The organism is Mycolicibacterium sp. XJ870 (assembly GCF_053483975.1).
Genome location: NZ_JBEFTI010000003.1, coordinates 285,987 through 516,672 on the forward strand (window position 1 = coordinate 285,987; position 230,686 = coordinate 516,672).

General features: G+C 66.2%; 204 protein-coding genes and 1 pseudogene (2 of these 205 only partly in view). 108 read left to right on the forward strand and 97 right to left on the reverse strand.

Annotation, left to right across the window (positions count from 1 at the left end):
* The 7 genes from ABQF30_RS16175 to lysE all read left to right on the forward strand — a co-directional run.
* Positions 1-822: the 3' portion of a 5-dehydro-4-deoxyglucarate dehydratase gene (locus ABQF30_RS16175; RefSeq protein ID WP_448465477.1), read on the forward strand. 90 nt of this gene lie to the left of the window's left edge; 822 of the gene's 912 nt are visible here — the last part of the coding sequence; its start codon lies beyond the left edge, outside the window; the stop codon is at positions 820-822.
* 45 nt (positions 823-867) lie between these two features.
* The gene (locus ABQF30_RS16180) at positions 868-1,953 is read left to right on the forward strand and encodes an isocitrate/isopropylmalate dehydrogenase family protein (protein ID WP_448465479.1); all 1,086 of its coding nucleotides are present in this window, start codon (positions 868-870) and stop codon (positions 1,951-1,953) included.
* 54 nt (positions 1,954-2,007) lie between these two features.
* Positions 2,008-3,015 carry a tripartite tricarboxylate transporter substrate binding protein gene (locus ABQF30_RS16185; protein WP_448465481.1) on the forward strand — a complete coding sequence of 336 codons (1,008 nt, stop codon included), beginning with the start codon at positions 2,008-2,010 and terminating at the stop codon, positions 3,013-3,015.
* Positions 3,016-3,076: 61 nt separating this feature from the next.
* Positions 3,077-3,673, forward strand: a complete 597-nt coding sequence (locus tag ABQF30_RS16190; RefSeq protein ID WP_448465483.1) for a tripartite tricarboxylate transporter TctB family protein — start codon at positions 3,077-3,079, stop codon at positions 3,671-3,673.
* Positions 3,670-5,157 carry a tripartite tricarboxylate transporter permease gene (locus ABQF30_RS16195; RefSeq protein WP_448465484.1) on the forward strand — a complete coding sequence of 496 codons (1,488 nt, stop codon included), beginning with the start codon at positions 3,670-3,672 and terminating at the stop codon, positions 5,155-5,157. The genes ABQF30_RS16190 and ABQF30_RS16195 overlap by 4 nt, the downstream gene beginning before the upstream one ends.
* Before the next feature lie 51 nt (positions 5,158-5,208).
* Positions 5,209-6,870 (forward strand): thiamine pyrophosphate-dependent enzyme, encoded by a 1,662-nt coding sequence (locus ABQF30_RS16200; RefSeq protein WP_448465486.1) that lies wholly within the window; start codon positions 5,209-5,211, stop codon positions 6,868-6,870.
* A 149-nt stretch (positions 6,871-7,019) separates the two neighbouring features.
* Positions 7,020-7,619 carry an L-lysine exporter gene (gene lysE / locus ABQF30_RS16205; protein WP_448465488.1) on the forward strand — a complete coding sequence of 200 codons (600 nt, stop codon included), beginning with the start codon at positions 7,020-7,022 and terminating at the stop codon, positions 7,617-7,619.
* 19 nt (positions 7,620-7,638) lie between these two features.
* On the opposite strand, the gene ABQF30_RS16210 is transcribed toward lysE, so the two are convergent.
* Positions 7,639-8,883: a glycosyltransferase gene (locus tag ABQF30_RS16210; protein WP_448465876.1), complete on the reverse strand. Its 1,245-nt coding sequence runs from the start codon at positions 8,881-8,883 to the stop codon at positions 7,639-7,641.
* A 330-nt stretch (positions 8,884-9,213) separates the two neighbouring features.
* Here ABQF30_RS16210 and ABQF30_RS16215 point away from each other — a divergent pair, with 330 nt between their 5' ends.
* The 3 genes from ABQF30_RS16215 to ABQF30_RS16225 all read left to right on the forward strand — a co-directional run bounded on the left by ABQF30_RS16215 (position 9,214) and on the right by ABQF30_RS16225 (position 11,418).
* Positions 9,214-9,441 carry a hypothetical protein gene (locus ABQF30_RS16215; protein WP_448465490.1) on the forward strand — a complete coding sequence of 76 codons (228 nt, stop codon included), beginning with the start codon at positions 9,214-9,216 and terminating at the stop codon, positions 9,439-9,441.
* Between the two features lie 4 nt (positions 9,442-9,445).
* Positions 9,446-9,697, forward strand: coding sequence for a hypothetical protein (locus ABQF30_RS16220; protein WP_448465492.1), 252 nt, complete (start codon positions 9,446-9,448; stop codon positions 9,695-9,697).
* A gap of 251 nt (positions 9,698-9,948) precedes the next feature.
* Positions 9,949-11,418 carry a glyceraldehyde-3-phosphate dehydrogenase gene (locus ABQF30_RS16225; protein ID WP_448465493.1) on the forward strand — a complete coding sequence of 490 codons (1,470 nt, stop codon included), beginning with the start codon at positions 9,949-9,951 and terminating at the stop codon, positions 11,416-11,418.
* Between the two features lie 84 nt (positions 11,419-11,502).
* Here the strand turns inward: ABQF30_RS16225 and ABQF30_RS16230 are convergent, their stop codons facing one another.
* From ABQF30_RS16230 to ABQF30_RS16240, 3 genes are all read right to left on the reverse strand, one after another.
* Positions 11,503-12,051: a DUF1062 domain-containing protein gene (locus ABQF30_RS16230; protein ID WP_448465495.1), complete on the reverse strand. Its 549-nt coding sequence runs from the start codon at positions 12,049-12,051 to the stop codon at positions 11,503-11,505.
* A gap of 274 nt (positions 12,052-12,325) precedes the next feature.
* Positions 12,326-12,493, reverse strand: a complete 168-nt coding sequence (locus ABQF30_RS16235; protein ID WP_448465497.1) for a hypothetical protein — start codon at positions 12,491-12,493, stop codon at positions 12,326-12,328.
* 159 nt (positions 12,494-12,652) lie between these two features.
* Positions 12,653-12,799 carry a hypothetical protein gene (locus ABQF30_RS16240; RefSeq protein WP_448465499.1) on the reverse strand — a complete coding sequence of 49 codons (147 nt, stop codon included), beginning with the start codon at positions 12,797-12,799 and terminating at the stop codon, positions 12,653-12,655.
* 78 nt (positions 12,800-12,877) lie between these two features.
* On the opposite strand from ABQF30_RS16240, the gene ABQF30_RS16245 reads away from it, so the two are divergent.
* Together ABQF30_RS16245 and ABQF30_RS16250 are read left to right on the forward strand one after the other, a co-directional pair.
* The gene (locus tag ABQF30_RS16245; protein WP_448465501.1) at positions 12,878-13,795 is read left to right on the forward strand and encodes an alpha/beta fold hydrolase; all 918 of its coding nucleotides are present in this window, start codon (positions 12,878-12,880) and stop codon (positions 13,793-13,795) included.
* Positions 13,796-13,880: 85 nt separating this feature from the next.
* The gene (locus ABQF30_RS16250; RefSeq protein ID WP_448465503.1) at positions 13,881-14,684 is read left to right on the forward strand and encodes an SDR family NAD(P)-dependent oxidoreductase; all 804 of its coding nucleotides are present in this window, start codon (positions 13,881-13,883) and stop codon (positions 14,682-14,684) included.
* Between the two features lie 13 nt (positions 14,685-14,697).
* On the opposite strand, the gene ABQF30_RS16255 is transcribed toward ABQF30_RS16250, so the two are convergent.
* From ABQF30_RS16255 to ABQF30_RS16285, 7 genes are all read right to left on the reverse strand, one after another.
* Positions 14,698-14,961 carry a DUF6295 family protein gene (locus tag ABQF30_RS16255; RefSeq protein WP_448465505.1) on the reverse strand — a complete coding sequence of 88 codons (264 nt, stop codon included), beginning with the start codon at positions 14,959-14,961 and terminating at the stop codon, positions 14,698-14,700.
* A gap of 34 nt (positions 14,962-14,995) precedes the next feature.
* Entirely contained in the window at positions 14,996-15,766 is a 771-nt protein-coding gene (locus ABQF30_RS16260) for a dienelactone hydrolase family protein (protein ID WP_448465508.1), read from the reverse strand.
* Between the two features lie 10 nt (positions 15,767-15,776).
* Positions 15,777-16,991 (reverse strand): NAD(P)/FAD-dependent oxidoreductase, encoded by a 1,215-nt coding sequence (locus ABQF30_RS16265; protein WP_448465509.1) that lies wholly within the window; start codon positions 16,989-16,991, stop codon positions 15,777-15,779.
* Positions 16,992-16,997: 6 nt separating this feature from the next.
* A complete protein-coding gene (rd, locus tag ABQF30_RS16270; protein WP_448465511.1) occupies positions 16,998-17,189 on the reverse strand; it encodes a rubredoxin in 192 nt (63 codons plus the stop codon).
* Positions 17,190-17,465: 276 nt separating this feature from the next.
* On the reverse strand, positions 17,466-17,978 hold the full coding sequence (locus tag ABQF30_RS16275) for an aromatic-ring-hydroxylating dioxygenase subunit beta (RefSeq protein ID WP_448465513.1): 513 nt from the start codon (positions 17,976-17,978) through the stop codon (positions 17,466-17,468).
* Positions 17,965-19,233 (reverse strand): aromatic ring-hydroxylating oxygenase subunit alpha, encoded by a 1,269-nt coding sequence (locus ABQF30_RS16280; protein WP_448465515.1) that lies wholly within the window; start codon positions 19,231-19,233, stop codon positions 17,965-17,967. Before ABQF30_RS16280 ends, ABQF30_RS16275 begins: the two co-directional genes overlap by 14 nt.
* Positions 19,230-20,315: a zinc-dependent alcohol dehydrogenase gene (locus ABQF30_RS16285; protein WP_448465517.1), complete on the reverse strand. Its 1,086-nt coding sequence runs from the start codon at positions 20,313-20,315 to the stop codon at positions 19,230-19,232. Before ABQF30_RS16285 ends, ABQF30_RS16280 begins: the two co-directional genes overlap by 4 nt.
* A 114-nt stretch (positions 20,316-20,429) precedes the next feature.
* Here ABQF30_RS16285 and ABQF30_RS16290 point away from each other — a divergent pair, with 114 nt between their 5' ends.
* The 5 genes from ABQF30_RS16290 (at position 20,430) to ABQF30_RS16310 (ending at position 25,770) form a co-directional block, all read left to right on the forward strand.
* Positions 20,430-22,826: a xanthine dehydrogenase family protein molybdopterin-binding subunit gene (locus ABQF30_RS16290; protein ID WP_448465519.1), complete on the forward strand. Its 2,397-nt coding sequence runs from the start codon at positions 20,430-20,432 to the stop codon at positions 22,824-22,826.
* Positions 22,823-23,698 carry an FAD binding domain-containing protein gene (locus tag ABQF30_RS16295; RefSeq protein ID WP_448465521.1) on the forward strand — a complete coding sequence of 292 codons (876 nt, stop codon included), beginning with the start codon at positions 22,823-22,825 and terminating at the stop codon, positions 23,696-23,698. The genes ABQF30_RS16290 and ABQF30_RS16295 overlap by 4 nt, the downstream gene beginning before the upstream one ends.
* Positions 23,691-24,185, forward strand: a complete 495-nt coding sequence (locus tag ABQF30_RS16300) for a (2Fe-2S)-binding protein (protein WP_448465523.1) — start codon at positions 23,691-23,693, stop codon at positions 24,183-24,185. The genes ABQF30_RS16295 and ABQF30_RS16300 overlap by 8 nt, the downstream gene beginning before the upstream one ends.
* Before the next feature lie 36 nt (positions 24,186-24,221).
* Entirely contained in the window at positions 24,222-24,965 is a 744-nt protein-coding gene (locus ABQF30_RS16305) for an SRPBCC family protein (RefSeq protein ID WP_448465525.1), read from the forward strand.
* A gap of 109 nt (positions 24,966-25,074) precedes the next feature.
* Entirely contained in the window at positions 25,075-25,770 is a 696-nt protein-coding gene (locus ABQF30_RS16310; protein ID WP_448465527.1) for a GntR family transcriptional regulator, read from the forward strand.
* Positions 25,771-25,778: 8 nt separating this feature from the next.
* Here ABQF30_RS16310 and ABQF30_RS16315 read toward each other — a convergent pair whose 3' ends face one another.
* The 6 genes from ABQF30_RS16315 to ABQF30_RS16340 all read right to left on the reverse strand — a co-directional run bounded on the left by ABQF30_RS16315 (position 25,779) and on the right by ABQF30_RS16340 (position 30,712).
* Entirely contained in the window at positions 25,779-26,279 is a 501-nt protein-coding gene (locus tag ABQF30_RS16315; protein ID WP_448465529.1) for a MarR family winged helix-turn-helix transcriptional regulator, read from the reverse strand.
* 111 nt (positions 26,280-26,390) lie between these two features.
* Positions 26,391-27,236 (reverse strand): carbon-nitrogen family hydrolase, encoded by an 846-nt coding sequence (locus ABQF30_RS16320; protein ID WP_448465531.1) that lies wholly within the window; start codon positions 27,234-27,236, stop codon positions 26,391-26,393.
* A 5-nt stretch (positions 27,237-27,241) separates the two neighbouring features.
* Positions 27,242-28,180 (reverse strand): cyclase family protein, encoded by a 939-nt coding sequence (locus tag ABQF30_RS16325; RefSeq protein WP_448465533.1) that lies wholly within the window; start codon positions 28,178-28,180, stop codon positions 27,242-27,244.
* Positions 28,177-28,488: a Dabb family protein gene (locus ABQF30_RS16330; RefSeq protein ID WP_448465535.1), complete on the reverse strand. Its 312-nt coding sequence runs from the start codon at positions 28,486-28,488 to the stop codon at positions 28,177-28,179. The genes ABQF30_RS16325 and ABQF30_RS16330 overlap by 4 nt, the downstream gene beginning before the upstream one ends.
* A gap of 90 nt (positions 28,489-28,578) precedes the next feature.
* Positions 28,579-29,898 carry an MFS transporter gene (locus tag ABQF30_RS16335; protein ID WP_448465537.1) on the reverse strand — a complete coding sequence of 440 codons (1,320 nt, stop codon included), beginning with the start codon at positions 29,896-29,898 and terminating at the stop codon, positions 28,579-28,581.
* A gap of 94 nt (positions 29,899-29,992) precedes the next feature.
* Positions 29,993-30,712 carry a DsbA family oxidoreductase gene (locus tag ABQF30_RS16340; protein WP_448465539.1) on the reverse strand — a complete coding sequence of 240 codons (720 nt, stop codon included), beginning with the start codon at positions 30,710-30,712 and terminating at the stop codon, positions 29,993-29,995.
* Positions 30,713-30,964: 252 nt separating this feature from the next.
* Between ABQF30_RS16340 and ABQF30_RS16345 the strand changes: the two genes are divergently transcribed.
* Positions 30,965-32,881: a flavin-containing monooxygenase gene (locus tag ABQF30_RS16345; protein WP_448465541.1), complete on the forward strand. Its 1,917-nt coding sequence runs from the start codon at positions 30,965-30,967 to the stop codon at positions 32,879-32,881.
* A gap of 2 nt (positions 32,882-32,883) precedes the next feature.
* Positions 32,884-33,909 carry an alcohol dehydrogenase catalytic domain-containing protein gene (locus ABQF30_RS16350; protein WP_448465543.1) on the forward strand — a complete coding sequence of 342 codons (1,026 nt, stop codon included), beginning with the start codon at positions 32,884-32,886 and terminating at the stop codon, positions 33,907-33,909.
* A 62-nt stretch (positions 33,910-33,971) separates the two neighbouring features.
* Here the strand turns inward: ABQF30_RS16350 and ABQF30_RS16355 are convergent, their stop codons facing one another.
* Complete coding sequence (locus tag ABQF30_RS16355) at positions 33,972-34,415, reverse strand: MarR family winged helix-turn-helix transcriptional regulator (protein WP_448465545.1); 444 nt, start codon at positions 34,413-34,415, stop codon at positions 33,972-33,974.
* A gap of 114 nt (positions 34,416-34,529) precedes the next feature.
* Between ABQF30_RS16355 and ABQF30_RS16360 the strand changes: the two genes are divergently transcribed.
* Positions 34,530-34,949, forward strand: a complete 420-nt coding sequence (locus ABQF30_RS16360) for an organic hydroperoxide resistance protein (protein WP_448465547.1) — start codon at positions 34,530-34,532, stop codon at positions 34,947-34,949.
* A 76-nt stretch (positions 34,950-35,025) separates the two neighbouring features.
* Here ABQF30_RS16360 and ABQF30_RS16365 read toward each other — a convergent pair whose 3' ends face one another.
* Genes ABQF30_RS16365 through ABQF30_RS16380 form a run of 4 tightly spaced genes read right to left on the reverse strand, consistent with a single transcriptional unit; the run spans position 35,026 to position 40,002 of the window.
* On the reverse strand, positions 35,026-36,369 hold the full coding sequence (locus tag ABQF30_RS16365; protein ID WP_448465549.1) for an APC family permease: 1,344 nt from the start codon (positions 36,367-36,369) through the stop codon (positions 35,026-35,028).
* Positions 36,370-36,371: 2 nt separating this feature from the next.
* The gene (locus ABQF30_RS16370) at positions 36,372-37,943 is read right to left on the reverse strand and encodes an amidohydrolase (protein WP_448465551.1); all 1,572 of its coding nucleotides are present in this window, start codon (positions 37,941-37,943) and stop codon (positions 36,372-36,374) included.
* Between the two features lie 53 nt (positions 37,944-37,996).
* The gene (locus ABQF30_RS16375) at positions 37,997-38,998 is read right to left on the reverse strand and encodes an agmatine deiminase family protein (protein WP_448465878.1); all 1,002 of its coding nucleotides are present in this window, start codon (positions 38,996-38,998) and stop codon (positions 37,997-37,999) included.
* Positions 38,999-39,009: 11 nt separating this feature from the next.
* Entirely contained in the window at positions 39,010-40,002 is a 993-nt protein-coding gene (locus ABQF30_RS16380) for a nitrilase-related carbon-nitrogen hydrolase (protein WP_448465553.1), read from the reverse strand.
* A 92-nt stretch (positions 40,003-40,094) separates the two neighbouring features.
* On the opposite strand from ABQF30_RS16380, the gene ABQF30_RS16385 reads away from it, so the two are divergent.
* The 10 genes and pseudogenes from ABQF30_RS16385 to ABQF30_RS16430 all read left to right on the forward strand — a co-directional run bounded on the left by ABQF30_RS16385 (position 40,095) and on the right by ABQF30_RS16430 (position 49,021).
* Positions 40,095-40,700: a TetR/AcrR family transcriptional regulator C-terminal domain-containing protein gene (locus ABQF30_RS16385; protein WP_448465555.1), complete on the forward strand. Its 606-nt coding sequence runs from the start codon at positions 40,095-40,097 to the stop codon at positions 40,698-40,700.
* A 39-nt stretch (positions 40,701-40,739) separates the two neighbouring features.
* Positions 40,740-41,693: an ABC transporter substrate-binding protein gene (locus tag ABQF30_RS16390; protein WP_448465557.1), complete on the forward strand. Its 954-nt coding sequence runs from the start codon at positions 40,740-40,742 to the stop codon at positions 41,691-41,693.
* A gap of 12 nt (positions 41,694-41,705) precedes the next feature.
* Positions 41,706-42,389: a queuosine precursor transporter gene (locus tag ABQF30_RS16395; RefSeq protein ID WP_448465559.1), complete on the forward strand. Its 684-nt coding sequence runs from the start codon at positions 41,706-41,708 to the stop codon at positions 42,387-42,389.
* A gap of 74 nt (positions 42,390-42,463) precedes the next feature.
* Entirely contained in the window at positions 42,464-43,129 is a 666-nt protein-coding gene (locus tag ABQF30_RS16400) for a 5-oxoprolinase subunit B family protein (protein WP_448465561.1), read from the forward strand.
* Between the two features lie 11 nt (positions 43,130-43,140).
* On the forward strand, positions 43,141-44,025 hold the full coding sequence (locus tag ABQF30_RS16405) for a 5-oxoprolinase/urea amidolyase family protein (RefSeq protein WP_448465563.1): 885 nt from the start codon (positions 43,141-43,143) through the stop codon (positions 44,023-44,025).
* Positions 44,026-44,099: 74 nt separating this feature from the next.
* On the forward strand, positions 44,100-44,672 hold the full coding sequence (locus ABQF30_RS16410) for a GNAT family N-acetyltransferase (RefSeq protein ID WP_448465564.1): 573 nt from the start codon (positions 44,100-44,102) through the stop codon (positions 44,670-44,672).
* Between the two features lie 101 nt (positions 44,673-44,773).
* Positions 44,774-46,192, forward strand: coding sequence for a nitrate/nitrite transporter (locus ABQF30_RS16415; protein WP_448465566.1), 1,419 nt, complete (start codon positions 44,774-44,776; stop codon positions 46,190-46,192).
* Positions 46,193-46,226: 34 nt separating this feature from the next.
* On the forward strand, positions 46,227-47,378 hold the full coding sequence (locus ABQF30_RS16420) for a uroporphyrinogen-III synthase (RefSeq protein WP_448465568.1): 1,152 nt from the start codon (positions 46,227-46,229) through the stop codon (positions 47,376-47,378).
* A pseudogene (locus tag ABQF30_RS16425) lies at positions 47,375-48,096 on the forward strand (sirohydrochlorin chelatase). Before ABQF30_RS16420 ends, ABQF30_RS16425 begins: the two are co-directional and overlap by 4 nt.
* A 766-nt stretch (positions 48,097-48,862) precedes the next feature.
* Positions 48,863-49,021, forward strand: coding sequence for a hypothetical protein (locus ABQF30_RS16430; RefSeq protein WP_448465570.1), 159 nt, complete (start codon positions 48,863-48,865; stop codon positions 49,019-49,021).
* 23 nt (positions 49,022-49,044) lie between these two features.
* Here the strand turns inward: ABQF30_RS16430 and nirD are convergent, their stop codons facing one another.
* From nirD to ABQF30_RS16445, 3 genes are all read right to left on the reverse strand, one after another.
* Positions 49,045-49,416, reverse strand: a complete 372-nt coding sequence (gene nirD, locus ABQF30_RS16435) for a nitrite reductase small subunit NirD (RefSeq protein ID WP_448465572.1) — start codon at positions 49,414-49,416, stop codon at positions 49,045-49,047.
* Positions 49,413-51,986 carry a nitrite reductase large subunit NirB gene (gene nirB, locus ABQF30_RS16440; protein WP_448465574.1) on the reverse strand — a complete coding sequence of 858 codons (2,574 nt, stop codon included), beginning with the start codon at positions 51,984-51,986 and terminating at the stop codon, positions 49,413-49,415. The genes nirD and nirB overlap by 4 nt, the downstream gene beginning before the upstream one ends.
* A 115-nt stretch (positions 51,987-52,101) precedes the next feature.
* The gene (locus tag ABQF30_RS16445) at positions 52,102-53,514 is read right to left on the reverse strand and encodes an aminotransferase-like domain-containing protein (protein WP_448465576.1); all 1,413 of its coding nucleotides are present in this window, start codon (positions 53,512-53,514) and stop codon (positions 52,102-52,104) included.
* On the opposite strand from ABQF30_RS16445, the gene ABQF30_RS16450 reads away from it, so the two are divergent.
* Positions 53,513-54,421 (forward strand): DMT family transporter, encoded by a 909-nt coding sequence (locus tag ABQF30_RS16450; protein WP_448465578.1) that lies wholly within the window; start codon positions 53,513-53,515, stop codon positions 54,419-54,421. The genes ABQF30_RS16445 and ABQF30_RS16450 overlap by 2 nt on opposite strands.
* A 20-nt stretch (positions 54,422-54,441) precedes the next feature.
* On the opposite strand, the gene ABQF30_RS16455 is transcribed toward ABQF30_RS16450, so the two are convergent.
* Both ABQF30_RS16455 and ABQF30_RS16460 read right to left on the reverse strand, forming a co-directional pair.
* Entirely contained in the window at positions 54,442-54,912 is a 471-nt protein-coding gene (locus ABQF30_RS16455; protein WP_448465580.1) for a hypothetical protein, read from the reverse strand.
* Positions 54,913-55,037: 125 nt separating this feature from the next.
* Positions 55,038-55,799: an isocitrate lyase/PEP mutase family protein gene (locus tag ABQF30_RS16460; protein WP_448465582.1), complete on the reverse strand. Its 762-nt coding sequence runs from the start codon at positions 55,797-55,799 to the stop codon at positions 55,038-55,040.
* 111 nt (positions 55,800-55,910) lie between these two features.
* Between ABQF30_RS16460 and ABQF30_RS16465 the strand changes: the two genes are divergently transcribed.
* From ABQF30_RS16465 to ABQF30_RS16485, 5 genes are all read left to right on the forward strand, one after another.
* Positions 55,911-56,207 carry an Rv0250c family protein gene (locus ABQF30_RS16465; protein WP_448465584.1) on the forward strand — a complete coding sequence of 99 codons (297 nt, stop codon included), beginning with the start codon at positions 55,911-55,913 and terminating at the stop codon, positions 56,205-56,207.
* Between the two features lie 52 nt (positions 56,208-56,259).
* Positions 56,260-57,081, forward strand: a complete 822-nt coding sequence (locus tag ABQF30_RS16470; RefSeq protein ID WP_448465586.1) for a succinate dehydrogenase subunit SdhC — start codon at positions 56,260-56,262, stop codon at positions 57,079-57,081.
* A gap of 30 nt (positions 57,082-57,111) precedes the next feature.
* On the forward strand, positions 57,112-59,028 hold the full coding sequence (locus ABQF30_RS16475; RefSeq protein WP_448465588.1) for a fumarate reductase/succinate dehydrogenase flavoprotein subunit: 1,917 nt from the start codon (positions 57,112-57,114) through the stop codon (positions 59,026-59,028).
* 1 nt (position 59,029) lies between these two features.
* Complete coding sequence (locus ABQF30_RS16480) at positions 59,030-59,779, forward strand: succinate dehydrogenase/fumarate reductase iron-sulfur subunit (protein ID WP_448465590.1); 750 nt, start codon at positions 59,030-59,032, stop codon at positions 59,777-59,779.
* 135 nt (positions 59,780-59,914) lie between these two features.
* Positions 59,915-60,076 carry a hypothetical protein gene (locus tag ABQF30_RS16485; RefSeq protein WP_448465592.1) on the forward strand — a complete coding sequence of 54 codons (162 nt, stop codon included), beginning with the start codon at positions 59,915-59,917 and terminating at the stop codon, positions 60,074-60,076.
* Positions 60,077-60,088: 12 nt separating this feature from the next.
* On the opposite strand, the gene ABQF30_RS16490 is transcribed toward ABQF30_RS16485, so the two are convergent.
* Positions 60,089-60,574 (reverse strand): flavin reductase family protein, encoded by a 486-nt coding sequence (locus ABQF30_RS16490; RefSeq protein WP_448465594.1) that lies wholly within the window; start codon positions 60,572-60,574, stop codon positions 60,089-60,091.
* 86 nt (positions 60,575-60,660) lie between these two features.
* Here ABQF30_RS16490 and ABQF30_RS16495 point away from each other — a divergent pair, with 86 nt between their 5' ends.
* On the forward strand, positions 60,661-61,311 hold the full coding sequence (locus tag ABQF30_RS16495) for a GAP family protein (RefSeq protein ID WP_448465596.1): 651 nt from the start codon (positions 60,661-60,663) through the stop codon (positions 61,309-61,311).
* A gap of 2 nt (positions 61,312-61,313) precedes the next feature.
* On the opposite strand, the gene ABQF30_RS16500 is transcribed toward ABQF30_RS16495, so the two are convergent.
* The 4 genes from ABQF30_RS16500 to ABQF30_RS16515 form a co-directional block, all read right to left on the reverse strand.
* Complete coding sequence (locus ABQF30_RS16500) at positions 61,314-63,065, reverse strand: AMP-binding protein (protein ID WP_448465598.1); 1,752 nt, start codon at positions 63,063-63,065, stop codon at positions 61,314-61,316.
* A 40-nt stretch (positions 63,066-63,105) separates the two neighbouring features.
* Positions 63,106-64,242, reverse strand: coding sequence for an acyltransferase PE (pe, locus tag ABQF30_RS16505; RefSeq protein WP_448465600.1), 1,137 nt, complete (start codon positions 64,240-64,242; stop codon positions 63,106-63,108).
* Between the two features lie 66 nt (positions 64,243-64,308).
* Positions 64,309-67,311, reverse strand: a complete 3,003-nt coding sequence (locus tag ABQF30_RS16510) for an MMPL/RND family transporter (RefSeq protein ID WP_448465602.1) — start codon at positions 67,309-67,311, stop codon at positions 64,309-64,311.
* Between the two features lie 77 nt (positions 67,312-67,388).
* The gene (locus tag ABQF30_RS16515; protein ID WP_448465604.1) at positions 67,389-68,810 is read right to left on the reverse strand and encodes a condensation domain-containing protein; all 1,422 of its coding nucleotides are present in this window, start codon (positions 68,808-68,810) and stop codon (positions 67,389-67,391) included.
* A 235-nt stretch (positions 68,811-69,045) separates the two neighbouring features.
* On the opposite strand from ABQF30_RS16515, the gene ABQF30_RS16520 reads away from it, so the two are divergent.
* Positions 69,046-80,184 carry a type I polyketide synthase gene (locus ABQF30_RS16520; RefSeq protein ID WP_448465606.1) on the forward strand — a complete coding sequence of 3,713 codons (11,139 nt, stop codon included), beginning with the start codon at positions 69,046-69,048 and terminating at the stop codon, positions 80,182-80,184.
* A 72-nt stretch (positions 80,185-80,256) separates the two neighbouring features.
* Here the strand turns inward: ABQF30_RS16520 and ABQF30_RS16525 are convergent, their stop codons facing one another.
* A complete protein-coding gene (locus tag ABQF30_RS16525; RefSeq protein ID WP_448465608.1) occupies positions 80,257-81,336 on the reverse strand; it encodes an NAD(P)H-dependent amine dehydrogenase family protein in 1,080 nt (359 codons plus the stop codon).
* 236 nt (positions 81,337-81,572) lie between these two features.
* Here ABQF30_RS16525 and ABQF30_RS16530 point away from each other — a divergent pair, with 236 nt between their 5' ends.
* Positions 81,573-83,408, forward strand: a complete 1,836-nt coding sequence (locus ABQF30_RS16530) for an acyl-CoA dehydrogenase (protein WP_448465610.1) — start codon at positions 81,573-81,575, stop codon at positions 83,406-83,408.
* Positions 83,409-83,483: 75 nt separating this feature from the next.
* Here the strand turns inward: ABQF30_RS16530 and ABQF30_RS16535 are convergent, their stop codons facing one another.
* Positions 83,484-85,469 (reverse strand): peptidoglycan-binding protein, encoded by a 1,986-nt coding sequence (locus tag ABQF30_RS16535; protein WP_448465612.1) that lies wholly within the window; start codon positions 85,467-85,469, stop codon positions 83,484-83,486.
* A gap of 118 nt (positions 85,470-85,587) precedes the next feature.
* On the opposite strand from ABQF30_RS16535, the gene ABQF30_RS16540 reads away from it, so the two are divergent.
* The 3 genes from ABQF30_RS16540 (at position 85,588) to ABQF30_RS16550 (ending at position 87,799) form a co-directional block, all read left to right on the forward strand.
* Positions 85,588-86,223, forward strand: a complete 636-nt coding sequence (locus ABQF30_RS16540; RefSeq protein WP_448465614.1) for a DUF1361 domain-containing protein — start codon at positions 85,588-85,590, stop codon at positions 86,221-86,223.
* A gap of 65 nt (positions 86,224-86,288) precedes the next feature.
* Entirely contained in the window at positions 86,289-86,930 is a 642-nt protein-coding gene (locus ABQF30_RS16545) for a TetR/AcrR family transcriptional regulator (protein ID WP_448465616.1), read from the forward strand.
* Between the two features lie 8 nt (positions 86,931-86,938).
* Positions 86,939-87,799, forward strand: a complete 861-nt coding sequence (locus ABQF30_RS16550; RefSeq protein ID WP_448465618.1) for a metal-dependent hydrolase — start codon at positions 86,939-86,941, stop codon at positions 87,797-87,799.
* A 43-nt stretch (positions 87,800-87,842) separates the two neighbouring features.
* Here the strand turns inward: ABQF30_RS16550 and ABQF30_RS16555 are convergent, their stop codons facing one another.
* Together ABQF30_RS16555 and ABQF30_RS16560 are read right to left on the reverse strand one after the other, a co-directional pair.
* On the reverse strand, positions 87,843-88,754 hold the full coding sequence (locus ABQF30_RS16555) for a TIGR03564 family F420-dependent LLM class oxidoreductase (protein WP_448465620.1): 912 nt from the start codon (positions 88,752-88,754) through the stop codon (positions 87,843-87,845).
* Between the two features lie 336 nt (positions 88,755-89,090).
* Positions 89,091-90,389, reverse strand: coding sequence for an acetyl-CoA C-acetyltransferase (locus ABQF30_RS16560; RefSeq protein ID WP_448465622.1), 1,299 nt, complete (start codon positions 90,387-90,389; stop codon positions 89,091-89,093).
* Between the two features lie 45 nt (positions 90,390-90,434).
* On the opposite strand from ABQF30_RS16560, the gene ABQF30_RS16565 reads away from it, so the two are divergent.
* Together ABQF30_RS16565 and ABQF30_RS16570 are read left to right on the forward strand one after the other, a co-directional pair.
* Positions 90,435-91,787: a 3-oxoacyl-ACP reductase gene (locus ABQF30_RS16565; protein WP_448465624.1), complete on the forward strand. Its 1,353-nt coding sequence runs from the start codon at positions 90,435-90,437 to the stop codon at positions 91,785-91,787.
* Between the two features lie 13 nt (positions 91,788-91,800).
* Positions 91,801-92,616: a MaoC/PaaZ C-terminal domain-containing protein gene (locus ABQF30_RS16570; protein ID WP_448465880.1), complete on the forward strand. Its 816-nt coding sequence runs from the start codon at positions 91,801-91,803 to the stop codon at positions 92,614-92,616.
* Between the two features lie 19 nt (positions 92,617-92,635).
* On the opposite strand, the gene ABQF30_RS16575 is transcribed toward ABQF30_RS16570, so the two are convergent.
* The 3 genes from ABQF30_RS16575 to ABQF30_RS16585 are packed head-to-tail and all read right to left on the reverse strand — an operon-like array spanning position 92,636 to position 98,155.
* Complete coding sequence (locus ABQF30_RS16575; protein WP_448465626.1) at positions 92,636-95,986, reverse strand: ATP-binding protein; 3,351 nt, start codon at positions 95,984-95,986, stop codon at positions 92,636-92,638.
* Positions 95,976-96,680 carry a DUF4194 domain-containing protein gene (locus ABQF30_RS16580; protein WP_448465628.1) on the reverse strand — a complete coding sequence of 235 codons (705 nt, stop codon included), beginning with the start codon at positions 96,678-96,680 and terminating at the stop codon, positions 95,976-95,978. The genes ABQF30_RS16575 and ABQF30_RS16580 overlap by 11 nt, the downstream gene beginning before the upstream one ends.
* Positions 96,677-98,155, reverse strand: a complete 1,479-nt coding sequence (locus ABQF30_RS16585; RefSeq protein ID WP_448465630.1) for a DUF3375 domain-containing protein — start codon at positions 98,153-98,155, stop codon at positions 96,677-96,679. The genes ABQF30_RS16580 and ABQF30_RS16585 overlap by 4 nt, the downstream gene beginning before the upstream one ends.
* 71 nt (positions 98,156-98,226) lie before the next feature.
* Here ABQF30_RS16585 and ABQF30_RS16590 point away from each other — a divergent pair, with 71 nt between their 5' ends.
* Positions 98,227-99,333, forward strand: a complete 1,107-nt coding sequence (locus ABQF30_RS16590; RefSeq protein WP_448465632.1) for a methyltransferase — start codon at positions 98,227-98,229, stop codon at positions 99,331-99,333.
* Here the strand turns inward: ABQF30_RS16590 and ABQF30_RS16595 are convergent.
* The 3 genes from ABQF30_RS16595 to ABQF30_RS16605 are packed head-to-tail and all read right to left on the reverse strand — an operon-like array spanning position 99,330 to position 101,648.
* Entirely contained in the window at positions 99,330-99,953 is a 624-nt protein-coding gene (locus tag ABQF30_RS16595) for a TetR/AcrR family transcriptional regulator (protein ID WP_448465634.1), read from the reverse strand. The genes ABQF30_RS16590 and ABQF30_RS16595 overlap by 4 nt on opposite strands.
* Before the next feature lie 16 nt (positions 99,954-99,969).
* Entirely contained in the window at positions 99,970-100,845 is an 876-nt protein-coding gene (locus ABQF30_RS16600; RefSeq protein ID WP_448465636.1) for a MurR/RpiR family transcriptional regulator, read from the reverse strand.
* A gap of 5 nt (positions 100,846-100,850) precedes the next feature.
* Positions 100,851-101,648 carry a class II glutamine amidotransferase gene (locus ABQF30_RS16605; RefSeq protein WP_448465638.1) on the reverse strand — a complete coding sequence of 266 codons (798 nt, stop codon included), beginning with the start codon at positions 101,646-101,648 and terminating at the stop codon, positions 100,851-100,853.
* 113 nt (positions 101,649-101,761) lie between these two features.
* Between ABQF30_RS16605 and ABQF30_RS16610 the strand changes: the two genes are divergently transcribed.
* The 5 genes from ABQF30_RS16610 to ABQF30_RS16630 are packed head-to-tail and all read left to right on the forward strand — an operon-like array spanning position 101,762 to position 108,514.
* Positions 101,762-103,081 carry a type I glutamate--ammonia ligase gene (locus ABQF30_RS16610; protein WP_448465640.1) on the forward strand — a complete coding sequence of 440 codons (1,320 nt, stop codon included), beginning with the start codon at positions 101,762-101,764 and terminating at the stop codon, positions 103,079-103,081.
* 49 nt (positions 103,082-103,130) lie between these two features.
* Complete coding sequence (locus ABQF30_RS16615) at positions 103,131-104,618, forward strand: APC family permease (RefSeq protein WP_448465642.1); 1,488 nt, start codon at positions 103,131-103,133, stop codon at positions 104,616-104,618.
* Positions 104,615-105,907, forward strand: a complete 1,293-nt coding sequence (locus ABQF30_RS16620; RefSeq protein ID WP_448465644.1) for an aspartate aminotransferase family protein — start codon at positions 104,615-104,617, stop codon at positions 105,905-105,907. The genes ABQF30_RS16615 and ABQF30_RS16620 overlap by 4 nt, the downstream gene beginning before the upstream one ends.
* Positions 105,894-107,066 carry an amidohydrolase family protein gene (locus tag ABQF30_RS16625; RefSeq protein WP_448465646.1) on the forward strand — a complete coding sequence of 391 codons (1,173 nt, stop codon included), beginning with the start codon at positions 105,894-105,896 and terminating at the stop codon, positions 107,064-107,066. The genes ABQF30_RS16620 and ABQF30_RS16625 overlap by 14 nt, the downstream gene beginning before the upstream one ends.
* A complete protein-coding gene (locus tag ABQF30_RS16630; protein ID WP_448465648.1) occupies positions 107,063-108,514 on the forward strand; it encodes an aminotransferase class I/II-fold pyridoxal phosphate-dependent enzyme in 1,452 nt (483 codons plus the stop codon). Before ABQF30_RS16625 ends, ABQF30_RS16630 begins: the two co-directional genes overlap by 4 nt.
* Before the next feature lie 4 nt (positions 108,515-108,518).
* Here the strand turns inward: ABQF30_RS16630 and ABQF30_RS16635 are convergent, their stop codons facing one another.
* The gene (locus tag ABQF30_RS16635) at positions 108,519-109,664 is read right to left on the reverse strand and encodes a glycoside hydrolase family 3 N-terminal domain-containing protein (protein ID WP_448465650.1); all 1,146 of its coding nucleotides are present in this window, start codon (positions 109,662-109,664) and stop codon (positions 108,519-108,521) included.
* A 91-nt stretch (positions 109,665-109,755) separates the two neighbouring features.
* Here ABQF30_RS16635 and ABQF30_RS16640 point away from each other — a divergent pair, with 91 nt between their 5' ends.
* The 3 genes from ABQF30_RS16640 to ABQF30_RS16650 all read left to right on the forward strand — a co-directional run bounded on the left by ABQF30_RS16640 (position 109,756) and on the right by ABQF30_RS16650 (position 116,033).
* Positions 109,756-109,929: a DUF2613 domain-containing protein gene (locus ABQF30_RS16640; protein ID WP_018602702.1), complete on the forward strand. Its 174-nt coding sequence runs from the start codon at positions 109,756-109,758 to the stop codon at positions 109,927-109,929.
* Positions 109,930-109,999: 70 nt separating this feature from the next.
* The gene (locus tag ABQF30_RS16645; RefSeq protein ID WP_448465652.1) at positions 110,000-114,181 is read left to right on the forward strand and encodes an alpha-(1->3)-arabinofuranosyltransferase domain-containing protein; all 4,182 of its coding nucleotides are present in this window, start codon (positions 110,000-110,002) and stop codon (positions 114,179-114,181) included.
* Positions 114,182-114,218: 37 nt separating this feature from the next.
* Entirely contained in the window at positions 114,219-116,033 is a 1,815-nt protein-coding gene (locus ABQF30_RS16650; protein WP_448465654.1) for an acyl-CoA dehydrogenase family protein, read from the forward strand.
* Positions 116,034-116,108: 75 nt separating this feature from the next.
* Here ABQF30_RS16650 and ABQF30_RS16655 read toward each other — a convergent pair whose 3' ends face one another.
* Both ABQF30_RS16655 and ABQF30_RS16660 read right to left on the reverse strand, forming a co-directional pair.
* Positions 116,109-117,053 carry a R2-like ligand-binding oxidase gene (locus ABQF30_RS16655; protein ID WP_448465656.1) on the reverse strand — a complete coding sequence of 315 codons (945 nt, stop codon included), beginning with the start codon at positions 117,051-117,053 and terminating at the stop codon, positions 116,109-116,111.
* Between the two features lie 52 nt (positions 117,054-117,105).
* Positions 117,106-118,701, reverse strand: coding sequence for an MFS transporter (locus ABQF30_RS16660; protein ID WP_448465658.1), 1,596 nt, complete (start codon positions 118,699-118,701; stop codon positions 117,106-117,108).
* 72 nt (positions 118,702-118,773) lie between these two features.
* Between ABQF30_RS16660 and ABQF30_RS16665 the strand changes: the two genes are divergently transcribed.
* The 3 genes from ABQF30_RS16665 to ABQF30_RS16675 all read left to right on the forward strand — a co-directional run bounded on the left by ABQF30_RS16665 (position 118,774) and on the right by ABQF30_RS16675 (position 121,605).
* Positions 118,774-119,094, forward strand: a complete 321-nt coding sequence (locus ABQF30_RS16665; RefSeq protein WP_448465660.1) for a GNAT family N-acetyltransferase — start codon at positions 118,774-118,776, stop codon at positions 119,092-119,094.
* Positions 119,095-119,156: 62 nt separating this feature from the next.
* Positions 119,157-120,134: a phosphotriesterase family protein gene (locus ABQF30_RS16670; RefSeq protein ID WP_448465662.1), complete on the forward strand. Its 978-nt coding sequence runs from the start codon at positions 119,157-119,159 to the stop codon at positions 120,132-120,134.
* Position 120,135: 1 nt separating this feature from the next.
* Positions 120,136-121,605: an AMP-binding protein gene (locus ABQF30_RS16675; protein WP_448465664.1), complete on the forward strand. Its 1,470-nt coding sequence runs from the start codon at positions 120,136-120,138 to the stop codon at positions 121,603-121,605.
* On the opposite strand, the gene ABQF30_RS16680 is transcribed toward ABQF30_RS16675, so the two are convergent.
* On the reverse strand, positions 121,574-122,686 hold the full coding sequence (locus tag ABQF30_RS16680; protein ID WP_448465882.1) for an acyltransferase family protein: 1,113 nt from the start codon (positions 122,684-122,686) through the stop codon (positions 121,574-121,576). The two genes, ABQF30_RS16675 and ABQF30_RS16680, sit on opposite strands and share 32 nt — an antisense overlap.
* A 213-nt stretch (positions 122,687-122,899) precedes the next feature.
* Here ABQF30_RS16680 and ABQF30_RS16685 point away from each other — a divergent pair, with 213 nt between their 5' ends.
* Positions 122,900-124,096, forward strand: a complete 1,197-nt coding sequence (locus ABQF30_RS16685; RefSeq protein ID WP_448465666.1) for a cell envelope lipid trafficking protein PgfA — start codon at positions 122,900-122,902, stop codon at positions 124,094-124,096.
* Positions 124,097-124,113: 17 nt separating this feature from the next.
* The gene (locus tag ABQF30_RS16690; RefSeq protein WP_448465884.1) at positions 124,114-125,781 is read left to right on the forward strand and encodes an MmpA family trehalose lipid delivery protein; all 1,668 of its coding nucleotides are present in this window, start codon (positions 124,114-124,116) and stop codon (positions 125,779-125,781) included.
* A 386-nt stretch (positions 125,782-126,167) separates the two neighbouring features.
* Here ABQF30_RS16690 and ABQF30_RS16695 read toward each other — a convergent pair whose 3' ends face one another.
* Entirely contained in the window at positions 126,168-127,346 is a 1,179-nt protein-coding gene (locus ABQF30_RS16695; protein WP_448465668.1) for a glycosyltransferase family 4 protein, read from the reverse strand.
* A 33-nt stretch (positions 127,347-127,379) separates the two neighbouring features.
* On the opposite strand from ABQF30_RS16695, the gene ABQF30_RS16700 reads away from it, so the two are divergent.
* The 3 genes from ABQF30_RS16700 (at position 127,380) to ABQF30_RS16710 (ending at position 129,970) form a co-directional block, all read left to right on the forward strand.
* Positions 127,380-128,174, forward strand: a complete 795-nt coding sequence (locus ABQF30_RS16700; protein WP_448465670.1) for a class I SAM-dependent methyltransferase — start codon at positions 127,380-127,382, stop codon at positions 128,172-128,174.
* A gap of 14 nt (positions 128,175-128,188) precedes the next feature.
* On the forward strand, positions 128,189-129,676 hold the full coding sequence (locus tag ABQF30_RS16705) for an aldehyde dehydrogenase (protein ID WP_448465672.1): 1,488 nt from the start codon (positions 128,189-128,191) through the stop codon (positions 129,674-129,676).
* Between the two features lie 99 nt (positions 129,677-129,775).
* Positions 129,776-129,970 (forward strand): hypothetical protein, encoded by a 195-nt coding sequence (locus tag ABQF30_RS16710; RefSeq protein ID WP_448465674.1) that lies wholly within the window; start codon positions 129,776-129,778, stop codon positions 129,968-129,970.
* 136 nt (positions 129,971-130,106) lie between these two features.
* Here ABQF30_RS16710 and ABQF30_RS16715 read toward each other — a convergent pair whose 3' ends face one another.
* The 6 genes from ABQF30_RS16715 to ABQF30_RS16740 form a co-directional block, all read right to left on the reverse strand.
* Positions 130,107-130,772 carry a response regulator transcription factor gene (locus ABQF30_RS16715; RefSeq protein WP_448465676.1) on the reverse strand — a complete coding sequence of 222 codons (666 nt, stop codon included), beginning with the start codon at positions 130,770-130,772 and terminating at the stop codon, positions 130,107-130,109.
* Complete coding sequence (locus ABQF30_RS16720; protein WP_448465678.1) at positions 130,757-132,226, reverse strand: sensor histidine kinase; 1,470 nt, start codon at positions 132,224-132,226, stop codon at positions 130,757-130,759. The genes ABQF30_RS16715 and ABQF30_RS16720 overlap by 16 nt, the downstream gene beginning before the upstream one ends.
* Before the next feature lie 73 nt (positions 132,227-132,299).
* On the reverse strand, positions 132,300-132,572 hold the full coding sequence (locus ABQF30_RS16725) for a hypothetical protein (protein ID WP_448465680.1): 273 nt from the start codon (positions 132,570-132,572) through the stop codon (positions 132,300-132,302).
* Positions 132,573-132,633: 61 nt separating this feature from the next.
* Positions 132,634-133,158 (reverse strand): dihydrofolate reductase family protein, encoded by a 525-nt coding sequence (locus tag ABQF30_RS16730; protein ID WP_448465682.1) that lies wholly within the window; start codon positions 133,156-133,158, stop codon positions 132,634-132,636.
* Positions 133,158-134,069 (reverse strand): helix-turn-helix domain-containing protein, encoded by a 912-nt coding sequence (locus ABQF30_RS16735; RefSeq protein ID WP_448465886.1) that lies wholly within the window; start codon positions 134,067-134,069, stop codon positions 133,158-133,160. The genes ABQF30_RS16730 and ABQF30_RS16735 overlap by 1 nt, the downstream gene beginning before the upstream one ends.
* A 63-nt stretch (positions 134,070-134,132) precedes the next feature.
* Positions 134,133-134,963: an arylamine N-acetyltransferase family protein gene (locus ABQF30_RS16740; RefSeq protein ID WP_448465684.1), complete on the reverse strand. Its 831-nt coding sequence runs from the start codon at positions 134,961-134,963 to the stop codon at positions 134,133-134,135.
* A gap of 62 nt (positions 134,964-135,025) precedes the next feature.
* Between ABQF30_RS16740 and ABQF30_RS16745 the strand changes: the two genes are divergently transcribed.
* The 4 genes from ABQF30_RS16745 to ABQF30_RS16760 all read left to right on the forward strand — a co-directional run bounded on the left by ABQF30_RS16745 (position 135,026) and on the right by ABQF30_RS16760 (position 139,484).
* Positions 135,026-135,598: an HD domain-containing protein gene (locus ABQF30_RS16745; protein ID WP_448465686.1), complete on the forward strand. Its 573-nt coding sequence runs from the start codon at positions 135,026-135,028 to the stop codon at positions 135,596-135,598.
* Positions 135,599-135,836: 238 nt separating this feature from the next.
* Entirely contained in the window at positions 135,837-136,646 is an 810-nt protein-coding gene (locus ABQF30_RS16750) for a 1-acyl-sn-glycerol-3-phosphate acyltransferase (protein WP_448465888.1), read from the forward strand.
* A 5-nt stretch (positions 136,647-136,651) separates the two neighbouring features.
* Positions 136,652-138,298 carry an acyl-CoA ligase FadD12 gene (gene fadD12, locus ABQF30_RS16755; protein WP_448465688.1) on the forward strand — a complete coding sequence of 549 codons (1,647 nt, stop codon included), beginning with the start codon at positions 136,652-136,654 and terminating at the stop codon, positions 138,296-138,298.
* Positions 138,291-139,484 carry an alpha/beta hydrolase gene (locus ABQF30_RS16760; RefSeq protein ID WP_448465690.1) on the forward strand — a complete coding sequence of 398 codons (1,194 nt, stop codon included), beginning with the start codon at positions 138,291-138,293 and terminating at the stop codon, positions 139,482-139,484. The genes fadD12 and ABQF30_RS16760 overlap by 8 nt, the downstream gene beginning before the upstream one ends.
* Here ABQF30_RS16760 and ABQF30_RS16765 read toward each other — a convergent pair.
* The 3 genes from ABQF30_RS16765 to ABQF30_RS16775 are packed head-to-tail and all read right to left on the reverse strand — an operon-like array spanning position 139,459 to position 143,160.
* Positions 139,459-141,174, reverse strand: a complete 1,716-nt coding sequence (locus tag ABQF30_RS16765; RefSeq protein ID WP_448465692.1) for a nitric oxide reductase activation protein NorD — start codon at positions 141,172-141,174, stop codon at positions 139,459-139,461. The two genes, ABQF30_RS16760 and ABQF30_RS16765, sit on opposite strands and share 26 nt — an antisense overlap.
* On the reverse strand, positions 141,171-141,992 hold the full coding sequence (locus ABQF30_RS16770; RefSeq protein WP_448465694.1) for a CbbQ/NirQ/NorQ/GpvN family protein: 822 nt from the start codon (positions 141,990-141,992) through the stop codon (positions 141,171-141,173). Before ABQF30_RS16770 ends, ABQF30_RS16765 begins: the two co-directional genes overlap by 4 nt.
* Entirely contained in the window at positions 141,979-143,160 is a 1,182-nt protein-coding gene (locus ABQF30_RS16775; RefSeq protein ID WP_448465696.1) for a spirocyclase AveC family protein, read from the reverse strand. The genes ABQF30_RS16770 and ABQF30_RS16775 overlap by 14 nt, the downstream gene beginning before the upstream one ends.
* A 106-nt stretch (positions 143,161-143,266) precedes the next feature.
* Between ABQF30_RS16775 and ABQF30_RS16780 the strand changes: the two genes are divergently transcribed.
* On the forward strand, positions 143,267-143,869 hold the full coding sequence (locus ABQF30_RS16780; protein ID WP_448465698.1) for a TetR/AcrR family transcriptional regulator: 603 nt from the start codon (positions 143,267-143,269) through the stop codon (positions 143,867-143,869).
* A gap of 6 nt (positions 143,870-143,875) precedes the next feature.
* On the opposite strand, the gene ABQF30_RS16785 is transcribed toward ABQF30_RS16780, so the two are convergent.
* Positions 143,876-145,030 (reverse strand): amidohydrolase family protein, encoded by a 1,155-nt coding sequence (locus ABQF30_RS16785; protein WP_448465700.1) that lies wholly within the window; start codon positions 145,028-145,030, stop codon positions 143,876-143,878.
* Positions 145,031-145,044: 14 nt separating this feature from the next.
* Positions 145,045-146,499, reverse strand: coding sequence for an aldehyde dehydrogenase (locus ABQF30_RS16790; protein ID WP_448465702.1), 1,455 nt, complete (start codon positions 146,497-146,499; stop codon positions 145,045-145,047).
* Between the two features lie 120 nt (positions 146,500-146,619).
* On the opposite strand from ABQF30_RS16790, the gene ABQF30_RS16795 reads away from it, so the two are divergent.
* The 10 genes from ABQF30_RS16795 (at position 146,620) to ABQF30_RS16840 (ending at position 154,861) form a co-directional block, all read left to right on the forward strand.
* On the forward strand, positions 146,620-147,891 hold the full coding sequence (locus ABQF30_RS16795) for an aromatic ring-hydroxylating oxygenase subunit alpha (protein ID WP_448465704.1): 1,272 nt from the start codon (positions 146,620-146,622) through the stop codon (positions 147,889-147,891).
* A complete protein-coding gene (locus tag ABQF30_RS16800; RefSeq protein WP_448465706.1) occupies positions 147,888-148,217 on the forward strand; it encodes a hypothetical protein in 330 nt (109 codons plus the stop codon). The genes ABQF30_RS16795 and ABQF30_RS16800 overlap by 4 nt, the downstream gene beginning before the upstream one ends.
* The gene (locus ABQF30_RS16805; protein ID WP_448465708.1) at positions 148,214-149,452 is read left to right on the forward strand and encodes a metal-dependent hydrolase family protein; all 1,239 of its coding nucleotides are present in this window, start codon (positions 148,214-148,216) and stop codon (positions 149,450-149,452) included. The genes ABQF30_RS16800 and ABQF30_RS16805 overlap by 4 nt, the downstream gene beginning before the upstream one ends.
* Before the next feature lie 67 nt (positions 149,453-149,519).
* The gene (locus ABQF30_RS16810; RefSeq protein ID WP_448465710.1) at positions 149,520-149,972 is read left to right on the forward strand and encodes a MarR family winged helix-turn-helix transcriptional regulator; all 453 of its coding nucleotides are present in this window, start codon (positions 149,520-149,522) and stop codon (positions 149,970-149,972) included.
* Positions 149,973-150,074: 102 nt separating this feature from the next.
* Positions 150,075-151,094, forward strand: coding sequence for a 2Fe-2S iron-sulfur cluster-binding protein (locus ABQF30_RS16815; RefSeq protein ID WP_448465712.1), 1,020 nt, complete (start codon positions 150,075-150,077; stop codon positions 151,092-151,094).
* Positions 151,095-151,101: 7 nt separating this feature from the next.
* Positions 151,102-151,845, forward strand: a complete 744-nt coding sequence (locus ABQF30_RS16820) for an SDR family NAD(P)-dependent oxidoreductase (protein ID WP_448465714.1) — start codon at positions 151,102-151,104, stop codon at positions 151,843-151,845.
* An 18-nt stretch (positions 151,846-151,863) separates the two neighbouring features.
* The gene (locus ABQF30_RS16825) at positions 151,864-153,117 is read left to right on the forward strand and encodes an aromatic ring-hydroxylating oxygenase subunit alpha (protein ID WP_448465716.1); all 1,254 of its coding nucleotides are present in this window, start codon (positions 151,864-151,866) and stop codon (positions 153,115-153,117) included.
* A 13-nt stretch (positions 153,118-153,130) separates the two neighbouring features.
* A complete protein-coding gene (locus ABQF30_RS16830; RefSeq protein ID WP_448465890.1) occupies positions 153,131-153,454 on the forward strand; it encodes a hypothetical protein in 324 nt (107 codons plus the stop codon).
* A gap of 22 nt (positions 153,455-153,476) precedes the next feature.
* On the forward strand, positions 153,477-154,322 hold the full coding sequence (locus tag ABQF30_RS16835; RefSeq protein WP_448465717.1) for a TauD/TfdA dioxygenase family protein: 846 nt from the start codon (positions 153,477-153,479) through the stop codon (positions 154,320-154,322).
* A gap of 11 nt (positions 154,323-154,333) precedes the next feature.
* Positions 154,334-154,861 (forward strand): carboxymuconolactone decarboxylase family protein, encoded by a 528-nt coding sequence (locus ABQF30_RS16840; RefSeq protein WP_448465892.1) that lies wholly within the window; start codon positions 154,334-154,336, stop codon positions 154,859-154,861.
* A 16-nt stretch (positions 154,862-154,877) separates the two neighbouring features.
* Here the strand turns inward: ABQF30_RS16840 and ABQF30_RS16845 are convergent, their stop codons facing one another.
* The 5 genes from ABQF30_RS16845 to ABQF30_RS16865 are packed head-to-tail and all read right to left on the reverse strand — an operon-like array spanning position 154,878 to position 159,779.
* A complete protein-coding gene (locus tag ABQF30_RS16845; protein ID WP_448465719.1) occupies positions 154,878-156,296 on the reverse strand; it encodes a WS/DGAT/MGAT family O-acyltransferase in 1,419 nt (472 codons plus the stop codon).
* A 24-nt stretch (positions 156,297-156,320) separates the two neighbouring features.
* On the reverse strand, positions 156,321-157,538 hold the full coding sequence (locus tag ABQF30_RS16850) for an alpha/beta fold hydrolase (RefSeq protein ID WP_448465721.1): 1,218 nt from the start codon (positions 157,536-157,538) through the stop codon (positions 156,321-156,323).
* A gap of 38 nt (positions 157,539-157,576) precedes the next feature.
* Positions 157,577-157,984, reverse strand: a complete 408-nt coding sequence (locus tag ABQF30_RS16855) for a RidA family protein (RefSeq protein ID WP_448465723.1) — start codon at positions 157,982-157,984, stop codon at positions 157,577-157,579.
* Positions 157,981-158,751 carry an IclR family transcriptional regulator gene (locus tag ABQF30_RS16860; protein ID WP_448465725.1) on the reverse strand — a complete coding sequence of 257 codons (771 nt, stop codon included), beginning with the start codon at positions 158,749-158,751 and terminating at the stop codon, positions 157,981-157,983. The genes ABQF30_RS16855 and ABQF30_RS16860 overlap by 4 nt, the downstream gene beginning before the upstream one ends.
* The gene (locus tag ABQF30_RS16865) at positions 158,748-159,779 is read right to left on the reverse strand and encodes a sugar kinase (RefSeq protein WP_448465727.1); all 1,032 of its coding nucleotides are present in this window, start codon (positions 159,777-159,779) and stop codon (positions 158,748-158,750) included. The genes ABQF30_RS16860 and ABQF30_RS16865 overlap by 4 nt, the downstream gene beginning before the upstream one ends.
* A 101-nt stretch (positions 159,780-159,880) precedes the next feature.
* Here ABQF30_RS16865 and ABQF30_RS16870 point away from each other — a divergent pair, with 101 nt between their 5' ends.
* The 4 genes from ABQF30_RS16870 to ABQF30_RS16885 are packed head-to-tail and all read left to right on the forward strand — an operon-like array spanning position 159,881 to position 164,880.
* On the forward strand, positions 159,881-161,155 hold the full coding sequence (locus ABQF30_RS16870) for a type III PLP-dependent enzyme domain-containing protein (RefSeq protein ID WP_448465729.1): 1,275 nt from the start codon (positions 159,881-159,883) through the stop codon (positions 161,153-161,155).
* Between the two features lie 11 nt (positions 161,156-161,166).
* A complete protein-coding gene (locus ABQF30_RS16875; protein ID WP_448465731.1) occupies positions 161,167-162,780 on the forward strand; it encodes an N-acyl-D-amino-acid deacylase family protein in 1,614 nt (537 codons plus the stop codon).
* A complete protein-coding gene (locus ABQF30_RS16880; protein ID WP_448465733.1) occupies positions 162,777-163,391 on the forward strand; it encodes a bifunctional 4-hydroxy-2-oxoglutarate aldolase/2-dehydro-3-deoxy-phosphogluconate aldolase in 615 nt (204 codons plus the stop codon). The genes ABQF30_RS16875 and ABQF30_RS16880 overlap by 4 nt, the downstream gene beginning before the upstream one ends.
* A gap of 10 nt (positions 163,392-163,401) precedes the next feature.
* The gene (locus tag ABQF30_RS16885; RefSeq protein WP_448465735.1) at positions 163,402-164,880 is read left to right on the forward strand and encodes a GntP family permease; all 1,479 of its coding nucleotides are present in this window, start codon (positions 163,402-163,404) and stop codon (positions 164,878-164,880) included.
* A 216-nt stretch (positions 164,881-165,096) separates the two neighbouring features.
* Here the strand turns inward: ABQF30_RS16885 and ABQF30_RS16890 are convergent, their stop codons facing one another.
* Genes ABQF30_RS16890 through ABQF30_RS16900 form a run of 3 tightly spaced genes read right to left on the reverse strand, consistent with a single transcriptional unit; the run spans position 165,097 to position 168,084 of the window.
* The gene (locus ABQF30_RS16890; protein ID WP_448465737.1) at positions 165,097-166,260 is read right to left on the reverse strand and encodes an ABC transporter ATP-binding protein; all 1,164 of its coding nucleotides are present in this window, start codon (positions 166,258-166,260) and stop codon (positions 165,097-165,099) included.
* Between the two features lie 10 nt (positions 166,261-166,270).
* The gene (locus tag ABQF30_RS16895; RefSeq protein WP_448465739.1) at positions 166,271-166,954 is read right to left on the reverse strand and encodes a phosphonatase-like hydrolase; all 684 of its coding nucleotides are present in this window, start codon (positions 166,952-166,954) and stop codon (positions 166,271-166,273) included.
* A 14-nt stretch (positions 166,955-166,968) separates the two neighbouring features.
* Complete coding sequence (locus ABQF30_RS16900; RefSeq protein ID WP_448465741.1) at positions 166,969-168,084, reverse strand: TIGR03364 family FAD-dependent oxidoreductase; 1,116 nt, start codon at positions 168,082-168,084, stop codon at positions 166,969-166,971.
* A 108-nt stretch (positions 168,085-168,192) separates the two neighbouring features.
* Between ABQF30_RS16900 and ABQF30_RS16905 the strand changes: the two genes are divergently transcribed.
* Both ABQF30_RS16905 and ABQF30_RS16910 read left to right on the forward strand, forming a co-directional pair.
* Positions 168,193-168,708 (forward strand): HD family phosphohydrolase, encoded by a 516-nt coding sequence (locus ABQF30_RS16905; RefSeq protein WP_448465743.1) that lies wholly within the window; start codon positions 168,193-168,195, stop codon positions 168,706-168,708.
* Positions 168,705-169,400, forward strand: a complete 696-nt coding sequence (locus ABQF30_RS16910; protein WP_448465745.1) for a GntR family transcriptional regulator — start codon at positions 168,705-168,707, stop codon at positions 169,398-169,400. The genes ABQF30_RS16905 and ABQF30_RS16910 overlap by 4 nt, the downstream gene beginning before the upstream one ends.
* Before the next feature lie 19 nt (positions 169,401-169,419).
* On the opposite strand, the gene ABQF30_RS16915 is transcribed toward ABQF30_RS16910, so the two are convergent.
* Together ABQF30_RS16915 and ABQF30_RS16920 are read right to left on the reverse strand one after the other, a co-directional pair.
* Positions 169,420-170,193, reverse strand: coding sequence for an SDR family oxidoreductase (locus ABQF30_RS16915; protein WP_448465747.1), 774 nt, complete (start codon positions 170,191-170,193; stop codon positions 169,420-169,422).
* Positions 170,190-171,017, reverse strand: coding sequence for a MerR family transcriptional regulator (locus ABQF30_RS16920; RefSeq protein WP_448465749.1), 828 nt, complete (start codon positions 171,015-171,017; stop codon positions 170,190-170,192). Before ABQF30_RS16920 ends, ABQF30_RS16915 begins: the two co-directional genes overlap by 4 nt.
* A gap of 97 nt (positions 171,018-171,114) precedes the next feature.
* Here ABQF30_RS16920 and ABQF30_RS16925 point away from each other — a divergent pair, with 97 nt between their 5' ends.
* On the forward strand, positions 171,115-172,017 hold the full coding sequence (locus ABQF30_RS16925; protein ID WP_448465750.1) for an alpha/beta hydrolase: 903 nt from the start codon (positions 171,115-171,117) through the stop codon (positions 172,015-172,017).
* 7 nt (positions 172,018-172,024) lie between these two features.
* Here the strand turns inward: ABQF30_RS16925 and ABQF30_RS16930 are convergent, their stop codons facing one another.
* Positions 172,025-172,864 (reverse strand): SDR family oxidoreductase, encoded by an 840-nt coding sequence (locus tag ABQF30_RS16930; RefSeq protein WP_448465752.1) that lies wholly within the window; start codon positions 172,862-172,864, stop codon positions 172,025-172,027.
* 87 nt (positions 172,865-172,951) lie between these two features.
* Complete coding sequence (locus ABQF30_RS16935) at positions 172,952-174,487, reverse strand: APC family permease (protein WP_448465754.1); 1,536 nt, start codon at positions 174,485-174,487, stop codon at positions 172,952-172,954.
* Positions 174,488-174,669: 182 nt separating this feature from the next.
* Here ABQF30_RS16935 and ABQF30_RS16940 point away from each other — a divergent pair, with 182 nt between their 5' ends.
* Genes ABQF30_RS16940 through ABQF30_RS16985 form a run of 10 tightly spaced genes read left to right on the forward strand, consistent with a single transcriptional unit; the run spans position 174,670 to position 182,455 of the window.
* Positions 174,670-175,947: a class-III pyridoxal-phosphate-dependent aminotransferase gene (locus ABQF30_RS16940; RefSeq protein ID WP_448465756.1), complete on the forward strand. Its 1,278-nt coding sequence runs from the start codon at positions 174,670-174,672 to the stop codon at positions 175,945-175,947.
* Entirely contained in the window at positions 175,947-177,548 is a 1,602-nt protein-coding gene (locus ABQF30_RS16945) for an aldehyde dehydrogenase family protein (RefSeq protein WP_448465758.1), read from the forward strand. The genes ABQF30_RS16940 and ABQF30_RS16945 overlap by 1 nt, the downstream gene beginning before the upstream one ends.
* A 5-nt stretch (positions 177,549-177,553) precedes the next feature.
* On the forward strand, positions 177,554-178,165 hold the full coding sequence (locus ABQF30_RS16950; RefSeq protein ID WP_448465760.1) for a BMC domain-containing protein: 612 nt from the start codon (positions 177,554-177,556) through the stop codon (positions 178,163-178,165).
* Positions 178,162-178,638, forward strand: a complete 477-nt coding sequence (locus ABQF30_RS16955) for a hypothetical protein (RefSeq protein ID WP_448465762.1) — start codon at positions 178,162-178,164, stop codon at positions 178,636-178,638. Before ABQF30_RS16950 ends, ABQF30_RS16955 begins: the two co-directional genes overlap by 4 nt.
* Complete coding sequence (locus ABQF30_RS16960) at positions 178,635-178,886, forward strand: EutN/CcmL family microcompartment protein (RefSeq protein ID WP_448465764.1); 252 nt, start codon at positions 178,635-178,637, stop codon at positions 178,884-178,886. The genes ABQF30_RS16955 and ABQF30_RS16960 overlap by 4 nt, the downstream gene beginning before the upstream one ends.
* Before the next feature lie 12 nt (positions 178,887-178,898).
* On the forward strand, positions 178,899-179,180 hold the full coding sequence (locus ABQF30_RS16965) for a BMC domain-containing protein (RefSeq protein ID WP_448465766.1): 282 nt from the start codon (positions 178,899-178,901) through the stop codon (positions 179,178-179,180).
* Positions 179,181-179,182: 2 nt separating this feature from the next.
* The gene (locus tag ABQF30_RS16970; RefSeq protein WP_448465768.1) at positions 179,183-179,860 is read left to right on the forward strand and encodes a microcompartment protein; all 678 of its coding nucleotides are present in this window, start codon (positions 179,183-179,185) and stop codon (positions 179,858-179,860) included.
* Positions 179,857-180,834 carry a phosphotransferase enzyme family protein gene (locus ABQF30_RS16975; protein WP_448465770.1) on the forward strand — a complete coding sequence of 326 codons (978 nt, stop codon included), beginning with the start codon at positions 179,857-179,859 and terminating at the stop codon, positions 180,832-180,834. Before ABQF30_RS16970 ends, ABQF30_RS16975 begins: the two co-directional genes overlap by 4 nt.
* Before the next feature lie 24 nt (positions 180,835-180,858).
* Entirely contained in the window at positions 180,859-181,638 is a 780-nt protein-coding gene (fabG, locus tag ABQF30_RS16980) for a 3-oxoacyl-ACP reductase FabG (protein ID WP_448465772.1), read from the forward strand.
* Positions 181,639-181,687: 49 nt separating this feature from the next.
* Positions 181,688-182,455 (forward strand): GntR family transcriptional regulator, encoded by a 768-nt coding sequence (locus tag ABQF30_RS16985; protein ID WP_448465774.1) that lies wholly within the window; start codon positions 181,688-181,690, stop codon positions 182,453-182,455.
* On the opposite strand, the gene ABQF30_RS16990 is transcribed toward ABQF30_RS16985, so the two are convergent.
* The 4 genes from ABQF30_RS16990 to ABQF30_RS17005 are packed head-to-tail and all read right to left on the reverse strand — an operon-like array spanning position 182,452 to position 186,666.
* Positions 182,452-183,180 carry a DUF899 family protein gene (locus ABQF30_RS16990; RefSeq protein ID WP_448465775.1) on the reverse strand — a complete coding sequence of 243 codons (729 nt, stop codon included), beginning with the start codon at positions 183,178-183,180 and terminating at the stop codon, positions 182,452-182,454. The genes ABQF30_RS16985 and ABQF30_RS16990 overlap by 4 nt on opposite strands.
* 55 nt (positions 183,181-183,235) lie before the next feature.
* Positions 183,236-183,493 (reverse strand): hypothetical protein, encoded by a 258-nt coding sequence (locus ABQF30_RS16995; RefSeq protein ID WP_448465777.1) that lies wholly within the window; start codon positions 183,491-183,493, stop codon positions 183,236-183,238.
* 40 nt (positions 183,494-183,533) lie between these two features.
* Positions 183,534-185,642 carry a catalase gene (locus tag ABQF30_RS17000; protein ID WP_448465779.1) on the reverse strand — a complete coding sequence of 703 codons (2,109 nt, stop codon included), beginning with the start codon at positions 185,640-185,642 and terminating at the stop codon, positions 183,534-183,536.
* Position 185,643: 1 nt separating this feature from the next.
* Entirely contained in the window at positions 185,644-186,666 is a 1,023-nt protein-coding gene (locus ABQF30_RS17005) for an alpha/beta hydrolase (RefSeq protein WP_448465781.1), read from the reverse strand.
* Positions 186,667-186,744: 78 nt separating this feature from the next.
* Between ABQF30_RS17005 and ABQF30_RS17010 the strand changes: the two genes are divergently transcribed.
* A complete protein-coding gene (locus tag ABQF30_RS17010; protein WP_448465783.1) occupies positions 186,745-187,389 on the forward strand; it encodes a UdgX family uracil-DNA binding protein in 645 nt (214 codons plus the stop codon).
* Here ABQF30_RS17010 and ABQF30_RS17015 read toward each other — a convergent pair.
* The 6 genes from ABQF30_RS17015 to ABQF30_RS17040 form a co-directional block, all read right to left on the reverse strand.
* Positions 187,386-188,876 carry an aminotransferase class I/II-fold pyridoxal phosphate-dependent enzyme gene (locus tag ABQF30_RS17015; protein ID WP_448465785.1) on the reverse strand — a complete coding sequence of 497 codons (1,491 nt, stop codon included), beginning with the start codon at positions 188,874-188,876 and terminating at the stop codon, positions 187,386-187,388. The two genes, ABQF30_RS17010 and ABQF30_RS17015, sit on opposite strands and share 4 nt — an antisense overlap.
* A 27-nt stretch (positions 188,877-188,903) precedes the next feature.
* On the reverse strand, positions 188,904-190,037 hold the full coding sequence (locus tag ABQF30_RS17020) for an MFS transporter (RefSeq protein WP_448465787.1): 1,134 nt from the start codon (positions 190,035-190,037) through the stop codon (positions 188,904-188,906).
* Entirely contained in the window at positions 190,034-191,311 is a 1,278-nt protein-coding gene (locus ABQF30_RS17025) for an amidohydrolase family protein (protein WP_448465789.1), read from the reverse strand. The genes ABQF30_RS17020 and ABQF30_RS17025 overlap by 4 nt, the downstream gene beginning before the upstream one ends.
* Positions 191,305-192,399 (reverse strand): CoA transferase, encoded by a 1,095-nt coding sequence (locus tag ABQF30_RS17030; RefSeq protein ID WP_448465791.1) that lies wholly within the window; start codon positions 192,397-192,399, stop codon positions 191,305-191,307. Before ABQF30_RS17030 ends, ABQF30_RS17025 begins: the two co-directional genes overlap by 7 nt.
* Positions 192,399-193,301 carry a hotdog family protein gene (locus tag ABQF30_RS17035; RefSeq protein ID WP_448465894.1) on the reverse strand — a complete coding sequence of 301 codons (903 nt, stop codon included), beginning with the start codon at positions 193,299-193,301 and terminating at the stop codon, positions 192,399-192,401. Before ABQF30_RS17035 ends, ABQF30_RS17030 begins: the two co-directional genes overlap by 1 nt.
* Before the next feature lie 93 nt (positions 193,302-193,394).
* Complete coding sequence (locus ABQF30_RS17040) at positions 193,395-194,207, reverse strand: helix-turn-helix domain-containing protein (protein ID WP_448465793.1); 813 nt, start codon at positions 194,205-194,207, stop codon at positions 193,395-193,397.
* Between the two features lie 101 nt (positions 194,208-194,308).
* Here ABQF30_RS17040 and ABQF30_RS17045 point away from each other — a divergent pair, with 101 nt between their 5' ends.
* On the forward strand, positions 194,309-195,028 hold the full coding sequence (locus ABQF30_RS17045; RefSeq protein WP_448465795.1) for an SDR family oxidoreductase: 720 nt from the start codon (positions 194,309-194,311) through the stop codon (positions 195,026-195,028).
* Here ABQF30_RS17045 and ABQF30_RS17050 read toward each other — a convergent pair.
* The 5 genes from ABQF30_RS17050 to ABQF30_RS17070 all read right to left on the reverse strand — a co-directional run bounded on the left by ABQF30_RS17050 (position 195,006) and on the right by ABQF30_RS17070 (position 201,989).
* Positions 195,006-195,902 carry an enoyl-CoA hydratase/isomerase family protein gene (locus ABQF30_RS17050; RefSeq protein ID WP_448465798.1) on the reverse strand — a complete coding sequence of 299 codons (897 nt, stop codon included), beginning with the start codon at positions 195,900-195,902 and terminating at the stop codon, positions 195,006-195,008. The two genes, ABQF30_RS17045 and ABQF30_RS17050, sit on opposite strands and share 23 nt — an antisense overlap.
* Positions 195,899-197,410 (reverse strand): fatty-acid--CoA ligase FadD4, encoded by a 1,512-nt coding sequence (gene fadD4, locus ABQF30_RS17055; protein WP_448465800.1) that lies wholly within the window; start codon positions 197,408-197,410, stop codon positions 195,899-195,901. The genes ABQF30_RS17050 and fadD4 overlap by 4 nt, the downstream gene beginning before the upstream one ends.
* Positions 197,411-197,540: 130 nt before the next feature.
* Complete coding sequence (locus ABQF30_RS17060; protein WP_448465802.1) at positions 197,541-199,367, reverse strand: phosphoenolpyruvate carboxykinase (GTP); 1,827 nt, start codon at positions 199,365-199,367, stop codon at positions 197,541-197,543.
* A gap of 172 nt (positions 199,368-199,539) precedes the next feature.
* A complete protein-coding gene (locus tag ABQF30_RS17065; RefSeq protein WP_448465804.1) occupies positions 199,540-201,012 on the reverse strand; it encodes a hypothetical protein in 1,473 nt (490 codons plus the stop codon).
* On the reverse strand, positions 201,009-201,989 hold the full coding sequence (locus ABQF30_RS17070; RefSeq protein WP_448465806.1) for a P-loop NTPase family protein: 981 nt from the start codon (positions 201,987-201,989) through the stop codon (positions 201,009-201,011). The genes ABQF30_RS17065 and ABQF30_RS17070 overlap by 4 nt, the downstream gene beginning before the upstream one ends.
* Positions 201,990-202,117: 128 nt before the next feature.
* On the opposite strand from ABQF30_RS17070, the gene trmB reads away from it, so the two are divergent.
* The 3 genes from trmB (at position 202,118) to ABQF30_RS17085 (ending at position 206,746) form a co-directional block, all read left to right on the forward strand.
* Complete coding sequence (gene trmB, locus ABQF30_RS17075; RefSeq protein WP_448465896.1) at positions 202,118-202,912, forward strand: tRNA (guanosine(46)-N7)-methyltransferase TrmB; 795 nt, start codon at positions 202,118-202,120, stop codon at positions 202,910-202,912.
* Positions 202,909-203,622, forward strand: a complete 714-nt coding sequence (locus ABQF30_RS17080; RefSeq protein ID WP_448465808.1) for an NYN domain-containing protein — start codon at positions 202,909-202,911, stop codon at positions 203,620-203,622. The genes trmB and ABQF30_RS17080 overlap by 4 nt, the downstream gene beginning before the upstream one ends.
* 76 nt (positions 203,623-203,698) lie before the next feature.
* Positions 203,699-206,746, forward strand: a complete 3,048-nt coding sequence (locus ABQF30_RS17085; protein ID WP_448465810.1) for a trehalose monomycolate exporter MmpL3 — start codon at positions 203,699-203,701, stop codon at positions 206,744-206,746.
* Here ABQF30_RS17085 and ABQF30_RS17090 read toward each other — a convergent pair whose 3' ends face one another.
* Positions 206,747-207,892 carry an AI-2E family transporter gene (locus tag ABQF30_RS17090; protein WP_448465812.1) on the reverse strand — a complete coding sequence of 382 codons (1,146 nt, stop codon included), beginning with the start codon at positions 207,890-207,892 and terminating at the stop codon, positions 206,747-206,749.
* Between the two features lie 72 nt (positions 207,893-207,964).
* On the opposite strand from ABQF30_RS17090, the gene ABQF30_RS17095 reads away from it, so the two are divergent.
* From ABQF30_RS17095 to ABQF30_RS17105, 3 genes are read left to right on the forward strand one after another with little or no spacing between them, the layout of a single operon-like run.
* Positions 207,965-209,056 (forward strand): lysylphosphatidylglycerol synthase transmembrane domain-containing protein, encoded by a 1,092-nt coding sequence (locus tag ABQF30_RS17095; protein WP_448465814.1) that lies wholly within the window; start codon positions 207,965-207,967, stop codon positions 209,054-209,056.
* 9 nt (positions 209,057-209,065) lie between these two features.
* Positions 209,066-210,271, forward strand: coding sequence for a M23 family metallopeptidase (locus ABQF30_RS17100; RefSeq protein ID WP_448465816.1), 1,206 nt, complete (start codon positions 209,066-209,068; stop codon positions 210,269-210,271).
* Positions 210,258-210,632, forward strand: coding sequence for a DUF3054 domain-containing protein (locus tag ABQF30_RS17105; protein ID WP_448465818.1), 375 nt, complete (start codon positions 210,258-210,260; stop codon positions 210,630-210,632). The genes ABQF30_RS17100 and ABQF30_RS17105 overlap by 14 nt, the downstream gene beginning before the upstream one ends.
* Here the strand turns inward: ABQF30_RS17105 and ABQF30_RS17110 are convergent.
* From ABQF30_RS17110 to ABQF30_RS17125, 4 genes are all read right to left on the reverse strand, one after another.
* The gene (locus ABQF30_RS17110; protein ID WP_448465820.1) at positions 210,620-211,960 is read right to left on the reverse strand and encodes a HAMP domain-containing sensor histidine kinase; all 1,341 of its coding nucleotides are present in this window, start codon (positions 211,958-211,960) and stop codon (positions 210,620-210,622) included. The two genes, ABQF30_RS17105 and ABQF30_RS17110, sit on opposite strands and share 13 nt — an antisense overlap.
* A 14-nt stretch (positions 211,961-211,974) precedes the next feature.
* On the reverse strand, positions 211,975-212,643 hold the full coding sequence (locus ABQF30_RS17115) for a response regulator transcription factor (protein WP_448465898.1): 669 nt from the start codon (positions 212,641-212,643) through the stop codon (positions 211,975-211,977).
* Positions 212,644-212,734: 91 nt separating this feature from the next.
* A complete protein-coding gene (locus ABQF30_RS17120) occupies positions 212,735-213,115 on the reverse strand; it encodes a heme-binding protein (protein ID WP_448465822.1) in 381 nt (126 codons plus the stop codon).
* A gap of 171 nt (positions 213,116-213,286) precedes the next feature.
* Positions 213,287-213,811 carry a hemophore gene (locus ABQF30_RS17125; protein WP_448465824.1) on the reverse strand — a complete coding sequence of 175 codons (525 nt, stop codon included), beginning with the start codon at positions 213,809-213,811 and terminating at the stop codon, positions 213,287-213,289.
* Positions 213,812-214,019: 208 nt separating this feature from the next.
* Here ABQF30_RS17125 and ABQF30_RS17130 point away from each other — a divergent pair, with 208 nt between their 5' ends.
* The gene (locus ABQF30_RS17130) at positions 214,020-216,878 is read left to right on the forward strand and encodes an MMPL family transporter (protein ID WP_448465826.1); all 2,859 of its coding nucleotides are present in this window, start codon (positions 214,020-214,022) and stop codon (positions 216,876-216,878) included.
* Positions 216,875-217,417, forward strand: a complete 543-nt coding sequence (locus ABQF30_RS17135; protein ID WP_448465828.1) for an XRE family transcriptional regulator — start codon at positions 216,875-216,877, stop codon at positions 217,415-217,417. Before ABQF30_RS17130 ends, ABQF30_RS17135 begins: the two co-directional genes overlap by 4 nt.
* Before the next feature lie 9 nt (positions 217,418-217,426).
* On the opposite strand, the gene ABQF30_RS17140 is transcribed toward ABQF30_RS17135, so the two are convergent.
* Both ABQF30_RS17140 and ABQF30_RS17145 read right to left on the reverse strand, forming a co-directional pair.
* The gene (locus ABQF30_RS17140) at positions 217,427-218,116 is read right to left on the reverse strand and encodes a hypothetical protein (RefSeq protein ID WP_448465830.1); all 690 of its coding nucleotides are present in this window, start codon (positions 218,114-218,116) and stop codon (positions 217,427-217,429) included.
* Positions 218,113-218,706, reverse strand: coding sequence for a hypothetical protein (locus ABQF30_RS17145; RefSeq protein WP_448465832.1), 594 nt, complete (start codon positions 218,704-218,706; stop codon positions 218,113-218,115). The genes ABQF30_RS17140 and ABQF30_RS17145 overlap by 4 nt, the downstream gene beginning before the upstream one ends.
* Positions 218,707-218,826: 120 nt before the next feature.
* Here ABQF30_RS17145 and ABQF30_RS17150 point away from each other — a divergent pair, with 120 nt between their 5' ends.
* A complete protein-coding gene (locus tag ABQF30_RS17150) occupies positions 218,827-220,812 on the forward strand; it encodes a M13 family metallopeptidase (RefSeq protein WP_448465834.1) in 1,986 nt (661 codons plus the stop codon).
* An 82-nt stretch (positions 220,813-220,894) separates the two neighbouring features.
* On the opposite strand, the gene ABQF30_RS17155 is transcribed toward ABQF30_RS17150, so the two are convergent.
* Together ABQF30_RS17155 and ABQF30_RS17160 are read right to left on the reverse strand one after the other, a co-directional pair.
* A complete protein-coding gene (locus ABQF30_RS17155; protein ID WP_448465836.1) occupies positions 220,895-221,875 on the reverse strand; it encodes a L,D-transpeptidase in 981 nt (326 codons plus the stop codon).
* Positions 221,876-222,017: 142 nt separating this feature from the next.
* Positions 222,018-223,244 carry an MFS transporter gene (locus tag ABQF30_RS17160; RefSeq protein ID WP_448465838.1) on the reverse strand — a complete coding sequence of 409 codons (1,227 nt, stop codon included), beginning with the start codon at positions 223,242-223,244 and terminating at the stop codon, positions 222,018-222,020.
* A gap of 58 nt (positions 223,245-223,302) precedes the next feature.
* On the opposite strand from ABQF30_RS17160, the gene ABQF30_RS17165 reads away from it, so the two are divergent.
* Positions 223,303-223,602, forward strand: a complete 300-nt coding sequence (locus ABQF30_RS17165; protein ID WP_448465840.1) for an MTH1187 family thiamine-binding protein — start codon at positions 223,303-223,305, stop codon at positions 223,600-223,602.
* Here the strand turns inward: ABQF30_RS17165 and ricR are convergent.
* Positions 223,599-223,904, reverse strand: coding sequence for a copper-sensing transcriptional repressor RicR (ricR, locus tag ABQF30_RS17170; protein ID WP_448465842.1), 306 nt, complete (start codon positions 223,902-223,904; stop codon positions 223,599-223,601). The two genes, ABQF30_RS17165 and ricR, sit on opposite strands and share 4 nt — an antisense overlap.
* 79 nt (positions 223,905-223,983) lie before the next feature.
* Between ricR and ilvD the strand changes: the two genes are divergently transcribed.
* The gene (gene ilvD, locus ABQF30_RS17175) at positions 223,984-225,696 is read left to right on the forward strand and encodes a dihydroxy-acid dehydratase (RefSeq protein WP_448465844.1); all 1,713 of its coding nucleotides are present in this window, start codon (positions 223,984-223,986) and stop codon (positions 225,694-225,696) included.
* Between the two features lie 221 nt (positions 225,697-225,917).
* Positions 225,918-227,138 (forward strand): ankyrin repeat domain-containing protein, encoded by a 1,221-nt coding sequence (locus ABQF30_RS17180; protein ID WP_448465846.1) that lies wholly within the window; start codon positions 225,918-225,920, stop codon positions 227,136-227,138.
* On the opposite strand, the gene ABQF30_RS17185 is transcribed toward ABQF30_RS17180, so the two are convergent.
* Positions 227,128-227,523, reverse strand: a complete 396-nt coding sequence (locus ABQF30_RS17185; RefSeq protein WP_448465848.1) for a nuclear transport factor 2 family protein — start codon at positions 227,521-227,523, stop codon at positions 227,128-227,130. The two genes, ABQF30_RS17180 and ABQF30_RS17185, sit on opposite strands and share 11 nt — an antisense overlap.
* A 238-nt stretch (positions 227,524-227,761) precedes the next feature.
* Positions 227,762-230,365: a LuxR C-terminal-related transcriptional regulator gene (locus ABQF30_RS17190; protein ID WP_448465850.1), complete on the reverse strand. Its 2,604-nt coding sequence runs from the start codon at positions 230,363-230,365 to the stop codon at positions 227,762-227,764.
* A gap of 187 nt (positions 230,366-230,552) precedes the next feature.
* Here ABQF30_RS17190 and ABQF30_RS17195 point away from each other — a divergent pair, with 187 nt between their 5' ends.
* A protein-coding gene (locus ABQF30_RS17195; protein ID WP_448465852.1) for a hypothetical protein crosses the window boundary here: on the forward strand, positions 230,553-230,686 show its start. It continues 1,330 nt past the right edge of the window; the window shows 134 of its 1,464 coding nt (coding positions 1-134); it begins with the start codon at positions 230,553-230,555; the stop codon falls past the right edge of the window.

The following is a 230,686-nucleotide window of genomic DNA, read 5'->3' on the forward strand; positions in this document are numbered from 1 at the left end:
TTCGACGAGACCGGCTATCGCGCGCACCTCGAACTGCTCGCCGAATACCGCCCGGCGGCCATGACCTCGCCCGGCGGTACGGGAGAGTTCTTCTCGCTGACCCTCGACGAGGTCGCACGGGTGATGCGGGTAGGCGTCAAAACCGCGCCGCAGCACAGCGCGGTCCTCGGATCGGCAGGCTACGGCACCGCAACGGCCATCGAGATGGCCAAGGACGCCGAGGCCGCGGGCGCCGACGGTCTTTTCCTGCTTCCGCCGTATCTGACCGAGTTCGACCAACGCGGCCTCGTCGAACACGTGAAGCGCGTCTGCGAGTCCACCAACCTCGGCGTGCTCGTGTACCACCGGGACCGCGCTCGCTTCACCGCCGCGAGTGTTCGCGAACTCGCCGACGCGTGCCCCAATTTCGTTGCCTTCAAAGACGGTATCGGCGACATCGACCTCATGAGCACGCTCGCGAGCACGCTCGGCGACCGGCTCGTCTACATCGACGGTATGCCCACCGCCGAAATCAACGCGACCGCCTACCTCGGCGTCGGGTGCTCGAGCTACTCCTCGGCGATCTTCAACTTCCTGCCGCAGTGGGCCATGGACTTCCACGCCGCAGTGCGGTCGGGCGACCATGAGGACATCCGCCGCCGACTGCGCGACTTCGTCGTGCCGTTCCTCGCCATCCGAGATCGCCGGGCGGGGTATGCCGTTTCGATCGTGAAGGCCGGTATGACGGCGGTCGGCCGAAGCGCCGGCCCGGTGCGTCTTCCCCTCGTCGACCTCGACGACGACGAATACGGCCGCCTCGCAGACCTCATCGCCGCGGCCTGAGCCGCCCGACCACGCTCGTCCGCTTTTAGAAAGAAAGGCAACTGAATGAACGACGGACCATATCGGCTGGGCATCATGCTCGGCGACGGGATCGGCCCGGAGATCGTGCCGGCCGCTCGCCTCACCGTGGATCGCGCGGTCGAGGCCGTCGGCGCTCCCGCGATCGAGTGGATCCCGCTCCCGATGGGCGCCTCCGCACTCGCCGAGCTGGGCTCCGCGCAGCCGGCGAGCAACAAGGAAGTGCTCGCCGGTTGCGACGGATGGCTCATCGGCCCGCACGACAGCGCTTCCTATCCGGACGAATGGCATCAGCGCCGCGAGCGACCGCCGGGCGGTGAGCTCCGCCACCACTTCAACCTCTACTCCAACGTCCGGCCGAGCCGCAATCGCCCGAACGTGCCCAGCGTGGCCAACAACGTCGACCTCGTGACGGTTCGAGAGAACACCGAGGGCTTCTACGTCGATCGCAACATGCGACACGGCTCGGGAGAGTTCATGCCGACCGACGACATCGCGCTCGTCGTGGGCGTCTTTACCCGGGCGGCCATCCGCCGCATCGCGAAGGCCGCCTTCGAGCTGGCGAGCACACGCCGTAAGCACGTCTCGATCGTGCACAAGTCCAATGTCATCCCCATGGCCTTCGGGATGTTCGTCGAGGAGTGCCGCAACGTCGGCGCGGACTACCCCGACGTACAGGTCGACGATTTCTTGTTCGACGCCTTCACCGCGCACCTCGTGCGCCATCCTCAGCGCTTCGACGTGCTGGTGACCGAGAACATGTTCGGCGACACCATCTCCGACCTCGCCGGCGAACTCGTGGGCGGGCTCGGAATGTCGCCTTCGCTCAACCACAGCGACGAGCACGCGATGGCGCAAGCCGCTCACGGCTCGGCGCCCGACATCGCAGGCCAGGGCATCGCCAACCCGATCGGAATGATCCTCTCCTCGGCCATGCTGCTCGAGTGGATGGGCAAGCGTCGCAAGGACGGGCGCCTGATCGAGGCCGCCCAGCGGCTCGAACGCGCCGTCGACGCGACGCTTGAATCGGGAACCCGCACAAGAGATCTCGGCGGCGCGGCGAGCACCACCGAATTCGCCAAGGTCGTCGGCGAGGCCATCAGCCACGTCTGACACCGAACACCGAAAGACGCGTCCCCAACTGACCACCGAGAGAAGAGAGTAACGATGAAGTTACATCGGAAAGCAGTCGTACTTGCGGTGGCGGTGGCCGTATCGCTCACCGGCTGCAGCACGGGCGGAACCGGCTCGAACGCCGGCGACAGCGCGGCGGACTATCCAGACACCGGCAAGAGCATCACGCTCTTGATCCCCTACGGCGCCGGCGGCGGCTCGGACCTCGCGGGCCGGCTGGCCGCCTCGGGCCTCGAGAGCGAACTCGGCGTCACCATCGTCGTCGAGAACAACCCGGCAGGCAGCGGACAGCAGGCGATCACCCAGCTCGCCGGCGCCGACCCCGACGGGTACACGCTGGCGTTCCAGCCGCTGCCCGCGCTCAACACGATGTACCTCGACGCCGAGCGCGGCGCGACGTTCACCCGGGACGACTTCGTACCAATTGCCAATCACGACACCGACCCCGTCGCCCTCGGCGTGGCCGCAAACAGCCCGTTCAAGTCCATGAAGGACGTCATCGACGCTGCCACCGCGAACCCCGGTTCGGTGACTTCAGGCAGCAACGGCGTGCTCGCAGCAGCCCACCTCGGCCTGCTGCAACTGCAGGAGTCGACCGGCGCGAAGTTCACCTGGACCTCGTTCGACGACGGTGGCCAACTGCGCACGAGCGTGCTCGGCGGCAGCGTGGACCTCGAGGTGCAGCCCGTCTCCGAGCTCACCGCGGCAGCAGCCGACGGCTCCATGCGCATCCTCGGCGTCATGACCGACGAGCGGCTCAAGGGTCTCCCCGACGTGCCCACACTCGCCGAAATCGGCTACCCGGACGCCATCATGGCCACCAACCGCATCCTCCTCGCGCCCGCAGGCACCCCGCAGGAGATCGTCGACACGCTTTCGTCGTCACTCGAGACCGCCATGCAGGTCCCCGCCTACCAGGCGAAGGCGCAAGAGCGACTGCTCGATCTCAACTACATGGACGCGGCAGCCGTCGAGGCGATGTGGGAGAGCTTCGACAACTCGATCGGCGCGCTTATCGAGGCGTTCCGCTCGCAAGGCTGACACCGTGAGTTCGGCAGTCGGGAACACGGCCGGGCGGAACCGACAGGAAGGGACGGCGCCGATGCCGGACACCCAAGGTTCTGGCGCCGAGCGCGAGGCACGGATCTTCGCCATCGTCGAGGTGTCAACGATGGCGGCGATCGCCGTCCTTGGCGCCCTCATCGTCGCGGAGTCCGTGCGACTCGGACTCCGAAACGCCCTCGGCGTCGGGCCGGGCATGTTCCCGCTCATCTCGGGCGGCGCCCTACTTGTGTTGGGCGTCATCGGCACCGTCACCAGCGCCGTGCACTTGCGACGCGCCCTGGCCTCCGAACCCGACCCGGCGTCGCCCGGTGACGTCGTCGACCTCCTTCAGGTCGATGACGAAGAGATCCAGTTGCTCGAGCGAGAGACTTTCACGAGCGTCCTGTGGCTGCGACTCGCTACGGCCGCGGCGCTGCTCTTCGCCTTCGTGCTCGTCATGGAGCACCTCGGCTTCATCGTCTCGTTCACCATCTTCATGTTCGCGATGATGATGCTCGTGGCTCGCCGCGGCCTCTGGCTCTCCCTCATCCTCACCTTGGCCACTGCGATGGCGATCTATTACGGATTCGGGATCTTCCTCGGAGTTGCGCTTCCGGGTCCCTCGCTCCCACTCCTCAGCTGGATGAACCCATGAACTCCCTCGAAGGACTTCTGCACGGCTTCACCGTCGCGCTCACGCCGCAAAACCTCCTCTTCGCCCTTATCGGCTGCCTCGTCGGCATGCTCGTCGGCGTGCTCCCGGGAATCGGACAGAGCGCGGGGATGGCGTTGCTCATCCCGCTCAGCTACTTCATGCCGCCCGCAGGTGCGATCATCATGCTCGCCAGCATCTTCTACGGGGCGGCATACGGTGGTCGCATCACGAGCATCCTGATGAACGTGCCCGGCGAGTCCGAGTCGGTCGTGACCGCCTTCGACGGGTATCCGATGGCCTGCAAGGGGCGCGCGGGAATCGCCTTGAGTGTCTCGGCTATCTCGTCGTTCTGCGGCGCCATCCTCGCGGTGATCGCGCTCTCGGTGGCCGCGCTGCCGCTCAGCAAGCTCGCGATTCACCTCGGCCCCCCCGAGTACTTCGCGCTCATGATCCTCGGGCTGTGCCTCGTCGTTGCCCTCATCGACAAGTCGCTCGTCAAGGGCCTCATCATGATCGCGTTTGGGTTCTTCATATCGCAGATCGGCTCCGACCCGGTGCAAGGCAGCGTCCGGTTCACGATGGGACAGAACGACCTCTTCGACGGCGTGCCTCTTCTCGCCGTGATCATGGGCTTCTTCGGAATTTCCGACGTGCTGCTCTCGGCCGGGCGCCGACACGGACCGCAATTCATCGCCAAGATCGAACGATTGAACCCGAGCAAGGCCGACCTGAAGGTCGCGGCTGGACCGACGCTCCGCGGCGCCGTCGTCGGCTTTCTCTTCGGCCTGATCCCCGGCATGGTTGCGGCCGTCTCGAGTTTCGCCTCCTACGCAACCGAGAAGCGCATTGCCAAAGAACCCAAGCGGTTCGGCAAGGGCGCCCTCGAGGGCGTCGCCGGGCCAGAGACCGCCAACAAGTCGTTCGAGATAGCGAGCTTCGTGCCGCTCTTCACGCTCGGCATCCCCGGTTCCGCCGCCCTCGCGATCCTCATGAGCGCCTTCATGATCCAGGGCGTCACTCCGGGACCGGCGATGTTCGCCGACGCTCCCGACGTGGTCTGGGGCGTAATCGCGAGCATGGTCGTGGGCAACGTCATCCTGCTCGTGCTCAACTTCCCGCTCGTGCGCATGTGGGTACAGATCTTGAAGATCCCGGCTGACATCCTCGGAGTGCTGGTGATCGCCATCAGCATCGTGGGCATCTACAGCGTGAACCGCAGCATCTACGACGTCATGCTGCTCGGGGTCTTCGCGCTCCTGGGTTGCCTGTTCAAGCTGCTCGACTTTCCGCTCGCCCCGGCCGTGCTCGCCTTCGTCCTCGGCGACAAGATTGAGTCCGCCTTCCGGCAGAGCCTGATCCTGTCGCAAGGGGATCCCTTCGTCTTCATCACGCGGCCGGTCTCGGGAACAGTGCTCGCGATCGCCGTCACGACCGTCGCGATCCTGAAGATTCGGCGATCCAAGCCCGCTCGCGAGACCGTCTGACGGCCCGCGTCCGCATCCACCGCACACAACACACCGAGAGGCCAGGCGCACGTGCCCACCGGCGGACAACTCTTCGTCGACTCCCTGCTTGTACACGGAGTCGACCTCATGACATGCGTACCGGGCGAGAGCTTTCTGCCCATTCTCGACGCGCTGTACAACGTCGACGCCGCAGGGCGGGAGGGCACGCCGCGGCTCATCACCGCTCGCCACGAGGCCGCCGCAGCCAACATGGCCGAGGCGGCGGGAAAGCTCACGGGACGGCCGTCGGTGTGCTTCGTAACACGCGGTCCTGGTGCGATGCACGCAGCGATTGCCGTGCACACCGCGTTTCAGGACGGCACGCCTCTGCTGCTCGTGGTCGGACAGATCGCGCGTGCGGCCAAGGGTCGCGAGGCCTTTCAGGAGATGGACTACGGGGCGGTCTTCGGCACGACCGCCAAGCTCGTCGTTGAGATCACGGATGTCGACCGCATCCCCGAGGTCGTCGCGCGCGCGTTCGACGTGGCGACCGCCGGCCGGCCGGGCCCCGTGGTCGTCTCGGTGCCCGAGGACGTGTTGTTCGAGTCCTCAGAGCGGGCGCCGACCCGGGCCCCGGCCCCGGTGTCGCCCGCAGCGACTCCTGACATCGCGGCGCGCCTTGCCGCGATGCTCGAAGGGGCCGAGCGCCCCCTGCTCGTCGTCGGGGGGCCGAAGTGGACGCAGCGCACCGGCGAACTCGTGCGCGCCTTTGCGGAGCGCGGCGCGCTGCCCGTCGCCGCGGCGTTCCGCTATCAGGATGCGATCGACAATCGCAGCGAGAGCTATGTGGGATACCTCGGACTCGGCGGGTCGGCGGCGCTACGCTCCAAGGCCGAGGGCGCCGATCTCGTCGTCGCCCTCGGTTGCCGCCTCGACGACCCGACGACCGACAGCTTCTCACTCACGCCTGCCAGCCGCACCGACCGGCGAATCGTCGTGGTCACCGACGATCCGCACGAGGTGACGCGCGCCCTCATCCCCGACGAAGCGCTGTTGAGCTCGAGCGCCTCGCTCGCGCAGGCCCTTTCCGAGGTGGCCCTTGAGCCCTCGGCACCGCGTGCCGAGTGGACGCGATCGCTGCGGCGCATCCAACAGGAGTACGCCACGCCCCCCGGCGCGCGCGGGGCCGATGTCGACCTCGCCGCCATCGTGCGACACATGCGTGACGCGCTGCCTGACGAGGCGATCTTCACAAACGGCGCCGGCAACTACACAGTCTGGTTGCAGCGCTTCCTCGGCTTCCGCCGGCACGCAACGCAATTGGCCCCGCACAACGGCGCCATGGGCTACGGAATCCCGGCAGCGCTCGCTGCCGCCGCGCTCCGGCCGGGCACGCCCGTGATCGCGTTCGCCGGCGACGGCTGCTTCATGATGAGCGGAAACGAGCTCGCGACGGCAGTGAAGGAACACCTCGATCTGGTCGTCATCGTCGTAAATAACGGCATCCTCGGCACGATCCGCATGCACCAGGAAAATCACTATCCCTCCCGCGTGATCGCGACCGAGCTGGGAAATCCGGACTTCGTCAAATACGCCGAGGCGTTCGGTGCCCGCGCAGCACGAGTAGTGCGAACCGACGAGTTCCCCGCGGCCTTCGCAGCCGCCGTCGCCCACGACGGCCCCGCACTCATCGAGGTGCGGACAGACCCTCTGCAAATCACCCCCGACCGCCGGCTCGACCCACCGGGTTGAAACGAAGCAACGAGGATCACCATGACCAATCCCGAGTCCCAGCCAACGTCCTCGAGCGCGAGGTGCCACTACCACCACAACAGTCTTGCTAATGCAAGTGAAGAATCATTAGCTGTACTTGATGCCGGAGCGGCCATAGCGTCTTAGGAGTGAACTCCCCGGTAGTCCTTGGTTTCCTGACGACGATGGCCCTGATCGCCGCGATAGGCGCACAGAACGCGTTCGTGCTGCGCCAGGGCATCCGTCGTGAGCATGTGTTGCCGGTGATCGCGGTCTGCACGGTGTCCGATCTGATCCTCATCGCCGCCGGCATCGCCGGTGTCGGCGCACTGATCACCGCGCATCCCGACGCGGTGACGGTGGCCAAGTTCGGTGGCGCAGCCTTCCTCATCGGCTACGGCGTGCTCGCGGCGCGCCGCGCGTGGCGGCCGTCGACACTGAACCCCTCCGAACGCAGCCCGGCCCGGCTGGCAGAAGTATTGGTCACCTGCCTCGCGCTGACGTGGCTCAACCCGCACGTCTACCTCGACACCGTCGTGTTGCTGGGCACGATCGCCAACGAACAACGCGAGCAGCGTTGGCTTTTCGGCGCTGGCGCAGTGGTGGCCAGCGCTGTGTGGTTTACCGGCCTCGGTCTCGGCGCACGCCGACTCGCCGGTTTGTTCGCCACTCCGATGACGTGGCGCATCCTCGACGGCGTGATCGCGGTGATGATGATCGCGCTCGGTGTGGGGATGGCGGTCTCCTGAGCGCGGTGCTCGCGAAGGCCTAGGCAGACACTGGGTCCACCAGGCTCTCGTAGATGGCCATGATCTTGTCGGTGTAACGGGATTGCCGGGCAGTGTCCCGTTGTGTGGTGACAATGTCGGCCATATTCCTCAGTTTGTCGCGGTCATCGACGAGCGCACGGATAGCGGCGGCCAATGAGTCGGGCGACGGGCCGGCGCTGAGAAGTCCGCCGCCTTCTGGCACCGTTTCACTCAGGGCAGGATCACAGTAGATCGTGGGTAAAGACATGGCGGCAGCTTCGAGGAGCACCAACCCCTGCGTGTCGAAATCGCTGGATGTGAACAGGAGGGCGTCGCTTGATCTCATGGCGATGAGACATTGTTCGCGATCGACCCTGCCGTGCAAGCGAACTCGCGCGGAGAGCCCGCTGGATTCGATGGTCTTGCGAATGGATCCTTCCAGATGGCCGTCACCGTAGATGTCGAGCGTGCAGCGATCAACCAGGGCAGCAGCCTGCACTGCGGCAAGAACTCGCTTCTCCGATGACAGCCGTCCACACCAGATGAGCCGAAGCGGCTCGCTGTCCGGAGGCGTGACCACCTCGACTGCTCTGGCCCGATCGATCTCGCCATCATCAACACCGTTGGAAATGACGGATATTGGTCGATTCACGCCTCGCCGCGCCAACGACTGAGCAAAGTGACCCGTCGGTGTGATCTCGTGGTCTACTGCTTGCGCGTGCGCCACCATCAGACGCCAAGCCAGATGCGACGATGCGCTTTCCTTCACACGGACAAAGTCGAATTCCGTTGGCAGATGGCGCTTCTGCATCGAGCCGAACAACAGTGCCAGCGGAAGCGGAGTAGCGGTGGCCTGGTCGAAGTACACGTCGAAACGGGTGTGTTTTGTCTGAACGACCGGAAGACCGTGCCGCCGGGCGGCTTCCACGCCCGCTATCGCCACACCTAAATCCCCCTGTGTGTGCACGATGTCGACGGGCGCGCGGGCCGAGAACGCCTCATCGATGATCGCGCGATTCGTTTTCGACGGCCATACGAACATGAAGTCGTCGTGCCTGCCCAGTTTGCGCATCAGCGGAGCCACAACAGGCACTGGCCTCAATTCGACGACGCACGGATCAGGATCAACCGTCTCGCGTAGCGGTGCGGTGAACACCGTGACCTGGTGCCCGCGCTCCTCCAGGGCACGACGTTGCGTGGCGACCGACACCTGGGTACCCCCGAGGCTGTCGGGGTGAAGATCGGTGAAAAGCGCGACATGCATCCAGAACCTCTTCATATCTTGAGTCGGGTAGCAGTGCCGTTGCCCCTGACCTGCGACTACGACCCTCCCTCTGCCTCTCCGGCAGGAGGTCAAGTAGTCGTGCCGCCCATGCGACTGACTCCAACTGTAGCCGCGCCGCCTCCGTGTGACCCGTTCCACTCATGGCGGGACGGCTTAGCTGCAGGGCTGTGACGTACCGACTCGACGGCATGGTCGCGGTGATGATGATCGCGCTCGGGTGGGCATGGTGATGTCGCGATCGCCGTACAGCGCGCAGAATAGCCATTAACATCAGCCCAATCGAAAGGTCGCCGAACAGAAAGCCGCCGCATGCTCAAGTCACGCGTCCAACAGCTTTTGAATTACCGACTCACCATCGCCGAGTTGATCGCCATCGGGGTACTGCTGAGTCTGCCCTACCTGATCATCGGCGGTATCTGGTCCGCGACCCATACCGACCACCTCCACGGCATGAACGGCCCCGACCTCGCGGTGTCGTTCCTCGGCTCCATCGCATCGTGGCCTGTCCTGCTGTTCGCCGACGTGTGCATGGCGTGATCCCGTGACCGATTTTGTGAAACGCGTGCTCAACCGCGAGGTGACCATTGGCGGCGTGCTGGAGACAGCAATGTGGCTGGCCATTCCGTACATCGTGGTGGGAGTTGTGGTCGCGTTCCTGCACGCCGACTACATCGACATGCTGGCTACCCAGTTCAACACCCGGCTTCCTGCAGGCGCCGACATCGCGGCCTTTGGTCAGATCACCGTGATGTGGCCGGGCCTCCTGTTGAGCTCCGATCTATGCATGCACTGAAACGGCGGTCGCCCAGCGGATTGTAAGAACCGAGGCCGCCCAAATCGATTGGGAATGCGCACATCCCAGCAGGGGCGAAAATATCACCGCCACAGCCATTCTCGTTTGCGCCGGGGCGCCGCAGCCGGCGCAGTCGGCGCAGTCCTGACCTCACAGCCGAACCGAGGCGCATTGTGAGATCTGGTGGTCGTTAACATCGGAGCGCTACTCAATCCGAGGGGCCAGCCCGCACGACTCACAGGACGCTTGATTTGAACTCCCCAGAACTCGCCCGTTGGAACGCTCAGGAAGCGCTCGCCGAGGCGATGATCCCGATCATCGGCACCCTGCACCGGGCCAAGGGCGTGACCGTCCTGCTACACAGCCGGTCACTGGTGAACAAATCCGTCATCAGCATCCTGCGGACCCACCGGTTTGCGCGTCAGGTGGGCGGCGAGGAACTGTCCGTGGAGGAAACCTTCCCATTCCTGCAGGCGCTGGCCGACCTGGACCTGGGCCCGTCCAAGATCGACCTCGGCCTGCTGGTCATGGCCTACCGCGCTGGCGATGGAGGCCTGTCTGTGCCCGAGTTCACCGCGCAGGTACTCGATGAGGTGACCGGTGAGAACAAGACCGAACCTCAGGGCCCGCGGGATGTGGTGCTCTACGGGTTCGGCCGCATCGGCCGGCTCGTAGCGCGACTGCTCGTAGAGAAAGCCGGATCCGGCAACGGCCTGAACCTACGTGCCGTCGTCGTCCGCAGTAACGGGGGCGGCGACCTGGCCAAGCGGGCGTCGTTGCTTCGCCGCGACTCGGTGCACGGCCACTTCAACGGCACGATCAAAGTCGACACCGAGAACAACTGCCTGATCGCCAACGGCAACGTCATCAAGTTCATCTACAGCGACGACCCGGCCAGCGTCGACTACACCCAGTACGGCATCGACAATGCGATCCTGATCGACAACACCGGCAAATGGCGCGACCGCGAAGGGCTGTCCAAGCACCTGCGTCCCGGTGTTGCGAAGGTCTTGCTCACCGCTCCGGGCAAGGGCGACGTACCGAATATCGTGCACGGGGTCAACCACCGCACGCTCGACCTCGAGCAGCAGATCTTCTCCTGCGCCTCGTGCACGACCAACGCGATCGTTCCGCCGCTGAAGGCGATGGACGACGAGTTCGGCATCGTGCGCTGCCACGTGGAAACCGTGCATTCGTTCACCAATGACCAGAACCTGCTGGACAACTATCACAAGGCCGACCGCCGTGGCCGGTCCGCGCCGTTCAATCTGGTCCTCACCGAAACCGGTGCGGCATCCGCGGTCGCCAAGGCCATGCCCGACCTGAAGGCCAAGATCACCGGCGCATCGATTCGCGTTCCGACCCCGGATGTTTCGGTGGCGATCCTCAACATGCAACTGCACCGGCCAACCACCAAAGGGGAGGCCCTGGAGTACCTGCGCCAGGCGTCGTTATCGGGACCGCTGAGCCGCAATCTCGACTACACCGCGGCGACCGATGCCGTGTCGAGTGACTTCATCGGTTCGCGTGCCGCCTGCGTCATCGATGAGAACGCGGCGATCGTCGACGGCGACAATGTGATCCTTTATGTCTGGTACGACAACGAATTCGGTTACTCCTGCCAGGTCGTGCGGACGGTGCAGTACCTGTCAGGAATCGAGTACCCGACGTATCCGCAGATGCGCGCTGGCACGGAGGCCCTTGCGCGAGCAGACAGTTAGGTACCTAGCCTCCGGGTTCGCCAGGCAGTCACCGCCCGAAATTGGTGCAGTGAACGGGACTTCCGCCGTACGAAGCTTTGCCCCTCAGCGCTTGAGAGTGAAAGTGAAGTCACCCGAAAGCTTGCCGCTGAGCCGTTGTGCCGAAACGAGTTGGCCCTCAACGATCAGCTTCTCGACCTCGGCTCGCGATATGCCGAAACCACGAGCGATCAATTTCACCGGCCGGATCGGGATACGCGCCGCAAAGCGGACCGAGACATCAACCACGTCGCAGTCGAGGTGAGCCGATCCGTCAGTGTCGAGGCGCCAGGCGTTATCCCAGTCGAGAGTGATTCGGTTGCGGCGTTGCACGATCGGATCCTGGATGAGCTCCGCTATCAGGTCAATGTCGTTGTCGTGCAGTCTGTCCAGGAGCTCAGGCTGCACTGCTCGCACACTCACCCGCTCCAGGACCGAGAGTTTCGCAGTATTTCCACACGCGGTGCAGAGCGCGAGGAGCCATGCGTCGATGAGCTTGTGGTTCGCATTGACGCGAAATTTCCCGCTTGCCCGGAAGCGCTCGGACGCACACGCATGGCAGCGGCCGGCAACGAGGGGCAGACAGGTGGGCACGACCGCCCAGTTTTTGAGCACAGAAGTACACCAGTTTCAGTGAGAAGTCCGCGCCGAAAGGACACGCGGCGCAATGTGCGACGCGCGATTGATCAGCGCTTGGGAGGTCTCACTTGGTGTACAACGGCATACTCTCGGCTAGACGGCTCGGTTCGGCAGCACGTTAGTGGCGCCCAACGGCCCCGCGCCAATGGTTTTCGGTCAAACTGCTCTCAGATTCGGGATCAACGACTCTCGACTCCACAGTCACGAAAGAGGGGCACCCGGTCCGGGTGCCCCTCTTTCGTGTTGCGCGTCAGCGTCCGTTGCCAAAAGTCGGGGTGATGTCGCCGACGGTGGCGTGCCGCTGGATGTCGTGCACCCACTGGTGGTGGGTCACGTCGGCGGCGGCCGGGGCCGCCAGGCCGACGATCGCGGCGGCGAAGGCGGTGGCGATGGCGCTGGCAAATCCAAACTTCTTCATGTCGAAGCCCTTCTGTTTCGAAGTTCGAGCCGTGGCGGGATGTCGCGGTTCGGATGTTGTGTCCACCGATTCGGGGTTTCCTATCCGGTCTGACAGGCTCAACACAGTGCTCAGCGCGGTTAATTCCGTTGGCAGAGATTGGTCGCCGGATGGCAGCAATCAATGCTCGATGGCGCGCGAACATGCCTCGACCAGCTGCTTACCCGACGAAACCCCAGCAACACACGCGCTGGGATGCAGCTCGACCAGACTGTCCGCATGCTCCAGCGGCATCTTGAGATCCTCCCGGGCCCAATGCTTAGACATTTCGAGCAGCTGGCGACGGGAAGGACCTCCGGTCTCGAACGTAGTCCGCGTATGCGAGAGACTCGGCAGGTGAACCGCATGTTCCGACGTGGAGCACCTCCAGCTCCGCGCCCCTTGGCGAACGCTCCGGCATGGTTCACCGCCGCCTTGGACCACACACCGCAACACTCGACGATCGACGTCGACGGCTGCCCGATCCATATGCGAGCCTGGGGCGACCCGAACAATCCACCATTGGTGTTCGTCCATGGCGGCGGCGCCCACTCCGGATGGTGGGATCACATCGCGCCCTTCTTCACCCGCACTCACCGCGTCGTTGCCCCCGACCTGAGCGGGCACGGCGACAGCGGCACCCGCACCCAGTACACCCTGACGATCTGGGCGCGTGAAGTTCTCGCGGCGTCAGAGGCTTCCGGATCCCCGGCGCGGCCCACGATCGTCGGTCACAGCATGGGTGGTTGGGTCGGCGCCTCTGCCGCCACCCATTACGGCGCCCGGATCGACAGCATCTTGGTCATCGATTCACCGCTCCGCGATCGCGCCCCCGAGGAAGTCCGGCTGCGCAACCGGCGCCGCGACGCCGCCGGATACCCGACGGAAGAAGAGATCCTGGCGCGCTTCCGTGCCGTGCCGAAGCAGGACGTGACGCTGCCCTACATCGGTCACCACATCGCCTCGGAGTCCGTGCGCCAGACCGCCGACGGCTGGGTGTGGAAGTTCGACCCGGACATCTTCGGTGGCCTGCTGCTGGACGAGACGCCCGACGACGAGGAGATCCTGGAGAACGCGTTCGCCCGAATCCCTTGCCGGGTCGGGTATCTGCGGTGCGAAAACGGATTGGTCTCGCCGCGGATGGCCGACCAGATCCGCTCGATCCTGCAATTGCGCGGCCCCTTCATCGAACTCGCCGAGGCCGGCCACCATCCCATGCTGGATCAGCCGCTACCGCTGGTGGCGACGATCCGCACCCTGCTGGAGTTCTGGTCGATCACCTGAGCGACCTCACATTTCCCATGCCGCCCACGTCTACAGGTAAAGGGCGGCACGCGTACGGCGTTCGCTCGCGAACGAAAGAGACAGCATGGACTTGCAACTCAAGGACCGCGTTGCGGTTGTGACCGGTGGTTCCAAGGGAATTGGTCGGGCCGTCGCCGCCACGTTGATGGCCGAGGGAACGCGCGTTGTAATTGCTTCGCGAACTGCCCCGGGCTTCGGCAGGCAGGAGGGCGAATACCTCCACGTGGCGGTCGACTTGATGAGCGGGCCGGACGCGACCACACAGGTGGTGGACGCGGCAGTCCAACACTTCGGCGGGCTCGACATCCTTGTCAACAACGCCGGTGGCCGCCCACCAGGCGTAACGCTCCCCCAGTTTGGGTTCATGGCGGCCGGTGACAACGACTGGCAGCGCATGTTCGAGTTCAACCTGTTTTCGGCAGTCCGAGCATGCCGGGCCGCGATTCCCGCGATGCTCGACAGCGGGGGTGGAGCCATCGTCAACGTTTCCTCTGGTCATGCCCGTCAGCCGTCGGCGATGAATGTCGACTACACGGCGGCGAAAGCCGGGTTGGACAGCCTGACAGTGGCACTGTCAGAGGAGTACGCGCCTCAGGGCATCCGGGTCAACACCGTCTCATGCGGGCCTGTGCGTACCCCCTGGTGGACCGAGCCGGGCGGGGCCGCCGACATACTCGCCGAGCAGACCGGCATCGACCGCGACCAAGTGTTGGACAAGGTCGCACCGGAAATGATGAACCTGAGCACCGGCAGACTCGTCGATCCTCAGGAAATCGCCGACGTGGTTGCTCTCCTCGCTTCGCCCCGTTCGGCGAGCACCACCGGAGCGGCCTTCGTGGTCGACGCCGGCTATCTCAAGTCGGTATAGGCCGAGGTTCCTGCTAGTGCAGTCCGGCGGCCTCCGCTTGAGCGATCACCGACTGCAAGGTGCTCAGTAGAGCCTTTCCGGATTCGAGGTCGAGTTCTAATGCCAGCCGGGCTCCAAGCCCGATGTCGTAGTTCACGAAGTCGAGCAGGAGGGCGTGTTCGTCGACGCCCTGAGTGGCGTGGTCATAGCCGACGCTGACCTGGTTGAGGGGGAACCAGCCTGAGCCGGTCCTGCCTGATCCGGCGATGTCGGCTGTGGTGGTGATGTGGGTGCACATCTTGGCCTCCTCGATGTTGTCGGATATGTCGCACTCAGACCGAAAGTCGTTGTGCCAGAAACACCCACAGCTTCTCCCAAGCGTCCATTGCCTGCTCGGGGCGGTAGCGTGGCGTGTGGTAGTAGATAAAGCCGTGACCGGCGCCGTCGTAGCGGTGGAATTCGTAATCCTTGCCCAGGCGCTTCAGTTCGGCCTCGTGGACGTCGACCTGTGCGGGTGAGGGGCTCTGATCCTCGTTGCCGAAAATGCCCAGCAACGGGGCGTGCAGGTCTGCCGTGTAATCGATGGGCGCCACCGGCCGCTTGTCGTTGAGTTCCTCTGGCGCGGCGACGATGGCGCCGCCCCACAGGTCGACAACGGCATCAAATCCCGGTACCCGTGAGGCGGTCAGCACCGCTTGCCTGGCGCCTGAGCAGCTGCCCATGATGGCGACCTTGCCGTTGGAACTGGGCTGTTCGAGTAGCCACGCACGGGCGGCAGCCAAGTCCGCCACCGCCTGGTCGTCCGAGACACCGCCCTGACTGCGCACTTTCGCCGCGACGTCCTCAGGTGTGGCGTGCCCCGCTCGGCAGTACAGATCTGGAGCAGCCACCTCGTAACCGTGCCGAGCCAACCGCTCGGCGAACTCCTGATAGAACTCGTCCCAACCTGGCTGGTGGTGGACCAGCACGATGCCGGGCCGCGGTTTCTCGGGCTCGGACAACGGCCGCGCGTAGTAGGCGTGGACTTCTTCACCGCCGCTGGGATAGCTGACGATGCTCGCCGTCAGGCCGACCCCGCCTCCGGTATCGAATGTGTTCCACACGTTGACCTCCCTAGACCGGATTGGCGATGGCGGTGCGGGCGTCGGCATGGCTGTCGCAGCCGGCGGCCAGCAGTTCGCGGGCGAGGTCGAGGTCTGCCGGGCGCCCGTTCGTCAAAGCGGCCACCAGCCGATCGTCGTCCAGATACCACACGGTGAATTCGCCGTCGGCGACCGATCCGGTGACGATCTCGTCGTCCCAGCTGCGGGCCGGCCCAACGTATTCCAGGCGGGCCCACTCCGCGATGTCGGTCCAGAAGTATGGAACCTCACGGTGGTCGACACCGGCGCCGAGCATGTTGCGGGCGGCGGTCACTCCCTGGGCGATGGCGTGCTGTTCGTGTTCGACGCGGATGGCCCGGCCGTGCACGACGCTGTCGTATTCGCACATGTCTCCGGCGGCGAAGATGTGCGGATCGCTGGTGCGTAGACGGCTGTCGCAGCGCACCCCGCCCGTCGGGCCGATGTCCAGGCCGGCCTTCGCGGCCAGCTTGGTGTCGGGCACTGCGCCAGCGCCCACGACCGCCAGATCGGCGGCAATGTGGGTTCCGTCGGCGGTGCGCACCCCGGTGAGCTCGGTGTCGCCCGTGAAGCCCACAACGTCGCGTCCACATAGGATCTCGACGCCGTTGTCGCACAACAGGTTATGCACATACTCACCGACAGTTCGCCCGAATGTGCGCTCCAGGCAGCGGGTTTCCTGCATCACGAGGGTGCAGCGGCGGCCTTGGCTGCTCAGCGAGGCGGCCACTTCCACCGCGATGAAGGACCCGCCGATCAGGACGATGTGCTGGGCGTCGGCGGCGTCCTCACGCAACTTGTGGGCGTTTGCGGGGGTACGCAGGTAATGGATGCCCGGCAGACCGGCTCCGTCGATGGACAGCCGCCGCACCATCGCGCCGGTAGCCACCAGCGCCCGGTCGTAGGGCAAGGTTTGTTGGTTGGTCAAGGTCACAGCCCGAGCAGCGGTGTCCAACGCGGCGGCCGCGCTGCGGGTTCGGACGTCGACTTCGTGCTCGGACCACCATGTGGGAGAGCAATATTCGACGCTGTGGCCGGCGTCGGCCAACAGTTGCTTGGTGATCGGGGGCCGGTGATACGGCGGCTCCAGCTCGCGGGTGAGCATGGTGAGTGCGCCGTCGTAGCCCCGGTTGCGCAGTTCGTGGGCAGCGCTGGCGGCGGCCACGCCGCCGCCGATCAAGACGATGGAGCTGACGTCATCGCTCATGGTCTATCAGTCCTCGTCGTAGGGCTCGAACTCGCTCTTGCGGGCGCCGCACACCGGGCACACCCACGAGTCGGGGATGTCTTCGAAGGCGGTGCCGGGCGCGATCCCACCCTCGGGATCGCCCTCGATGGGGTCATAGATGTCGCCACACGCCAGGCAGATCCACTTCTGGGTGAGCGAAGCCGTTACTACCGTCATGTTTCACTTCCTTGTTTCGCGGTGTTGGGAGCGGGCAAGTTTCGCCGACCTCGGGCATCCACCGGGTCAGGCTGGGATCGAGCAGCGGTGCCAGGTCGCGGTGGTGCGCCCAGGCCAGCGATTCCAATTCGATGGCGTCGAGTTCGATCGTCTGACCGGTGCGAACGTCTTCCACGCGTAACCGGGGACGACCGCCGGGGTCGCGCAGCCGTACCCGGACGAACGCGAACTCGTTGTGAATGACGATGCCTTCGGAGTCCGCCCGGGTGTCATCGTTCACAGCGGCATGCTCAGATTGCCGAGATAGCCGTCGTTGTCGATCAACTCGACCTTCTTGAACTTGATGCGCAGGCCGTCCGGGGTGTTGACCAGCGTGTAGGTCACCCGCCCCGCTTGGAGGTAGCGGTTCTGGCGGCGGAATTCGGCCACCACGAGTTTGGCTCGCACCGACAGGGTGGTCGGGTCGCCGTCCTCGGGGTCGAGGAGCTGGATGTTGCTGATCAGCCGGGCGGTGCGCGACGGCGGGATCTGGGCGTAGGCCAGTCCGCCGCACAGCCGTTGCACCCGTTCGGCGAGCAGCGGGTAATCGTCGTAAATGATCGAGACACTGCGGTTGGTGTCGTGCTCGTCGAAGCCCGACGGGATCCAGTAGCAGGCGTCCTCGGTGAACAGGGCGAGCCAGTCGGTGAACTGGCGTCGGTCCAACAGCTCGGCCTCGGCGAACAGGAACTGCTCGACGTCATCCTTATCTACCTGTGGTGCAACGAAAGTCACTTCAGCGGTTGTCATCGCGGTCCTCAATCAGTTCGAGCCAGCGGCGCAGGTAGGCACGTTGGGGCACTTCGTCGGACGATCGCCCGATCCGGATTCCGGTTTCGGGGTCGATCACTTCCCGATCCAGGCCGCGGGCCATCAGTGTCCAGTCGGCGGGGCTGGCGGTGGCTTCCAGCCCAGCGGTCACCCGGTCGAAGCCGACCTCGATGTCGTCGGTGGAGCCGTGTCCGGCAGGCCCGTAAAACGCCTCGTGGTCGCGCAGGATGCGGCTCCGGGTTTGTTCATCGGCGCCGCGCGGGAAGATCGGGTACAGATACACCGCTGTCTGATTGACCGTGCGGGGCACCACCAGGCGCAGGTGCGCGCCGACGAACGCCAGGCTGGGAAAGACGTTGAGGTTGAACGGGATCAGCTCGCCGATGGCGATACCGTGGTTGTCCCGCTCGGCGGTGGGATCACCGTATTCGTGCACGGCGTGGCCGCCGCCGAGATCCAAACCGCGCCACTGCGGATTGCTCTTGACGTTCTTCACCCAGGGGCTGCTCTTGCCGTGCCGGGCGCGCAGAATGTCCAGCCAACTCTGGTGGGTGAACGAGAAGTGGTACGGGTCAATGGTGTTCTCTATCTGCAACTTCCAGTTGCCGTTGAACACCACTTTGTGGGCGTGTGCCGACAGTTCGATGCCCTCGTCACCGTTCAGGTCGGCGATGAAGTCCAGGTACTTGCGCGAGTTGCCCAGGTAGGTGGGCAGATCGATGGTGCGCGGGGACAACGTGGCGAAGATGAAGCCGCGGTAGCTGGCCACCTGGGCGACGTGAGCCAGACCCATGACCTCTTTGTCGAAATCGGGTCCGTAGCCGTCGTCGAACGGCACCCCGGTCAGCCGGCCCGAGGAACTGTAGGTCCAGCCGTGGTAGGCGCAGCGGAAGAAGTTGGAGTTACCGAATTCCTGTTGGCAGACGGCGGATCCGCGATGCCTGCAGCGATTGAACATCACGTTTATCGAGTCGTCGTCGGAGCTTCTGCTCACGATGACCGGTTGCAGCCCGATGTGAGCGGTCTTGTAGTCACCGCCGGACGGGATCTCCGATTCGTGGGCGACGTAAACCCACGTGCGGGCGTAGACGGTGGCCATCTCCTTGGCGAAAATGGCCGGGTCGCGATAGATCTGTCCGCTGACTTGCCACTGATCGGTGATCAGAGGCGACGACAGCCGCTCGCTGACTTCGGTCATGGGTGCGGTGTCCTTTCTGGTCGGTGTGGTGCTCATGCCAGCGACGGGATGACGCTGGAGCGGATGGCTTCGGGTTCACGCCCGGTGGTGGTGAGCGCTTCCTCGGTCTGGGCGATGCTGAACTGGCCGGTGCACATCAAATGCAGCGGATACCTGCCGGATTCGATGAGACGCAGCGTCGGCGGTACCGCGCTGCTGGGTCGCCCACGTACTCCTCGGATGGTCAGCACCTTGCTGTTGAGTGCGGCCAACACCGACTCGGCACTGCCGCCGCCACTCTTGGGCAGCCCGGCCTGCACCAAGGTGGCGCGGTCCCCGGCCACCGCCAGTGCGGTTTCCAGGGCCGCACTGGAATCGGCGGCGTTCACCACGGTGTCGGCCAGCAAACCGTCGGTGATCTCGGAGATGGCTTGCACGACATCGGCACTCGTGCCCGTCAGCACGTGCGTGGCGCCGAGTTTGGACGCGACCGACAGTCGATGGGCGTCACGGTCCTGCCCGACGACGATCACCTTGTCGGCCCCGGCTTCGCGCGCGCCGATCACGCAGGCCAGCCCGTGGGGCCCGGGTCCGACGATCACCGCGGTACCACCGACGGGCAGCGAGCCGATGCGGCTCACCCAGTCCAGGCCGTTGGAGATCGGGATGTAGAGCTGCAGCAGGTCGGCATCGACTTCCTCGGCAACCTTGTGCACGATCGCTTGCGGATGCAGGTAGAGGTAGTCGCTGTAACCGCCGTACAGGCCGCTGCCATGGTGGATCGACTTGCCGCCGTATCGGGGCACGCGGCACATCTGGTAGGCGCCGGCCAGGCAGGATCGGCAGGTTCCGCAGGGCAGATACTCCTCGACGACGATGCGGTCGCCGGTTTGCACGCCCCAGCGCCGGCTGGCCTCCTCGCCGATGTCGACGACCCGGCCGACAAGCTCGTGCCCGAGCGCGCACGGTAGTTCGTAGTACGGGTTGACGCCGTGGTAGGCCGCCACATCGGTGCCGCACACGCCGGTGGCCTCTACCTTCAGCAGCCCGTCGGCGTCGCCGATGGCCGGCAGCGCGAACTCCTCGATCCGCAAGTCTCCGGGCCCGTACAACACCGCAGCCCTACTAGTCTGTGCCACCCGGGCCACCGCCTCTCATTTAGAAAACAGAATTCTATATGCCGAACTGTGCTATAGTTCACAACGAGATGTCAAGTCGTCGCCCGCCACACCGGCGCGACGGGAGGAGGCTCGATGGGGATCGCTAAAACCCGCTCTACCCGCATAAATGGGGTAGGGGCGCGTCAACCGCGCCGCGAGGACAAACGCCATCTACATGGCCGCGGCAGCTTTATCGCGGACATCAAGATGCCTGGCCTGCGGGAGGTGGCGTTCGTCCGCAGCCAGGTTGCGCACGGCCGGATCACCGCGGTGACGGTGCCCGGCGACATCACCCCGTCTGCGGTGTGGACCGCGGAGACCTTGGCCCCCCACGCCCTCCCGTGCACGGCCACCTCGACGCTGCCCGGGTTCCGGGCGGCGCCGCTGCCGAACCTTGCGAGCGACAAGGTTCGCTACGTCGGGGAACCTATTGCGCTGGCGATTGCGCGGACCCGCGCCGAGGCTGAGGACCTGGCGGGCCGCATCCTCGTCGAGGTCACCCCGCTGCCCGCGGTCACAGATGCAGCCAGCGCACTGGGGCCCGAGGCGTCATTGGTCCACGACGAGTGGCCCGACAACGTGTTCGCGACAACGGCGGGAAGCTTCGGCGATCTGGACGCCGCGGCCCGCGACGCTGCGGTGACGGTGACCCGCGAGTATCGGATGAACCGGCAATCAGTGGTCCCGCTGGAGACCCGCGGAGTCATCGCCTATTACGACCAGTCCACCGACCAGTTGACAGTGTGGTCATCGACGCAGACTCCGCACATGATCCGCGACATGCTCGCCGAGATGCTGCAGATCGAAGGCCGACGCGTGCGGGTGATCGCGCCCGATATGGGCGGCGGATTCGGTGCCAAGTGCTCGGTGTACCCCGAAGAGATCACGCTCGCGGCGATCGCGATGAATGTGCCGTACCCGGTCCGTTGGGTGGAGGACCGCTGGGAGGCGATGGTGGCCTCGACTCAGTCGCGCGATCACGACTACCGGATCACCGCCTATGCCGCGGCCGACGGCACCTTGCTCGGCGTTGACGCCGACATCCTGGTCAACGCCGGCGCCTATTCGGTGCACCCGTGGACGGCGACCATGGATGCGTCGATGGCCGCAGCGATGATCCCGGGTCCCTACAATCTGCGCAATTACCGGTTCCGCGCACGGAGTTTCGCCAGCAACAGGACGCCGACCGGACCCTACCGAGGCGTCGCCCGCCCCGGCGCCTGCTTCGCCATCGAACGCACCATCGATGAACTGGCGCACCAGCTTGGCATCGAGCCTTACCAGATGCGGATCAAGAACATGGTGCGCGCCGAGCAGATGCCCTACACCTCCGTGGCCAACAAGGTGTACGACAGCGGCGACTACCCCGAGGCGGTGCGCCGAGCGGCGAAACTCATCGACCACGACCACTGGCGCGACGCCCAGCGCCAGACCGACCCGGCCTCCCGCAAGCGGATCGGGATCGGCTACGCGTCCTTCACTGAACAGACCGCCCACGGCTGCATCGAATGGGCCTCACGCGGGCTCGCCATCACCATCGGTATCGAAGGTGCCCGGCTGATGCTCGACTCGACCGGCGCCTTCACCCTGAGCGTCGGAATCAAAAGCCACGGACAGGGTTCGGAGACCACGCTGGCACAGGTGGTCAGCGAAGTGTTCGACATCGATCCCGAATCGGTGACTGTCCTGCACGGCGACACCGCCCTGACCCCGCGTGGCGACGGAACGTTCGCGTCACGCTCGATGGTCATGGCAGGCGGCGCAACGTTCGGAGCCGCCCAACAACTCGCCGACAAGGTGTTGCGCATCGCCGGTGTGCTGCTGGACGACGACCCCAGCCGACTGGAATTTCATCGTGGCGCAGTGCGCGCACCGGACGGCACCACCGTGAGCTTGACCAAACTCGCCCGCGAATTCCTGTTCACCCCCGACCATGTCCCCGGCGTGGAACCCGGACTGGAGGCCACTTTTCACTACAGCCCAGACGTACAGACCGGCGCCTTCACCTACGCCACCCAGGCCGCCGTCGTCGAGGTCGATCTGGATACCGGGGAGGTCAAGCTTCTGGACTACGGCGTCGTCGAGGACTGCGGCACCATCGTCAACCCGCTCATCGTCGACGGGCAGATCATCGGCGGTGTCGCCCAGGGGATCGGCACCGCGCTACTCGAAGAACTCATCTACGACACCGACGGTCAGCCGAAGTCCACCTCCTTCCTGGACTATCTGCTGCCAGGTGCGGCCGAGATCCCCGAGATCAAGCTCGAACACATGGAAACCCCCTCTCCCTTCACAGTTTTCGGGATGAAGGGCGCCGGCGAAGGCGGTGCGATCGCACCCCCGGCGACGATCGCGAACGCGGTCACCGACGCCTTGCGTGACATCGGCGCCGAAGCCAACGAGACACCGATCACCCCGACACGCGTGTGGACCGCCATCGACGCCGCCACCGCACCGTCGACCCACACCCTGACGGCGGTGCGGTCATGAAGGCCGCCGACATCACCCTGCACCGCCCCGACAGTCTCGAGGGCGCAGTGCAACTGTTGGCCGAGATCGGCGACGACGCCAAGATCTTGGCAGGCGGGCAGAGCCTGCTGCCGATCATGAACATGCGCTTCGCCGAGCCCAGTGACCTGATCGACATCACCGCGATTGCCGAATTACGGTCCTACACTGAGCATTCAGACCACATCAGCTACGGCGCGACCGTAACCCACATGATGGTGGAGAACGGGCTGGTTCCCGACGCCACCGGTGGATTGCTCAGCCACGCCGCAGCAGGCATCGGCTACCGGGCAATCCGCAACCGCGGCACGGTCGGTGGGAGTCTGGCGCACTGCGACTCGTCGGCCGAATGGCCCACGGTCATGGCAGCTCTCGGTGCCCACGTCACAGCCCTGTCAGTGCGGGGACACCGTGACATCGCGGTGGCCGACCTGCTGCTGGGCTTCTTCACCACAAGCTTGGAACCCGACGAGATCATCGTCTCGGTCCGCGTGCCTCGCCTACCCGCCGACCAGCGGTGGGCGCTGCACAAGACCAACCGTAAGGTCGGCGAGTTCGCCGAATCCCTCGCGGTGGGCACCTTCGGCCTGCAGCCGGACGGCACGATGTCACAACCGCATCTGTGGCTGGGCGCCGCGCGCGACGTCCCGGTGCACCTTGCCGCCACCGAGCGGGTCGTCACCGGATGCCGCCCGGACGAGATCGCGGTCCCCGATTTACGCGCCGCAGTCGCAGAGGACATCGGTGCGAACGCCGACAACGACGACCCGGCCGCCCGCCACCACCTCCAACTTCACGCGGTCACCGTTGCGCGTGCGCTGCGCGACGCTAGAAAGGTATCCACCGATGACTGATCTCACCATCACCGTCAAGATCAACGGTGAGCGCCACCAACTGCACACGCAGGGCCGGACCAGCCTGGCCGACCTGCTGCGCGACCAATTGGACTTGACCGGAACACATCTCGGCTGTGAACAGGGAGTCTGCGGGGCCTGCACCGTGATGGTCGACGGGCTGCCGGTGCGGTCGTGTCTGATGCTGGCCGGCTCCTGCGACGGCGCCGAAATCGTCACGATCGAAGGTCTCGACGACGAGGACGCCGCGCGTCTGCGTGAAGAATTCTCCCGGCAGGGCGGGCTGCAGTGCGGCTTCTGCACGTCGGGCATGCTGATCGCGGGCTGGGAACTGATCCGCCGACGCGAAGACCAGTCCCGCGACTCCGTCTGCGAAGCGATGTCGGGAAATATCTGCCGCTGCACCGGCTACAACGGCATCGTCCGCGCCGTCCTCAACGCCAACCAGGCCGGCCTCGACTCGGCTCCCCAGCCCGCCGGCTCCTAACCTTCTCCCCGTTCTCACCAATCAGGAGCAATCCCAATGGAATTCATCAACCAGTTCGTCGTTCCGGCCCCCATCGAACAGGCCTGGACGCTGCTCAACGATGTGCCCGCGATCGCCCCCTGCCTGCCCGGCGCGCAGGTCCGCCCGCTCGAAGACGGCACTTATGAAGGCACCGTCACCGTCAAGGTGGGCCCTATCAAGGTCGGCTACCAGGGCCTCGCCTCGTTCACCGAAACCGATCCCGAGCGGCACCTGATGGTGCTCGACGCCCGCGGCGCAGAGACCAGCGGTAAAGGGACGGCAGCGGCCGTCGTCCGTGTCACCCTCTCGGAGAAGGACCCCGACACCACCCTGGTGGAGGTCCTGACCGACCTGCAGGTCACCGGCCGCATCGCCCAGTTCGGCCGCTCCGTAATGGCCGATGTCGGCGCCCGCATCATCGGCCAGTTCGCCACCAACCTCGAACAGCTGATCAGCGCCGGCGCCCCCGAAAGCCAGGGCGGCACAGCAGATTTCACCACCGTCCCGACGCCGTCAACTCCGAACACACAGACAGCCGCCCCTGCAGGCGGTGAGCTCGACCTGCTCAGCCTCGGTCTGCCGCTGTTCAAGAAGGCCGCCCCAGCTGCGGGCGCCCTGCTGGTCGGGCTGGTGATAGGACGGCTGTTACCACGCCGACGCAATCCGATCAGCCAGCCCTCCGACGCCTCGGCGCTCTACCCGCTGTTACTGGAGCTCGCCCGCGCCTCACGCTGCACCGAAGACACCCGGCTGCGGTGATCCGGCGGCGGCACGGTTGTTGCTGGCGGGCGGGAAGTCCCCAAATGGGAAAAAGAATTCGATATGCTACGGCTATGTTAAATGAGAGCGTCGGCCGGCGGTGTCGGCGATGACGCCCGCCGCGGGCGCGCCGGCGGCTACCCCGCCCGACACCGTCACCGAGTTCGTCGTCGAGGCGTTGCGGGACCGCATTTTGCTGGGCAAGGTCAAGCCCGGAGTGAAACTGTCGGTGTACTCCCTTGCCGACGAGCTCGGCGTCAGCCGTGTGCCGCTGCGCGAGGCGGTCCGCCAGTTGGAGGCCGAATCGCTGGTCGACAACCTGCCGCGGCGCGGCACCGTCGTGCGCCCGCTCAACCTCGCCGATATCACCGACGCGTACACGATCCTGCAGCGCATCGAGGTCATCGCCGCGACACGGGCTGCCACCGGTGAGGACATCACCATCGCCAGAGATATGCGGTATTGGCTGGACACGATGGCCGAGCTGACCGAGCAAGGCGTGCCCGAGGCCAGTGAGCAGATGCTGCACGCTCACCGGGCATTTCATTTCGCGCTGTTTCGCGGCGCCGGCGAAGGCGTGCTCCAGCGGCATCTGAAAATGTTGTGGAACACCTGCGAGCGCTACGTCATAAACAGCAGGACACCAGAACGCAGTAAAGCCGCGGCCGTCGAACATGGCGAGATCGCCCGCCAAATCGAGGCCAAAGACGCCGACGGGGTGACCGCGGCGCTCGCTGCCCATCTTGAAGCATCGATGTCAGCGACCATGGAAAGCCTCAGGGCGATGGGCATCACCGGGACCTGAGCCGGCGTCTAGGATTCCGGCGGCACTTCCAACGCGTGCAACAGTTTACGCAGAATCGATACCAAGTCGTCGTACTCATCCGCGCTCAGCGGCGACAACAACTCGCGCTCGTTCTGTACGTGCGCGGGAAGCATCTTGTCGACCAGTTCCAAACCGTCCGGCGACAGCGAGATCTGACGGATGCGGCGGTTGTCCGCGTTGGGTTCACGCGTGACCAATCCCCGCTCGACCAGTCGGTCGACGCGGTTGGTGATCGCCCCCGAGGTGACCATCGCCGAGGACATCAACTGGCCGGCAGTCAGCGAATAGGGCGGCCCACTGCGTCTCAGAGTCGCCAAGACGTCGAAATCGGGTAGCGAACAGTCGAACTGAGCCAGCACCAGCTGCACCCGCTGCTCGAGATGACGTGACAGCCGCCAGATCCGGCCGACGACACCCATTGGCGAGGTATCCACCTGGGGATACTCATGCGACCACTGCTGCAGAATGCCGTCTACCTGGTCACTCATCACTACCTTCCCCGTACACCCACCCCTCACGCTAGAGGACGAGGAGATCACGCCGTAGCGCGCACCGGATCGACGCGCGGGGCTTCCGCTCAATGCCTGGCGGCGGAATGATCAGCGCGGCAAGGCATGCGCCCGAGTGTCACCGAATCGGCGGTCGGCGAGGACGGGGAATTCGTCACGGAACTGCTGCGCGACCGCGAGGTCGATGTCGACGGTGAATGTGTCGGCGGTGTCGGCCGCCTGCGCGATGATGCGGCCGTAGGGATCGACGACCTGACTGTGCCCGGCCATCTGCAGCCCGCCGTGCGCACCTGCGGTGTTGCATTGGACGACGAACGCCTGGTTCTCCAGCGCCCTGGCACGGCCCAGCAGCTCCCAGTGGTCGCGCCGCGGCGCCGGCCATGCCGCCGTTACCACGAACAACGAAACGCCGCGGTCGACCAGCGCGCGGAACAGTTCGGGAAATCTCAGGTCGTAGCAGGTGGCCAGTCCGATCCTGCCATGAGGAAGATCCACCGTGGTCAGTGCTGTTCCGGCTTCGAGCAACTGCGGCTCCCCTTCACCGAAGCCGAATCGGTGGACTTTGCGGTAGGTGGCGAGCAGTGCACCGTCGGGCCCGAACAGCACCGAGGTGTTCCACAGGCCGCGGCCTTGGGGGCCGCGGTCTGCGGTTGGGAGCGCAGATTCCACGATGCTGCCGCCGTGCAGGTACACCCCGCAATCGCGCGCTGCCGTCGACAACGCGCGAACCAGGGGACCATCGAGCGATTCGGCCTGTGAGCGCCACGTTGCCGGGGTGAACGCGCCGTGTGCCCACAGTTCGGGCAGCACCACGAGATCGGCGGCGCGGTGTGCGTGGATCAGTTGCATCACGCGCGCCAGCCGGGTTTCTGGCTGCTCGGTTTCGTCGAATGCTGTCTGCAGCACCGCTATTCGCATCGTGGAATCTGTGCTCATCTCGGCTATCCGCGCAGCGGCATGGCGATCGGACGCAGCGGTGCACCGGAGGCCCCGCGCAGCCGGATGGGAGCAGCGACCAAACAGAACTCGTCGACACCGTCGCGGGCGAGTTCTTCGAGGTTGACCAACTCGATCATCGGGACGCCTGCCTCGGCCAAGAAGTGGCAGTGCCCAGGCAACCAGTTGTCCTCATGCTCGGATGGGCCCACCTCGACGCATTCCTGATCCGAGGCGATTGCCGAGATGTTCTGCGCGGTGATCCAGCGGGCGGCTTCCAGCCCGAGTCCGGGAGGGTCGCCCAGCACCTTGGACCCCTCGGGCCAGTACCGCATCCGGCCGGTACGTACGAACGCCACATCCCCGTCCTGCAGGGTGAGCCCGGCACGCTCGAGCGCGTCCTGCAGGTCCTCGATGGTGATCGCATACGAATCCGGCAGGCAGTCAACACCTTTGAGACCCGCCACATCGATCAGCACGCCGCGGGTGATGATCGGCGGGATGGTTTCGGCACCGCCTTTCATCCAGTGCCTGCTGCCCAGATGCTCGTCGGCGGAAAAGCCGTTGTAGATCTCGTTGTCCACCCCGAAGTGGTTGAGCGCATCGATGTGGGTTCCGGTGTGGGTGTACATGAAGATGACGTCACCGGAATAGCAGACGTGTCGGTTGACCTCGGCGCCAACCCCATTCAGGTTGTCCACCGCGGTGCCTGCCGGGGTGTGGCTCATATAGATCTGGTACGAGGGGTCGCCTGCGGCCTGGAAACTGGGCATTCCGACGAAGTAGTCGATGCTCAGGTCGTAGACAGTCGAGGCGTCTGCGCGGGCCAGAATGGCAGCGGCACGCTCTGGCGTCAGCAGATTCAACGCCCCGCGCTCGTCGTCGGGTCCGTAAGGGCTGCGGGCGACCTGGATGTCGGCACGCTTGCCGATGGTGGAGGTCATGCGCGCTCGACCCCCTCACGACGCACGAAATCGATCACGGCGCGCTCTTTGACCATCGGCAGCAGCACTTCGACCAACTTCACATGATCGGGATGGTCGGAATACACCTGCAGACCATCCCAGTCATCGAAGTCGGTGATCAGCACACCGTCCCACGGGTCACCGTTGTCACCGGGATCGCCGGTGTGCCCGCCGATCTCGAAATTGCGGACCGCGTCCTGCGATTGCGAATACTCGGTCAACAGATCGATCACCTTCCCAGCGTTGTCGGGGTCGACGAGCTTCCAGGCGAACACGTGTCGGATCATTATCACTCCTTTAGAATTCTGTTTTCTTTATGCTACTGGATGTTATGGCAGTCCCCGTTGGATTGTCGAGGCTGGGACTGCTCGGCCCGATTACACCGTGGATGTCGGGCGCGGGACCGGCGCCGGCGCGGTCACCGAAGGTGTCGAAGGCATCATCTTGGTGGCGAAGAACGACGCGAGCGACAAGACGCTGAGGAAGACAGCCACGGCTGGCCAATTGTTGTCCTCGCCGAGCAGCGCTGTGGCGATCAGCGGTGAGAGTCCCGCGCCGAGCACGGTGCCGATGCCGTAGCCGATCGACATACCGCTGTAGCGGATGTGGACCGGGAAGACCTGGGCGTAGTAGGCCGGCATCGAACCGTACGACAGGCAGAACGGCGCGAACAGCACAAGGTAGGCGATGAACATGACCAGCAGGTTGGCCGTGCCCATCATGACAAACCACACCCACGGAACGACCGCCATGCCGAGCGCGCCGGCCATGAAGACCTTCTGTCGACTGACGCGGTCGGACAGCGCGCCGCCGTAGATGATGCCTGCGATGCCGATGAGGTTGGACAGACACACCACGCCGAGCATGGTCGTCCGGGAGAAGCCCAGTGTGTCGGTGCCGTAGCTGAGGGAGAACACTGCGCTGAGGTAGAAGATGGCGCCGGTCGGCAGGTAGGACACGGCCATCAGCAGCACCAGCCGCTTGTGTTCGGCAAGCACGGTCAGCAACGGCATTTTCTGCACCTGGCCGGTTTTCTTGGCCTTTTCGAATTCTGGGCTTTCGGCGACCTTGAGCCGGATGACCAGGCCGAGGATCAGCAGAACAGCGCTGAGCAGGAACGGAATACGCCATCCCCAGGACATGAATGCCTCGTCGGGAAGGTAGGACAGTACGAAGAACACGGCCGTGGCCAGGATCAGGCCGCAGCTGGCGCCCGTGTTGATGATGCCGCCGAAGAGACCACGCTTCTTGGGTTCGGCGTGCTCGACACTCATCAGTACCGCGCCGCCGTACTCACCGCCCAGCGAGACGCCCTGGATCACGCGTAGCACGATGAGGAGGATCGGCGCGGCGACACCGATTGCCTCGTATGTGGGTAGCAACCCCATCAAGAAAGTGGCGCCGCCCATCATGCACAGCGTGACGATGAGCAGCGTTTTCCTGCCGATCCGGTCACCGTAATGCCCGACCACGGCGGCACCCACGGGACGCGCGATGAACGCGATGGTGAAGGTGCTCAGTGAGAGCAGGGTGCCGACGAACGCGTCATAGTTCGGGAAGAACAGCTTGCTGAACACCAGGGCCGAGGACGTGCCGTAGATGAAGAACTCGTACCACTCGATGACCGTCCCCGTCAGGCTGGCTGCTACGACGCGGCTGGGTCGATCCCGGGTGGGAGTCGGTGCGGAAACACTCAATGGTTTGTCTTTCTCGTGAGGAGGGCGTTGAAAGTCGGTTGTGCGCCAAAGCTTTTGTGCTGTAGGTATTTTCCGTCTTGAAGGTTGGAGAGCCTCACCCCGCGGGCCCGCAGACGGTTCGCTGAGCATCGGCCGCTCCGGTCAACAGGTCGGCCACCCAGCCGCGGTCATATGCTTCGAACCGGGGGAACCCCTGTGGCGGTGGAGCCGTCCAGTGGTAGCGCACACCCGGGTTGTGCACGCTGTAGCCGTCACTGAAAAGGTGTGGGCTGCCTTGTATCTGAGGTCCCCGCGCGATATCGAACTGCTCGTGGACGTCGGCCATCCCCCCGCCCTCGCGCAGGCGCCGCATCAAGGCATCGGTCGCCACCAGCGGACATTCGGCCGCGACGTCCTCGATCACCGAGAGCACGCTGATGCACCGGCTCTCGGCATACCAAGCCCGCCGCAGGCCGGCGTCAAGTTGGTCACTGGCGGCCAATCCGCCGACATCATCGTGTTTGGCAGCTTGGACCGCCGCCATCGCCGGAATGGTCGTGACCGGATACTCCGAATCCGGGGCCGACCACACCCGCCAACCGAGATCGTCGATGAGCGCCGCGATGGCACTGACCTCGACATCGATCACCGGCTTCGGAGTCGGGCGTCGATTGAACAACTCCAACGGAAACGCCCGGTGGTCGATCAGCACGCCCGCGCCGAGGCGGTCAGCCTCGCTGCGTAAGACATGCAGAGCCAGCGATGCCCACGGGCATCCGATATCGGACCAGACGGTAATAGTCCGAGGCGAGAGGCGCTCAACCGTTTCATCCATGAGACTGGCGACCAGGAAACATAGACGTAACAGTGGTCTCACCGGAGACGTCGTGTGACCCGCATAACAGCATTCAGCATTCTAAATACTGTTGCCTGATGCCTGTCAAGTCTCAACGTTAAGATGACCACAGCGACATGCCGCTTGGTGCTGCTTGTAACGGGGCGCTCGTAGGGAGGTCGGGTCCATGGTGGGCCCACATTCCGCAGCCACCCTTGTCACATAACGCTACGCCCAGTAGCGTAAGTCGGCGTGACTCGGAGCTTCCATGTCGGCCAACCATTCAGCACGCCTAATGCAGACATCGAGGCGGCGTTGGAGCAGGTCAGCATCCCGACGCTGCTGTTGTCGCTCGTCCACATCACCGGCAACCCGCGGTGGATCCGCGAGTTCAAACAGGCTGGCCTGTTCCTCAATGAAGTCCAGGGCTTCATGAGCGAGGAGGACAAGGCCCGCGCCCGTGCCGCCGCGCTGCCGGTGATCGTCGACTACCGCGACCGTGGCTGCCCGGTCCCCGATCCTCTGCCCGCTGATCTCGTCAAGGAAATGCTCGATTGGGCGGCCTGCGAACCGGTCGACGACGACAACCTGCCGCTCATGCTGGAAGAGCTCGACCTTGAGGCTGTCGATCCGCGTCGACCCACTCCCCTGACGGGCGTTGAGAACTTCAGCGTCATCGTGATCGGCTGCGGCGAATCCGGCGTACTGGCGGGTGTCCGGCTCAAGCAGGCGGGCATCCCGTTCACGATCGTGGAAAAGAATGCCGGGCCGGGCGGAACCTGGTGGGAGAACAGCTATCCCGGCGCCCGCGTCGACGTCGCGAATCACTTCTACTGCTACAGCTTCGAACCCAGTAACCATTGGGACCACTTCTTCGCCGAACAGCCCGAGCTGCGCCAATACTTCAGCGATGTCGTGGACCGTCACGACCTGCGCCCACACATCCGATGGAACACCGAAGTGGTCTCTGCCGCATGGGAAGACGAGGCGTGGAACGTCACCGTGCGATCGTCCGACGGAACCGAGACACTCAAAGCCAACGCCGTCATCACCGCCGTCGGACAGCTCAACCGGCCCCAGATCCCGGACTTCCCCGGCGCCGAAACCTTTGAAGGCCCGTCGTTTCACTCTGCCGCGTGGGATCACAGCGTCGATGTCACGGGTAAGCGCGTCGCGCTGATCGGGGCCGGAGCCAGCGGATTCCAGATCGCGCCGGCGATTGCCGACAAGGTCGAACACCTCACGGTGTTCCAGCGCACCGCCCAATGGATGTTCCCCAACCCGATGTACCACGAGCCCGTCGCCGACGGTGTGCGCTGGGCGATGGAGCACCTGCCGTATTACGGCCGCTGGTACCGCTTTCTGCTGCTGTGGCCCGGCGCCGACAAGGGCCTGGACGCTGCACGGGTCGACCCGAATTACGCCGACCAGGAGAACGCGGTCAGCGACATCAACGCCATTGCCCGCATCATGTTCACCGACTGGATCACGACCCAGGTCGGCGACGATCCACAACTGCTGGCCAAGGTCCTGCCCGACTATCCGGCTACCGGCAAACGGACACTGCAGGACAACGGCAGCTGGCTCGGCACGCTCAAGCGGGACAACGTCGACCTGATCCGGACGCCGATCGAGCGGATCACCCCGACCGGCGTCGTCACCACAGACGGTGCAGCGTTCGACGTCGATATCATCGTGTACGCCACGGGTTTCCGCGCCACCGATGTGTTATTCCCGATGGCGATCACCGGCCGCGACGGCATCGATCTGCACGATGTTTGGGGCCAACGCCCGTACGCCTACCGCGGCATCACCGTCCCCGGCTTCCCGAACTTCTTCATGACGTACGGTCCGGGAACTCACTTGGCGCACGGCGGCAGCCTGATCCTCAACTCCGAGCTGCAGATGCGCTACATCAACCAGTGCCTCGAGCACCTGATCACCGAGGGCATACAGACGATAGAACCGCTGCCGGAACCAACCAAGGTCTGGCACAAGCGATCCCAGAAAGAGATCCGAAAAACCGTGTGGGCCCATCCGTCAATCAAGCACTCGTACTTCAAGAACGCCGATGGCGAGATCCACACCGTCAGCCCGTGGCGGCTGTCCGAATACCGCGCCGCCATCCATGAACCCGTCTGGTCTGACTTCCAGACGCAGGAGGCCTGAGTATGCGTGCGGTTGTCGTGGACAGTGCCGGCGAGATTCACGTCGATACCCGGCCCGATCCTTCACTGCCCGGCCCCGACGGCGTCATCATCGAGGTGGAATCAGCGTCGATCTGTGGTTCAGACCTGCACTTCGTGGAGGGTCACTACCCCATTGTCGACCCGGTCTCCCTCGGGCACGAAGCGGTGGGCAAGGTCGTCGAAACCGGCTCGGAAGTAAGCGGATTCAAGACGGGCGATCGGGTGCTGGTGTCCTCGGTGGCGGGCTGTGGGCACTGCGCCGGCTGCGCCACGCGTGATCCGATCAAGTGCATACACGGACCGCAGATCTTCGGCTCGGGAATCCTCGGCGGCGCGCAGGCCGAACTGCTCGCGGTGCCGGCCGCCGACTTTCAACTGCTGACCGTCCCGGAGAACATCTCCATTGAGCAGGCGCTGCTGCTCACCGACAACCTGGCCACGGGCTGGGCCGCCGCCCAACGCGCTGACATTCCGATCGGTGGCACAGTCGCGGTGATCGGGCTGGGTGCCGTCGGTATGTGTGCTCTGCGGAGCGCGTTGACACTCGGCGCGGCAAGGGTTTTCGCGGTAGACCCGGTCGAGACTCGTCGCACGCGCGCCGAGAAGTGGGGTGCCACCGGAATCACGCCACCGTCGGCGCAAGCCATCCGCGAAACCACCGGTGGGCTGGGGGCTGATGCGGTCATCGATGCAGTCGGGACCGATACGTCGATCAACGACGCCCTCGATGCGGTACGTACCGGCGGAACGGTGTCGATCGTCGGCGTACACGATCTCCAGCCGTATCCGCTACCGGCGCTGGCCTGTCTGTTGCGGAGCCTCACGATCCGGATGACCACCGCGCCGGTGCAGCAGACCTGGCCCGAGTTGATCCCGCTGCTGCAGGCAGGCCGCCTCGATGTCGACGGCATCTTCACCGACACCCTGCCGCTGGACAAGGCAGCAGAGGGATATGAGGCCGCGGCATCACGCTCGGGCGAACACCTCAAGATTCAGCTCACGCCGTAGGGCTTGGTTCATCCTGCGCTGAGGGCGTAAGCCTCTCGTGCTTCCACGCGCTGGACGCAGAGTCAGCGGGTGGCCTGGCCGTGAGTGTGATTGCGCAGGTTGTCGCGCAGCGCGGCAACACCACGCTGCATCGTCTTCAATTCGTCGAGCGACAGGCCGGTGGCCGCAACGAGGTCCACCTCGGGGGCATGTTCACGGAGTGCGCGCCCAGCATCGGTGAGACTGACGACCACCTGGCGTTCATCCTTCGTGTCGCGCCGCCGCGTCAGATACCCCTCGGTCTCAAGCTTCTTCAGGATCGGGGTCAGGGTGTTGGACTCCAGGAAGAGTCTGTCCCCCAGGCTGCTGACGGTCTGGGGGTCTTCTTCCCACAACGCCACAATCACGATGTACTGCGTGTAGGTGACGCCGAGCTTCTCCAGGATCGGCTTGTAAGCCTTGCCGTAGGCGAGATTGGCCGAGTAGATCGCAAAGCACAGAAACTCAGATAGGCGAGGCGGGGTCACACCCAAAATTATATCGGAACCGATTTAGTCGGATGGGATTGATAACGAGGATTTCGGCGTTCTGGTTAGCAGTCCGACAGATCGGATCAAAGCTTGATCAGACAGGAGATCTCCATGACCACGCAGACCGCGAACGTGCTGTACACCGCCCAGACCCACACCACCGGTGGACGCCAAGGCGAGTCATACAGCTCGGACGGCAACCTCGACATTCAGCTGACCCCGCCCGGCGGCAACGGCGCAGGCACCAATCCCGAGCAGTTGTTCGCGGCAGGCTGGTCCGCCTGCTTCCTCAGCGCCATGGGACTGACCGCGGGCCAGCACAACGTCAAGCTGCCTACCGATACTGCGGTCGACGCCGAAGTGGACCTGGTCAATACGGACGGGGCATTCTCGCTGCAGGCCCGGCTCAACGTCAGCATCCCCGGGATCGACCGGGAGACCGCGCAAGCCATCGCTGACGACGCCCACCAGGTGTGCCCGTACTCGAAGGCGACGCGCGGCAACATCGACGTCACGGTGACCGTGGTCTGAGTGAGAGCTCGAATGGCCACTTGTGACACGCGTTTCGTGAGATCGTGTGTCATATGTGGCCATTCGGCGTGCTTGATTATTCCTTGAGGTCCAGCACCGGCGTGGGCTGCTGGAAGCCCCGGGTTACCCCGGCCAGCCAGGCGAATCCGACCGCCAGCCAACACAACCCGATGATGAGCGTGAGCCCCGACAGGCTGGTCCACAACCACAACGTCAGCAGGAAGCCGATCAGCGGCAGAACAAGGCTGCTCACCACCTGGCCGCCGGACCGTTCGCCACCGTCGACGAAGTAGTGCTTGATCACCGCAAGGTTGACGACCGAGAACGCCACCAGCGCACCGAAACTGATCACTGAGGCGAGTGTCGCCAGATCGATCACGATCGCCAGCAGCGACACCGCCGAAACCACCAGGATGGCGTACACGGGGGTGGCGAACCGTGCCGACACATGACCGAAGAGCTGCCGCGGCAGGATGCCGTCGCGACCCATCGCGTACAGGATCCGGGACACCGAGGCCTGCGACGTGATCGCCGACCCGAGCGCGCCGGCCACGTACGCCGCGGTGAAGAAGACCTCCAGGAAGTGCCCGCCCGCGGTCACCATCACATCCAGCGATCCGGAGTCCACATCGGCGAACTGGTTGGACGGGAACACCAAATGCCCGAGATACGACAGCGCGATGAAGATCAGGCCCGCGGCCACCGTCGCGATCATGATTGCCTGCGGTACAGACTTTTTGGGGTCCTTGGCTTCCTCTGACAGGGTGGAAACGGCGTCGAAGCCGAGGAACGACAGGCATAGGATGGCCGCGCCGGCGAAAACCGGGCTGAACCCGGGCGCGCTGCCATCACCGGTGAACGGCGCGGCGAGATCCACTGTGCCGATGCTGAACACCTTGGCGCAGGCCAGCACCACGAACGCGACGATGAAGATCGCCTGGATGGCGATGATCAGGAAGTTCGCCCTGGCCACCGACACGATGCCGACGATGTTGAGCACAGTCACCACCGCGATCGAGATGAGGATGAAGATCCAGGCCGGGATCGCCGGGAAGGCAGCCTCCAGGTAGATCCCGATCACCAGATAATTGATCATCGGCAGGAACAGATAGTCCAGCAACAGCGACCAGCCGGCGAGGAACCCGATGGGCGCACCAAAAGACTTCTGCGCGTAGGTATATGCCGACCCTGCAACCGGGTATGCCATCACCATGCGGGCGTAGGACCGCGCGGTGAACACCATCGCAGCCAAGGTCACCAGGTATGCGAGTGGCAGCCTGCCGCCGGTGGTCTGGGTGACGATCCCGTAGGTGGTGAACACCGTGAGCGGCACCATGTACACCAGGCCGAACAACACCAGCGACGGCAGTCCCAGTGCGCGTCGCAGCTGCCCCTCCGTCACCTCCGCGGTATTCGCCATGGTCAGCCCCTCTCTTCGGTTGCCGAGTAGACCTGCTTGCCCTGCAGGTAGGTCGCGCGCACCCGAAGGTCCGGCAGTTCCAGCGGCGACACCGTGCGGGGATCGCGATCAAGCCACACCAGATCTGCGCTCGTTCCCGGGACGATCCGGCCCCAATTCGACTCGGCGAACGCCTGATACGCCACCGCGCCCGTATAGGAGGCCAGCGCCGGCTCGATCGGCAGGATCTCCTGGGGTGTCCAGCCACCGGCCGGCTCGCCCTCAGCTGTACAGCGGGATACCGCGACCGCGACGCCGTCCAGCGGCGCACCCGAGGACACCGGCCAGTCCGAACCGAACGCCAATGCCGCCCCAGAGTTCTCCAGGGTCCGCATCCGGTACTGCTTGTCCGCGCGCTGGGCTCCCAGCCTCGGGATGGTGAGCACCGTCATCAGAGCGTCCATCTGCGCCCACAGCGGCTGCATGTTAGGGATGACTCCGAGCTCGGCGAACCGGCCGAGATCCTCGTCGTCGACCAGTTGTGCGTGGGCGATGACGGGCCGCCGGTCCCGCGGACCATTCTGGCGCGCAACGTATTCGATGGCGTCCAGTGCCTGCCGGACCGCCGCGTCCCCGATCGCATGAATGTGGATCTGGAAGCCCAGCTCGTCGACACGGCGGGCAGCCTGGGCCAGCGAGTCCCCCTCCCACAGCTGCATGCCGTGTGAGTGCAGGCCGGAGCAATACGGCTGCAACAGCGCCCCGGTTTCGTTCTCCACCACGCCGTCGGCGAAGAACTTCACCGTATTCGCGGTCAGCAGCGGCGAGGCGGCCGCCTGTACCCGAGAGCGCGCCTCCGCGTATTGCGTTACCTGCGTGTCGAAGTGGCGCGGATCGGCATAGAACGCCAGATTGAACCGCATGCGCAGCGCACCCTGCTCCGCCGCAGCGATGTAGGTGTCGACGTCGGCCGGTTCCACCCAGGCGTCCTGCACCCAGGTCACTCCGTGGGCCAGGTAGTAGTCGGCCGCGGTGCCCAGTGCCCCGATTCGCACCGCCTGATCGCGGGCGGGCATCACCGCGGCGATCAGGTCCGTGGCACCCCATTCGCGTAGCGTGCCGAGCGGCGATCCGTCGTCGCGGCGGGGAATCTCACCGAGTACCGGTTCGGGAGTGTCCGCGGTGATGCCGGCCCGCTCCAGCGCGGCCGAGTTGACCCAGAAGGTGTGATAGTCCCAGGCCCGCAACACAACCGGCCGGTCCGAGACGGCGGCGTCGAGCCAGCGTGCGTCGAACAACCCGTCAGGGGCAAGACTGCCGTCGTAAGACGCCCCGACGATCCACTCCTGGTCAGGATGGGAGTCCGCGAATTCCTTGACTGCCGAGACGATTTCGTCGACCGATTGGCAGGGACGCACGTGCGGTCCCGCCGATTCCAGCCCGCCATACAGCGGATGGGCATGGCCGTCACCGAAGGACGGCATGAGGAAGCCACCGCCCAGATCAACCTGCTGGTCGGCCGGCTGCGCCTTGGCCTCCTCGCCGACCGCCTTGATCACGCCATCAGCGACCAGGAGCGCATCGGTGGTCGTCATACCAGTCCAAATGACCCCATTGTGAAAAAGCACGGTCGGCACAATACGCCCGGTCACGCGGCGCGGCCTGTCGGGGACGGCTGCTGCTGGGTGATGCAGTGGACACCGCCGCCCCGCGCGAACAGTGGGCGGGCATCGACGGTGACCACCTCGCGGTCCGGGTATTGCTCGGCGAGGATGGCGACCGCGTTCGCATCGTGCGGATCGTCGAAACTGCAAGCGATGACGCCACCGTTGACCACCAGGTGGTTGATATAGCTGTAGTCGACGTAACCCTCGGCGTCGGTCAGGGTGGCCGGTGCGGGCAGCTCGACGATCTCGAACTTGTCGTCGAGCACAGATCGAATCTCCTTGCACACCAAGCTGTCCGGATGTGATTCGTCCTGTTGGGCGTGCAGGAGAAGCCGGCCGGGCGTCGTGATGGCCGCGACGATGTCGACATGGCCACGGGTGCCGAACCGCTGGCTGTCGCGGGTGAGCCCGCGGGGCAGCCAGACCACATCGGAGGCGCCGATGGTGCGCGCCAGCTCTGCCTCCACATCTGCTTTGGTTAAGCCTGGATTGCGACCGGGATCCAGTTGCACGGTCTCGGTGACGAGCACCGTTCCTGCGCCGTCGACCTGAATACCGCCGCCCTCGTTCACCAGCGGCGACGAGACAACCGGTACACCGGCCCGCTCGGCCACGGTGGCACCGATTTCGGCGTCACGGTCCCAGCGGGCCCAGTCCTGGGCGCCCCAACCGTTGAACGTCCAGTCCACCGCAGCCACCGAGCCGTCGGCCGCGTGCACGAAGGTAGGTCCGATATCGCGCATCCAGGCGTCGTTCAGCGGCGCCTCGACGATCTCGATGCTCTGTGACACATACTGTTTCGCTGCGCCGATCTCGGCGGGGTCGACGAACATCGTCACCGGCTCGAACTGCGCCACGGCATGTGCCACGGCCGCCCAGGTGGACCGCGCCTCGTGCCGCTCCTGCTCGGTATCGCCCAGCGAGTAGCCCTCACAGGGAAACGCCATCCATACCCGGTCCTGGTCGACGCCCTCGGCGGGCATGACGTATCGGCTCACTTGACGACCTCGGTGGCGGCGTGGCCCTCGCCGTACGGGTGCGCGGGGTCGACGGGCGAGGTCAGCTTTCCGTAGCTCTCGGGGCGGCGGGTCAGCAGGAACGGGAACAGTTCCAGCCAGTCGCGCCGCTGGTCGAGGTCCAGATCGGCGACCAGCACGGCTTCCTCGTCGCGCGGCGCCTGCACCAGCACCCGGCCGTAGGGATCGGAGATGAACGACGACCCGTAGAACGAGACGGTGCCCTCGTCACCAGTTCTGTTGGGCACCACCATGAACAGGCCGCTGTTGATTCCGTTGGCCACGATCACCTGCTGCCACAGCGGCTGGGTGTCGAAGGCGGGGAACACCGGTTCCGAGCCGATCGCGGTCGGGTAGACGACGACCTCCGCACCACCCAGCGAGTAGCTGCGGGCGACCTCGGGAAACCACTCGTCCCAGCAGGTCGGCAGGCCGATGCGGGCGCCGAGACCCTGGGGTGCGTACACCGGATATGGATCGCCGTCAGCGGGGACGGACGGACCAGGACGGAAATAGGTGTCCTCGTAGTAGCCCGCCGAGATCGGGATGTGCATCTTGCGGGTACGCCCGACCAGCTCACCCGACGGCGACACCAGAATCGCGGTGTTGTAGCCCAAACCGTCTGCGGCCGGGGCTTTTTCGTAGAGCGAAGCGTGCACAAAGATCCCGTTCGCCCGCGCCGCCTCCGCGGCCAGCGCGAAAGTCGGCCCACCGGTGAGATCTTCGGCGCCCTCCCCCGGGTTGGGGCCGGCCGGATTGTCGGCCGGATAGCGCAGCAGCGTGATCTCCGGCAGAAACACCGCGGTGGCTCCCGCGCCTGCCGCTCGGTCGATGCCGTCGCGCAGCACCTTGGTGAGCTCGTCGGCGTCCGAGCGCCAGCGGTGTTGCACCAGCCCCACCCGCAGCGGTGGCCGCTGCGACGCGGTGCTGCGCGACAGCGGTTCGGGGGCGGTGGCGGTCAGGGTGATCATCATGCTCCTAAAACGAATCTATTTCGTTTATTCTGTGATGGGGACCACCGCGTTGTAAAGCGGTGGGAAGAAAAATCAAGGGGGAACCGGCAATGGGACGACCGTCAGTACCCATCTTGTCCACCGGCCGGATCGCCGCCGCGGCATTGGACGTGATCGGTGCAACCGGTGGTTTCACCATCCCTGAGCTGGCCCGCAAGCTCAAGGTCAGTCCGTCGTCCCTGTACAACCACGTGTCCGGACGGGAACAGATCGTCGAGCTGTTACGCGAGCGGGCGATGTCAGAGGTCGATCTGCCCGACGTCGACACCGACCGGCCCTGGGCCGACGTCGTGGCCGACATCCTGCGCTCGTACCGCCGGAGCTATGCCCGCTACCCGCGGCTGATTCCGCTGCTCACCGCGCACGCCGTCAACAGCAGCCAGGCGTTCACCATGTACAACGCCCTGGCCGTCACCTTGGCCCGCGCCGGATTCGACCCGGCAGACACCCTGCGGATCATCACGCTGTTCGACAACTACGTGCTCGGTTCGGCACTCGACCTCGCTGCCCCCGAGGAACCCTGGGAGTCCGGAGCCGAGGTGGGTCAGGAACTGGCCGCTGCACTGGCCACCGGTGCACCCAAACCCGCACGCGCCGACGATGCGTTCGAGTTCGGACTTGCCGTGCTGCTCCGTGGACTGACCTCTGCCCCGTAGATCCCCTGAAATAGGACGATCGCCAGTTACTCTGGCGAAGTGCCGACAATCTTGTCACGGCGGGGGTTTCTGGTGATCACCGCTGGAATGGCGCTCGTGGCCGCATGCAGTTCGGAAAAGCCTGGCGAAGTTGCCGACGACGGATCGGTGACCGTCCGACATGTGTTCGGCGAGACCAGGATTCCCGCACCACCGCAGCGGGTGGTCAGTGCCGGCTTCACTGAACAGGACGACCTACTGGCCCTGGGCGTCGTCCCCATCGCGGTGACCGAATGGTTCGGCGGTGAACCGTTCGCTGTATGGCCGTGGGCGCAGCCGAAACTTGCCGGTGCGCAACCCGCGGTACTCAACCACAACGACGGGATTCAGGTCGATCAGATCGCCGCGCTCAAACCCGATTTGATCGTCGCCACCAACGCCGGCCTCGACGCGGACACATACGCCAAACTCTCTGCGATCGCGCCGACCGTCGCGCAATCCGGCCAGGCTGCCTACTTCGAACCGTGGAAGGACCAGGCCACGACCATCGGGCAGGCGGTGTTCCAGCACGACACGATGACCGGCCTGATCAACGGCGTCGACGAGAAGTTCAAGGCCCTCGCCACCAACAACCCACAGTTCGCCGGTAAGAACGCGCTACTACTGGGTGGCACGCTGTACCGCGACAGCGTGCGGGCCAGGCCGCCCGGCTGGCGCACCGAATTCCTCACCCAGATGGGCTTCACCGCCGCCGAGGTGCCGGACCTGATCCCGCGCGAGGAGATGGCTTCCGTGCTCGACGCCGCCGACGTGCTGATCTGGACCACCGAGAGCGATCAGGAACGCGACGCGCTGCTGGCCGACCCGACCATTGCCCAGCTGCGTGCCACCAGAGCTCAGCGCAACGTCTTCACCACCAAAGAACTGGCGGGCGCCATCGCCTTCGCCTCGACGCTGTCGTACCCCGTGGTGGCCGATCAGTTGCCGCCCCTGCTTGCCCAAGCGCTGGCCTGACAAAATGACCCGGTGACCAGCACCCAGGACGACGAGCACCGCGGCACTGCCAGCATCGGATCGGCCTACTATCCGATTCTCGTCGCGGTTTTCACCGGCTTGGTGCTGATCTCCAACATCGCGGCCACCAAGGGCGTCATGCTCGGACCACTGCCGACCGACGGCGGCTTCATCGTCTTTCCACTCACCTACGTAATCGGCGACGTGCTCAGCGAGGTGTACGGCTTCAAGGCCGCAACACGGGCCGTTCTCATCGGCTTCGTGATGCAGGCGCTTGCGGTGCTGGTGCTCTGGACCGGAGTTCACCTGCCCGCCGCACCCGACTACGCCAACCAAGACGCGTTTGCCACCATGGTCGAATCGATCACCGGGCTGGCCGCGGCCGGGCTGGCAGGGTTCCTGGCCGGCCAGCTGGTGAACGCGGCCGTCGTCGTGCTGATCAAGCAGCGCACCAAGGAAAAGCACCTGTGGGCCCGGCTCCTTGGTTCGACCGTGCTCGGGCAGTTCGCCGACACGCTCGTGTTCTGTGCGATCGCCGCCCCGATCATCGGGTTCGGCAACATGGAAACCTTCATCGCGTACGCCGCCGTCGGCTGGCTCTACAAGACTGCAGTAGAAGTGGTCGTGCTGCCCGTCACCTACCGCGTCATCGCCCACATCAAGCGTCGCGAGCCCACCTATCAGGTCGCCGTGTGAGGCTTCGGTAAGGCAGCTCTGGCAAGGTTCACAGAGCCGTGTAGTTCTTAGCTACTCGCGGGTAGTTTCAGGACATGAGTGTGGCAACAGATGTGATGGACGCGATTGTTTTACGCGCTGTGCGCGACTATGGCGATCAAGCGCTGCTGCTCGAGTTCGACAGCACCGCCGAAGTTTTGGCATGGACCGAAACGCTGCAGGAAGCCGGCCTGCCCGGGGTGGTCGATATCGTCCCGGCCTCTCGCACAATCCTGGTCAAAGTCGACGGGCACCGATACCAGGCGCCGACCCGGCAGCGGCTGAGCAAGCTCCAGCCGAGGCGGGACCTGTTGACTGCCGGGCCACCGCCGAGCGACCGGGTGGACGTGACCATCGACGTGGTCTACGACGGCGCCGATCTGCATGAGGTCGCCGAACTGACCGGGCTCACTCCGGCACAGGTGATCGCGGCGCATACCGGCACCCCGTGGCGGGTCGGATTCAGCGGGTTCGCACCGGGTTTCACCTACCTTGTCGACGGTGACGAACGGCTACGCGTACCCCGCCATGCCGAACCGCGCACCAACGTGCCCGCTGGGGCCGTCGGGCTTGCCGGCGAGTTCAGCGGTATCTATCCCAGGCAGTCACCCGGTGGGTGGCAGCTGATCGGCCACACCGACGCCGTGCTGTTCGACGTGCATCGAGACAAACCCGCGCTACTCACCCCGGGTATGTGGGTGCAGTTCCGGGCGATCGGTTAGGAGGGACACCGATGAACACGACACTCGAGGTGCTGCGCACCGGACCGCTTGCCCTGGTCGAGGACCTCGGCCGGCCCGGCCTCGCGCAAATGGGCGTCACCCGCTCCGGTGCGGCCGATCGCCGGTCTCACACACTGGCCAACCGCCTGGTCGCCAACCCCGGTGAGAGAGCCACGATCGAGGTGACGTTCGGCGGGTTCTCGGCGCGGGTGCGCGGTGGTGACATCGCGGTGGCGGTCACCGGGGCCGACACGGACCCGGCGGTCGACGGAATCCCGTTCGGCACCAACAGCATCCAGCATGTGCACGATGGTCAGGTGATCTCACTGGGCGCCCCGCATTCCGGGCTGCGCAGTTACCTGGCGGTGCGCGGCGGCATCGACGTCGACCCCGTCCTGGGGTCTCGCAGCTACGACGTGATGTCGTCGATCGGGCCGGCGCCGCTGCAGCCCGGCGATGTCATTCCTATCGGTGCGCACACCGAGGACTTCCCGGAACTGGACCAGGCTCCGGTCGCCGCGATCGCCGACGACATCCTCGAACTGCAGGTGGTGCCAGGGCCGCGCGACGACTGGTTCGTCGACCCCGACATCCTCGTCCGCACCAACTGGCTGGTCACCAACAAGAGTGATCGGGTAGGCATGCGCCTGGTCGGGATGCCGCTGGACTACCGCTGGCCGGGCCGCCAACTCTCCAGCGAAGGCGCCACCCGAGGAGCAATCCAGATCCCGCCCAACGGTTTTCCGGTGATCCTCGGGCCAGACCATCCGGTGACGGGCGGCTATCCGGTGATCGGTGTGGTGACCGACGAGGACATCGACAAACTGGGCCAGGTCCGGCCCGGGCAGACCGTGCGCCTGCACTGGTCCCACCCCCGCAAACCGTTCGAGGATTAACGCCCGCGCGCATCGGTGGGCCGGCCATCTAGCTTACCCGAGACACCGGCGCGGGACGCTGGTAGAACGAGAGTGTGCTCACCCATGCCAGTGAAGCTCGCGTCCATGGGGTGGTCCACACCGCCCGGCTGGTCCATACCTCCGATCTCGACCACGAGACCCGGGAGGGCGCCCGCCGGATGGTCATCGACGCCTTCGGCGGTGACTTCACCGACGCCGACTGGGAGCATTCCCTCGGCGGCATGCACGCGCTGATCTGTCATCACGGTGCGCTGATCGCACACGGCGCGGTGGTCCAGCGCCGGCTGCTCTACCGGGACACCGCCCTGCGCTGCGGCTACGTCGAAGGCGTGGCGGTACGCGAAGATTGGCGCGGCCAGGGGCTGGGCTCGGCCGTCATGGATGCGCTCGAACAGGTGCTGCGCGGCGCGTATCAGCTCGGCGCACTGAGTTCGTCCGAGGACGCCAGGCACATGTACGCCACCCGCGGCTGGCTGCCGTGGCAGGGTCCGACGTCGGTACTGCAGCCCGCCGGCGTGACCCCGACGCCCGACGACGATCGATCGCTGTTCGTGCTGCCGATCAGTGTCGACCTGGACACCACCGCCGAGATCGCCTGCGACTGGCGCAACGGCGACGTCTGGTAACGGGACGCTCACACCCGGCTTCAAGGCCAGGTGAGCGGAAGTTCACGGCCGGGTCACGGCGGGCAGCCTTTGGGCAATAAACGCTTTCTAGCGTTTTGTTCATGCCGAATCTGTTGAAGCCGAATCGCCGCATCACCAACTGGGATCCCGAGGACACCGCCGCCTGGGAGAACGGAAACAAGTTCATCGCCCGTCGCAACCTGATCTGGTCGGTGTTCGCCGAACACGTCGGCTTCTCCATCTGGTCCATCTGGTCGGTGATGGTGTTGTTCATGCCGGAAGCCGTGTACGGCTTCTCCGCCGGGGACAAGTTCCTGCTCGGCGCCACCGCCACGTTGGTCGGTGCCTGCCTGCGCATCCCGTACACCCTGGCCACCGCGACATTCGGCGGTCGTAACTGGACGGTGTTCTCGGCGTTCGTGCTGCTGATCCCGACGGTCGGGACCATGGTGCTGCTCGCCAACCCGGGGCTGCCGCTGTGGCCCTATCTGGTGTGCGCGGCGCTGGCCGGCTTCGGCGGCGGCAACTTCGCCTCATCCATGACCAACATCAACGCCTTCTACCCGCAGCGCCTCAAAGGCTGGGCGCTCGGGCTCAACGCCGGTGGCGGCAACATCGGCGTGCCGATGATCCAACTGGTGGGCCTGCTCGTCATCGCCACCGCAGGCAATGGATCTCCGTACTGGGTATGTGCGATCTACCTGGTGGCCCTGGCCGTGGCAGGCATCGGCGCGGCGCTGTTCATGGACAACCTGGAGCAGCACAAGATCGACCTCGGTGCGATGAAAGACATTCTGGCCCAACGTGACACCTGGGTGATCTCGCTGCTCTACATCGGCACGTTCGGCTCCTTCATCGGGTTCGCGTTCGCGTTCGGTCAAGTGCTGCAGATCAACTTCGCCGCGGGCGGCCAGACCCCGGCACAAGCGTCGTTGCACGCCGCACAGATCGCGTTCCTCGGCCCCCTGCTCGGATCGCTGTCCCGGGTGTACGGCGGAAAGTTGGCCGACCGCATCGGCGGCGGCCGGGTGACGTTGGCGGTCTTCGGCGGGATGATCCTGGCCGCCGGACTGCTTGTCGCGATCAGCGTGGTCGACGACCACAGCACCGGCGCGGCCACCGGGCTGATGATGGGCGGCTACGTGGTGGGCTTCATCGCGCTGTTCCTGCTCAGCGGCCTCGGCAACGGATCGGTGTACAAGATGATCCCGTCGATCTTCGAGGCCCGCAGCCATTCCCTGCAGGTCAGTGAGGAAGAGCGGCAGCAATGGTCCCTGTCGATGTCGGGCGCGCTGATCGGCTTCGCCGGGGCAATCGGAGCTCTGGGCGGCGTCGGTATCAACCTGGCGCTGCGGCAGTCCTACCTGTCCAGCGGCTCTGCCAGTGCGGCGTTCTGGATCTTCCTGGCGTTCTACGTCCTGGCCTCGGCGGTGACCTGGTTCTGCTATGTCCGCAGGCCCGCTGCGACCCATGTCACAGCGGACGAATCACAGCGACACGACTCGGCAATGGTCGGTTAATGATTTGGAAACACGGCCTGCATTCACTGTAAGCATGAGTGCGCCTGACTGGGCACCGCTCACCGGATTTCGGGTGGCGGTGACCTCCTCCCGACGTTCCGAAGAACTGGGTGCCCTGCTGCGCAGGCGGGGTGCCACCGTGACGAGCGCAGCGGCGATCACGATGGTGCCGCTACCCGACGACGACGAATTGCGTACGCATACAGAGTCGTTGATCAAGCTGCCACCCGACATCGTGGTTGCCACCACGGGCATCGGCCTCCGCGGCTGGATTGCCGCGGCGGACGGTTGGGGGTTGGCGACCGAGCTGACCGACGCACTCGGCAAGGCCCGCATCGTGTCCCGCGGTCCGAAGGCCACCGGGGCGTTGCGCGCCGCAGGCCTTCCTGAGGAATGGTCGCCGGACTCGGAATCCTCCCGCGAGGTCCTGGCCTATCTCGTCGAACAAGGGGTAGCCGGCCACCGCATCGCCGTGCAACTGCACGGTGCCACCGACGAGTGGGATCCCTTCCCGGAGTTCCTCGACGAGTTGCGGGCGGCCGGCGCCGAAGTGGTGCCGATCCGGGTCTACCGCTGGCGTCCGGCCCCCGCTGACGGCGAGTTCGATCAGCTGGTGGCCGGGATCGCCGAGCGGCGCTTCGACGCCGTCAGCTTCACCTCGGCGCCCGCAGTGGCGTCGGTTCTGATGCGGGCCACCGAGATGGGCATCGCCGACCGGGTGCTGTCGGCGTTACGCACCGATGTGCACGCGATGTGCGTCGGTCCGGTCACAGCCCGGCCGCTGGTACGGCTCGGCGTACCCACCTCGGCGCCCGAACGGATGCGGCTGGGCGCCTTGGCCAGACACATCACCGACGAGCTTCCGCTGCTGCAGTCGCGGACGGTCCGCGTGGCCGGACACGTGCTGGAGATCCGCGGCACCTGCGTGCTGGTGGACGGCGTCGTCAAAGCCCTCTCCCCGGCCGGCATGGCCACCATCCGGGCACTCGCGCACCGGCCGGGTGCGGTGGTATCGCGATTCGACCTCCTGGGTGCGCTGCCGGGCACCGGAACCGACACCCACGCCGTGGAAACCGCGGTGCTGCGCCTGCGAACCGCGCTGGGCGACAAGAACATCGTGTCAACGGTCGTGAAACGGGGCTACCGACTCGCGGTTGACGACCCCGAAATGGCGAGGGCGCTATGAGCCTGGTGCTGGTCGCGCACGGAACCCGTAAACCCGGCGGCGTCGCCATGATCGGCGATCTGGCCGACCGGGTAGCCGGTCTGCTGGGGCGCCGGGTGCATGTGTCGTTCGTCGACGTGGTGGGGCCGACGCCCAGCGAGGTGCTCGCCACCTTGCCGATGGACCGTCCGGCGGTGCTCGTGCCGGCGTTCCTGGCCGCCGGTTACCACGTCCGGGCAGATGTGCCAGCCCACGTGGCCGCCAGTGGACATCCGCTGGTCACTGTCACACCGCCGCTCGGGCCGTGCGCAGGAACAGTGCGGGTGCTCGCCGATCGCCTCGTCGAATCCGGCTGGCGTCCAGGCGATCGGTGATCCTGGCCGCGGCAGGAACATCGGACCCGAGCGCCCAGTCAGACCTGCGTCGGACCGCCGCCCTGCTGTCAGCCGTTACCGGCGACCGCGTAGAACTTGCCTACGCCGCGACGGGGGCTCCCAGCGTCGCCGACGCCGTCGCCGCGCAGCGCCGCCGCAGCGGCAGCGACTCCATCTGCTCCTCGCGTCCGCGCCGCATCGCTGTCGCGTCCTACCTGCTCGCTGACGGACTTTTCCAGGATCGGTTGCGTAGTTCCGGAGCCGACCTGGTGAGCGAACCCCTGGGCACCCACCCGGGCATGGTCCGGCTGATCGCCAACCGTTTCCGCCGGGCCGGCGTACTCAGCCTGCCTGCCGCGGCGTGAGCGCGCCAGCCGGGCCAAAGGTGGCGCGGCAAAGACCGTCAGCAACAGTGCCGCACCGGTTCCACCGACCGATATCGCCGCAATTCTTCGGTTGTCGACGAGTTCAGCACACTGTTTGGCGTAGTCGCTCTTGGCGAATGCCGGGCCGACAAGGGTGTGCTGATCGAGATTGAGCAGATCCTGCTTGGCCGCCACGTCGTATGCCGGGCTGAAACCGTTGCCGCAGGGTATGGGCGCACCGGCGCGATCCACTGCGTTGAGTCCGAGCGGCAGCGCCACAGCAACAAGAGAGCCGAGCACCGCCGCCGCGCCCAGCAGATTCAAGATCGACCGCCCGAACATCACTCGCCAACCCCTCTGCCAACGTGTCTGAGGGCTTCCCTCTCAGATGCGAGTCTAAACACACCACCAGCGAACATCTCTAGTTAGCCAAGACGCGGCCAGCGGCCGATGGCGGCATCGTTCAACAGTTGTCAATTTTGGCAAAGATGGCGATCAAAACCACCTATACGCAGGTGGTTAACTTTGTAACCCTGGTTATGCCACGCAGCGAGGATCACCACCGGCTGAAGTTCGGGCTTGTACTCAGCTATCGTTATGTCGATCGTTGGACGCTGCTGGCGGGGGTAGAGATAGGTGCAGGTGACAACACCGAACGGCGCGGCGCGCCAGAGTGGCCAAACCCACAGTGGCAGTGCCTAATTCATCTCCGGCGGAGCAACTTCGCCAACGTCTGCTCAGCGCACTCGAAGGCACGAACAAGCCGATGACCACCGCACAGTTGCGTGATCACGTGCACGAGCACTTTCGTGAGCCTGTCGTCATCGAGGCTGTGTACCGCAACCTGACGGTGCTGGAACGGCGCGGCGACGTCCAACGCCGCAAACTGGCCGGGCGCGACGCGCACTGGTCGCGCGTCGACTGATCGGACGGCGGTCCTTCCCGTACTCAGGCGGTGATCTGAACAAAGCCGCCAGGGGTTACCCGAGTCCGGTAGACCGGTATCGACACCGCCGGGTCGTCGAGACAGCTGCCGTCGTCGAATGCGAAAGCCTGCTTCTTGATCGGCGACTGCACGGTGGCCCGCCCGCGCCGGTCCCCCACGATCCCGCGGGACAGCACCGCCGCACCGGAGAACGGATCGATATTGCCCACCGCGTGCAGTGAACCGTCGTCAAGACGGAACAGTGCGGCCTGCGAACCATCGGGCAGCAGCACGGCCACTCCTCGACACGGCATCAGGAAGTCATACCTGCACGCCGTCGTCCACGTCCAAAGCGTCGGGGCGTAAACATCTTTGCGATCATCGAGCACTGTCATCTCGCCTCCTCCATCGAGCGGATCGGGGGCATGCCCAGATTTGTTGTGCCCGGCACCTTGCGCCCGGACTGTTCGGTGAACGTGATGGTGGGATCTTCGACATCGGGCGCATTGACGAACGAGACGAACCGCGCCAGCTTCTCGGGGCTTTCCAGCACACCCTTCCATTCGCAGGCGTAGCCGTCGATGTGTCTGGTAACAGCGGCCTCGAACTCGTCGGCGAGCCCCAGCGAATCGTTGCAGACCACGTCGCGCAGGTGATCAAGACCGCCATCGAGGGATTCGACCCACGGCGCGGTGCGCTGCAACCGGTCGGCGGTGCGGATATAGAACATCAGGAACCGATCGATGTACCGGATCAGCGTTTCGTCGTCGAGGTCACTGGCCAGCAGTTGAGCGTGTTTGGGCGTCATGCCGCCGTTGCCGCCCACATAGAGGTTCCAGCCGGTCTCCGTGGCGATCACGCCGACATCTTTGCCGCGGGCTTCCGCGCATTCTCGTGCACATCCGGAGACGCCCATCTTGAGCTTGTGCGGGGAGCGCAGTCCGCGGTAGCGCAGCTCAAGGTTGATGGCCATCTGAACCGAATCCTGCTGACCGTATCGGCACCAGTCACTGCCCACACAGCTCTTCACGGTGCGCAGCGACTTCCCGTACGCCTGACCGGATTCCATCCCGCCCTCGACCAGCCGACGCCAGATCTCGGGCAGCTGTTCCACCCGCGCACCGAACATGTCGATGCGCTGACCACCGGTGATCTTGGTGTAAAGGTCGAAGTCCCTGGCGATCTCGCCGATCAGGATGAGCTGCTCGGGCGTGATGTCACCGCCGGGCACCCGGGGCACCACCGAATAGCTGCCGTTCTTCTGGATGTTGGCCAGGAAGTGGTCATTGGAGTCCTGCAGAGAGGCCTGCTCGCCGTCCAGGATGTGATCCGAACTGGTGGATGCCAGGATCGAGGCGATGGTGGGTTTGCAGATATCGCAACCCTTTCCGGTGCCGAACTTCTCGATCAGACCGGTGAAGGTGCGGATCTCGGTAGCACTGATGATCTCGAACATCTCGGCGCGTGACTGGCTGAAGTGCTCGCACAGCGCCTTCGACTGCTCGACGCCTTCAGCCTCCAGAAGTTGCTTGAGCAGCGGCACACACGACCCGCACGAGGTGCCGGCCAGCGTGCACTTCTTCAGGCCCGGCACATCGGTGCAGCCCCCGCAAATAGCTTCCTTCAGATCACCTTTGGTGACGTTGTTGCATGAACAGATCTGTGCGATGTCGGGCAGCGCGCTCACACCGAGCGCGGGCGCGTCGCCGTCCGACACGGGAGCGATCAGGGCCAGCGGGTCACCGGGCAGCTCGCTGGCCACCATCGGCCGCAGCACCCCGTAGGCCGATGCGTCGCCGACCAGGATGCCGCCGAGCAGCGTCTTTGCGTCGTCGGAGAGCACCAGTTTGGCGTAGGTCTGCTTGACCGGATCGTTGACCACGACCTCCAGGCAGTTCGGCGTAATTCCTTTCGCATCACCGAAACTGGCGACGTCGACACCGAGCAGCTTGAGTTTGGTCGACATGTCCGCACCGGGGAATTCGGCCCCGCCGCCGAGCAGTCGGTCGGCGACCACCTCTGCAGTGGTGTAGCCCGGCGCCACCAGGCCGTAGCACCGACCCTCGACAGCGGCCACCTCGCCGATGGCGTAGATGTTGGGATCGCTTGTGACACACGATAGATCGGTGAGGACACCGCCCCGCTGTGCCAGCTCCAGGCCGGCGGCCCGGGCCAGTTCGTCGCGCGGGCGCACACCGGCAGCGAAGACAACCAGGCCGGCATCGATCGTGGTGCCGTCGTTGAGCGTCAACCGCATCGCGTCGTCGACATCGGAGCGCCGCAGCGGCTTGTTCTTCTGCACCGGCTGGATGCTCTCGGTTGCGACTGCCGTGTGCACCTCTATACCGAGGTCGCGCATCATCCGGTTCAGCAGTGTGCCGCCGGCCTCGTCGAGTTGGGCCGCCATCAGATGCGGTGACATCTCGAGGACATGGGTCCTCAGCCCGAACTGCCGTAACGCGTTGGCCGCTTCCAGGCCCAGCAGGCCGCCACCGATCACCACGCCGACCGGTGTCTTGGAGTCGCGCGTGGCCAATGCGTTGGCGCGGATCGCGTCCAGGTCATCCAGCGTGCGGTAGACGTGCACGCCAGGCAGGTCGCGACCCGGCACCGGCGGAACGAAGGCGGATGAACCGGTGGCCAGCACGAGCGCGTCGTAGTCGATGGTCTGGCCATCGACGGTGTGCACTGCCTTGGCGTCCCGGTCGATCTCGGCGACCGCGCATCCCAGCCGCAGGTCAACCCCGTCGTCACCGGCATAGTCATTGCCCGGAAGGGCCAGCTGGGCACGGTCCCAATGCTCGGTGTAACCGGTGAGCCCGACCCGGTCGTAGGCGGCGTCAGCTTCCTCGGACAGGACAGTGACCCGCCAGGTGCCCGAGGCGTCACGCGACCGCAACGCCTCGACGAAGCGGTGGCCCACCATGCCGTGTCCGACGACCACGACGTTCTGTGTTGACGACATACAGCGAGGTTAGGAACCTGACGTTGCCGAAATGTCGCGCTGTGTGAAGCGCCCGTCACGGTGTCCTCACGGCCCACGGCCCGCGCATGTGAGGTTGCGCGGCGGTGAGGTCCGGTTATCCCAGTTGACGACCCAGTGCCTGGCCGATGACCCGGGCCCCCTCGGCGAAGCGCTGCGGATCCGGCCCGCAGTAGTTGAGTCGCAGGAATGGGGCGGCCGGCTCCGCGGGAAACCACTCCGTGCCCGGCGCGACGAGAACTCCCTCGGCTTCGCAGTCACGCACCAGCCGGTGGACGTTGGTTCCGTCGGGCAGGCGCAGCCACAGGTGCAGTCCGCCGGGGGGCACATGCTCCAACTGCGCGCCGGGCGCGTGCCTGGCCAGCGCGGAGATCAGCAGATCACGCCGCACCTGCAGCTGCTGACGCAGATCCCGCAGGTGGGTCCGCCAGGACGGCTGGGTGACCACGTCGAGCGCGGCGGCCTGCAGCAAGCCACTGACATACATCGATTCCGCACCACGGTCGGCCAGGATCCGGTCCCGCGCGGGACCCCGGGCCACCATCGCGGCCACCCGGATCGACGGCGAGACACTCTTCGTCAGCGACCGCAGATAGATGACGTGGCCGGCGTCGTCGGATGCTGCCACCGGCCGCGCCAGGTTGTCGATGCCGAAATCATGCGCCCAATCGTCCTCGATCAAGAAGGCACCGTGCGCCCGGACGACATCGAGCACCTGCTGCAGCACCGCTCTATTCCATTGCGCACCAGTGGGATTGGCAAAGTTAGGCTGCGCGTAGAACACCCTGGCCCCGGTCTCTACGAAGGCCCGCGCAAGCTCATCGGGGTCCGGCCCGCTGACACCGCTGGGCACCGGCACCACCCGCACCCCGGCCTGGGCCGCCGCCAGAATCGCGCCCCAATAGCTGGGTGATTCGATCAGCAACGGCTGCCCGAATCCCACCAGGGCACGGAAGATCGAGCTCAGCCCGGCCTGGCTGCCGGGCAGCACGATCACGTCGCGCGCAGTGGGCACGGCGATGCCGGCGGGGACCGTCTCGGCCAGTTCCTGGGCGAACCACGCCTGCAACTCGGGCAGCCCGGCTGCCGGCGACCGGCTCAGTGCCGTGTCCCCCCGAGCGGCCCGCGCAAGCGCGGCCCGCACCAGGCGCTGCGGCAGGAGTTCTCGGTCCGGATAGCCGGAGTGCAGTGCGATCGCGTCGGGCGCGCCGCTGCGCATCGGCGTGGCCAGTGCCGGGATGCGCGCGTGCGGTGACCTCAATGCCGCCGTCTGCCAAGCGTAGTCAGGCGGTCGCGCCGTGCGGACCGCCCGCACGAACGTCCCGACCCCGGGGCGGCTCTCCACCAGTCCCAGCCCGCGCAGCGCCCGCATCGCCTTGGCGACGGTCACCGGGCTGGCGCCGTAGCGGGCCACCAAAGCCCGGTTGGACGGCAGCTGTGCACCCGGGACCGCGGTGGTGATCCACTGCCGCAGGCCCGACACGATCCGGTCGGTGCTATCGTTATCCATGTTGGATCAGAGTAGCGCTACTGCGCAGACGCGGTCACCGTTATCCCACGCCGGGCTGTGGTGGGGGCTGCTCGGAGTCACCGCATTCTCGTTCACGGTCATCTTCACCCGGGTCGCAGTCGGCGGATTGTCGCCGATGTTCATCGGCGCCGGACGCGCCGTGGCCGCCGCACTGCTCGCTCTCATCGCACTCCTCGTGACCAGGCAGGCACTACCCCGCGGCCGTCAGTGGATCCGCCTGGCAGTGGTGGCCGCCGGCATCGTCGCAGGATTCCCGCTGCTCACCTCCTACGCGCTCACAGCCGTTCCGGCCAGCCACGGGGCCGTCGTGATAGCACTGCTACCTGCGGCGACCGCGGTGGCGGCGGTGCTGCGCGGGCGCGAACGGCCGCCGCTGATGTTCTGGGTGACGGCCGCGATCGGCGCTGTTGCCGCCGTCGCGTTCGCGATGCTGCACGGCGGGGGGTTCGGCCATCTGAGCTGGCCCGACCTGTTGCTGTTCGGGGCCGTCATCGCGGCCGCGATCGGCTATGCCGAGGGCGGCCTGCTCGCCAGGGAACTCGGCGCGTGGCAGACCGTGTCCTGGGCACTGATCGTGGGTGCCCCCGTCATGGTCATCCTGACGGCGGTGACCGTCATCCAGCAGCCACCGCACGCCACCGCCAACCAGTGGGCGGCGTTCGGCTACCTGGCCGCGGTCAGCATGTACCTCGGCTTCTTCGCCTGGTACCGCGGCCTGGCGATCGGGCCGATCGCTCAGGTCAGCCAGGTCCAACTCGTGCAGCCGGTGATGACGCTGTGCTGGGCGGCACTGATGCTGCACGAGGGGCTCACCTGGGTGACCGTGCTGGGTGGAGCAGCCGTCATCGCGTGCGCAGGCCTTGCCGTGCGGACCCGAATGCGCTGAATGCCTTCGGTTTCCGGCTGTCAGATCTTGACGAGTACGGTCGTGCTGTACACATCGCCGCGCACCTTGCCGGGGGCCGGGGGACCTTCGACGACCACAAAGGCGTCGGTGGCGCCCGGTCGGACTGGGCCGGTGACCGTGGTGGAGCCGGTCCCCGCGGCGTCGGTGTGCATCACCGCGGTCGCCACCCCCGGAGCGCCGGCGTTGCAGTGGGCCGCAGCCGACCGCGGCAGCTGGATCAGTCGCACCTGATACGCGGTGTTCCGGTGCGCGGTCTGCAGGTGCACATCGGCGCGCACGGTGCCTGGGTCAGGAGTGCCGATGTCGACGGACCCCGAGCCGGTGCCGGTGCCGTGCCCGACGAGGAACTGCTCGACGACGAAATCGCACTGCCGGATCAGGTTCTGCAGTGGCGCCGTCGTCATGCCCGGAGAATCCGCCGTGGCAGTGCCGGCGCCGAACCCGCTCAGCATCGCAACAGCCACCGCCATGGGCGCCACCGTCGCTGCATACATCCTGCGCCTGCCCATGGATATGTCCTGCCTGCTCGTCGTGACCCCCACGGCTCCCATTATTTACGGACAGGACACCTCCCGCACGGGTTACCCCCAACCGACTAAATCCAGCGCGCCAGGATTTCCGTTCCCCGTGCCCCCAATGACCACTGCAAGAACGGCCCGAAGGTGATGCGGCCGACGCCGAGCGCCGCCAGCTCAGCACGGTCAGCGGTGTCCGGCGGCACCGTCACACTGACCGGAAGCGGCACCGCAGAAGTAAAGCGCCCCAACCCTTCCGGGTCACGCAGGCCGGCCGGGAACAGCGAATCGGCCCCTGCCGCAGCCGCCTCGGACAACCGGGCGATCGCGCGGTCGACGCGGTCGGCATCGTCACCATCGTTGCGGAGGAAGAGATCGGTCCGAGCATTGATCACCACATGCACTCCGGCCGCGTCGGATGCCGCACGCAGCTCGCCCACCAGTGCGGCATGCTCGGCCGACGTGCGCAGCCGACCGCCGTCCTTGTGCACGGTGTCCTCGAGATTGAACCCGACCGCGCCGGCGTCCAGCAGGCCCTCGATGAGCCGAGCCGGCTGTTCGCCGTAGCCGGATTCGATATCCACCGAGACCGGAACCTCAACCGCAGCGGTGATCTGCCGGACCCGGGTCAGCAGATCCTCGAACGACATCACCTCGCCATCGGCCTTGCCGATCGAATCGGCGACCGGGTGGCTGCCGACGGTGAGCGCGGCGAACCCCACCTCGACCGCCAGTTTCGCCGACCAGGCGTCCCACACCGTGGGCAGAACTACCGGATTTCCGGGCTGGTGCATCGCCAGCAGCGCCGTAGCCCGCTCTTGCAGAACCTGTTGAGCCAACATGCAAATCTCCGACCTCTCAACGTGACCTGTGTCACCCTCAACTGACTGATGTGGCTAGCATTAATTGTCGTACTGTGAGCCATGACACCCTTCAGCCCAAGGAGGTCACCCTTGTCCAATACAACCGAATTCGCCGAACTGCACAACCTGATCGGCGACATGCGTCGTTGCGTCACCACGCTGGCTTCGAAGTACGGGGACTCCCCGGCCACGCGTCGCGTCGTCAATGATGCCGAACGCATCCTCAACGACATTGAGCGCCTCGACATCGACGCCGAAGAGTTGGAGATGCGCCACGGTGTCACCCGGCCGCGGGAGAGCAACGAGAAGATCGCCATCCCCGACACCCAGTACGGAAGCGACTTCTGGCAGGACGTCGCCGACGAAGGCCTCGGCGGATATCGATGAGCGCGTGGGCATTTGAGGCCCACCGCAACAACTGAACCTCAGAAAGGGAACCGTGAGCGCACCCACCGCTGACAGTCGTGCGACCGGGGTCTTCTCGTCCACCCGAGCCCAGATCCCGGAACGCACCCTACGGACCGACCGTTGGTGGCAGGCACCACTATTGACCAACCTGGGGCTCGCGGCGTTCGTCGTGTACGCCACGGTCCGGGCATTCTGGGGCAGCGCCTACTGGGTAGAGGACTACCACTATCTGACGCCGTTCTATTCGCCGTGCGTGAGCACCGCCTGCGCGCCGGGATCCAGCCACTTCGGACAGTGGGTCGGTGAATTGCCGTGGTTCATCCCGATGGCCTTCATCTCGCTGCCGTTCCTGCTGGCCTTCCGGCTGACCTGCTACTACTACCGCAAGGCCTACTACCGGTCGGTGTGGCAGTCGCCGACCGCCTGCGCGGTGGCCGAGCCACACGCGAAATACACTGGGGAAACCCGGCTTCCGTTGATCCTGCAGAACGCACACCGGTATTTCTTCTACGCCGCGGTGCTCATCTCGGTGGTGAACACCTACGACGCCATCGTCGCGTTCCACTCGCCGTCGGGCTTCGGATTCGGACTGGGCAACGTCGTCCTCACCGTCAACGTGATCCTGCTGTGGGTCTACACGGTGTCCTGCCATTCCTGCAGGCACGTCGTCGGCGGCCGGCTCAAGCATTTCTCCAAACACCCTGTCCGATATTGGATGTGGACCCAGGTGAGCAAGCTGAACACCCGCCATATGCTGTTCGCCTGGATCACCCTGGGCACCCTGGTGCTCACCGACTTCTACGTGATGCTGGTGGCCAGCGGCACCATCTCCGATCTCAGATTCATTGGCTAGCAATAACACTCAAAAAGCAAGCGAGGATTAATGGTTGAACTCGAACGGCACACCTACGACGTTGTCGTGATCGGTGCCGGCGGGGCGGGTTTGCGCGCGGTGATCGAGGCACGTGAACGCGGTCTGCGAGTGGCGGTGGTGACCAAATCGCTGTTCGGCAAGGCGCATACGGTGATGGCCGAGGGCGGCTGCGCCGCGGCGATGCGCAATGTCAACACCAAGGACTCCTGGCAGGTGCACTTCGGTGACACCATGCGCGGCGGCAAGTTCCTCAACAACTGGCGGATGGCCGAGTTGCACGCGCAGGAGGCGCCGGACCGAGTCTGGGAGCTGGAAACCTACGGTGCGCTGTTCGACCGCACCAAGGACGGCCGGATCAGCCAACGCAACTTCGGTGGCCATACCTATCCCCGGCTGGCCCACGTCGGTGACCGCACCGGCCTGGAGATCATCCGCACGCTGCAGCAGAAGATCGTGTCGCTGCAGCAGGAGGACAAGCGCGAACTCGGCGACTACGAGGCCCGGATCAAGGTCTTCCACGAATGTGCCATCACCGATCTCGTCAAAGACGGTGAGCGGATCGCCGGCGCCTTCGGTTACTGGCGTGAGACCGGGAATTTCATCCTGTTCGAGGCCCCCGCGGTGGTGCTCGCGACCGGCGGCATCGGCAAGTCCTTCAAGGTGTCGTCCAACTCATGGGAGTACACCGGCGACGGCCACGCCCTGGCGCTGCGGGCCGGATCCGCTCTGATCAACATGGAGTTCATCCAGTTCCACCCGACCGGCATGGTCTGGCCGCTGTCGGTGAAGGGCATCCTGGTCACCGAGGGTGTCCGCGGTGACGGCGGAGTGCTCAAGAACTCCGAGGGCAAGCGGTTCATGTTCGACTACATCCCCTCGGTGTTCAAGGGCCAGTACGCCGAGACCGAGGAAGAGGCCGACCAGTGGCTCAAGGACAACGACTCCGCCCGCCGCACCCCTGACCTGCTTCCCCGCGACGAGGTTGCACGCGCCATCAACGCCGAGGTGAAGGCCGGCCGTGGGTCGCCTCACGGCGGCGTCTACCTCGACATCGCTTCGCGTATGCCGACCGAGGAGATCAAGCGCCGACTGCCCTCGATGTACCACCAGTTCATCGAGCTGGCCGAAGTGGACATCACCAAGGACGAGATGGAGGTCGGACCGACCTGCCACTACGTCATGGGCGGAATCGAGGTGGATCCCGACACCGGCGGGGCCAGCACACCGGGACTCTTCGCCGCGGGCGAGTGTTCCGGCGGCATGCACGGTTCCAACCGGCTCGGCGGCAACTCGCTGTCCGACCTGCTGGTGTTCGGCCGGCGGGCGGGGCTCGGCGCCGCCGACTACGTCCGCGCGCTGGACAACCGGCCGACGGTGTCTCAAGCGGCTGTCGACGAGGCGACCAAGATGGCGCTGGCGCCGTACGACGAGCATCCGAACCCGGAGAATCCGTACACGCTGCACGCCGAACTCCAGCAGACGATGAACGACCTGGTCGGCATCATCCGCAAGGAGGAGGAGATCCAGGAGGCGTTGGACAAGCTCGAGGAACTGCGCAAGCGGGTACAGAGCGTCACCGTCGAGGGCGGACGTGTTTTCAACCCCGGCTGGCACCTCGCGATCGACATGCGCAACATGCTGCTGGTCAGCGAGTGTGTCGCCAAGGCCGCGCTGCAGCGCACCGAGAGCCGCGGCGGGCACACCCGCGACGATCACCCGGAGATGGACGCCAACTGGCGCAACACGCTGTTGGTGTGCCGGACCACCGACGTCGCGACCGCCGAGGCGATGGTCCCGCGGGTCACGGTGACAGCCGAGGAGCAGGTTCCGATGCGATCGGACCTGCTGGCGTGTTTCGAGCTCTCCGAACTGGAGAAGTACTACACCGACGCCGAACTGGCCGAGCACCCCGAACGGAAAGGCTGAGATGGCTGCATATGAAGCGAGCCTGCGGGTCTGGCGCGGAGATGACGACGGCGGCGAACTGAAGGACTACACCGTCGAGGTCAACGACGGCGAGGTGGTGCTCGACATCATCCACCGGTTGCAGGCCACCCAGGCGCCTGACCTCGCGGTCCGGTGGAACTGCAAGGCGGGTAAGTGCGGCTCGTGCTCCGCGGAGGTCAACGGCCGCCCCCGGCTGATGTGCATGACCCGCATGTCGACGTTCGGCGAGGACGAGACAGTCACGGTGACCCCGCTGCGCACCTTCCCTGTCATGCGCGACCTGGTGACCGACGTGTCGTTCAACTACGAGAAGGCCCGGGAGATCCCGTCCTTCACCCCGCCGAAGGACCTGCAGCCGGGCGACTACCGCATGCAGCAGGTGGATGTGCAGCGCAGCCAGGAGTTCCGCAAGTGCATCGAGTGCTTCCTGTGCCAGAACGTGTGCCACGTCGTCCGTGACCACGAGGAGAACAAGGAGTCGTTCGCCGGGCCGCGGTACCTGATGCGGATCGCCGAACTCGACATGCATCCCCTCGACGTCCTGGACCGCAAGGACATGGCGCAGGAGGAGCACGGGCTGGGCTACTGCAACATCACCAAGTGCTGCACCGAGGTCTGCCCCGAGCACATCGCGATCACCGACAACGCGTTGATCCCCATGAAGGAACGGGTCGCCGACCGCAAGTACGACCCGGTTGTGTGGTTGGGCAACAAGCTTTTCAGGCGGTAGCCCTCAGCTCCTGCGCGAGCAGACACAGAATCGCACGTTCTCTATGGGATTCGTGCGATTCTCTGTCTGCTCGGCGGGGTACTGCTATGCGCGTAGGCTCAAAACAGCAGCCAATCCCCGTCGAAAGGCAGCTCGATGAGTATGGGACATACCCACAGCATCAATGACATTCGCACGGCGATCCGGGAACTTTCTGCCCGGGCCGAACTGGCCCGCAAGGAGGGTCGTCCAGCCGACGCCGGCGAGATCGAAGAGCGCATCGCTCGGTATCGCGAAGAGCTCGCGCAGCGCCCGTAGCCGCCTTACAGGCTATCCACCCAGCCGGCGAAACGCGCTGCGGTGGAAGACGATCGGTGCCACGTCGTCATGCACCGTGATGTCGCTGACCCGGAGCACGACGATCGTGTGATCGCCTGCGGGCACCAGTTGCTCGATTGCGCTCTCCAGCCACACGCTGGTGCCGTGAATGAACAACGCGCCGCTCTGGCGTGACTCCGTCTGAAGGCCGGCGAACCGGTCACCCGTCTTCGCGGCCAGGGTGCGGGCGGCGGCGTCGTGGGATTCACCGAGCACACTGATCCCGAGCGATGGCAGATCCTTCAGCTTGGGCCAGGTGGTCGATGAGTTCTGCACACAGAAAGACACCAGCGGCGGATCGAGGGACACCGGCACGAAGGTGCTGGCGGCCAGGCCGACGCGAGTGCCGTCCACCTCCGCCGCGATCGCAATGACACCGGACGGGAAGTGGCCGAACGCTTCACGCAGCGACGTCGGGCTCAGATCTGTTGCGCTCATATCACCTCCATCTTCACACGTAGCCGTGCGCGACGGGCACCCCATGGCCCGTGAGATGGGAGGCCTTACCGGTAACGTGACCCGCGATGTGGATCCCGCTGCTGGTGATGGCCGTTGCGGTCAGCCTGGAGCCGTTCCGGATCGGCATGACGGTCCTGATGCTCAACCGGCCCCGACCGGGCCTGCAGCTACTCGCCTTCCTGGCCGGTGGTTTCGCGATGGGCACCGCGGTGGGCGTCGTCGTGCTCTTTCTGCTGCGGCCCGCGCTGGGATCAGCACACTTCACCCTGCCCAAGGTGCAGATCGTGGTCGGCGCGGTGATACTGGCCGCCGCCGCAGTGGTGGCGACGGGCGTGCGGGAACGCAGGCCTGACAAAGCGCCTGGACTGGTCGCGACGCGCACCCGGCAACTGCTCAACGGCCGCTCGCTGTGGACGGCGGGCGTCGCCGGCGTCGGCATCGCGCTGCCGTCCGTCGATTATCTCGCCGCGCTGGCACTCATCGTCGCCTCCGGCGCCGCGGCCGCCACCCAAGTCAGCGCTCTACTGCTGTTCAACGTGGTGGCATTCGCGCTTGTGGAGATCCCGCTGGTTTCCTACTTCGTTGCGCCGGACCGCACCCGCGCCACACTGTCCGCACTGCACGACTGGCTGCAGACGCAGCGCCACCGCAAGATGGCCGCCGTGCTGGCTGCGATCGGCTGTGTACTGCTCGTCGCGGGATTGGCCGCGATTTAAGGCTAAGCGTCCAAGCGCGTGAATTCGTCCTGGCGGTACTGCTCGACGCACGCGGCCCGCCGCACCTTGCCGCTCGTCGTCGTGGGAATCGACCCGGGAGGTACCAGCACGAGATCCCCGACATTCAACCCGTGCGCATTCGAGATCGCGGAGGTGACATCGCTCTTGATCCCGGTGAGCCAGTGCATCACCTCTCCCGTGGAATCTCCTCGTTTCTTGACTTCCATGACGGTAACCAGCTTTTCGGTGCTGTTCACCGGAACAGAGATCGCCACGACCCGGCCGCCGGTGATCTGTTGGACCGTCGCCTCGATGTCCTCGGGATAATGATTACGACCGCGGATGATGAGCAGGTCCTTGATGCGGCCGACGATGAACAGGTGACCATCCGAGATGAAGCCCAAATCGCCGGTTCTCAACCATGGTCCGTCAACAGTGCCGGGCTTCGGGTCGACGAGCGTTGCGCCAAAGCACCGCTGCTCCTCCGGCGGCCTGCTCCAGTAGCCGGCAGCGACGTTGTCGCCATGCACCCAGATCTCGCCGACCACGTCCTGCGCGCATTCCCGGTTGGTGTCGACATCGACGATCCGCACCTCGGGTGACCGCGGCAGCGCGTATTTCACGAGCGCTGAGCCTGCTCCCGCCGCACACCTCTTGGCGCGGCCCGCCGACAATTCGTCGACATCGAAGTGAGCAGCTTCCGCTGACTCACTCCAGCTGCCGGTGGTCACGAAGACGGTCGCCTCCGCCAGTCCGTACGAAGGACGCAGCATGTGGTCCCGGAAGTTGAAGTGAGCGAATCGATCTGCGAAGCGTTCCAAAGTGGCCTGCTCGACACGCTCGGCTCCGTTGATGATGCCCACCACCCCGCCGAGGTCCAGCCCGGCGATGTCACTGTCCTTGGTTTTGCGGGCGGCCAGATCGAAGGCGAAGTTGGGCGCCGCCGAGAAAGCACGAGGATTCTGAGCCAGGGCTTGAATCCAGCGGGCCGGCTTTTCCAAGAACGCGACCGGGCTCGTCAGCGCAGCGGGATAGCCACTCAGGATGGGTGCGCAGATGCCCAGGACCAGACCCATGTCGTGATAGAAGGGCAACCACGACACGAACGTGGAATCGCTTGTGGATTTGACGTGCGCATTTGCGAAGAAGCTGCGCATCAGTTGCTCGAAGTTCACCTGGAGGTTGCGGTGCGAGATCATCACCCCGGTCGGCAGCCGGGTCGAACCCGAGCTGTACTGCAAATACGCCGTGCTCGGGAACTCAGCCGTCTCGAGGCTCGGTCCATCTTCGGCGTCAAAGTCCAGATTCAACGAGTCGATCTCGACGAGCTTCGGCGCGGTGTTCATACGTGACTCATCCACGTACCCCCCGACATCCTCGGCGACCGCAGACGTCGTGAGAACCACCGACGGCTTCGTATCGGCGAAGACCGTAGTCACGCGGTCATGACTCGAGCCTCGATGAGGCAGCGGAAGCGGAACGGCGACGAACCCGGCCTGCATGGAGCCCAGGAAAGCCAGGATGTATTCCAGGCCCTGCGGGGCCAGGATCACCGCCCGGTCCCCGACCGATCCGTGAAGGCGGATCTCACGCGCGACACTCATCGTTCGGCGCGACAGCTGCGACCAGGTCAGACTCGCGACCACGCCGTCCGGGTTGTGGACGTAATCGGTGAAGGTGAAGGCAACGTCGTCTGGGCGCAAGCTGGCACGTCCGTGCAGCATCGAGAGAATGGTTGATCGGGGAGTAGACATCACATCACGTCCGTAACTCGTCGAATCCGTCGGCTCACCGTCAGCCTGCGCCTTGAGGATTCAGGAAGGACATCGCACCGTTGACGAGTTCCGAAATGGGATCGGTGCCGCCGCCGAACGTCGCATTGTTGGCCGGTGCGGTGACTTCCGCGGGGTCGAAGCCGTTCACCGGGTCCACTGTGACCGGTGCGGTCGCTGGATCGTCGTGTCGCGAGTAGCCGGCATTCACCCGGGGCAGCAATATCGCGTCCAGCTGGTTCAGCGTGTTCTGGTCGTACCCGAGGTACTTGAAGGGCAACACCAGAGGAAGGTGCTCTTCGGGAACCAGGTAGGTCGTCGTCGTCGCGCCCTTTGAGTTGACCGTGGTCCTGATGTTCTGCGGCGGAACATTGCTCGGATTGGTGAACGCAATCGCGGTGTGCCCGGTAGCCAGGCCCGCAATGGCGTTGGCGACAGAAAACAGGTTGTCCGGTCGATCCGGCCAGTCGGCGATGCTGTCGTAGGCGGAGATGAACTGGTCGGTGTGGTATTGACTCTCCACGGGAGCCGGCATGGGGTAGTCCATGAACGGCACGACGCTGCCGACGGGAAACATCTGGGTCAGGAAGCTCTCACCGAAGGGATGCTTGGCAATCGGGTCGCCGAACGTCGCGAAGCTCAGCTGATCTGGCGGCGGAGCAGTCGGATCATTGGCCAGTCGCGCCTTCACGGCGTTGAGCACCAGCGCTCCCTCCGACAGCCCCATCGCGGTTCCGGGGCCGCCGTTGCGGAGGGCTGCGTCGAGGTTTCCCTCTCCCTCGACAACGGACTCGCCGATGCTGGGGCCGTCGAGACCCAGGCCCGGATGGATCTGCTCACCGATCGCACCGATACCTGGGAAGAGACGTTCCAGGGTGTGGCCCTGAACCTGTCCTGCCGGGTAGTCGACCTTCACCCGATTCATGCCGGGGAACCAGTGCTCGCCTGTCATACGGATGTACTCGTCGTAGGGGATGCCCAGCACATGCGCGCCGCCCAAGGCATACGCGGTCCCGGGGTCTCCCGGCGAGGGCAGCGGCTTCCCGCCGCTCGACGTGCCGGAGGTCTGCGTGTCATCGGCGCTCGCCGACCCGACACCGAAACATCCTGTGACACCGGCAGTTACCAGTACTGTGAGTCCTGCGAGTAGCTTGTTCATCTCGACCCCTGCCCGCCCTCTTCGTTTCGTAGTTTCACATACATCACGCGTGCGCGCTCGCCGTCCTCACGTGCGCAACTTCTCCCCGATTTGCTCCTCACGTGCGCGGCCCCCTTCCACTCGTGACGGCCAGAAGTTCGCCCGGCCGACCAGTGTCGCGATGGCGGGCACCGTGATGGTGCGCACCAAGAAGGTGTCCAGCAGGATGCCCACACCGATCACGAAACCGCCTTGGACCACCAGTCCGATGCTGGAGAACATGAGACCGGCCATCGAGGCGGCGAAGATCAGACCCGCCGCGGTGATCACACCGCCCGTGGAACTCAATGTGCGGATGATGCCGTAGCGAATGCTGCGCGGAGACTCGTCCCGCATTCGCGACACGAGAAGCATGTTGTAATCGGCGCCCACCGCGACCAACACCACGAAGGCCAGCGGCGGCACACTCCAGTGCAATTGCTGGTCGAGGAGGAACTGGAACACCAGGACACTGATGCCGATAGCCGCGAAATACGAGACCACGACGGAACCGACCAGATAAAGAGGTGCGACGACCGCGCGCAGCAGCACCATCAACGTGAGCAGGGCGACGATGAGAGTCGCGATGATGATGAATCGGATGTCCTGCTGGTAATAGTCACGGGTGTCCCGCAGAGCCGCGGGGAACCCACCCATCGATATCTCGGCGTCGGCCAGCGTGGTGTTCGGCTGGGCGCTTCGAGCAGTGTCCTGGATCGCGTTGACCTGATCCATCGCCTCGGAGCTGAACGGGTTGAGTTCGGTTTGCACCAGATAGCGCACCGAGCGGCCATCCGGGGAGATGAACGCCTGCGAGGCTTTCTTGAAGTCCGGAAGACCCAGCACTTGGGCCGGGATATTGAACCCCGCCTGTGACGGATCCGCGGCGTTATGCCGCATCGTCAGCAGAAATGCCGATGCCTCGTCGAGTCCGGCGGATATCACTTTCACCTGTTTGACGACTTCATCCACACCGCCCGCCACTTCCCGACTTCCGCCGGCCAGGCGGTTGGCGCCTTGCTGCAGGTCCTTCAAGCCCGCCTGCGCACCGCCGGGCTTGTTCATTCCCATGGCATTGGCCGCCTTGGTGACGCTTGCCAGCGCTTTGTTCAGCCTTGTCACCGTCGCGTTGAGCGTCTGCCTGTCTTCGACGCCCTGGAGCTGGTGCGCGAGATCGTTGATCTCGTTGAGGTTTCCCTCGTTACGTGGGTCGACCAGTTTCTGAAACTGCAAGCGGGTGTCGGCGCACGAGGGATTGGCGTCGCAGACCGCGTTGCCTTGGAGTGCGGTCAATACTGGACCGATCCAGGCGAAATAGTTCTTGACGGCGGAGAAGTTCACGCCCATGGAATTGCCGAGCGCGTTGATGCTGTCGACGAGCTTGGCAGCGGTATCGACGTCCCGCACCAGCTTGTCGCCGCCATATTCGGTTCGCACCGAGGAGAATTCATCGACCGCGCTCTGGATACTGGGCAAGATCTGATTGATCTGTGTGCGCACGTCAGCCAGGCTGTCGGCCAGCGTGTCGGCCCCGGCCACCAGTCGGTTGAGGTCCCCGGAGCGCTGGTCAATCTGGGCGGAGCCGTCTGCCAGCCGGGCACCGACGAGCCCCGACTGATAAGTGGCCCTGAACTCAGGCGGCACGTCGCCCAGTGGCCGGGTGATACCGCTGACCAGACCGACATCAGGCAACTGCGCGACACGTGAGGCCAACTGCTCCAAATCCGCCAGGGCCCGCGGGGTACGCAGGTCATGCGGCGACTGGATGAGGATGTATTCGGGGATGGACTGACTGATGGGGAAATGGCTTTCCAGCGCGGCGTACCCGATCGAACTCGGGGCCGAGGCCTCTACGACCTTGCGATCGTCATAGTTGTAGCGCGCGAAGATCGCGAGGCCGGCCAGCAGGCCCAATACGACCAAACTCGCAACCAGGTGCGTCACCGGCCGGCGCACGATGCGGATCCCGGAACGCCGCCAGAATCGAGCGGTCAGTTCGCGCCGCGGCTTCACCCACCCGCGCGGCCCGGCGAGCACCAGGATCGCCGGTAGGAGGGTCACGCCGGCGAGGAATGCGACGCCGATCCCGATCGCCGACGACACTCCGACCGTTCTGAACACTCCCATTTGCGCGAAGCTCAACAGAAGAAACGTCAGCCCGACCATGGTCGCGGATGCGGCGATCACCTTCCCGATCGAGTTCATCGCGGCCTTGACCGCGTCGTCGAAATCCTTGCCCGACCGCAGATGGTCGTGATAGCGGCTGATGAGGAAGACCGCATAATCCGTTCCGGCGCCGGCCATGATCGCGCTGAGGAAGATGATGGACTGGTTCGAGACGCCGGCCCCGGTCAGGTGGGAGAAACCCGCCACGAGTGCCTGCGCGATCAACAGTGAGGACCCGATCGTCACCAATGGCAACAGCATCGTCACCGCGCTGCGATAGACCAACAGCAGCACGGCAAGAACCAGTACGGCGATCGCGATCTCGATCGGCAGCCGATCCTGCTCACCCGCGACGGTGAGGTCGGCGGCGGTGGCCGCGGGTCCGGTGAGGTGCACCGTCAACGGACTGCCCGAGGTATTGATCTTGATGAGTTCAGCTACCCGGTTGAATGATTCGAAAGCCCGCGGTGTGCCCAGCTCACCCGCCAGACCCACCGGCAGCACCCAGGTTTTCTTGTCCTCACTTGTCAGGAAGTTCCGCAGTTGTGGGGTGGCGACGAAATCCTGCACGCTGACTACGTCGGTCTGGTCGTCGTGGAGCGCATCCACCAACTTGCGGTAGGACGCCTCGTCGTCGGGCCCCAGCCCGTCCTCGTTGATCAGCGCTACCAGCAGGAGGTTGTCGTTTCCCGGTTCCTGGAACGCTTCAGTCATCTTTTGAGCGGTGATGCTCGACGGGGCGTCGCTGGGCAGCACGGCGAGCGGATTCTTCGCGGCCATTTCGCCGAGGGACGGGAACGCCAACGGCAGGGCGATCAGCATCGCGAGCCAGACGCCGATCACCGCCCAAGGCCATCGCACCACGAGATCAGCTAGCCGTCTCATATCGTCCTCACCCTCGCGCCGGAGTTGCGCAGCCGCGTCGAGCCCGCGGAGCTTCCGTCGCCATCGATTTGCTCCCGCTACGCGACGCGTCCCCAGTGGCCGACGTCAGCAACCCGTCCCGACACCGACTGCATCGCGTCCATGTATCGCGTGACCGATTTCTTGGCAACCTTGTTGTCGGGATGCATGATCGCCATGACCGTGCCCTCCCCGTAGCGGAAGATATAGATCGTCAATTGGTAGGAAAACCGGTCGTCCGGATACATTCCGATATTGTTTGCGAGGCCTAAGTCGCCTGCCGCGAGGATGGCGTTGAGCGGTGCTGCGCCACCGTGCAGAAAGTTCGAGACCGGAAAGTTCGGCCGTGGCCAGTTCAACCAGGGCGCCAACTCCAAAACGCGATAGTACGGAACTCTCGCCATGTCAAGACCGGAGTCGAAAGACGCCTGCGCGGCCCCCGCGGCATCGATGAAAGAGGTCGCCGCGACCGGCACCGTGATGGGGATCAGGCCGGTGAACCAACCCTGCGTATTGAAATTGTCGCCGGCGGTGCGGGAATCCCGGGGGGTGAGCCCGTAATACGTCAGAGCACCCGTGAACTCGTGCTCCACCAGACCCAGACAAGCAAATAATCCGCCGACAAAGCGTGCGCCGGCCGCCGAGCAGGCCGACTCGAAGCGTTCGGTCTGCGCTGAGTCCATGAGGACCTGAGAGCTCCAGGCACTGCTGGTCGACTCGTTCGGGTTACCCAGCGGCAGTGGGAATTCCGGAAAGCCGTCACTGTTGTTCTCGGCGAAGTCGAGCCACGCGCGCACACCCGGCGAATCCAGGGTCAATTCTGACGTGTACTCCCGCTCGCGGACACAGAACGCGTCGAAGCTACCGGGTTCGGGCAGTGCGAGGGCCTGACCGCTGCCACTCATCGCCGAATACATGCCGTTGGCTTCCATCATCGTCGTGCCGATCAACGTGGCATCCCCGTGCACGTGATCCATGGCGGCGAAGAAAGTGAAGAAATCGTCGTTCTGGATAATTCCGAAGGTGAAGCAGCCCCATTCCAAGGGGTTCGGTATGGCCACGACATGGGCGCGTATTTCGTCGGCCGTCATGTGGCCCTGATCGACCGGCATGAATTCGATGTCAGCCGGGTCCTCGAGAGCATGCCGGATGAACTCTCCATCACCGGATTGTTCGAACCAACTGCGGAATGTGTCGTGCCGCCGAAGGTAGGTGTTGACGGCGTGATCCATGGCCGAGACGTCACATTGGCCGGGCACTTCACAGCTGGCGATGATCTGCCGGGAGAAGTTCAATCCCGCGGCCGTGCGCTCACTGTAGTTACGAAGATGTTGTCTCTGCATGTAGCTAACCGGCACCGAACTGACCGGCGCTCGCTTCGCTCTTTCCTGAGCGGCGGCCGTTGGGTGCCAGGAGGTGACCGAACCTGCGTTCAGCGACCATTCATCAAGTGCGCCAACAGTTATCTTTCCGATGCGCAAAACCAGGCCCTCCCCAAAACTCCCCGCTCAGCCGGCTCCAGGTACGGCCGAACTCACTGCGGCCCCAACATACCCCCCGGCTCCGCCGCAGTCGCCCCGCGCCGGTTCCTGCAGCGACAGCGAACGTCGCACACGACGGGTACGCATGCAATAGTGTGCGACGAAGTTGATCTTCAGGCGCCACGGGGGGTGCGCGGAGTGTCATTCTGACCGCCGATGCAAGGAGGACAACGGTATGGGATTCGTCGAACGCCCGATCGAACCGCCGGCCAGTTTTGCCATCGTCGGATATGCGGCGCGCTTTCCGGGCGCTGCGGATGCCGATGGGTTCTGGGACGTACTGCGCGAGGGTCGCGACGCGGTATCGGAAATACCCGAGGACCGCTGGGACGTCGACGAATTCTTCGACCCGGAACCCGGTGCACCCGGCAAGGTCGTAACCCGTCGTGCGGGTTTCGTCGATGACGTGACGGGGTTCGACGCACCGTTCTTCGGTATGTCGACGCGCGAGGTCAGGCTGATGGACCCGCAGCATCGCCTCCTGCTCGAAACAGCGTGGCGCGCGGTGGAGCATTCCGGAACCGCGCCATCGTCTTTGGCTGACACCAATACCGGTGTGTTCGTCGGCCTGGCCACCCACGACTACCTGGGAATGGCTTCCGACGAGCTGACCTATCCCGAGATCGAGGCCTACATGGCCATCGGGACATCGAATGCCGCAGCGGCGGGGCGGATCAGCTACCGGTTGGGGCTGCAGGGCCCCTCAGTCGCCGTCGACACGGCGTGCAGCTCGTCGCTGGTGGCGATCCACCAGGCGTGCCAGGCGCTGCGACTGGGAGAGTGTGACCTTGCGCTGGCCGGTGGTGCCAACGTGCTGCTGACACCGGCGACCATGATCACGTTCTCCAGCGCGCACATGCTCGCGCCCGACGGTCGGTGCAAGACATTCGACGCGGCTGCGGACGGCTACGTGCGTGGCGAGGGCTGCGGCGTCATCGTCATCAAACGCCTCGAGGACGCGGTCCGCGACGGTGACCGGATCCGGGCCGTCATCCGCGGCAGCGCGATCAACCAGGACGGCGCATCGGGCGGTCTTACGGTGCCGAACGGGGGTGCCCAGCAACGCGTTATCTCCGATGCGCTCAAGCGCGCCGATCTCGAACCCAGCGACGTCGAATACCTGGAAGCGCACGGCACCGGGACATCGCTGGGTGACCCGATCGAAGCCCAGGCCGCTGGTGCGGTGCTCGGCGTCGGACGCGACCCCGACCGGCCGCTGCTGATCGGCTCGGCGAAGACGAACATCGGACACCTTGAAGCCGCCGCGGGCATCGCGGGTGTCATCAAGGTCATCCTGTCGCTCGAGAACGAGACTTTGCCCAAGCACCTCCACTTCGAGAACCCGTCACCGCACATCCCGTGGGACCGGCTGCCCGTTGAGGTGGTGAAGGAGTCCATCCCCTGGGAGCGCAACGGTCGGCCGCGCATCGCGGGTGTGAGCTCATTCGGGTTCGCTGGAACCAACGCCCACGTCATCCTCGAAGAAGCCCCCGAAGTGCCCGAGCGACCCGCCGCGGCACCGGTTCCGATCGGGCACGACCGACGGTTCAGCATTCTTCCGCTGTCGGCGCGGACGCCGGCCGCCTTGGTACAGCTCGCCGAGCAGTATCGCGACTGGTTGAGCGCGAACCCTGAGGCCACCTTGGCCGACGTGTGCTTCACCGCCGGGGCGGGCCGGTCACACCTGGAGCACCGGGCCGCGTTGGTGGTCAATTCGAGAGAGTCGGCCATCGAGCTACTCGGCGCGCTCGCGGACGACCGCCCTGCGCCCGGTCTGGTGCGCGGAGAAACCCACGACGTACCGAAGACAGCGTGGCTGTTCACCGGTCAGGGCAGCCAGTACCCCGGCATGGCCCGGGAGCTGTTCGACACCGAGTCCGTGTTCGCAGAGACTGTGAACCGGTGTGCGGCCGCCGTTGCGGATGTTCTCGAAAAGCCATTGCTGGACGTGATTTTCGATCTGGACAGCCCGGATGCCGATGAGCGCTTGCGCGAAGAGCATGACTCCGAAGAGACGCTGCGGCAGACGTCCTACGCACAGCCCGCTTTGTTCGCGGTGGAGATGGGCTTGGCCCACCTCTGGCAGTCCTGGGGCTTCGAGCCGGACGTCGTGCTGGGCCACAGTGTCGGCCAGTATTCGGCGGCCTGCGTGGCGGGCGTGTTCAGTCTCGAAGACGGCGCGCTGCTGATGGCCGAGCGCGGCCGCCTCTTCGGCAGTTTGCCCGCTGGTGGCCGGATGGTCGCGGTGTTCGCCGCCGCAGAGCGCGTCGAGAGCCTCACCGACGAGTTCCCGAGCCTGTCGGTCGCCGCCTACAACGGTGCCAACACCGTATTATCGGGTCCCGCAGGTGATCTGGAGAAGGCGGTAGCCGGTCTGACGGCCGACGGCGTCCGCTGCGATTGGCTCGAAACCAGCCACGCGTTCCACTCGGCGCTGCTGGACCCGATCCTCGACGAGTTCGAGTCGTATGCGGGGCAGTTCACATTCCATGCGCCGCAACGGATTCTGATCGACAACCGGACCGGTGCCGCATTGGGCAGAAGTGTGAAACTCGATGGTGCCTATTGGCGCAGGCACGCGCGCCAACCGGTGCAGTTCGCCAAGAGCGTGCATACCCTCGCCGATCAGAATTGCAAATTGTTGCTCGAGATCGGCCCACGGCCGGTGCTCACCGCCGCAGCTCTGGGCACGTGGCCCGACCCGGCCACAGCACCGCGGGTGATCACGTCTCTGCGCCGAAACACCGCCGACCACCGCCAGATCTCCGAGGCGGTTGCCGATGCGTATGTCCTGGGCCACCTGCCTGAGTTCGCCGCTTTCCGGCATTCGCACGCGCGCAAGCTCGACCTGCCCACCTATCCTTTCGAGCGCCGCCAGTACTGGTACTCGGACAATTGGGCCGACGATCGGGATCAGCCCGACCAGCAGCGAGCGCCGTCCGCCGCACGCACCCAGGCCATCCGGCTTCTGGAGGACGGCCAGATCGAGGAACTCGCCGCCCTGCTCGACGGTGCAGACGGCGATCATCAGACCTTCAATGTGCTGACCAAGCTTGCGGCACAACATAATCAGCAACGGACGACCCAATCCATCGCCGACGACCGCTACGAGTTCCGGTGGGAGAAATCCACTGCTCCACTCAACGGCACGGCTGCCGGAGAGGTTTCCACCTGGCTTCTCATCGGTGGGGAATCCCCGGCGGTTCAGCCGCTGATCGATGCGCTGACCGCTCGCGGGCAGCAGCATCGGTTCCTTGCGCTGCCGACGTCCGACGCGGACACCGAAAAGCTCATAGACGCATTGCGCGCTGCGGCAACAGAAGATTCAACGCTTCGCATCCTGCACGTCGCGGCCCTTGACTCCGACACCGCACCATCGATGCGGTCACTGCTGCGGATGCAACACCAGATCCTGGGCGGGACACGACGGCTCTTCCGCGCTGCGAGTGCCGCTGAACTGCGGGTTCCCGTCTGGCTGGTGACCCGCGGTGCCCAGCGAGTCACCGACGCGGACGCGGTCGCACCGGATCAGAGCTGCCTGTGGGGATTCGGTCGCGCTGCGGCACTGGAACTTCCACAACTGTGGGGCGGACTGGCCGATCTCTCGGAGGGCAACACCGAGGAATGGTCCCAGCTCATCAACCGGATCACGACGCAAGACGCAACGACCAGAGAAGATCAGGTCGCGCTGCGCGATCAAGCGCTCTACGTCCCCAGGCTGGTTCGGCGCGCTGACCAGCCGAGCGGCGCGCCGCTCGAGCTGCGCGATGGTGCAACGTATCTGGTGACCGGCGGCCTCGGATCGATCGGGCTCGAGATCGCCGGATACCTGGCGGCAAACGGCGCGAGGCATCTGGTGCTGACCAGCCGACGTGCCCCCAGCGATGCCGTGCAAGAGCGCATCGATGCACTGGGCGAACTGCACGGCTGCGAAATCGTCGTCGTCGCCGCCGACGTCTCCGACGCGCACGACGTCGCCCGCCTGCTCGCCAAGGTGCGGGCCGAGCTACCGCCGCTGGCCGGCATCGTCCATGCCGCCGGCGAGATCAGCACCAGCCCGCTCAGCGATCTGGATGACGCCGAGATCGATCGCGTCTTCGCCGGGAAGGTCTGGGGCGCATGGCAGTTGAGCGAGGCAGCGACTGACCTGGAGCTCGACTTCTTCATCAGCACCTCCTCGATCGCCTCGGTATGGGGCGGTTACGGTCAGACCGCCTACAGCGCGGCCAACGCCTTCCTTGACGGGCTGGCGTGGCGCCTGCGTGAGCAGGGCATCGCCGGAACCAGCGTCAACTTCGGCCCGTGGTCTGCCGGCATGGCCGATGCGGAATCCCGTGCGCGACTGGAACAACGCGGGATACGCACGTTGTCGCCTGCCGATGCACTGGCAGGTCTGGCCGACGTCGTGGCGGCCGCAGCCGCGGAGGGGCCCGCACAAGGAGTAGTGGCCCGCGTCGACTGGGCCCGCTTCCTGCCGCTCTACCAGCAAGCCGGCCGGCGGGCATTCCTGGCGGAATTGGAGCGCGAGGTACCCGGCCAGCTGACGGGAGTGGCGCCATCCACCACCGCATCGGGGAAAACCCAACTGGTCGAGCAACTCACCAACGCTCCGGTGCAGCAGCGCAAGAAACTTCTGACCAACTACCTGCGCGACGCGGTAGCAGAGGTGACACGAGTCGATTCCGCCGAGATCCGCGAGGACGCAGGCTTCTTCGACCTCGGCATGGATTCGCTGATGGCCGTCGAATTGCGGCGCCGCATGGAACAGGGCGTGGGCGCGGAGATTCCCATCACCCTGGTGATGGATTACCCCCGGATATCGGACGTGGCCGACTACCTGCTCGATGACGTGCTCGGACTCAACGAGCAGGCCAAGCCCGCGCCTCAGATGGCATCGGCGGCGACGACACGCACGGACGAACCGATTGCCATCGTCGCCGTGTCGTGCCGCTTCCCCGGCGCACCCAACCCGGAAGCCTTCTGGGAGGTGCTGTCCGGTGGCGTCGACGCGATCCGGGAGGTCCCGGAGGATCGCTTCGACATCGACGAGTTCTACGACCCGGATCCCGAGGCGGCGGGTAAGACCTACACGCGCTTCGGCGGATTCCTCGACGGCATCGACGGATTCGATCCCGAATTCTTCGGCATCTCCCCGCGTGAGGCCGTCTGGATCGAGCCGCAGCAGCGGCTGATGCTCGAAACGGTCTGGGAGGGTCTCGAAAGGGCTGGATACTCGCCGGCCTCATTGCGCGGCAGCCGAACCGGCATCTTCGCCGGGGTGGCCGCGAACGAGTACGCGCATCTGCTGTCGTCGGAGTCCATCGACAAGATCGAGCCCTACTTCATCACCGGCAACGCGCTTAATGCCATCTCCGGTCGGGTCGCCTTCGCACTGGGACTCGAGGGACCGGCAATGGCCGTCGATACCGCCTGCAGCTCAGCGCTGGTGGCGATCCATCAGGCCTGCCAGGCATTGCACTCCGGTGACTGTGACCTGGCGTTGGCCGGCGGCGTGAACGTCCTGCTGAGCCCGGTGACGGTTGTCGCCGCTTCCCGCGCTCGGATGCTTTCTCCGGTCGGGCGATGCAAGACCTTCGACGCTTCCGCCGATGGCTACGTGCGCAGTGAGGGCTGCGGAATTCTCGTCCTCAAGAGGCTGAGCGACGCGGAGCGCGACGGCGACCGGATCTGCGCCGTCATTCCCAGTAGCGCGGTGAACCAGGATGGCGCATCGAGTGGCTTGACCGTCCCCAATGGTGGTGCACAGCAACGGTTGATCGGAACGGCGCTCGCTCGGGCCGGGTTGTCCGGCGGGGACGTCGACTACCTCGAGGCGCATGGGACCGGCACCCCGCTCGGCGATCCGATCGAGGTGCAGGCTGCTGCCGCCGCCTATGGCGGCGGGCGTGACGCGGACCGACCGTTGCTGATGGGCTCGGTGAAGACCAACATCGGCCACACCGAATCAGCCTCTGGCGCAGCAGGTCTGATAAAGGTTGTGCTGTCGCTTCAGCACGAAGTGCTGCCGGAGAGCCTGCACTTCGACAATCCGTCGCCGCACATTCCGTGGGAATCGCTGCCTGTGCGGGTAGTCGACAAGGCGATGCCGTGGCAGGCCAACGGCAGACCACGACGCGCCGGCGTGAGCTCCTTCGGATTCACCGGCACGAACGCGCATGTGCTGATCGAGGAAGCGCCGCAACCGTCAACCCCTGCGGCTTCAGAGCCGTCGGAGCCATCAGAACCTTCTGAGCTTTCGGGGCCCGACACCGGCGCACAGCCCGTCGAGGTGCTGGCGCTGTCCGCGCGGACACCAGAAGCGCTGGTGGAGTTGGCGCAGCGTTACGAGGCGTGGTTGAGCGCCCATCCGGATGCCGACCTTGCCGACGTGTGCCGCACCGCCGGAACGGGGCGTTCGCATTTCGAGCACCGTGCCGCGCTTGTCGTGGATTCGGTCGATGATGCGCGGATGGGCTTGGCCGAATTGGCCGACAACCGTCTGCGACCCGGTGTCGTCCGTGGCGAGCACACGAACCATCCGACGACGGCGTGGTTGTTCACCGGGCAGGGCAGCCAGTATCCGGGAATGGCACGTGAGTTGTTCGACGCAGAGCCGGTTTTCGCCGAAACCGTGACCCGTTGTGCGGACGCGGTCAAGGACATTCTGCCGCAGCCGCTGCTCGAGGTCATGTTCGCCACCGATCGCGAAACCGGCGGCAAAGCCGGGGAAACGTTGCGGCATACGTCGTTTGCGCAGCCGGCACTCTTCGCGATCGAGATGGGCCTGGCCCGGCTGTGGCAGTCGTGGGGCATCGAGCCCGACGTCGTGCTCGGCCACAGCGTTGGCCAGTACGCGGCGGCATGCGTCGCCGGAGTCTTCAGCCTCGAGGACGGCGTACGGCTGATGGCCGAGCGCGGCCGGCTGTTCGGCAGCCTGCCCGAAGGCGGACGAATGGTGGCGGTGTTCACCGACCCCAAGCACGTCGAACAGGTCGCCGGTGAGTTCCCCCGCGTTTCGGTCGGCGCCTACAACGGGCCCAACACCGTGCTCTCGGGTCCGGGTGAGGATCTCGAACAGATCGTCGCCAGATTCTCCGACGACGCGATCCGGTGCACCTGGCTGCAGACCAGCCATGCGTTCCACTCGGAGCTGTTGGATCCGGTGCTCGACGAATTCGAGTCGTACGCCGCGCAGGTCCAGTTCGCCGCCCCGACTCTGCCGCTGGTCTGCAACCGCACCGGAGCGGTGCTGACGAACCAGACCCCGCTCGACGCTCAGTACTGGCGGCGGCATTCGCGCCAGCCGGTGCAGTTCGCCGAAAGCGTGCGCACCGTGGCGGCACTCGGGTGCTCGGTATTGATGGAGATCGGTCCACAACCGGTGCTGACCGGAGCCGCAGTACAGGTCTGGCCCGAACACCTGGCGGCGCCGCGGGCGATCGTCTCGCTCCGCAAGGGCGTCGCCGACCGGCGTCAGATCGCCGACGCGCTGGCCGCAGCCTACGTCGGCGGGCACCGGCCCGATTTCGCCGCGCTGCATCGTCGTGAGGGAGAGCCTGTTCGCTCCTCGCGTCAGAGTCGCAAGCTCGAACTGCCGACGTACCCGTTCCAGCGCCGCCGCTTCTGGCCCAAGTCGTCCGGAATGGCCATCGATGGACCGACGGTCTCCGGAATCCTCGGTAGCGCAAAGGATCTCGCCTCCGGTGACTCGGTTTACACGAGCAGGTTGTCGGTCAAGTCGCAGCCGTGGCTGTCCGATCACGTCATTTACGGCACCGTCGTCGTCCCCGGCGCGACGTATGCGGCGATGGCGTTGGCCGCAGTCGGCCCACCGGCGCGGGTGAAGGACGTCTTCTTCTACGAGCCGATCATCCTGCCCGAGAAGGCTTCTCGGGAGGTGCAGCTGTCCCTGCATCCGCTGGAACAGGGCGGCGAGTCGAAGTTCCAAGTGCACAGTCGCCCGTACGGTGAACGCGGCGCCGAGTGGTCGTTGAATGCCGAGGGCACGGTTGTCACCGGTGTGGACGACGAGCCGGTGTCCGAGCAGGAGCCTGTCGACGAAGCAATCGAGCGGCTCAACCGCATGCGCCCGCAGGAGTTGTTCGAGACCTTCGCCGACCTGGAACTGGCATGGGGGCCAAACTGGTCCGGTTCCCTGAAGTCACTGTGGCTAGGCGAGGGCGAGGCGATCGGTGACATCCTCGTCGGCGAAGAACTCGCCGAACATCTCGGCACGGAGCCGATGCACCCGGTGCTGATGGACCTGTGCACCGGTGTCGCCTTCCCGGCGTTCCCGGCTCTTCTCGCCGCCGAGCAAGGCGTCAACGACCTGTTCCTGCCGTTGCGGTACGGGCAGGTGACGCTGCAGGAGAAGATGCCTCGGCGGTTCTACTGCCGCGCGAGGTGGCACAACAGCGGCCTCGACAGCGAAACCCAGGTCTTCGATCTCGACTTCCTCGATCGGGATGGCCGGCAGCTGGGCGGGATTCGCGAGTTCACCGTCAAACGCGCACCCCGCGAGGCGTTGTTGCGCGGCCTCGGCGGCGACGCCACCCGGCTGCTCTACACCCTTGGCTGGCACGAGGTGCCGGTGCCGGCGAACGAGGGCGCAGAAGGTGTGACCGGAACCTGGCTGATCGCCGGGTTCGACGACCTGGCCGCCAAGGTGCCGGGCTGCATCCCGTTCGACCGGACCACCGATCCGGAACTGTTGGGACAGCAGCTGGTTCAGGCTGCTGAGCGCGGTCTGCCGTTCTCCGGCGTCGTGTGGCGAAGCACCGGGCCAAGCCCGGACGAGTCGAGTGCCGGTGTCGCCGAGCGCATCGAGACCGAGATCGCCAACCTGCTCAGCGCCGTGCACACCGTGCAAGGGGGTTCACAAACTGGCAGCGTGAAACTCCCGAACGGTCTGTGGATCGTCACCGAGAAGGCCGTAGCCACCGAATCCGGCGAGCCGGTCGACCCGGTGCAGGCGGCGCTGTGGGGCTTCGGTCGTACCACGATCAACGAGGAACCAGCGTTGCACGCCAAACTCGTGGACTGCGACGGATCTCCGGAAGCTGTGCAGGCGCTGGCCGACCTGCTGGCCACCCCGGTGGACGAGCCCGAACTCGCGCTGCGACAAGGGAAGCTGCTGGCTTCCCGGTTGCTGCCGTGGGCGCGCAGCGGTCATCTCACGGTGCCGCGTGGAGGGGATTACGTCCTGGCTCCGACTGAGCGCGGCGCGATCGACAACCTGCGGATCACCGAGACGGAGGTGCCCGCGCCGGACGAGGGGTATGTGCAGGTCCGGGTGGAGGCTGCGGGCCTCAACTTCCGCGACGTGCTCAACGTCCTTGGCCTCTACCCGGGCGATCCGGGGCCGATCGGCGGCGACTTCGCCGGTGTCGTCACGCAATTGGGTGAGGGGGTTACGGGACTCGAGGTCGGGCAGCGCGTCTACGGCTCCATGCAGGGTGCGTTCGCCAGCCGGTTCAACGTGCCGTCGCAGTTCCTGGCGCCGATCCCGGACGGGGTGAGCGCGGTGGAAGCCGCGACGATTCCCGCCGCCGCGCTCACGGTGCGACTGTCGTTCGACTGGGCGCAGCTGAAACCAGGCGACAAGGTGCTCATCCACGCCGCCAGCGGTGGCGTCGGCCTGGCGGCAGTTCAGATGGCGCAGCAGTGCGGGGCCGAGGTGTTCGCCACGGCCAGCACCTTCAAACGCGCAACCCTGCGCAAGCTGGGTGTGAAGTATGTCTACGACTCGCGGACGACGGACTTCGCCGACCAGATCCTGGCAGACACCGACGGCGCCGGTGTGGACGTGGTGCTCAACAGCCTGACGAGCGAGGGTTTCATCGAGGCGACGCTGAAAGCCACCGCCCAGAACGGCCGCTTCGCCGAGATCGCCAAGCGCGACATCTGGTCACCGGAGCAGATGTCCGAAGTACGTCCCGACATCGCCTACGAGATCGTCGCGTTGGACACGGTGATGTTCACCGAACCCGATCGCATTCGCGATTTGCTCACCGAGGTATCGGAGGGCTTGGCCGCAGCAGTTGACTCCTCGCGCAAGCGCTCGTCGGTGGCCGAGTGGAGGCCGCTGCCCGCCGAGATCTACCCGCTCACGGAATCTCGAGCTGCGTTCCGCCGCATGCAGCAGGCGCGGCACATCGGGAAGATCGTGGTGCAGATTCCGAATCCGCTGCAGCCGCGGGCCGATCGGAGCTATCTGATCACCGGCGGGCTCGGTGCGATCGGCCTGCACACGGCGTCGTACCTGGCCCAGCGCGGTGCCGGTGACATCGTGTTGACCAGCCGGCGCGCGCCCGACGCGGACGCGCAAGGGTTGATCGACGAGATCACCGAGCGCTACAAGTGCCGCATCCACGTCTTCGCAGCCGATGTCGGCGACGAGGCCGAGGTGGCCAAGCTGTTGGAGCGGATTCGGGCGGAGTTGCCGCCGCTGGCCGGTGTGGTGCACCTGGCCGGCGTGCTCGACGATGCGCTGCTGTCCCAGCAGAGCCTGGAGCGGTTCCGGACAACCCTGGCGCCCAAGGCATTCGGCGCGTGCCACCTGGACCGTTTGACGAAGGACGACGAACTGGACTTCTTCATCGTGTCCTCCTCGGTGTCCAGCTTGTTCGGTTCACCCGGTCAGGCCAACTACGCGACCGCGAATGCGTTGCTCGACGGCCTCGTCGCGCAACGAAGGGCGCAAGGCCTGCCGGCCACCGGCGTCAACTTCGGTCCCTGGGCGCAAGGGGGTATGGCGTCTTCGGAGGCCGCGACCGCCAATATCAGTGCGCAGGGCCTGATTCCGCTGGATCCCGCAGCGGCGCTGAGCGCGCTGGCCGAGGTCGTCGCCAACGGCACCGGCCAGGCCACCGTCATCAAGGCCAACTGGCAGCGTGCCGCAAAGGTGCTGGGCAGTTCGCGGCCGCCGATCCTCGACCTCGTGTTGCCGAGTGCCGTCGGAGAGGTGACCGCTGACAGTGAGTTGCTCAAGCAGCTGATGGAGATACCGGTGCCGCAGCGCGCGGGATTCGTCACCGAATTCCTTCAGCGCGAGGTGCAGAACTTCCTGCGACTCGCATCGCCGCCGGCCGCGACCAGTCGGTTCCTGGACCTCGGCACGGATTCACTGATGGCGATCGAACTGCGCAACAGGTTGCACAGCCAGTTCGGCGGCAAGTTCACCATCAACGCGACCGCGGTCTTCGACTACCCGACCATCGGCGGGCTCGCCGAGTACCTCGTGGGTCAGCTGCCCGACGCGGATTCTGCGGAGTCAGTGGAGGCGCCGGCGGAGGCCGAGTCCACGGAGGGCTAACCCCCGCGAGCAGTCGCGAAAACTCCCAATTTCCTTGGATTTTGGGGGTTTTCGCGTCTGTTCGGCGGAAAATCAGGCCCAGCGGGTCGCTTCGACCTCGCTGGGTAGCGGCGGGTGCAACGGAACATCGAGACCGTCGTAGATGCCCGGCTTCTGGGTGGCCAGCCAGTCGATCGCTCCGAGCAGTCGGTTGGCCGCAGTAGTGTTGCCGCCGTCGGCGCGGGTGCCGCCCGGCACGTCGGCGCGCACCACGATGCTCAGCTGCGGGTCGCCGTCGATGATCACCCGGTGGTCGCCGACACCCTGATCAGGTTGCGGCCAGTCCGGCGCACAGGCCGGGTCGATGCGGGTGATGTGGTCGACGACGATCCGTTCGACGCCCTGCGCCCAGCCGATGACCTGGACCCGGAACGCCCCTTGGGTGTCCTTCTCGAAGCGGCCGAGCACGTTGTCGACGGATTCGGTGAGTGGCAGGCGCTCGACTTTCTCGGTGATCTCGTCGATCTCCATGCCCAGTCCGCGACCGATCAAGCGAACGTTGCCGCCCCAGACCATCGTGGGGATCGAGGGCAACAGCATCATCGGGACGTCGTCCATCGATCCGCCGAAGCCGCACAGCACCCGTACCGCGTGGGGCTGGTTGTAGGTGGAGTAATCGAAGATCTCCTGGCAGCGGATGGTCCGGATGCGGGTGCACAGTCCGGCCACTGCCACTGCAAGGGCGTCGTTGGCCCATCCCGGATCGACCCCGCTGACCAACAGCGCGGCATTGCCTGCCGTTGCGGCGTCAGTCAGCCGCTCCACCCACTCCTGCGGAGCGGAGGCCGGGTCGTACAACGAGTACAGCGACGGTGTGACCACTTGTTTGCCGGCACGCAGGCACTGCTCGATCTCGGCGATGGCCTCCTCGGGGCGGATGTCCCCGGAAGACATGTAGGCGACGGCGTCGCACTGCGCGAGCGCAGCGTCGACGTCGGCGGTCGCGGTGACACCGGTCGGCTGGTCGAGCCGGGCAAACGTCGCGGCGTCACGACCCACCTTGTCCGGTGATGAGGTGATGACGGCAGCCAGCTCAAGGCCAGGAAAGGCGACCGCCGACCGGATCGCAGTTGCCCCCATATTGCCTGTGCCCCACACGGCCAGCCTTCGCATCCGCTCACCCTAGCGGGCCGTTTCGTGACAATCGTCACACCCCCTGAAAACCGCAGTTCAGCGGCCTATGACCGGGGTGGTACGAAGCTCGATCAACCGCTGGGTTGGTTAGGGGGCGGAAATTGCTCGCGTCTGCTTTGCGTTGAAGTTACCGGACGGTATAGTTAGCCGCAGTTACTGGTGGGTAACTTATCCGAGTACCCAACCTCAAGTGGCATTCTCATCGAGGAGGAAACGTGAGCCACTACAAGAGCAATGTTCGTGACCAGGTCTTCAACTTGTTCGATGTCTTCGGGTTGGACAGGGCACTGGGTGCCGGCGAGTACAGCGATCTGGACGCCGACACGGCCCGCGAGATGCTCACCGAGATGGCTCGGCTGGCGGAGGGACCCATCGCCGAATCGTTCGCCGAGGGTGACCGCAATCCGCCGGTGTTCGATCCTGATGCCCATACCGTCACGCTGCCCGAGGCATTCAAGAAGTCGGTACGCGCAGCCATCGACGGCGGCTGGGACAAGGTCGGCCTGTACGAGGACCTCGGCGGCGTGCCCGCCCCGAAGGCGCTGCTGTGGGCGTTGAACGAGCACATCCTCGGCGCCAACCCCGCCGTGTGGATGTACGCAGGTGGCGCCGCCTTCGCGCAGATCTTCTACGACAACGCCACTGAAGAGCAGAAGAAGTGGGCCGTTCTCGCCGCCGAGCGCGGCTGGGGCGCCACCATGGTGCTCACCGAGCCCGACGCGGGTTCCGACGTCGGCGCCGGCCGCACCAAGGCCGTCAAGCAGGAGGATGGCTCCTGGCACATCGACGGGGTGAAGCGGTTCATCACCTCGGCCGACTCCGACGACCTGTTCGAGAACATCTTCCACCTGGTGCTGGCCCGCCCCGAGGGCGCAGGCCCCGGCACCAAGGGTCTGTCGCTGTTCTTCGTGCCGAAGTACTTGTTCGACTTCGAGACCGGCGAGCCGGGCGAGCGCAACGGCGTCTACGTCACCAACGTCGAGCACAAGATGGGCCTGAAGGTTTCGGCCACCTGTGAGCTGACCTTCGGCCAGCATGACAAGCCGGCTGTGGGCTGGCTGGTCGGCGAGGTGCACAACGGCATCGCGCAGATGTTCGACGTGATCGAGCAGGCCCGCATGATGGTCGGCACCAAGGCCATCGCGACCCTGTCGACCGGCTACCTCAACGCGCTGGAATACGCCAAGGAGCGCGTCCAGGGTGCTGACCTGACCCAGATGACGGACAAGACCGCCCCGCGCGTCACCATCACCCATCACCCCGATGTGCGGCGCAGCCTGATGACCCAGAAGGCGTACGCCGAGGGCATGCGTGCGCTGTACCTGTACACCGCCACGTTCCAGGACGTCGAGGTCGCCAAGGCCGTGCACGGCCTCGAGGGCGAGCTGGCGCACAAGGTCAACGATCTGCTGCTGCCGGTGGTCAAGGGCTTCGGCTCGGAGCAGGCCTACGCCAAGCTGACCGAGAGTCTGCAGACCTTCGGTGGGTCCGGCTTCCTGCAGGACTACCCGATCGAGCAGTACATCCGCGACGCCAAGATCGACTCGCTCTACGAGGGCACCACCGCCATCCAGGCGCAGGACTTCTTCTTCCGGAAGATCGTCCGCGACAAGGGCCAGGCGTTGGCCTACGTGTCCGGTGAGATCGAGCAGTTCATCAAGAACGAGTCGGGCAACGGCCGGTTGAAGACCGAGCGCGAACTGCTGGCGACCGCGCTGGCCGACGTGCAGGGCATGGCCGCCACGCTGACCGGCTACCTGATGGCCGCTCAGGAGGACCAGGCCAGCATCTACAAGGTGGGCCTCGGTTCGGTGCGCTTCCTGCTGTCGGTCGGTGACCTGCTGCTCGGCTGGCTGCTGGCCCGTCAGGCCGCGGTGGCGATCGAGAAGCTCGACGCCGGTGCGACCGGTGCGGACCGCTCGTACTACGAGGGCAAGATCGCGTCCGCGTCGTTCTTCGCGAAGAACGTCCTGCCGCTGCTGACCAGCACCCGTCAGGTCCTCGAGACCATCGACAACGAGGTGATGGAACTCGACGAGGCTGCCTTCTAAGCCCCGCGAACAGCCGCGAAAACCCCCAATTCCGTGAGGAATTGGGGGTTTTTGCGTCTGCTCGCCCGGTGGACCCTACGCCGGTTCGGACACGCACCTGCGCCAGGTGATCGGACCGACGATGCCGTCGACGTCAAGGCCTTGGCCGGCCTGGAAGTCCCGCACCGCCTGCTCGGTGAGCGGGCCGAAGTCGCCGTCGACATCGATCGGTGGCGCCTGCCGCAGGTTCATCCTGACCTGTATCCCCTTGACGGCCTCACCGGTGCTCCCCCGCCGGACCGTGATGAACAGCCGAGACCAGGTGACCGGTCCGACAATGCCGTCGACACCGATGCCCTGGTTTCCCTGGAACCGGCGCACGGCCTGCTCGGTGAGCGGGCCGAAGACGCCGTCGACCGCCAGGTCGAATGCCCTTGCGCGCAACAGATGTTGCAGGACCTGGACGAAGGCACTCTCGTCGCCGCGGTCGAGTTCGATGATCTCGAGCTGCTGAGCGGGCTCGTCCCCGAGCGGGTTGAGCAGGTCGGCTCGGCCCTCGAACGCGAACAGCAGTAAGTCCGCCATCCTGAACGTGAAGGAGTCCGGTCCCAGGCTTGGACGCCATTGCGGGTCTCGCACAATGGAATGCGTGCTGCCCTCCATCGCCCGATGGAAGACCTCGGCCACGATGCGGCCTCCCACGCCGGTCAGCCGACCGCCGTTGAGTTCGGCCTCCCGCAGGATGTATGTCCACAGTGGGGTATTGGTCGCCAGTTCGTTGCGCAAGGCGGGGACCAGTCCGGTGAAGTCGACGCCATCGGCCTCGCCCTTGAGGATCTCGGCCTCGGACAGCGCGGCCACCCCGGCAAGTGTCGCCATCTGCTGGCCGCTGGCGAGTTTGACCATGTTGCCCCGGACCAGGTTGCGGAACGCGAGATTCGCGTGAAGCGGCGGACTTTGGATGTTGGGATCACCGAACGAACCTGCCGGGAGGGTGGCCAGCGGATCGGTGAGCCGGGTGTCGATCTTGAGCGCATTGTTGAACTTTGTGTCCGGCACTGCCAGGTCGGGACGCCCGGCTTCGGCGAAGTCATACAGCCTGCGGAAGTCGGCGATCCAATTGGACGGCAGAGGACTGCCGTTGAGGAAACCACTGGTTCCGGAGAAATCGAACAGGAACGACAGAGTGCCTCCGCCGTTGTCGAAGAACTGATTCCAGTTGTAGGTTTCCCGGACCATGCTGTGGCCGAGCCGAAATGCCGCGACGGAGAACTCGATCGGCATGGTGGGCGCATCGCCGGCTTGGGGTGACGTCTCGAAAAGCTTGCGGCCGTTGGCGAATACGTCCGCCACGATGCCTGGGTCGACGATCCGCGGAAGGTAGTCGGTTTTCAGCATCCACTGGTAGTGCTTGACGACGCTCTCCCGCGCTGCCTCGAACATCAACGCGGTGGGTCCCGGCGCGACCGTGCCGACCACCCGGTTGTGGAACCTGATGAAGGCGAGATGGGTCTGGGCCACCGCGAGATTCTCGTCGTTGCGGGGGTCGGGTATCAGCGCGAGACGTTGCTGTGGGTCCCGCGGCAGATCGTGGCCGTCGAACGCGGGCAGAAATCCGTCGAGTGCCCCCGTGCTCCCCATCTTCAGATGCAGTCCATCGGTGTAGAACTCTGGTTGGTCGGCTGGACCAAGGCCGTAGAGCGAATCCAGGTCGAGCGCAGGCGACCGACCCTGGATGAGCTCCTCCACAGTCACCTCCGACCCAAGTTGACCCTCGGTCTTGTCCCTCGTCATGTCGTGATCGACGAACTGGCCCAGGTACGTGTACCCGGCCGGGATACCGTCTTCTGCGTCCTGCGCTGTCTCCGTGATCGCTTCGGCCATCGCCGTCACTAGTCCCGTGGTCGCCGGCACACCCTGTGGCCCGATGCGCGAGAACCGGAACTGCCTGAGGGCTTCGGCTTCCGTCAGATGCGGCGCCGGAGACACCGCTGCGCCTCGCGCCGTGGTCTCAGGAGCCGCATCCGCTGTAAGCACGCCCTCCCCGACGACGAAAAAGCTGTCTCGGCCATGTCGGATCATGACTTCCCCCTTCACGTAGTTCGTGTACGTGATGGCAAGTCAACTGCGGCGATGACCGGGCGTCGTGAGTAGCGCACTACCTGAATTCGGATCTCCGCCGTACCGGCAGACTGGTCCCATGATCGAAGCCCGTGGCATCCTGCTGGTCGTCTCCCTGATGGCGACGACTGCACTGACGCTTGCTCTTGGGATCACCGATCCGGCCGCACCGATGTCGTACCCGACCAAGTTCCTGGTGTGGAACCTGGTGCTGGCGTGGATCCCGATGTTCTTCGCGATCGCTTTTGATCTGGTCGAGCGACGCCTGTGGCTGCTGCCGCTCGGCCTGGGCTGGTTGGCCTTCCTACCAAACGCGCCCTATCTGGTGACCGATTTGGTGCATCTCGGCGAGGGCTACGAATTGTGGCGGCACGTTCTGCAGTACGGGTTCGCCGCGTGGACCGGGATCCTGCTGGGTGTGGTTTCGCTGCTGTTGGTGCATCAGCGACTGGACCGCGAGTTCGGCCGCGTCTGGGGCTGGTTGGTGGCTGTGCTGTCCGTCGCTCTGTGCGCGGTCGGTGTGGTCATCGGCCGGTTCCAGCGGTGGAACTCCTGGGACCTGGTGACTCGCCCCGACGCGGTGATGGCGGCGACGTTCGACTGGATGCGCTCACCGCTGTCCTACGTTCAGTCGACCGGTGTGGCGATGGCCGTTGCCGCGTTCTTTGGCCTGGCCTATCTGACCGTCTGGGCGCTCCGCGGATTGGGCGACTAGCAGAGATTTACTAGTTCAGAAAAAATAATATTGACATATTATTTTTGTACGGGCAGTCTCTTTCCATGCCCCCTGCTCCGCCAACCCGACGAACCCAAGCCGAACGCACAGCACAGACTCGCCGGGCGTTGCTCGACGCGACGTTCGAGGCGCTGGTGGAGGTCGGGTTCAAAGGCACCACGACGGCCGAGGTCGCCAACCGCGCAGGCGTGTCAATGGGTGCGCTGCAGAACCACTTCCGGACCAAAGCCGAGTTACTCACCGCCGCAGTGGTGCACTCGTTCGATCGCCGCGTCGAGGAGTTCGGCCTGTTGATGACCAGCCTGGATCCGTCGGCGGACAAGCTCGATGCCGCGATCGATCTGCTGTGGTCGATGTTCTCCCGATCGACTTTCACCGCCTGGCACGAGCTATGGGTGGCCGCCCGGACCGACCCGGACCTGGCGCGCGCGGTCGTCGACATCGACCAACAGTTCGCGGCCGCCTGTGACCGTGTCTACGCCGAAGTCTTTCCGGCTGGAAACTCCGATGCCGCTATAGACCCGCGAACCCAAGTTCGCATGGTCTTCGCCCTCATGAACGGCCTGGCGGTGGGGACATCGATCGATGGCTATGACGCCTACCCCGCCGACCAAGTTCTCGCCGCGTTCAAGTCGATCATCCGCCCAGCGCTCGCCGCCGAGCCAGAAGAAGACCAGCAACCCTAGGAGCCAGGATGCCCGAAAGTACTTCTGCTGCAGTCAAGCCGGTGGTGCGCCCCCGCCGTATCCGGTTTACTTACCCAACCGGATCACTGCAGCGCCACTTCGCCGACGGCGACCTGGTGCTGAGCCATATCGTCGCGCATCTGTCTGCGACGTTCCCGGAGGGCGAGGACTTCTTTGTCCGGTCGGTGCGTCATTTCGCCGATCAGATCACCGATCCCGAACTGAAGTCACAGGTTCAGGGCTTCATCGGGCAGGAGGTCACCCATGGCCGCGAGCACCGCGCGCTGAATGAGCGCCTGCAGCAGATGGGCTACCCTGCCCGCCGGATCGACCGGGGCACCCGCATGGACCTGGCGGCTTTCGAGCGTCGGCTGTCGCCACTGACCTGTCTCGCCATCACGGTCGCCCTCGAACATTTCACCGCGGTGCTCGCCGAAACGTTGCTCACCGATGAACGAGCCCAGGCCCTCCTCGGCTCGACCGAAGTGCGATCAATGCTGCTGTGGCACGCCATCGAGGAATCCGAGCATCGGTCCGTCGCATTCGATGTCTACCAAGCCGTCGGCGGAACCGAGCGCCGGCGCATCTGGACCATGCGGGTGATCAGGCTGACTTTCACGCTGAACGTGATCCTTTTTGCCACCATTTCCCTGCTGTGCGACCGCGCTGCCTACAACCCGGTCCGGTTGTTCCGCAGCCTGGCCCAATTGCCTAACTCACCCTTCTTCAACCGCGCTGTGATGCAACGGATCCGGGCGTACACCAAGCGTGGGTTTCATCCGGACGACACTGACAACACCGCGCTGCTCGACCACTGGACCGCAGCCTTGTTCGGCGAACAGGGCAGTCTGGCCGGCCATTTGCACTGATCGGGGCCCGGGAACGGCGGCGAACAGACGTGAAAGTTGACCGTCAGCTGTCGAGTTCCCGCAGCAGCGCCCGAGTGCGATCCCGGGTCTCCGGGGATGCGTCGAACACCACGCCGACGTATTCGTCGACGCCGACCTTCCCGAGCGCCCGAATGCGTTCGGCCACAGTGCTTTCGTCGCCGATGATCGCGGCGTCCTCCGGCCCGGCGTAGCCCTCCCGGTCGAGCATGGCCCGGTAGGACGGCAGGTGCCCGTACATCGCGAACTGCGTGGCGGCTTGTGCACGGGTGGCGTCGACGTCGTCGGTGACACTGACCGGAAGTGCTGCCACCACCCGCACTGCCCGGCCGTCCGCCGCCGAACGCAGGGTCGGCGAAACATGCTCGGCCAGTGTCTTCGGTCCCGTCATCCAGGTGACAGTGCCGGCGGTGCGTCGCCCCGCCAACTTCAGCAGCTGCGGCCCCAGCGCCGCGATGTACACGTCGGGCTCGGCCGCACCCGGGATCTGCAGCGCGCCGCGCGTCGTGACCGTCTCCCCCGGAGCATCGGCGGCTTCGCCGGCAAGCAACGGCTGCAGCCCGTCGAGATACTCCCGCAACCGCCGGACGGGCTTATCCCACGGGATGCCCCACATCCCCTCGGTGACCGCGGCATGCGTCATGCCCAGACCGAGGATGAACCGTCCCGAGCTGATCAGGTTGAGCGTCAGGGCACGCTGGGCCAACAGCATCGGATGCTGATTCTGGATCGGGATCACTCCGGTGCCGACTTCGATGCCGTCGACCTCGCGGAACGCGACTGCCAAGACGGTCAGCAGATCGGGCTCATACGGCATCTGCGTCATCCACACCCGGCGGAACCCCTCGTCGCGCAATTGCGCCAGGTTCTGAACGGTGGAGTCGACCGGCGAGCGGCCGCCGGTTTCGCTGAGTGAGCCGAGAATGCTGATCTGCATGACGCTCACGCTAGGCGGCATAAGACAAAAAAGGGCGGGTTCGGGAGGACACTTGGGGGCGTTTCACTTTGTCTCACGCCGCCGGTTTTTCACCCCGTAAACCGACTCTTTGGATCAGTCACTCCCGAACCCGTCGTACGGTCGATAGTACGCCTCGGGTACCCCTCAGACCAGAGGAAAATCGACCGAAATTCAGGTGCCCCGACAAGAGGTCGCCCCGTGTTGCCGTCGGGTCGGGGGGTCAGACGGCAACACGGAGCTACCCATGTATCGACACCTCAAGGGTGGCCGTTACACACCGCCGAAAAAACTTTTCGAATGTTTTGACGGCGCTGGTCAGGCCTCCAGAATCGCCGCGACACCCTGCCCGCCTGCCGCGCAGATCGAGATCAGGCCGCGCACCGGTTGGCCGGTCTCCTTGCGCTTGGCTGCCAGCTGTTTGGCCAGTTGCGCCACGATCCGACCGCCGGTCGCCGCGAAGGGATGGCCGGCCGCCAGGGACGATCCGGTGACGTTGAGTTTGGACCGGTCGATGCTGCCCAGTGCGGCGTCCAAACCGAGGCGCTCCTTGCAGTATTCGGCCGACTCCCACGCCTGCAGGTGCGCGAGCACCACTGAGGCGAACGCCTCGTGAATCTCGTAGTAGTCGAAGTCCTGCAGGCCCAGGCCGTTGCGGGCGAGCAGTCGCGGCACCGCGTACGTCGGCGCCATCAGCAGGCCGTCCGGGCCGTTGACGTAATCCACCGCAGCGGTTTCCGCGTCGACGAAATAGGCCAGCGGTTCCCGCCCGTGCGCCTGGGCCCAGTCCTCGCTGGCCAGCAGCGCCACCGAGGCACCATCGGTCAACGGCGTGGAGTTACCTGCGGTCATGGTGGCGTCGCCGGCCTTGACCCCGAAGACGGGCTTGAGCTTGGCCAGCTTCTCCGGGCTCGAATCGGCGCGCAGGTTGTTGTCGCGGTACAGGCCGAGGAATGGAGTGACCAGATCATCGAAGAAGCCGCTGTCGTAGGCGGCGGCCATGTTGCGATGGCTGGCCGCGGCGAGCTCGTCCTGGTCGACGCGCTTGATGCCCATCGCCTTGGCGGTGACCGCGGCGTGCTCACCCATCGACATACCGGTGCGCGGCTCGCTGTTCACCGGGATCTCCACGCCGAGCGCCGCAGGCAGCTTGCCGACCAGTTTGAGCCGGTCGAGGTTCGACTTGGACCGGCGCAACCCGAGCAACACGCGCCGCAGATCGTTGCCGAACGCGATCGGGGCGTCCGATGCGGTGTCCACCCCGCCGGCCGCAGCGACCTCGTAACGACCGGCGGCCACGCCGTCAGCTGCGGCGATAGTGGCCTGCAGGCCAGTGCCGCAGGCCTGCTGAATGTCGAAGGCCGGGGTGTAAGGCGAAAGCGCACTGCCCAGCACACATTCGCGCATGAGGTTGAAGTCGCGGCTGTGCTTGAGTACCGCTCCGCCGATCACCGCGCCGAGACGCTCACCGGCCAGGTCGAAGCGGTCGATCAAGCCCTCCAGCGCCGCGGTGAACATGTCCTGATTGGAGGCGTTGGCGTAGGCGCCGTCGGACCGTGCGAACGGGATTCTGTTGCCGCCAAGTACGGCTACGCGGCGACTCGATGTGTTGGCCATGGGGCAATACTACCCACGGTTCTTACTCTGGAGTAAGTTCGTGTTATGGCTTCCGACCTGTTCTCCCAAGTGGTCAATTCCGGGCCGGGATCGTTCCTGGCAAAACAACTCGGCGTACCGCAGCCCGAGACGCTGCGCCGCTACCGCCCCGGTGATCCGCCGCTGGCGGGATCGCTACTGATCGGTGGGGACGGGCGCGTGGCAGAACCGATGCGCGTCGCCCTGGCCGACGACTACGACGTGGTGTCCAACAACATCGGCGGCCGGTGGGCCGATTCGTTCGGAGGCGTGGTGTTCGACGCCACCGGCATCACCGACGCAGCCGGGCTCAAGGAGCTGTACAAGTTCTTCACCCCGCTGTTGCGCAACCTGGGCTCGTGCGCCCGGGTAGTGGTGATCGGGACCACGCCCGAGCAGGCAGGCAGTGCCCACGCGCAGGTCGCCCAACGCGCCCTGGAGGGCTTCACCCGGTCGCTGGGCAAGGAGCTGCGGCGCGGCGCGACGGTCGCGCTGGTGTACCTGGCCGCCGACGCCAAGCCCGCCGCGACCGGCCTCGAGTCGACGCTGCGGTTCATCCTGTCGGCGAAGTCGGCCTACGTCGACGGGCAGGTATTCCGGGTGGGGTCCGCCGATTCGACGCCGCCGGCCGACTGGGACAAGCCCCTGGCGGGCAAGGTCGCGGTGGTCACCGGCGCGGCCCGCGGCATCGGCGCGACGATTGCCGAGGTGTTCGCGCGTGACGGCGCTGCTGTCGTCGCTGTTGACATCGAAAGTGCCTCCGACGATCTGCACAAGGTCGCCCACAAGGTCGGCGGCACGGCACTGACGCTCGATGTCACCGCCGACGACGCTGTGGAGAAGATCACCGCCCATGTGACTGAACATCATGGCGGCAAGCTCGACGTCCTGGTCAACAACGCCGGTATCACCCGCGACAAACTGCTGGCCAACATGGACGAGGGCCGGTGGGACTCCGTCCTCGCGGTCAATCTCCTTGCTCCGCAACGGCTTACCGAAGGACTGGTGGCGAACGGAACGCTCGGCGAGGGCGGCCGGGTGATCGGCCTGTCGTCGATGGCCGGCATCTCCGGCAACCGCGGGCAGACCAACTACGCGGCCACCAAGGCCGGCATGATCGGGCTGACCGAGGCACTGGCACCGGTGCTGGCCGAGAAGGGCCTCACCATCAACGCGGTCGCGCCCGGCTTCATCGAGACCAAGATGACCGAGGCCATCCCGGTGGCCACCCGCGAGGTGGGCCGCCGAATGAACTCGCTGTTCCAGGGTGGGCAGCCGGTCGACGTGGCCGAGACCATCGCCTACTTCGCCAGTCCGGCGTCGAACGCGGTGAGCGGCAACACGATCCGGGTCTGCGGCCAGGCCATGCTGGGGGCATGAGGTGGATTTGACCATGCTCCGCGCGGTGGCCGGAGCCCTGCCGTTCATCCCGCGCAGTGAAACGCTGCCGGACCGCACCGTCACCGTCGACGATCTGGCCATCGACCCGGCCAATGTCGCGGCCTATGCCCAGGTGACCGGGTTGCGATTCGGTGACACGCTGCCGTTGACCTATCCGTTCGCGCTGACCTTCCCCACCGTGATGTCGCTGGTCACCGGATTCGATTTCCCTTTCGCCGCAATGGGTGCGGTGCACATCGAGAACCACATCACCCAATACCGGCCCATCGCGGTGACCGACACCGTCGCTGTCGCGGCACACGCGGAGAATCTGCGCGAACACCGCCGCGGCCTGCTCGTGGACATCGTGACCGAGATCAAGGTCGGCAACGACGTGGCCTGGCATCAGGTGACGACGTTCCTGCACCAGCAGCGGACCAGCCTGTCCGACGAGCCCAAACCGGAACCGCAGAAGCAGCCGAAGCTGCCGCCACCCAATGCGGTCCTGCGCATCACGCCGGGCCAGATCCGGCAGTACGCATCAGTCAGCGGTGACCACAACCCGATCCACACCAACGGCGTGGCCGCCAAGCTGTTCGGCTTCCCCACCGTGATCGCCCACGGAATGTTCAGTGCCGCAGCGGTGCTGGCGAACATCGAGGGCCAGTTGCCGGATGCGGTGAAGTATTCGGTGCGGTTCGCCAAGCCAGTGGTGCTGCCGGCGCGGGCCGGGCTCTACGTCGACCGCGACAGCGACGGCTGGGAGCTGACCCTGCGCCACCTGTCGAAGGGGCACCCGCACCTTTCTGCGACGGTCGCTGGGCTCTGAGCCGTCGAGCGGCGCTACGTCACACCGTCGGCAAGACCTCTGAACCGCGTCGCAACTCGGTGAATTCGGCGATCGACGCCGCGGTGACCGACGCGACCGGACGTGCGTTGGGCACCGCGGCATCGGCCTTGGACACCATCACCACGCTGTCGATGTAGGGCTGGATGGTGGTGGTGTTCTGCACCGTCGCCACGATCACCAGCTGGAAACCGAACTTGCGGAACGCCGAGAGCGCCTGCTGCGCGAACTGCGGATCGGATTTCGAGAACGCCTCGTCCAGCATGAGTTGCGCGAACAGCGGCCGGGTGTCGTTGCTGTCCGGGCTGGCCAGGTTGAAGCTCAGCGCGCCGGCCAGGCAGAACGCCATCAACTTCTCCTGCTCACCGCCGGAGTTGTCCCCGGAGTTGCTGTAGGTGCGGATGACCTCGCCGGTTTCGGCGTCGCGCTCCTCGCAATAGAGCACGAACCGGTTCCGCACATCAAGCGCGTCTCGGGTCCACTGCCGATCCTCAGGCGTATTGCCGGCCAAGAGCTTTCGCAGTTGCAGGATGTCGGTGTACTGCTCGAACATCGCGGTCTCGTCACCGAAGCTCACCAGGGACACCCGGGCGGCGATGCGCTGCGCCTTCTCGTTGAGTTCGTCCACGGCGGCGAGATGACGGCTGCCCGCGTGCAGGGTCAACCGCGTGCCCCGGTTGAACTCGACCGCACCGAGCCCGGTGTTGACTCGCGCGATCTGTTCGGTGATCCGGCGTGCCTCGTTGTCGGCGATCATGTGCAGGTTGAGGATCGCGCCGGGGGCCTGTTCGGTGATGAGCCGCTGCATGCGTTCGTAGGCGTCGGGCAGTTCACGCTCGTCGATCCGCCGGGACAGGGCCACATAGTCGTGGACGCGTTCGTCGAAATCCTCGCTGTCGTTGGGAATCGCGTCGGGGAACGAACTGTCGTAGGCCGCCATGATTCCGGCGAGCTCATCGTGCGAACGGTTGCGGTCGCCCCGCAGGCGGTCACGCTCCCGGCCGATGACGCGGGCCAACTCGTTGCGGTATGGATCGGATTCGAGTAATTCCAGGGGCAACGCGATGTCGGCGGCGTAGGCGTCCAGGGTGTCGCGGGCATGCTGGGGAACCAAGCCGGGGTTGAGCCGCTCGGTCAATTCGAGCAGCGCGGTGCGGCGCCGATCGAGGGTGGACTCGCGTTCATTGAGCGACCCGATCTGCTGAATGACCTTCTCGACCCGTTCCCAACAGTCGTCGGCCCGCTGTTGGAGCCGTTCCGCGTCAGGATTCTCGGCGACCAGCAGGTCATGCTCGTCCTGCAGGCGTGACAGCAATTCGTCCACCGAATCGCTGTCGATGTCACTCCACTGCATGTACTGGTCGCACAGTGCCCGGCAGGCGCGCTCGCGGCTTTGCAGACCGGCCCGGTGCTCGTCGAGCCGCTCCCTCGCGCTACGGGCGCTGCCGTATGCGGCCTGCGCCGCAGCCAGATCATCTTGCAAAGCTTGGACTTTGGCCTCGGAGTCGCCAAGGAAGATGTAGTCCGACGGCCGCAACTTGGCTCTGTCGTCTTTGACCGACAGCCGACCGCTGTCTTTACGAAGCCCCTGTTGGGTGACCGCCCGGGTGTGCCCGGCGAACTCTTCCGGGCGCTCCACGCAGGCGTAGTCGCCAACGGAGGCAATGACGTTGAGCGCTTCGACGGCGCTGTCGTGCGTCGGGTCGACGACCTGGACTTTGGTGGCGAGCGTCCCGGCACCGGGGGCGCGCAGTTGGGCGTCGTGTTTGACGTGTTGGAGCTGAATGCGGCCGCGCATGTCGTTCTCGTTGACGAAGCGCAGTGCAGCGTCCCAGTACTCGTCGGGCACCAGCAGCCGTAACCCGGCCCCGCGCAACACCTTTTCCACTGCCAGGCGCCAGTGGGTTTCGTCGGGCTTGAGTTCCATCAACTCGGCGACATAGACCAGGTCCCCCTCGGCAATGTCGAGTGCCTTGGCGATCCGGCCCCGCATCTCGTACTCGGTCCTGGGCAGCGGAGAGCCAAGGCGCTGCACCCGTTCCATGTCGGCCTCGACAGAGTCGCGAGACTCGCGGGCCCGTACTTCTTTGGCCGACGCTTCGACGTATGCCTGGTTGCCCGTGGTCAACTCGCGATGCAGGCGGTCGGCTTCTTCCATGAGTGCTTCCCGCAGCGACCAGAAATCCTCGGCGCGCTCTGGCGCGCTGAAGCCCAGTGCGACGACCTTGTCCTCGTAGCCGCCGCGCCGCCTGCCCACCTCCTCGCTGATCCGCTCGGCTTCACTGAGCCGCTGCTGCAGCGGCACCAGATCCACGGTGCTCGCGTTGATCTGCGCCATCAGCGAGTTGTGCTGATTCTTCAGTTGCCGTTGCTGGGCGCCGAACTCGTCACGCTGCGCACCGAGTTGGGTGATCTGATCATCCAGGTTGTCGATCTCCGGACCGGCTTGGGCCACCCGCAGCGCATCGACGTAGTCGCGAACCATCGCGTTGTCGATGGTGTCGATCACGCTGAACTTGGCTGCCTCGTCGGCGTAGCGAACCTGCACTGCCTCGATGTTGCCGAGCGTGTTGCGCTTGCGCCGGGCCACGTCGAGCAGGCCGCGAGCTTCGACCAGTGGGTTGATCTGCTCCAGCGCCTCGTCGACGCCGCTGAGACTCACGGGTTCGTCGAGCATGAATTCGCGGACGAACTGTTCAAGCCCGCCAACGCTTTTCAGCGACTTCGCCTTGCCGAGCAGCTGCTGGGCCGCCTCCGAGGCACGGATGCCGATGACGGAATACAGCTGGGCCAGGTACTGGCTTTCGCTGCGGCCACCGGTCCAGCCGTCGTCGCGGAACACCGTGGCGTCGTACCCACTGGACGCCCACCGGTTGCACAGGCCGAAGATGTCGCGGTCGGCGTCCACCAGGTAGTACCGGCTGCCCGGATCGGACGTCTTCTCGGCGGCCAGCCATTTCAGCACCAGCCCGGTGACCGCCCGTCCCGTTCGGTCGGCATAGGTGACCGCGACGGCCGACCAGGCCGGCCCGGTGCCGCGCAGGTACATGATCTGTCGACTGGTGCCCTCGCGACGTTCGCCCCAGGCCCCACGCACGTACTTGTCGACCGTGCGCTTGCCGGTGCCCGAGCCTGCGGCGGTGGTATCACCCGATGCGTTGAAGTTCCGGCGGTGCGACGGCAGGAAGGCCAGCGAGATCGCGTCAAGCAGCGAGGATTTACCGGTGCCGGACGAGCCGGTGATCAGGGTGCCCGCCGGGCTGAACGGGATCGAGTGGTATCCGTCGAAGACACCCCAGTTGATGACCTGCAGCCGGGCCAGATAGAACTGGTTGGTCGGTTCAGCTGACATCGGCGTCCACTTCGGCTCCAACCTCGTCGGCACTCCCACTGGCCGCGCGTTTGAGTTGCTCGAACTGCTGCTGCAGTTCAGTGATCACCGACGCCGTCATGATCGCGTTGATCACCGGGCTGACGGTGAAGCTGTGCTCGTCTTCCCGGTTGCGTACGAGGATTTCGATGTCGCTCAACCGCTCGATTGCGTTGTCGATGCGCCGGTTGAAGGATGCGACGTCGCGATCGGTGTCGTTGTTGACCCCGGCGAACAGCTCGTGGATCTCCTCACGGCTGATCAACACGTTCTCGTCGCGGGCCGCCGCGCGCATCAGCTTGGCGAGGTGCAGCGCCAGGATCGAGTCATAGGTATGCAAGGTCTCCCGACGTAAAAGCTTACGGCGCCACTGTGATTCGTATTCGGCCTGCTCGACGTAGGCGATGTCGTGGTCGTCGGCGATACACAGCCGCAGATCCAGTTCCGAGAGCCGGACGGTGATTTCGGACCGGTACCGGGTGACCCACGACCACAGTTCGGCGTGGTTGTCCTTGATGATGTAGCGACGGGACAGCAGGTGTTGCAGTGCCCAGCAGGCCCGGTCGGGCAGCTCGCTGACGTCGCCGTCGAACCGTGGCGCGCGCCGATCGGGCGCAGACCGCTCAACCGCGTCGATGCTCGGCAGGGCATCGAAGTCAATGGACGTATCGCTCATAACAGACTCTCGGAGACAGTAGGGATCGGCTCGGTGAAAACCAGCCGTGGGACTTCGATTTCGCGGTCAGCGCCCTCCAGGGACTGGAACCGCACCCGAACCGATTCGGCGCCGTCGACGCTCGGTTGTTTCAGCGGTTGTTTCAGCGCCCAGGACCACAGCACGATGATGTGTCCGAGATAGGCCGAATCCAGCATCCCGATCGCCTCGGGCAGCGGCAAGGGGCCCGACTCGACGGCGTCGTTGATCAGCTCTGCCAGCTCTGCGGCGTCGACCTGGGTGGCCAGTGCCGCGAACGCGGACAGGTTCACCTCGCCGTCCGAGGATTGCGCCGGGGTCGGCGGAACGGCATCCCGGATCTTGAACGCCACCGCACCGATCGAGTTGAGGTCTGCCCGGGCCAACGGCACCTCCATGCCGAGGCGGCTGTCCACCAGCGAGACGTTGAGCAGATCGTGTGCGGATGCCAGCGCGTCGTTGAGCTGGCGGGTGACGCCACGGCTCTCCTCGAGCGTGCCGGAGGCGACGAAGCGCTTGATGCGCCGCGCACACCGCTGCCGAGTGCGGCCCACCTCGGCGGTCTGCGCCGACACCAGGGTGAAGAACCCCGTCATCACCTCCCGCAGGCCGGGGTCGAGTTGGGGCAGTTGACTGGTCACCAGTGCGATGTCGGCTACCAGCGCGGCCCGCTGTTCGGGGTCCTGGATCATCCGGGTGAACGCGGTGTAGGAGGCGCTTTCCCGGGATGCGAACAGCGATTCGTAGTCGTCGAACAATTGCCGTTGTCGTTCGCGGTAGCCGAGGTCCGTGTCTGCGGAGGCGTCGAGCAGCCTGGTGGTGATGCGGTTCAGCATGCTGCCGTACTGCCCGATGTCGGAGACGATCTGTTCCATCTGCAGCGCGATCGCCCGCGCCTCGTCCTCGGCGTCGAGTGGGTTGGGTGCGGGCCGCCGGCCCTGGTCCAGGGCGTCGAGTTCGGCTCGCAGCTGGTCGATTTGAGCTTCGAGGTCGATGCGGATGCGGTCCGGGTCATTGCTGACCTGGCCGGCGACGCGACGCAGCCCGGCGGCGATGCCGGCGATCGAGCCACCGGTGGCGAGGGTGTCCTCGCGTCGCATCCGACGCGCGAAATCCAACACCGCCCTGGCCTCGTAGGTCAGGTAGCAGACGTTGCGTTCACCGTCACCGGCCTGCTCGGTGATTCGGTGCAGCCAGCCCTGACTGGCCCAGTACTTGATCAGTTGCAGTCCGGATTGATCGCCGTCGGTGCCCATGTCGGCCAGGTCGCGCTCCAGCCGGACCACCAATTCCGGCTCACTGCGCTTCTGGCCGCGATCCAGGTGACGCTCCATCAACGTCAGGTAGCCGGCCAGGTTGTTGGTCGCCAGCAACCGCACGGACCGCGAGTCCGCGACGGCCCGGTTGAGTTCGTGCAGACGCTGCAACGACGGACGACCGACATCAGCGTCGGGCATGTCCGGTCCTTCCAATCGCGGTGCGCATCGGACCCACTTTAGGCGGCGCAGAAGTCACGGCCGGGCGCCAGATGGTGCCGTACAGTCATCCGGTGACTACCAAGGTGCCGCCGGTCAGGTTGGTTCGAGCCGTCGAGCGCGCACGCCACCACCTGCGCAGGCTGCATCAGCGCACCGTCCCACCACCTGCGGCGATGTTGGAGCTGATCCTTGGCGCCTGGGTGGCGCAGGGCATCACCGCCGCCGCGCAGCTCGGGGTCGCCGACGCATTGGCCGAACGCCCACTCCGTGCCGACGAACTGGCTCGCCGCGTCGACGCCGATGCCGACGCCCTGGACCGGCTGATGCGGGCACTCGTCGGCGAGGGCGTGTTCCGTCGCACCCGTAACGGGCGTTACGCGCTCAACCCGCTGGCAGACACGTTGCGCAAAGATGCACCGGTGTCGATCGCCGGGATGGCCCGGTTCGTCGGTTCACCGCAGCACCGCGAGCACTGGAGCCACCTCAGCGATGCGGTGCGTACCGGCGAAGCCGTCATCCCCAAACTGCGCGGCAAGGAGGCGTTCGACTACATCGGCTCCGAACCGGAACTCGGTCCGATTTTCAACGACGCCATGACGAGCATCTCGGAGCTGGCCATCGCCCCGGTGGTCGCGGCCTACGACTTCACCCGGTTCGCCACGATCGCCGACATCGGCGGCGGCCACGGCCGGCTGCTGGCGGCCATCCTGCAGGCCGCGCCGTCATCCCGGGGTGTGCTCTACGACCTGCCGCAGGTGGCCGACGGTGCGCGGGAGTTGTTGAGCAGATACGGAATCGCCGACCGGGTACGGGTGATGCCCGGATCGTTCTTCGAGCGGATCCCCGGCGATGCCGACGCCTACATCATGAAGAACATCATTCACGACTGGCCCGACGAGCAGGCGCTGACGATCCTGCGCAATGTGCGGGCTGCGGCCACTCCGGGGACCACGCTGCTGCTCATCGAGGGAGTGATCCCCGGCCACGACCGCGAGTTCATCGGCAAGTGGACCGATATGGAGATGTTGATCGGCATCGCGGCGCGGGAACGCACCGAGGCCGATTACCGCAGGCTCTACGAGCAGGCCGGGTTCCGGCTGACCCAGGTGGTGCCGACCGCGTCCCCGTTCAGCCTGGTGGAGGGTGTGGCGGTTTAGCCCGTCGTGACGGACTGGGTTCCCGCGTCCGACGGGGTGCCCTTCAGGCCGCGCCAGAACAGGTTGATCATCAGCTCGGCGGCCTCGTTGACGTCGGCGTCGCCGGTGCTGACCCGGGTGGCGATGGCCTCGCCTGCCCCTACCAGCGCGACGGCCATCATCTCGAAGTCGCTGTCGGGCTGCGGATTACGCGTCCCGGTACTGAGCAGCCTGGCAACGAGGTCGATGATCCGCTCACGCCCCTCACGCACCGTGTGCGCGAACGCCTGAGAGCTGGTGGCCTGGGTGTACAGCACCATCCACGACGCCCGGTTGGTGTCGATATAGGTCAAGAACGACAGCACCGCCGTGCGCAGCAGGTCCTTGGGGCTCTCGGTGAAGTCGATCTGGCCGCGCACCACGTCCACGAACCGGGTCAGCTCGCGGTTCAGGCAGGCGCCGAACAACTCCTCCTTGGAGCCGTAATACAGATACAGCATCGGCTTGGAGATCTCGGCCTCCGCGGCGATCGCGTCCATGGACGTCTCGTGATAGCCGTTGACCGAGAAGATCTGCACCGCGGCGTCGAGCATCTGCTGTTCACGCACGGCACGCGGCAGCCGCTTCGTTCCACCCGCCATCGGGACAGATTACCGGTCAGGGCAGCAACTCAGTGCGTCGTTGCCCCTCCCACAGCGCCATGCGGGTCCGGGCCGGTTCGCCGATCGCGTCCATCACGAGAGGGATGAGCACCTCCGTGAGCAGAAATCCGGCGGCCATGCTCTGGTACGTGGTGCCCACGGTGCTCGACGCTGCCAATACGACCTCGGCATCAGGCGCGACCGGACAGCTCAGATCATCGGTGATGAGCAGTACGGTCGCGCCGGCCCGGTGCACGCGGTCGGCCAGTTCGGCAGCGCTGCGCTGGTAGCGGTGATAGTCGAACAGCACCACCACGTCGGTGCGGGCAAGCTCCAGCAGCGCGCCGAGGTCGCGACCGGTCGGGTCCTCGAGCACCCGCACGCCGGGCCGCAGCTGTTCGAGGTGGGCGGCCAGATGGGTGGCCAGCAGTTGGGAGAAGCGGCCACCGTGCAGGTACAGGGTGCGGCCGGGGTCCGCCAGCAGTGCCACCGCAGCATCCACTGCCGAATCCGGCAGCATGGCCAATGTCTCCGCAGCTCTGTCGTTCTGCGCGCGGGCCTGCTGCAGTAAGCGATCGAGCAGGCTGCCGGCGGGCGGAGCGTCCGGGAGCCGGGTGATCGGTCCGCTCGATCTGTCCGACAGCTCGGCCCGCAATGCGACCTGGAGGTCGGCGAAGCCGTCGTATCCGAGGGACTGGGCGAACCGCAGCACCGTCGGCGGGCTCACCTCCGCGCGTTCGGCGAGCCTGGCCGCGCTGGCCAGCCCGGCGCTGGGATAGTCGGCGAGCAACGCCCGTCCGACGCGCCGCTCGGCCTTGCTCAGCGTCGGCAGCGCCGCGGTGGCGCGCGCCTCCACCGTCGTCGCAGGGTTTGCGGCAGGTTGTCCGGACACGCCGCTCAATCTGCCATGACGGGCACCGACGTCATCGAGAGGTCGGTCATCGAGATTGCCGTGACGCTCTCGGGCGGCAACGGTTGCCAGTCCAGATCGCCGAAGCCCGTCGACCCCACCACAAGCGTGCCGTCGACCGGGCGGGCCCACCGCAAAGCGAAGTAGTCCTCCAGATGTTCGGTCGGCAGATCCGCGGCACTGATCTCGTCGATGTCCTCGTCGGGCAGATAGCTGTGTGCGTGCGCATGCACGGCGATCAGCTGGCCCTCGCCGAGCACCAGCGCGTTGAGGCTCGCCTCCCGATAGAGCGGTCGCAGTTGCGCGACAGCACGGCGGACGGCCTCGGCCAGATCCGGTGCGGTGCGACGGTGCTGGCGGATGATCCCGAAGTAGCGCTCGCTGTCGGTGGTGCCCTGCAGCGACGCCGCGATGTCGGGTTCGAGAAGTTCGTCGAGCGGGCCGGTCGGCTTGATGGATCCGTTGTGCGCCATGGCAACTCGGTCTACCACGAAAGGGTGCGAATTCTGCGGCTGGACAGCGAGCCCGTTGGTGGCCCAGCGAAGATGGACCATGCTGGCCAGGGCAGCGGGGCTCTGGACGGCCAAGCTGAACGCCGGATCATCCAGCGCGCTACCGGCCGAGACCTCGACTTGCGGAGGCTGGTCGGGCTCATCGACCCGGGCGATGCCCCAGCCGTCACCGTGCACCCGCGTCAGGGCGACGAAGTCCTTCAGCACATGTGCACCGACAGCGTCGGCGACGGCGATCGGCGTAGTGGACACGACACCCAACAGTCGGCACATGGATCCGCCCCTCCGATTTCCATTTAATGAATCGATCCTATGGCGCTCATATTAAAGAATATGAAACATTTATGACATAGCGTGCTCGGAGACTCAGGACGTCAGGAGGAGCTATGCCGGCAGCCAGTACCCCACGTATCGACGAACTACGCTCCGAGGGCGTCGACATCGTGGCCGGATCGCTGACCGACCTGGCAGGCGTCACCCGCGCGAAATATGTCCCGCTACAGCGTCTTTCCGCGTTCGCGGAGGCCGGCATGGGCGTGTCACCGTCGTGGAGCGTGTTCTGCGTGGACAGCGGCATCGCGTTCACGCCCAGCATCGGGGTGGTCGGCGACCTGCGAATCCGGATCGATCCGGCAGACGTGCGAGTGGTGGAGCAGGGTGTCGGATGGGCCCCCGCGAGCCTGTATGACCAACTGGGCGCCCCGGCCCCGCTGTGCACGCGGTCGCTGCTGAAGGGCAGCGAACAAGCCGCCGCCGCCCGCGGATTCAATGTGCTAGTCGGAGCCGAGCTGGAGTGCACGATGCTCGCACCCGACGCCGAACACGCGTCGACCACCCCCTGGTCGCCCTACGGCATGCGCACGTCGCTGGACCGATCCGGCTTCCTGGTCGACCTTGCGGTCGCGGCCGAGCGCGCCGGGCTGGCCGTCGAACAACTCCACACCGAGTACGGCCACGACCAACTTGAAATGTCGCTGGCACCAACCACACCCGTGGCCGCCGCCGATGCGGTCATCCTGGCGCGGATCGTCCTCGGCCGGGTCGCGGCCCGGCACGGTCTGAAGATCTCGTTCTCCCCGGTCCCGTTCGCCGGCGAAGCGGGCAACGGGGCGCATCTGCACCTGTCGCTGGCCGACGACACCGGCCCACTGCTGTCCGGCGGCGACGGGCCACACGGACTGCGGACTGCCGGGCAGTCCGCGATCGCCGGTGTACTCGACGGTCTGCCGGATCTGCTTGGGGTATATGCCGGTTCGGTGCTCTCGGCCGGGCGTCTCAAGCCCGGAAACTGGGCGGGTGCGGCCAACTGCTGGGGCTTGGAGAACCGCGAGGCGGCGGTGCGGTTCATCGCGGCAACTCCAGGAAATCCCCACGGCGCCAACCTCGAACTGAAGATCATCGATCCCAGCGCCAACCCCTACCTGGCCGCTGCCGCCCTCGTCAGTAGTGCGCTGCACGGCATCGACGAAGGCATGCCACTGCCGGCGGAGGTGGCCGATGATGCGGCCATAAGCGACGCACAGCCGCTGCCCACCGGCCATCGCACCGTGATCGAGACGCTCGAATCCTCAGCCCTCGCCGCGAAATTGCTCACCCCCGCGATCATCGAAGGGCTGGTGGCGGTACGCCGTCACGAGCTCGTCACCTACGGCGACCGCCCCGCCGCCGAGACCAGCCAGGCACTGCGCCTGGCGTGGAGCTGCTGACCGCTTCCCGCGCACGCGAGGAGCAATTATTCCTCAGGAGAAGACATCGATGACCACCAGTGCTGCCGCTGAAACCGATCAATTGCCGCACCGGCGCCTACCGTTCTGGGTGGCGCTGGCGATGTCGGTGGCTCTCGTCGGACCGACGCTGGCCATGTCCGGCAACGGGCAAGGCCTGATCGGCACCGTCGGCAAGGCCCTCCCGCTGGTGTTCCTCATCGGCCTGATCGGGGTGTCGCTGGTCGGCTACAGCTTCGTACGGCTGACCCGGCACCTCAACCACGCTGGATCCGCCTACGGACTGGTGGGCGGCACCATCGGGCCGCGGGCCGGCTTCTTCTCCGGCTTCGCGATGCTCGGTGCCTACGTCGGCTTCTCCATCGGAACCCTGGCGCTGACGGCGGCCTTCGTCAACGCCTTCATCGCGCAGATGCAACCCGACAACCCCGAGCCCTATCAGGTGCCGTGGCTGTGGGTCGTGGTGGTGGGCGCCGCGATCTCGTTCCTGTTGTCCGGCCGCGATATTCGACTGCTGGCCAAGATCCTGCTCGGCCTCGAAGGCATCGGCATCCTCGCGATGGTCGTGCTCGTAGTGGTGATCTTCGGCAAGGGTGGCGCACCGACCACAGGGATCGACTTCAGCGTGTTCACGTTCGACGGTGTCTCCGCCTCCGCGGTGCTCAGCGGTGTGGTGGCGGCGTTCCTGTCCTGGGCCGGGTTCGAGGCGTGCGCGTCGATGGGCGAGGAGACCGACAATCCGGGCCGCAACATCCCGCGCGCGCTGGCCGGCACCCTCATCCTCACCGGCGTCCTTTTCGTTGTCGTGATGTTCGCCCAGGTCATCGGATTCGGCACCGACGAGGCCGGACTCGCAGCGTTCCAGGGGTCGGGAAACACCTTGGGGGACTTGGGCAGCAGTTACGTCGGTCAGTGGTTCTCACTGCTGATCATCTTCACCGCGACCGTCGCGGCGTTCGGCTGCCACCTGGCGACCTCGGCGACCTCGGGCCGCATGCTGTACGCGTTCGGCCGCGACGGTTTCGGCCCGAAGGCGCTGGCGCACATCCACGAAGCGACCGGCGGGCCGCGTCGCGCCACCTGGCTTGTGGTTGGCGTCGCGCTCGTCGTCGACCTCATCTGCGGTGCACTCGGCTGGCCGGACATGGGCACCGGCAACGATGCGATCGACACCTATTTCCTGTTCGCAGTGGCCGGTTCGGTGTGCCTCATGGTGTGCTATCTGCTGGTCGAGATCGCCGCGGCATGGTTTGTCGGGGCGCCCAAATTCGTCGGGGTACACGGCGGCCAAGGCAAGTTGCTCGGGCTCACGCTGCCGCTGCTGGGTGCCGTGGTGATCGCCGTGGTGCTGTGGTTCAACGTCAAGGACGCCGAAAGCTTGACGGCTGCACCGCTGTTGGGCCTGTACTGGTGTGCGATCGGTCTGGTGATCGCACTCGCCGCCTCGGGTATCGCCAAACGGGTGGGTGAATCCCTGACCGCAGAGCTGGCTCTGACACCGCCGGTGGAGACAAAGTGAGCACCCTCTACGAGCGCGACGAAGCCGTCATCGCCGGCATCGAGAAGCTGCGGTTCTTCCCGCTGGAGGTGGTGTCGGGGCACGGCTGCACCTTGGTCACACCCGACGGCCGCGAACTGCTCGACCTGTCGGCCACCTGGACGGCATGCGGTCTCGGGCATGGGCATCCGGCCGTCGCCGAGGCGGTCAGCCGCGCGGTGCGCAGCGCACCGGGAGCCGGGGGCCTGTCGGCGGTCCATCCCGACTCGGTGGGGTTGGCCGAGGACCTGCTGGCGCTGGTGCCCGGGACCGGCGAGCGCCGGGTGTATCTGGGACACGCCGGCTCGGATGCCAACGACGTCGCGCTGCGGGCCTGCCGGCACGCCACCGGGCGGCGCACCGTGCTGGCGTTCGAACACAGCTACCACGGCGGCGTCGGCGTCGCGATGGGAGTGTCCGGGGTACACGTCGACGCGGGTGCCGCACCCGACGCCGATGTGGTCTTCCTCCCGTACCCCAACCCGTTTCGGCCCACGATCGACATCGACACCGACGTCACGGCCTGCTTGGATCTCGCCGACCGGCACATGGCCACCGGCGCCATCGCGTGCCTGATCGTCGAGCCGATCCTGTCCGACGGCGGCTTGGTGGTCCCGCCGGATGGTTTCCTGGCACGACTGCACGAGGTGTGCCGCCGCCACGGCGTCCCGATGATCTGCGACGAGGTCAAGATGGGGCTGGGCAGGCCCGGCACGATGCACGCGTTCGATCACGACGGGGTGGTCCCCGACATCGTCACGTTCGGAAAGGTGCTCGGTGGCGGTCTGCCGCTGTCGGCCGCGGTCGGTCCGGCCGAACTACTCGACGCGCCGCCCGCCGCCGCCCTGCTGACCACCGCAGGCAATCCGGTGTGCACGGCGGCCGGACGCGCGGTGCTGGCCACCATCGTCGGTGAGCGCCTGCCCGATCATGCCGCGAAAGTCGGCGCGGTACTTGCCGATGCGCTGCGTGCTCTGGGCATGGACGTGGTCGGCGACGTCCGGGGCCGCGGGCTCGCGATCGGGCTGGAACTCGTCGACCCCGCCACCGGGGACCGCGATCCGCGTCTCGCCGCGCAGGTGGTCTACCGCGCCTGGGAATTGGGGGCGGTGGTGTACTACGTCGGCGGCAACGTCCTGGAGATCACCCCGCCACTCGTGCTGACCGAGGACGAAGCGCTGCGGGCCGTCGAGATCATCGGTTCCGCCATCGCCGACGCCGCCGCGGGAAAGGTCGATGCCGAGGAGGTGGCACGTTATGCCGGATGGTGAACTCGCGGACGTGTTCGACGGCGTCGAAAGCCAGGTGCCCGAGACGCTTGCCGAGCACCTGCGCACCGTGAAGCTGATCGACCACCACGTGCACGGCACGTTCGACAAGACCGTCGACCGAGCCGATTTCGAGGCGTCGATCAACGAAGGCTCGACCGATCCGATCCCGGATTTCATGACCCAGTTCGACTCCCCTCTCGGTCTGTCCATCCGGCGTTGGTGCGCACCAGTCCTGGGTCTGCCCGTGCATGCCGGCGCTGACGAATACTGGAAGCGCCGTAGCGAATTGAGCCCGGACGAGCTCTCGTCGCTCATGCTGCCGCTCGCGGGCGTCGAGCGCTGGATCGTCGATACCGGGTTCCAGGGCGACCTCATCACCACCCCGCAACGGCTCACCGAACTGAGCGGCCGCCCGTCGTCGGAGATCCTGCGGCTCGAACGGCTGGCCGAGGAACTGCTCGAATCCGGCACCAGCCCGCGGGAGTTCCCCGAGGTTTTCCGTGGCGCGCTGGCCGAGGCCGCCCGGTCCCCGGACACCGTCGGCACCAAGACGATTGCGGCCTACCGCACCTCGTTCGACATCGACTGGTCGCGGCCGTCGGACGCACAGGTCGTCGAGCACGCCCGGGAACTGGCGTCCCGCACGACCAAGCGGCTCGACAGCCCGATACTGATCGCGTTCGGTGTGCACGAGGCCGCCGAGCATCGGCTGCCCATCCAGGTGCATGTCGGCTTCGGAGACCGGGACCTCGACCTGCATCGCACCGACCCGATGTTGTTGCTGCCGCTGCTGCGCACCATGACGCCGGTGCCGGTGCTGCTGCTGCACTGCTATCCGTTCCAACGCCAGGCCGGGTATCTGGCGCAGGCGTTCGACCACGTGAATTTCGATGTGGGCCTTGGCATCAACTACCTCGGTACCCGGTCTACCGGATTGGTCGCCGAAGCAATGGAGACCGCACCGTTCGCCAAACAGCTGTTCTCGTCAGATGCCTTCGGCCCGCCCGAACTGCACCTGCTCGGCTCGGTGTTGTGGCGGCGCGCAATGGGTTTGGTGCTCGGCGAGTGGGTGCGTACCGGCGACTGCAGCGAGGCCGACGCGATCAGGATCGTCGACATGATCGGGGTGCACAACGCGACCCGGGTGTACTCGCTTTGAACCACGACACGGCGCCGCTGCTCGACGCGCTGCGCCGATTCGTCGAACGGGACCAGGCGCCGTTCTACAGTCCCGGCCACAAGGGCGGGCGCACGCTCGATCCGTGGTTCCGCGAACACATTGCGGCCGTTGACCTCAACAACCTGCCCGACACCGACACCCTGCATTGCCCAGACGGACCGATCCTGGTCGCCGAGCAGCTGATCGCCGACGCGTGGGGGGTCAGCGAGAGTTTCATCCTGGTCCAGGGTTCGACGAGCGGCAACATCGCGGTGGCGCTCTCGGCGCTGACACCGGACGAGCCGGTCCTGGTGCAACGCAACGCGCACAAATCGGTGCTCGCCGGTCTGGTGCAGGTCGGCGCCCGGCCCATCTGGCTGGAACCGCGCTGGGATTCCCGGTTCGGCATCGCGCACGGTTTGGACGCCGACGTAGTCGAGCGGGCCTTCGCCGAGAGCGGCGCGAAAGCCCTGTGGGCGCTGCACCCGACGTATTACGGCACCACCGCGGACATCGAGGCGCTGGCCGGGCTGTGCCGACGTTTCGACGCGAGACTCCTGGTCGACGGGGCACACTCGCCGCACTTCGCGTTCCACCCTGACTTGCCCGTGGCCGCTGAAAGTGCCGGTGCCACCGCGACCGTGCAATCGATACACAAGGTCCTGTCCGGGCTCAGCCAGGCGGCCGTGCTGCACATCGATTCCGCAGCGCTGGATCCGGCAACGGTGCGCCGGGTCCTGCAGTTGATCCAGACCACCAGCCCGCATTTCGCCATCATGGCGTCGATCGATCTGGCCCGACGTCAGATGATGGCCACCGGACACGACATGCTCGATGCCGCGCTGCATCGGGCCCGGCGCACAGCCGCCCGACTGGGCAAGATTGCCGGACTTCGGGTGCTATGTCCCGAGGATGTCGCAGGAGCGGGCACCGGGTTTCACGGGCTCGACGAGACGAAACTGCTCATCGGAACAGGCGGGCTGGCCGCCGACGCCCGCGACATCCTCACGCGCCTCAACGGCGTGCATGGCGTGCAACCGGAATTGAGCGGTCCCGGGCACGTGCTGTGCATCTCCACGATCGGCAACACCGAGGCCGATATGGAACGGCTGGTCGAAGGGTTCGCCGAGGTCGCGGATTGGGCAGGCCAGGCGGGACCTGACAGCGCCGACGACGCCGTGATCGCCGATCTGCTGGCGCTGCGCGCCGATACGGTGTTGACCCCGCGGGAGGCGTTCTTCGCCGCTGCCGGTCCGGTGCCACTCACCGAGGCGACCGACCGGATCGCGGCAGAGGCCATCACGCCCTACCCGCCGGGTATCCCCCTGGTGATGCCCGGCGAACGGCTCACCCGAGACGTCATCGACCTGCTGCGAGCCCTGCGCGCGGCAGGCAATCCGATCAGCGCGTCGGATCCGGAACTGAACACCGTCGCCGTCGTGCAGTGACGCCTCAGCCGCAGCGCACGCCCCCCTTGGCGGCAGCGTTTCGCTGCAGGGCCGCATCCACAGCGGCCTGGCTGAGATCACCCGATGCCAGGGCCTGCTCGAGGCCGTCCAGCACGGCGGGCACCTCGCCGGTGGTGATCCACAGCGCATTGTCGGCACCGGCCTGCAGGGCACGCAACACCGCCGCGGCCACCCCGTAACGCTGATTGATCGCGGCCATGCTGGACAGGTCGTCGGTGTACACCAGCCCGTTGAAACCCGGTCCGCCGTAGCCGCCCGAACGCAGCAGCTGGTAGGCGGCGGAGCTCAAGCTCGCAGGGTCAGAGCCGGTCAATCCGGGCACCTGCATGTGCCCGACCATGACGGCGACCGGCCCGGCCGTGGTCAGGGTCTGGTACGGCACCAGATCGTTGTTCCGCAGATCCTCCAGCGGCGGGGTGGACACTGCACCGGTGTGGGAATCACCCGAGGCGCGTCCGTGGCCGGGGAAGTGCTTGAGCACCGGCAGCACCCCGGCGTCCCGCAGGCCGCGGGCGTAAGCGCCGGCATAGTCGGTGACGACGGCCGGGTCGTCGCCGAACGACCGGTCGCCGATCGCGGAGCTGTCGCCGGTGACGTCGACGACGGGCGCGAAGTCGACCGTGATGCCCAGCCCCCGCATCTTCTGGCCACGCTCGAGTGCGATGCCGTACACCTCGTCGGGCGTGTGATTCTGGGCCAGCACCCGCGCAGCGGGCTGGCTGCCGATGAGCGGAGCCAGCCGCGACACCCGGCCACCTTCCTCGTCGACAGTGACCGAGAGCGGCAGCGGACCGGAGTTGGCGGCGATGTCGGCCAGTGACCCGTCGGTGAGCATCGACAGATCGGTCCAGCTGCCGATCATGATGCCGCCGACGTGCTGGTCGGCGACCACTGCGCGGGCGTCGGCGGCGCCGGTGACGCCGACCGTCAGTAGCTGGGCCAACTTGTCCCTGGTCGGCAGGCCGGCCAGGTCACATGCCGGTGCGGCCGGCAACGGCGCATTGTTGACCACCGGCTGCAGGGCCGGCGGTTCAGGTGACGTGGGTGCCGGCGGCGGCGCGCTCGGTGAGCAGGCCAGCAGCAGTCCGGACAACGCTACGAAGGTCGCGAGAAGGCGCGGTGAAGCCATGGCCCCCGACCCTAGCCGCTGAGCGCGCGGTAATCGATCTCCCGCGCGTCGAGCAGGCCGTGCCCATTTGCCGTCGTGTTAGGTTGGCCTGGTGAACCGGTTCGTCGTACCCTCCGCGGCCAGCATTGTGGTCGGCCTGTTGCTGGGCGCGGCCGCCGTCTTCGGAGTGACGCTGATGGTGCAGCAGGACACTAAGCCTCCGCTGCAGGCGGGCGACCCAGCGTCATCGGTGCTCAACCGGGTCGAGTACGGCGACCGTACTTAGCTCCCGGGCCGCTCCGCTCCTGCCCTCCGAAGCCGGCCCAGCGGCGCCGCTGTCGCGGCGGTGGTTGTGGGTGGTTGCCGCGGCGACACTGTTCCTGACTTTCGCCCAGTCGCCCGGACAGATCTCGCCCGACACCAAGCTTGACCTCACCGCGAACCCACTGCGGTTTCTGGCCCGCGCGTTCAGCCTGTGGAACAGCGACCTGCCGTTCGGGCAGGCCCAGAATCAGGCCTACGGCTATCTCTTTCCCCATGGCACGTTCTTTCTGGCCGGCGACCTGCTCGGCGTTCCGGGCTGGGTGACCCAGCGACTGTGGTGGGCGCTGCTGCTGACCGTCGGCTTCTGGGGCGTGCTGCGGGTAGCGGAAGCGCTGGGCATCGGCAGCACCACCTCTCGCGTCATCGGCGCGCTCGCGTTCACGTTGTCGCCGCGCGTGCTGACCACGCTCGGCGCGATCTCGTCGGAGACGCTGCCGATGATGCTCGCGCCGTGGGTGCTGCTGCCGGTCATCCTGGCGCTTCGCGGGGGACACAATGTGCGGCTGATGGCCGCCCGCTCGGCGGGGGCCGTCGCCCTGATGGGTGCCGTGAACGCGGTTGCGACGCTGACCGGGTGCCTGGCCGCGCTCATCTGGTGGGCCTGCCACCGGCCCAATCGGCTTTGGTGGCGGTTCACCGCGTGGTGGGCGGGTTGTGCGGTGCTGGCCATCACGTGGTGGGTGGTGGCCCTGGTGATGCTGGGCCGGATCAGCCCGCCGTTCCTGGACTTCATCGAATCCTCGGGTGTCACCACACAGTGGATGTCGCTCACCGAGATGCTGCGCGGCACCGACAGTTGGACGCCGTTCGTGGCGCCCAGCGCCACCGCGGCCGCCTCGCTGGTGACGAGCACGATGGCGGTGCTGGCCACCACGCTGGTGGCCGCGGCCGGGCTGGCCGGGCTGGCGCTGCGGTCCATGCCGGCGCGGGGCCGGCTGATCACCATGTTGTTGATCGGCGTCGTGTTGCTGGCCCTTGGCTATTCCGGGGGCCTGGGTTCGCCGGTCGCGTTGCAGGTGCAGGCGTTCCTGGACGACACGGGCACCCCGCTGCGCAATCTGGCCAAGCTGGAGCCGGTGATCCGGCTGCCGTTGGCGCTCGGGCTGGTCCATCTCCTGGGCCGGGTCCCGTTGCCGGGCAGCGCACCGCGACCGGTGTGGCTGCGCGCCTTCGCCCATCCCGAGCGGGACAAGCGGGTGGCGGTGGCCGTCGTGGTGCTGGCGGCGCTCGCGGCAGGCACCTCGATCGCCTGGACCGCCCGGCTCACCCCGCCCGGGGCGTTCAGCGCGATCCCGCAGTACTGGCACGACGCGGCCGACTGGCTGGACGAACACAACACCGGCGGGCAGGAGCGCAGCGACCCGGGAAGCGGCCCCGAACGCGGCAGGGTGCTGGTGGCACCCGGTGCTCCGTTCGCCACCCAGGTGTGGGGTAACAGCCACGACGAACCGCTGCAGGTGCTCGGCGACAACCCGTGGGGGGTGCGCGACTCGATCCCGCTGACCCCGCCGGAGACCATCCGCGCCCTTGACTCGGTGCAGCGCTTGTTCGCGGCCGGCCGCCCGTCCGCCGGGCTCGCCGATACCCTTGCCCGGCAAGGTATTTCGTACGTGGTCGTGCGCAATGACCTGGATCCGGACGGGTCCCGGTCAGCCCGTCCGATCCTGGTACACCGGGCCATCGAAGGTTCCGGCGGGCTCACCAAAGTCGCCGAGTTCGGCGATCCGGTCGGGGCCGGAACTCTCGAGGGCTTCGTCGCCGACAGCGGCCTGCGGCCCCGCTATCCAGCGGTGCAGATCTACCGCGTCGAGGGCGCCACCGCGGCGGCGAAACCGTATCTGGTGGACGCCGACGCGATGACCCGCGTGGCAGGCGCGCCGGAGGCGCTGCTGCGCCTCGACGAGCGCCGCAGACTGTCCGGGCAACCTCCGTTGGGGCCGATGCTGCTCACCAGCGACGCCGAGCGTGCCGGATTGCCGGTCGATCAAGTGGTGGTGACCGATACCCCGATGGCCCGCGAAATCGACTACGGGCGCGTCGACGATCACGCGTCGGCGATCCGCACCCCCGACGACGCCCGCCACACCCACAACCGGGTGCCCGACTATCCCGCGGGTGGGGCGGCACCGGTCTACGGCAAGTGGACCGGCGGGCGGTTGTCGGTGTCGAGTTCGGCGGCGGACTCCACGGCGCTGCCCAACGTCGCGCCCGCCACCGGGCCGCCCGCGGCGATCGACAGCGACAGCTCGACGGCGTGGGTGTCCAACGCCCTGCAGTCCGCCGTCGGACAGTGGCTGCAGGTCGATTTCGACCATCCGGTCACCAACGCCACGCTGACCATCACACCCAGCGCGACCGCCGTCGGCGCCCAGGTGCGGCGCATCGAGATCGCCACCGCGACCGGGACCAGCAGCCTGCGGTTCGAAGCCGCGGGCAAGCCGTTGACCGTGGCGCTACCGGTCGGCGAGACGCCCTGGGTGCGAGTCACCGCGGTCGCCACCGACGACGGCTCAGGAGGGGTTCAGTTCGGTGTCACGGACCTCGCGATCACCCAGTACGACGCGTCGGGCTTCGCCCATCCGGTCAACCTGCGACACACCGTCGAGGTTCCCGCGCCACCTGCGGGTTCGGATGTCGCGCAATGGGATCTGGGCACCGAGTTACTGGGCAGGCCGGGGTGTGCTGAAAGCCCGGTGGGCGTGCGGTGCGCGGCCGCGATGGCGTTGGCCTCCGAAGAACCGGTTAACCTGAGCCGCACGCTGACGGTGCCGCAGGCCACTGAAGTGCGCCCGACGGTGTGGATCCGCCCGCGGCAGGGCCCCAAGCTTGCGGATCTGGTTGCCCAGCCGAACACCACCAGGGCCTTCGGCGACTCCGACCCGATCGACGTTCTGGGTTCGGCGTTCGCGGCCACCGACGGTGATCCGCGGACATCCTGGACCGCGGCGCAGCGCGTCGTGCAGTTCAAGTCGCCGCCCACCCTGACGCTGAAACTGCCCGCCCCCACCGAGGTCGGTGCGCTGCGCATCGTTCCCGGCTCGACAGAACCGCCTGCGCATCCGAAGCTGGTGGCCATCGATCTCGGTGACGGACCGCAGATGCACGAATTGCCGGGCAGCGGCGAACCTCAGACGGTGAAGCTCAAACCGCTTGTGACCGACACGATCACCGTCTCCTTGCTGGACTGGAACGACATCATCGACCGCACCTCACTGGGATTCGATCAGCTCAAGCCACCCGGCCTGGCCGAGATCACCGTGCTCGACGAGCGTGGCGGTCCGATCGGCGCCGCCGACGCCGCAGCCAATCGCAAACGGACGGTGTCGCTTCCGTGTGGGCAGGGCCCGATCATCGGCGTCGCCGGACAGTTCATCCAGACTTCGGTGAAGACGACGGTGGCCGCGCTGCTCGACGGTGACCCGATCCCCGCTCAGCCGTGCCGCACCGAACCGGTCGCGCTGCCTGCCGGGCAGCAGGAGTTGCTGATCAGCCCGGGAGCGGCATTCATCGTCGACGGCGTCGCGTTGTCCACCCCCGAGGCTCAGTTTCCGACGGCCACAACGACTTCCGTAGACACCGCAACGTGGGGTCCGGACCACCGGGAGGTGACCGTTGCCGCGGCAGAAGCGCAACAGATCCTGGTGGTGCCGGAAAGCGTGAACCCGGGTTGGATCGCCAGCGACGCTGCCGGTAACCGGTTGAACCGGGTGACCGTGAACGGCTGGCAACAAGGCTGGGTGATCCCGGCGGGCACCGAAGGCACCGTGACCTTGTCGTTCCCCCTGAATACGCCGTACCGCATCGGGCTCGTCGGCGGCCTGGCGCTGTTGCCACTGCTGGCGTTGCTGGCCCTGCTGCCCGCCCGTCGCCCGTCATCCACCGATGCCGCGCGCCCGTGGCAGTCCGGACCGGTGCTCACGGGCACTGCGGTGCTGGTGGTCGGCGCAGCCATCTCCGGACTGGCCGGCGTGATCGTCGTCGGTGCGGCGATCGGGGCGCGGTACCTCTTGCGGAATCGTGAAACCTGGTGCGAGAAGGTCACTGTCGGTGCGGCGGCGGGCGGCCTCATCATGGCGGGGGCGGTGCTCAGCCAGAATCCGTGGCGGTCGGTCGACGGTTATGTCGGGCACTCCCCGGGAGTGCAGCTGCTCGCGCTGATCGGGTTGGCGTTCGTGGCGGCCTCGGTGGTGCCCACACCTCGCGCGAAAGAGTAATACGGTGGAGGCTCGGTAGCGCGAAAGGGGCATCCCCATGACGGCTCACGAAGAATCGCCGGACACGGTCCCGCCGTCGACGTCCTACGCTGCGGAGGCCGTGGACCACCTGCCGTTCACGACGCCGGAGAAAACCGAGCGCTACCGCACAGAGAACTATCAAGGCGCCGTCGGTCTCAACTGGTACACGACCGACCCCACGCTGCAGTCGACCATGGCGTACTACCTGCAGCCCGATGAGTTGGCTTTCGCCGAGCCGCACCTGTTGCGGGCAGGCGAACTCATGGGTGGTCCGGTTGCGCGGTGGGCCGAGGAGACCGATCGCAATCCCGCGCGCCTCGAGCGCTATGACCGATGGGGACACGACGTCAGCCGTGTCGTGCAGCCGAGGTCGTTCGTGGAGTCCAAGCGGGCAATCCTGGATTCGCACCTGCGGTTGGCGACGGCGGCGCGTGAGGCCGGCTTCAAATCATCGTTGATGTTGTTCGCGTCGAACTACCTGATGAACCAGGCCGACATCGGGATGGGATGTGCGCTGGGCACCGGCAGCGGAATGGTCAAATCCCAAGTGGCCGCCTATGCGCCGCCCGACGTGCGCGATCACGTCCTGGGCAAGTTCGCCTCGGGTGAATGGGAGGGCGAGACGGCCCAGATGTTCACCGAGCGATCGGGCGGTTCGGATCTCGGCGCGCTGGAGACTACCGCGACGCAAGACGGCGACGCTTGGTTGCTCAACGGGTTCAAATGGTTTGCGTCGAACTGCGACGGCGAAGTGTTCGTCGTGTTGGCCAAACCCGTTGGAGCGCCGGACTCTTCGCGCGGTGTCGCAATATTTCTGGTGCTACGGACGCGGCGCGACGGTTCCCGCAACGGCATCCGGGTGCGGCGGCTGAAGGACAAACTCGGAACCCGGTCGGTGGCCTCCGGGGAGGTGGAGTTCGTCGATGCCGAGGCCTTCCTGCTGTCCGGCGAGCCACGCGGCGACGCCGGGCCTTCGGACGGCAAGGGCCTGGGCCGGATGATGGAGTTGACCAATTCGGCGCGGCTGGGAACCGCGCTCTTCGCACTAGGTGCTTCCCGGCGCGCGCTGGTCGAATCGTTGTGCTACTCGCAGCGGAGGCAGGCATTCCGCGATGCGTTGATCGACAAGCCGTTGATGCGGCGCAAACTGGCCGAGATGATCGTCGACGTCGAAGCGGCTCAGGCGTTGGTGTTCGATGGAACTGGTTACCCGAATCACCGTCAGCCGCAACGTATTCGACAGCGCATCGCGGTGCCGGTGATCAAGCTCAAGGTCGCGCGGCTCGGCATCGCGATGGCGTCGGACGCGATCGAAATCCACGGCGGCAACGGCTATATCGAAACCTGGCCGGTGGCAAGGCTGCTGCGCGATGCGCAGGTGAACACCGTCTGGGAGGGCCCGGACAACATTCTGTGCCTGGACGTGCGGCGAGGGATCGAGAAGATTCAGGCACACGAGCCGCTGTTGGCACGGATGCGTGACGCGGTATCGGTATCCGAGCCGGACGAGACAGCACAACTGGTGGCCCGCCGTGTCGAGGATCTCGACGCGGCGATCACCGCATGGACAAAACTGGATGGAGCGGTGTCAGAGGCGCGCCTGTTTCCGTTGGCACAGTTCATGGCCGACGTCTACGCGGGCGCATTGCTCACCGAGCAGGCCGCTTGGGAAGCGGCCCAGTACGGATCCGACCGCAAGGCGCTCATCGCACGACTGTACGCACAGCGCTATCTCGCCGATCGTGGCCCGCTGCGCGGTATCGACGCCGAAGACGACGAAGCCATCGAACGCTTCGATGACATGGCGGCGGGCGCGTTCACGCCCGCCTAGCGCCGCACGAGAAGTCAGGCTGTGGTGCCGGCGGCGGAGGGAATCGCCGACACCACAGCGCGCCCATCAGGCCGACTAGATCGAGCTGGCGGCCAACGCCCGCTGGTCCTCGTCGGCGAACGTGTCCTCCAGCTGCAGCGGCGCGTAGTCGACATCGATCTCGGCGAGCGGACGTCCGCGGGCGCTGCTGATCGTGCCGAACCGTCGCATCCCCTTGTCGCTGGAGTAGTTCAAGAACTCGTCCTCCTGCAGCCCGAAGGGAATGTCGGGCGCATACAGCGCGAAACCTTCCTCGGTGAGACGCAGCGCCAGCGGGATGAGTTCGGTCATGCGGGTTTCGAACACCGTCCAATTGGCGTCGTCGGCGGCGACGTGCCGCCGGCAGGTGAAGGTGCCCCAGGCCATGTGCCGTCGCTCGTCGTCACCGATACGGCGCACCAGCTCCTGCATGCCGGGAAGAATGCCGCGCTCCACGCAGATCTTGTGCCACGCATAGTATCCCGTCAGCGCGAGCATGCCCTCCACCACGTGGTTGTACACCACCGACGCGCGGACCTGAGCCGCAGGCGACGGGTCCGTCGTCAACGCGGTCAACGCTTCGGGCAACTCATCACAGAAGATCTGCCGGTAGGCCGGGAGCTCGTCGAGAAGGCTGTGCAGATCGTCGGTGACCCCGACAGCGTCCAGCCACAACCGAAACACCTGGGTGTGTTTGGCCTCCTCGAATGCGAACTGGGTCAAGTACATCTCGTCGCCCAGGCGTCCCTCGGCCCGCATCGCAGCCATGAACGGCTGGATGTCCTTGGTGACCGCTTCCTCACCGGCGATGAACTCGGCACACAACCGGGTCGCGTACTCGCGCTCCCGCTCCGTAAGCGACTCCCAATCCGCCCGGTCCCGCGAGAAATCGATGTCGGCCGGGTTCCAGAACTTCGCGTTACCGCCGGCGAACAGCTTCAACGGCAGGCTGTTCCAGTTGAGGCCACCTGCGCTGAGCGAGTCGAAACGTGTCCGAGTCATGGGATCGACCTCCTCAGATCGGAAATCCCCTACGTCCGTGATACCCCTCACATTAATGCTCTTTCACAGCGATCAGATGCTGCGATGTCGGCTCACCTTCGATATATCGCTCGACGGCCTGTTCGACGAGCAGATCGTGGCCGGTGAGCCGGGTGTGGTGTTGGCGCAGATGCTCATCCCACGAGCGCACGACGAACGCCTCTACGAACGTGGCGGCCTGTTCTCCGCTGCGGAAAAGCTGCCACTGCGTCGCGCCGGTGCGTTGCCGTGATCGGCCCAGCGCGGCCATGGCAGCGAAGAACTCGGTTTCGTCCTGCGGGTCGACCCGGTACGACGTGAGCACGACTACCGGGCCGTCCGGCGGCTCCGGTTCGAAGACCAACGCCGGTTCGGGCCAGTGCGCCGACGGCGTGACGTCGAGATTCCCGGTGCTCGCGTGCAGTGGCCACCAGAGCGCCGACAGTGCGCACGCCGCCATCAGGCCCGCACTGACCAACAGGGCCGCGACGCTCCCGGCGGCGCCGGCAAGCAATCCCCACGCCACCGAGCCGATGGCCTGCCCGCCCATGAAGACCAACTGATAGACCGACAGACCACGGGCCCGCACCCAGGCGGGCAGGCTGAGCTGCATCGAGGCATTGAGCGTGGAGAGCGCCAGAAGCCATGCCATGCCGCCTAACACCAGGGCAACGAGCACCACGCCCTCGTGATGAACCAACGCCAGGATGACGGTGGCGGCCGCGAAGCCGACCGCGGCGATGATCAGCAAGGCGTTCTGCTCGAACACCGACTGCAGCCGCGACAACGCGAAGGCGCCGAACACCGCCCCGACACCGAGCGCGCCCAGCATCAGCCCATATCCGGACGAGGACAGCCCCAGCTGATCCTTAGCGATGACTGCGAGCAGCCCCCACAGGGCGCTGCCGGGCACGATGAACAGCGCCGTTCGCAGCAGGATCCGCCGAATGATCGGGGAACTACGGATGAACCGTCCACCGGCGCTCAGTGCGGCCAGCGGCCGTTCGGCGGGCAGCAGCTGCTCGGCGGCGGGGCGCCGCCACATCACCAGTACCGCCACGATGCCGATGAACGACACCGCGTTGAGCGCGAAGACCAGCGTCGGGCCGGACAGCGAAACCAGCGCTCCCGCGATTGCGGGCCCGATGGCCCGTGCCCCGTTCATGCTCATGCTGCCCAGCGCTGCGGCGGCCGCAATCTGTTCGCGGGGAACGATGTCCGGCTGGATCGCCTGCCACGCCGGTGCGGTGAGCGCCTGCCCGCAGCCGATCAGGAACAGCAGCATCAGCAGCACCGTGGGGGTCGCGAGACCCGCGCCGCTCAGCGACGCGAGAGTGGCCACACCCGCGGCCATGGCTCCCTGGGTGGCGATGAGCAGTCGACGCCGGTCCACCAGATCCGCGAGCACACCGGACGGCAATGCCAGCATCATCACGGGCAATGTGGTCGCGGTCTGCACCAGCGGAACGAGGATCTCGGCGCGGGGATCGCCGACGAGCATCCATTGCGCGCCCACTGTCTGCATCCACGTGCCCAGGTTGGAGACGAACTGCGCGATCCACAACGCGCGGTAGATCGGGGAGGCCAGCGGCGCCCACATCGAGGTTGTGCCCGGTGCCGAAGCAGTCATACGCCACCCCCCCAGTCGGATCCCCCACTGATGCTGCCAGCCCGCATGCTCGACTGCGGCATAGTGAGAGCCATGGCTGAAGTTCGCAACATCCCCGAGGCCCGCCACTACGAGATCACCGTCGACGGCGAACACGCCGGCCTGGTCGCCTACGTCGACTCCGACAATCAGCGCATCCTCTACCACACCGAAGTCGACGACAAATTCGAAGGCCAGGGCCTGGCAGCCACCCTGGTCTCGGAGGCCATGGCCGACACGCAGGCGGCAGGCAAGCGCATCGTCCCGGTGTGCCCCTATATCGCCAAGTACGTCCAACGGCACCACGATTTCGACGACGCGCTCGACCCCGTCACCCCCGCTGCCCTGGCCGCTGTCGAATCCGCTCAAGGTTAGGGCCGTCTGGCTCCGAGCGGATTCCGGCACCTGACCATTCGGAGCGCCCTACGATCGGCGGGATGCCGACCGTCAACACTGCCCGCGGACCCATCGACACAGCTGATCTCGGTGTCACGCTCATGCACGAGCACGTGTTCATGATGTCGACCGAGCTCACCCAAAACTATCCGGAGTCCTGGGGCGACGAGGCCACCAGGGAAACCGATGCGATCGCGCGCCTCAACGAACTGAAGGCCCGCGGCGTGGACACCATCGTCGACCTCACGGTGATCGGCCTCGGCCGCTACATCCCCCGCATCGCGCGGATCGCCGAGGCGACCGACCTCAACATCGTCGTCGCGACCGGCCTGTACACCTACAACGACATCCCGATGACGTTCCACTTCCGCGGCCCCGGCACCGCAATGGACGGGCCGGACCCGATGGCCGAGATGTTCGTCCGCGACATCGAGAAGGGCATCGCCGACACCGGGATCAAAGCCGCAATCCTCAAGTGCGCCACCGATGAACCAGGCGTGACACCCGGTGTGGAGCGGGTACTCCGCGCCGTCGCGCAGGCACACCGCCAGACCGGTGTGCCGATCTCCACCCATACCCACGCCGCGTCCCGCCGCGGGCTCGAGCAGCAGCGCATCTTCGCCGAGGAGGGCGTCGACCTCTCCCGCGTCGTGATCGGCCACTGCGGCGACACCACTGACATCGGCTACCTGGAGGAGTTGATCGCAAACGGTTCCTACATCGGCATGGACCGGTTCGGCATCGACGTGTTCCTGCCGTTCGAGGACCGGGTCAACACCGTCGCCACCATGTGCGAACGCGGCCACGCCGAGAAGATGGTGCTCTCGCACGACACCTGGTGCTACTTCGATGCGCTGCCCGACGAGTTGACCACCGCGGCACTGCCCAACAGCAACTACCTGCACATCCACAACGACGTGATCCCCGCGCTCACACAGCGCGGAGTCACCGACGATCAGATCACCACGATGCTCGTCGACAATCCGCGCCGGATCTTCGACCGCAAGGGCGGGTACTGACGTGCCTGCGTCGGTCCCGCCCATCGGCACCCAGGTAGCGCAGCTGGCCGCGACCGATCCCGACCGGCCAGCGGTGACGTGCGACGGGTACACCATCACCCGCGCCGAACTCGACCGCTCGACCAACCGGCTGGCCCGCGCCTACGCCGAATTGGGCGTCGGACAAGGCGATTACGTGACGATCAGCGTGCCGAACTCGATCGAATGGGTGCAGGCCACGCTGGCCACGTGGAAACTCGGTGCGGTTCCACAGCCGCTGTCCCCCAGGCTGCCCGAGGCGGAGTTCGCCGGGATACTCGGCTTGCGGCCGCGCGCGCTCGTCGTCGGTCGCGACGCCGGGGAAACCCCTTGGGTGCCTGCCGGTTTCACGCCGGACCCCGACCTGTCGGACAAGCCGCTGCCGGAAGCGGTGTCGCCGACCTGGAAGTCCATGGCCTCGGGCGGCAGCACCGGGCGCCCCAAGCTGATCGAGGCGGGCGGTGACAGCCGGGTACCCGCCCTGATCGGGGCACCGCTGGGCGCCCAGGACGACGACGTCACGCTGATGTCGGTGCCGATGAGCCACAACACCGGCTTCACCACCTTCGCGATCGCGCTGCTGATGGGCCAGCATCTGGTCCTGATGCCGAGGTTCGAGCCGGCCGAGTTCCTGCGCCTGGTGACCGAGCACAGGGTCTCCTTCCTGACCACCGTGCCCACGATCATGCAGCGACTGCTGCCTGTCTATCGGGCTGACCCGGGTTCCTATGACCTGTCCTCGATTCGGCGGTTGTGGCACGTCGGCGCGCCGTGCCCGCCCGCGGTCAAACAGGCGTGGATCGACCTGCTCGGGCCGGAGGTGGTGTGGGAACTCTACGGCGGCACCGAACTTCAGGCGCTGACGTTCATCTCGGGCGAGCAGTGGCTCGGCCACCCCGGTTCGGTCGGCGTCGTGGTGGCCGGGGAGATGAAGGTGCTCGACGACGACGGCCGCGAGTGCCCGCCCGGGGTGACCGGCGAGATCTACATGCGGCCGGGGCCAGACAGCGCGCCGACGTACCGCTACGTCGGCACGACGGCGAAAAGCCGTGACGGCTGGGATTCCCTCGGCGATCTGGGCTACTTCGACAACGACGGGTTCTTGTATCTCAATGACCGGCGCGTCGACATGTTCACCGTCGGCGGCCGCAACGTTTACCCGGCCGAGATCGAAGCCGCGCTGTCGGCTCACCCGGACATCCTGTCTTGCCTGGTCGTCGGTGTGCCGCACGAGGATCTGGGCCAAGTGCCATACGCGCTGGTGCAGAAGACCGACGGTTCGGGCCTGGACCCCGAAACGGTCAAGGACTTTCTCGGCGAATCGCTTTCGAGCTACAAGGTGCCCAGCACGGTGGAGTTCGTCGACACCCCGTTGCGGGATGACGCGGGCAAGGCCCGGCGCTCCGCGGTGCGCGACGCCGTCATCGCGCGATCGGCTCGGGCTCCGGGGTAATCGAGCTGTCCAGCGGCGGCACCGGGCGCTGGCGGCGGTACTCCCACCTGCGCAACGCCTCCCGGCACGGCGACTCCACGAGCGCGTAGCTCACCGCCGCGAGCGCGAACCCGAAAATCGTCGTCAGCACCAGGACCACAAGCATCCGGCCGTTGAACATGAACTCACCAAGCATCGGGAACACCATCGCCAGGGCGGCCAGATGCCAGACGAACAGCCCGTAGGACCAACGCCCCAGAGTCACCATCGCCGGGCTGCCAAGGATCCGGTGACCGGTGCCGGGACGGTCGAGCACCAGCGGCGCCAGCAGCGCACCTGCCACCACCGCACCCATCGCCGTCTTCAACGTCACCTGCCCGACCGAACCGGGATGCAACCCCTCAAGCCCTGCCAACGGCGAGGCGGCGATCCCGAACGCCACCGCAGCGATGACGGCCATCAGCACACGCTTCCGGGCCAGTCGGTGCATCCAGCCGACCGGGCTGACGGTGAGTTCGGCCAGCACCATGCCCGCGGCGAACCAGGAGAAGAACGCCGGCGGCCAGTTCCACGGGTTGAGCCCCGTGCTGCCGTCGAACGGGATGCGCACCCACGCCAGGCTGAGCGCGGCCACCGCGATGATGACGCCGATGCGGGCCCGCACCGGCAATCGGCGGGCCAGCAGCGCCAGCAGCGGCAGCGCCAGATAGAAGGTGACCTCCACCGACAGGCTCCACATCTGCGTGAGCCCGGCCGTCAGGGTCAGCGGCACGTAGATCTGGGTGAGGCTCAAGTTGGCCAGCCACACCGTCAGATCGGCCTTGGCCTCCGGCAGCAGCAATAGGATCAGCACGACCGCCACCACGTAGCCGGGCATGATGCGCACCACCCGCGACCTCAGATAATGCCCCGTCGGGGGACGCGGGCGCAGTCCACGGGCGGCGGCGGCGTGGCCGCGCCACAGCAGAAAACCTGACAACGCGAAGAACACCGCGACCGCAAGGTCGAACCGGCCGAAGATCCTGCCGGTGACTCCCCCGGTGTGCCCGGTCTGGAACGCGACATGCGTGAGCACCACGCCCATAGCCGCACAGGCGCGCATCCCTTCGACCGCCGGCAGGAAACTGCGTGTCCCGCCGACCTCGGTTTCTCCGGTGGCCACGGCGACCAGTGTGCCGGGCCGCCGCGACCACGCCAACTGCGGGTTAACGCCCCCGGCGGGTGCCGTCGTAGTAAGTGATGGCCTTAAATAGTGCTGTTAGGGTCGAACGGGTTTGCCTCAGGATGAGTCAGCCCACACCGAAGGAGGCCCGGTTTGAACCGCGCTGTGGCGCTGCGTATCGCGGCATGTGGACTCATGGGGTTGGGTGCTGCCCTGTTGATCGCCGCACTGTTGCTGACCACTTACACCAAGGGCAAGATCGCCAAGATTCCGCTCGACCTGGACACCACACTGGTCAGTGACGGAACTGCGACCGCCTTCGATCCCGCATCACTGTTGGCGGACAAGTTCTCGGTCGACCGGAATGTGCCGGTCGCCCTACAACGGCAGATCAGCGTGGAAGCGCCGTCGAACGCCGAAGTGGTGACGTTGCAGGTGGGCAGTTCACTGCGCCGCACTGACCGCCAGCAGGAAAACGGTCTGCTGTTGGCGATGGTCGACACCGTCACCATGAACCGCAACTCTGCCGAGGCGATCTCCAGCGAGAACAACCCCGGTGGCGCGGTGCAGAAGCCGCGCGCCATCGAGGAAGAGAAGCCGCCGACGAGCATCGCCCTGCCACACGAGGGGCTGACCTACCGGTTCCCGTTCGACACCGAGAAGAAGACGTATCCATTCTTCGATCCGATCGCGCAGAAGGCGTTCGACGCCAACTACGACGGCGAGGAAGACGTCAACGGCCTGACCACCTACCGGTTCATCCAGAACGTCGGCTACGACGGCGAGGGCAAACTGGTTGAGCCGATCAAGTATTCGTCGTTGTACGAGGATGATGCCGACAGCTCCGTGACCGCACGCGCCGAGGTGTGGGGCGTGCCGGGCGAGCCGGAGGAATCGATCACCATGGATCGGTACTACGCCGCGCAACGCACTTTCTGGGTGGATCCGGTTTCGGGCACCATCGTCAAGGCCGACGAACACGGCTACCAGTACTACGCGCGCGATGCCCTCAAGCCCGAGGTCACCTACGTCGACTACAAGGTCAGCTCGAACGAGGAGACCGTGGAGTCACAGGTCTCCTCCGCCCAGGACGAGCGGGACCGGGTTTCACTGTGGTCACGCATCCTGCCGATCACGTTCACCGCGTTGGGACTGTTGGCGTTGGTCGGTGGTGCAGTGCTGGGATCCTTCGCCGTGCGGGCCGAGTCGACGCTGATCGACCCAGGGCTCGACACCGCCGATCACGGCTTCTTCGACACGCAAGGCATCCAAGTGCCCGGCGCGGAGGCGAAGACCGAGAAGCTGCCCGCACAGCGGCCGTCTGACCTGCCACCGGACCGACCGATCTGAGTTTTCGCCCCTACCTGCTGCCGGCCTACTCGCTGGCACTGTCGTTACTGGTGACGGCCCCGCTGCTGGCACCCGGTTATTTGCTGCTGCGCGATGCCGTGTCGACGCCGCGGTCGTACCTGACTGACGCTGCACTCGGCTTGTCCGAGGCGGCGCCACGGGCCGTACCGCAGGATTTCTTCGTCGCGGTGGCCTCGACCGTGCTCGACGGCGGCGTGGTGATCAAGGCGCTGCTGGTCGGGGCGCTGTGGCTCGCGGGCTGGGGTGCCGCGCGACTCGCGGCTGTGCTGGTTGGGGCGGCGCTGCCCGGCCAGTTCATTGCGGCGACGCTGGCGATCTGGAACCCCTACGTGGCCGAGCGGCTGCTGCAGGGCCATTGGAGTCTGCTGGTCGGATACGGCTGCCTGCCCTGGGTGGCGGCGACGGTGGTGCGGCTGCGCACTGGATCTGGATCTGGATCTGGGTCGGTCTGGGCTCTCGCGTTCTGGATCGCCTTGGCCGGGTTGACGCCGACCGGTCTGATGCTCGCCGCCACCGTGGCACTGGTCTGCGTGGCGGTGCCGGGCAACGGTTTACGTCGGTGGCGGGTCACCGCCCTTGGGTTGGGTGTCTCGGTTCTGGCGGCGGTGCCGTGGTTGGTGGCCGCCGCGGTGGGAGGCGGGGTTGCGTCGTCGGCCTCGTCGGCTGGCGTGCATGCCTTCGCGGCGCGCGCCGAACCCGGATTGGGGACCCTGGGCAGCCTGGCAAGCCTGGGCGGCATCTGGAACGGTGATGCGGTACCCGTCTCTCGCACCACACTTTTCGCGGTGATCGCCGCGGTGGTGCTGCTCGGCGTGGTGGCTTTGGGCCTGCCGGTGGTGTTGCGCCGCCCCGCCGCGGTACCGCTGCTGGTGTTGGCTGCCGTCGCGGCTGTCGTCCCGTCTTTGATGGCCACCGGACCTGGCTTGGCCGTCGTTGAGGCTGTGACGACGGCGGTGCCAGGACTCGGCGTGGTACGCGACGGGCAGAAATGGGTGGCGCTGGCCATGCCTGGATACGCGGTGGCCGCGGCTGCTGCTCCGCTGACTTTGCAACGGCTACGGGTCCCTGCCGGGGCCGCCGCCGCGGTGTGTTGCGCGGCGCTCATCGCGGTGCTGCCCGACCTGGCCTGGGGGGTCGGGGGCCAGATGCGGGCCGTGCACTATCCGCCGGGCTGGGCGTCAGCTGCCGCGGTGATCAACTCAGATCCCCGCCCGGTCGCCGTGCTGCCACCCGACAGCATGCGGCAGTTCTACTGGGCCGGTTCGGCTCCCGTACTGGACCCGCTGCCCCGCTGGGTACAGGCCGAAGTTCTGTCGACGGGTGATCTGGTCATCGGCGGCAAGATCGTGCCCGGCGAGGGAGCGCGGGCCCGCGAGGTTCAGGACCTTCTGCGCTCGAGCGCCTCACCCGAGCAGTTGGCCGATGCCGGTGTCGGCTGGTTGGTGGTCGAAACCAACGGTGTCCCTTCGGATTTGCCGTTGCCGGTGGCCCACCGCGACGACGACATCACGGTGCACCGGATCGGCGGCTCGGCGGCGAGTTCGCCGCATCGGGGACTGATGATCGCCGCGCATGTGGTGTGGCTGGCGATGCTGGTGGGCGGCGCGGTCGGGATGGCGATCAGGACATTTCGACGTACGCGCCGGACGACGACACGTTCGTAACGTGGTGGCGGCACTGTCGACCAGATTTTCAGTCCGGCCTCTCTCACCGCCGGCGGCACAGTTGGGTGTCGACCGGCCCGCCTATTAGCGACAAAGTCGCTGAAACCGCCTCGTGTGCAACCTCTTTCACTTGAGCCCCACGCCGCCAGTAGCATCGGCCACTCGCGCCCTCACGAGCCTTAGGAGTCACGGAATTTCGGGTGTCCGCCTATTAGCGACATTGTCGCGCGCAGCGCGGGCGCGTAACAATCGGGGCCCATGTGGCACAGGATGCTGGTGTAGCAATTGTGGTCGATACTGCCGTGATCGAAGTGGTATGTGTTGCCCCAGTGGCAGTTTCCGCGACAGTGTCGCTAATAGGCGGGCGAACCCATATGTGTTCTGGGTTAGACCAAACCACTGACGTAGCGGCCCCCGCATACCGACTCCAGCACGCTGCGCATCGCGTCGGCGCTTTGCGCCCAAGAGAATTCGTCGCTGCGGGTCTGGGCCTTGCTGCCCAGTTGAACCCGTAGCACCGGATCGGACAGCAACTGCCGCAGTCCGTCGACGAGGCCGTCACGGTCGTCGACCAGCAGTCCCGTGACGCCGTCGACGATCGAATCGGTCAGTCCGCCGGAGGCTCGGTAGCCGATGGTGGGCACGCCGTGTTGTGCGGCTTCGGTGACCGCCAACCCCCAGCCTTCTTTGCGCGACGGTAGGACATGCACCCAGCTCTGCTGGAGCACACGGTGTTTGGTGACATCGTCGACGTGGCCGTGGAACGTCACCGCGTCGGTGATGCCGAGCAGGTTCGCGTGATCGACCAGGCGCTGCTGCCACCAGCCGCCACCCAGGATGTCCAGGTGCAGCCCGGGGACGTCGGCCCGTAATTGCGCGACAGCCTCCAGGGCGTCCTCGATCTGCTTGTGTGGAACCAGCCGGGACAGCACAACGAGCCTTGGGGTCTGCGAGCGCGGCAGCTCCAGTGTCGGCTCTGGTGCTTCGTCAAGACCGTTGCGTACCACGGCAATCCGGCCCGAATCCACGCCGAGCTCGTTGAGATCGCGGGCCGAGGGCAGTGACACCGTGACGTACTGGTTACGGCGGTGCAGCCGTGGCGACAATCTCGACTCGACGAACCAGCCCACCCGGCCCATCAACGGGCCGGCCACCGGCCACAGCTCACGGTGACAGTGATGCACCAACACCGCCACCCGCCTGCCGAACGCCAGCCTGGCCAGGAAGGGCAGACCGTTCTGGGTATCGAGGACGACATCGGGGCGGACCCGTCGCAGCGGACCGAGGCCGACGCGGGCCAGCACCATCGCCAGCCCGGCCCAGATGTAGACGGAATAGGGGCCGCCGCCGCGGCTGATCCGCACGCCGTCGACGACCTCGTTGCGGGCGGCCCCGGGATAGCGCGCCGTGCGCAATGTGACGTCGACGCCGTTGCCGGCCAAACATGCGCCGATGCGCTGTACGTATGTCTCGCTGCCGCCACCCTGCGGATGTGCGGTATCCCGCCAGCACAGCAGCAGCACGCTCCGCAGCGGGGGAGCGTCAGCAACCGGACGGGCAGACATCCGTTTGAGGGTACCGGCCAGTACGTTGGGCGAGTGAATCCGACCGACCGCTTTGCCCGCCGGGCGACATTGCACCGGTCGGTGCGACTGCTCTCGCAGTTCCGGTTCGAGCAGAGCGCGCCCGCCCGGTTCTACGGCGCACTGGCCGCCGACACGGTCGAGATGGTCGCTGACCTATGGACGGGCACCACGGGCGAGGACCCCGCCGCACGCACGGTGCTCGACGTTGGCGGCGGGCCCGGCTACTTCGCGTCGGCATTCGAGGCGGCGGGAATGCGCTACATCGGCGTCGAGCCGGATCCGCGCGAAATGCATGCAGGCCCGGCCGGCGAACCCGGAGCGGGCAGGTTCGTGCGGGCGTCCGGCATGGCCCTGCCGTTCGCCGACGCCAGCGTCGACATCTGCCTGTCGTCCAACGTCGCCGAACATGTGCCGCACCCGTGGCGGCTGGGCAACGAGATGCTGCGGGTGACGCGCCCCGGCGGCTTGGCGGTGTTGTCCTACACGGTCTGGCTCGGGCCGTTCGGAGGCCACGAAATGGGGCTCACCCACTATCTGGGCGGGGCCCGGGCCGCCGAGCGGTACACCCGCAAACACGGGCACCGGCCGAAGAACGACTACGGATCGTCGTTGTTCGCGGTATCGGCGGCCGACGGGTTGCAGTGGGCGGCCAGCACCGGCGCGCTGGTCGCTGCATTTCCTCGCTACCACCCACGATGGGCGTGGTGGATGACGTCGGTGCCCGGGTTGCGGGAATTCACTGTGAGCAATCTCGTGCTGGTTTTGCGGCGGTCAATTGGAACAGGTTCTCGTTTGACGGCGGACTAGGTAATGTGACGGCCATGACACAGAGTTCATCCAGCGCGACCGCCACTTCGCGGACAGAATTCGACAAACTGTTCATCGGTGGCCAGTGGGTCGAGCCGTCGACCTCCGAGATCATCGAAGTCTTCTCCCCCGCGACCGGCGAAAAGGTGGGCCAGGTTCCGCTGGCAGCCGAGGCCGACGTCAACGCCGCCTGCGCCGCGGCGCGCAAGGCGTTCGACGAGGGCCCGTGGCCCAGGATGTCGCCTGCTGAGCGGCAGGCCGTGCTGGCCAAGACCGTGGAGCTGGTCAACGAGCGGGCCGACGAGTTCAAGCACCTGCTCAAGTTGGAGACCGGCCAGCCGGCCACGATCGTCGACATGATGCAGTTCGGCGCAGGAGTCTCCGGCCTGCAGTACTACTCCGGCGCGGCCGACAAGTTCACCTGGAAAGACATCCGCGACGGCATCTACGGCCAGACCATGGTGGTCAAGGAGCCCATCGGTGTGGTTGGCGCCGTCGTGGCCTGGAACGTGCCGTTCTTCCTGGCGTGCAACAAGCTGGGCCCCGCCCTGCTCGCAGGCTGCACCGTGGTGCTCAAGCCTGCTGCCGAGACGCCGCTGACCACCAACCTGTTCGCCGAGGTGTTCGCCGACGCCGGCCTGCCCGAGGGTGTGCTGTCGGTGGTTCCCGGCGGTGTGGAGACCGGCCGCGCGCTGACCAACAATCCCGAGCTCGACAAGTTCACCTTCACCGGGTCCAGCGCCGTCGGCAAGGAGATCGGCAAGATCGCGGCCGAGAAGCTCAAGCCCTGCACGCTGGAGCTCGGCGGGAAGTCCGCGGCGATCATCCTCGAAGACGCCGACCTGGACTCCACGCTGCCGATGCTGGTCTTCTCCGGACTGATGAACTCCGGCCAGGCCTGCGTCGGGCAGACCCGGATTCTCGCTCCGCGTTCGCGCTATGACGAGGTGGTTGAGAAGCTCGCCGGCGCGGCCGCCGCGATGCAGGTCGGCCTTCCCGACGATCCCGCAGCGATGATCGGCCCGCTGATCAGTGAGAAGCAGCGCGAGCGCGTCGAGGGCTACATCAAGAAGGGCGTCGAGGAGGGCGCGCGCATCGTCACCGGCGGTGGCCGCCCCGAGGGGCTGGATTCGGGTTGGTTCGTGCAGCCGACGGTGTTCGCCGACGTGGACAACTCGATGACGATCGCTCAGGAGGAGATCTTCGGCCCGGTGCTGGCGGTCATTCCGTTCGACACCGAGGACGACGCCGTGCGTATCGCCAACGACTCGCCGTACGGCTTGGCGGGCAGCGTGTACACCACCGACTTCCCCAAGGCCATCGAGATCGCATCGAAGATCCGCACCGGCACCTACGCGGTGAACATGTACGCATTCGACCCGGGCGCGCCGTTCGGCGGGTACAAGAACTCCGGCATCGGCCGGGAGAACGGCCCGGAGGGCATCGAGGCCTACACGCAGGCCAAGAGCGTGCTGCTGCCGTTCGGCTACACCCCGGAGTAGTTCGCGCATGAGAAGGTGCTCATCTTCGGCTCCTCAGTGCCTCATCTGGGGCGGCGAACCTTGTGATGTCGGGAAACCACTCACAAGTAGGAGCACCTCATGCAACGACCCGAGATGTGGAAGACCCTCACCGTCGGCCTGGCGCTTGCCGGGCTTGGCTTCGTCGGCGCGGGAACCGCTTTCGCGGACAGCGTTCCGCGTCCCGTCCCTATGACCAGCACGCTGGCGCTCGACGACGATGACGACTGGGGCGACGACGACGGCTGGTGGGATGACGACGGCTGGGACGACTAGCTGCCGGCAGGCCGCATACCGGGTTCGCGACGCTGTGACGAGCGTGCAGGCTTTCGGGGCCAGAATTGCCATTTGGTACCAGGAACCTGCACGCTCGCCACAGTGCGCCGGAGGGTAGGTCAGGTCCAGGACCTGGTCACGGCAACTCCTCCAGCCGGTACCCCATACCGCGCAGCGTGACGAACCGGTCGGCGCCCAGCTTGCGCCGCAGGTACCGGACGTAGACGTCGACGACATTCGAGCCGGGGTCGAAGTCGTAGCCCCACACGTGGCTGAGCAGTTGTTCACGTGACAGCACCTGCCCGGGGTGACGCAGAAACGTTTCGACAAGAGCGAATTCGCGCGCTGACAGGTCGATCGTTTCGCCGCCGACCCGTGCCCGACGGGTTCGCAGATCCAGCTGGAGACCACCGTAGGACAGCACCGTCAGCTCGGCGGCCCGGTTCGACGTCAACCGCAGCCGGACTCGGGCAAGCAGCTCCTCGAACCGAAACGGCTTGGGCATATAGTCGTCCGCCCCGCCCTCCAAACCGGCAACAGTGTCGTGCACGCTGTCGCGGGCGGTCAGCACGATCACCGGGATGGGGTTTCGGTCGGCCCGCAGTTTGCGCAGCACGGTGAAACCGTCCATGTCCGGCAGGCCGATATCGAGAATCATCAGGTCGAATCCACCGGTCACTGCGTACTCGTACGCCGCGCCGCCCTCGGCCACGACCGTGACGGCAAAGCCATTGGCGGACAAGCCTTTCTCGATGAACGACGAGATCCGCTGCTCGTCCTCGGCAATCAGGATGCGGGCCATGACCGGCCTTCCGGAACGGCTGGGACGACCAGGGTGAAAGTGGCGCCGCGGCCGGGCGCGCTGTCAAGCAGCACGTCGCCGCCGTGCGCGACGGCGATGGCCCGCACGATCGCCAAGCCCAGACCTGCGCCGTCAGACCGGCGCCCGCCCGCGCCGCCCCGCCCGAACCGTTCAAAGATCCGGGACCGGTCGGCTTCATCGATGCCAGGTCCGGTATCGGACACCCAGAACCGCAACCAGCCGCCCGACAATTGGGAGCCCACCCCGATACGGTCACCGGGTTGGGTGTAGCGACAAGCGTTGTCGGCCAACGCCACCAGCGCCTGCGTGATCCGCTGCGGGTCGAGCACCGCCACTGTCCGGGCGCAGGAATCGAGGGTGAACTCGCGCTCGCCGAGCCGGCTCACCTTCCCGAACGCGTCCGCAGTCAGGGCGCCGATGTCGACCTGAATCGGCTGCAGGAAGGCGGGCTGCTCAGCGCGCGCCAACAGCAGCAGGTCCGAGACCATGCGGTTCATCCGGTCCAGTTCGTCGTCCACGAGCGCCACGGTCGATTCCACGTCCGCCCGGTCGCCTGGATCGAGCACTTCCAGATGGCCGCGCACGATCGTGATGGGGGTCCGCAACTCATGGCCGATGTCGTCGATGAAGCGGCGCTGCGCGGACACGCCGGCCTCGACCCGGTCCAGCATCCCGTTGACCGTCCCGACCAGCGCATCCAGCTCGTCGCCCTCGCCGCTCGACGGAATACGTTGCGACAGATCGGTTTCGGTGATTCTCCGGGCGGTATCGACCACATCCCGCAGTGGCCGCAGAATACGCCCGGCCACCACCCAGGCCGCGCCCGCCGCACCCAGTACCGTGAGGGCGCCGACAATCAGCATCAGCCGGGCGGCGTCGTCGGCGCTGCCCCGTTCGGCGTCGCTGAGGTAGGCGGCGACGATGACGCCGTGGCCCGGATCCCCGTCGAGAGTCACCGGGATGGCGAGATAACGCACGTCACCGGCCTCGGGATGCTCGTAGTTGCCGTCGGTGGGCACGGTCAGCTCCGCGACGCGGGCGGTGAACTCCGGGTCACTGGCGAGCACCTCCGGAGTGCCGGGTTCCTGGCGGCTCTGGGTGCGGTATTCGCCGTCGACGTAGCCCAGGAACTTCTCGTTGGGCCGGGCGAGGTTGTAGGCGATGGCTTCGCGGATCACCTCGTCGACACTGGTGAACGGTTCACCGGTGCGGGGATTGACGCCGGGCGCGGTCAGTTCGGTGAACTCACTGACCTCGAACCGCAGCGCCTCGTCGATCCGGGTGTTGATGCCCGAGACCAACAGCCGCCAGGTCACGAACGTGACGATGCCCAATGCCGCCAGCACCAGTAGCAGCATCCACGCGATGATCCTGGTCCGCGCGGTGGAGGGCAGCAGTGTGCGCACGCGGGACCGTGCTGCACTGCGGGGCATCGCCGACATCCTGGGGTTGGTGGGTGGGTTAAACCCATACTGCCCGGTGGGCGGCTCCGCGAGGGTGCCGCGTTCAGTCATCCAAGCCGTCGTCATCGCCGTCGTCGCCCCACGGGCCGCTCTGGATCGCCGGGGCCTGGGTGACCGGCGGTGGCGGTGCGGGGACGCCTGCGGGATCGCTCGGGGGCGGTGCGACGGATTCCGCGGTCGGGGGCCGCTGCGGTGCATGTACGACGATCGGCCCGATCGGCTCGTCATCGGCGTTCGAGGTCATCGACACACCGATGGCGGTCGCGGCGCCGGCAATTGCCAGCGCCGCGATCGGTATCAGGATCGTCGCGCGCACATCGTCAAGCCTGCGGGATCGCAGTCGCGTGTCGGTGAGATGCAGATGAGAACGCTCTCATCTAAGCCCGCAGCCACCTGGCGCACACGAACTCACCATTGACCGCAGACTCGGCGAGCACCCATTCCGAGCGCACCGGCAGCACCCGCGACCCGGCGCCCAGTGAGCACGGCGCGTAGCTGACGATCATCTCGTCGATCAGCCCGGCCGCGACGAACTGAGCGGCGACGTCCCCGCCACCGATCACCCAGATGTCCTTGCCTGCCGCCGCGGAAACGAGCTTGGAATGCAACTCGGTGGCATCGCCGTCGAAGGCGGCCACCGGATGTCCGTCGGCAATGATCTGCGGCCGGTGGGTCATCACCCAGGCGGGCTGGTCGTACATCCACTCACCGGGTTGGTTTTTCACGATCCACTCGTAGGTGGCCGAGCCCATCACCAGTGCGCCAATGGTTTTGATGAATTCCTCGTAGCCGAACGGCCCACCTTGATCGATGTCTCGCGATAGCAGCCAGTCCAGGCTGTCGTTGTCGTCGACGATGTAGCCGTCCAGGCTTGATGCGGTGTAATACACGGTCTTGCTCATCAGTCCCTCCTCATCCATTCCAGCGGGTCGCCCCGGTCGGTGTCGACACCAAGGCGCGCGAGCATCGCGCGGGCGAGACACCGCCGGTGCGCCGAATAGGTCAATACATGCGCGACGATCCCGTACAGCTGAAAGGATTCCGGCGGGTCACACAGTGCGTCGATCACAGTGTCTGCCAGCCGGCCCGCGGCGGCGTATTCGGAAACCACTGTGGTCCAGCGTTTTCCGATGTTCTCGTGGTGCGCGGCCAGCTGCGTGGCGGTCGCCTCGGAGGTCGTGGTGCGCGACGGGAAGTCGTGACCCTCGATCGTGGCGAGCCACACCTCTTTCGTCCACACGATCGCGCCGAGCACCGCGGCCACGCTGGGCTCCGGGCCATCCCAGTCCAGCACCACCTGCCCCGGCGAAACCTCCTGCGCCCATTCGGTTTCCGACAGCGCGGTGGCCTGCTCGATCAGGTACGCGGTGTCGGCGACGTCGTGCACCAGCATGAACTGCGAAACGTCTGGACCCGGTTTCTCGGCGGCTCGGCCGTCACACCACAACGAATGCGGTGGATGAAAATGCACACCGTTCGGCGCTGCCAACCGAAATCCGACATCACCGGCGCGCGACGGCGGCACTCCATATGCACGGCGGAAAGCCCGGGAGAACACTTCGGCCGACGACCACCCCTCCGCCGCAGCGACCTCGGCCACGCCCTCGCCCTGTCGCAGACGCCACGCCGCGCGTTCGAGCATGACGCGCCGCCGCAGCGCCGCCGGTGGTTCCCCCGTGAGCCGGCGTACCTCCCGGGAGAAGTGGAATTCCGATGCGTAGCTGCTGCGCGCCATCTCGCCGACACCAGAGTTCTCGGCATCGACGACCGCGTCGAGCAACTCCCGCAGCCGGTCCCGCCCATTCGGTTCCACGCTCACATCCACCGAGTATTGTCGGCCGACGCCGCCACGGACATGACTTTTCCTGCTGTTCCCTCAGGTGTCGAGCACCTCGTTGACCCGCGCTTCGACATCGGCGTGGTCACCGAGGTCTGCGAGGTCGATTCCGAATCTGCCGGTCAACGCGTCGAGCACTTGTGCTGCGGTGTCGAACCGGATCCGCTCGGTACCACTGCCACTGTGGATTGCCAGGTTGCGCCCGCGCAGGTTGACTCTGGCCTCGTCGGTGATCAGTGCCGCCGTCAGCCCGACGACAAAGATGGACTTCGGATACGTTGACACATACCAACTTCCGACTTCGAGATCGATGCGTGGCCGGGGCGCGGTAGTGAAGGTGTACAGCGGCTGCCATTGCCCGCGGATCTGTGCCGACAGCACATAACCGTCTTCGTGGTCGACCAGCCGGTAGGGCTCGTGGCGGGTTTCCTGGACCGGGCCGGCCTCCAACCGGATGGGCGAGGACAGCGTCTGGCCACCGAATCCGACATCCACCAGGTAGCGCCCGTCGACACCTGGCACCGTCACGGCCAGCACATTGTGCGTCTGGGCGGGCAGCGGCGCGTCGGGCTCTTTCATCCAGACCACCCGACCGGCCAGCCGGTCGACGCCGAAGCCCATCTCCTCCAGCACATAGCCGAGCAGGCCGTTGTGCTCGTAGCAGTATCCGCCGCGGCGGCGGTCGACGAGCTTGTCAGCCAACGCCGCGAAGCTCAGATCGACCACCGGGATGCCCAACAACGGGTCGAGGTTCTCGAACGGGATGGACCGGTTGTGCGCGGCGACGACAGTGCGCAGCGTCTCGAGATCGGCGCGGGCCGGCCCCGTGAAGCCGATGCGGGCGAAGTATCCGGTGAGGTCGGTTGCCATGCGCCCATCGTGCGACCTCAAGAGCGGTTCAGGTCAACCGGGCCCAGTGGGACACTGAGCCTATGGCTGCGCATCTCACCGAACGACTCCGCGAGGACCTGCTGGCGCGCTGGTCTGAATCCCACCGCAAACATCACAACGTCGCTCACCTGCACGAGATGCTCGACGCGATCGGAAGCCTGGCCGACGAAGGTGTGCAGTTCGACCGCGAAGCCGTCGAACTGGCGGCGTGGTTCCACGATGCGATCTATGAGATCGGCCGTGACGACAACGAGGAACGTTCGGCGCAGCTGGCGCTTGACCTGCTGTCCGGCTCTCCGCTGCGTGACGAGGTGGCCCGATTGGTGCGACTGACCAAGACGCACCGAGTGGAAGACGGTGACGTCAATGCCGCCGTGCTGAGCGACGCGGACCTGTCGGTGCTCGGCAGCGAGCCGGAACGCTACCGGCAGTACGCGGCGGCGGTACGCGAGGAGTACGCCGACATCCCCGACGACATGTTCAAGCCGGCACGCGCGCAGGTGCTGACCACTCTGATGGAGGGCCGCCTCTACTACACCGAGCCGGGGCAACGCCGGTGGGAGGAAACCGCCCGCCGCAACCTCACGGCCGAGATCGCGGAGCTCACTTCTTGAGGCATCTTTATGTCAGGCGCTGACGCTTAAATCCGCGATACACCGTTCAACCGCTGGGCACCGGCGGGCTGCGCCGACCGCGGTTTTGCGCGTTTCCAGCGGCTGCGCCGGCGCCACCCACTCGACCAATAACCCCCCGGCGACCTGCACTCTTGAGAGGATGGAGCCGCAACCTGGGTATTATGGAAAACTAGAACACGTTTCAATTTCACGCGTGCCCATATTCAAGGGGGAACCTGTGGCCGGCACCGACATCGACCCACCCGAGATCACCAAGTGGGATCCGGGCCTGACCGAGAAGGTCATGGGCTGGCTGCGGCCGCTGATCAAGGGCTATCACCGCGCCGAGGTTCGCGGGCTGGACACCTTCCCCAACGGCGGTGCTCTGGTGGTGTCGAATCACTCCGGCGGGCTGTTCCCGATGGACGTGCCGGTGTTCGCGACGGGCTTCTACGAGAAGTTCGGCTACGGGCGGCCGGTCTACACGTTGAGCCACGACATGCTGATGGTCGGGCCCACCGCGGACTTCTTCAAGAAGACGGGCTTCATCCGGGCCAGCCACGAGAACGCCGACGAGGCGCTGCGGTCCGGCGGGGTGGTCGTGGTTTTCCCGGGCGGCGACTTCGACGTGTATCGGCCGACGCTGTCGGCGAACAAGATCGACTTCGACGGCCGCACCGGATACGTGAAGGCCGCGCTCAACGCCGGGGTTCCGATCGTCCCGATGGTCGGTATCGGCGGTCAAGAGGCCCAGCTCTTCCTGTCGCGCGGGACCGCGATAGCCAAGGCGCTGGGTCCGATCGCGCGGTTGGCGCGGACCAAGATCGTGCCGTTGTCGTTCGGGTTTCCATTCGGGCTTTCGGCGGTGCTGCCGCTCAACGCACCACTGCCGACCAAGATCGTGATGACGACACTTCCGCCGATCGACGTCGTCGCCGAGTTCGGTGAGGATCCCGATATCGACGAGGTCGACGCCCACGTCCGCCACGTCATGCAACGGGCACTGGACGAGTTGGCCGAGGAACGCCGCTTCCCGGTGATCGGCTGACCTCCGTGGGGCCGCTGGATCGCCTGACCGACGCCGCCGGTCTCGTCGCCACGATGCGCCGAGCCGGCGTGATAGCAGTGTTGCGACCGGACAAATATGTCCGCATCGCCGCCGCGATGGCCCGCGAAAACATGGGCGTCACATCGGGTTTCGCGAGCTCCGCGCAGCGGTGCCCGGGTCGGCCCGGCCTCGTCGACGAGCTCGGCACACTCACCTGGAAAGAAATCGACCAGCAGGCCGACGCGTTGGCGGCCGGACTGCAGGCGTTGCCGGGCGGGGCGCCCGGGTCTGATGTCGTCGCCGGGGCGGCTCCGACGGTGCTGGGGATCATGGCCCGCAACCACCGCGGGTTCGTGCTGTCACTGATCGCGGCCAACCGCATCGGCGCCGACGTCCTGCTGCTGAACACGTCGTTCGCCGGCCCGGCACTGGCCGAGGTGGTGACCCGCGAGAAGGTCGACGCGGTCATCTACGACGAGGAGTTCACCGGCACTGTCGATCAAGCACTTGCCGGGCATCCGCATGCGGCGCGGATCGTGGCCTGGACTGACACCAAAGCGCACGAGAGGACCGTCGAGAAGCTGATCAACGAGTTCTCGGGCCAAGAGCCTCGGCGCGCGACCCAGAAGAGCCGAGTGATCCTGCTGACCTCAGGAACCACCGGAACTCCCAAGGGCGCCAAGCATTCCGGCGGCGGACCGGAGGTGCTCAAGTCGATCCTGGACCGCACGCCGTGGCACGCGGAGGAGCCGGTGGTGATCGTGGCGCCGATGTTCCACGCCTGGGGGTTCTCCCAGTTGGCATTCGCGGCGTCGATGGCATGCACGATCATCACGCGACGCAAGTTCGACCCGGAGGCCACCCTGGAACTCGTCGACCGGCACCGGGCCACCGGGCTGTGCGTGGTTCCGGTGATGTTCGACCGGATCGTGGATCTGCCCGACAATGTGCTGCGCCGCTATGACGGCCGTTCGTTGCGGTTCGCCGCCGCGTCCGGCTCCCGCATGCGACCCGACGTCGTCATCAAGTTCATGGACCGCTTCGGCGATGTCATCTACAACAACTACAACGCCACCGAAGCCGGAATGATCGCCACCGCCACCCCGGCCGACCTGCGCGCCGCACCCGACACAGCGGGAAAACCCGCTGAGGGCACCGACATCCGCATCCTCGACGCCGCGTTCGCCGAAGTCCCCACCGGCGAGGTGGGCACCATCTACGTGCGCAACTCCACCCAGTTCGACGGCTACACCTCTGGCTCCACCAAGGACTTTTACGACGGCTACATGTGCTCGGGGGACGTGGGGTATCTGGACGAGGCGGGCCGGTTGTTCGTGGTGGGCCGCGACGACGAGATGATTGTCTCGGGTGGAGAAAACGTGTACCCGGTCGAGGTGGAGAAGGTGCTCGCCGGCCATCCCGACGTCGCCGAGGCCGCGGTGATCGGGGTGGACGACGAACAGTACGGCCAGCGGTTGGCGGCCTTCGTGGTGCTGTCGGGTGCCGTGTCGGCTGACGACCTCAAGGCATATGTTCGGGAAAACCTCGCCAATTACAAAGTGCCACGGGAGATCACAGTGCTCGACGAGTTGCCGCGCAACAGCACCGGCAAGATCGCACGCCGCGAACTGCAGGATCGGGTGAATGGCTAAACCGCTGCTGACCGCGGCCGTTGAGTTGCTCAACGCTGCCAATGCGGCGAAACCGCTCGGCCGCAAGGGCTACACCACCATCGCCGCGTTCGCGTTCGGCTGGCCGACGTCGGAGAACGCGCCGCTGGTCACCACCGTTTCGGTGATGGACGTTCTACGCCGCGCCATCCGGGGCGACTACGGCTCAAACAGCGGTCGAATCTCATTGCTACTCAAGGCTATTTCCTGGGCAATGCTGTACCGGGTACACCGCCGCGGCGTGGCATCCCAGCCCTATTTCGAAGATCCGCTGCGCGAGGCCCTCGGCGCGGACTACGCGGTGGCGCCGCGGCCGATACGACGCGGTGAGCTGTTGTCCACCTCGTGGAGCCGGCGCCGTTACGCACAAAAGACTGTGCGTTACGGCCCGCACGGGGCCAACCTGGCCGATATCTGGATGCGCACCGACCTGCCACGCGACGGCAAGGCCCCGGTGCTGCTGCAGGTGCCCGGCGGAGCCTGGATGATCGGAATGCGCCGCCCGCAGTCATATCCGCTGTTGAGCCACCTTGCCGAGCGGGGCTGGATCTGTGTGTCGATCGGCTACCGCATCAGCCCGCGTCATCCGTGGCCCAACCACATCATCGACGTCAAACAGGCACTGGCGTGGGTGAAGGCCAACATCGCCGAATACGGTGGTGATCCGGATTCGGTGTGCATCACCGGTGGTTCGGCGGGTGGGCATCTGACGGCGCTGGCCGCGTTGACGCCGAACGATCCCAAGTGGCAGCCCGGATTCGAGGATGCCGATACCTCTGTCGTCGCAGCGGTGCCGATCTATGGCCGCTACGACTGGTTCAGCACCAGCGGCACCGGGCGTGGCGAGTTCATGGAGATTCTGCAGCGGCTGATCGTCAAACTACCGCTGGCCGACAACCTTCAGGTGTACCGCGACGCGTCGCCGATCACCCTGATACGAGCCGATGCTCCACCGTTTTTCGTTCTGCACGGGGTCAACGACTCACTGATCCCGGTGGGCGAGGGCCGCGAGTTCGTCGCGGCTTTGCGGGAGGCATCGACATCACCGGTGGTATACGCCGAAATCCCGCACGCCCAGCACGCTTTCGACTTCTTCGGCTCACCGCATGGGCATTACACCGCCGACGCGGTCGAGAAGTTCCTCAACTGGGCGTTGGCGAAGCGCTGACCCACCGGTCCTGCCGTGGCCGCGGTGCGGCAAGCTCAGAAAGGGCCGACATGAACAAGTGATCCATCTGGGGGCTCAGCTCGGACAGCGTCGCGGCGCTCGCATAGCTCGCCGAGCCGAAGACGCGTTCGAGCGCATCGGTGGCGGTGGTGGTCCCGAGCGAAAGACACAGGCACCCAACGCCGTCCAGGCGAAGTTCCTGGAGGGCCTGGTGCGCGTCGGCTTCGGCGTAACGGCCCTCGTACTCGTGGTCGTACGGGAAACCGTCCGACAAAACGAGCAGCAGCCGATTCGGTGTCCCTGCTTGTGCCTTCAGGATTTCCCCTGCGCCTCGGATACCTGCGCCGAGGCGCGTGTAGCCCGACGGTTGGAGCTGGTTCAGCCGGGCCCGCTCGACGGCGCTGAAACGTTGTCCGAACGTCTTGATCGCCGGCAGGTGGACAGCTTGTCGACCGTGGGACCGGAAAGCGTAGACCGCGACCCGGTCGCCGAGTTCTTCCAGCGTGAGGGCGAGAGTAGCGGCCGCCCGGCGCTGACGATCATGCACGGTGAACCCGTCCGTGTCGCCATCCGTAGCCGACCCGGACGCATCGATCAAGATGAGGACACCGAGGTTGCGCGCAAGCTTGCGCCGCTCCAGATAGACGTGTTCCGGCGGTGAGTAGCCGGAGCGAAGATCGACGAAGAGGTCGATGAGGGCCTCGACGTCGAGATCGTCGCCATCGGCGCGGCCCCGCAGCACCTTGGGGCCGAGTCCGACGCGCGACAGCCGGCGCCGCAGGACGTCGTCGAGCGGCACGTCGGCTGCTGATACGTCGGCGGGGGCCGTCAACGGAAAGTCGATGACCCGACACCAATCAGGTCGATACCGATTGTTGAAGACATCCCACTCGGGGTGCAGCGCGCCACCGACGCCGATTGCAGCACCGGGTTTACCGTCGTCGGTGAACTGGATACGCGTAGGCGCCGGCCGGGCGTTGGGCCCGACCTGATCGACTCGTCGCACGGCGCCCGCCCGCAATTCGCCGCCGGCTGCGTCATCCGCACCGGCCCGCGATTTACCCATGAGCTTGCGGAGGAATTCCGAGAGCCCCTGCGACGTGAATGCCGGTGCAGCGAAGAGCTTCAGAATCTTGCTTTCCTCGGCGTCCTCGTTGGCTTCGGCGTCGTCTTCGGCATCGTCCGAGTCGGCTACCCCGACCTCGAGCTGCAGGTCCTTGTCAGTGGCCCGGGCTCCGGGAGTGGTCTCGGACGTCGACAGCCGGGCCGGCTTGATGGCGCCGAACCAGCGCGGCGGCTCGGCCACCGGCTTTCGGCTCCTTGCCATCTGGAGTGATTCCACGGCGGTGCGGGTGCACGGTTCGGAGTCGACGGCGGCACTGACGCCGGCCGCGAGCGGGTTGTGACACGCGAGCTCGGCCAGGACGCGGACGCCCTCGAGGGCCAGATACCGGCGGGCGAGCGCGGGGCGGCCGCGCAGTGACCGCACCAGGCGCCGATCCAGACTTCCGGCGCCGAGCAACGCACTCTGGACCACCACCTCGCGGCGCTGCTCGTCTGCCGACCGGTCCGCCGACACGCAGATGACCTTGCCGTCGGTGTAGGCCGCCGCGGCCGGGGCAGCGGCGATCTCGACCGACCGGCCGGCGAGATACGTGGCGAGGAGCCGGAAGCGGTCGGTCTCAGTCACGGCCGGGGCAGGACGGCGTCGACCAGTTCACCAAGCGCGCGGACGATGGCCGGATCGTCGGAGAGGACCTGGACGACAGCCGAATGCACGGCGCTGTGCAGGCTCAGCCCTTCGGCCACCAATCCCCCGGCAAGGATCAGCATCCGGGTGGAGGCGACTTCACGCAGCGGCGATCCGTCGAGGTTGCGGATGGCGTTGCCAAGCGTGACAAGGGTCCGTGCGGTCTCACCGTCGATCCCTGCCTCGTAGCCGACGACCTCTGTCTCGATCTCAGCGGGCGGGAAATCCAGCTCGATCGCGATGAAGCGTTGCCGCGTGGACTCTTTGAGATTCTTGAGCACGCTCTGATAGCCGGGGTTGTAGGAGATGACCAGCTGAAATCCCGGCGCCGCAGGCAATGTGATGCCGAGGCGGTCGACGGGGAGCTCGCGGCGATGGTCGGCGATCGGATGGATGACGACGGTGGTGTCCTGACGCGCTTCGACGATTTCGTCGAGGTAGAAGATGGCGCCTTCACGCACGGCCCGCGTCAACGGTCCGTCCACCCAGACAGTTTCGCCACCCTTGAGCAGGAACCGGCCGACCAGATCGGCCGATGTCATGTCCTCGTGGCCTGCCACGGTGATCAGTTCGCGTCCGAGCTCGTGGGCCATGGCCTCGACGAAACGGGTCTTGCCACATCCGGTCGGGCCCTTCAGCAGCACAGGCAGGCCGCGGCCCGCGGCCGCCCGGAACACCGCGGCCTCATCGCGCACCGGCCGGTAGAACGGCGACGGTGAACCCGTTTCGGTGATCGCCCGGAACTTACTGACCGTCATCGCTGTTCGCTCCCTGGATCGGCACGACGGGCGGCATGGTCGCCCCTTCCGGCAGGACCAGTTGACCCTCGTGGTTGATGTATCCCGAACGATGTGTCGGTAACGGCAGGTCGGGGTTCGGGCACGGCCGGTCGGTCCCTTCGCCGCAGATGCCGGGGTTGAAGTAGGACCGCTTCTGCACATCCTCCGGCCACGGATCGGCCTGCGTGCCGAGCCAGGTCGCCGGAACGTTGTAGAAGAGGAAGAAGCACGCGCTGACACCGCCGAAGATCGCCAGGAAGCGGATGAACTGTTGCTTGACGAATCCTCCACGGATCTGGTCGATTCCGCGCTCGACCAGGGTGTGGCCCCGGTCATCGGTGAAGAACCGCAGGCAGACAAGCGCCGTCTGGACGCCGCCCCACATCAGCCCCTCGTAGATGGGCCACTGGTAGTAGGTGCCGGCGTTGAACGACAACGACTGGATGGCGCCGGGGTAGGAGTAGAAGCCGATCGGCAGGAGGATGAGCGCCTCCATGATGAAGTCGAAGACGAAGGCGATCGCATAGGTGACCAACACCAGCCGCAGATTGCTGATGCCGGGCCAGCGGTTCTTGATCTTTCGCATGATCGCGCATCCGACGATGGTGAGCAGCAGGACGCCGAACGCGTAGCCGGGGACATTGGTCAGCAGCGGTTCGGGCACCGTGTGGCCCGGTTCCTCGTGCGCCACCCAGCCCGGGAAGTGCGGTGCCCAGGAACCCTGGTTGAACAGCCATGCGTTGTACGTACACCAGGTGCTGTAGTAGTTGAGCATCGGATCCTGGAACATCATCAGGCCCATTGACACCGCCAGCATGCCGTCGAGCGTGATGCGCCGTTCCCGCACCCAGGGCCGAATGAGGAAGAACCAGAGGGCGAATGGCGTTCCGATCCAGAGGACGACCGCGTTGGCGATCAGCGGGATCTTCATGTACAGCGGTGGCTCGGTCGGGCCCCCCGACACCTGCTCGAAATAGGGGCCGGTGACCCACCGGGTGATCAAGTACAGCGTCAGCACCAGAAATACGCCACCGACAGTCGCCCAGATCTTGAACGCGTTCGATGACGACGAGCCTTGCTTCTCGAGGTCAGCGATTCCGCTGATCGATTCGGTGACTGCGGGTTTCTTGTTCGACAGGTCGCTCACAACGCCTCCTGAATATTCGCGTCGGCACGCGCGGTCCGCCGAAAATATACCAATGAGTATCTCAGCAGCCAATGGGTTTCTGAGATTCTGTGGAACAATTGCCGCCATGATCGAGCGGTGGACCCGGGAGAAGCGCCTGGAGCACACGCGCTCGCTGCTACTGGATGCTGCCGAGGGTGTGTTTGCCGAAAAGGGTTTTGCGCCAGCGACACTCGACGACATCGCCCGTGCGGCGGGGTACACCAAAGGCGCCATCTACAAACACTTCGCCACGAAGGAAGACCTGTTCCTCGCCGTGAGCGACCGCTACTGGCGCCGCTATTTCGAGAACTTCGCCGACGTGATGTCGGACGCGAAGCAGGTCGGAGCGCGTGAACGGGACGAGATAGCCCGACGTTGGCGCCTGCTGAGCCAGGACCGGGGCGCCGAGCATGCCGCGTTGGGACACGAGTTCATGCTCTATCTGCGCCGCAACCCCGATGCGCGAGAACGGGTGGCCGCCAAGCGATCAGAGGTTGTCGAAGCATTGGCCACATTCATCGTCGAGGGCATCGACCAACTCGGCGGCACCTTGCTGATCCCACCGAAGACCTTCGCCCAGGTGCTCATCGCCACCAGCGATGCCATTGTGCTGGGCAGCGAACTCGATGACGTCGACCTCTACCGGCCGATCGTCGACATGTACGTGTCAGCGATCAAACTCCCCTGAGCACAGTCAGAACACCCGCACCTGCCCCTCGAGTACCGGCACGGTGTCAGGCAGCTTGTAGGTCTCAATCCCGTTGCGGAACATGACATTTTCCCGAGCATGTTCCGGAAGGTGTTTGACCAGCCAGCGCGGATCGTCGAACGTCCAGTGTGGGTAATCCGAGGAGAACAGCAGGATCTTGTCGCACTCCATCCACTCGAAAGCCCTTGACAATTCGGTCTTGTCCTCGGGATAGTCCAGCGGCTGCGTGGTGAATTTGATGTGGTCCTTGACGTATTCGCTCGGCTTGCGCTTGATGTCCATCCAGTTCTTGCGCTTTTCGTAGATCGCATCCATGCGCCACATCAGCGGCAATATCCAGGTGAACGCGTGTTCGACGAATACGACCCGCAAGGTGGGGAACCGGTCGAAGACCCCGTCGAAGATCAGGCTCATCACCTGATTGGCCGCCAACAGCGAGTAGGTGACCATGAAGTCGTGGTTGTAGCTCGGCAACCCCACCGGCGGGATCGGAAGTTCGTCGTACTCGCCACGCGACAGGTGGCAACTGACGGTGATGTCGTGTTTGGTGGCCGCCGCCCAGATCGGGTCGTACCTGGGGTCGCCCCAGGACGGCCGCGGCTCGGCCTTGATGAGAATCTGCGCCATGTACGGGTGCCCCGCCCACCGCTCGACCTCCTGTGCAGCCAACTCCGGGGCCTCGACGGCAAGGCAGATGGATCCGCGCCAACGCTCGTGCCAGTTGTTGTGACTGTCGAGCCAGTGGTTGGCCTGCCAGTCGTTCAGCGCGCAGTTCATCGCGTGGTTGGCTTCCGGAATGTTTGCCGAATATGCCGCAGGCTCGAGGATCGCGATGTCGGCCCCGGCCTCCATGATCAGCTGACGGAACGCGAGATCGGGGTCGCTGCCTGCGAATTCGCCATCGGCCGGGAACGTGTCGGTGCGCATCGCATAGGCGTGCGCATAGTCGGGAGCGTCGTAGTAGATCAGGTCACCGACGTCGTGGTTGCCAAAGTGCCTGCTGCGCCACGGCTCGGGGATGTACTGCCCCAGCACTCCGCTGCGCGGCACCGGATGCACGTCGGAATCGACGCACCGGACAGCGATGCGTTCGGTGGCCGGCGCCCTGGGCGAGGCGGTGGTCGAAAAAGTGCCGGTCATGGTCTCCCTCTCGTTCAAACTGCGACGGCGATCGACTTGGTCTCTACATAGCCGTCGATACCCTCGCGGCCGAGCTCACGGCCGTAGCCGCTGTCCTTCACGCCGCCGAACGGTGCGAACGGATCCATTGTGTACCCCTGGTTTACCCCGAAAGTGCCGGTTTGTACACGCTCGGCGATGCTGACACCGCGGTCGGTGTCCGCCGTCCACACCGACCCGGCCAGCCCGTAGTCGGAGTCGTTGGCGATCGCGATCGCCTCCGCCTCGTCCCGGTACGGGATGACGGTGAGGACGGGCCCGAAGATCTCCTCGCGGGCGATGCGCATCGCATTGTCGGCGCCGGCGAACAGCGTCGGCTGTACGTACCACCCGGTGTCCACGCCGTCCGGCAGGTCGGTCCCGCCGACTACCAGGCGGGCGCCTTCCCGCTGACCAAGTGCGATGTAGTCGCGGACCCGTTGCTGTTGGCGCCGTGACACCAGTGGGCCGAGTTCGGTGGCCGGGTCCGCGGGATCACCCACGACGAGCGAGCGCATCCGGTCCGCCAGCGCGTCGACGAACTCCTTCTCCCGCGCGGCAGGTACGAGAATGCGGGTCAGCGCGTTACAGATCTGGCCGCTGTTCGACAGGCTCGCCGAGCGCACGCCGGCAGCGGCGGTATCGGGGTCGGCGTCGTCGAGGATGATCGCCGCTGACTTGCCGCCGAGTTCCAGGCTCACCTTGGTCAGGTTGGCAGCGCACGCCGTGGCGACCGCCCGACCGGCGGCACTGGATCCGGTGAACGACACTTTGTCCACGTCGGGATGGCTGACCAGGTGTGCGCCGATGGCGGCGCCGCCGGGCACGACGGTGACGACGCCGTCGGGAAGTCCGATCTGCTCGATCATCTCGACCAGCAGCAGCGCGTCGAGCGGCGACTCCGGCGCCGGTTTGAGCACCACGGCACATCCGGCGAGCAGCGCGGGCACCAGCTTGGTGACGATCAGGAATTGGGGCATGTTCCACGGCACGACGGCCGCGACGACGCCTACCGCCTCCCTGCGGACGCGCACATCGCTCCCGAAAAACCCGGACCGAATCTCCTGCCACGGGTACGACTCGGCGACGTCGCAGAATGCCGACATCATCATGCTCGGCAAGCCGACCTGGGCACGCTTGGCGAAGCTGATCGGAGCACCGATCTCGGAGGAGATGAGTTCGGCCATCTCGTCGCGCCGCTGCGCGTAGAGGTCGGCGAGGCGCCGTACCACCCCAATGCGCTCCTCGACCGACAGCCGCGGCCACGGTCCCCGATCGACGGCCGCGCGCGCAGCCGCCACCGCCGCGTCGACGTCAGCCGGTCTTGCCGCGGTCACCCGGGCGATGGGCTGCTCAGTGTGCGGGGAGACGACGTCGAGCGTCTCGGAATGGTCGCCGTCGATCGACCAGTCGGCCTCGACTCCGATGTACTGCCCCAGATGCTGATCCATCCGGATCCTCCCGCCGTCGTCTTTTGAGTATGAGCGGTCTCGACGGTCAATATCAACTACTTGTTATTGAGGGATTGAGAAGCTACCGTCGGCGCAGGTACGACGGGACAGGAGTGACCGATGCCGCGTTTTCCCAAGCCGCCAGAGGGCAGTTGGACTGAGCACTACCCCGAACTGGGCACCGGGCCCGTGTCCTACGAGGACTCGATCAGCCCCGAAATCTACGAACTCGAGCGTGAGGCGATCTTCAAACGCGCCTGGCTCAACGTCGGACGGGTCGAACAACTGCCGCGCAAAGGCAGCTACTTCACCAAGGAGCTGCCGGTCGCGCACACCTCGATCATCTTGGTGCGCACTACTTCCGGAGTGGTCAAGGCCTACCACAACGTCTGCAGGCACCGCGGGAACAAGCTCGTCTGGAACGACATGCCGCTGGAAGAGACCAACGGGGTGTGCAGGCAGTTCACCTGCAAGTACCACGCCTGGCGTTATGACCTCGACGGCAACCTGACCTTCGTCCAGCAGGAGCAGGAGTTCTTCAACCTGGACAAGTCGCGGTACGGCCTGGTGGAGGTGCACTGCGAGGTGTGGGAGGGGTTCATCTTCGTCAACTTCGCCAAGACACCCGAGCAGTCGTTGCGGGAGTTCCTCGGACCGATGGTGCTTGCGCTAGAGGGATACCCTTTCGGCCAGTTGACGTCTCGATGGCACTACCGCTCCGAGGTCAAGGCCAACTGGAAGCTCTACATGGACGCATTCCAGGAGTTCTATCACGCACCCGTCCTGCATGCGAACCAGTCGCCGACCGCGTATTCGAAGGCCGCCGCCGAAGCCGGATTCGAGGCTCCGCACTACCGACTGGACGGGCCGCACCGCTTGGTCAGCACCTCGGGGGTGCGGGCCTGGGAGATGGCGGCCGAGATGCGCAAACCGATCGAGGACATCTGTCAGAGCGGGTTGTTCGGCCCGTGGGACAAACCCGATCTCGGGCCCATGCCCGAGGGCCTGAATCCGGCGAAATGCGATCCGTGGGGCCTGGATTCGTTCCAGCTGTTCCCCAACTTCGTCATGCTGTTCTGGGGCCAGGGTTGGTATCTGACCTATCACTACTGGCCGACGTCGTACAACACGCACGTCTTCGAAGGCACGTTGTATTTCCCGCAGCCGCGCACTCCGCGGGATCGCATCGCCCAGGAACTCGCCGCGGCCTCGTTCAAGGAATACGGCTTGCAGGACGCCAACACCCTTGAAGCGACGCAGACGATGATCGAGTCGCGGGCAGTCACCGAATTCGTCCTCAACGACCAGGAGATCCTGCTGCGCCACCTGCACAAGGAGACTGCGGCCTGGATCGCCGATTATCAGAGCCGTGCGTCGGTGGTGGGAGTGTGACCGGGTTGCTACCAACGGAATTCGCAGATCTGGAGCCGTACGCCGACTGGTGCCTGCCCACCGAACGCCAGCGGTATGCCAAACGGCTGTCGAGCTCGATGGTCGAACTGCAGGCGTTCTACGACGCGATCACCGCGCGCGCCGAGGAAGCCATCACCTACTGCGACAAGTTCCCGCTCGACGACCTCCCCGATGACGTGCTCGCACTTATGCACATGCTGTATTCGATGATCACGGTGTCGTTTCCGGCCGAGTGCTGGAAGCAGCCTCGGGTCCCCGATTCCGGTGCCACCTGGTTGGACTGCGACTTCGAGCCTGTGCCGTGACCGTCGTACTGCGGGCTGCGCGCTGGGTCGATGTCGACGCCGGTGCGGTGCACTCGCCGGCCGTGGTGGTCGTCGAGGACAACCGCATCAGTGCGATGAATCCGGCTGAGCTGCCGCCTGACTCGACGGTGCTCGACCTCGGCGACGTCACGCTGCTGCCGGGCCTGATGGACATGGAACTCAACCTGCTCATCGGCGGACCGGGCGGCCCCGAAGGACTGCCGACTCCCATGCACGGCGTGCAGGACGATCCGGCGTATCGCACGCTGCGGGGGGCGGTAAACGCCCGCACGACACTCGATGCCGGGTTCACCACCGTCCGCAATCTCGGGCTGATGGTCAAGACCGGCGGTTACCTGCTCGACGTGGCGCTGCAACGCGCGATCGACCAGGGTTGGCACGCCGGTCCGCGCATCTATCCTGCCGGGCACGCGGTCACTCCCTATGGCGGGCACCTGGATCCCACGGTGTTCCAGCGGCTGGCCCCGGGGATCATGCCGCTGTCGGTGGCTGAGGGCATCGCCAACGGCGTTCCCGACGTCATCGCCTGTGTGCGCTACCAGATCCGGCACGGTGCCAAGCTGATCAAGGTGTCCGCGTCCGGCGGGGTGATGTCACACAGCACCGCCCCGGGCGCCCAGCAGTACTCCGACGCCGAATTCGCCGCGATCGCCGACGAGGCGCACCGCGCCGGTGTGCGGGTGGCGGCGCATGCCGTCGGCGACACTGCGATCCAGGCCTGCATCCGCGCCGGCATCGACTGCATAGAGCACGGCTTCCTCGCGAGCGACGAGACCATCCAGATGATGGTCGACCACGGCACGTTCCTCGTCTCGACGACCTACCTCACCGACGCGATGGCGATCGACCGCATCGCGCCCGAACTCCGCAAGAAGGCACTCGACGTTTTCCCGCGCGCAAAAGCTATGTTGCCCAAGGCGATTGCGGCCGGCGTGCGTATCGCGTGCGGCACCGATGCGCCGGCGATTCCGCACGGCCAGAATGCCAAAGAACTGTGCGCGTTGGTGGAACGCGGGATGACACCGATGCAGGCGCTGCGGGCGGCCACGGTGGTCGCGTCGGAGTTGATCGACGCCGACGGCGAACTCGGCCGGCTGGCCCCGGGCTACCTCGCCGACATCATCGCGGTACCCGGTGACCCGTCCGTCGACATCGCGACGACCCTCGATGTCACATTCGTGATGAAGGACGGCGTGGTGCACAAGGCGGCCTGACCGCCACCCGGAGGCGCCCGCACGGGCGACGACATGCGATAGCGTCGTCGGTGAGACGGAGACGCGCATGGAACTGACCGACAACATCTTGTGGCTGCTCAAGCAGGCCTTCTACTTCTCGCTGACCACGGTGAACGACGCGGTCAGCGAGCACGGCGTGAGCACCGCCCAGATCGGTGTGCTGCGGCAACTGACCAACGAGCCCGGCCTGTCCGGGGCTGAGTTGGCGCGCAGGCTGCTGATCAGCCCGCAGGGCGTGCAGCTGGCCTTGACCGCCCTCGAAAAGCGCGGGCTCGTCGAGCGCAAGCAGAACCCTCAACACGGCCGCATCCTCCAGGCCTTCCTCACCGACGAAGGGCGCGCGGTGGCCGCGGCGGTGGTCAGCGACGCGATCGCGGCGCACGAACGGGTGTTCGGCGTCTTGACGGCAGACGAGCAGAAGCAACTGCGTGAGCTGCTGGGCAAGGTCGTCGAAAAGGGCACCGGCCACGAGCTGTTCGAGGACCACGTCGAGCACTGACGGCCCGGCCGAAACTCCACGCCAACGGTGCGTTCACGTGTCCGCCCGTCCTGAATATCTAGTACTTGATACTCATGACAAGTAGTTGATACTCTGAACCTGATGCGAGACTCCCTCACCACACCGGCTGAAGGTTTCGTGCCACTGCGCGTCAAGCAGGTGGTGCGCGAAACCTCCGATGCCGTGTCGCTCGCATTCGACTACCCCGGTGCCGAATTCAGTTATCTGTCAGGTCAATTCCTCACCCTGCAGGTGCACGTGGATGGCCAGGAGCACCGCCGCTGCTACTCGATGTCGTCCGCTCCGGGGCTGGACGACGACCTGCGGATCACCGTCAAACGTGACCGCGACGGCGTGGTGTCGAACTGGCTGAACAACACCGTGGCGCCCGGCGACACGTTGCACGCCGCGCCGCCACAGGGCCGGTTCGTGATGTGCGATCAGGAGCGGGACCTGGTGGCGTTCGCCGGGGGCAGCGGGATCACGCCGGTCTACTCGCTACTGCGGTCGACACTCGAGACCACTGGTCGGGGGGCCCGGTTGTTCTACGCCAACCGCAGCCGCGATTCGATCATCTTCGCCGAAACCCTTGGCGCGCTTGAGCAACGTCATACCGGACGTTTTCACCTCCGCCATCACATCGACGACGAGGACGGTATCGTCACGACCGCCCAGATCGAGGCGTTCGCCGGCGAGGTCTCCGACTGCGACGTGTATGTATGCGGCCCTGGGCCATTCATGGACACCGTCGAGAAGGCCGTGTTGTCGTCAGGGTTCTCCACAGACCGGTTGCACCTGGAGCGGTTCACCGTCGACACGGCGCCGGCTCAGGATCCTGGCAGCACCGTCACAGAGGAAGTGACCATCGAACTGGACCGTCGCACCCTCACGGTGGCCTACCGCCCGGGCAACACCTTGCTGCAGACCGCGCGCATGGGTGGTCTGCGGGCACCGTCGTCATGTGAAACCGGTTCGTGCGGAACGTGTATAGCCCAGGTGACGGAGGGCAGCGCCCGAATGCTCAACAATGACGCCCTTGATGAGGACGAAGTTGCCGACGGTTGGGTGGTGACCTGTCAGGCAGTGCCGACGAGTCGCACGATCAAGGTGGTATATGAATGAGGCGAGCATGAGCAAGGTGGCAGTGGTAACCGGCGGGGCGTCGGGCATGGGCGAGTCGACCTGCCACGAACTCGGCAGGCTCGGCCACAAGGTCGCCGTTGCCGATGTCGATGAGCAAGCCGCACAAAAGGTTACCGACGATCTGCGGTCGGAGGGCGTGACCGCGATGGCGGTCGGTGTCGATGTCACCGACCGCCGCGCCGTCGAGCAGGGTTTCGACAAGGTCCGCAGTGAACTCGGGCCGGTCACCGTTCTTGTGACCAGTGCCGGCGTATTCGGGTTCTCGCCGTTCCTCGAGATCACCGACGACGCCTGGACCCGGATCATCGACGTCAACCTCACCGGCACCTTTTACTGCTGCCAAGCCGCACTTCCGGACATGCTCGACGCCAAATGGGGCCGCATCGTGATGATCTCGTCCTCGAGCGCGCAACGCGGATCACCGTTCGCCGCGCACTACGCGGCGTCGAAGGGCGCAGTCATCACCTTGACGAAATCGCTGGCCCGCGAGTTTGCAGAACACGGCATCACGGTGAACAACATTCCGCCCTCGGGTATCGAGACGCCGATGCAGCATCAGTCGCAGGCTGCCGGCCATCTGCCGTCAAACGAACAGATCGCAGGCAACATCCCGATGGGCCGGTTGGGTACCGGCGCGGATATCGCCGCGGCCGTCGGATTCCTGTGTTCGGAGGAGGCCGGGTTCATCACCGGCCAGGTGCTGGGCGTCAACGGCGGAGCGGTGATGTGACACAACAGGGAGGTACGCATGAAGCAGTGGCCTAAGCCGGCGGAAGGCTCCTGGACCGAGCATTATCCGGAGTTGGGTACCGGCCCAGTCTCATTCCGTGACTCGACGTCGCCGCAGTTCTACGAACTCGAGCGAGAGGCGGTGTTCAAGCGGGCCTGGCTCAACGTGGCCCGGGTCGAGGAAACCGCAGGCATCGGTGACTACGTGACCAAGGAGATCGAGGCCGCGGCCGCATCGGTAATCCTGGTCCGAGGCGCCGATCAACGCATCCGCGCGTTTCACAACACCTGCCGCCACCGTGGAAACAAGTTGGTGTGGAATGACTTTCCCGATCAGGAGACTGCCGGCACAGTCGAGTTCTTCGAGAGCAGAAGCTGTCGTTGGCGCTACGCACTTGACGGCTCACTGATCCACGTCCCTGAACCCTTCGACGTCGACCCCGCGGACTACGGGTTGGTGCCGGTGCACTGCGATGTGTGGAACGGGTTCGTGTTCATCAACTTCGACGCCCAGCCCCGGCAGAGCCTGCGTGACTTCCTCGGCCCGATGATCACTGCGCTCGACGACTACCCGTTCGACAAACTGACCGAACGCTACGACTGGGTCGCCCACAACAACAGTAACTGGAAGATCTTTGCCGACGCTTTCCAGGAGTACTACCACGTGCCGTCGCTGCACACCCAACAGGTGCCGCCCGAGGTACGAGATCCCAACGCGGGCTTCACCTGTGGCCACTTCCAACTCGACGGGCCGCACCGGCTGGTCTCCACTGCCGGGACCCGCCGTTGGCTGCTGGCCCCGGAGTACATGTACCCGATCGAGCGGGCGACCCGCAGCGGCCTCGTCGGCCCGTGGCGCACACCCGACATCGGCGAACTGCCAGCGGGTTTGAATCCCGGCAATATCGAGCCGTGGGGTATCAGCAATTTCCAGATCTTCCCCAACACGGAAATCCTCATCTACGGCGGCTGGTATCTGCTGTACCGGTACTGGCCCACGTCGCACAACACCCACCGCTTCGAGGCGTACACGTACTTCCATCCCGCGCGCACGGTACGCGAACGGATCGAACACGAAGTCGCCGCGGTGGTGCTCAAGGAGTTCGCCTTGCAGGACGCCGGCATGCTCGGTGGCACCCAGGCGGCCCTTGAGTACGGCATCGTCGACGACTTTCCGCTCAACGACCAGGAGATCCTGGTGCGCCACCTGCACAAGGTCGCCGTCGACTGGGTGGAGGCGTACCAGCGCGAGCGCACGCCGGTGGAGGTGTAGCGTGCCGGAATCAATGCTGCCCAGTGCATTCGCAGAACTGGAACCCTATGCGCCCACCTGGTGCCTGGCGACCGAGACCGAACGCTGGAACGCCCGCCTGTCGGCCACCATGGGACAGATGGAGAAGTTCTACGACGCCTTCTTTCCCCGACTCGAAGAGGCGATCGAGTACTGCGACAAGTTCCCGCTCGATGATCTGCCCGACGATGCGCTCAACCTGTTGCACCTGATCTATTCGCTGATCATGGTGGCGATGTCGGTCGAGATCATGCATCAACCCGCGCCGGTCGACGCGGCGGATGCCGTGATGGTGCGCACCGGCGAACCGACGCCATGACCGACTACGAGAGGACCGAACGATGAGCGTGCTGACCATCAACAAGCTGACGGAGTCGGTGGGTGCCGAGGTCTCCGGCGTCGACCCAGAACGCCTCGCCAACGACAGCGGACTCGGGGCGGCGATCCTCGACGCGCTCGAAGACAACGGCGTGCTGGTGTTCCACGATTTGCATCTGGAACCCGAAGCGCAGGTTGCCTTCTCCCAACGGCTTGGTGAGATCGACCGGTCGGCCGATGGTCACCACCCGGTCTCGGGCATATACCCGATCACCCTCGACAAGTCGAAGAACAAGGCCGCCGAGTACCTCAAGGCGACCTTCGACTGGCACATCGACGGCTGCACACCCATGCACGACGAATGCCCACAGAAGGCAACGGTGCTGTCCGCGGTCGAGGTCGCTGCGCGGGGCGGGGAAACCGAGTTCGCCAACTCGTACGCTGCGTACGAGACCCTTTCGGACTCCGAGAAGGAACGCTACGGCAGCCTGCGGGTGGTCCACTCCCTGGAAGCCTCGCAACGACGTGTCTATCCCGACCCGACCCCCGAGCAGTTGCAGCGGTGGCAGGCCCGGCCGACACATGAGAACCCGCTGGTGTGGACACACCGCAACGGCCGAAAGTCGCTGGTGCTCGGCGCGTCGGCGGATTACATCGTCGGCATGGATCTCGAAGAAGGCCGCGCCCTGCTCGCCGAACTCCTCGCACACGCCACCACCGCAGACAAGGTGTACAGCCACAAGTGGTCCGTCGGCGACACCGTCATCTGGGACAACCAGGGAGTCCTGCACCGCGCTGCCCCCTATGAGCCCAACTCGCCCCGCCACATGCTGCGCACGACGGTGCTCGGCGACGAACCGATCCAGTGAGGCCTCTGCGCCTGTCCCCCTTGCCATCTGCGGAGTGGGGCGATGAGACCCAGGAAGCGCTGGCATCGCTCATCCCGCGTGAGCGAGCGAATCCCGAAGGTGCGGGCAACGTCCTGTCCACATTGGTGCGCCATCCCGATCTGACGCGGGCCTACCTGCCGTTCAACGCCTACCTGCTGCGGGAATCCCTGCTCTCACCACGCATTCGGGAAGTGGCGTTGCTGCGCATCGTCCTGCGCTGCGCCTGCGATTATCTGTGGACGCACCATCTGCCCATCGCGCGTCAGGCCGGCCTGTCCGACGAGGACATCGACGGAATCCGGTCCGGTAGGTGCACGGACGGACATGACGACGTGATCGTGCGTGCCGTCGACGATCTCGTAGCTTTCAACACCATCACGCAATCGACGTGGGATGGCTTGGCGGGATTCCTCGACGAGAACCAACGCATGGATCTCGTGTTCCTCATCGGCGGCTATCAACTTCTCGCCTTGGCCGTCAACACCTTCGGTGTGCGGCCCGAATCGGGCGACGGTTGATCGGCACGGGGCAACGCTACTGCGGCATGGCGGTCTCGACGACCGTCAGCTGATCGGAAAGCCCTGCGACCCTTCGGATGTCACGGAACTCCTCGAGCATCGCGTCGGTGACCTCGTGCGGATCGTCGACGGTCGCGTCGTCGGCGATCACCGAGATGTTGAGCTGGTCGACGTAGCTCCACACGGTGATGTTCAGCCCGCTGCTCGCGGTGATCGGCCCCACCGAGTAGATCTCGGTGACAGTCGCACCACCGACCTTGCCTCGCTCCCGCGGCCCCGGCACGTTCGAGATGTTGAGGTTGAGCACCTTGTTCTGGCCGTCCTGATAGGACAGCCATTTGAACGCCGCCTCCACCGGAGCCGGCGGCATGTAGGCAGCCCAACGTGCGATGAGTTCGGGCCCGATCAGTTGGTGGCTCTCTTTGGCGAGGCTGGCGGCCTCCCGCGCCTTGCGGACGCGTTGGCCCGTGTCGGCCTCATCGACGGGCAACGCCACGAGCACGCCGCTGAATCGATTGCCGGAGATCCGGTCCGGGGAGAAGTCGAAGCTCATCGGCACCGAGGCCAGCAGCGGATGGTCGGCGTTGCCGTCGTAGCGGAGCAGCAACGTGCGCAATGCTCCCGACGACGTGGCCAAGACCACGTCGTTGATGGTGACCCCGAGCTGCTTGCTGGTTTCCTTGACGTCGGACAGCGCCAGCGTGGCCGTCGCGAACAGCCGCTTCGAGGTCAGCACATGGTTCATGAAGCTCGGCGGCGGCGTGAACGGGCGAGTCAGCTCGGGTGAGAGCTTGCGACTGCTGCGTCGTACCCGCCCGACACCCTGCGCGGTGTAGCGGATCGTGCCCGGCAACCGGCCGATCTGACGCAGATGGTCGCGGAACGCCGAACGCACCAACTCGCTCTTGGAGGGTGCGGGATCGGTGGCGTAGGAATCTCGGTCGCGTTGCGGCCCCTCCTGCAGATCCATGCCGCGAGCCAAGAGGTTCGCCGACGCGATGCCGTCGGCGAGAGCGTGGTGGATCTTGCCGACGACGGCGATGCGGCCATTCGCCAGGCCTTCGACGAAATACATCTCCCACAACGGGCGACTGCGGTCGAGCGGTGTGCTGGCGATCTCGCCGATCGCCGCATCGAGTTCGCGCCTGCCGCCAGGAGCAGGCAAGCGCCACGGCCGGACGTGGTAGTTCAGGTCGACGTCGCAGTTCTCTCGCCACATCGGATGGTGGAATTTGAAGGGGATGTCGACGAGTTGATAGCGGAACGGATCGAGCTTGTACAGCCGGCCATGGATCACCTGGCGGAAGTCGTCGACGCCGAACGTGCGGTCTCCGATGCCTTCCAGATCGCAGATCGCGATCTTCAACGTGTGCATGTGCACGTTGGGTGTCTCGGTATACAGCAGGAACGCGTCCCACCCACTCAACCGCTTCACGGTGAACCTCCCGCGTGGAGCCGGCTAGATAACCGCTTTGGCCTGATCAAGTGTCCGGTTTCGGTGAATTTCGTTGAGGAACAACCCGATTGCGGTGGCCACTGCTCCGGTCCTTGCCCCGTCGGTCATATCGAAGGCATGCCCGGCGCCGGGCAGTTCGACGTAGCTGACCGGTGCCCGCGACACCGCTTTCAGCCGGTCGACGAAGCTGCGCGCCTGTGCGACCGGGATGACGGTGTCGCCCGTGCCGTGGATGACCAGGAACGGCGGGGCATCCGGGTGGATCTGGGCGATCGGCGAGGCCTGGCGGAAGATTTCGGGATGGCGGTCGATCCGGCGTTTCACCACAACCCGTTCCAGGAAGTCGATAAACCGCGCCCGCTCGGCGGTGGACCGGTCCTCCCAGTCGTAGCGGCCGTAGATGCCGACCACCGCATCGACCGTCGTGTCCGAACCCGCCGGCAGGTCAGCCTGCAGTTCCGGATGGTTGGGCGTCAGCCCGGCCAGCGCTGCCAGGTGCCCGCCCGCAGAACACCCCGCGATCGTGACGAAATGCCGGTCGCCGCCGAACTTGTCGACGTTGGCCCGCGCCCACGCGATCGCCGTCTTCACATCGGTGATGTGTCTTGGCCAGCGATGGTGCGGCGCGACGCGATAGTCGATCGACAGGCACACCCAACCCTGCTGTGCCAGATGCGACATCAACGCGTAGCCCTGCAGCATCCGACTGCCATGCACCCACGCGCCGCCCGGCACGAACAGGAGCACCGGCGCCGGCTCGGCGGGCAGGTCCTTGGGCCGCCAGACGTCGAGCAACTGTGACGGATGGTCGCCGTAGCGCACCGAGGTCCGGTATACGTCGCGCCGCTGGACCAGACTGCTCCACAGCGGCGGCATGCTCTGCGGCGCGGGCCAGTCGACGGCCAGGTTCGGGACGATCCCGCGCAACGCGGCCTCAGTCACCGAGTTGGTCATGTCGCGTTCGGCTTTGCGAACATCGCCGTTGCCGGGGCTCAGCCAGGACTTGGCCGAGGCGGTCACGAATTCCGGCATCTGCCGAAATCCCCATACACCCATGGCGGCTATCGCACCGAGAGGCTCGAGATGCTTGCCGATCACTGGCAGCGAAGCCGATGCCACGCTAAGCGCCAGCATGTGGTCAGCGGGCTTGGCGCGCAGCAACCATCGTGCCCGGCTGGCCAAGCTCGGCCCGGGGTACCGGGTATCCGGTCGTGCCGTCATTGCGCGAGCGTACCGCGCGTCACCCGGTCCCCATCGGTTTACTGCGCGGTGACTGCGATCGCGTCGATTTCGACAAGCATCTCCGCGCGGGGCAGACCGGTGAATACCGTCGTGCGACACGGGAGTACGTCGCCTTTGGTATTGGCGGAGACGAACTCGCCGTAGGCGTCGTTCATGGCGGCGAAATCGTCCCGCGTCGTCAGATAGACCCGCAGCATCACCACATCGTCGAAGGTGGCGCCGCTGGCGTCGATGATCGCCTTGACGTTCTGCAGCGTGCGGGTGGTCTGCGCCGCGACATCACCCGGATGGAGGTACTCGTTGGTCGCAGGATCGACCGGCCCCTGACCGGAAACCTGCACGAACGGGCCCTTGCGCACGCCCTGGGAGAAGGTGTGCGCCGGTGCCGGGGCGTCGGCGGTGGACACTCTGATCTTGTCGGTCATTTGGAACCTTTCGGGTTGTGCCCGGCCGGGGACCAGCCGAGTTCTGCGGATATTGCGTCGGCTGCCGCGCGTACCTGCGGCAGGGTCGCCAGTACCTGTTCGTGGTCGAGAAGCATGTCGGGCACGGACATGGACACCGCGGCCACCACGGCGCCGGTGCCGTCGCGCACCGGGACACCGATACAGTTCACAAAGCTTTCGTGTTCCTCGTGGTCTTCCGCGAAGTCCTGGGCGGCAACGGTTTCCAGCTCCGCCAGGTAGGCCACGGGGGTCACGATGGTGTGCTCGGTGAACTTCACATAGTCGATTCGCTCGGCGATCGCATGCCATTCCGATCGGGGGCGCCCCGCGACCAGGACCTTGCCGACCGCGGTGCAGTGCAGGGCCGCGGGACGGCCGACCCGCGAGTACATCCGGACACTCTGGATCGCATCGAGCTTGTCGATGTAGACGGCCTCACCGGACTCGTAGGTGGCCAGGTGGATGGTCTGACCGGTGTCGGCGTTCAGGGCACTGAGGTGCGGACGGGCCAATGTCCGAACATCGCGATGTTCCAAGGCGCGGTTGGACAATTCGAAGAGCCGCGAACCCAAGTCGTAGCGATGCCCCGTGTCGCGTCGCACGAAGCGTTCCGATTCCATCGTGCGCAACAGCCGCATGACGGTGGACTTGTGCACATCGAGCCGAACGGCCAACTGCTCAAGCGTTTTCGCGCCCTCGCCAAGCTCACCCAGGATGGTGAGCGCGCGGGACAGCGACTGACTCATGGAACCGCCTCGCGCGCGAAGTCCAGCCGCGCCCAGCCCGCGGCATCCAGTGCGGCGAGCTCCTCGAGCCGCTCCCAGCGCGGCAGTTCCGCGATATCGCCGTGCCCGGTCAACGCCGCCGCGGCACAGAGATGTCCGAGCCGGATCCGTTGCTCATGCCCGACGCCGTGCAGCAGGCCGGCGAGGAAGCCGCCCGCGAAGGCGTCGCCGGCACCGATCTTCTCCACCACGTCCAGGCGTAACGCCGGCACGTCGACCCGCTCGTCACCGCAGAATCCGGTCACGGTGTGCGCATCGTTCTTGACGATCAGGTGCGCGGGCTCACGAAACAGCGCGCGCAACTGCGCCGGGTCGTCGGTCCCGAACACCGCAAGCGCCTCGTCGGCGCCCAGGAATACGAGGTCGCTGCGTCGGGCCTGCCGGGCGAGCACCTCGGCCGGGTCCACCGCGCGCGCCGTCCACAGCGCGGGCCGGTAGTTGAGATCAAAGCTCACCAAACGGCCCTGGCGCGGCATCGCAACCAGCTCGTCGGTCAGCCGGGTGGCGGAATCCGACAGCGCGGGCGTGATACCGGTGACGTGCACGAGCTTCGAGTGGTCCAGGAGCTTTTGGGCGGCTTTGGTGGTCAGATCCGCCGGAGACAGGGCGCCGGCCGCGGATCCGGTGCGGAAATAGAGCATGCGACTGTCGCCTGCGGGCAGGTCGGCCGCAGCCCCGGAACCACTGCCGCGTTCCTTGACGTAGACGCCCGTCGGGCGATCGGGGTCCGTGACGACGGCGGACACATCGACGCCGCGGCGGGCGAGATTCCGCACGAGATAGCGGCCGAAGCCGTCGTCTCCCACCCTGGACAGCCATCCCGCGTCGATGTCCAACTGCGCCAGCACCGTCGCGACATTGGCCTCGGCGCCACCGGCCGCGCGCTCGAACGTCGCGGAATCCTCAAGTGGCCCGGGCTGCGCGACCAGCACGGTCAGGCCCTCGCCGACAGTGACTGCACTCGGCCGAAGCGATGTTGCCGAACTCACATCAATCCCTCCGAGTACTTGCGGTCACAGGCTGGCTGTTGCAGACTAACTTCATTGCACATTCTGCGCAACACTCGTTGCATATTACGCAACGCTAGGAGATGTCTGTGATCGACAAAGCCGCCGTGGCCGCACTCGACGACCGAGTGCTCGGTCCAGCACACAAAGGCCTTCCCCGCGAGGCGTGGGGCATGACGGCCCGCGCCTATCTCGCCACCGGCCCGACGCTCGACCGAATGTGGACCCCGCTTCTGACTGTGGACCGCGCCCGGCTCGACTCGAATGTGTCGGTGATGTCCGACTGGGCCCGGTCGAGCGGGGTGCTGTTGGCCCCGCACGGCAAGACGACGATGGCGCCGCAACTGTGGGCTCAGCAGCTCGACGCCGGGGCGTGGGGCATCACCCTGGCCACCCCGTGGCAGGTGCAGCTCGCCCGGTCCTTCGGAGTCGCCCGGATCATGCTCGCGAACGCCATCGTCGACCCCGCGGCGCTGGCCTGGCTGGCCGCCGAACTCGATGCCGATCCGTCCTTTGAGTTCTTCAGCTGGGCCGACAGCGTGCAAACCGTCGAGCTGATGGAGCGGATCCTCGGATCGACGCCGAATGAACGCCCGGTCGACGTGATCGTCGAACTCGGCGCGCCGGGCGGACGCACCGGCGCGCGGTCGGTCGAGGCGGCCCAGGCGGTTGCCGCCGCGGTACACCGCTCGGCGCGGCTGAGGTTGGCCGGCGTGGGTGGTTACGAAGGCGCGCTCGCTCACGACCGCGAGTCCACCGGGCTGGGCGCCGTCCGGTCCTACCTCGATGAGCTGGGCCGGCTGCATCGGCACCTTTCCGGGCTCTACCCCGGCGAGGCGATCGTCACCGCGGGCGGCAGCGCCTACCAGGATGTCGTGGTCGAAGCGTTGGCGGCTGTCGCGGACGACCAGACGTCGGTGGTGGTGCGGTCCGGGGCGTACGTGATCCACGATGACGGGTTCTACGCGGGCATTTCGCCGCTGATCGCGGGTCGCGCCGAGCGCCCGTTGCGGTCCGCCATGCACGGGTGGGCGCGGACGGTGTCACGGCCCGAACCGGAGCTGGCGCTGCTCGACGCCGGCAAACGGGACCTTCCGTTCGACGAGGGACTGCCGGCGCCGCAACGGCTTTCAGACGGCTCCGACCTGCCTGACGCGACTGTCACCGCGCTGAACGATCAGCACGCCTTCCTGCGCCTCCCCGGGGCAAGTGCCGACGATGTTCCGGTGGGCAGTGTGGTGCGGTTGGGTCTCTCCCATCCGTGCACGGCGTTCGACAAATGGCGGTTGATTCCGGTCATCGATGACGCCGATGCCGCGACCCCCCGCATCGTCGACCTCATCCACACGTTCTTCTGAGGCGGACGACCTTGAGCGACTTACTGATCCGGGACGTCGATATCGTCGACGGCACCGGCGCACCCCGCTACCGGGCGGACGTTGTCGTTGACGACGGCCGGATCGCCGAGATCGCCGGACCGCGTGCGATTGCGGGTGCGGATAGGGTGATCGAACCGAAACCCGGGCACGTGATCGCACCGGGATTCATTGACATGCATGCGCATTCAGATCTGCGCCTACTCACCGACCCCGGTCACTTCCCGAAGATCAGCCAGGGCGTGACCACCGAGGTGATCGGCCAGGACGGAATCTCCTACGCGCCGATCGACGACGCCGCGCTCGCTGTGATCCGCCGTCAGATCGCCGGCTGGAACGGTAACCCGAGCGACCTGGACTTCTCCTGGCGCAGCGTCGCCGAATATCTCGACCGGTTGGATCAGGGCATCACGCCCAACGCCGCCTACCTCGTGCCGCAGGGTACGTTGCGGCTCCTCGCGGTGGGGGCCGACCAGCGCCCGGCAACGCCCGCCGAGATCAGCCGCATGCAAGACCTGCTGGCTCACGGCCTGCAGGACGGCGCGGTCGGCATGTCCAGCGGGCTGACCTACACACCCGGAATGTACGCCGACACCGCCGAACTCGCGGCCCTGTGCGAGGTGGTCGCCGACTACGGCGGCTTCTACGCGCCGCATACCCGCTCCTACGGGGCCGGCGCCCTGGAGGCGTACGCGGAGATGATCGACCTGGCCCGAACCACCGGCTGCGCAGTACATTTGACGCACGCCACGATGAACTTCGGGGTCAACCGCGGCCGGGCCCGCGAGTTCTTGGACATGGTCGATGCGGCTCTTGCCGACGGCTGCGACATCACCCTGGATACCTACCCCTACCTGCCCGGGGCAACTACACTGTCGGCGCTGCTGCCCAGTTGGGCCATGTCGGGTGGCCCGGACAAGGCGCTGGAACGGCTGAACGATCCTGCGGCCCGCGCACGAATCACCAAGGACGTCAACGTCAACGGCTCTGACGGTTGCCACGGCGTCACGGTGGAGTGGGAGACCATCCAGATCAGTGGTGTCGCCAACCCTCAACTCGACGAATACGTCGGGAAGACGATCGACACGATCGCCGCAGACCGCGGAGTCGCTCCCGTGGAGGTGTTCTTCGACGTACTCGAGCGCGACGAGTTGGCCACCACCATCCTGCAGCACGTCGGCCACGAGGACAACGTGCGCGCCATCATGATGCACCCGAACCACATGGGCGGCAGTGACGCCATCCTGGTCGGCGAGCGGCCCCACCCGCGGGCGTGGGGAACCTTTCCGCGCTACCTCGGCCACTACGTGCGAGACGCCGGCCTGCTCGGCCTCGAGGAGTGCGTCAACCACCTGACCGGCCGTGCCGCACAACGGCTCCGGCTCACCGACCGCGGGTTCATCCGCACCGGCTACGCCGCCGATCTGGTGTTGTTCGATCCCGCCGCCATCACCGATACCGCCACCTTCGACAATCCCAAACAGCAAGCGCTGGGCATCAGCCACGTCCTCGTCAACGGCAAGTGCGCGATCGAGGATGGCCGTCCCACCGGGACACTGGCCGGCCGTGCCCTCCGAATGGATTCCAGCAGAAAGCAGACCTCATGACTGCATTGGCCACCATAGTCGCCGACCGGGCGCTCGTCGTCGTCCGCGCACCAGAGATCCCCGACCCGGTCGCCCTCGCGGATGCCCTCGCGCAGTCGGGGATACACGCCGTCGAGCTCACCTTCACCACCCCCGGGGTGCTCGATCACCTGCGCGCTGCGGCGACGTCGACGGCAGTGCTGGGGGTGGGCACCGTGTGCACCGCCGATCAGGCCCGGGCGGCCATCGACTGCGGCGCGAAATTCCTTGTCACCCCCGGTGTCCGGGCCTCGGTCGCCGAGGTGGCTGTCGCGGGCGGCATCCCGGTGATCATGGGCGCGCTGACGCCGACCGAAGTGATGACCGCTGTCGACCTCGGCGCGGCCGCGGTGAAGATCTTCCCGGCGAGCGTGGTCGGCCCGCGTTACTTCAAGGATCTGCACGGCCCGTTCCCCGACGTCGCGCTGATCCCTTCGGGCGGCGTCAACGAGGGCAACGCCGCCGAATTCCTCGCCCACGGCGCGGTTGCGGTCACCGCCGGCACCGGCGTGGTTCCCCCGCAGGCGGTAGCCGCCGGCAACTGGTCCGATATCGCCTCGCGCGCTGCCTCTTTCGTGCGCTCTCTGAATTGAAAGGCTTCTCATGACTTCCGCCGTCGATTGGCTCCGTACCACCACGCCCGGGTTGTTGGTGCTCTGCGGGTTGGCGATCGCCGTCCTGCTGTTCGTCATCATCAGGGTCAAGCTTGAGCCGTTCATCGCCCTGCTGCTCATCGGGCTCGGGTTGGCGCTCGCCGCGGGCCTCCCGGTCTCCGACATTGTCGGCACCGCGATCAAAAGCGGTGATTCACTGCTGGAGACCGGATTCGGCAGCATTCTGGGACACATCGCCGTGATCATCGGGTTGGGCACGGTGCTGGGCGCGATCCTCGAACGCTCCGGTGGCGCGGACGTCTTGACCAGCAAGCTGCTCGGAGTGTTCGGCGAGCGGGGCGCACCGATCGCGATGGGCCTGCTGGGTTTGATCTTCGGCATCCCGGTCTTCTTCGACATCGGCATCTTCGTGCTTGCCCCGCTCGTTTACGTGGCGGCCAAGCGCGGTGGAAAGTCGCTGGTGCTCTACGCGCTGCCCATGCTCGCCGGCCTGTCGATGACCCACGCGTTCCTGCCGCCGCATCCCGGCCCGGTCGCCCTGGGCGGGCTGCTCGAGGTCAGCCTCGGCTGGCTGATTCTCATGGGATTCGTCTGTGGGATCCCGGGTTTCATCGCCGCGGGCATCCTGTGGGGCAGCTATATCGGCAAGCGCGTCATGGTGGAAGTGCCGCCGGAGTTCGTCCCTGAGCTGGACCGTGACGCCGGTGAGGATGTGACGACAGGCCCCGCCGGCGGCACCGGCACGATCGTGAAGGACACCCCGACGAAGACAGATCAAACGGTCATGACCCGGCCGCCGTCGGTGGGTGTGATCGCCGCGATCATCGCGATCCCGTTGGTGCTGATTCTCGGCGCCACGTTCGGCACGCAGTTGCTCGACGAGGGTTCGCGATTGCTCGAAGTGCTCACCTTCTTCGGCACCCCGGCGGTCGCGTTGGTGATCGCGGTACTGGTGGCGTTCTATGTGCTCGGTGTGCGACGCGGTGCAAGCGTGCAGGAACTCAGTGTGCTGACCGGGGAGTCGCTGCGGCCGGTGGGCATGCTTCTGCTGGTTGTCGGTGCGGGCGCGTTCTTCGGAAAGGTCATCGCCGCCACCGGAATCGGCGACGCGCTGGCCAACACCATGTCAGCCGCGGGACTTCCGGTGATCGTGCTGGCCTACGTCATCAGCTGCGGACTGCGGATCGCGCAAGGTTCGGCGACGGTGGCCATCGTCACCACCGGCGGCATCGTCGCACCGCTCGTGACCGAGGCCGACTACTCGCAACTGGCCGTCGCACTGATCGCGATGGCGATCGCGGCTGGCTCCATCATCCTCAGCCACGTCAACGACGGCGGCTTCTGGATCATCTCCAAGTACTTCAACATGACGGTCAAGCAGACCCTGCAGACCTGGACCGTGCTGGAGACCGTGCTCTCGGTGGTGAGTTTCGCGGTCGCGGCACTCCTGTTCGCCATCTTCGCCTGACCTTGCCTTTGCCCCACTTTGCACTGCGCGCGTGCCCCACTTTGCACTGCGAGCGTGCCCCACTTTGCACTGCGAGCGTGCGTGTCTGTCCCCCAACACGCGGCATATCGCCGGCGTTCAGCGCACGCTCACGCCGTCATGAGCGTGCGCGAAATGATGTCCAATTGCGGAGTGTTGGGCAACAGACGCGCACGCTCGCGGAGAAAAGGGAGGGGGTCAGGTCGGTGGCTGAACGAGCACACCTGCCGGTTCGGGAATACGCACACCGATCTCGCTGCCCACACCGAACTGTGCACGCCCGGGCACATCGATCTCGATCAACTCACCGGGGAGCCCGTTGATGCTGACCACGAGACGTGTCGTCGCGCCACGCCACGCCGCTGCATGCACGTTGGCCCGCACGGCATCCCGATCTCCCAGTGATACCACTTGCAGAGCATGCGGCCGGATGCACAGCAGTGCATCGGATCCGGGTGCCCAGTCGATCTTTCCGACCGCGGGCTGTGGTGCCTCCGTGCTGACCGTCCGGTTGGCCACGGTCACCAAAGCGGACGTGCCGATCACCCGGCCGACGGTGCACGGCAGCAGGTTCGCACCGCCGAGGAAAGCCGCGGTGAAACTCGATGGTGGCCGCCTCCAGAGGTTCTCGGCAGTGTCGACATCTACGACTCGGGCATTGTTCATCACGGCGATCCGGTCGGCCAGGGCAAGCGCCTCGGCATGATCGTGGGTCACATAGACCATCGCCGTGTCCGGCAACGACTTCTTGAGCTGTTGCAGCTCAACCAACATCGACAGGCGCAGCGGGGCATCCAGTGCCGCAAGCGGCTCGTCGAACAGCAGCACCTTGGGCCGGGTGGCCAGCGCCCGGGCAATCGCTACACGTAGCTGCTGCACACCGGAAAGGCCACAGGGCAACCGCTTCCCGTACGACGCCATGCCGACCGTGTCGAGCGCCTCGGCCACCCGAGATCCGATCTCGCCCCGCGGCACCCGCCGCGCCTTCAAGCCGAACGCCACATTCTCGTCCACCCGCATGTGTGGAAACAATGCGTAGGACTGCAGCACCACACCGATCCCGCGCTTGCCGGGCGGCAGACCAGTGATGTCGCGGCCGGCCAGGCGAACCGTCCCTGTCGTGGGCCGCACGAAACCGGCCAGGGCGCCCAGCGCGGTGGACTTGCCCGATCCACTCGGCCCCAACAGCGCCACCGTCTCGCCTGTTGCCACCCGAAGATTGAAATCGATCAGCGCCTGCGACACGCGGCGGCCACGGCCGTAGGTCACGCCGACCCGGTCGAATGTGACGGCGGGCAAGGGAAGTTCCGTGCCGGTGGACTGCCGGCGGCTGACACCGGCTACGCCGACCCTGGTGTACATGCCTACTTCTTCAGTGATGCAGCAGCAGATCGGCGAAGTCGGTGACCGACCCCACGACGTGCGTGGCGCCGGCTGCCCGCAGTTGGTCTTCCTCGTGTGCCCCGGTGAGGGTCCCCGCAGCGATGGCTACGCCTGCGCGGAGCGCACTTTCGATATCGCTGGCGGTATCGCCCAAGGCGGCGACATTGGCCACGCCGTCGATTTGCAACCGGATGAGCGCGGTGAGGATGAGGTCCGGATAGGGCCGCCCGCGCACGCCGTCTCCCGGGGCCAGCACCAGATCTGCCAGCCCGTGCCAGCCGAGCGCGGCCAGCAGTTTATCCTGAGTGACCCCGCTGAACCCAGTGCTCAGGGCGACCTTGATACCGGCGTCTTGCAGTTGCGTGATCGCCTCTGCCGCACCGTCGATGGGTTTCGCCTGCCCGTTGTCGATCAACTCGGCATAGGCCCGCTCGAACTCGGCGTTGGCCTGCTGTGCGAGCTCCTCCGTCCCGAACAGGGCGCGGAACACGACGATCTTCGATTGCCCCATGGTGTCGAGCACATACTGGCGGGCACTCTCCCGCTCCGAACCATCCAGGGGGAGCCCGACTGCGGTGGCGGCGGCCTCGAATGCACTGACCACCAGACCGTCGTCGGCGACGATGGTACCGGCCATGTCGATGACCGCGAGCTGAATATTGTTACCCGCCATGTGTTTTCCTCTACTCAGAGACCGATGAGATCTGCGGTTTGTTCGGCGATGGCCGGACCCAGCGTCATTCCCCGCCCGCCGGGACCGGTGACCACCCACAGGTCGTCCTCGGGAGCGGCCCGGCACACCAACTGGTGTGGATCCAGGCACTGGCTGTAGACGCCGGCCCAGCGTTGCCGGATCGGCGGCAGCGCGCGGCCGAGGAATTCTTCCACGACGTCGACCAGATAGGCGTACGGCGCCTCATTCACGTCGAATCCGAACGGCTCGGCGTACTCGTGGGTGTCGCCGATGGTCAGACCACCGTGCAGTCGCTGCACACACAGCAATTGCATGTGCTGCTCGTGGGCGGTCGGATGCTGGGTCTCGTTGCTGCGCAGGTCTTCGAGTGCCGGTCCGGCGAATCCCGGGTAGTAGCGGAAGCTGTCCGCGTCGGCAATGGCGGTGGTGAGTGGCTCCTCAAGCGGCTCGGTCTGCATCATCTGCAGTCGTACACGGCGCACCGGGAGTTCCCCCGCGAGGTCTCGGACCAGTCCACCGTGTGCCGCCCCCGCACATACCAGCACGAGGTCGGATTCGTACCGGTTGCCCCGGTCATCGCGCACCGTACGGTTCTCGACGGAACGTGCCTCTGCGTCCGCGATGAACTCGTAACGCCCACTGGCGGCGAGGTATTCACGGATGGCGGGCAGCGCCTGGCGGGATTCCACCGTCGCATCCAAAGCACAATGCAGCCCGCCCAGGTAGCGCCCGCGAAGGGCCGGGTTGGCCGCACGCACGTGCTCCGGTTCAAGGAGAGTGAAGCCGCGGTGGCCGGCATCGGCGCGGCCCGCCGCCTCCTCGGCAACGGCGAGTTCAGCTGCGGTCCGCAGCAAAGTGATGGATCCGGACGCACGGAAGCCGATGCCGGGGATGTCCGAGCCGAGCTTCTCCCACAGTTCGCGGGATCGCAGGGCCGCCTCGAGTTCGGCGGTGGAGCGGCCCGAGACCCAGACCAGGCCGAAGTTCCGTACCGTCGCGCCGCGCGCCTCGCGTTCGCGTTCCAGGTGCACCACGCGGTGCCCGCGATGCACAGCCTCGACCGCATGTGCCGTGCCCAGGATGCCGCCACCGATGATCGTCACCCGCATGGTGATTGAGCCTTTCGGCTGATCACGTCTGCCCAGCCACGTGCGGGTGTTGTCACGCCGAACAGCAGGTGAAGTATTGGTATAGACCAATCCACTACGCTGGTCAGTATGCAACACGTCGACGAGGTCCGCACGGTACTGAGTTCACTGCGCGGGGTGTGGGACGAGGAAGCTGTCGACGAGCTGGACCATGCACTCCAGTCGGCGGCCCGGGCGATCGCCGACGGGGCAGACGACGAACTTGTGCTCGCCGCCGCACTGCACGACGTGGCGCACAGCCCGCTGTTTCACGGGCCCGGCGCCGAGCAGCACGACCGCTTCGCGCGCGATTGGCTGACACCTCGATTCGGTGAACGGGTGGGTTGGCTGGCCGGAGCGCACGTCGCGGCCAAGCGGTATCTCGCTGCGACCGACCCGCACTACGCCCTGTCGGAGACGTCGGTCGACTCGCTGAGCCATCAGGGCGGGCCAGCTGTCGACCCGGACTTCGTGGACCATCGCTGGTGGAGCGACGCACTGCGGCTGCGCCGTTACGATGACGCTGCGAAGGATCCGCAGGGCCGCGGGATGTCTATCGACGGCGTGCTAGCCGTCGCCGAACGCGTTGCCCGGCAGGAGAAATGAAGCCGCTGCCCAAGCCGTACGTCATCCGCACCGCACTGGACACCATGCTTGCCGGCCTCGACGAGGGCGACCCCGTGCCTGCCGAGCGTGAGCTGGCCGGGCAGTTCGGGGTGGCCCGGGAAACCGTGCGCCAGGCGCTGCACGAGCTGCTGGTCGCCGGCCGCATCGAGCGGCGCGGCCGCGGCACCGTGGTGTCGCGGCCCAAGCTCACCCAGCCGCTGGGGCTTCAGTCCTACACCGAGGGCGCGGTGGCGATGGGCCGCGTCCCCGGCCGCATCCTGGTGACCTGGGAAACCGTCGACGCCACTGCCGATCTCGCCGCCGGACTTGATGTTCCGACCGGTGCGCCGGTCATGCATCTGGAACGTGTGCTGTTGGCGGATGACCAGCGCATCGGGTTGGAGAGCACGTACCTGGCCTCCGCCCGGTTCGGCGAATTGGCCATCAGCCTCGATCCGTCGACCTCGCTGTACGCGGCGATCCGTGCCTTGGGCGTTCAGTTCGGCTCGGCCACCGAGCGCATCGAGACCGCATTGGCCTCACCGCGGGAGGCTGCGTTGCTGGAGTCCACGACGGCGATGCCGATGCTGCTGCTCAACCGCCGCTCGGTGGACACCGGCGGGGTGCCGATCGAGGTGGTGCGCGCCCTGTACCGCGGTGATCGGGTCGCGTTCGAAACCCTGCTGACGTGAGCGCCGATTGTCCCGCTGACTACACCGTGGATACCGTGCCGCCATCGACCACGATGTCGGCTCCGACGACCGACGACGCGGCATCAGACACCAGGAATCCCACGACTTCGGCAATCTCCTCGGGTTCGGCGGGCCGACCGAGGGGGATGCCGCCCAGAGCCGTCATCACCGATTCAAGTGCCGCCTCCCGCGTTCCGTCACCGGCCGCCGCTATCCGATCGATCAGCGCATCAGCGGCGCTGGTCCGGATGAATCCCGGTGACACCGTGTTGACACGAATTCCCTTGGGTGCCAGCTCATTGGCCAGTCCCTTGCTGTAGGCGCGCAACGCTGCCTTGGCAGCGGCGTACCCAAGGGTGCCCTCGTACAGCGGCATCCGACTCTGGATGGATCCGATGTGCACGACTGCGCCGCCACCCGTTGACACCATCATCGGCAACAGTTCGCGGTCGAGTCGGACGGCGGCCAAGATGTTGATATTGAGCTCGTTCATCCAGTCCTGATCGGTCAGCGTCGCGAATCCCCCTGAAGGCGCCGAGGATCCACCGGCGACGTGGACCAGGATCTGGATTCCGCCGCTGCCGCGAACATGCTCGGCCACCGCGGCGACATCGGCCGCCGAGGCCAGATCGGCGGCAACGAAGTCGTCGGCGATGAGATCGCCACCATCCAGGCGTCCACGGGCCACAGCTGTGACGTGTGCACCCGCTGACTGGAGTCGGGCCACGATCGCTGCTCCAGCGCCTTTGGTGCCACCGGTGACGAGTGCGCGTTTGCCCTGCAGTGTGCTCATGCGTCCGCCCGGAAAACCGGCCAGCACAGGGCAGTCACCCATTGCGCAGAATCGTCTGTGTCCCAAGAGAACCGTTCGTAGTACTCCCTCAGCGGCCCCTCAATGCTGATCTCGTGGCGGTTCGCGTACTCACCGAGCGCGCCGTAGGCGAGGTCGACCTCGTCATGAGATCCCCGGTGGCGTATGACGGCAAGTTCGGCGGCCGGCATGACAACTTCCTGCACCCGACCGGCCGACCGCACTCCGCGATCGACCGGGATGAAGACCGTCGCGGTGCCGCGATCGTTGGCGAAGATGTCGAAGGCGAACGACGCCGCGGGTGACCCGGTCGGGCGTGTTGTGGTATCGGCAGCAACCGTCGCCCGCAACTCCCCCATCGCACCCAGCCACCAGGGCACCAGATCATCACGGTCGACGATCGCGGTGATCGCCGCAGCAGGTGTCGCTGCGACACTGAGATGCTCAATCATGGAGCCTTCAGGGTGGTCAGAGGGCCGCTCGAGGATGGCTCGTAGTGATTCAACGGCGCTGCGGGTCTCGGCGAGTTGGTCTTCCAACCGCTGCAGGTGACCGCTGATCAGCCTGTTGCGTTCGGCCGGTGCCGATGTCAGCACCGCACGCACATCAGCGACGGGCATGCCCAGTTGCCGGAGCCTGCGCACCACCTGGGCGGTCGGCAACTGTTCGGATGCGTAATACCGGTATCCGGTTGTCGGATCGATGCGATCCGGTTCAAGTAGGCCGACTTCGTGGTAATGCCGCAATGCCTTCACCGACAATTGCGTCATCCGGGAGAAGTCGCCTATGGACAGGTCAATGGTCACTCGGTCAGTGTGAAGCCTCCCCTTGGCGGAGACTCAAGCTCGACTGCGGTACCGGTACCTCGCACCGAAGCCCGACACGCACGGTAGAACTGACGGTGTGACGTCTGCCACCAAGCAGGATCTCGGGTTCCATCCCGACCTGGAACGCATCGCCCGCTTCATCCCCCGCAGCCTGGTCAACCGCACGACGCTGCCGGTCTTTCAGCGCATGACCGGTCGGATGGGCCGCAAGGCGCCCGCCGGCGTCGAGGTACTGACACTGACCTCGGGGGTCGGGGTGCGGCTGCATCGCCCGTCCGGGCCACCGACGCCCGGCCCGGCACTGCTGTGGATCCACGGCGGCGGGTATGTGCTGGGAAGCCCCGCGCAGGACGACGCGCTGTGCCGGCGTTTCGCCGATGAACTCGGCGCCACCGTGGCCGCGGTGAAGTACCGGCTCGCGCCGCAGCATCCCTATCCGGCCGGCCTCGAAGACTGCTACTCGGCGCTGACCTGGCTGGCCGCGCTGCCGTCAGTGGATCCGGCCCGCGTCGCGATCGGCGGAGCCAGCGCTGGTGGCGGCCTGGCCGCTGCGCTGGCGCTGCTGGCCCGTGACCGCGGGGTGCCGCTGGCAGCCCAGCTGCTGGTGTACCCGATGCTCGATGACCGCAGCGGCCACACACCCGGGCTGGACCACCCTGGGCATCGGCTGTGGACCCAGGGCAGTAACAAGTTCGGTTGGTCGGCCTACCTCGGTGACGCCGATCCGACCACCTCCGTGCCTGCCCGTCACGAGGATCTGTCCGGCGTGGCACCCGCCTGGATCGGCGTGGGCACGCTGGATCTGTTCCACGCCGAGGACGTCGCCTATGCCGAACGGCTGCGCGCGGCCGGGGTGCCGTGCGAGGTCGAGGTCGTCGACGGGGCCTTCCACGGCTTTGACCAGATCGCGGCGAAGACGCCGGTGGCGCGGGCCTTCATGGCGAGCCAGTGCGCGAACCTGCGGGCGGCGTTCGCCTGAACAGGGCTCAATCCGTTTGGGCAGCCACCCTGGCACGCTCCTGCATCGAGGCGATCACGCCGCCGTCGTTGAGGATGTCGGTGCCGGTGAGGTATCCGGCTCTGTCACTGGCGCAGAACGCCAGCAGCTCTGCCATCTCTTCGGGTTTGCCCCACCGCGGGACCGCGGCGTCGGCAACCATCGCCCCGGCCCCGGCGTCGGCCTCCAACTTGCCCATCTCGGTCTCGACCGACCCCGGGGAGACCGAGAGGATGCGCAGGCCCCGGCCGTTGAACCGCTCGGCCTGCGACGTGCTGTACCACCGCACGAAGCTCTTGCTCAGCGCGTAGGCCAGACCGGATCGGGCCTCTTCGGGGGCGATGCTGCAGGCCGACAGCATGTCGGTCATGAAAGCGTCGTCGTCGCGCAGGGCCCGCGGGAACTGCGCGGTCGGAATGATCTCCGCAGGCAGCATGTGGGCAGCCATCGACGCCACGTTGACGATGGCGGATCCCTCGGGGGCGATGTCGAAGAAGACCTCGTTGACGTTGACCGTGCCGAGCGCATTGGTTCTCATGACGTACTCGGCGTCGCCCATGCTCGGGCTCACCCCCGCGGCGTGGATCACCGCGGAGACCGGCCCGAGGCCCACGGCGGTCTCGAACAGCCGGGTCACGGCCTGCCGGTCGGTGACGTCACAGTTGACGGGCGTGGCCGTAATTCCGAGGTCCTTGAGCGTGGCCGCCGCGGCATCAAGGCGGTCCTGCCTGACATCGCAGAGCACAACCGTCTGGTCCCGGCCCACGATCTCGGCCGAAGCCACCCCCATGCCTCCCGCGCCGCCCGTGATCACCGTCACTCGATTCATACGAGGACCGTATACGCAGGCATGCGAAGCTGACGAAATGGCTGCCGGATGTAACGTTCGCCGGCAGCCATTCCGTCGGGTTCGGCGTCAGTCTCGGACTTCGGCGTCCTCGTAGACGATCCGGCCGATCAACTCGTAGCGACGGGGGTCCCGCAGCTTGAAGTAGGTGGCCATCGCGGCACCGAAGATGAACAGACCCACCACGATCCACGGGGTCAGTTGGAACAGCAGCGTGCCCGACGCGGTGCCGGCAGCGGTGTCGCGGTGCTGCCACAGCAGGTAGACGACATAGAGCATGCCGATCCCGCCGAGGCCGGGAGCGACCAGCGTCTTGAACCAGTGCTTGGACACCGGATGGTTCTTGCGGATGTGGAAGTAGCTGATCACAGAGAACGCGCAAAGCGACTGCACGATCAATATGGCCATGGTCCCGAGGATGGCCAGCAGCGTGTACATGTGCACATACGGGTCCATCCCGGCGAACAGGAAGGCCAGGATGATCACCAGGGTGATACCACTCTGCACGAACGACGCGATGTGAGGCGAACCGTGCTTGGGATGCGTTGCGCCGATGGTCTTCTGCAGTCCGGAAGACAGTCCCTCACGCCCGAGCGCATACAGGTAGCGCGACGCACAGTTGTGGAACGCCATGCCACACGCGAACGATCCGGTGACGAGCAGGATGTTGAACACCGTGATCGCCCACTCGCCGTAGGTGCTGCGCACCGGCCCGAAGAAGATCTCCGACGAGGTCGACGCGTCCTGGGCCAGTTCGACCGCACGCTGCGGACCGGTCCCCGCGATCGCCATCCACGAGACGAAGACGTAGAACAGACCGACGCCCAGGACACTGAACATGGTGGCCCGCGGAATGATGCGCTTGGGGTCGCGCGACTCTTCGCCGTACATCGCCGTCGACTCGAACCCGACCCATGACCAGAACGCGAAGAACAGACCCAAACCCGCACTGGCCCCGGCAATTCCGGCCGCCGGGGTGAAAGCCCCGATGGGGTTGAGCGTCTCCGCGACCGCGAAGCCCTGCGGACCGCCGCCCTTGACCAGCACCGCCACCGCGCCGAGGCCCAGCATGACGATCTCGGTGATCAGGAAGACTCCGAGCACCTTGGCGGTCAGGTTCACGTCGAAGTAGGTGAGGACCGCGTTGGCCACCAGCATGAGTAACGCGGGCACGATCCAGTGGATGTGCAGCCCCAACTGGGACAGGAACAGGTTTTGGAAGAAGAACGAGAAGATGCCGATCAGCGAGGCCTCGAACACCACGTAGGCCATGGTGATCAGCGCGCCGCTGGCCATCCCCACGATCCGGCCGAGGCCGTGGGAGATGTATCCGTAGAACGCTCCCGTCGCGGTGATGTGCTTGGCCATGGTCGCGTAGCCGATGGCAAACAACCCGAGCACGATCGTGGCGACGATGTACCCGGCGGGCGCGTGTGAACCATTTCCGAAGCCAACGGCGATCGGGACGTTACCGACCATTGCGGTGATCGGCGCGGCGGTGGCTACCGCCATAAAAATCACGCCGACGGTGCCGACGGCGTTGCGTTTCAGTCTCTGCACATCATGAGCAGCATTTTCGCTACCAGCGACAGCTTGATCGGTCATCGAGCGGGATACCTTCCAGGTGATGGTCGGAGTTCGATGTGGCCTGGGCCACACTGCGAACCTACGTATATTGGCACTACCAAATGCGGTTTGCAAGGGCTTCTTGCAACCATTGACAGAAATGGTTGCACCCCTTTACGTTGGTGGCCGTCACAGCTACCGGGTAGCTCAAGAGGAGCCGCATGTACGACTACGGCACGTTCACGTTCGAGTCCAAGGCCGAAGTGCTGGACCGGGCCAAGACGTTCTGGAATCCGGACAAGACACAGTTCTGGACCGACTCGGGCGTGGATCTCGTCATCGACCGCCGCGAGGGATATTTCCTATGGGACATGGGCGGACGCCGCCTGATCGACATGCACCTCAACGGCGGCACCTATAACATCGGCCACCGCAATCCCGAGGTGATGCAGGCGATCACCGAAGGCATGGCGCACTTCGACGTCGGCAACCACCACTTTCCCTCGGTGGCCCGCACGGCCTTGGCGCAACGGCTGGTTGAATCGGCGCCGGCGTCGATCAGCAAGGTGGCGTTCGGATCCGGCGGCGGCGAAGCCATCGACATCGCACTCAAGAGTGCCCGCCACGCCACCAAACGCCGCAAGATCGTCTCGATCGTCAAGGCCTACCACGGTCACACCGGCTTGGCCGTCGCCACCGGCGACGACCGGTTCGCGAAAATGTTCCTGGCCGACCAGCCCGACGAGTTCATCCAGGTCCCGTTCGGCGACGTCGCGGCGATGGAACAGGCGCTCGCCGGTGGTGACGTCGCCGCGGTGATCATGGAGACCATCCCCGCGACCTACGGATTCCCGCTTCCCCCACCGGGTTACCTCGAAGCGGTCAAGGCCGCCACCGAGAAGCACGGCACGCTCTACATCGCCGACGAGGTGCAGACCGGGCTGATGCGCACCGGTGAACTGTGGGGCATCACCAAGCACGGCATCGATCCCGACATCCTTGTCACCGGCAAGGGGTTGTCCGGCGGCATGTACCCGATCACCGCGGCACTGTTGAGCGACCGCGCCGCGCAATGGCTCGATGAGGACGGGTTCGGCCATATCTCGACGTTCGGCGGAGCGGAGTTGGGCTGTGTGGCGGCGATCAAAACCTTGGAGATCTGCACACGCCCCGAGGTGCGTTCGATGGTCCACTACATCGCCGACATCTTCGACCATGGACTGCAACGCATTCAGGCCGACTATCCGGACTGGTTCGTCGGGATCCGGCAGAACGGTGTGGTGATCGGGTTGGAGTTCGACCATCCAGAAGGCGCCAAGTTTGTGATGCGCGAGCTCTACGACAACGGTGTGTGGGCGATCTTCTCCACGTTGAATCCCCGTGTGCTGCAGTTCAAACCGGGCCTGCTGCTCTCGCGTGAACTGTGCGAGGACATCTTGGACCGCCTCGAAGTTGCGGTGGGCCGGGCAAAGACAGCCGCGAAAGGACGGAAGCGCTGATGGGCGAGCGAAGCGACGGGGGAAAAGACAGCGTGACAAACGCTGCACAGGCCGGTCACATGCTCGAACGCGCCCGCTGGGCGGCGGCCGCCTACGCCGACTACGACGCGGCGGCCGTATCGGCCATCGTCACCGCCGTGGCCGACGCGGGCTACGCCCATGCCGAGCGGTTCGCGACCGAGGCGGTCGCCGAGACCGGTATGGGCGTGGCCGCTGACAAGGTGATCAAGAACCGGGCCTGCTCGCGCGGGATCGTCGACTTCTATGCTCGGGGCGAGGACGCGGGGGATTATGTGTCTCCCCGAGTGGATACCGCCCGCAAGATCGTCGAACTGCCCCGGCCCGCCGGAGTTGTACTGGCGCTGACGCCGACCACCAATCCCGTTGCCACTGTGTACTTCAAGGTGATCCTGGCCTTGATGACGCGCAATGCCGTGGTCGTCGCGCCGCACCCACGTGCCAAGCAGTGCTCGGCCGACGCGGCGCGGGTGTTGGCTGAGGCGGCGGTGGCCGCCGGTGCCCCCGACGGCATCGTTCAGGTGATCGAGGAGCCGTCCATCCCGCTGGTGCAGGCGCTCATGGCCGACGAACGGACCGACGTCATCGTCGCCACGGGGGGCACGGCAGTGGTCCGCGCCGCGTACTCCTCCGGCAATCCCGCGCTGGGCGTCGGCCCGGGCAATGTGCCGGTGTTCGTCGAGGCCAGTGCTGACCTTGCCGCGGCGGCACAGCGGATCGTGGACAGCAAGGCGTTCGACAACTCGGTGCTGTGCACCAACGAATCAGTCTTGATCGCAGAGGATTCCATCGCCGACAAGCTGCGGTCAGCACTCATGCGGTCGGGCGCCCACATTCTCGACGAGGACGGTGCTCGGCGGCTGCGCGCGTACATGTTCGCCGACGGGCACCTCAATACCGACGTGGTGGGCCGCGACGCGGCCTGGATCGCCGGGCAGGCGGGACTGCGCGTCACGCCGAAGACCCGTGTGCTCATCGCCCCGTTCGACGATGTGATCGCCGAAGAGATGCTGGCCCACGAGAAGCTGTCGCCGGTCCTTGGGATGACCACCGCCGCCGACGCCGCCCGCGGTATCCGCGCCGCGCGGGCCGTGGTGCGCATCGGCGGGGCTGGACACTCCGCCGCGATCCACAGTGAAAATCCCTCGGTGATCACTGATTTCGCTGCACAGGTGCCCGTGTTGCGGGTTTCGGTGAACGTCGGCAACAGCACAGGAAGCTCCGGGCTGGACACCAACCTGGCGCCGTCGATGACGATCGGCACCGGATTCGTCGGGCGCAGCTCGATCGGCGAGAACCTGCAGCCACAGAACCTCATCAACTGGACCCGCATCGCCTACAACAGCGAGGCCGGCGTGCCGATGGGCAATTTCGCGGGTATCAACCCGTGGCGGTCACCGGCGGGTGCGGTCCCGGAGTATCCGCGGGCCTCCAACGACCGCGACCGCGCACCTGCTTTCACACCACGCCCGGCCGCATCGCGCTCGGCTACATCCCGCCCGGCCGATCCCGGCCTCGACGCCCTGCGCGCTGAACTGCGCGCGCTGGTCGTCGAAGAACTCGCTCAACTGATCAAGAGGTGACAGCTGTGGCAGAACTGCGTTCCTTCATCTTCATCGACCGGCTGCAACCGCAGACCATGTCGTACCTGGGCACCTGGATCAAAGGTGCCCTCCCCCGGGCCAACCAGGCCGCCCAGATCATCGAGGTGGCACCCGGGCTGGACATCGAGGGCGTTACGGACGTCGCGCTCAAGCACGCTGAGGTCAAGGCCGGAATCCTCGTGGTGGAACGGCAATTCGGCTATCTGGAGTTCCACGGCGAGACCGGTGCGGTCAAGGCGGCAGCCGACGCCGCGCTCGATTCGCTCGGTGGTGACCCCGATGCCGCGATGCGGCCCACCATCCTGGCCTCCCGGATCATCTCCAGCATCGATCATCAGCACGCATTCCTGATCAACCGCAACAAGATCGGCTCGATGGTGCTGCCGGGTGAATCCCTGTTCGTCTTGGAGGTCGCGCCCGCGTCGTACGCCATCCTGGCCACCAACGAGGCCGAGAAGGCCGCCGACATCAAGGTCGTCGACTTCCGGATGATCGGCGCGACCGGGCGGGTGTACCTGTCCGGCACCGAGGCCGACGTCCGGCAGGCCGCCGACGCAGCCCGGGATGCCCTGGCCGTGCTGCAGGGCGCGCGATGAATCGTGACGAGCTGCGTGCCCTCGTGCGTGAGGTGGTGCGCGAAGCGGTGGCGGGGATCAAGACCGCACCGCAGGCTGCGCCGGCACCCACAGCTGCACCCACAGTGGCCGAGCAGATGAGTGTCGACCCCACCGGGCCGCGGGCCGTCGAGGGCCGCAACCGCACCGAAGACGTGCGATTGGCCTCCGACAAGGATCTCGACGTCTTCGTGCGGAAGCTGTTGCGGCTCTTCGAAAGCCCGAAAACCCGGGCAGACCTCAAGACCGGGCGGCTGAGTTTCCGACTGGCCGGCGCGGCAAGGACAACCAGCGGTGCGGTAACGCACCGGATCGACAGCGGTGCCGTCACCGAACGTCATATCGCCGACCTGGCCGGCGGCACCCTGGTGCTCGGCCGCCGAGCGGTGCTGACCCCGCTGGCCCGGGAGAAGGCCCGGGCACTGGGGATCACGATCACGAAGGAGCGAATGTGATAGCAGCGAAAGTGACCGGCAACGTGTGGTCGACGCGCCGGATCGACGGCATCCCCGCCGGCGCCTTCCTCGAGGTCGAAGTCGACGGAACCGGCTCCCGGATGATCGCCTTCGACGTTCTCGGCAGCGGGGTGGGTGAACACGTCCTCGTCGCCCAGGGGTCGGTGGCCGCGAACTGGTTCACCGGAACCCCTCCCCCGGTCGACGCCCTCATCATCGGATCCATTGACGCCAACCCCAACAAATAAGGAGAAACACCAATGTCCAGCAACGCAATCGGCTTGATCGAGACCAAGGGTTACGTGGCCGCGCTCGCTGCCGCGGATGCCATGGTGAAGGCCGCCAACGTCACCATCACCGACCGCCAGCAGGTCGGCGACGGGCTCGTCGCCGTGATCGTCACCGGTGAGGTCGGTGCGGTCAAGGCTGCCACCGAGGCCGGCGCGGAGACTGCGTCACAGGTCGGCGAACTGGTGAGCGTGCATGTCATCCCGCGGCCGCACAATGAGCTCGGCGCGCACTTCTCGGTGTCCACCAAGTAGCCATGGCACCACCCGAAACCCCGACCGGGACGGCCGAACGCACTGAGATCCGTACCCAGATCCGGGTCTACCTGCTGGTCGAGGATCTGCAACGGCAGTTCGCCGCCTACCTGGGAACGCCGACCCGCGCCCGCGGCTACCCGCCGTACGAGGGTGAACACGCGCTGATCGTCGAGGTGTCCCCCGCCTTGGCGATCGAGCGCGTGATCGACCTGGCACTGCGTGAGGTTCCCGGAATCCAACCCGGAATCCTCTACGTGGAACGACAATTCGGCGTCCTGGAGATCCATTCGGCGAACCTGTCCGACGTCCAGCGGGCCGGCGAGGCAATCCTTGCCGGTACCGGCAACAAGGCCGCCGACCAGCTGCGGCCCCGCGTGCTCTACCACGACATCATCGAAGACATCACCGATCAGCACGCGGTGATCCTCAACCGCAACCGGCAGGCGTCGATGATCCTGCCCGGCCAGTCATTGCTGGTCTACGAGATGACGCCGGCGCTGTTCGCGGCGGTGGCCGCCAACGAGGCCGAGCGGGCCGCGCCGGGGCTTACGGTGGTGGACGTGCAGATGATCGGAGCGGCCGGCCGGCTTTACATCAGCGGTACCACCGCGGATGTCACTGTGGCCCGTGACCGCATTACGGCGGTGTTGGCGGGTATCGAAGGGCAGGAGCATTGATCTCAGACGACGTTGCCGTGGCCCAGCGTGCGCTGGCGTCCTACGACATCTCCCCCGACGCAACGCTGCGGCTGCTCAACTTGTCGGAGAACGCCACCTACCTGGTCACCGACGGCGATACCCAGTCCATCCTGCGGGTGCACCGGCAGAACTACCACCAGCCTCACGAGATCGAATCGGAGTTGGACTGGCTGGCGGAGCTGCGCGCCGACAGCGACGTCACGGTCCCGACGGTGTTGCCGGCCCGCGACGGTCGCCGCCTGGTCACCGTGGAGTCGGACGGCGTGGCCCGCCACGTCGTGCATTTCGACATGGTCGGCGGTGTGGAACCCGACGAGAATGCCCTGACGCTCGACGATTTCCACACGCTGGGCCGGATTACCGCTGCGCTGCACGAGCATTCGCAACGTTGGATCCGGCCCCCGGGGTTTGGCAGGTTCTCGTGGGACTGGGAGCACAGCCTCGGCGCCCAGCCCCGGTGGGGGCGGTGGCACGACGCCGAGGGTGTCGGCGCGGCCGAGCGCGACGTGTTGGAGCGGGCCCAGGCGCTGCTCCGGCACCGGCTCGAGGCGTACGGCACCGGGCCGGACCGCTACGGCCTCATCCATGCCGACCTGCGGCTGGCCAACCTGCTCGTCGATCCGCCTCACATCACCGTCATCGACTTCGACGACTGCGGATTCGGCTGGTATTTCTATGATTTCGGCACCGCGGTGTCGTTCATCGAGGATGATCCGGCGTTACCGCAGTGGCAGGAGTCGTGGGTGGCCGGGTACCGCACCCGCCGTGAGCTGCCCACCGAGGACGAGGAGATGCTGCCCTCGTTCGTGCTGTTGCGAAGACTGCTGTTGCTGGCTTGGATGGGAAGCCACAGCCACTCCAAGGAATCGGCCTCCAAGGCAATCAGTTATGCCGCAGGCAGTTGTGCGCTGGCCGAGCGTTACCTCAGCTCCAACGGCCTTCACCTCACCTGACCACAACCCAAAGGACCGCACCACATGTTCACCTCCCTGAAAGGCCGCTCGGCCATCGTCACCGGCGGCAGCAAGGGCATCGGTCGCGGCATTGCCGCCACCATGGCCGGTGCCGGGATCGATGTGTTGATCACCGGACGCAACCAGACCGACCTCGACAAGACTGTGGCCGATCTGGCCGATACGCCAGGGCGGGTGAGCGCGCTGAGCGCTGATGTGTCCAGCCCTGAGGATGCCCGCCGGGTGGTGGCCGAGGCCGTGGAGCGCCATGGCGCCCTGGACATCGTCTGCGCGAATGCCGGTATTTTCCCGTCCGGGCGGTTGGAGGACCTCACCCCCGAGGACATCGAGCAGGTGCTGGCCGTCAACTTCAAGGGCACGGTGTACATCGTGCAGGCCGCAATGGCTGCCCTGACCGAGAGCGGCCACGGTCGCGTCGTCATCACCTCGTCGATCACCGGACCGATCACCGGCTACCCGGGTTGGTCACACTACGGCGCCAGCAAGGCCGCCCAGCTCGGCTTCCTGCGCACCGCCGCAATGGAATTGGCCCCCAAGAACATCACCATCAACGCCGTGCTCCCGGGCAACATCATCACCGAGGGCCTTGTCGAAATGGGCCAGGATTACGTAGACCAAATGACCTCCGCCGTGCCCGCGGGCCGGCTCGGTACGGTTGCCGACATCGGGAACGCGGCACTGTTCTTCGCCACCGACGAGGCTTCCTACATCACCGGGCAGTCGCTGGTCGTCGACGGTGGCCAGATTCTGCCGGAATCGCATCTGGCTATCGCCGAGCTCTGAGTCCTCCCCGCTAGAATTGGCTGTACCAATAAACGGTGAGGGGAACCGGATGGCAGTCCAGAGTGAGGAGTTGCGGCGGCGCATCGTCGCCGACGTGAACGCGGGTTCCCCCGGCGCCAAACTGGGCAGCGAGCGTGACCTTGCCGAACACTATGGCACCAGCCGGTCAAGCCTTCGTCAGGTGCTGGCCGCGCTGGAGGAAGCCGGGCTGGTCCACCGCGTCATCGGCCGGGCGGGCGGCATCTTCATCAGCCACGGCCAGGTGGAACGCCACCTGGCCGATGTCGTCGGGGTGCCGGCCTTCCTGGCCAATCAGGGCTACATCGCGGGCACCCGGGTGTTGTCGACGCGGATCACCACGCCGGATCAAGCCACTGCGACCGCGCTGCGGCTGGGCCCCGGCGACTACGTCGTCGAGATTCAACGCGTCCGGCTGGCCGACGGCTCGCCCATCTCGCTTGAGCATGCCCAGTTTCCGGCCGACGCGTTTCCCGGCCTCCTGGAACAGCAGCTGGGCGGTTCTCTCTACGAAATCCTGGAATCGCAATACGGTTTGGTGACCGGGCGTGCCGATGAGCGGATCGAAGCGGTCAACGCCACCAGCAGCGAGGCCACCCTGCTCGGCATCAAGCCGAAGGCGGCGCTTCTGCTGATCACCCGCGTCACCTATGACCAGAACGGGGCGCCTTACGAGTTCTCCCGCGATCTGTTCCGCGGAGACCGCACGGCGCTGGCGGTCACCGCAAAAGGCCGTGGTATCGCGGCACATTCGGACGCCAACACGGTATCGGTGACGTTGCAGCGCCAGGCCGGCTAACCGGCAAGCGCGTCCGACCGGCCGGCGGCGAGCCTGGACCACTGGGCCGTCGGGCGACCATTGGTCCGGAATTGCTCCCCCGTGGCCGTGGGATAGAGCTTGGGCCAGCCTGCCGGCGAGTCCTCCCAGTGTTCCTGCCTGCCGTACACCGTCAAATCGAGCAGATGATAGCTGGTGGCGCCGGCCTCGACGCCGCGGCTCGTCGTCCGGTACGTCTCGAAAACACGGTCACCATCGCGCAGATAACAGACGTACCAACCGAATCCGAGCCCGGCGAGCAATGCGTCACCCGACTCTGCCGCCGAATACCAGGGCATGTCCCACCCCATGAAGTCCCGGTACCTCACACTCTCGGCGTACGGGCCCTCGCAGAAGGTCGCGTAGGTGACATCGCGGCTGTGCAGGTAGGAGAGTTCCCGCGCGTGACCGGTGAAGAACGTGCAACCTTCGCACTGCTCGGCGGCGGGCTTGCCGTCGTGCCACATGTGCAAGTAGGCGATCAGCTGCTTGCGTCCCTCGAACACGTCGAGCAGCGGCACGCTTCCTTGCGCCCCGACAAGGGGCGTCTGCGCATCCACCTCGACCATCGGCAGCCGTCGCCGGGCGGCGGCGATCGCGTCGCCTTCGCGGGTATGGGCCTTCTCTCGCGCCAGGAGTCGATCGACTTCGGCCTGCCAGGCGGCTCGATCGACGATCTCGGGGATTGGGTAGGTCTCTTCCGCCATCGGTCTTCCTCTCAAGGTGTGTCTCACGAGTTATGACCGAACCGACGGCGCGAACTCATCGCACCACCGGAAAGAGGGAATCCTCCCCATCGTCGGGTTTGTCGTCGGCCCGAGCCGACTGCCCCGCAGGCACGTCGGGCTCTTCAGCTTCGAGCTTGCGGTCGAGCGACTCCGACGGCTCGGCCGCATGCCACTCCTCGGGCGGGTCGACGACCTCGTCACCGTCGTCGTTGGCGACCTCGTCCGAATCGGTGGCCTCGCTCGGCGGGAGCGTGTCGCCGGGGCCCAGCTCGTCGTCTGTGCTCTCAGTCATCTCCGTGGGGTGCCCGCGCGGGCGCCCCGGGAAACCGGCGTCAGGCCGGCACCGAGTCCGTTTCGCGATCCCACACCCGATGTTGAGCGAGGACGGCCACGACGGCGTCGACGAAATCGCCGGAAAGCTCGCCGGTCGCTGCGGTGGTCACCACTCCGCGTTCCGAAACGACGTCGGCGTTGTCGGAGAGCCGCTCGAGCACTCCGGCCGCGCTCAGCATCTCGAGTGCCTCGCCGAATGCCACAACGGGTTTGAGGTGCTTGTAGGCCTCGGTGACGAAGTGCACTGCGTACCCGTCGCCGGTCAGACTACGAACCGACTCGCCGCCACCGGCCACCGCGACCGCGTCGTAAAGCACCGAGGCCATCGTGGTCATGCCGCGGTCGACCTTGAGTTCGCCGCCCGACGCGCCCTGTAGCGTGCCACCGCCGGCCGGAGCGAGCACCTCGACGATCGCGCCGCGGTCCGTCATCGCGGTGATGAACTGCTGCGCGGCGGCCGCATCGACCCCATCGTCGGCCAGCAACGCGATCTTTCGGGTCTCGACACTGTCCGTGGCGGTGTTGAGCTGAGACAGCGCCGGGGACTCCGGCAGGTCTAGTTCGACGGGCACTTCGGTGGGCGCGGGGAGCCCCAGCTTGCCTGCGACCTGTGCGGCGAGATCGTTGTGCACGAGGTTGAGCTGTTCCACCACCCTCTCCCGAATGCCGGTCTCAGCGTGTACCTTGCCCAGCTCGAAGCCGAACGCCGCGACGATGTGCCTGGCCTCCACGGGTGACATGCTCTTCCAGAACATGCGGGCCTGGCTGTAGTGATCCTTGAAACTCTCGGCCCGCTGCCGGATCTTGTGGCCCTCGACGCGCTGCGTGTAATGCCGGAAGACATCCTCGTCGGCCAGTGCGGGGCAACCGCCGCCGAGGCTGTTCTTGAAGTAGCTCGTGTTGCCCCGGGCAATGGTCTGCTGGCCGTACCCGTCGTGCTGGTTGGTGCGCACCTCGGCCACCGGGCGGTTCACCGGCAGTTGGGAGAAGTTCGGACCGCCGAGCCGGATCAACTGGGTATCGAGGTAGGAGAAATTGCGGAACTGCAGCAGCGGATCGTTGGTGAAATCGATGCCGGGCACCACGTTTGCGGTGTGGAATGCGACCTGCTCGGTCTCGGCGAAGAAATTGTCCGGATTCCGGTTGAGCACCATCTTCCCGACGGGCCGCACCGGGACCATCTCCTCCGGGATGATCTTGGTCGCATCCAACAGGTCGAACGGGAACTTGAACTCATCGGCTTCCGGCACCAGCTGCACCCCGAGCTCCCACTCCGGGTACTGGCCCGCCTCGATCGAATCCCAGAGGTCTCGCCGGTTGAAGTCGGGATCCGTGCCGGCGACCTTCTGGCACTCCTCCCACAGCAGGGAATGCACCCCGAGCCGCGGCTTCCAGTGGAACTTCACGAAAGTGCCTTCACCGGAGGCATTCACGAACCTGAACGTGTGAACGCCGAACCCCTGCATCATCCGATAGCTGCGCGGCAAGGCGCGGTCCGACATCAACCACATGATGGTGTGCAGGGTTTCCGGTTGCAGCGATACGAAATCCCACAGCGTGTCGTGCGCTGAAGCGGCCTGCGGAATCTCGTTGTGCGGCTCGGGTTTGACCGCGTGCACGAAGTCGGGGAACTTGATGCCGTCCTGGATGAAGAACACCGGGAAGTTGTTTCCGACGAGATCGTAATTACCTTGCGCGGTATAGAATTTCGCGGCAAATCCACGGACGTCGCGAACCGTGTCGGCGGAACCGCGGGAGCCGGCCACCGTCGAGAACCTGACGAACACCGGCGTGCGCGTCCCCGGCGTGGTCAGAAACTTCGCCGCCGTGTATTCGGCGAGGGAGTCGTCATACGGTTCGAAGTAGCCGTACGCACCCGCTCCTCGCGCATGCACCACCCGCTCCGGGATGCGTTCGTGATCGAAGTGGGTGATCTTCTCTCTGGCGTGAAAATCCTCCAGAAGCGTCGGACCACGTTCGCCCACAGTCAATGCGTCGTCGGTGTGGTCAACCCGCACGCCCTGCTGGGTGGTGAGGTATCCGCTGGCCCGGTCGAACCGGGCGGTGTCGAGTTGTCGTTGTTTGGGATCGGGGCTGTTATCGACCATGTCAGGCCGGATACCCGCGGGTCGCCGTCGACAAACGACGCTGGTCGCCGGTCACTTTCTTGACGAAATCGCCTAGATGGCCGATAGCCCGCCTGCCCTCGGGGAGGATGTCCGCCGCCAGCGGAAAGTCGTGGATCTGGCCATTCCACACATGCAGCTCGCATGAGGTGTTCGCGTCGGCCAGCCTGCCGGCCACGAACTCTGAGTCGGCGAGCAACGATTCATCAGCGCTGACGTGGATCGCGACCGGCGGCATATTCGACAGGTCCGCCACCGCCGGATCAAGCAGCTTGCGCGGCCCCTGCCTGTCGCACCGCCGCATATACCGGTCGAACGACGAAAACGCGGCTGCGGTGAACATCGAACACCGACGCACGTTGCGGTGGGCCAGCCGCTGCGTCGGGTCCAGGTCGATCAGGGGTGAGATGGTCGCCAAACCGGCTGCCGGCGTCATGCCGCGGGCGATCAGCGTCAGCGCTGTCACGAAGGACAGATAGCCGCCCGCCGAATCCCCGGCGATGACGAGCCGGCGCGAGTCGTATCCGTGCCGGCGCAGCCATCGAATGCCCGCCAGTGCGTCGTCGACCGCGTCAGCCAGACCGCACGTCGGCAGCATCCGGTAACCGACGTTGAGCACGACCGCGTCGGCCGCCTCCGACAGCCGTGCCACCAGCGGCCGGTGGGTGTTGAGCCCGCATGTCAGGAACGCGCCGCCATGCAGATAGAGGATCGCGCGCCGCGTCGACGCACCCCGCGCGCGCACCAGTTCAGCCGGACAGTTCGGTAGCTTCACCGGTTTGATCGACGCGGCCGTCCGCCGCGGAATCAAGCCGACCATGTGGTCGATGGAACTCAGCGGCCAGGCCAGATTGGGCTGTAACGCCCAAACGCGTACGGCGCTTTTCAGCGCGACGCGACACCCCAGACCGAGAGCAACTGCCTCTGCGCTACGACGACGATGAACTATGCGCTTGCCAGCCGATTCTCCTTCGGCATCGTCCTCCGACCTCATGGCAGTTGTCATGTCACCCATCTCCTGTTGCTAGAGACGTTCATACCCAGGCGGGGCGCGTTGAAACGGCAAAGTGGGTACTCCGTGCACATGGCCGGAGCAGAAGAATTCGTACCGTCGACCCAGGATCTGAGGACGTTGGCGACGGCCGCGCGCGGCTGCCAGGGCTGTGGTTTGTACCGCGACGCCAGCCAAACGGTGTTCGGGGCGGGCACCAAGTCGGCGCGCTTGCTGATGATCGGTGAACAGCCCGGCGATCAGGAGGACCGCGCTGGATTACCGTTCGTGGGGCCTGCGGGCCGCGTGCTCGACGACGCCCTCGACGCTGCCGGAATCGATCGGGATCAGGTCTATGTGACCAACGCGGTGAAGCATTTCAAGTTCACCCGCACCGAGGGCAGCAAGCGCCGGATCCACAAGACGCCGAGTCGCACCGAGATGGTGGCATGCCGGCCGTGGTTGCTGGCCGAGTTGGACGCCGTCGAGCCCGAGGTCGTGGTCCTACTCGGCGCGACCGCAGCCAAATCATTGCTGGGTAACGACTTTCGGGTGACCCAGCACCGTGGTGAGGTTCTGCGCCTCCCGACCGAACTCGCCACCGGCGATCCCGCGCTGGTGGCCACGGTACATCCGTCGTCGCTGCTGCGCGGACCGAAAGAGGACCGCGACAAGGCTTTCGACGGCCTCGTCGACGATCTCCAGTTCGCCGGATCGCTCTGTGCGATGTCGGCCTAAGCCACCACGCGCACCGTTTTCAGTTCGGGATCAGCGGGATCCGGCAGGTTCATCCCGGCTTGAAGTCCCGTGACGAGGTAGTCGAGCACCGCCTGGTTGATCCGTTCCCCGGGCACCACCGCGGGAATGCCCGGCGGATAGGGGGTGATCTGCTCGGCTGATATCCGCCCGGCGGCCTTGCTGACCGGCACCTGTGCGACGGGACCGAAGAACGCGTCACGTGGCGATGCCACGGTTTCCAACTGGATTTCCTCGGGCGTCGGCAGATCGACCGGAGTAGGAGGATCGAAGTTCACCGCGGCCTTGCGCCATTGGGTAAGCGCGTCCATCAAGCGGGCTGTGGTGTCCTGGCTGTCGGCGAACGACAGGGTCGCCAACACCCTGCGATGGTCGGTCATCCCCAGGTCGATGTGGCAGTTTCGGCGCAGCCAGTCGGCGGTCTGGTATCCCGATGTTCCGGTGCCCGAAACGTCGATCAGAATCTGCAGCCGGTCCAGATCGTGCGAAGCCTCGACTCCGAGAAGTTCGTCGTCGAGTACTTCGACGTCCTCGATCTGTTCGATGTCGCGGCGCGTCGCGTTCGCCAAATCCAATGCCGCACCCATCAGTTCATGCCCGCGCTGCACCATCTGGCGGCGCCAACCGTCTATCCCGCTGTACACCAGCACATTCGGGCTGGTGGTCATCAACAGGTCGGCGCAGGCGGACAGCCGATCCTGGTCGATGAGGTCACCCTGCAGGTGGAATACGGAACCCTGCTCGAACCCGGCACCCATCTTGTGCACGCTCACCACGCAGACGTCGGCACCCGCGTTCATCGCCCAGGTCGGCAGATCCTCGTGGAAGGGCAGGTGCGCACCCCAGGCCTCGTCCACGATCAGCGGCCTTCCGCGGGCGTGGCATACTTCGGCGATGGCTTCCAGATCGGCGCACGTGCCGTACGGGCTTGGGCTGACGATCAATGCGCCCGCCGCGTCGGGGTAACGCTGCCAGGTTTCCTCTACCTGCTCCGGCGAGGGCGGGTGGGACAGGTGCCGGTCGGCATCCCAGCGCGGCGTGATCCAGCGCGGCACCACACCAGAGAAGATCAGGCCGGCAACCACAGACTTGTGGCAATCGCGGCTGAGAAGCAGGCCGCCGTGACCATCGCATTTCCCGTCGCTCCGCTCGCCCCGGCTACCGGCCACGGCCATCATCGCGGCCTTCACCGACAACGAGCTACCGCAGGTCGAGAACCATGCCACCTTCGCGCCGACGGCCTCGGCCATCAGGTCTTCGGCACGCGTCAGGTAGCCGTTGCTGCTGCGTCGATCATCCAATCCGCCGTTGGCCAGGACATCGCTTCGGAACGGTTCACGGCCGAGTACCCGCAGCACCCGCTCATCGACGCCGCGACCCTGGCGGTGCCCCGGCGGGGAGAATCCGTACCGATCGGCCGCGTGATAGTCGTTCAGCGCGTCCAGCAGTGGAGCTTGGGTCTGGTCCATCACCAGGGGGTACCCGTCCGCAAGTCTCTATAAGCCGCGCTTCAAACCGCGCGAAACACTCCACATCGCCCCGACCAGCGCGCACCCGACCGCCATCACGACAAACGCCAACGGGAAGGACCCTGATGTGGCCAGCGCCCCGACCGCCAACGCGCCCAGTCCCGTCCCGGCATCGAATCCCACGTTCCACGCCACACTGACCGCACCGCGGGCCTGCTCACCGGTTGCCGCGAACGCCTGCACGAGGGTGACGTTCTGCAACGCTCCATAGGCGACACCGACCAGAACCGCACCTGCGATGACGATCACGCCGCCGTGCAGAATCCCCGCGGCGATCAGCACCAAACCCACCGCGCCGAGGTAGAGCATCGGGTCGATGAACCGGGCAGGCCCGAATCGATCGGCGAGACCACCGATGAGCCAACGGGCGAGCGCGGCCGCACCCGTCACCCCCAGTAGCGCCGCGAAAGACACCGCAGCACTGCTGAACTGGGGAGCAAACGTGAGAATCGCACCGCCGGAGGCGGTGATCACGACCAGTGCGGCGATCGGGCTCAACAAACCGCGCGGCACTCGTAGGTGGCCGTCCTGCGAATCCGGCGGCGCCGGCACCGGCCGGGTGAACGCCAGGGCCAACGGAACGGCCAGCAGCGGCGCTGCGGCGAGCACGAACACCGCTTCGAAGCTGACATGCTCGGCCAGCCACGGTGCGGCCGGTGTGAGTACGAATTGTGGTGCCGCGATGGCCAATCCGTATGCTCCGACCGCACGCCCGCGCCGCTCTTGCGCAACCAGGCCGGCAATGCCGTCGACGCCACACACCGTGAGAATGCCGAACCCGAACCCGCGCAATGCGGCCAGCACCAACACCGACCACAGCGAATCGGCGAACATGTGCACCAGTGCGGGCGCCCCGAGCAGCACCAACCCGATCGCCAATGTGACGGGCGTGCCGACCTTCCGGAGCAGCCGCGCAACCAGCAGCTGCGACACAACCGTGCACGCCATCAGCACGCTGTTGACCAGACCGGCCCCGAGGTTGTCGGCCCCGATGTGCACCGCCCACATGGGAGCCACCGGCAGCAGCACCGCGAAGCCGGTGAATCCCAGTGCTGCCGCGGCCAACAACGCGGGCATGCCGGGCACGCGCCAGACGCTCACCGGCTGAACACCACAGTGCCGCCGATGATGGTCGCCGCCACCAAATCCGCATCGAGTGCATCGAGTACCTGCGGCGGCGGCTCGGAGAGCACGCACACGTCGCCGGGTTCGCCTGCTGCGATCCTGCGCGGTGTGGCCGGATGTTCGGCCGCACCGAAGAACAACTCCAACGCGGTGCGCGCCGAGATGCGCTCAGCCGGGTTGAGCACCGCACCCTGCGGGGTGCGCCGATGCACGGCGGCGCGCATCGCCGCCCACGGGTCGGCGGCGCCGAACGGCGCGTCGGTGGACAGCGCCACCGGCACCTTGGCTGCCAGAAGTGTTGCCAATCGCCACAGCTGGTCCTGTTCGTGCTCAGCGACATCGGTGCGGTACTGATCGCCCCGTTCGGCGACGAAGTTGGGTTGGGTCACCACGGTCACGCCGAGTTCGACGAGGTCGGCGATGCAGTCGGCGGGCACCATCGCCGCGTGTTCGATGCGGTCGGCGGGGTGGCTGCCGGCGGCGCGCAGCGCCGCGATGGTGACGACGAGTTGTGCTGCGGTCACACAGTGCACCGCAACCGCAGCGCCGGCGTCGTGCCGTGCGGCGGTCCACCCTGTCAACGCCTCCAGGTCCAGGTCGTCGTCGTGCAAGATCCGCTTGCCCGGAGCCAGGCGATGCATCCGCTGCCGCAGACCGTTCGGCCGGTCGTCGGGATCGAGGTCCGGGGTGGCGTCGGTGACACCGGTGACGCCGTAGCCGGCCAGTCGATCGCTGAACTCGCCGACCGCAGACTCTCTGCGCGGCAGTGCCTCCGACCAGGTTCGATCGGCGCTGCGCAGCCGCCCGTCGGGATGATCGGGTTGTCCCACTGCCATCAACGCGGGCGAGTTGAGGGTCCATAGCACTCCGCTGCGGTGCTGCACCCGGACCGGCACATTCGGTGCCAGCTCATCGAGCAGGTTGCGGTCAAGCGATCCCGCCACCGCCTCGTGGTAGCCCACCGCCCGGACCCAGCCGTCGCTGCCCGGCGCAGCTGCCGACAGTACGAGGCGAAGCCCGGCGGCATCGCGCACCTGGTTCGGGCCGACTCGAACCGAACCGTGCTCGGCAGCAGCCGAATACACATGCAGATGGTGGTCATGCAGGCCGGGGATGATCGTGCCGAACGCGGCGTCCAGCACCTCTTCATGCGGCATGGGCGGCAATGACGAGGCGACCTCTTCGATGCGCTCGCCCAACCGGACGTCGACCACGGTTCCGTCGAGCAGGCTGGCACGCTGAATCAGCATGGTGGCGAGCTTCTTTCCGCGATCAACCGATCGACAGCAGCGTTGTCGGCGCCGAGCTGCGGCCCGGGCGGTGACGGCGCCGGCGCGATCGGCGCGGCGTCGCCGCCCGACAATCCCGCGTAACCGGCCGCCACGGCGGCCATGGAGAACTCGATCAATTCGCCTCCCCCGCGGGCGCACGAGTCGGCTACGGCGCGCGCGGCGTGCAGACCGGTGAGTGGATCCGCGACAGCGTCGCCAAGGAAAACCGGAGCCCCACTACGGTATTCGACCAGCCCTCCGGATACTGCGGCGTCGTCACCGAAAGCAACCCAGTTGGCCTGCTCGCCGACAGCACCGTGTCCGGTGATCCGCACCCACACCCGGCCATCATGCGCCGCGACCGCATCGGGCCCCAGCCCACGCCGTTCGAGCGCGGCGGGCCGGGACGCCTCGATCACGATGTCAGCGATGCCGAGCAGCGCCGCGAGGCCGTCCGGCTGGGTTAAATCGACGGCGTAGGAAAGCTTTCCGCTGTTCATCCAGTCGAAGAAGGCTGGAGGGCCTGTGCGGGTCCCGTCGGGGCGGGCCCGGCTTTCGACCTTGACGACGGTGGCTCCGGCGCGCATCAGCAGTTGCCCACACAGCGGGCCCGCCCACATCGAAGACAGGTCGGCCACCAGGAGACCGGTGAGTGTCCTGGCTTCACCCCCGTCTCCGAGTCGTCGGATCCGCGGAGGTGCCACCGCGGTCTCGCCAATGATGGCCGCGGGAAGGCCGAGCAGCCGGGCCTGTTCGGCCAGTTCTGCGGCATCGTGCCCGGCGGCCCATTCTTCGACGGCCGGCCACGGGTCGTCGACGGTGTCGGTGTGCAGCAGTGCGGGGACCGCAGCGACGTCGTCGGGCCGTGACAACGTCAACGCGCACCACCGGCCGTCACCGGCCCGCATGAGGCGGGTGGCGCCACCCGCCGAGATCCGGCCCTGCGGCGCCAGACCGAGAAGCGCGGCGCGGCCCGTCAAGACCTCGGCGGCGTCGACATCAACCCCGGCGGCTGCGCCGAACGCGTCTGCCACCTGCTGGGCCCTCGCCAACACCGACGAGCTCATCAGAACATCAAAGCGCTGAACCGCCAGTCGAGCACTTGGCGGTCCGCGGTGCCGTCTTGTCCACTCGCGGCGTACACGAGACAGCGCAGCCGCAGCACCCCGGCGTCGGCCGATTCCACCGTCAGTTCGCTGAACAGCGTGTCGTTCTCGTGCACCGGCCCGGTGTGGTCACAGGATTCCCAGCCCAGCACGGTGGCCAGGTTGGGCAGCAGCCGAGTCGCCTGTGCCAGAGCCAGCCCGATGGTGTGCCCGCCGTACACCAGGCGCTTGCCGCCGGATCGCCAATCATGGTGGGTGGCAGCGATGTTCAACGTCAGCCGGGCCAGCTCAGGGGCGCTGCTGACCACGTCGGCCGTGCTGTGCAGGACCGTTCCCGCCAACCCGGGGTCGAAGTGTGGTCCCGGGACACGCGCCCGGTAGGCGTCGGCGTCCCAGCCCGCGGTGGGGTTCGGGGCGGCGTCGGTGCCGATCGTCGACAGGTCATCGGTATGGCCGGTGTCGCCGGCACCGTCTGACAGCGGCAGCATGGCGCAGCGGTAGAAATCCAGTACCAGATTGTCGTCCTGGTCGACGGTTGTCATCCGCAACGCCGCCAAGCCCGTCGACGGCCGCCCTGGCTTATGCGAGTTCTGCTTCAGCCCAACTACTTCGGTGCGTGTGGCCAGGGTATCGCCGATCACCGGGTACCGGTGAAAGGCCAGTCCGCGGTAGAAGAGGTTGGCTTTCACCCGCTGAGTCACCAGCGTGCTCTGCCCGATCGCGACGTCGCACACCAGTGCCGGGTGCGCCAGCGGACCGGGCGCCCCGGTCACCGCGGCGGCAAGTTCGGTGTCCAGGGCCAGCCGCAACCGGTCCCCGATGATCGCCTGGTGGGCCGCTGCCGCGCCCTCGGTCAGCGTCATCGTGGGTGCGGAGTCGAATACCTGGCCCACCTCCAGGTCGTCGAAGTAGGGACCACCAGTCACACTGGCACTGTAAGCCACCGCCGCTACCGTTCATCGTGCAGCCGTGGCAGCCAGACTGCCCAGCAGCTTCAGGGCGTCGGCGCTCGCGGTTCCCGGATCTGCCTGGTAGACGACAAGTTCCTGCCCAGGTGCCGACCGGACATCGAAGGTCTGCATCTGCAAGGTCAGTGTGCCGACCTGCCTATGATGGAAGGTCTTGGCGGCCAACGACTTTCCGCGAACATCGTGGCGGGACCACAAGGCAGCGAACTCTGCGCTGCGGTCGAGCAATTCGGCAAGTACGGCCGTGACCCGCTGATCGCCGGGGACCATGCCGTAGTTCTTGCGGAAGCCCGCGACCGAGTTTGCCGCGACCGCCGGCCAGTCGGCGTAGAACTCACGCGCCCGCGGTTCGGTGAACACCAGCAGCATCAGATTGCCGTCGAAATCGCCGAACAACGCCTCGGCCAGGGGATTCGCGGCAAGCACGTCGTAGGCCCGGTTGTAGACCAATGCCGGATTGTCGGGCCATGCCGCCATGAGCTGCAGCAACGCGGGGTCGACCCGACCCGGTGTGCCTACGCCGCGCGGCCGCGGCGCCAGTCCGGCCACCCGAAACAGGTGGTGATGCCCGTCGTCATCGAGCCGCAAGGCGGCCGAGAGCGCGTCGAGCACCTGGGCAGACGGGGACCGTTCCCGGCCCTGCTCCAGCCGGACGTAGTAGTCGACGCTGACGCCGCCCAGCAGCGCCACCTCCTCGCGGCGCAGACCTGGCACGCGCCGGTGGCCGACGCTGGTCAGGCCGACCTCGGCCGGGCTGACCAATGCGCGCCTGCTGCGCAGGTAATCACCGAGGTCACTCATACCGCCACAGTAGGCGTGCCCAGGCCCGTAAACCTGGGTGCAGCGCACCCAGGTGCGAGGGGTCCTGGCTGTTCCGGCCGGTAGGCGCAACCCTGGCAGTCATGACCGAAAGCAAGATCGTCCTTATCACCGGTGTCACCAGCGGCATCGGCGCAGCCGTCGCCACCCGGCTGGCCGCCGAAGGCCACCATGTCATCGGGGGCGCGCGCCGCGAAAACCGGCTGGCCGAGTTGGCCGAACTCGTCGGCGACAACCTGCGGGTACGTCGTCTCGACGTGACCGATCGCGCCGACGTCGCGTCATTCGTCGACTGGGCGGTGTCCTTGCACGGGCGCATCGACGTGATCGTCAACAACGCCGGGGTGATGCCGCTGTCGCGGTTCGACGCGTTGCTGGTCGACGAGTGGGACGCCATGATCGACGTGAACATCCGGGGGCTGCTCAACGGCATCGCCGCCGCGCTGCCGCAGTTCCAGAAGCAGGGCAGCGGCCATTTCATCACCGTTGCCTCGATCGGGGCGCATCAGGTGGTGCCCACCGGGGCTGTCTACTGCGCCACCAAATATGCCGCGTGGGCCATCACCGAAGGCCTGCGCCTGGAGCTCGATCCGGCCATCCGCGTCACGACGGTCTCGCCCGGTGTTGTGGAATCCGAACTGGCTCACACGATCACCGACCCCGCGGCGGCTGAGGTCATGCGCACTTACCGGGCCGACGCGATTCCTGCTGACGCGATTGCCCGTGCGGTCTCCTATGCGATCGGGGAACCGGCCGACGTCGACGTGAACGAGATCATCGTCAGGCCGGCGCGGCAGCGTTGAGGACCTCGTCGACCAGCCCCCAGGCCAGCGCCGTGGCGGCGTCGATGGGGTGTCCGGACAGCACCAGATACGCGGTGCGCCACCGACCGATACGCCGGGTGATGCTGACTGTGCCGCCCGCACCCGGGATCAGGCCCAGCGCAAGCTCGGGCAGGCCGAGCGTCGAGTCCGGGTGGCAGCTCACCCAGCCGCAATAGGCGGCCATCTCCAGCCCACTGCCCAGCACCTGCCCGTGCACCTCGGCGCGGCAGCGTCGCCCCAGCCGCGCGGTGAGCTCGTCGAGCGCGAGCGCCGGGCTGTGGCGGGTGCGTGCCAGATGGGCGCTGGCCGGATCGGCGAACGAGCCGAACTCGGCGAGATCCCCGCCGCTGCAAAAGGATCGGCCGTTCCCGCCCAGAACGATCTCGTCGACCGACGGATCCAGCCGGGCCACTTCGAGCGCCTCGAGCAGGGCTGCCCTGGTGTCGGTGGAGAAGGCGTTGTGCCGCTGCGGGCGGTTGAAGCGGACGTGCAGGGTGTTGCCCTCGCGGCGGGCCTGCACCGGGTCGGGCAGCTGCGGGGCGGTCGCTGGTCCCCGTTCTGCCAGCCAGCGGGCGAACTCCGGCCCGGACTGCAGCGTCGAATACGCCAACGATTCGGTGATCACCCCGCCGAACGCGGACGCGGTTACGTCGACACTGCGCAGCACGTCGTCACACACCGCTGCAGCCTGCGGCCACCGTTCGCACCGCTGTGTCAATGCGTTCACGACCTGATCCACCGACGCCACCGTGACCACCCGCCGGTCCTCGCAGGCGGCCTCGGACAGCGTGAATGTTGCGTCGTCTCTCGGGCTTTCGACGCTGACGCGGATGCCCCCGGGCAGTTCGATCACGAGTACTTCTTGATCAGCTCCTGCTTGTACAGCTTGCCGGTGTCGGTGCGGGGCAGCTGCACCTCGAACGAGATCGACCGCGGGCACTTGTAGTGCGACAGCCGATCGCGCAGCCAGGCGAGCAGTTCTTCGCCGAACTCGTCGGTGGCATCGGCCTGGTCGACGGTCTGCACCACGCCCTTGACGCTCTGGCCCATCTCGTCGTCGGGGACGCCGAACACCGCCGCGTCCATCACCTTCGGATGCCCGACGAGCACGTTCTCGGCTTCCTGCGGATAGATGTTGACCCCACCCGAGATGATCATGTGATGACGGCGGTCGGTCAGGTACAGGTAACCGTCCTCGTCGAGATAACCGATGTCCCCCACGGTTTTCCAGCCGTGCGAGTCGCGTGACGAGGCGGTCTTCTCCGCGTCGTTGAGGTACTCGAAATCTGCGCCGCCCTCGAAATAGATCTCACCGGCCTGGCCGGCCGGTAGTTCATTGCCGTCCTCGTCGAGTATGTGCAGGGTGCTCGTCATCGCCTTGCCGACCGAACCCGGATGCGTCAGCCAATCCTCGGCGAAGATCACCGTCGCACCGATGGCTTCCGAGGACGCGTAGTACTCGTCGACGATGGGGCCCCACCAGTCGATCATCTGCTTCTTGATCTCCACCGGGCACGGCGCCGCGGCGTGCATGACCCGCTGCAGACTGGATAGATCATATGAATTGCGCACAGCCTCAGGAAGTTTCAGCATCCGGGTGAACATGACCGGGACGAACTGGCCGTGCGTCACGCCGTGCTTCTGGATGGCGTCCAGGCAGCCCTCCGGGTCGAACTTCTCCAACACCACAGTGGTGATACCGGCAGCCTGCACCTGCATCGACCACACCGAAGGCGCGGTGTGGTACAGCGGAGCCGGGCTCAGATAGACCGCCTCGGGGTGCATCCAGAACCCGACAAGCGCGGACATCATGCCCGGGGTTTCGGACGGCGGCAGATGCGGCAGTTCACGTTTGATGCCCTTGGGCCTGCCCGTGGTACCCGACGAGTACTGCAGCAGGTCGCCGTCCATCTCATCGGCGATCGGGGTATCCGGTTGACCCGCAACTGCTTCCGGGTAGCGCTGCCAGCCGTCGAGTTCTCCGTCGGCGATGAGCAGGATCTCGGGCAGCCCGTTGGGAAGTTCGGCGCCGAGGCCGGCCAGGGTGTCTTTCAGTGCCGCCGAGCCGATGATCGCCTTGGCGCCGCTGTTGTCGACGATGTAGGCGGTCTCGGCGGCCGTCAGGTGGGTGTTGATCGGAACGTAGTACAGGCCGCTGCGCCGGGCCGCCCACATCACCGCATGGATGTGCTCGTTGTTCTCCATGAGGATCGCGACCACGTCGCCCTCGCGGAGTCCATGTTCGCGGAAGTAGTGGGCCAGCCGGTTGGCCCGGGCCTCCAACTCCGCGAAGCTGACCACGGTTCCGGAGGGGTAAAGGATGATGGCGGGTTTGTCCCCGACATGCTCGCGGATCTGCATAACAGAGACTGTAATCGGCGCCACTTGACGGGTGTCAAGTAGGTCGCGGTTACTACCGCGAGGGTGCGCGGAATGCCGAGATTTTGCGGCGCGCCTACCAACAGACCCGCCCGCTCGCGGTGCTAGGCGGTCAGCTCTCCTCCGCCAAGCGGTGCTTGAGCGCGTCGAACTCGTCCTTGATACCGGTCGGCAGCTTCTCGCCGACGAACTCGAACCACTCCTCGATCTGCGGGAGCTCGGCCCGCCACTCCTCGGCGTGCACCGCGAGCGCCTCGTCCACGTCGGCGGCGTCGACATCGAGACCGGACAGGTCCAGATCGTCGGCCGTCGGCACGATACCGATCGGGGTGCTCTTGCCGTCGGCCTTGTGCTCGATGCGCTCGATGGCCCACTTCAGCACGCGGCTGTTCTCCCCGAATCCCGGCCACAGGAAGCGGCCGTCGCCGCCGCGACGGAACCAGTTGACGAAGAACACCTTCGGCATCTTGGACTCGTCGGCGTTCTTGCCGATGTTGATCCAGTGTGCGAAGTAGTCGCCGACGTTGTAGCCGAGGAACGGCAGCATCGCCATCGGGTCGCGGCGAACGGTGCCCACCTTGCCCTCGGCGGCCGCGGTCTGCTCCGAGCCGAGCGTGGCGCCGATGAACACACCGTGCTGCCAGTCGCGGGCCTCGGTGATCAGCGGCACTGTGGTCTTGCGACGTCCGCCGAACAGGATCGCCGAGATCGGCACACCCTGGGGGTCGTCCCACTCCGGAGCCAGCGTGGGGCACTGCGAGATCGGGGTGCAGTAGCGCGAATTCGGGTGCGCGGCCTTCTCGTCGGAATCCGGGGTCCAATCCCGGCCCTTCCAGTCGGTCAGATGCTGCGGGTCACCCTCGAGACCCTCCCACCACACATCACCGTCGTCAGTCTTGGCGACATTGGTGAACACCGTGTTGCCGGCGGCGATGGTCTTCATCGCATTGGGGTTGGAGTCCCAGTTGGTGCCTGGCGCGACGCCGAAGAACCCGAACTCGGGATTCACCGCGTAGAGCCGGCCGTCCTTGCCGAACCGCATCCACGCAATATCGTCGCCGACGGTCTCGGCGCGCCAACCCGGAATGGTCGGCTGCAGCATGGCGAGGTTGGTCTTACCGCACGCAGACGGGAACGCTGCGGCAATGAAGTACGACTTGTTCTCCGGCGAGATCAGCTTCAGGATCAGCATGTGCTCGGCGAGCCAGCCCTCGTCGTGCGCCATCGCCGACGCGATCCGCAGCGAGTAGCACTTCTTGCCGAGCAGCGCGTTGCCGCCGTATCCCGACCCGTAGCTCCAGATCTCGCGGGTCTCCGGGAAGTGGGTGATGTACTTCGTGTCGTTGCAGGGCCATGGCACATCTTTCTGGCCGGGCTCCAGCGGAGCGCCGATCGAGTGCAGCGCCTTGACGAAGAATCCGTCGTCACCCATCTTCTCGAGCGCGGCCTTGCCCATCCGGGTCATCGTGCGCATGGACACCACGACGTACTCGGAATCGGTGATCTCGACGCCGAGCTTGGGGTCCTCGGCGCCAAGCGGCCCCATGCAGAACGGCACCACCCACATGGTGCGGCCGCGCATCGAACCGCGGTACAGGTCGGTCATGATCCCGCGCATCTCGCTGGGATCCATCCAGTTGTTGGTGGGTCCGGCGTCGATCTCGCGTTGTGAGCAGATGAAGGTCCGCGATTCCACGCGCGCGACATCGGAAGGATCGGAGAGCGCGAGGAACGAATTCGGCTGCTTCTCGTCGTTGAGCTTCTGGAAGGTTCCTGCCTCTACCAGATGTGCAGTCAGGCGCTCGTACTCCTCATCGGAGCCGTCTGCGAACACAACCCGGTCAGGTTGTGTCAGCTCTGCGACCTCCTGGACCCAGGCCAGCAGTCCCTGATGCTTCGTCGGTGCGGTGTCCAGACCGGGAATGGTCGCTGAGGTCATCGAATTCTCCTGCGTAGGATTTTTGTCGAACCAAAGTGGAACCCAAGCCACGTCACGACGCGGTCACGGTTACCCCTTTGGGAAGAGGTTAACGCGGGTGACATACCCACTGTGAGCCAGTGCTATGTCCGATGACTCACAGGAACGATTCAGTTCGCGATTAATGAGCGGTTTACTCGCCGGTAGCGTCCGAATCACCGTAAAGATCGGCCCGCGCAGCGTCCAGGGCACGCTTGAGCGGCGGGATCCGACGGTCCCGTTGCGCCGCCGCGCGAGCCGTCGCGATCGCGTGTTCACGCAGTTCGGCGTCGATCGCGGCAACGCGTCGCGCGCTCTCCTCCCCTTCGATTTCCTCATCAGCCGCCAACTCGGTGGTCAGCGCGGTCTCGGCACTGAGCACCCGGGTGGCGACGAGTTCTTCGACCGCCGACCGCAGCGTGGTGGTGACGTCGTTGACCCAGCGGTCAAGCACCGCCCGATCGTGCAGCAGCCCACGGGTGCTCACCACCCAGACCGCCAGCAGCAGGCCGACGACGGCGCCGACTCCCAATCCGGCGATCGCCAGCCGGGGTGCCGCACCGGTGAGCAGCCGGCTGACCGCCAGCGCAACGCCAAGCCCGAAGCCGATGCCCAGTACCGTCATCAGCCGCGTCTCCAGGGTGCGCGATTTCAGCGGCGGCGACGGCAGATCCGGTGCGGCCGGTGGACCGGACGGCGCCGGTGCGGTCAGTCCGAGTTCGGCCGCGACATCACCGAGATGCTTGGTGACGCCCTCGTCCACCTCCTCGACCACCTCACCGGCCCGATGCCGCGCGTAGGCCTCAAAGCTCGGGATCTTGCGCCTGCCGATACCGGCGATGTCCTCCTGCAACTCGGTACGTACCGAGTTGCATCGATTCCGCGCGAAGTACCCCAATTGCACGCGGGCCTGCTGCAGTTGGCTGCGCAACGCGATGCTGCGCTCGGTTCTGGCCAGCCTGCGGGCACGGTTGACCTCACTACGACGCTCCCGCAGCGCGTCCACCCGCGCCTTGCGGTCCGCGCCGGAGCCGTCGGCCTCGTACCGACCGATCACCGCCTCCAGCCGGGTTTCCCAGGCCCGCAACCGATTCCGGCGCATCACAGCCGGATCGGCCAACCGCTCCGACAGCAGTTCAACGAGGTCGTCGAGCTGCGGTTCGCCAAGGTCCGGTGCCGCCGACACCCCGACCCATGGCATCCGCTCGTAGCGGGAGGCCCGCTCGGCGAGAATGGCCGCGTCGGCATCGCGCACCTCGCGCCAGTTGCGGTGCGCGTCGATCTTGGACAGCACACCCACCACCAGATCGGTATGTTTGGCAACCAAATCGACTAGAGCACAGTCTGATTCGGTGATCGGAGCTGCCGCCGACACGACGAACACCACCGCAGCGGGCGCTTCGCCGGCCACCAGATCGGCGGATTCGACGAAGGTATGTTGCGGCATCCGTTCGCGCAGTGCCGCCATCACACTCGTCGCCCCGGCCAACCAGGGGCCGGCCACCAGTACGACGTCGCGAGATTCCACACCCGGCGAGTGCAGACCCGGGTCGATCGCCGCCACCACAGCGTCCGCGGCTGCAACCTGATCCGCCACCGGATCCGCCGCCGGATCCAACGCAGTCACCGCCCGGTATCCCAGGAACTGCCCAGCATGCGCAGCGAGCCCCGGACGATGTCCGCGCCGCAACTGCGGTGCAGGGCGTTGACGGGTCCGCGGCTGTAGCGCTGCCAGTGCCGCGCCCGACGCAGGTGGCTCTCAGCGTGCGCGTCCACCGTCAGTCCGTCGGCCTGCACGACGTCGAGGGCCGCGGCCATCACCGCAAACACGGTGTCATCGGCGGCCAGGAACCGGCCGGCGTGCTCGCCGCCGACAGCCCGCACTTCGGCCAGGGCGCTGCGCACCCGGCGATACCGCACCGGCGCGGCCACCGCGTCCAGTGCGGCCCGTACCCGTTCGACCTCGCTGAGCTGGTGCAGCAGCCCCGGTAGTGCCTCGGTATCGAGGCCCCGGCTCAGTGCCAGCGCAGCGTGGGCGATCCCGAACCGGTCCAAGGTCTCCAACAGCTCGGCCCGCACCCCGACAGCCAGGCGATGCGGCCCCCGCAGGAAGGCATCAGGTGAGGTCAGGTCGGCCGGCTCAGCCGCCAGAACCCGCAGCGCCGCCACCAGATGCGGCGCTGGAGCCGCCCCGGCCAGCAACGCCACCATCGGCACCACAGGTGAACCGGTGAGCTTCCGCAGCTGAGCGGCCCTGCGGTGGGCGGTGACCACCGGGCCGCCGGCGCCCGATCCGGCCAGGTCCGCCTTGTTGAGCACGATCAGCACGGGAGTGCCGTTGTCGCGCAGTTGCGCCAGGGTGGTCCGGTCCTCGGGTTTGAGCACTTCGGCGGTCACCAGTACGGCCAGATCTGCGGTGTCGCGCACCGCCACCCCGGCACCGGCCAACGCAGTGGCGACGGTCGTCACACCAACCCCGCGACGGCCACGAACGGCGACACTCACATCGGCTGACACCTGGGCACTGATCCGAGCCAACCGCGGATCACCGTCACGGTCGGCAAAGCGCTTGAGCTCCTCTGCGAAAATCTGGCGGCCTTCCATACGGCTTTCGGTAACCACCGAAAATCGTGACATGGCCCGTGCGGGCCCGCGAACGGATATTTGGCCCTAACAGCGCAACGCAACTGTTGGGTATCAATCTGTACCACGATGCGAGCACTTCCCCCTCGATAAGCGACCATGGACAAATGCATGCGCCCAAGCCGGATGTCGCCGGCGGGCCGGCTCCGACGCCGGACGTCGCCGCTGCGGCCGCCAATCCACATCTCGGTCGCCGGATCACCAGCTTCCGTGCCAGGCGCTCGACGTTGTCCGGCGGCCAGCAGGAAACCTGGGACCGGCGGTGGCCGGAACTGGGCCTCCAGGCCCGCGACGAGCACTCCCAAGCGATCGTCGATCTGGACACCGCCGCGTGGTTCGGCCGCTCCGCCCCGCTCGTGCTCGAGATCGGTTCCGGCACCGGCACCTCGACGCTGGCAATGGCCCGGGCAGAACCGGACATCGATGTGATCGCCGTCGAGGTGTACCGCAAGGGTCTGGCCCAACTGCTCAGCGCCATCGACCGCGCCGCCGAAACCGAACCCGTCACCAACATCCGCCTCATCCGCGGTGACGGTGTGGACGTGCTCGAGCACATGTTCGGCAGCGCATCGCTGATCGGGGTGCGGGTCTTCTTCCCCGACCCATGGCCCAAGGCCCGCCACCACAAGCGCAGGCTCCTGCAGCCCGCGACCGTCGCGCTGATCGCCGACCGGCTACGGCCCGGCGGCATCCTGCACGCCGCGACCGACCATGCCGGCTATGCCGAACACATCGCCGAGGTCGGCGACGCCGAGCCGCTGCTGCGCCGGGTCGACCCGGACGCGGACCTGCCCATCTCGGTGCAACGGCCCGTCACCAAGTACGAGCGCAAGGCCCTGGCCGGCCCCGACGTCACCGAATTGATCTGGGAGAAACGACTGTGAGTGTGACCCCGGACATGGACCAGGACCTGCAGCAAGAAATCCCACAGGCCGGCGCCGCGCCGACGACCGGAATCCGCCGGGTTCTGCTGGTGTGGGATGCACCGAACCTGGACATGGGACTGGGTTCGATTCTCGGTGGCCGACCGACGGCGGCCCACCGGCCCCGCTTCGACGCGCTGGGCCGTTGGCTGCTGGCCTACACCGCCGACCTCTCAGCCTCTTCAGGCGACGGTGACGATGAAACGGGCGCCCCACTCGAGCCTGAGGCAACCGTTTTCACCAACATCGCCCCTGGTAGCGCGGATGTCGTGCGGCCGTGGGTGGAGGCGTTGCGTAACGTGGGGTTCGCCGTCTTTGCGAAACCGAAGATCGACGACGACAGTGATGTCGACAGCGACATGCTGGACCACATCGCACTGCGCAGAAGAGAGGGTTTGGCGGCGGTTCTGGTCGCCTCCGCCGACGGGCAGGCGTTCCGGCAACCGCTGGAGGAAATCGCCCACGAGGGCACGCCTGTGCAGGTGCTTGGATTTCGCGAACATGCGAGCTGGGCGTTAGCGTCGGATACCTTGGAGTTTGTCGATCTGGAGGATATTCCTGGTGTTTTCCGGGAACCGCTACCACGGATCGGCTTGGACTCGCTACCCGAGCAGGGGGCATGGCTGCAGCCGTTCCGGCCGTTGTCATCGCTACTGACCTCGCGTGTGTAACAACTGCAGAAGGCCTGGAATGTTGCCTGTTACGTCAGGCACGGGCCGCCTAGACATTGAAGCGTTAGGAGCATAAGTGTTCGCCTGGTGGGGTCGAACGGTGTATCGGTTCAGGTACATCGTCATCGGTGTCATGGTGGCGCTTTGCCTCGGCGGCGGCGTCTACGGAATAGGTCTCGGCGACCACGTCACGCAGAGCGGTTTCTACGACGAGGGCAGCCAATCGGTCCAGGCGTCACTGCTGGGCGACGAGGTGTACGGCCGAGACCGGACCAGCCACGTGGTGGCGATTCTGACCCCGCCGGACGACAAGAAAGTCACCGACAAAGCGTGGCAGAAGCAGGTCTCCGAGGAACTGGACCAGGTGGTCGAGGACCACGAGGACGCTGTCATCGGCTGGGTCGGCTGGCTGAAGGCTCCCGACACCACCGATCCGACGGTCAGCCAGATGAAGACCGAGGATCTGCGGCACACGTTCGTCAGCGTCCCGCTGAAGGGGGATGACGACGACGCGATCCTCAAGAGCTACCAGGCCGCCGAGCCCGATCTGCAGCAGGTCAACGGCGGCGACATCCAACTGGCCGGGCTCAATCCGCTGGCCAGCGAACTGACGGGCACCATCGGCACCGACCAGAAACGTGCCGAGATCGCGATTATCCCGTTGGTCGCCGTGGTTCTGTTCTTCGTGTTCGGTGGCGCTGTCGCCGCCGCGCTTCCCGCCATCATCGGCGGCCTGACCATCGCCGGCGCGTTGGGCATTCTGCGGCTCACCGCCGAGTTCGGACCCGTTCACTTCTTCGCCCAGCCGGTGGTGACGATGATGGGCTTGGGTATCGCGATCGACTACGGCCTGTTCATCGTGAGCCGGTTCCGGGAGGAACTCGCCGAGGGCTACGACACCGAGGCGGCGGTACGAAGATCGGTCATGACATCAGGTCGCACCGTGGCGTTCTCCGCGGTCATCATCGTGGCGTCATCGATGCCGCTGCTGCTGATTCCGCTCGGCTTCCTGACATCGATCACGTACGCGATCATCGCGTCGGTCATGCTGGCGGCGGTCCTGTCGATCACCGTGCTGCCTGCGACGCTCGGCATCCTCGGCACCCACGTCGACGCGCTCGGCGTACGCACCCTGCTGAAGGTGCCGTTCCTGGCCAACTGGCCGTTCTCCAGACGGATCATCGACTGGTTCGCCGAGAAGACGCAGAAGACCAAAACCCGCGAAGAGGTGGAGCAGGGTTTCTGGGGTCGACTGGTCAACGTCGTGATGAAGCGCCCGATCGCCTTCGCCACACCGATCCTGATCGCGATGACCCTGCTCGTCCTGCCGATCGGCTCTCTCTCCCTTGCCGGTATCAGCGAGAAATACCTGCCGCCGGACAATGCGGTGCGCCAGTCGCAGGAACAGTTCGACAAGCTCTTCCCCGGCTTCCGCACCGAACAGATCACCATGGTGATGAAGCGCGAGGACGGCGAACCGATCACCGACTCGCAGATCGCCGATATGCGCGCCAAGGCGTTGACGGTGCCCGGCTTCACCGATCCGGACAACAACCCGGAGCAGATGTGGAAGGAGCGCCCGGCCAACGACAGTGGGTCGAAGGACCCCTCGGTCCGGGTGATCCAGAACGGCCTGGAGAACCGCGGCGACGCGGCGCAGAACATCGACGGGCTGCGGTCGCTGCAACCGCCACGCGGCATCTCGGTTTATGTCGGTGGAACGCCCGCGCTGGAGCAGGACTCTATCCACAGCCTGTTCTCCCGGCTGCCGCTGATGGTGACGATTCTGGTCATCACCACGACGGTGCTGATGTTCCTGGCCTTCGGCTCGATCGTGCTGCCCATCAAGGCGGCATTGATGAGCGCGCTCACGCTCGGCTCGACGATGGGCATCCTTACCTGGATGTTCGTCGACGGCCATGGATCTGACCTGTTGAACTACACGCCGCAGCCACTGATGGCACCGATGATCGGGCTCATCATCGCGGTCATCTGGGGTCTGTCGACCGACTACGAGGTGTTCCTGGTCTCCCGCATGGTGGAGGCCCGTGAACGCGGCATGTCCACCGCCGAGGCCATCCGGATCGGTACCGCGACCACGGGCCGGCTGATCACCGGCGCGGCCCTGGTCCTGGCCGTCGTCGCAGGCCCGTTCGCGTTCTCCGACCTGGTGATGATGAAGTATCTTGCCTTCGGTCTGCTGATCGCACTTCTGTTGGACGCCACGGTGATTCGGATGTTCCTGGTGCCCGCGATCATGAAGCTGCTCGGCGACGATTGCTGGTGGGCACCGCGCTGGATGAAGCGGATCCAGGAAAAGATAGGCCTCGGCGAGACCGAACTGCCCGACGAGCGCAAGCGTCCCACCGTGCGCGAATCCGGAGAAGACGAACGTGCCCTGGTCGGTGTCGGCGCGCCGCCACCACCACCGCGTCCGCACGATCCGACGCATCCCGCCGTGGACCAGGTCCGGTCGGCCCCGCCGATGCGCACCAATGCCCCGTCTGCCGCTGGGACGGTGCGGATTCCACCCCCACAAGCAGCGCCACAAGGACCGCCGCCCCCGCCGCAGCAGCGGCCCGACGAACCGGCCACCACCCGGTTCGCGATGGCCCGCAATGCGGTGCGCAACGCGGTCAACACTGCGGTGAACACCGCGACCGGCCACACCAACGCCCCCACGGAACGCACCCCGCGGCCCACGGGACAACCGGCTCCACCGCCGCCCCCCGCGCCCGGAGCCCAGCGTGAGGAACGCGAGATCGAGTCTTGGCTGGGCGCATTGCGCGGCGGCCCTGCGAACGGTCCGGGCGCCAACCCGCCCCAGCCTCCGCCTCCGCCGCCTCCGCCGCCACCACCCCGGCCGTCAGCCGATGCCACCCGCGCGATGCCACAGTCCCGGCCGGCACCGGGCGACAACGCTCCGACAACGGCGTTCGGCGCGCAACGTGCGCCAGGGGCTCCAGGAGCCCCCGGGGCTCCCGATCCGACGACAGCGATCCCGCGTCAGCGTGGCCAGGACCCGACGACCGAGAAGCTCAACCCCCGCGAGAACGACGAACCCAAGCGTCGCGGCGGCGGGATGAGCGCTCAGGATCTGTTGCGCCGCGAGGGCAGGCTGTAACTACTCCGTCTTGGAGAGATCGTCCGATGGCGCGTCGATGATTCCCCCGTCGCCTTCGGCTGTCGCCTGCGCGGCCTCCTCGGCCCCCGGGTCGCGGGCGAGCAGCACCCGCATCGCGCTGTTGACGACGGCCACCGCCGGCACCGCCAGCAGCGCGCCGACGATCCCGGCGAGCACGGCGCCACCCGCGATGGCCAGCACCACCGCCAGCGGATGGATCGACACGGCCCGCCCCATCACCAACGGCTGCAGCACGTGGCCCTCCAACTGCTGGACCGCGATGATCAGGCCCAGGGTGATCAGCGCGTAGATGAAGCCTTTGGCCAGCAGCGCGACCACCACCGCGAAGAACCCGGCGACCACCGCGCCGACCAGCGGGATGAATGCACCGAGGAACACCAGTGAGGCCAGCGGCAGGGCCAGCGGGATACCCATGATCGCCAGACCGGTACCGATGCCCACCGCGTCGACGAGGGCCACCAGGAACGTCGCGCGCACGTAACCACCCAGCGAATGGAAGCCGGCGCGCCCGGCGTCACGCACCCGCTCGCGCACATGCTCCGGAAACATCTTGGTGACAAACGCGAAGATGCCCCGCCCGCCCTGGAGCAGGAAGATGAGCGTGAACAGCATCAACAGGGCACCGGTCACCAGTTCGGTCAGGGTGCCCGCGGTGGACAGCGCACCGGTGGTCAGCTTCTCCTGGTTGTTCTGCAGCGCCTCGATCGCCGTGTTGCCTGCCTGGTCGATCTGATCCCTGCTCAGATGCAGCGGACCGCTGATCAACCAGTTGCGGACGCCGTCGATGCTGCGCGTCATCTGTTCCACCAGATCCGGTGCACCTTCGATGAACTGCGAGACGACGAACGTCAGGATGCCGCCGACGATCGCAATTCCGGCCAACAACACGAGCGCCACCGCGGATCCGCGCGGTGCGCCGCGACGGTCCATGAAGTCGACTGCAGGCAGCAGCAACGCCGTCACCATGGTGGCCAACGCCACCGGGACGACGAGCAGTTCGAGGCGTTTGATCAGCCACAGCAACGCCACGAGTGCGGCCAGAATGACCAGCAGGCGCCACGACCAGGCGGCAATCTTACGGATGAGGGGTGTCACCGATTCGTCGGCAACGGAATCCGATGGCATGCCGGTAGCGTAGCCGCGGCGCGCCGCGACAGCGGTGATGTCGGCGCTACCTGCGCGGTTACCCTGTAGAGCGTGTCACACGACGCGCCGGCGGACACTGCCCGCGACCGGGCCGGTTCCACGCGCGGCAAGTACTGGTGGGTTCGCTGGGTCATCATCGCCGTCGCGGTCGGCGTGCTGGCCGTCGAATTGACGCTGGTGTGGGACCAATTGGCGAAAGCCTGGAAGAGCCTGCTCTCGGCGAACTGGTGGTGGGTGCTGGCCGCGGTGGCGGCAGCCGTGGCATCCATCCACAGTTTCGCCCAGATTCAGCGGACGCTGCTGCGCTCGGCAGGGGTGAAAGTCAAGCAGTGGCGCTCCGAAGCCGCCTACTACGCGGCCAATGCACTGTCGACCACGCTGCCCGGCGGTCCGGTGCTCTCGGCGACGTTCACCTACCGCCAACAACGCATCTGGGGGGCCACCCCACTGATCGCGTCCTGGCAGCTGGTGATGTCCGGGGTGCTGCAGATCGTGGGCCTGGCCCTCCTGGGCCTGGGCGGCGCGTTGCTGCTCGGGGCGAGCAAAAACCCACTGTCCCTTATCTTTTCGCTCGGCGGCCTGCTGGCGCTCGTGCTGTTGGGCCAGGCCGTGGCAACCAGGCCGGAGCTGATCGACGGCATCGGCGCCAAGGTGTTGTCGTGGGTGAACTCGCTGCGCGGCAAGCCCTCGAACTACGGGCTGTCGAAATGGCGGGAGATCCTGCAGCAGTTGGAGTCGGTCAGCCTGGGGCGGCGCGACCTCGGTGCCGCGTTCAGCTGGTCGATGTTCAACTGGGTCGCCGACGTGGCGTGTCTGGCCTTCGCCTGCTACGCCGCGGGCGGGCATCCATCGTTGGCCGGGGTGACCGTCGCGTACGCCGCCGCGCGTGCGGTGGGCTCGATCCCGTTGATGCCCGGCGGTCTGCTCGTCGTGGAGGCGGTGTTGGTGCCCGGCCTGGTGTCCTCGGGCATGACGCTGGCCTCGGCCATCTCTGCCATGCTCATCTACCGGTTGGTCAGCTGGATCTTCATCTCCGCGATCGGCTGGGTGGTGTTCTTCTTCATGTTCCGCACCGAGAAGGACCTGGATCCCGACGCCGCAACCGATTCCGGCAACACCGCCGATCCCAAACCCGAGCACTAGGAGCCAGCCATGCGGGTCCGATATCCAGTCGTCACCGCAATGCTCGTGCTGGGCCTCACGGCATGCTCGTCGGCACAGACCCCACAGTCGGAATCCCCGACGGCCACCACCAATCCCCCGGCGGCGACACCGGTGATCGGATCGGTTCTGGCAGAACCAATTCCGGTTCCGGCCACCGACGGGCGCACTCACCTGGCCTATGAGCTCATGCTGACCAACACCATGTCCGCCAACATCACCCTGACGTCGGTGAGCGCGGTGGCCGGGGACCGCAAGCTACTCACACTGTCCGGCGACAGCCTCAAGTATTGGACGCGGCTGGTCGGCAGCCCGGCTACCCGCACAAACGTGCTCGGCCCAGGGCAGAGCGCCTTCGTGTGGCTCGATGTCGTCGCCGACGACCCGTCGGAAGTGCCAGGAGAACTCAGCCATACGGTGGGAGTCACGGTGAGCAAGCCCATGCCCCCGCTGATCCCACCGAACCTGACCGAGAGCATCGCGCCGGTGTCGGTGCAGACCCGTAAACCGGTGTCCATCTCGCCACCGCTGGCCGGCGAGCGCTGGCTGAACGCGACCGGCTGCTGCGACATGAGCGCGCACCGGATGGCACTCAACCCGATCAACGGAAAGATCTGGGCTGCTGAGCGATTCGCCATCGACTACGTCCAGCTGAGCAAGGACTGGAAGCTGTTCACCGGGGACCGCGCCAAGGTCGAGAGCTACGCGTTCTTCGGCGCCGACATCCACGCCGTGGCCGACGGCCCGGTGGTCTCCGTGCGCGACGGCCTGCCCGAGCAGGTGCCCGGCGCGGCACCGAGCGGGCTGGCACTCGACGAGTACGCCGGGAATCACATCGTGCAGGACATCGGTGACGGCAACTACGCGCTGTACGCACATCTCAAACCAGAGAGCCTGAAGGTCAAGCCGGGCGATGAGCTCAGCGCCGGGCAGGTCATCGGTTCCGTGGGCAACTCCGGAAACTCCGATGCACCGCATCTGCACTTCCACGTGATGGACAACCCGGATCCGTTGGCGTCGAACGGGTTACCGTTCGTCATCAAGTCGTTCCGCCTGGACTCGCGGTTGCTGTCGCAGGACGCCCTCGACCCGCTGTTCGACGGCAGGCCCGCTACGCTGCAGCCGGGCTTCGCGGCCCGCGACCAATCCGAAGTCAGCCCACTGTTCCTGGATGTGATGACGTATGCGACGAACTAGCGCACTCGCATTGCTCGCCGACCTCGTCGGTGTGGTGGTGTTCTGCACCATCGGACGGCGCAGCCACGCCGAGGGCCTGACGGTGGCAGGCATCGCTGAAACGGCCTGGCCGTTCCTGGTCGGCACTCTGGTCGGTTGGCTGGTGTCGCGCGGCTGGCAACGGCCAACCTCGTTGGCGCCCACCGGAATCATCGTCTGGCTCTGCACCGTGGTGATCGGAATGCTGTTGCGCAAGCTCACCTCCGCCGGGGTGGCGGGCAGCTTCATCGTGGTCGCCTCGCTGGCTACGGCCGTGCTGCTGCTGGGCTGGCGGGCGGTGGCGGCGGCATGGGTCCGTCGCCAGAGCTCTCAGTCCGCCTGACCGGATCCGTCAACCGCCGACGTCGAGATCGTGAGCGTCGCGCGTAGCCCGCCCAGCGGACCGTCGGACAGCCGGATCTCACCGCCGTGCAATTGGGCCTGTTGGGCCACGAGCGCCAGCCCGAGACCCGAGCCGCCGGCACCGGCAGTACTGCCCCGGCGGAACCGGCCCAGCACCGTCTCATGTTCCTCGACGGGCAACCCTCGGCCGTTGTCGTCGACGACGATCGTCAGCATCTGACCCGATCGGTGCGCGGTGAGCACGATGCGGGTGGCCTCGCCGTGCGTGATCGCGTTGCGCACCAGGTTGTCGACGGCCAGCCGCAACCCGCCGGGCCAGCCCAGCACGAGACCGACGTCATCTGCCACCTGCACGTCGATCTGTACCGCGCCACCGGCCCTGCTGTTCTCCCTGGCCACTCGGTCGAGCATGTCGGTGATGTCGATGAGCTCGCGGTCTTCGGCCTGGGCCAGCTGGCCGGAAGCCAGTTGGCCCAGTGCAGTGATGATGGCCTCGACCCGCCGCTGTGCGCGGGACAGGTCGGCCACCACCTCCTCGCGCTCTTCTTCGGGGAGATTGTGGATCCGCAGCGTGTCCAGGTCAGCCCGCATCGCGGTGAGCGGGGTCCGCAGCTCGTGCGCGGCATTGGCCGCGAAATCCTGCGCCGCCTGTAGGGAATTGGTGGTGGCACGCTGTGCGGCGGCCAGCCGGGTCAGCATGCCTGCCATTGCCTCGGAAAGGTCTTCGGCCTCGCGAACCCCACGGACCTCCGGCATCTCATCGGTGCCGCTGCCCAGTTTGGAGGTGTGTTCGGTGAGTTTGCGCAGCGGCCGGATCGCCGGGCCCGCCAACAGCCAGCCCAGTCCCCCGGCCATCAGCACCGTCACCACGCCCACCATGGTGTACATCGGAATCCTGTTGGCGCTCAACAAGATACTGTCGGCCCGGATGCCGATCGACATCAGAATCCCGCCCTGCTGATCCACCTCGATCGTGCGGACCCGGTAGTCCACGCCATTGACCTCGACGGTCCCGGTCCCCGGCGGCAACTCCGGCAGCTGGAAGCCGCGTTGGAACACCACCTGGCCGGTGGATCGGGACCGGCCTGTGGTCAGCACGCCGCGGCGCGGATCCTGCAGGTGTTCGGGATTGATGCTGGCATCGACGATCGAGTCGAGACGCCGATCCAGTTGCGCGGCATCGTTGTTGGCCAGCACCACCGAGGTGAGGATCGTGAACGCCGCGACCACCGCGGCTGCCGCGGCCGCAGCGGCAACCGCCACCCTGGTGCGCAGCGAGGTGGACCGGACCCATCGGAAAAGCCGCACCTAGCGCTGGACCCTCACGACTCTTCCCTCAACACGTATCCGATACCTCGGACGGTGTGGATGACGCGGGGCACGTCCTCGCGTTCCAGCTTGCGCCTGAGGTAGGAGATGAACACGTCGGCCACATTGGTGTCGACGTCGAAGTCGTAGCCCCACACCAGCTCCAGCAGCCGCTGCCGGGACAACACCACCCCGGCGTTCTCGGCCAGCACCGCCAGCAGGTCGAACTCCCGCTTGGTGAGGTCCGCCCGTTCGCCGGCCACGAACACCAGCCGCCGGGCGGTGTCGATCGTCAACGGCCCGACGGTCATGGTGTCCGACGGCCGGTCGGTGTGGCTGGCGCGCCGCAGCAGCGCGTGCAGTCGCGCCACCAGCTCACCGAGGTCGAACGGTTTGGTCAGATAGTCGTCCGCCCCGGCCTCCAGTCCGGCGATGCGGTCGTTGACAGTATCGCGAGCCGACAGCACGCAAATCGGAATGTCATTGCCCAGCGCGCGCAGCGCGGTCACCACGGCGACGCCGTCCAGCTCAGGCATCTGGACGTCCAGGACGAGCGCGTCGTGCGACTCGTTCGACAGCAGCCGCAGCGCCTCCTTGCCGGACGCCGCGACCCGCACGTCGAACCCCGAGTGCCGCAAGCCGCGGGCAACCGAGGTTCTGACGTCCGGGTCGTCATCGACCATCAGCACCGTTCGGTTCACGCCTTCGGGCGTGAGTGGTCGTTCGCCGCTGGCGGGGGCTGAATCTATCTGCAAACCAACCCGCACCTTCGCGCTACGGAGTTTCTGGTGCCGGAGCGGTACCGCAGCGGTTCTTCAGGTCGACCAGCGGCTGACGGATGCCGCTCAGTTCAGCCTTCACCTGCTGGTTCTGCTCCAGGTAATCGTGGACCTTGGTCCTGACCTCTTCCCGAGGCAGGCCTTCCAGGCTGGTGAAGAACCAGTTCACGTCAGGATGGGTGAACAGGTACGCCGAAGTCGATGCCGACACGCCCGCGGCGACCTGGGCCAAGTCGCCGGCGGTGCAATTGGGTGGGCTGGGCACCGGTTCGGCCAACGCTGACGGGATAGCGCCGAACAGCATCGCACCGGCTACTGCGCCGGCGCCTGCCGCGCCAGCTACCACGCGCCGCGCATTTCGGGCCGAGAGCAACATGGTCAAGCTCCTTCATCGGATGTGGAAGGCCGTAACGCCAAACGGTTACCGGCTTAGGAAAGCTAAGCAGAATCCGTGGATACTTTCCTGCCTTGCGCTCAACCAGTCGTGAGAATCGCTGAATCGCCAGTTCAGAACGGCTCAACTGGGCGCCACGCCCCAGCCCCCGGCCTAGCGACTGGTGGTGGTGCGGGGCCCGGGAAGCGGACCGGCTCCCTGAGTCGCTGCCGACGCGGGTGACGACTGCGTCGGCGCTGCCACACCGGGCACCGGCAAACCACCGGTCGCGCCGACCTGCTGCTGCGCGCCCTGCATCAGACCCATCACCTGTGGGAGCGTCACCGGCAATTTGCACCGCGTCCCCAGAGCCTGCAACGGCTGCTGCAGTTGCTGCATGTCCTTGGCAACCTGCGGGTTGGCGTCGAAGTACGTCTTCAATGCGGCCAGCGTGGCAGGCCCGGCCTGCTGCTGGCTGATGGTGGTCAGCGCCTGGTTGGTCTGGGGGTGCGCGTCGAGGTAGTTGCCGGTGTTGGTGGCCACTCTGCCGACGGTGCGGGCGACCTCGCTGGCCGCGCACGGGTCCGATGCAGCGGTAGCCGACGGTGCCATGAGCGCGGCCACTGCCGCGCCGCCCGCTGCGGTCGCCGTGAATGCGGCGGCCAGGGTGCGGCGCAAATCAGCCTTGGTCGGTTTCATGGACGAACTCCTCGTGCGATCGGCGGCAATCTTGCCACCTCTTTCGCCGGGCGGGCCAATTCCGTTAGCCCCGGGTAACGCAGCGCACATCTCGGAGCGATCTCAGTACGACGCAGTGGCGGGCCACCTTACTGCAGTGGGAGGTACGCTCTGGCTACAAAACGCCGTGCAACCGGGGAGAAAGAAGGGGCCTCGCATCCAGCAGTTCATGATGCGCTTGAGCAGCAATCTGCGCAGATTCCGCTGGGCGGTGTTCGCGGCGTGGTTGCTCCTTCTGGTGCCGTCGATATTTCTCGCGCTCAACCAGTCGTCGAATCTGACCGGCGGCGGGTTCGAGGTCGAGGGCTCTCAGTCGCTGCACGTCCAGCGCGAGCTCGAAGAACACTTCCCCACTCAGGGCGCCTCGCCGCTGGCGCTCGTCGCTGCGCCGCGGGCAGACGCATCTTTCGATGACATGAACGCCGCGGTGGTCCATCTGGAGAAGATCGCGGCCGAGGTTCCCAGCATCGAGATAGTGCCCAACCCCCAGCAACCCGCGCCGCAGCCCGACCGGCCGTACGTGATCACTCTGCAACTGGACTTCAACAACACCGGCGCGGTCGACATCGCCAAGCAGTTGCGCCAGAAGGTGGGCATCCACGGGGAGGAGGCCGGCGAGACCGAGGACGGCAAGGTCAAGTTCTATGTGATCGGCCAAGGCGCGCTGGGCGCGGCGGCGACCCAGGCCACCAAGCACGACATCGCTCAGGCCGAGAAGTGGAACCTGCCCATCGTCTTGATCGTGCTGCTGGCCGTGTTCGGATCGTTGGCCGCCGCAGCGCTTCCGCTGGTGCTCGGCATCTGCACGGTCGTGGTGACCATGGGGCTGGTCTACCTGCTGTCCATGTTCATCACCATGAGCGTGTTCGTGACCTCGACGGTGTCGATGTTCGGGATCGCCCTGGCCGTCGACTATTCGTTGTTCATCCTGATGCGATTCCGCGAGGAGCTGCGGGCCGGCCGGGATCCGTCCGACGCCGCCGACGCCGCGATGGCCACGTCCGGTCTGGCGGTGGCGCTGTCCGGCCTGACCGTCATCGCCTCGGTCACCGGCATCTACCTCATCGACACCCCGGTGCTGAAGTCGATGGCCACCGGCGCGATCCTCGCGGTCGCCGTGGCGGTACTGACCTCGATCACGCTGACGCCTGCCGTGCTGGCCACCTTCGGTCGCGCGGCCGCCAAGCGCTCGTCGTACCTGCACTGGTCGCGCCGCGGCGAGGCAACGCAATCCCGGTTCTGGACCCGTTGGACGGGTGCGGTGATGCGCCGGCCGTGGGCGTCGGCGGTGGGCGCGGTCGTCCTGCTGCTCATCCTCGCCGCGCCTGCCTTCGGGATGGTGCTCGGCAACAGCATGCAGCGCCAGTTCGAGCCGACGCACGAGATCCGCGGCGGAGTCAACGCCGCCGCGGACGCGCTGGGGCCCGGTGCGCTCGGCCCGGTCCGGGTATTGGTGACCTTCCCGGACGGGAACGCGTCCGGACCGTCGGGTGCCGAGACACTCGACGCGGTGCGCCAGGAGATGACCAAGGCGCCGGAGGTCCTGTCGGTACAGCCGCCGGTGTTCTCCGACAACGACGACAGTGCACTGCTGTCCGCGGTGCTCTCGGTGGATCCCGAAGATCTCGCCGCGCGGGACTCAATCGACTGGATGCGTGCCGAACTGCCCGCGGTGGCCGGATCGGATGTGCAGATCGACGTCGGCGGTCCCACCGCCCTGATCAAGGATTTCGACGACCGGGTGTCGGCCACCCAGCCGCTGGTGTTCGCGTTCGTCGCCCTGATCGCGTTCATGATGCTGCTCGTCTCGATCCGATCGGTGTTCCTGGCGCTCAAGGGCGTGCTGATGACGGTGCTGTCGGTGGCCGCGGCCTACGGCAGCCTGGTGGTGGTCTTCCAGTGGGGCTGGTTCGAGGAGCTCGGCTTCGAGAAGATCTCCTCGCTCGACAGCACCATCCCGCCCCTGGTCCTGGCGATGACGTTCGGTCTGTCGATGGACTACGAAATCTTCCTGCTCACCCGGATCCGGGAGCGGTTCCTGCAGACCAACAACACCCGCGACGCCGTCGCATATGGCGTCAGCACCAGCGCGCGCACCATCACGAGCGCCGCGTTGATCATGATCGCGGTGTTCATCGGCTTCGCATTTGCCGGCATGCCGTTGGTGGCCCAGTTGGGGGTGGCCTGCGCGGTGGCGATCGCGGTGGATGCCACGGTGGTGCGCCTGGTGCTGGTGCCTGCGCTGATGGCGATGTTCGACGAGTGGAACTGGTGGCTGCCACGCTGGCTCGACCGCATCCTCCCAGAGGTGGACTTCGAGAAGCCGCTGCCCAAGGTCGAGGTGAGCGATCTGGTCATCATTCCCGACGACATCTCGGCGCTCGGCCCGAGCGGATCCGATCTGCGCATGATGGTCCGCACCGCGGCTCGAATGAAAAGCCTTGCGCCGCAAACGATTATTGTCACCGACCCGCTGGCGTTCAGCGGCTGCCGACAGGCCACCGCTCTGCTCGGGGCGCAGCGCCCCGGCAAGAAACCCTGCCCGCCCGGGGTGCATCCGGTGACGATGTGGCGGGGCAGGCTTTCGGTGGCGGTGGACGCGCTCGAGACCGAGGCCGACGCCCCGCGGGCGCCGATGGAGCGCCGCGGACCGGTCGAGACCACCAACGTCCAGCTGCCGACCGGAGACCGGCTGCAGATCCCGACGGGCGCGGAGACGCTGCGGCTGAAAAGCTATCTGATCATGTGCCGCAACAGCACGAAGGACTACGCCGAGTTTGCTGATCTTGTCGAGTCGATGGAAACTCAGACTGCAGCTCTGGTGTTGTCGGGCATGGACCGGTATTACTGTGGGCAGCACCCGAAGAACCGTTGGGTGGCCACCCAGTTGGTGCGCCGGTTGGCTGACCCACAGCCGTCCGACGAGCACGACACCACAATGTCGGGTTCGGACGCGGCCGCGGACTGGGTGAAAGTCAGGCAACGCTGCCTGTCGGTTGCGGTAGCAATGCTGGAGGAGGCGAAGTGACGTTGGCGCCGGATGTTCGAGATGCGCGCGACGCGCGTCGCGATGGCCAACGTTCCCAGGGCCAACGCCCGCAGCGGCCCTCGGCGCCGCAGCGGCAACCCCTGTTCGACGACCGGCCGGTCGAATACTGGCCCACGGCCGCCATCCGCGCCGCGCTGGAGACCGACGATCTGACCGTATGGCAGCGCATCGTGGCCGCGGTCAAGCGCGATCCTTACGGCCGGACCGCGCGTCAGGTCGAGGAAGTGCTGGAAACCGCCCGGCCCTACGGCGTCTCCAAGGCGCTGGCCGAGGTGCTGGTGCGGACCCGCGACCACCTGGAGGCGACCGAGCGCGCCGAGGTGGCACATCAGATCCAGGCGATGCTGCGGCGGTCCGGGCTGGAACCGCAGGAGTTCGCGTCGCGCACCGGCATATCGAATGAGTCGTTCGCCACGTATCTGGAGGGCCAGACCAGCCCGCCCGCGTCGCTGCTGCTGCGGATGCAGCGGCTCTCCGACCGGTTCGCCAAGATCGCCGCGCAGCGCTCCGCGAAATAGCCGCCCGCTTTAGCGCGAGTGCAGCGGCGTCACATTATCGACCAACCAGCGGCCGTCGGTCTTGCTCAGCGCAATCCGCAGGGCCAACACTGCGTTGTCGGTCGGCTTGCCCGGCACACTCTGGGTACCGCGCAGCACCACGGCGACGCTGGCCACCTGCGACCCGAGCGCCTCCACCCCTGCCGATATCGTGCTGGCCTGGGCAGACACGTTCTTGCTGGTCAATTCCTTTGCCACCGTGGCGAATTCATTCTTGAAGGCGTCGGCCCGGTCCGGTGACATCAGCCCGGCCGCTCGGTCGATGGAGGCCGTCGGGCTCTGCGGCGTGAATGTCGCGGTGGCTTCCGAGACGCTGCTGGCGATGCGTACCACCTCGTCGCGGTCCCTGTTGAAGGTCCGGTCGGGCTCCGTCCAGCGCAGGTAGCCCACCACCACAGCGGCCACCAGTGCGGCAGTGGCCACGCCGACCACGGCCAGCCGCAGACCAGGTCCGTCGTCGTCGGTGCCGACGGTGACTCCGTCGCGCCGCGCCAGCACCACGTTGACCACCACACCCTGCACGATCAGCAGGCCCAGGATCGAGCTCACCGAGACCCACCACAGCGGCCAGGCCAGGGCCACGCCAAGGAACACCAGCGCGAGGATCGCGGCCGCCGGGGCGGCGATGTCGAAGGTCAGTACCCGCAACCGGTTTCTCATCGGATCGGCTCCAGTCGGGAAATCATCAGCTGCCCGTCGACGTCGGAGACATCCAGCCGCAACGTCCAGCGCACGGTCTGGGGTTTTTCGGTGCCGGCATTCTCGGTGACCGAGGTGGCGACCACCAGCACGGTGTCGATACGCGACACCATCCCGGTCAGTTCGGCAGGCGGACCCGGCGGCGCGGCGCCGTCGGGTCCGGGCGGCGGGTGGTAGAGCGATTCGATGGACACCGAGTCGATCTGCCCGGTGGTTTTCGACTGCAGGCGCTGCACCAGGTCGCGGTAGGGCTGCACTGCGGAATCGAAGTCCGAGTTCAGTTGGCCGACGGTGCCTTCGTGCAGCTTGCGCATATCGGCTTCGACGGTGTCCTTGTTCATATTGATCAGAACGTTGGTCCAGTCGCCCGCGGCCTGCATCACGCGGGTCTGATAGTTGCGCTCGGCGGCCTCACTGCGGTGGCTGGACCAGATCATCGCCCCGAGCACCACCGCGGCCACCGCGATCACTCCGAGGACTGCCGACGCGACGCCGAAGGGGGTGATGCCGGCTCCGTCGTCGGGGCTGGCGGGGCTGGGCTCGTCGGGCATGGGCGTGAGGGTACCGGGCGCGGTTTCCACGAAACCCGCGCAAGGGTCGTTCCCGGGCGGCCGAGGCCACCATCACGTCGGTTTCGATGCCCCCGCCGAGGTGTCTGGAAGAATGTCGGGGTGACGGTAGAAGCTCTCCGCTCGGGTATCGACCTGAGCCATGTCGACCCCCAGGCCCGCCCCCAAGACGATCTGTTCGGCCACGTCAACGGCCGATGGCTGACCGACTACGAGATTCCCGCCGACCGGGCCACCGACGGCGCGTTCCGGTCGCTGTATGACCGCGCCGAGGAGCAGATCCGCGACCTCATCACCGAGGCCGCGACGGCGAATGCCCCCGAGGGCACCGACGAGCAGCGCATCGGTGACCTGTACGCGAGCTTCATGGATGAGCAGACGATCGCCGCGCGCGGTCTGCAGCCACTCCTCGATGAGCTGGCCCTGATCGATGCGGCGGAGGATGCAGGGAGCCTCGCTGCCGTAATGGGCGGGCTCCAGCGCACCGGTGTCGGCGGCGGCGCCGGCGTTTACGTCGACACCGACTCCAAGGATTCGACGCGCTACCTGCTGCACATGGGCCAGTCCGGGATCGGATTGCCCGACGAGTCGTACTACCGCGACGAGCAGCACGCCGAGATCCTGGCCGGCTACCCGGCCCACATCGCGAGGATGTTCGAGCTCGTCTATGGAGACACGGCCGGTGACTCCAAAGACACCGCGGCCCGGATCGTGGCGCTGGAGTCCAAGTTGGCCGCCGCGCACTGGGATGTGGTGAAGCGCCGCGACGCGGACCTGACCTACAACCTGCGCCGGTTCACCGATCTGCCCGAGGACGCGCCTGGTTTCGACTGGTCCGGCTGGGTGACCGCAATGGGCGCAACCCCCGAGAAGGTCGAAGAGCTCGTGGTGCGCCAGCCCGATTACCTGACCGCGTTCGCGGCGCTGTGGTCGTCGGAGGACCTGGAGGACTGGAAGGCGTGGGCGCGCTGGCGAGTCATCCACTCCCGGGCCGCGTTTCTCACCGACGACCTGGTGGCCGAGGACTTCTCGTTCTACGGCCGCACGCTCTCGGGCACCGAGGAGATCCGGGACCGTTGGAAGCGCGCGGTGTCCGTGGTGGAGAACCTGTTGGGCGACGTCCTGGGCAAACTCTACGTGCAGCGGCATTTCCCGCCGGAGGCAAAGGCCCGGATGGATGAGCTGGTGGCCAATCTGCGCGAGGCGTACCGCGTCAGCATCAACGACCTGGACTGGATGACCCCGGAGACCAGGGCCAAGGCGCTGGACAAGCTGGACAAGTTCACCCCGAAGATCGGCTATCCGGCCCGCTGGCGCGACTACTCCGCGCTGGTGATCAAGCGGGACGACCTGTACGGCAACTACCGCCGCGGATACATCGTCAGCTCCGACCGTGAGCTGAACAAGCTGGGCGGCCCGGTGGACCGCGACGAGTGGTTCATGACGCCGCAGACCGTCAACGCCTACTACAACCCCGGCATGAACGAGATCGTCTTCCCCGCCGCGATTCTGCAGCCGCCGTTCTTCGACGCGGAGGCCGACGACGCCGCCAACTACGGCGGTATCGGTGCGGTGATCGGGCACGAGATCGGCCACGGCTTCGACGATCAGGGCGCCAAGTACGACGGCGACGGCAACCTGGTGGACTGGTGGACCGATGCCGACCGCGCCGAGTTCGGCACTCGCACAACGGCTCTGATCGAGCAGTACGAGCAGTTCACCCCGCGTGGGCTGGCGGCCTCACACCATGTGAACGGGGCGTTCACCGTCGGTGAGAACATCGGCGATCTGGGTGGGCTTTCCATCGCACTGCTCGCCTATGAGCTCTCGCTCAAGGGCAAAGAGGCACCGGTGATCGACGGGCTCACCGGCGTGCAACGGGTCTTCTTCGGCTGGGCTCAGGTGTGGCGGACCAAATCCCGTGACGCCGAGGCGATCCGGCGGCTGGCGGTCGATCCGCATTCGCCGCCGGAGTTCCGGTGCAACGGCGTGATCCGCAATCTCGACTCGTTCTACGAGGCCTTCGACGTCGCGGAATCCGACAAGCTCTACCTGGAACCGGCTGCGCGGGTGCGCATCTGGAGCTAACTCCGCGCGAGCAGACGGGAAAGCCCCCGGGAAATCTGCATTCCCAGGGGCTTTCACGTCTGTTCGCCGAGGCGAACCGGCTTTAGAACATCTGCCAATCCGACGCACCGTCGGGCAGGTCATACAGACCGCCCTGGCTGTTCTTGATCACGACGGGGTCGCCGCTGCCGAACTGGTCGTAGAACCACTGCGCGTTGGCCGGGCTGAGGTTGATGCAGCCGTGGCTGACGTTCTCCTCGCCCTGTGAGCCCACCGACCACGGCGCGCTGTGCACGAAGATGCCGCTGTTGTCGATGCGGACCGCATCCTGCACCTTGAGCTTGTAGCCCTCGGCCGAATCGACCGGCACGCCGTAGGTGGAGGAGTCCATCACGATGTCGGGGAACTTCTCCAGCACGTAGTACGTGCCGTTTCGGGTCTCATGCTTGCCGTCGGACTTGCCCATCGACACCGGGAAGGTCTTCTCGAGCTCCCCGTTGCGCCTGATCTCCATCTGGTGCGTGGAGTCGTCGATCGTCGCCACCAGGTAGTCACCCACGCGGAAGCTGGACTTGGTGCCCGCCGCGTCGATGTTCACCACCGTGTTGGCGGGCCAGAAGTCCTGCGGCCGCCAGCGCAGCTGGGTGTCGGTGACCCAGTAGAAGCGGCCGGGCACCGGCGGATTCGACGTGATGCGAACCGCGTCCTGGGCCATCTGCCGGTCGGCGATGGGCCGCTGGAAGTTGATGTAGATCGGTTTGGCCACGCCCACCATCGAGCCGTTGACCGGGTTGAACGACGGCGGCAGGAACGGCGGCTGCCCGGTGAACGGGGTCGGGTTCTGGCCGGCCGGGGTGCCTTCAGGTATCACGGCCGGCGCACCGTAGTTGTTGACGACCGGCGGCGCGGCCGGGTCGACCGCCGCGGGCGCCGCCGGGGGCGCTCCCGGCACCGGGAAGACGGGCGCCGGTGGCGGTGGTGGTGGTGCCGGTTCTGCCAGAGCAGACGGGCTCGTGACCAGTCCGCCGACCAACCCAGCCGCCATGACTGCGGTGATCAGCCTGCGTTTTGCCGATTTCGGCATGCTTTACCTCCAGACAGCACAACTTGATCCAGTGTCGCACAGCGCGGAGACCAGCTACGGCCGCAAGAGCTCGTCACACCCCGACATCGACCGAGTCCACGGCGCTGAACTGCGGTGTTAATCGCGCCGAGGGTGTCGCGCGTTACTTATCGCAGGTGGGGTAGGAAACGCCGAAAACGCCGCGGGTGGCCAGCACACCGCACATTGCGACGATGATCAGCACCGCGGCAGTGCCGATCATGACCGTCAGGCCCGCGCTGTCGTATATCCCGCCGCCCGCCAGCGCACCGCCCATGATGCCCACCTGGAATGCGGCGACATACAGGCCGGAGGCGCCGTCGGGATCGTCGGGCGCGGTACGCATCGCCGACGCCTGCAACATCGGTGGCAGCGCGGTCGAGGCGGCGCCCCACAACACCACGGCCGTCACCCCCAACAGCACGGTGGTGAGCCCGGGGCGCTGGTCGAAGGCCAGTACCGCCAGCGTCACCAATGCCGCGGCCAAGGCGGCCAGACAGCCGACGACAGACGCTTTCGGCCAGTGGTCCAGCGGCCGGGCCATCACCGCCATCGCGATGAGCCCGGCCACGCCGAAGCCGACCAGCAGCCAGGCCAGGTGCGGCCCGTGCACGCCCACCACGTCTCGGATGATCACCACGATGAACGTGTAAGCGATGAAATGCCCGGTCACCCCGATCAACGTCAGCACCGACAGCACCACCAGCCGGGAGTTGCGCCGGTGCTTGCGCGGCGTCGCAGTGGTTTCCCGCACCGACGGCATGGGCGGCAACGTCACCAACGCGGCCAGCGTCACCACCGACGCGGTGACCGCTACCGCCACCACAGCCAGCCGCCACCCCCACAGCGCGCTCAGCGCCGCGGTGAGCGGGTTCCCGACCACCAGCGCCAGGCCGGTGCCCACGTACACGGCCGCGGTGGCGCGTCCGGCATGACTCGGTGGGACCAGCCGGGCACCGATCGGAGCGATCACCGACCACATCAGGCCATGCGTGAGAGCGCACAGCACCCGGCCACCGGCCAGCACCGCGAAGTTGGGTGCCATCGCGGAAATCACCTGGGAGACAGTCAGACACACCAAAGTGACGACCAGGGTCCGTCGACGCGGCCAGTGCGCGGTGACCCGCACCAGAAGGACCGTGGTGAGCGCGGCGACCAGTGCGTACGTCGCCATCAGGGTGGCGACCAGGCCCTCACTGACCTCAAGATCAGTGGCGATGGCCGGCAGTGCGCCGACCGGCAGAATTTCGGCGGTGACGTAGACGAATGCCGCCGCCGCGAGCACCGTGAGCTGAATGGCGACGCGCGGCGTCCACGGGCCTGTTCGCGCCGTCAGCGATTCCACGGTCATTGGGTTGCACGGTAGTGGCTAGACGTTGCTGGATACCTCGGCGCGCACAATCGATGACGTGATTGTTGCCTTCAGTGTCAGCCCGACCGGTGGGGACGACTCCGGCGGCGTCGGAGCCGCGGTGGCCGAGGCGGTACGGGTGGTCCGCGAATCCGGGCTACCGAACGAAACGAACGCCATGTTCACCAATCTTGAAGGCGACTGGGATGAAGTGATGGCGGTGGTGAAACAGGCCGTCGAGGCGGTAGCAGCGATGTCGCCCCGCGTCAGCCTCGTGCTCAAGGCCGATATCCGTCCCGGCCACACCGGACAGCTGACCGCGAAAGTGGAGCGGATCGAACGGGAGCTGGGGCCCTAAGAGCGCACCAACCGCGCGATCGCGGCCGACGCTTCCGCGAGCTTCGCGTCGGCCTGGTCCCCGCCTTCTGCGACGGCCTGGCTGACGCAATGCCCGAGGTGTTCCTCCAGCAGGCCGAGCGCCACCGACTGCAGTGCACTGTTAACGGCGCTGATCTGCGTGAGGATGTCGATGCAGTACTTGTCCTCGTCGATCATCTTCGCAACGCCGCGGACCTGGCCTTCGATTCTGCGCAGCCGTTTGGCGTAGTTCTCCTTCTGCGGCGAGTAGCCGTGTACAGCCGAACCCTCAGCGACATCCATCACCCCATTATACCGGTACCCCACCGGGGTATGTATATCGGTTTGGCCGGGAGAAATGGCGCGGGGCATACTTGCAGCCATGTCTTCTGCGCCCTCAGGACACCGGATCGATATCAAGCCCCGCAGCCGCGACGTCACCGACGGCCTGGAGAAGACCGCCGCCCGCGGCATGCTGCGGGCGGTAGGGATGGGCGACGACGACTGGGCGAAACCGCAGATCGGCGTCGGCTCGTCGTGGAACGAGATCACCCCGTGCAACATGTCGCTGCAGCGGCTCGCCCAGGCCGTCAAGGGCGGCGTGCACGAGGCCGGCGGCTATCCGCTGGAGTTCGGCACCATCTCGGTCTCCGACGGCATCTCGATGGGCCACGAGGGTATGCACTTCTCGCTGGTTTCCCGCGAGGTCATCGCCGACAGCGTCGAGACCGTGGTGCAGGCCGAGCGCCTGGACGGGACGGTGCTGCTGGCCGGTTGCGACAAGTCGATCCCCGGCATGCTGATGGCCGCCGCCCGGCTCAACCTGGCCTCGGTGTTCTTCTACAACGGATCGATCATGCCGGGTCTGGCCAAGCTGACCGACGGTTCCGAGAAGGAAGTCACCATCATCGACGCCTTCGAGGCGGTCGGGGCATGCGCGCGTGGGCTGATGTCGCGCGAGGACGTTGACATCATCGAGCGCGCCATCTGCCCCGGCGAGGGTGCCTGCGGCGGCATGTACACCGCCAACACCATGGCCTCGGCTGCCGAGGCACTCGGCATGTCGTTGCCGGGCAGCGCGTCTCCGGTCGCGATCGACAAGCGGCGCGACGAGTACGCACGCAGATCCGGTGAAGCCGTGGTCGGGATGCTGCGCCGCGGGATCACCACCCGCGACATCCTCACCAAGGAAGCGTTCGAGAACGCCATCGCCGTGGTGATGGCGTTCGGCGGGTCCACCAACGCGGTGCTGCACCTGCTGGCCATCGCGTGGGAGGCCGGCGTCGAACTGACCCTGGCGGACTTCACCCGCGTCGGCAACAAGGTCCCGCACCTCGCCGATGTGAAGCCCTTCGGCGCGTACGTGATGAAGCACGTCGACGAGATCGGTGGTGTGCCCGTCGTCATGCGGGCCCTGCTGGATGCGGGCCTGCTGCACGGGGATTGCCTGACCGTCACCGGTCAGACCATGGCCGAGAACCTGGCCCATATCGAACCGCCGGACCCCGACGGCAAGGTGCTGCGGGCGATGAACAACCCGATCCACCCCACCGGCGGCATCACGATCCTGCACGGGTCGCTGGCACCCGAGGGCGCAGTGGTCAAGTCGGCCGGTTTCGACTCCGATGTGTTCGAGGGCACCGCAAGGGTTTTCGAACGCGAACGGGCGGCCCTTGACGCACTCGAGGACGGCACCATCACCCACGGCGACGTGGTCGTCATCCGCTACGAGGGCCCCAAGGGCGGGCCGGGCATGCGCGAGATGCTCGCGATCACCGGCGCCATCAAGGGCGCCGGGCTGGGCAAGGACGTCCTGCTGATGACCGATGGCCGGTTCTCCGGCGGAACCACGGGGCTGTGCGTCGGTCACATCGCCCCCGAGGCCGTCGACGCCGGACCCATCGCATTCGTGCGCGACGGTGACCGAATCCGCCTGGATGTCGCCAACGGCACGCTGGACCTGCTTGTCGATGAGGCCGAATTCGAGTCACGCAAGGCCGGTTTCGAGCCACTGCCCCCGGTGTACAAGACTGGCGTGCTGGCCAAGTACACCAAGCTGGTCGGCTCAGCTGCCATCGGTGCCGTCTGCAGCTAAGGGGGTCCCCTTGCACCGCGAGCGTGCGTGTCTGCAGGCCAACACCCCGCAAAAAGCCAGCATTTCGTGCACCCTCGCGGGCCCGGTAAGGTGACGATCGGGCGCGCAGGACCGCCCGACGTCCGCTCGAAGAGGCCCAGCCTCCCTGCAGGTTGTATTGCCATGTGACCGACCTCTTCTCGGCCCGATTCGCGGACGCGGGCATATGAGAGGAGGCCGTCATGGCCAGCTGTCTGCCCAATAACCCGTCGCTCGAGAAGCTGCGCGACGAGGCCCGAAAACTCCAGCGCGCAGTCACCACCGGCGACAACCAGGCGACAGAGGTCGTCGGCCGTCACCACCCGCGACCCGATGTCGCCCTCGCCAACGAGCACTTCGCACTGCACGACGCCCACCTCACCGTGGCACGTGTCTACGGCTTCACCGGCTGGCCCGCGCTCGTGCACTTTCTGCAACTGGCCGCCGATCTCAGTGTCGACCCCGGGACGCTCGACGAGGACAACCTCGGGACAGCCGACCGGTTCTGCTCGTGGGCATCGTTGCGTTACAACGAGACTGACGCTCCCCCGCGCTGGCAGGCCGCCGCCGATCTGCTCGTGAGCACACCGGATCTGGTCGACAAACACGTATGGGCGGCCGCGTCGGCCGCGGACCCGAACGCGCTGGCCGTGCACCTCGCCGAACAGCCGGCCTTGGCCACAACAGGAGGTGGCCCGTTCGGTTGGGTCCCGTTGCTGTACCTCTGCTACTCACGGGTTCCATTGCGCGGCAAAGACAATGACGTGCTGTCCGCGGCACAGTTACTGCTCGACGCCGGCGCCGACCCGAACGCGGGCTACCTGTGGTGCGGCTTGTCGACGCCGTTCACCGCACTGACCGGGGTGTTCGGCGAGGGTGAACAAGGACCACGTAGACAACCGCGGCACCCGGCTGCACCCGAGCTGGCCGCGCTGCTGTTGAGCCGCGGCGCGCATCCCGTCGACCAGCAGACGCTCTACAACCGGATGTTCCGCGCCGACGACTCGCACCTGGAAGTGCTGTTCGCGCACGGCCTGGCCGACGCCGGACCGAGCCCATGGGAACTCAAGCTGGGCGAGGCCATGGAAACCCGCGAGCAGATGTGGCACCGGCAGGTCACCTGGGCCGCCGAACACGGATTCACAGACCGACTCGACCTTCTCGCCAACAACGGAATCGACACCGCCGGCGTCGAAGTCGTCGTACCGGCCTTTCTGGACGACCCGAACGGCCGAGACGAGGAGGGCGCGACTGCGCTGCACCAGGCCGCCTGGTCGGGCGACCTGGGTTTGATCCACCGGTTGCTCGCTGCGGGTGCCGATCCGTCGATCACCGATGAGCGTTTCGGGTCGACCCCGCTGGGGTGGGCTGAACACGCCTATCAGACCGAGGCCGCCGATCTGCTGCGCCGCGCTAGTCAGTAGAGCAGAACGAATGATGTTCGTGGGTAACGACCCAGCGGCCGTCGCGCTTGCGTAGCCCGATGGTCAGGCGCAGCCGGTTCTCTGGATTCGCTTCGAATTCGGCAGGCATGCCGCAGCGCAGCAACGCGTAAGCGAACGCCACGTCGTCGCCCGCCGTCACATCCAGTTCGACGATCTCGAAAAGCGCACCCTGGCGCTGCCACTCGAAGAACGGCGGCCAGGATTCACGGTAGGCCTCGATACCGCGCACCCCCTCGTGTGGCGGTGGCACGTCGAACATCACGATGTTCGGATCATGGTCCGCCAGAACGGTCTTCAAGTCCCCGTCATGCACCGCCTGGGCCCAGCGGGTGATCAGGGCGCGGACGGCCTCGTCGTCAGTCATGGGAGCGGCGCACCTTCCGTTCGGCGGCGCCCGGCGCTGACACGAGGACGTAGCCGGCGCTGGCGAACAGGATGGGCAGCATCGCCATCATTCCGTAAACCGCGGTCATCGTGTCACCTCGCTCCTACCCGCCTGTCGTTCCTTAGTGTCTTCTACGAGGTAGACCGTTACACGGTTCAGAACTCATCGCATCAGGAATCTCTGGTGAGATCGTCGTCAGGGACGGCCTTCTCGTCCGTCACCGCAGGCCTTTCAGGCCCGCCTTGATGATCGCGGCGAGCTCTTCGCGTGAGCTGGCGCCGACCCGCTGACAGGCCCGGTAGAGGTGGCCCTCCACGCTTCGCACCGAGACGAACACCCGATCGGCGATCTGCTTGTTGGACAGCCCGGCGGCGACGAGTTCGGCGATCTCGCGTTGCCTGCGGGTCAGCGGCTGCCCGGCTGGATTGCGTAGCGCCGGGGTGCACAGGCCGCCGCAGTCCTCGGCGATCTGCTGGGCGACGGCGGCAGCCGACATGCCGCGTTTGCGCTGCCCGGCAGCGCTGAACGCAACGGCGGCCTGGGCGGTGGCATCGGCAGCGGTGGCCGGGTCACCGATGGCCTGGTAGCCGGCTGCCGCGGCGAGCAGGCCCGCGCCGTCGTTGGCGTCCAGCGCTTCGAGGTGGCCTGCCACTGTCGCGGCCAGCGGCAGTCCGAGCAGGTCGGCGAGTTCGCGCGCCCGAGCGGCGCCTGACGCGTCGCCCCATTGCCCAGCGGCCTGCAGGCAGGCCAGCTCGTGGGTCGGCTGGTCACGTTCGGCAGCCGCGCGGGCAGCATCGAGGACGACGCCGATCGCGTCGGTCAGTAAGCCGCCGGAAGCCAGGGTCCACCCGGTGACCAGCGACAGCGCCGTCTGCATGAACACGTAATCGTCGGGCACGCGGGCCTGTGCCAGCGCCTCCTCGGCAGCGGCGGTCTCGCCGAGCTTGGCGTGCGCCTCTGCCAGGGCGAAACAGCTTGCTGCGCGCAACCCTGTTGTCACGGCGTGGTTTTCAGCTCCTGCGAGCGCCTCGTGCAGGTGCTTGACGGCATCGGTGACGGCGGCGCGCACCAACTCCGCATGCCCGAGCAGGAACGCTAGGTTCGCATAGGCGAGTCCAGGCATGTCACGCGCCGACTCATCCAGGCGGGCAGCCATTTTCACACATTCGTCGATGCGGCCCGTCAACCGGCAGGCGCGGGCGTGAACCGCCCCGAACCAGAACCGCATCGGCGACGATTCAAACGATGTAATGGCCCGGTCGATCGCCTGTTCGGCCACCGCCGGGATATCGTCGACCTCCCCCAGCGCACCGAGCGCCATCATGAGCGCCAGCGAGGCCATCATGGCGTGGAAGTCGGTGAGACCACCGGAATTCAGAGCAGTCCTGGCGTTTTCCTCGGCGCTGCGGCAGTGACCTAGCACTGCGTCGACGCACGCTTGCACCGCAAGGCGTTCCATCCGCTGGCTATCGGATTCGACTGTCACAGTGAGCTTTTCGAGAAGTTCGGCGGCATCCCGTGGCCGGCCGAGCATCCAAGTCAGGTTCACCGCACGCAGCGTCGTCCAGTGATGGCTGTCTGGTCGATCGCCGCTGCTGATCTCACTCAGCACGGCCTCAGCCTCGTCGCCCCGGCTGAGCAGGATCAGCGTCATCGCCCGCATCGGCGCTGCCTCGGGCGCACCACATTCGGCTGCGGCAGCGGCGAATCGATCAGCCGCCGCGGGATCGAGCAGGGCAGTGGCGCTGCGAGCGGCGGTCAGATACAGCTCCGGGTCCGGCGGCAGATTGGAATCCAACGTCAATAGCGCCCGGCGCACGGTTGCGCGCATATCTCGGTCCGGCGCGGCACCCAGTCGCTGCGCGAGCTTGCCGCGGATCTTCGACAGGTACATCTCACCGGCGGTCGCCCTGCGCAGCTCGCCGTACAGCGGATGCGCCAGCCGGACCACGAGGTCTCGGCCTGCCCGTTCGACGGTGACCAGGTGCATCTGCTCGGCAGCGTCGAGATCGGGCGGATCCACCAGGTCGCAGAGCAGTCCGACATTGAGCGGCTCACACTGCGAGAGCGTGTCGAGCACCAGGGCCAGGCCGGGGGTGAGCCGGCCGAGCCGGCGGCCGACCATGTCGGTGATGCTCTGGGACACCGCCACGTCACCGTCCCACATCCACACCCCCGCCGATTTGTGCATCCGCCCTGCTGCGAGCTGGTCCTTCACCAGCTGCAGCAGATACAGGGCGTTGCCTCCGGTGAGCTTCCAGAACCGGTGCGTGCTGCGACTGTCCACGGTCCCGGCGACCATCGATTCGACCAGCGTTGTCGCGGCGGCCTCCGACAGCGGTTCCAGGTCGATCCGGTCCAGCAGGCCGTCTTTCCACAGCGCTGTCACCGCGTCGGGCTCCGGCCCCCCGGATCGGGCGGTGACGACGAGCCGCACCCCCTGCGTCAGTGCGAGTTGATGCAGGACGTGCGCGGACAGACCGTCGAGCAGGTGGGCGTCGTCGACGCCGATGACGACCTTCCCCTGACGTTGTTGTGCGACAAAGGAGTCGATCACCCGGCGCACATTCGGCAGTGGATCGCACATGGTCTGGGGGATGGACCCGGTGAAGACCCCCAGCGGGATCGCCCGTGCCGATTCGGTTCCCACGAACCATTTGGTGCTGTGGCCGGATGCCGCCGCGTGGCCGAGCGCTTCGCGTGCCAGCCGGGTCTTACCGACGCCGGCGCTGCCGACGATCACCACACCGTGATGGTTGCCGGTCCCGCCCAGGGCACGACGGATCGCTGCCAGTTCCCGGTCACGCCCCGCCAGCTTCATCTCAGCAACCCGTTGTCGCCATCACCCCATTACCTGCGAATGCCCAGGATATGGCGTAAAACGGCGCCAAGTATCAAATTGGCAGAACATTCCCGCGCAAATTTTCGGGCGGCCGGGAATTCCGGTCGGATACCGAGCGGCAAATGCTCACGTTGGCGGAAAACCGAAATACCGCAGAATGTCGATCATGGAATTCGCCGGCCGCCTCGGCGCGCGTGAGCAACTCCGCTGGTTCGGAACGCTGTTCGCGATGGGGTTGGTCTTCCACTATTCAGACAGCCAACCTCTTGTGGTCGTGCCTGCGCTACTGGCCAGCCTGCC

What these genes read in the sequence shown, in the direction of transcription:
- ABQF30_RS16180 (WP_448465479.1), top strand. Translation starts at nt 868, where the DNA reads ATGAACGACGGACCATATCGGCTGGGCATCATGCTCGGCGACGGGATC.
- ABQF30_RS16185 (WP_448465481.1), top strand. Translation starts at nt 2,008, where the DNA reads ATGAAGTTACATCGGAAAGCAGTCGTACTTGCGGTGGCGGTGGCCGTA.
- ABQF30_RS16190 (WP_448465483.1), top strand. Translation starts at nt 3,077, where the DNA reads ATGCCGGACACCCAAGGTTCTGGCGCCGAGCGCGAGGCACGGATCTTC.
- ABQF30_RS16195 (WP_448465484.1), top strand. Translation starts at nt 3,670, where the DNA reads ATGAACTCCCTCGAAGGACTTCTGCACGGCTTCACCGTCGCGCTCACG.
- ABQF30_RS16210 (WP_448465876.1), bottom strand. Translation starts at nt 8,883, where the DNA reads ATGCATGTCGCGCTTTTCACCGATCTTCACCCCGACAGCCTCGGGGGT.
- ABQF30_RS16215 (WP_448465490.1), top strand. Translation starts at nt 9,214, where the DNA reads ATGCTCAAGTCACGCGTCCAACAGCTTTTGAATTACCGACTCACCATC.
- ABQF30_RS16235 (WP_448465497.1), bottom strand. Translation starts at nt 12,493, where the DNA reads ATGAAGAAGTTTGGATTTGCCAGCGCCATCGCCACCGCCTTCGCCGCC.
- ABQF30_RS16240 (WP_448465499.1), bottom strand. Translation starts at nt 12,799, where the DNA reads ATGTCTAAGCATTGGGCCCGGGAGGATCTCAAGATGCCGCTGGAGCAT.
- ABQF30_RS16245 (WP_448465501.1), top strand. Translation starts at nt 12,878, where the DNA reads ATGTTCCGACGTGGAGCACCTCCAGCTCCGCGCCCCTTGGCGAACGCT.
- ABQF30_RS16250 (WP_448465503.1), top strand. Translation starts at nt 13,881, where the DNA reads ATGGACTTGCAACTCAAGGACCGCGTTGCGGTTGTGACCGGTGGTTCC.
- ABQF30_RS16255 (WP_448465505.1), bottom strand. Translation starts at nt 14,961, where the DNA reads ATGTGCACCCACATCACCACCACAGCCGACATCGCCGGATCAGGCAGG.
- ABQF30_RS16265 (WP_448465509.1), bottom strand. Translation starts at nt 16,991, where the DNA reads ATGAGCGATGACGTCAGCTCCATCGTCTTGATCGGCGGCGGCGTGGCC.
- rd (WP_448465511.1), bottom strand. Translation starts at nt 17,189, where the DNA reads ATGACGGTAGTAACGGCTTCGCTCACCCAGAAGTGGATCTGCCTGGCG.
- ABQF30_RS16275 (WP_448465513.1), bottom strand. Translation starts at nt 17,978, where the DNA reads ATGACAACCGCTGAAGTGACTTTCGTTGCACCACAGGTAGATAAGGAT.
- ABQF30_RS16280 (WP_448465515.1), bottom strand. Translation starts at nt 19,233, where the DNA reads ATGAGCACCACACCGACCAGAAAGGACACCGCACCCATGACCGAAGTC.
- ABQF30_RS16290 (WP_448465519.1), top strand. Translation starts at nt 20,430, where the DNA reads ATGGGGATCGCTAAAACCCGCTCTACCCGCATAAATGGGGTAGGGGCG.
- ABQF30_RS16295 (WP_448465521.1), top strand. Translation starts at nt 22,823, where the DNA reads ATGAAGGCCGCCGACATCACCCTGCACCGCCCCGACAGTCTCGAGGGC.
- ABQF30_RS16300 (WP_448465523.1), top strand. Translation starts at nt 23,691, where the DNA reads ATGACTGATCTCACCATCACCGTCAAGATCAACGGTGAGCGCCACCAA.
- ABQF30_RS16305 (WP_448465525.1), top strand. Translation starts at nt 24,222, where the DNA reads ATGGAATTCATCAACCAGTTCGTCGTTCCGGCCCCCATCGAACAGGCC.
- ABQF30_RS16310 (WP_448465527.1), top strand. Translation starts at nt 25,075, where the DNA reads ATGACGCCCGCCGCGGGCGCGCCGGCGGCTACCCCGCCCGACACCGTC.
- ABQF30_RS16315 (WP_448465529.1), bottom strand. Translation starts at nt 26,279, where the DNA reads ATGAGTGACCAGGTAGACGGCATTCTGCAGCAGTGGTCGCATGAGTAT.
- ABQF30_RS16320 (WP_448465531.1), bottom strand. Translation starts at nt 27,236, where the DNA reads ATGAGCACAGATTCCACGATGCGAATAGCGGTGCTGCAGACAGCATTC.
- ABQF30_RS16325 (WP_448465533.1), bottom strand. Translation starts at nt 28,180, where the DNA reads ATGACCTCCACCATCGGCAAGCGTGCCGACATCCAGGTCGCCCGCAGC.
- ABQF30_RS16330 (WP_448465535.1), bottom strand. Translation starts at nt 28,488, where the DNA reads ATGATCCGACACGTGTTCGCCTGGAAGCTCGTCGACCCCGACAACGCT.
- ABQF30_RS16340 (WP_448465539.1), bottom strand. Translation starts at nt 30,712, where the DNA reads ATGGATGAAACGGTTGAGCGCCTCTCGCCTCGGACTATTACCGTCTGG.
- ABQF30_RS16350 (WP_448465543.1), top strand. Translation starts at nt 32,884, where the DNA reads ATGCGTGCGGTTGTCGTGGACAGTGCCGGCGAGATTCACGTCGATACC.
- ABQF30_RS16360 (WP_448465547.1), top strand. Translation starts at nt 34,530, where the DNA reads ATGACCACGCAGACCGCGAACGTGCTGTACACCGCCCAGACCCACACC.
- ABQF30_RS16365 (WP_448465549.1), bottom strand. Translation starts at nt 36,369, where the DNA reads ATGGCGAATACCGCGGAGGTGACGGAGGGGCAGCTGCGACGCGCACTG.
- ABQF30_RS16370 (WP_448465551.1), bottom strand. Translation starts at nt 37,943, where the DNA reads ATGACGACCACCGATGCGCTCCTGGTCGCTGATGGCGTGATCAAGGCG.
- ABQF30_RS16375 (WP_448465878.1), bottom strand. Translation starts at nt 38,998, where the DNA reads ATGCCCGCCGAGGGCGTCGACCAGGACCGGGTATGGATGGCGTTTCCC.
- ABQF30_RS16380 (WP_448465553.1), bottom strand. Translation starts at nt 40,002, where the DNA reads ATGATCACCCTGACCGCCACCGCCCCCGAACCGCTGTCGCGCAGCACC.
- ABQF30_RS16385 (WP_448465555.1), top strand. Translation starts at nt 40,095, where the DNA reads ATGGGACGACCGTCAGTACCCATCTTGTCCACCGGCCGGATCGCCGCC.
- ABQF30_RS16400 (WP_448465561.1), top strand. Translation starts at nt 42,464, where the DNA reads ATGAGTGTGGCAACAGATGTGATGGACGCGATTGTTTTACGCGCTGTG.
- ABQF30_RS16405 (WP_448465563.1), top strand. Translation starts at nt 43,141, where the DNA reads ATGAACACGACACTCGAGGTGCTGCGCACCGGACCGCTTGCCCTGGTC.
- ABQF30_RS16415 (WP_448465566.1), top strand. Translation starts at nt 44,774, where the DNA reads ATGCCGAATCTGTTGAAGCCGAATCGCCGCATCACCAACTGGGATCCC.
- ABQF30_RS16420 (WP_448465568.1), top strand. Translation starts at nt 46,227, where the DNA reads ATGAGTGCGCCTGACTGGGCACCGCTCACCGGATTTCGGGTGGCGGTG.
- ABQF30_RS16430 (WP_448465570.1), top strand. Translation starts at nt 48,863, where the DNA reads ATGACCACCGCACAGTTGCGTGATCACGTGCACGAGCACTTTCGTGAG.
- nirD (WP_448465572.1), bottom strand. Translation starts at nt 49,416, where the DNA reads ATGACAGTGCTCGATGATCGCAAAGATGTTTACGCCCCGACGCTTTGG.
- nirB (WP_448465574.1), bottom strand. Translation starts at nt 51,986, where the DNA reads ATGTCGTCAACACAGAACGTCGTGGTCGTCGGACACGGCATGGTGGGC.
- ABQF30_RS16450 (WP_448465578.1), top strand. Translation starts at nt 53,513, where the DNA reads ATGTTGGATCAGAGTAGCGCTACTGCGCAGACGCGGTCACCGTTATCC.
- ABQF30_RS16445 (WP_448465576.1), bottom strand. Translation starts at nt 53,514, where the DNA reads ATGGATAACGATAGCACCGACCGGATCGTGTCGGGCCTGCGGCAGTGG.
- ABQF30_RS16455 (WP_448465580.1), bottom strand. Translation starts at nt 54,912, where the DNA reads ATGGCGGTGGCTGTTGCGATGCTGAGCGGGTTCGGCGCCGGCACTGCC.
- ABQF30_RS16460 (WP_448465582.1), bottom strand. Translation starts at nt 55,799, where the DNA reads ATGTTGGCTCAACAGGTTCTGCAAGAGCGGGCTACGGCGCTGCTGGCG.
- ABQF30_RS16475 (WP_448465588.1), top strand. Translation starts at nt 57,112, where the DNA reads ATGGTTGAACTCGAACGGCACACCTACGACGTTGTCGTGATCGGTGCC.
- ABQF30_RS16480 (WP_448465590.1), top strand. Translation starts at nt 59,030, where the DNA reads ATGGCTGCATATGAAGCGAGCCTGCGGGTCTGGCGCGGAGATGACGAC.
- ABQF30_RS16485 (WP_448465592.1), top strand. Translation starts at nt 59,915, where the DNA reads ATGAGTATGGGACATACCCACAGCATCAATGACATTCGCACGGCGATC.
- ABQF30_RS16490 (WP_448465594.1), bottom strand. Translation starts at nt 60,574, where the DNA reads ATGAGCGCAACAGATCTGAGCCCGACGTCGCTGCGTGAAGCGTTCGGC.
- ABQF30_RS16495 (WP_448465596.1), top strand. Translation starts at nt 60,661, where the DNA reads ATGTGGATCCCGCTGCTGGTGATGGCCGTTGCGGTCAGCCTGGAGCCG.
- ABQF30_RS16500 (WP_448465598.1), bottom strand. Translation starts at nt 63,065, where the DNA reads ATGTCTACTCCCCGATCAACCATTCTCTCGATGCTGCACGGACGTGCC.
- pe (WP_448465600.1), bottom strand. Translation starts at nt 64,242, where the DNA reads ATGAACAAGCTACTCGCAGGACTCACAGTACTGGTAACTGCCGGTGTC.
- ABQF30_RS16510 (WP_448465602.1), bottom strand. Translation starts at nt 67,311, where the DNA reads ATGAGACGGCTAGCTGATCTCGTGGTGCGATGGCCTTGGGCGGTGATC.
- ABQF30_RS16520 (WP_448465606.1), top strand. Translation starts at nt 69,046, where the DNA reads ATGGGATTCGTCGAACGCCCGATCGAACCGCCGGCCAGTTTTGCCATC.
- ABQF30_RS16525 (WP_448465608.1), bottom strand. Translation starts at nt 81,336, where the DNA reads ATGCGAAGGCTGGCCGTGTGGGGCACAGGCAATATGGGGGCAACTGCG.
- ABQF30_RS16535 (WP_448465612.1), bottom strand. Translation starts at nt 85,469, where the DNA reads ATGATCCGACATGGCCGAGACAGCTTTTTCGTCGTCGGGGAGGGCGTG.
- ABQF30_RS16540 (WP_448465614.1), top strand. Translation starts at nt 85,588, where the DNA reads ATGATCGAAGCCCGTGGCATCCTGCTGGTCGTCTCCCTGATGGCGACG.
- ABQF30_RS16545 (WP_448465616.1), top strand. Translation starts at nt 86,289, where the DNA reads ATGCCCCCTGCTCCGCCAACCCGACGAACCCAAGCCGAACGCACAGCA.
- ABQF30_RS16550 (WP_448465618.1), top strand. Translation starts at nt 86,939, where the DNA reads ATGCCCGAAAGTACTTCTGCTGCAGTCAAGCCGGTGGTGCGCCCCCGC.
- ABQF30_RS16555 (WP_448465620.1), bottom strand. Translation starts at nt 88,754, where the DNA reads ATGCAGATCAGCATTCTCGGCTCACTCAGCGAAACCGGCGGCCGCTCG.
- ABQF30_RS16560 (WP_448465622.1), bottom strand. Translation starts at nt 90,389, where the DNA reads ATGGCCAACACATCGAGTCGCCGCGTAGCCGTACTTGGCGGCAACAGA.
- ABQF30_RS16565 (WP_448465624.1), top strand. Translation starts at nt 90,435, where the DNA reads ATGGCTTCCGACCTGTTCTCCCAAGTGGTCAATTCCGGGCCGGGATCG.
- ABQF30_RS16570 (WP_448465880.1), top strand. Translation starts at nt 91,801, where the DNA reads ATGCTCCGCGCGGTGGCCGGAGCCCTGCCGTTCATCCCGCGCAGTGAA.
- ABQF30_RS16575 (WP_448465626.1), bottom strand. Translation starts at nt 95,986, where the DNA reads ATGTCAGCTGAACCGACCAACCAGTTCTATCTGGCCCGGCTGCAGGTC.
- ABQF30_RS16580 (WP_448465628.1), bottom strand. Translation starts at nt 96,680, where the DNA reads ATGAGCGATACGTCCATTGACTTCGATGCCCTGCCGAGCATCGACGCG.
- ABQF30_RS16585 (WP_448465630.1), bottom strand. Translation starts at nt 98,155, where the DNA reads ATGCCCGACGCTGATGTCGGTCGTCCGTCGTTGCAGCGTCTGCACGAA.
- ABQF30_RS16590 (WP_448465632.1), top strand. Translation starts at nt 98,227, where the DNA reads ATGGTGCCGTACAGTCATCCGGTGACTACCAAGGTGCCGCCGGTCAGG.
- ABQF30_RS16595 (WP_448465634.1), bottom strand. Translation starts at nt 99,953, where the DNA reads ATGGCGGGTGGAACGAAGCGGCTGCCGCGTGCCGTGCGTGAACAGCAG.
- ABQF30_RS16605 (WP_448465638.1), bottom strand. Translation starts at nt 101,648, where the DNA reads ATGTGCCGACTGTTGGGTGTCGTGTCCACTACGCCGATCGCCGTCGCC.
- ABQF30_RS16610 (WP_448465640.1), top strand. Translation starts at nt 101,762, where the DNA reads ATGCCGGCAGCCAGTACCCCACGTATCGACGAACTACGCTCCGAGGGC.
- ABQF30_RS16615 (WP_448465642.1), top strand. Translation starts at nt 103,131, where the DNA reads ATGACCACCAGTGCTGCCGCTGAAACCGATCAATTGCCGCACCGGCGC.
- ABQF30_RS16625 (WP_448465646.1), top strand. Translation starts at nt 105,894, where the DNA reads ATGCCGGATGGTGAACTCGCGGACGTGTTCGACGGCGTCGAAAGCCAG.
- ABQF30_RS16635 (WP_448465650.1), bottom strand. Translation starts at nt 109,664, where the DNA reads ATGGCTTCACCGCGCCTTCTCGCGACCTTCGTAGCGTTGTCCGGACTG.
- ABQF30_RS16650 (WP_448465654.1), top strand. Translation starts at nt 114,219, where the DNA reads ATGACGGCTCACGAAGAATCGCCGGACACGGTCCCGCCGTCGACGTCC.
- ABQF30_RS16655 (WP_448465656.1), bottom strand. Translation starts at nt 117,053, where the DNA reads ATGACTCGGACACGTTTCGACTCGCTCAGCGCAGGTGGCCTCAACTGG.
- ABQF30_RS16660 (WP_448465658.1), bottom strand. Translation starts at nt 118,701, where the DNA reads ATGACTGCTTCGGCACCGGGCACAACCTCGATGTGGGCGCCGCTGGCC.
- ABQF30_RS16665 (WP_448465660.1), top strand. Translation starts at nt 118,774, where the DNA reads ATGGCTGAAGTTCGCAACATCCCCGAGGCCCGCCACTACGAGATCACC.
- ABQF30_RS16670 (WP_448465662.1), top strand. Translation starts at nt 119,157, where the DNA reads ATGCCGACCGTCAACACTGCCCGCGGACCCATCGACACAGCTGATCTC.
- ABQF30_RS16680 (WP_448465882.1), bottom strand. Translation starts at nt 122,686, where the DNA reads ATGCGCGCCTGTGCGGCTATGGGCGTGGTGCTCACGCATGTCGCGTTC.
- ABQF30_RS16695 (WP_448465668.1), bottom strand. Translation starts at nt 127,346, where the DNA reads ATGTCTGCCCGTCCGGTTGCTGACGCTCCCCCGCTGCGGAGCGTGCTG.
- ABQF30_RS16705 (WP_448465672.1), top strand. Translation starts at nt 128,189, where the DNA reads ATGACACAGAGTTCATCCAGCGCGACCGCCACTTCGCGGACAGAATTC.
- ABQF30_RS16710 (WP_448465674.1), top strand. Translation starts at nt 129,776, where the DNA reads ATGCAACGACCCGAGATGTGGAAGACCCTCACCGTCGGCCTGGCGCTT.
- ABQF30_RS16715 (WP_448465676.1), bottom strand. Translation starts at nt 130,772, where the DNA reads ATGGCCCGCATCCTGATTGCCGAGGACGAGCAGCGGATCTCGTCGTTC.
- ABQF30_RS16720 (WP_448465678.1), bottom strand. Translation starts at nt 132,226, where the DNA reads ATGCCCCGCAGTGCAGCACGGTCCCGCGTGCGCACACTGCTGCCCTCC.
- ABQF30_RS16730 (WP_448465682.1), bottom strand. Translation starts at nt 133,158, where the DNA reads ATGAGCAAGACCGTGTATTACACCGCATCAAGCCTGGACGGCTACATC.
- ABQF30_RS16740 (WP_448465684.1), bottom strand. Translation starts at nt 134,963, where the DNA reads ATGGCAACCGACCTCACCGGATACTTCGCCCGCATCGGCTTCACGGGG.
- ABQF30_RS16745 (WP_448465686.1), top strand. Translation starts at nt 135,026, where the DNA reads ATGGCTGCGCATCTCACCGAACGACTCCGCGAGGACCTGCTGGCGCGC.
- ABQF30_RS16760 (WP_448465690.1), top strand. Translation starts at nt 138,291, where the DNA reads ATGGCTAAACCGCTGCTGACCGCGGCCGTTGAGTTGCTCAACGCTGCC.
- ABQF30_RS16770 (WP_448465694.1), bottom strand. Translation starts at nt 141,992, where the DNA reads ATGACGGTCAGTAAGTTCCGGGCGATCACCGAAACGGGTTCACCGTCG.
- ABQF30_RS16780 (WP_448465698.1), top strand. Translation starts at nt 143,267, where the DNA reads ATGATCGAGCGGTGGACCCGGGAGAAGCGCCTGGAGCACACGCGCTCG.
- ABQF30_RS16785 (WP_448465700.1), bottom strand. Translation starts at nt 145,030, where the DNA reads ATGACCGGCACTTTTTCGACCACCGCCTCGCCCAGGGCGCCGGCCACC.
- ABQF30_RS16790 (WP_448465702.1), bottom strand. Translation starts at nt 146,499, where the DNA reads ATGGATCAGCATCTGGGGCAGTACATCGGAGTCGAGGCCGACTGGTCG.
- ABQF30_RS16795 (WP_448465704.1), top strand. Translation starts at nt 146,620, where the DNA reads ATGCCGCGTTTTCCCAAGCCGCCAGAGGGCAGTTGGACTGAGCACTAC.
- ABQF30_RS16810 (WP_448465710.1), top strand. Translation starts at nt 149,520, where the DNA reads ATGGAACTGACCGACAACATCTTGTGGCTGCTCAAGCAGGCCTTCTAC.
- ABQF30_RS16815 (WP_448465712.1), top strand. Translation starts at nt 150,075, where the DNA reads ATGCGAGACTCCCTCACCACACCGGCTGAAGGTTTCGTGCCACTGCGC.
- ABQF30_RS16820 (WP_448465714.1), top strand. Translation starts at nt 151,102, where the DNA reads ATGAGCAAGGTGGCAGTGGTAACCGGCGGGGCGTCGGGCATGGGCGAG.
- ABQF30_RS16825 (WP_448465716.1), top strand. Translation starts at nt 151,864, where the DNA reads ATGAAGCAGTGGCCTAAGCCGGCGGAAGGCTCCTGGACCGAGCATTAT.
- ABQF30_RS16830 (WP_448465890.1), top strand. Translation starts at nt 153,131, where the DNA reads ATGCTGCCCAGTGCATTCGCAGAACTGGAACCCTATGCGCCCACCTGG.
- ABQF30_RS16835 (WP_448465717.1), top strand. Translation starts at nt 153,477, where the DNA reads ATGAGCGTGCTGACCATCAACAAGCTGACGGAGTCGGTGGGTGCCGAG.
- ABQF30_RS16850 (WP_448465721.1), bottom strand. Translation starts at nt 157,538, where the DNA reads ATGACGGCACGACCGGATACCCGGTACCCCGGGCCGAGCTTGGCCAGC.
- ABQF30_RS16855 (WP_448465723.1), bottom strand. Translation starts at nt 157,984, where the DNA reads ATGACCGACAAGATCAGAGTGTCCACCGCCGACGCCCCGGCACCGGCG.
- ABQF30_RS16860 (WP_448465725.1), bottom strand. Translation starts at nt 158,751, where the DNA reads ATGAGTCAGTCGCTGTCCCGCGCGCTCACCATCCTGGGTGAGCTTGGC.
- ABQF30_RS16870 (WP_448465729.1), top strand. Translation starts at nt 159,881, where the DNA reads ATGTCTGTGATCGACAAAGCCGCCGTGGCCGCACTCGACGACCGAGTG.
- ABQF30_RS16880 (WP_448465733.1), top strand. Translation starts at nt 162,777, where the DNA reads ATGACTGCATTGGCCACCATAGTCGCCGACCGGGCGCTCGTCGTCGTC.
- ABQF30_RS16885 (WP_448465735.1), top strand. Translation starts at nt 163,402, where the DNA reads ATGACTTCCGCCGTCGATTGGCTCCGTACCACCACGCCCGGGTTGTTG.
- ABQF30_RS16890 (WP_448465737.1), bottom strand. Translation starts at nt 166,260, where the DNA reads ATGTACACCAGGGTCGGCGTAGCCGGTGTCAGCCGCCGGCAGTCCACC.
- ABQF30_RS16895 (WP_448465739.1), bottom strand. Translation starts at nt 166,954, where the DNA reads ATGGCGGGTAACAATATTCAGCTCGCGGTCATCGACATGGCCGGTACC.
- ABQF30_RS16900 (WP_448465741.1), bottom strand. Translation starts at nt 168,084, where the DNA reads ATGCGGGTGACGATCATCGGTGGCGGCATCCTGGGCACGGCACATGCG.
- ABQF30_RS16905 (WP_448465743.1), top strand. Translation starts at nt 168,193, where the DNA reads ATGCAACACGTCGACGAGGTCCGCACGGTACTGAGTTCACTGCGCGGG.
- ABQF30_RS16910 (WP_448465745.1), top strand. Translation starts at nt 168,705, where the DNA reads ATGAAGCCGCTGCCCAAGCCGTACGTCATCCGCACCGCACTGGACACC.
- ABQF30_RS16915 (WP_448465747.1), bottom strand. Translation starts at nt 170,193, where the DNA reads ATGAGCACACTGCAGGGCAAACGCGCACTCGTCACCGGTGGCACCAAA.
- ABQF30_RS16930 (WP_448465752.1), bottom strand. Translation starts at nt 172,864, where the DNA reads ATGAATCGAGTGACGGTGATCACGGGCGGCGCGGGAGGCATGGGGGTG.
- ABQF30_RS16935 (WP_448465754.1), bottom strand. Translation starts at nt 174,487, where the DNA reads ATGACCGATCAAGCTGTCGCTGGTAGCGAAAATGCTGCTCATGATGTG.
- ABQF30_RS16940 (WP_448465756.1), top strand. Translation starts at nt 174,670, where the DNA reads ATGTACGACTACGGCACGTTCACGTTCGAGTCCAAGGCCGAAGTGCTG.
- ABQF30_RS16945 (WP_448465758.1), top strand. Translation starts at nt 175,947, where the DNA reads ATGGGCGAGCGAAGCGACGGGGGAAAAGACAGCGTGACAAACGCTGCA.
- ABQF30_RS16955 (WP_448465762.1), top strand. Translation starts at nt 178,162, where the DNA reads ATGAATCGTGACGAGCTGCGTGCCCTCGTGCGTGAGGTGGTGCGCGAA.
- ABQF30_RS16965 (WP_448465766.1), top strand. Translation starts at nt 178,899, where the DNA reads ATGTCCAGCAACGCAATCGGCTTGATCGAGACCAAGGGTTACGTGGCC.
- ABQF30_RS16970 (WP_448465768.1), top strand. Translation starts at nt 179,183, where the DNA reads ATGGCACCACCCGAAACCCCGACCGGGACGGCCGAACGCACTGAGATC.
- fabG (WP_448465772.1), top strand. Translation starts at nt 180,859, where the DNA reads ATGTTCACCTCCCTGAAAGGCCGCTCGGCCATCGTCACCGGCGGCAGC.
- ABQF30_RS16985 (WP_448465774.1), top strand. Translation starts at nt 181,688, where the DNA reads ATGGCAGTCCAGAGTGAGGAGTTGCGGCGGCGCATCGTCGCCGACGTG.
- ABQF30_RS16990 (WP_448465775.1), bottom strand. Translation starts at nt 183,180, where the DNA reads ATGGCGGAAGAGACCTACCCAATCCCCGAGATCGTCGATCGAGCCGCC.
- ABQF30_RS16995 (WP_448465777.1), bottom strand. Translation starts at nt 183,493, where the DNA reads ATGACTGAGAGCACAGACGACGAGCTGGGCCCCGGCGACACGCTCCCG.
- ABQF30_RS17000 (WP_448465779.1), bottom strand. Translation starts at nt 185,642, where the DNA reads ATGGTCGATAACAGCCCCGATCCCAAACAACGACAACTCGACACCGCC.
- ABQF30_RS17005 (WP_448465781.1), bottom strand. Translation starts at nt 186,666, where the DNA reads ATGACAACTGCCATGAGGTCGGAGGACGATGCCGAAGGAGAATCGGCT.
- ABQF30_RS17010 (WP_448465783.1), top strand. Translation starts at nt 186,745, where the DNA reads ATGGCCGGAGCAGAAGAATTCGTACCGTCGACCCAGGATCTGAGGACG.
- ABQF30_RS17015 (WP_448465785.1), bottom strand. Translation starts at nt 188,876, where the DNA reads ATGGACCAGACCCAAGCTCCACTGCTGGACGCGCTGAACGACTATCAC.
- ABQF30_RS17025 (WP_448465789.1), bottom strand. Translation starts at nt 191,311, where the DNA reads ATGCTGATTCAGCGTGCCAGCCTGCTCGACGGAACCGTGGTCGACGTC.
- ABQF30_RS17030 (WP_448465791.1), bottom strand. Translation starts at nt 192,399, where the DNA reads ATGAGCTCGTCGGTGTTGGCGAGGGCCCAGCAGGTGGCAGACGCGTTC.
- ABQF30_RS17035 (WP_448465894.1), bottom strand. Translation starts at nt 193,301, where the DNA reads ATGACGCTGACCGAGGGCGCGGCAGCGGCCCACCAGGCGATCATCGGG.
- ABQF30_RS17040 (WP_448465793.1), bottom strand. Translation starts at nt 194,207, where the DNA reads ATGAGTGACCTCGGTGATTACCTGCGCAGCAGGCGCGCATTGGTCAGC.
- ABQF30_RS17045 (WP_448465795.1), top strand. Translation starts at nt 194,309, where the DNA reads ATGACCGAAAGCAAGATCGTCCTTATCACCGGTGTCACCAGCGGCATC.
- fadD4 (WP_448465800.1), bottom strand. Translation starts at nt 197,410, where the DNA reads ATGCAGATCCGCGAGCATGTCGGGGACAAACCCGCCATCATCCTTTAC.
- ABQF30_RS17060 (WP_448465802.1), bottom strand. Translation starts at nt 199,367, where the DNA reads ATGACCTCAGCGACCATTCCCGGTCTGGACACCGCACCGACGAAGCAT.
- ABQF30_RS17070 (WP_448465806.1), bottom strand. Translation starts at nt 201,989, where the DNA reads ATGGAAGGCCGCCAGATTTTCGCAGAGGAGCTCAAGCGCTTTGCCGAC.
- ABQF30_RS17090 (WP_448465812.1), bottom strand. Translation starts at nt 207,892, where the DNA reads ATGCCATCGGATTCCGTTGCCGACGAATCGGTGACACCCCTCATCCGT.
- ABQF30_RS17100 (WP_448465816.1), top strand. Translation starts at nt 209,066, where the DNA reads ATGCGGGTCCGATATCCAGTCGTCACCGCAATGCTCGTGCTGGGCCTC.
- ABQF30_RS17105 (WP_448465818.1), top strand. Translation starts at nt 210,258, where the DNA reads ATGCGACGAACTAGCGCACTCGCATTGCTCGCCGACCTCGTCGGTGTG.
- ABQF30_RS17115 (WP_448465898.1), bottom strand. Translation starts at nt 212,643, where the DNA reads ATGGTCGATGACGACCCGGACGTCAGAACCTCGGTTGCCCGCGGCTTG.
- ABQF30_RS17120 (WP_448465822.1), bottom strand. Translation starts at nt 213,115, where the DNA reads ATGTTGCTCTCGGCCCGAAATGCGCGGCGCGTGGTAGCTGGCGCGGCA.
- ABQF30_RS17125 (WP_448465824.1), bottom strand. Translation starts at nt 213,811, where the DNA reads ATGAAACCGACCAAGGCTGATTTGCGCCGCACCCTGGCCGCCGCATTC.
- ABQF30_RS17130 (WP_448465826.1), top strand. Translation starts at nt 214,020, where the DNA reads ATGATGCGCTTGAGCAGCAATCTGCGCAGATTCCGCTGGGCGGTGTTC.
- ABQF30_RS17140 (WP_448465830.1), bottom strand. Translation starts at nt 218,116, where the DNA reads ATGAGAAACCGGTTGCGGGTACTGACCTTCGACATCGCCGCCCCGGCG.
- ABQF30_RS17145 (WP_448465832.1), bottom strand. Translation starts at nt 218,706, where the DNA reads ATGCCCGACGAGCCCAGCCCCGCCAGCCCCGACGACGGAGCCGGCATC.
- ABQF30_RS17155 (WP_448465836.1), bottom strand. Translation starts at nt 221,875, where the DNA reads ATGCCGAAATCGGCAAAACGCAGGCTGATCACCGCAGTCATGGCGGCT.
- ABQF30_RS17160 (WP_448465838.1), bottom strand. Translation starts at nt 223,244, where the DNA reads ATGACCGTGGAATCGCTGACGGCGCGAACAGGCCCGTGGACGCCGCGC.
- ricR (WP_448465842.1), bottom strand. Translation starts at nt 223,904, where the DNA reads ATGGATGTCGCTGAGGGTTCGGCTGTACACGGCTACTCGCCGCAGAAG.
- ilvD (WP_448465844.1), top strand. Translation starts at nt 223,984, where the DNA reads ATGTCTTCTGCGCCCTCAGGACACCGGATCGATATCAAGCCCCGCAGC.
- ABQF30_RS17180 (WP_448465846.1), top strand. Translation starts at nt 225,918, where the DNA reads ATGGCCAGCTGTCTGCCCAATAACCCGTCGCTCGAGAAGCTGCGCGAC.
- ABQF30_RS17185 (WP_448465848.1), bottom strand. Translation starts at nt 227,523, where the DNA reads ATGACTGACGACGAGGCCGTCCGCGCCCTGATCACCCGCTGGGCCCAG.
- ABQF30_RS17190 (WP_448465850.1), bottom strand. Translation starts at nt 230,365, where the DNA reads ATGAAGCTGGCGGGGCGTGACCGGGAACTGGCAGCGATCCGTCGTGCC.